The following is a 161,785-nucleotide window of genomic DNA, read 5'->3' as shown; positions in this document are numbered from 1 at the left end:
CGCCCGGTCCCATTCCGAACCCGGAAGCTAAGCCCTTCAGCGCCGATGGTACTGCACGGGAGACTGTGTGGGAGAGTAGGTCGCCGCCGAACACCCTTTCCTCTCGAGGGGGCCGCCCATGGGTGGCCCCCTCGAGAGTGCCAAGGGCCCTTGTGCACGAGCCGGCGCTCACGTCGGTGCAGGGCCCGCGTGGCGTGACGCAGGACACCTCGAGGCGGTTTGCCTCGAGCGGGATGGGTCACGTAACGTAGTGCAGCGCCCCACGGGGAGGAACGGACCGCAGACAGCGGGACGGTCCCCGGATTGGGTGCGAACCCCACACAAGCCGGCTGGCTTCGGTCAGCTGTGCGTGGACGTGGGTGGGCCGGCCTGGTGGTTTGACTGCGGGGTCTGGTTCGGATAAAGTGGAGAAGTTGCCTCCGGATGGGTCGGAAGACCTGGATGGATGCGCGTCCGCTCCTTGAGAACTCAACAGCGTGCCGAAAGTCGATGCCATTTGTCGTCGTGGTCGGTGGTACCTGCCGTCGGTAGGTGCTGCGGGTCGCGGTGACGTGGTTGAGACGAATGCAAATGTCAGTTGATGTCATGCATTTGATCGAGGCCAGATGATAACGGGTCCTTCGGGACCGCTTCGTGTGTCAGCTTGCCCGTGCGTTCGCGTGCGGGTGGCTTATAGACATGTACGGAGAGTTTGATCCTGGCTCAGGACGAACGCTGGCGGCGTGCTTAACACATGCAAGTCGAACGGTGATCTCGGTGCTTGCACCGGGTGATCAGTGGCGAACGGGTGAGTAACACGTGAGCAACCTGCCCCTGACTCTGGGATAACCCCGAGAAATCGGAGCTAATACCGGATACGAGACGCACGGGCATCCGTAGCGTCTGGAAAGAATTTTGGTCAGGGATGGGCTCGCGGCCTATCAGCTTGTTGGTGGGGTAACGGCCCACCAAGGCGACGACGGGTAGCCGGCCTGAGAGGGCGACCGGCCACACTGGGACTGAGACACGGCCCAGACTCCTACGGGAGGCAGCAGTGGGGAATATTGCACAATGGGCGAAAGCCTGATGCAGCGACGCCGCGTGGGGGATGAAGGCCTTCGGGTTGTAAACCCCTTTCAGCAGGGAAGAAGCGAAAGTGACGGTACCTGCAGAAGAAGCGCCGGCTAACTACGTGCCAGCAGCCGCGGTAATACGTAGGGCGCAAGCGTTGTCCGGAATTATTGGGCGTAAAGAGCTCGTAGGCGGTTTGTCGCGTCTGCTGTGAAAACCCGAGGCTCAACCTCGGGCCTGCAGTGGGTACGGGCAGACTAGAGTGCGGTAGGGGAGACTGGAATTCCTGGTGTAGCGGTGGAATGCGCAGATATCAGGAGGAACACCGATGGCGAAGGCAGGTCTCTGGGCCGCAACTGACGCTGAGGAGCGAAAGCATGGGGAGCGAACAGGATTAGATACCCTGGTAGTCCATGCCGTAAACGTTGGGCACTAGGTGTGGGGCTCATTCCACGAGTTCCGTGCCGCAGCAAACGCATTAAGTGCCCCGCCTGGGGAGTACGGCCGCAAGGCTAAAACTCAAAGGAATTGACGGGGGCCCGCACAAGCGGCGGAGCATGCGGATTAATTCGATGCAACGCGAAGAACCTTACCAAGGCTTGACATACACCGGAAACATCCAGAGATGGGTGCCCCGCAAGGTCGGTGTACAGGTGGTGCATGGTTGTCGTCAGCTCGTGTCGTGAGATGTTGGGTTAAGTCCCGCAACGAGCGCAACCCTCGTCCTATGTTGCCAGCACGTCATGGTGGGGACTCATAGGAGACTGCCGGGGTCAACTCGGAGGAAGGTGGGGATGACGTCAAATCATCATGCCCCTTATGTCTTGGGCTTCACGCATGCTACAATGGCCGGTACAAAGGGCTGCGATACCGCGAGGTGGAGCGAATCCCAAAAAGCCGGTCTCAGTTCGGATTGGGGTCTGCAACTCGACCCCATGAAGTCGGAGTCGCTAGTAATCGCAGATCAGCAACGCTGCGGTGAATACGTTCCCGGGCCTTGTACACACCGCCCGTCAAGTCACGAAAGTCGGTAACACCCGAAGCCGGTGGCCCAACCCTTGTGGAGGGAGCCGTCGAAGGTGGGACCAGCGATTGGGACTAAGTCGTAACAAGGTAGCCGTACCGGAAGGTGCGGCTGGATCACCTCCTTTCTAAGGAGCTTCTGGCGCTATGGCGTCCAGGGCCTTGCCTCGAGCGTTCGCCTCGAGGGAGGTTGCTCAAGGGTGGAACATCGACCAGTTGCGTTCGGGTACGGGCATCCCAGTACCTCCCCTCGGGGAGTGGAACCGGATCGTCCCGCTCGGGCGTTAGGCACGCTGTTGGGTCCTGAGGGAACGGGCGTCATGCCTGGACCTCGGGCCGGCCTTCGGGTCGGCTGCGTCGGACCGTTCTGACCGGATGAACCGCTCCCGTGTGGGGGTAGGCGCCGGTGCGGGGACGGGACCGCCCGTAGCTTGAGAACTGCACAGTGGACGCGAGCATCTTTTTAGTATGTCTTTGTGGTCAAGTTTTTAAGTGCATACGGTGGATGCCTTGGCACTAGGAGCCGAAGAAGGACGTTGTAGCCTGCGATAAGCCTCGGGGAGTTGGCAAACGAACCGTGATCCGAGGATGTCCGAATGGGGAAACCCGGCTGGAGTCATGTCCAGTCACCCGCGCCTGAATATATAGGGCGTGCGGAGGGAACGTGGGGAAGTGAAACATCTCAGTACCCACAGGAAGAGATATTCCGTGAGTAGTGGCGAGCGAAAGCGGAGAAGGCCAAACCGACTGCGTGTGATAGCCGGCAGGCGTTGCGTAGTCGGGGTTGTGGGACCTTTCAGGAAGTTCTGCCGAGCTTCCAGGGAGTCAGAAAGTCGCGTCATAGTCGAAGGGCATTGAAAGGCCCGGCACAGAGGGTGCTACCCCCGTAGACGAAATGGCGTGGCCTCCCGAGAGGTATCCCAAGTAGCACGGGGCCCGTGAAATCCCGTGTGAATCTGGAGAGACCACTCTCTAAGCCTAAATACTCCCTAGTGACCGATAGCGGACAAGTACCGTGAGGGAAAGGTGAAAAGTACCCCGGGAGGGGAGTGAAATAGTACCTGAAACCGTGTGCATACAATCCGTCGGAGCCTCCCTAGCAGGGGTGACGGCGTGCCTTTTGAAGAATGAGCCTGCGAGTTAGTGGTACGTGGCGAGGTTAACCCGTGAGGGGAAGCCGTAGCGAAAGCGAGTCCGAACAGGGCGATACAGTCGCGTGCTCTAGACCCGAAGCGAAGTGATCTAGCCATGGGCAGGTTGAAGCGCGGGTAAGACCGCGTGGAGGACCGAACCCACCTGGGTTGAAAACCGGGGGGATGACCTGTGGTTAGGGGTGAAAGGCCAATCAAACTTCGTGATAGCTGGTTCTCCCCGAAATGCATTTAGGTGCAGCGTCACGTGTTTCTTACCGGAGGTAGAGCTACTGGATGGCCGATGGGCCCCACCAGGTTACTGACGTCAGCCAAACTCCGAATGCCGGTAAGTGAGAGCGTGGCAGTGAGACTGCGGGGGATAAGCTCCGTAGTCGAGAGGGAAACAGCCCAGACCACCAGCTAAGGCCCCTAAGCGTGTGCTAAGTGGGAAAGGATGTGGAGTTGCACAGACAACCAGGAGGTTGGCTTAGAAGCAGCCACCCTTGAAAGAGTGCGTAATAGCTCACTGGTCAAGTGATTCCGCGCCGACAATGTAGCGGGGCTCAAGTACACCGCCGAAGCTGTGGCATTCACACAAGAGCTAGGTCTTCGGATCCAGGCGTGTGGATGGGTAGGGGAGCGTCGTGTGGCGAGTGAAGTCGCGGGGGAACCCAGCGGTGGACGCCACACGAGTGAGAATGCAGGCATGAGTAGCGAAAGACGGGTGAGAAACCCGTCCGCCGAATGACCAAGGGTTCCAGGGCCAGGCTAATCCGCCCTGGGTAAGTCGGGACCTAAGGCGAGGCCGACAGGCGTAGTCGATGGACAACGGGTTGATATTCCCGTACCGGCGAAGAACCGCCCATACCGAGCCCGGTGATGCTAAGTGCCCAAAGCCGGCGTGATCCCTTCGGGGACGTGCCGGTGGCGCGCACGACCCGATCCGGTAGTAGGTAAGCGTATTAACAGGGGTGACGCAGGAAGGTAGCCCAGCGTGGCGATGGTAGACCACGTCCAAGGTTGTAGGGCGAGATGTAGGCAAATCCGCATCTCACACAGCCTGAGAACTGATGGTGACCGCACAAGCGGGATGATTGGGTGATCCTATGCTGCCAAGAAAAGCCTCGACGCGAGGTTCTAGCCGCCCGTACCCTAAACCGACTCAGGTGGTCAGGTAGAGAATACCAAGGCGATCGAGAGAATCGTGGTTAAGGAACTCGGCAAAATGCCCCCGTAACTTCGGGAGAAGGGGGGCCTGAGGCGTGAACCCACTTGCTGGGGAAGCGTTTGAGGGCCGCAGAGACCAGGGAGAAGCGACTGTTTACTAAAAACACAGGTCCGTGCGAAGTCGCAAGACGATGTATACGGACTGACGCCTGCCCGGTGCTGGAAGGTTAAGAGGACGGGTCAGCCCTTCGGGGCGAAGCTCAGAATTTAAGCCCCAGTAAACGGCGGTGGTAACTATAACCATCCTAAGGTAGCGAAATTCCTTGTCGGGTAAGTTCCGACCTGCACGAATGGCGTAACGACTTCTCCGCTGTCTCAACCGCGAACTCGGCGAAATTGCACTACGAGTAAAGATGCTCGTTACGCGCAGCAGGACGGAAAGACCCCGGGACCTTTACTATAGCTTGGTATTGGTGTTCGGTACGGCTTGTGTAGGATAGGTGGGAGACTGTGAAGCCGGCACGCCAGTGTCGGTGGAGTCAACGTTGAAATACCACTCTGGTCGTTCTGGATGTCTAACCTCGGTCCGTGATCCGGATCAGGGACAGTGCCTGGTGGGTAGTTTAACTGGGGCGGTTGCCTCCTAAAATGTAACGGAGGCGCTCAAAGGTTCCCTCAGCCTGGTTGGCAATCAGGTGGCGAGTGCAAGTGCACAAGGGAGCTTGACTGTGAGACTGACAGGTCAAGCAGGGACGAAAGTCGGAACTAGTGATCCGGCGGTGGCTTGTGGAAGCGCCGTCGCTCAACGGATAAAAGGTACCCCGGGGATAACAGGCTGATCTTGCCCAAGAGTCCATATCGACGGCATGGTTTGGCACCTCGATGTCGGCTCGTCGCATCCTGGGGCTGGAGTAGGTCCCAAGGGTTGGGCTGTTCGCCCATTAAAGCGGTACGCGAGCTGGGTTTAGAACGTCGTGAGACAGTTCGGTCCCTATCCGCTGCGCGCGCAGGAAACTTGAGAAGGGCTGTCCCTAGTACGAGAGGACCGGGACGGACGAACCTCTGGTGTGCCAGTTGTTCCGCCAGGAGCACGGCTGGTTGGCTACGTTCGGAAGGGATAACCGCTGAAAGCATCTAAGCGGGAAGCCTGCTTCAAGATGAGGTTTCCACGGGGTTCGCCCCGAGAGGCTCCCAGCTAGACCACTGGGTGAATAGGCCGGATGTGGAAGAGAGGACCAAAGACTCTCGTAGCTGACCGGTACTAATAAGCCGATAACTTGACACACACATACTGAGCTGTGCTGTTACGCGTCCACTGTGCGGTTCCCGAGAGACGGTCGGGAACCCGACTGACAACTCGATAGAGTTACGGCGGTCATAGCGAAGGGGAAACGCCCGGTCCCATTCCGAACCCGGAAGCTAAGCCCTTCAGCGCCGATGGTACTGCACGGGAGACTGTGTGGGAGAGTAGGTCGCCGCCGAACACCCTTCAAAGAAGAGGGCCTCCGCAAGGAGGCCCTCTTCTTTTTTGTCCGGCTCACGGCGAGGGTGCGCACATCAGCGCGCTCACTCGAGGGTCGCGACGAGCCTTGTCGACGCGTTGTGCGACGATGACGTGACAGCTGAAGAGAGGACCCCCCCGTGGACGCAGAAGAGCAGAACCGCCCCGACCGACAGAGCCGGGGCGGACCGCGTCGATCCACGTCGCGCGACCGTGGCGCCGAGCCCTCGGGACGTCCGGGCAGCGAGGCCGGACGTGGGGCCGGGTCACGTCAGCAGCCGCCGTCCACCTCGCGTGGCGGCATGAGGAGAGCATCTTTCGGATCGGACCGCGGACGGTCGGACGTGGGACGTGGTCAGGGTGACCGGCCGCGCGGCGGAGGCGGTGAGCGGTCCGGTGGCGGGAGTCGGTACTCGGCCTCACGCGGTGGTGCGGACAGTGGCTGGGACGGTGCACGCGGTGCGTCGGGCTCAGGGCGTGTAGCGCGGGAGGGCGGCACCGGACGGGACGACGCGTCGCGCCGGGGGACCGGTGGCGGGGCTTCGGGACAGGGCGGTGCCGCGCGGGGCAGGTCCAGCGGCGGACCGGCGACGGCGCGCGGCGAGTGGCAGGAGCGCCCGGCTCGGAGCGCACCACCGAACGCCAACCGGCGCGGCGGCGCGGAGCGCGGTCGGGAGTCGGCGGGCTCGGGCCGGTCGGACGGGTCGGGCGTGCGCCGACAGGAGGATGCGTCTCGTGGCGGTCGGGCAGCCTGGGGACCGGCCTCGTCGCGCGGAGCCGGTGCTCCCGGGGGCGGCTCGTCGCGCGGCGTCAGCGGCCGTGGCCCGGAGCGGGAAGGTCGGGGGAGCGGTGCGTCGTCGACGGCTCGAGGAGGAGACGGTGCCGTGCGGCGCCCGAGCGGCGTGGACGACCGGCGGGCCGGTGGAGCGGCAGGTCCTGGCGGTCGCCGCTACGGATCCGGTCCGGCTGCTCCAGGGACGAGGCCCACGCGCGACGCTGGAGGCGCGGGCCGCGGTGCGCCCGCCGGACCTGCGCGCTCCGAGTGGGGCCGCCCCGGCGTCGGTGACCGGCCGGTCCGACCGCAGCGTGCCGTCGACAACGAGGCCGCTCCCGCGGCGCCGGCGCTCCCGGACGACGTGGTCGCCGCGGACCTCGACCGCGCCGCGCGCTCTCGCCTGCGCACCCTGAGCAAGGACAACGCCGACGGTGTCGCGCGTCACCTCGTGATGGCCGGTCGGCTGCTGGAGACGGACCCGGAGGCCGCCTACGCGCATGCCCAGGCGGCGGTGCGCCGTGCAGGCCGCGTGGACGTCGTGCGCGAGGCCGCAGCGCTCACCGCGTACCACTCGGGGCGGTACGCGGAGGCGCTCCGCGAGCTGCGCACGGTGCGGCGCCTCAACGGGAGCGACGAGCACCTGCCCCTCATGGCCGACTGCGAGCGGGGTCTGGGACGGCCGGAGCGCGCGATCGCGATGGCGTCGGAGGACGCCGTTCGCGCGCTGCCGGTCGACCTCCAGGTGGAGCTCGCGATCGTCGTCAGCGGTGCGCGGCTCGACCTCGCGGACCCTGAGGCGGCTGTTGCCGTGTTGCGGACGCCCATCGCCCGGGCTGCTGAGGGGGCCCTCCGGCTGCGTGTGGACGAGGCGCTCGCCGACGCGCTGGAGGCCTCCGGCCGCGCAGAGGAGGCAGCGACGCTTCGCCAGACGCTGCCGGCCGCGCCCGAGCCCGACGAGGACGTGGTCGTGTTCGATCTCGAGGAGGCCGACGACGCGACGAGCGGCGAGGAAGCGGACGACGCCGTGCGCGAACCCTCCTCGGACGACGGCGCTGGTCGCGAAGGCTGGGAACCCGCCCCCGTGAAGGAGCTCGGTGAGCGGGGGGCGAGCGGCGACGTCGAGCCCGACGCCGCCGAGGCGGACGAGGTGGGGCCGGGTGCGGGCGGCGACGAGGGTGTGTCCGCACCCGTCGGCGAGGAGCCCGGGTCCACCGATGAGGCCGACCTCCCCGCCGCTGACCTGCCCGACCAGGCGACCGACGGCGACGACGCCACGACCGAGGAGCGGTGATGCTGCACTCGACCACGAAGGCCCTCGCCCTCGAGCACGACCTCGCTCTCGTCGACCTCGACGGGGTGGCCTACCGCGGGCACGACCCGATCGAGCACGCGGCGGAGAGCCTGGTCGCGGCACGTGACGCCGGTCTCGGGCTCCTCTTCGTCACCAACAACGCGTCCCGTGAGCCCGAGTCGGTCGCCGACCAGCTCACGGGCCTCGGGATCCCGACATCGGCTGACGAGGTCATGACCGCGGCGCAGGCGGCGGCGGCGTTGCTCCGCACCCGGCTCGAGCCGGGTGCGAGCGTGCTCGTCGTCGGGGGGGCAGGGCTGGTCACCGCCGTCGAGGCGGCCGGCTTCCGGGTCGTGACGTCCGCGGACGACGCGCCCGACGCCGTCGCGCAGGGCTTCGCGCCCGACCTCGGCTGGAAGGACCTCGCCGAGGCGGCGTACGCCGTCCAGCGGGGGGCCTGGTACGTCGCGAGCAATCTCGACCTCTCGCTCCCGACCGAGCGGGGGTTCGCCCCGGGCAACGGCTCGCTCGTCGGTGCGGTCAGGGCCGCGACCGGGGTCGTGCCCGCGAGCGCGGGCAAGCCCGAGCCGGAGATGTTCCATCTCGCTGCGCGCCGTCGCGGCGCCAGCCGCCCGCTCGTCATCGGGGACCGCCTGGACACGGACCTGGCGGGCGCGCGCGCCGCCGACTTCCCGGGCCTGCACGTCTTCACGGGGGTGAGCACGCCGAGGGACGCCGTCCTGGCTGCGCGCCACGAGCGCCCGAGCTATGTCGGCGCGGACCTCCGGTCGCTGCTCGAGACGCACCCTGCGGTGCAGCGGCACGACGAGTGGTGGACGTGCCGTGCGGCGTCGGCCCGGGTCGCCCGCGGTCGGCTCGAGGTCACTGGTGAGGGGCTGGTCGACGTCGTGCGTGCCGCGTGCGCGGCCGCGTGGGACGCCGTCGACTCGGGTGACCGGCTCGACGCCGACACGGTCCCCGACCTCTCGGTCGTGGACGACTGAGGGCAGACCCCGCCATGGGCCGACGCGCCTGTGCGCGGCCGCGTCGCGCCGCGGCGGTCGGGGTAGCGTGGCCTGCGGACCGGCAGCGGTGCCGACATGGACGAGAGGAGATGTCGTGACGGGAACCGAGCCGGGATGGACGTCAGGCGACGACGCCGTCGACGAGGCCATGACGGTCCTGGACGGGCTCGAGGACCGGCCGGTCCGTGAGCACGTCGCGGTCTTCGACGCCCTGCACGGCGCGCTGTCCGACCGGCTCGCCGACGGCCGCGGATGACGACGGTCACCATGCACGAACGGCTCGACGGCGCGCTCGTCCGCCGCGGGCTCGCGCGCTCGCGCACGCGGGCTGCCGAGCTCGTCCACGACGGCGTCGTGCGCGTCGACGGACGCCCGGCGCGCAAGCCGTCCCAGCCGGTGTCCGGCGAGCAGAGCCTCGAGGTCCTCGCCGAGGACCGCTACGTCTCCCGCGGGGCGCACAAGCTCGTCGGCGCGCTCGACGACGTCGACGCCCTCGCGCCCGGCGCGCTCGTGGTCCTCGAGAGGTCGTGCCTGGACGTCGGCGCGTCGACCGGGGGGTTCACCCAGGTGCTGCTCGAGCGGGGGGCAGCGCACGTCCGCGCGGTGGACGTCGGCCACGGACAGCTCGACCCGTCGCTGCTGCGCGACCCCCGCGTGACGTGCGTCGAGGGCGTCAACGCGCGTGACCTCGCGCCGTCGGGCGCCACCGAGGCGGGGCACGGATCTCCGGCTGGTCCGATCGCCCCGGCAGCGACGCGAGGATCCCAGGCGGCCGAGGACGGCGCGGAGCCTGCCGAGCGCGTCGACGCGCCGACGCTCGTCGTCGCCGACCTGTCGTTCATCTCGCTGACGCTCGTCGTCGCACCCGTCGTGCGCGCCGCCGCTCCCGGGGCCGATCTCCTGCTCATGGTCAAGCCCCAGTTCGAGGTGGGGCGCGAGCGGCTCGGGCGAGGCGGCGTGGTGGCCGACCCCCGTCTGCGGGTCGGCGCCGTCACCGACGTCGCGCGTGCGCTCGAGGCGGAGGGCGCCGCCGTCCTGGCGGTGCTGCCCAGCCGGCTGCCCGGGGAGCACGGCAACCTCGAGTACTTCCTCTGGGCACGCGTCGGCGGACGGTCCACATCAGCCGACGCGGTCGAGCGCTCCGTGGCCACGGCCGTCCGCGGTGCCCGCCCCGTCCTCGTCGGAGGGGCCCCGTGACGGCGTCGGCGGTCCTCGTCGTGACGCACAGCGGCCGACCCGAGGCGGTCGCGGCCGCAGCCGAGGCCGTCCGAGCGCTCGGCCGGGTCGGGCTCAAGGCGGTCACCGAGGACGACGGGTGCTCGCCGGACGACCTGCTCATGGCCCTCGTCCTCGGCGGTGACGGCACGATCCTCCGTGCGGCCGAGATGACGAGGGGCACGCGCGTGCCCCTGCTCGGCGTCAACCTCGGCCACGTCGGGTTCCTCGCGGAGAGCGAGCGCGAGGGGATCGACGAGGCGGTGCGGCGTATCGCGGACGGCCTGTACGACGTCGAGGAGCGCCGGACCATCGAGGTCCGTGTGATGCGGCCGCACGACGAGGTCGAGACCGGGTGGGCACTCAACGAGGCGACCCTCGAGAAGGCCGACCGGGCGCGGATGGTCGAGGTCGTCGTCGAGGTCGACGGGCGGCCGCTGTCGTCGTTCGGCTGCGACGGCGTGGTCCTCGCCACCGCGACAGGGTCGACCGCGCACGCGTTCTCGGCGGGCGGACCGGTGGTCTGGCCCGACGTCGACGCGATGCTGCTCGTCCCTCTCTCCGCGCACGCGCTCTTCGCCCGACCGCTCGTCGTCGGGCCGTCCTCCGTGCTCGCCGTCGAGATCCTCACGCGGTCCGGGACGGCCGGTGTGCTGGTGTGCGACGGCCGGCGGACCATCGACCTGCCCGTGGGGACCCGGGTCGAGGTGCGACGCGCCGAGGAGCCCGTCCGCCTCGCCCGGCTGAGCCACGCGCCCTTCACCGACCGGCTCGTGTCGCGTTTCGCGCTGCCCGTCGCCGGGTGGCGAGGGCGCGCGGCCGACGGCCACGGCGCGCCCGCGAGGGAGTTGGGGCGCGGGTGATCGAGGAGATCCGGATCGAGGACCTGGGCGTCATCGGCACGGCGCACGTCCCGCTCTCGCCGGGGCTCACCGCCATCACCGGCGAGACCGGCGCGGGCAAGACCATGGTGCTCACGGGGCTCGGGCTCCTGCTCGGTCGCCGGGCAGATGCGGCCGCGGTCCGGACCGGCTCGACGCAGGCGACAGCCGAGGGGTGCTTCGTGGTGGACCCCGCGTCCGCCGTCGCCGAGCGGGCGCGCGAGGCGGGAGCGCGGCTCGACGACGACGGCACGCTGGTCGCCGTGCGCACCGTCGCCGCGGCCGGCCGCTCGCGGGCGTTCCTCGGCGGCCGGTCGGTGCCGCAGGCCGTGCTCGCCGAGATCGCGGAGGAGCTCGTCACCGTCCACGGCCAGTCGGACCAGGCCCGCCTGCGGTCCCCGCGCCACCAGCGACAGGCGCTCGACGCGTTCGCCGGGCCGGAGCACCTCGCCGTCCTCGAGGCGTACCGCTCCGCCTGGGCCGAGCGGCAGGAGCTCCGGGCCGAGCTCGACGACCTGGTCCTGCACGCCCAGGAGCGGGCGCACGAGGCCGACCTGCTCCGGATCGGCCTGGCCGAGGTCGAGCGCGTCGACCCCCAGCCCGGCGAGGACCTGGAGCTGGCGGTCGAGGCCGACCGGCTCGGTCACGTCGAGGACCTGCGGACGGCGATCGTCACCGCCAGGCTCGCCCTCGCCGGTGACGACGACGGCTCGACGGCCGGTGCCGTGAGGGACGTCGACCACGCGCGTCGCGCGCTCGAGCAGGTCGCCGAGCACGACCCCGCACTCGCGGCACTCGTCACGCGCGTCGCGGAGGTCGGCTACCTGCTCGACGAGCTGCTCGCTGACCTCGGTGGCTACGCCCAGGACCTCGCCTCCGACCCCGTGCGGCTCGACGCCGTCCAGGCCCGCCGGGCCGAGCTCACCGCCCTCGCCCGCGCGCACGGCGGGACCGTCGACGCGGTGCTCGAGTGGGCACGCAGCTCCGGCCTGCGCCTGCTCGACCTCGACGGCACGGGCGACCGGACGGATGCCGTGCGGGCCGCGCTCGATGCCGCCGAGGACCGCCTGAGCTCCCTCGCGTCGCAGGTCAGCGCCGCACGCACCGACGCCGCCGCGCGGCTCGCGGAGGCGGTCACGGAGGAGCTGGGCGGTCTCGCGATGGCGGGTGCCCGGCTCGAGGTCGCCCTCACGCCGGGCGACGCCCTCGGGCCGTGGGGTGCCGAGGAGGTCGAGATGCTGCTCGTGCCGCACGCGGGCGCCCCCGCCCGGCCGCTCGGCCAGGGCGCCTCCGGGGGCGAGCTCTCGCGGGTGATGCTCGCGATCGAGGTGGCGCTCGCGACCTCGCCCGCCTCGGGGGCGGCGACCCCGCCCACGTTCGTGTTCGACGAGGTCGACGCGGGCGTCGGCGGGCGTGCCGCCGTCGAGGTCGGGCGCCGCCTCGCCGAGCTCGCACGGCAGTGCCAGGTGGTCGTCGTGACGCACCTCGCGCAGGTCGCGGCCTTCGCGGACAGCCACCTCGTCGTCTCCAAGTCGCGCGCAGGTGAGGTCGACGTCGTGACGGTCTCGGACGTCCGCGAGGTCGCCGGCGACGAGCGGGTCGCGGAGCTGGCGCGGATGCTCTCGGGGCAGGAGGACTCGACCGCCGCGCTCGAGCACGCGGCTGAGCTCCTCGAGCGCTCGTCCGTGGGACGATGACCGGCGATGAGCCCGATCAGACGACTCCGACGTGACACGTCGGTCACAGAACCAGGCCTGCACGGGGCCGTCCGTGTCGACCCGCGCACCAAGAACCTGACCAAGCGGCTGCGGCCAGGCGAGATCGCCGTGATCGACCACCTCGACATCGACCGCGTGTCGGCCGAGGCGCTCGTGGCGTGCCGGCCGGTCGCGGTGCTCAACGCCGCGCGCAGCACGTCCGGGCGGTACCCCAACCTCGGTCCCGAGATCCTCGTCGAGGCCGGGGTCACCCTCGTGGACGACCTCGGGCCCGACGTGCTGAGCCTCGTCGAGGGGCACCAGGTCCGGGTCGTCGACGGCGCGGTGTACGACGGCGCCACCCTCGTCGCCGAGGGGACGGTCCAGGACGCGTCGACCGTCGCGGCGGCCATGGAGGAGGCGCGTGCCGGCCTCGCCGTCCAGCTCGAGGCGTTCGCCGCGAACACCATGGACTACCTCCGCAGGGAGCGTGAGCTCCTCCTGGACGGCGTCGGTGTCCCGGACGTGCGCACCGTGATCGACGGCCGTCAGGTGCTCATCGTCGTCCGCGGGTACCACTACAAGGAGGACCTCGTGGTCCTCCGGCCCTACATCAAGGAGTACCGCCCGGTGCTCGTCGGCGTCGACGGCGGTGCCGACGCGATCCTCGAGGCGGGCTGGACGCCGGACATGATCGTGGGCGACATGGACTCGGTGTCCGACCGAGCCCTGCGGTGCGGTGCCGAGATCGTCGTCCACGCCTACCGGGACGGCCGTGCGCCCGGCGTCGACCGCGTCCGCAAGCTGGGCATCGACCCGGTCGTGTTCCCCGCCACCGGCACGAGCGAGGACGTCGCCATGCTGCTCGCGGACGACAAGGGCGCCGAGCTCATCGTGGCCGTCGGGACGCACGCCACGCTCGTCGAGTTCCTCGACAAGGGACGGTCGGGCATGGCGAGCACGTTCCTCACGCGCCTGCGCGTCGGCGGCAAGCTCATCGACGCCAAGGGCGTCTCGCGCCTGTACCGCCACCGGATCAGCACGTGGCAGCTCGTGCTGCTCGTCCTGGCCGGACTCTTCGCCCTCGGCGTCGCCCTGGCCTCGACGGCCGCCGGGCAGACGCTGTTCGGACTGTTCATGGCACGCCTGGACGACCTCTGGTCGTGGCTGCACACCCTGCTGGGCGGAGGCGTCGGATGACGCGCTGCGCCGACGACCGAGAGACCGCATCGTGATCGACTTCCGTTACCACCTCGTCTCGCTCATCTCCGTCTTCCTCGCGCTCGCCGTCGGCATCGCGCTGGGGGCCGGACCGCTCAAGGAGTCCATCGGCGACACCTTGACCGGTCAGGTCGACCAGCTGCGCACCGAGCGCGCGGAGCTGCGGGCGGACCTCGAGACGACGCAGGCCGACCTCGCGCGCGCCGGTGACGCGCTCGACGCCGTCGCCGACGACCTGCTCGCCGACGTCCTCGGCGACCGGCGCGTCGCGATCGTCCAGATCGGCGAGGTCGAGCCCGAGGTCCGGGACGCCGTCGTGGCCCGGCTGGAGCAGGCCGACGGCTCGGTCTCCGCCGTCGTGCAGGTCACCGACGCGTGGACCGACCCCGAGCGGCTCGCGTTCCGGCAGTCGCTGGCGGGTCAGCTCGTGGAGTACCTCGAGCCGAGGCCCGCGGACGACGCCGGGACGGGGACCGAGCTCGCCGAGGCCCTCGCGCAGGGCCTCACGACCGCTCGAACCGAGGACCCCGACGCCCTCTCGGAGTCGGCGAGCATCGCGCTCGAGCTGCTGCGTGAGGGCGAGCTCGTGACCGTCGAGGGTGAGGTCGACGCACCCGCCGACGCCGTCGTCGTGCTCGCCGGGCCCGCCGTCGACGCCGTCGACGCGCAGGACGAGGAGCAGCGCCTCGAGTCCGCCGCCCCCGAGGTCGCGGAGGAGGAGGCGGAGCGCATCGACGCCCTTCTGGGCGCCGCGAGCCAGATCGGCGTCGCCGTCCAGCAGCGCTCCGCGGGGGCCGTCGTCGCTGGCGGTGACCTGGTCGAGCCGAGCCTCGTGCAGCGGATCCGGGAGACCGACGCGAGCGCCCGGACCGTGAGCACGGTCGAGTCCGTCCAGCGGGTGTCGGGTCAGGTCGCCGTCCCGCTCGCCCTGGCCGCGCGGATCAGCGGCACGGTGGGGCACTACGGGTCGAGCGAGGGCGCGGACGCCGTCATGCCCGACCGGGTCGTCCTCGAGCCGGTCCAGCGGACCGTGGAGGTCCCCGGGACCCCGGCGGACGGTGCGCCCGCCGACGGTGCGCCGGCGGACGGAGCGCCGGCGGACGGTGCGCCCGCCGCCGGGACGGACGGCGACGCGACGACGAGCGAGGGCTGAGCCGTGGTCCGCGACGTCCTGCGCGCGGGCACCGCCGCGGCCGCGGTGACGTGGGCCGCGCGGAGGGGTGCGGAGCGCGCGCCCGTGGCGCGGAGCGCGCGGTGGACACGGGTCAACCACCGGGGTGCCCCGATCTCGCTCCTCGAGGGGCCCGCCGTCGCAGCGGGCCTCCTCGCGTCAGCCGCCGTCGTGGGCGGCCGGACCGGTGCCGCGTGCGGGGTCGCCGCGGCCGGCGCGGCGGCGTTCGGTCTCCTCGACGACCTGTCGGAGGACGTGAGCCGCACGCGCAAGGGTCTCCGCGGCCACCTCGGGGCGCTCGCGCACGGCGAGGTGACGACCGGCGCGCTCAAGGTCCTCGGGATCGGCGCGACCTCCGTCGTCGCCGCGGCGCTCCTGCCACGCCGCGCCACCGGGCTCGCCGGCGCCGTCGGCGACGCGCTCAGCTCAGGTGCCCTCGTCGCCGCGTCCGCCAACCTCGTGAACCTCCTCGACCTGCGACCCGGCCGGGCCCTCAAGGCGGCGACCATCGCGGCCGCCCCGCTGCTCCTCGGACCCGCGGCGCCGATCGGTGGTGCCGTCGTCGGCGGCGCCCTGGCGGCGCTCCCCGCGGACCTCGCCGAGCGCGACATGCTCGGGGACGGCGGAGCGAACGCGCTCGGCGCCGCCCTCGGCGTCGGCGCCGCCGCGGCTCTCCCGCGCGCGGGACGGCTCGCGCTCCTCGCCGGCGTCGTGGGCCTGACGCTCGCGAGCGAGCGCGTCAGCTTCACCGAGGTCATCGCGAGGACGCCGGTGCTGCGCGAGCTCGACGCGTGGGGCCGACGCTGACCCCGGCGTCCCGCTCGTGGGCGCGGGGGCTGGTCGGGGCCGCCGCCGTCATCGCGCTCGTCACCGTCGCCAGCCGCGTCGCGGGCTTCGCCCGCAGCGTCGTCCAGAGCGACGCCGTCGGCGCGACCGGCCTGGGCGCCGTCTACAACTCGGCCAACATGCTCCCGAACGTGCTGTTCGAGGTCGTCGCCGGGGGAGCGTTGGCCGGCGCCGTCGTCCCGCTGCTCGCCGCGCCGCTCGCACGCCGGGTCGGTGCGGACGTCGACCGCATCGCGTCCGCGCTGCTGGGCTGGGCGCTCGTCGTCCTCGTGCCGCTCGCGGCGGTGCTCGCACTCCTCGCGCGCCCGATCGCGTCACTCGTCCTGCAGAGCTCCGACACCGCGCGCGTCGCGCTCGCGGCTGACTTCCTCGTCGCGTTCGCACCCCAGGTGCCCCTGTACGGGATCGGTGTCGTCCTCACGGGTGTGCTGCAGGCCCACCGGCGCTTCGTCGCGCCGGCGGCCGCGCCCCTGCTGTCCAGCGCCGTCGTCATCGGCGTCTTCGCCGTGTTCGACCGCATGGTGCTGGACCCCGGCGACCTCGACTCCGTGTCGGCGTCCGAGGCGGCGCTGCTCGCGTGGGGGACGACCGCCGGCGTCGCGGCCCTGAGCCTGCCGCTGCTGTGGCCCGTGCACCGGTGCGGCGTGCGCCTCCGTCCGACCCTGACGTTCCCGCCGGGGGTCGCGCGTCGAGCGAGGGCCCTCGCCGGCGCGGGGGTCGGTGCGCTGCTGGCGCAGCAGGCCAGCGTCCTCGCCGCCCTGCTCCTCGCGAACCGGTACGGGGGTGACGCCTACGCGGTCGTGCCGCTCCTGCAGGCCGTGTACGTGCTCCCGTACGCGGTGCTCGCGGTCCCTCTCGCGACGGCTGCCTTCCCGCGGCTCGCCGAGCGCGCGAGCCAGGACGACCGAACCGGCTTCGCGCGTCTCGCGTCGACGACGACGCGCGGGGTACTGGTCGTGGCGGCGCTCGGCGCGACCGTGCTCGTGGCCGCCGCCCCCGCGGTCGAGCAGTTCTTCCGTCTCTACGGCGAGGGCGACTTCACCGGCATGGGGGCCGGCCTCGCGTGGACCGCGCCCGGGCTCGTGGGCTTCGCGCTCGTGCTCCACCTGTCGCGCACGCTCTACGCGCTCGAGCGAGGGCGTGCCGCGATGGTCGCGACCGTCTCCGGGTGGCTCGTGGTCGTCGGCGTCGCGGTCCTCGTCGTCCCCGCTCTGGCAGGGGCGTCCGCCGACCAGCCGGCCACGCTGGTCGGGCTCGGCGTCGCCAACACCGCTGGGATGGCGGTCGCCGGGATCGGCCTGCTCGTCGCGGTCTCGCGCTCGGCCGGGCGGTCCGCCGTGCACGGTGTCGTGCGGACGGCTGCGGTCCTCCTCGTCGGGGGCGTGGGCGGCGGCCTCGCGGGGCGCGTCGTCGGGGACCAGGTGCTGCGCCGTGAGGGCGAGGGGATCGGCGAGGCCGTCGCCGCAGGGACCCTCGCAGCGGTCGCCGCCGGCGTCGTCGTCGTCGCGCTGGCCCTGCTCGTCGACCGCCACTCCGTCCTCGCGGTGCTGCGCCGCACCCGGCCCGCCGAGGGGCGGGCCCGACCGGTCCCGGAGGCCCGATGACCACGACCGACGCGTTCCGTGTGCTCCAGGTGCTCGGGTCGAGTGCCGGCGGCGTCGCCCGCCACGTCGCGCAGCTCGCCGACGCGGGCTCGACCAGAGGCTGGCGCGTCGTCGTCGCCGGCCCGACGGGGGTGCGCGACGCCGTCGCACCGCGCGGCGGGCCGCCGTTCGCCCCCGTCGAGATCACCGACCGACCCGGCCGCGGCGACGTCGGCTCCGTCCGGAGGCTGCGCCGGCTGGCCGTGGGGGCGGACGTGGTCCACGCCCACGGCCTGCGCGCCGGTGCGCTCGTCGTGCTCGCGGTCCAGGGGCTGCGGAGGCGACCACGGGTCGTCGTCACGCTGCACAACCTGCCCGTGGGCTCGCGTCTCGTCCGGGCGACGGCACAGGTCCTGTGGACGGTCGTGGGTCGGGGCGCGGACGTCGTGCTGGGGGTGTCGGGCGACCTCGTGGCGCTCGCGAGGGCGCACGGCGCCCGCCGTGCGGAGCGCGCCCTGGTCCCCGCCCCTCCGCTGCGTCCCGCGGCTCCTCGCGCGAGCACGCGCGCCGCTCTCGGCGTGGGCGAGGACACGAACCTGCTCGTCACCGTCGCGCGCCTCGCCCCGCAGAAGGGCCTCGACGTGCTCTGCGACGCGGCCGGAGCCCTGGACCTGCCGGACGTCCTGTGGCTGGTCGCCGGTGACGGGCCACTCGAGGCCGAGGTCGCGAGCCGGGTCGCGGCGGAGCGCCTGCCCGTGCGGCTCCTGGGACGGCGCAGCGACGTCGCGGACCTCGTCGCTGCGGCCGACGTGGTGGTGAGCACCGCGCGCTGGGAGGGCCAGCCGCTCAACGTCCAGGAGGCGCTCGCGCTCGGGGCGCCGCTGGTCGCCACCGACGTCGGCGGCACCGCCGAGGTGACCGGGAACGCCGCGGTGCTGGTCCCGCCCGACGGCGGCGCCGTCGCCGCGGCGGTCCGCTCGCTCCTCGCCGACGACGACGCCCGGGCGGGGCTCGGGCGTGCGGCGGCGCAGCGGGCGACGACGCTGCCGGACCTCGCCGCGGTCCTCGACCAGCTCGACCGCGTGTACCGCACGGGTGAGGCGGGGCCCGCGTGGACGTCGGTGCGGTCGTGACGTCGGGCGGCGGTGGTCGGGTTCGCGGTCGCGACATCGGCGGCGGCGGGCCCGGCCGCGCCGACCGTCCGGTAGAGTGGAAGCCCGTGGCAGCCGCGAATCGACTCTCCGGGCGGTCGGACAACACGACCCGGCACATCTTCGTCACGGGGGGCGTCGCCTCCTCTCTCGGCAAGGGCCTGACGGCCTCGAGCCTCGGTCGTCTTCTCCGTTCGCGTGGTCTGCGCGTGACCATGCAGAAGCTCGACCCGTACCTCAACGTCGACCCGGGGACGATGAACCCGTTCCAGCACGGCGAGGTGTTCGTCACGCACGACGGGGCCGAGACCGACCTGGACATCGGTCACTACGAGCGGTTCCTCGACGTGGACCTGGGCGGCGAGGCGAACGTCACGACGGGGCAGATCTACTCGTCCGTCATCGCGAAGGAGCGACGCGGCGAGTACCTCGGGGACACGGTGCAGGTGATCCCGCACATCACCGACGAGATCAAGGCGCGCATGCGCGCGCAGGCCGGCCCCGGGGTCGACGTGATCATCACGGAGATCGGCGGCACGGTCGGCGACATCGAGTCGCTGCCGTTCCTCGAGGCAGCGCGCCAGGTGCGCCACGACCTGGGGCGCGACAACTGCTTCTTCCTGCACGTCTCGCTCGTGCCGTACATCGGGCCCTCGGGTGAGCTCAAGACCAAGCCGACGCAGCACTCGGTGGCGGCGCTCCGCTCGATCGGCATCCAGCCCGACGCGCTCGTGCTGCGCGCCGACCGCGAGCTGCCCGACTCGACCAAGCGCAAGATCGCGCTCATGTGCGACGTCGACAACGAGGCCGTCGTCACGGCTGCCGACGCGCCGAGCATCTACGACATCCCGCGCGTGCTGCACTCCGAGGGCCTCGACGCGTACGTCGTGCGCCGCCTCGACCTGCCGTTCCGCGACGTCGACTGGGGCGGCTGGGACAAGGTGACGCACGCGGTGCACCACCCGTCGCACGAGGTCGAGGTCGCGCTGGTCGGCAAGTACATCGACCTGCCCGACGCGTACCTGTCGGTCACCGAGGCGCTGCGCGCGGGCGGCTTCGCGAACGACGCCAAGGTCCGCATCCGCTGGGTCGCCTCCGACGACTGCTCGACCGCCGAGGGTGCTGAGCGTGCGCTCGGCGGCGTCGACGCGGTGCTCGTGCCGGGCGGGTTCGGCGTGCGCGGCGTGGAGGGCAAGATCGGCGCGCTCACCTGGGCACGCACGCGCGGCGTCCCGACGCTCGGGATCTGCCTGGGCCTCCAGGTCATGGTCATGGAGTTCGCGCGCAGCGTGCTCGGGCTGGCCGGGGCGTCGTCGTCGGAGTTCGACCCCGCGACCGAGCACCCCGTCGTCGCGACGATGGCCGAGCAGAAGGCCATCGTCGAGGGCGAGGGCGACCTGGGCGGGACGATGCGCCTGGGTGCCTACGACGCGACCCTCGTGCCCGGCTCGGTCGTGGCGAAGGCCTACGGCACCGAGCACGTCACGGAGCGGCACCGGCACCGGTACGAGGTCAACAACGCGTACCGGGGCGACCTCGAGGCCGCGGGCCTCGTCGTCTCGGGCGTCAACCCCGAGCTCGGCCTCGTCGAGTTCGTCGAGCTGCCCGCGGACGTGCACCCGTACTACGTCGCGACCCAGGCCCACCCGGAGTTCAGGTCGCGCCCGACGCGCGCGCACCCGCTGTTCGCGGGCCTCGTCTCGGCCGCACTCGAGCAGCGCCGCGTCGAGGCGCGGTGACGGTCGCCGACCGTCGGGCGCCGCGCCCCGTGGTCGCGACCGAGGTCGTCCACGACGGGATCATCTGGGACGTCGTGCGCGACACGGTGGACCTGGGCGGGGACGCCGGGACGGTCCGCCGCGAGTACGTCAGGCACCCCGGAGCGGTCGCGGTGCTCGCGCTCGACGACGACGACCGCGTCCTCCTCCTGCGCCAGTACCGGCACGCCGTCGGGCAGGAGCTGTGGGAGCCGCCCGCGGGGCTGCTCGACGTCGACGGCGAGCCGATGCACGCCGCGGCCGCGCGCGAGCTCGCGGAGGAGGCCGACCTCGTCGCCGCACGGTGGTGGACGCTCGTCGACTACCGCACGACCCCGGGCGGGAGCGACGAGCACGTGCGCGTCTTCCTCGCCCGCGACCTGACGCCCGTCGCCGACGCGGACCGGCACGAGCGCGAGGACGAGGAGCGCGACATGGAGGTGCGCTGGGTGCCGCTCGACGAGGCGGTCGGTGCGGTGCTCGCCGGGTCGCTGCACAACCCGTCGACCGTCGCCGGCGTCCTCGCGGCCGCGGCCGCGCGCGCACGCGGGTGGTCCGACCTGCGCCCGGCCGACGCCCCGGTCACGCCCTAGCAGGTCGCCCGCGCCGATCCGGGTGGCCGGGATCAGGTCGTGACGACCTGGGCGACCGCGAGCGGGCCGCGGCGACGCAGGGACAGCACCTGTGCGGTCTGCGCCGCCACGAGGACGGCGGCACCGAGCATGTGGACGCCCACGAGGAGCTCCGGCAGACCGGTGAAGTACTGCACGTAGCCCACGGCTCCCTGCGCGAGGGTCACGGCGAGGAGTACCCGGGCGGCCCGGCGCGGTCGCTCGTGCGTGGCCGCCGGTCGCGTCAGCACGACGAGCGCGACGACGCCGGCCACGAAGAGCCAGACGCTCGCGGCGTGCCCGCGGGCGACGAGCGCGGGGTCGAGCGCGAACCGGTAGCCGACCTCGGCGTCGCCCGAGTGCGGGCCCGCGCCCGTCGTGACGACACCGAGGAGCACGACGGCCGCGCCGAGCGGGACGAGGGCGCGGCTGAGCAGGGTCGTGCGCGCGTCGACGAGAGGCTCCGGCACGCCGTCACCCTCACGGTGTCGCACGACGAGCGCCATGGACGCCGCGACGAGGAGCATCGAGATCGCGAAGTGCGACCCGACCCAGGCCGGGTGGAGGTCGACGAGCACCGTGAGACCCCCCACCACGGCCTGCACGGCGACCCCCACCAGGGGCACCAGCCCGAGTACGCGGAAGCCGCGCGACCGACCGGGGCGCCGCCAGACGACGACCGCGGTGAGGAGCGCGAGGACGCCCAGCACGCCCGTGAGGGTCCGGTTGCCGAACTCGATGTAGGGGTGCAGCGAGGTCGCCTCGTGGAGGACGGGTGCGAACTGCCCCGGCTCGCACTGGGGCCACGTCGAGCAGCCGAGCCCGGACCCGGTCAGCCGGACGGCGCCACCCGTCACGACGATGCCGACCTGTGCCACGAGGTTCGCCCACAGGAGCCGGTGCGGCCACGGCGAACCCGTCCGCGGCACCGACGTCGACAGGTCGACCGACGCGGCGGGGGGTGTGCCGGGGGAGGAGGCGACGGGCACGGTGCTGCTCACGCGACAACGGTAACCGCGCAGCGGGCCCGTCCGGGACGACCTCGTCGGCTCCACCCGCCCGGGACGGCCTCGTCAGCTCCAGCGGAACAGACGGGCGGTGAGCGCGCCCGCGCCGACCGTCCACGCCGTGAGCACGACGACGGGTCCTGCGGGTAGCTCGCCGCCCGTCAGCGCCGCGCGCAGGCCTCCGCCGAGCGCACCCGAGGGCAGCAGTTGCGCGACCGCGCCGAGCGGCGCCGGGAGCAGGTCGGCGGGCAGCAGCACGGCACCGCCCGCCAGCAGGAGCACCCACACGAGGTTCGCGACGGCGAGCACGGCCTCGGCGCGCATCGTCCCGGCGACGAGGAGGGCGAGGGCCGTGAAGGCCGTGGTGCCGAGCACCACGAGGACGACGGCCGCGGGGACGCCCGACGCGACCGGTCGCCAGCCGAGCACGACCGCGACGACGACGAGGACGGCCATCTGCACGGCCTGGACCGCGGCGATGCCGAGAGCCTTGCCCGCGAGCAGCCCCGTCCGCCCGAGCGGGGTCGTCGCGAGCAGCCTGAGCACGCCGTTCCGGCGGTCGAAGCCCGTCGCGATCGCCTGCGACGTGAACGCCGCCGACATCACGGCCAGCGCGAGCACCCCGGGGGCGACGAGGGCGATGCGGTCGCCGGTGCCGAGGTCGACCGCCGTGGTGCGGGTCAGGACGACGAGGAGGAGCACGGGGAGCACGAGCGTGATGACGAGCTGCTCGCCGTTGCGGAGCACCGTCCGCATCTCCAGCCCCGCCTGCGCGGTCACGCGCCGGTACCAGGGGGCGGCGCCGGCGTGGCCGCTCGCGGGCGGCCACGCCGCGGCCGTCGGTCCCGTGGTCGGACCGGTCATCGCAGGCTCCGTCCGGTGAGCTCGAGGAACACGTCCTCGAGGGTGCGCGGTCCCGCGGCGAGGCTCGTCACCAGGAGCCCGGTGTCGTCGGCCCACGCGGTCACGAGCCGCACGAGCCCGGGATCGACCTGCGCGTGCACCTCGAGCGCGTCCGCGCGACGGGGGTCCGCGTCCACCCGCGCGACGACGCCGGCCCGCTCGAGCGACGCCCCCAGCGCGCCGGCCCACGTGGCGGCCGCAGGACGGGTGTCCGCCGGTGCCCGGACCGGGACGACGGTGAGGCGGAGCGTCCCGGCGGTGGTCTGCCCCGCGCCCCCGACCAGCCCGCCAGGGGTCCCGGCCGCGACGGCGCGCCCCCCGTCGACCACGACCACGTGGTCGGCGAGCTGCTCCGCCTCGGCCATCTGGTGCGTCGTGAGGACGATCGCGGTGCCGTCGTCGCGCAGCTCGCGCACCAGGTCCCAGACCGCGATCCGCGACTGCGGGTCCAGGCCCGCACTCGGCTCGTCGAGGAACGCGACCTCGGGGCGGCCGACCACCGCTGCCGCGAGGGCGAGGCGCTGACGCTGCCCGCCCGACAGGCGCCGGACCTGCGTCCGGGCGAACGATCCGAGCCCGAGCCGGTCGCCGAGCTCGTCGAGGGGGCGTGGCCGGGCGTACATCGACGCGACGTGCCGCAGCACCTCGCCCGCGGGCACGGTGGACGGCAGGCCGCCGTCCTGCAGCATGACGCCGACCCGGGGACGCAGCGCCCGGGCGTCCGCCACGGGGTCGAGGCCCAGGACGCGGACGGTCCCGCCGTCGGGGGACCGGAGCCCCTCGCAGCACTCGACGGTCGTGGTCTTCCCGGCACCGTTCGGCCCCAGGACGGCCGTCACCGCGCCCGGGCGGGCGACGAGGTCGAGCCCGCGCACGGCCTCGACGCGCCCGTAGCGCTTGACGAGTCCGTCGACGCGCACGGCGTCGGGGGAGGTGGGCACGAGCACGCAGTCTAGGTCGGGCGGGACCGGGCGGCGGGGCGCGGCCCGCACCGCGCCGCCGTCGCCGTGTGAGGCAGGACACGCGCCCGGGTGAGGCTCGCCTTCGTTGCGGGGAAGCAATTCGACAACAACCATGTTGCCTATATCGACGGCGGGCCCGACCCGTCGCTCTCGGCGCGGCCGCTCCCGGCCCGCCCGGGGCCGACCGGCCCCACGGACGTGGACGGAGGTGGACCCGTGAGCGCTGCTGCGTCGAGCGTCGTCCCGCCCGCCCAGGCCGTCCGCGAGGACGTGGACTCCACGCGCGAGCGCGTCCTGCGCCTCGTGGTCGAGGACGGGCCCGTCTCCGTGGTGGAGCTCGCGGCCGCCCTCGGGCTCACCGCTGCCGGCGTCCGTCGGCACGTCGCGGCCCTCGAGGTCGACGGCAAGATCGCCGCGCACCGCTCCGTGCTGCCGACCGCGGGCCGTGGGCGCCCCGCGCGGCGCTTCGTCGCGACCGACCGCGGTCAGGCCTCGCTCAGCAGCGCGTACTCGGACCTCGCGGCCCAGGCGCTGGAGTACCTCGCCGCGACGGTCGGTCCGGAGGCCGTGTCCGCCTTCGCCGCGCGTCGCGCCGCCGAGCTCACGGACCGTCACGCCGCCGCGGTCGACGCCGCCGGCCACGACGTCGCCGAGCGCGTCGGTGCCCTCGCGGAGGCGCTCTCGCAGGACGGGTACGCCGCGTCCGCGCGGCCCGCGCTGCGCGGTGCCGCCGTCCAGCTGTGCCAGGGGCACTGCCCCGTCCAGGACGTCGCGTCGCGCTTCCCGCAGCTGTGCGAGGCCGAGACGCGCGCCTTCTCCGAGCTGCTGGGCGTGCACGTCCAGCGGCTGTCGACGCTCGCGTCCGGCGGCCACGTCTGCACGACCCACATCCCGACGACACCACTCGTACGAGCAGCATCCGACCGTCCCGCGGGGACCGTGGAGGGAACACGATGAGCGCACCCACCGAACCGATGACCACCGACCAGGAGATCATCGACTCGATCGGCAGCTACGGCTACGGCTGGCACGACTCCGACGTCGCCGGCGCCACGGCCCGCCGCGGTCTGGACGAGGACGTCGTGCGGAACATCTCCGCGCTGAAGAACGAGCCGGAGTGGATGCTCAAGACGCGCCTCAAGGCGCTGCGGCTGTTCGAGAAGAAGCCCATGCCCAGCTGGGGCTCGGACCTGTCGGGCATCGACTTCGACAACATCAAGTACTTCGTCCGGTCGACCGAGAAGCAGGCGACCAGCTGGGACGAGCTGCCCGAGGAGATCAAGAACACGTACGACCGCCTGGGCATCCCCGAGGCCGAGAAGCAGCGCCTCGTCGCGGGCGTCGCGGCGCAGTACGAGTCCGAGGTCGTCTACCACCAGATCCGCGAGGACCTCGAGGAGCAGGGCGTCATCTTCCTGGACACGGACACCGGCCTGCGCGAGCACCCGGAGATCTTCGAGCAGTACTTCGGCTCGGTCATCCCGTCCGGCGACAACAAGTTCGCTGCGCTCAACACGGCCGTGTGGTCCGGCGGCTCGTTCGTGTACGTCCCGCCGGGTGTGCACGTCGAGATCCCGCTGCAGGCCTACTTCCGGATCAACACCGAGAACATGGGCCAGTTCGAGCGGACGCTGATCATCGCCGACGAGGGCTCGTACGTGCACTACGTCGAGGGCTGCACGGCGCCGATCTACTCGAGCGACTCGCTGCACTCGGCCGTCGTCGAGATCATCGTCAAGAAGAACGCGCGCGTCCGGTACACGACGATCCAGAACTGGTCGAACAACGTGTACAACCTCGTCACCAAGCGGGCGACGGCCGCCGAGGGCGCGACCATGGAGTGGGTCGACGGCAACATCGGCTCGAAGGTCACGATGAAGTACCCGGCGATCTACCTCATGGGCGAGCACGCCAAGGGCGAGACGCTGTCCATCGCGTTCGCGGGCACCGGTCAGCACCAGGACGCCGGCGCGAAGATGGTCCACGCGGCGCCGAACACGTCGTCGTCGATCATCTCCAAGTCCGTCGCGCGCGGTGGCGGTCGCACCTCGTACCGCGGACTCGTGCAGGTCCTCGAGGGTGCCGAGCACTCGGCCTCGAACGTCCTGTGCGACGCCCTCCTGGTCGACCAGATCAGCCGCTCGGACACGTACCCGTACGTCGACGTCCGCGAGGACGACGTGTCGATGGGTCACGAGGCGACGGTGTCGCGCGTCAGCGAGGACCAGCTCTTCTACCTCATGTCGCGCGGCATGGAGGAGACCGAGGCGATGGCGATGATCGTGCGCGGCTTCGTCGAGCCGATCGCGCGAGAGCTGCCGATGGAGTACGCGCTCGAGCTGAACCGCCTCATCGAGCTGCAGATGGAGGGCTCGGTCGGCTGATGACCGCCCCCACCCCCTCCGGCGTCGACGACGCCGTCCTCGCGCCCACCACCACCACCACGGAGCAGCCATCCATGACCACGGACCTGTCCACCGACCACAGCCGCGCCGTCGCCGACGGGGCGCACGTGCACGGCGTCGGCGGCATCCCCGAGGCGTCGCGCGCAGCACGCCCGACGTCCTTCTCGCTCGCCGACTTCGAGGTGCCCTCGGGTCGCGAGGAGGAGTGGCGGTTCTCGCCCGTCGACCGGCTCGCGCCGCTGTTCGACGCCGCGGGCGAGGGCCTTCCGGGTGCCGGTCCGCAGGTCACGGTGGTCAACCCGCCCGAGGTGACCGTCGAGATCGTCGGTCGTGACGACGAGCGGCTCGGCCGTGCGGGTGAGCCGGGCGACCGGACGGCCGTCACCGCCTGGAGCTCGTTCGGCGAGGCGACGGTCGTGACGGTCCCGGCCCAGGCGGTCGCGTCGTCGGTCACGAGCATCCGCGTCGAGGGCCCCGGCCACGACGCCGCGAACGGCGGGCACACGCCCGCCGCGACGCACCTGCTCGTCCACGCGCAGCCGCTGAGCCAGGCCCTCGTCGTCATCGACCACGTCGGCCCGGCGACGCTCGCCGAGACCGTCGAGATCGTCGCAGAGGACGGCGCGCACCTCACGGTCGTCTCGATCCAGGACTGGGACGCCGGCTCGGTGCACGCGTCGGCGCACCGCCTGCGCATCGGCCGCGACGCGGTCGTCAAGCACATCGTCGTCACGCTCGGCGGCGACGTCGTGCGGATCACGCCCGACGCGCAGTTCACCGCCGAGGGCGGGGACCTGGAGATGCTCGGCCTGTACTTCGCGGACGACGGCCAGCACCAGGAGCACCGGCTCTTCGTCGACCACGCGGTGCCGCGCTGCAAGTCGCGCGTGACGTACAAGGGCGCGCTCCAGGGTGCGGGCGCGCACACCGTCTGGGTGGGCGACGTGCTCATCCGCGCCAACGCCGAGGGCACGGACACCTACGAGCTCAACCGCAACCTGGTCCTCTCGGACGGCGCGCGGGCCGACTCGGTGCCCAACCTCGAGATCGAGACGGGCGAGATCGAGGGCGCGGGTCACGCGTCCGCGACCGGCCGGTTCGACGACGAGCAGCTCTTCTACCTGCGCGCACGCGGCATCCCCGAGGGGGACGCGCGGCGCCTCGTGGTCCGCGGCTTCTTCGCCGAGCTCGTCCAGCAGATCGGCGTGCCCGAGGTCGAGGAGCGCCTGCTCGCGGCGATCGAGCGCGAGCTCGAGCGCAGCATGAGCGTGCTGGGCGGTGCCGCCGAGGTGACCGCATGACCGCGCAGCTCGCCTGCATGGTCGACGACGTCGCGCCCGGCTCGGCCCTGAGGGTCGAGCTCGAGGGCGAGTCCGGCCCCGTCGAGGTCGCGGTCGTCCGCGACAGCAGCGGCGACTGGCACGCGATCTCCGACATCTGCTCGCACGGCCAGGTGTCGCTGTCGGACGGCGAGGTCGAGGACTGCACCATCGAGTGCTGGCTCCACGGCTCGACGTTCGACCTGCGCAGCGGCAAGCCGCTCGCGCTGCCCGCGACCCGGCCCGTGCCCGTGTACCCCCTGACCGTCGACGGCGACCGCGTGCTCGTCGACGTCGACACCACCGTGAACGCCTGAGGAGACCTGATGACCACTCTCGAGATCCGTGACCTGCACGTCAGCGTCGAGACCAAGGAGGGTGCCAAGCAGATCCTGCGTGGCGTCGACCTCACGGTCCGCAGCGGCGAGACGCACGCCATCATGGGCCCCAACGGCTCGGGCAAGTCGACGCTCGCATACTCGCTCGCGGGCCACCCCAAGTACACGATCACCAGCGGCTCGGTGCTGCTCGACGGCGAGGACGTCCTCGAGATGTCCGTCGACGAGCGCGCGCGGGCCGGCATGTTCCTCGCGATGCAGTACCCCGTCGAGGTGCCCGGCGTGAGCGTCTCGAACTTCCTGCGTACCGCGAAGACCGCGATCGACGGCCAGGCGCCCGCGCTGCGCCACTGGGTCAAGGACGTGCGAGGCGCCATGGAGCAGCTGCGCATGGACCCGTCGTTCGCCGAGCGCAACGTCAACGAGGGCTTCTCGGGCGGCGAGAAGAAGCGCCACGAGATCCTCCAGATGGAGCTGCTCAAGCCGCGTATCGCGATCCTCGACGAGACCGACTCGGGCCTGGACGTCGACGCGCTGCGCGTCGTGTCCGAGGGCGTGAACCGCGTGCGGTCGACCGGCGAGGTCGGCGTGCTGCTGATCACGCACTACACGCGCATCCTCCGCTACATCAAGCCCGACTTCGTGCACGTCTTCGTCGACGGCCGGATCGCCGAGGAGGGCGGCCCCGAGCTCGCCGAGCGCCTCGAGGCCGAGGGCTACGACCGCTACGTCGGCGCCTCCGCCTGACCCCGCGGGCGGGGCCGGTCCATCCGGCCCCGCCCCACCGCACCGCGGGTGGACCACCGTCCCCGCGACCGACCCCGACCGTGGAGGGACCATGACAGCCACGACCGACCCGACGCCCCGCCTCAGCGCGGGCGAGCTCGCGGCCGTGCGCGCGGACTTCCCGCTGCTCGCGCGGACGGTGCGCGACGGGCGCCCGCTGGTCTACCTCGACTCGGCGGCGACGTCCCAGAAGCCCGACGTCGTCCTCGACGCCGAGCAGGACTTCTACCTCCAGCGCAACGCTGCGGTGCATCGCGGCGCGCACCAGCTCGCCGAGGAGGCCACCGAGGCGTACGAGCAGGCACGCCACGAGGTCGCGACGCTCGTCGGCGCGGCCGACGACGAGATCGTGTGGCAGCCCAACGCGACGGCCGCGATCAACGTGGTCGCGTACGCGCTCTCGAACGCGTCCCTCGGACGTGGTGGGGCGCAGTCGCGGCGGTTCGCGCTCGCACCGGGTGACGAGGTCGTCGTCACCGAGGCCGAGCACCACGCGAACCTCGTCCCGTGGCAGGAGCTGTGCGCGCGGACCGGTGCCGTGCTCCGGTGGGTCGGTCTCGACGACGCCGGACGTCTGCGGACCGACGAGCTCGCGACCGTCGTGACGGACCGCACGCGCGTGGTCGCGTTCACGCACGCGTCCAACGTGACGGGGGCGGTGACCGACGTCGGCGCATTCGTGAGCCGGGCGCGCGAGGTCGGGGCGCTCACCGTGCTCGACGCGTGCCAGAGCGTCCCGCACATGCCGGTCGACCTCCACGCGCTCGATGTCGACTTCGCGGCCTTCTCCGGCCACAAGATGCTCGGCCCGACCGGCGTCGGCGCGCTGTACGGGCGGCGCGAGCTCCTCGAGGCCATGCCGCCCGTCGTCACCGGCGGGTCCATGGTCGAGGTCGTCACGATGGAGACGACGACGTACGCGCCGCCGCCCCAGCGGTTCGAGGCGGGGTCGCAGATGGTCGCCCAGGCGGTCGGCATGGGCGCGGCGGCCCGCTACCTCCGCGAGCTCGGCATGGACGCCGTCGCCGCGCACGAGGCGGAGATGACGCGCCTCCTGCTCGACGCCGTCGCGTCCGTGCCCGGCGTGCGCGTGCTCGGGCCGACCGACGAGGCGGACCGCCTCGCGCTCGTCTCGTTCGTGGTCGACGGCGTGCACGCGCACGACGTCGGCCAGGTGCTCGACGACGCGGGCGTCGCGGTGCGCGTGGGTCACCACTGCGCGCAGCCGCTGCACCGCACGCTCGGGGTGGCGGCCTCGGCGCGGGCGTCGGCGGCGGTGTACACGACGGCCGAGGAGGTCGCGACGTTCGCCGAGGCGCTGCGGCGCGTGCGGCCGTTCTTCGGACTGGAGGTGAGCGCATGAGCTCGATGGAGCAGATGTACCAGCAGCTGATCCTCGACCACGCCAAGAGCCCGCACGGGCGCGGGCTGGTCGAGGGCCACGCGGCCGAGTCGTTCCAGGTCAACCCGACCTGCGGCGACGAGGTCCGACTGCGCGTCCACCTCGGCGACGCGGGCATCGACCGCGTGAGCTGGGAGGGTCAGGGCTGCTCGATCTCGCAGGCGTCGATCTCGGTCATGGCCGAGCTCGTCGAGGGCGTCCCGGTCACGGAGGCGGAGCAGCTGGGCGAGACCTTCCGGGCGCTCATGCAGGCGCGCGGCGAGGGGCTGGACGAGCAGCTCGAGGACACGCTCGGGGACGCGACCGCGTTCACCGGGGTCGCGAAGTACCCCGCACGGATCAAGTGCGCGCTGCTCGGCTGGGCCGCGCTGCGCGACGCGCTGGCGCAGTCCGGCGCGGCCACGACGCAGGAGGGACAGGCATGACCACGGAGATCTCGCCGACGACGGCGGCGGACGTCGAGGAGGCGATGCGCGACGTCATCGACCCCGAGCTCGGCATCAACGTCGTCGACCTCGGTCTCGTGTACGGCGTCGTCGTCGACCCGAACAACCACGCCGTCATCGACATGACGCTCACGTCGGCGGCCTGCCCGCTGACGGACGTCATCGAGGACCAGTCGGCCCAGGCGCTCGACGGCGTCGTCGACGGGTTCCGCATCAACTGGGTGTGGATGCCGCCGTGGGGTCCGGACAAGATCACGCCCGACGGGCGTGAGCAGCTCAGGGCGCTCGGCTTCAACATCTGAGCAGACACGACGAGGGGCGGGGACCGCGACGGTCCCCGCCCCTCGTCGTCGTCCGCCCCGCGCCCGCCCCGCGCCCGCCCCGTGCCCGTCAGAGGTCGGTCGCGGAGAAGGTGTCGCACACGGCCGGGTCGACCGCCTCGTAGCCGGTCATGAACCACCGCTGGCGCTGCTCGCTCGAGCCGTGCGTCCACGTGTGCGGGTTGACCTCCCCGCCGGACTGCTGCTGGATGTGGTCGTCGCCGACGGCCTCGGCGGCCGAGAGGGCCTCGGCGAGCTGGTCGGGCGTGATCTCCTCGAGGAACGTCACACCGGTGTCGTCGTCGACCTGCTGGGACGCCTGACCGGCCCACACGCCCGCGTAGCAGTCGGCCTGCAGCTCGACGCGCACCGAGTCCGACGTCGCACCGGTCGCCTGCCGGTCCGCGCGGTCCATGACCCCGGTGATCGCCTGGATGTGGTGCCCGTACTCGTGCGCCGTGACGTACAGCTCCGCCAGCGGACCGCCCTGGGCGCCGAACTGGCTCTCGAGAGTGTCGTAGAAGCCGAGGTCGAGGTAGATCGAGCTGTCGGGCGGGCAGTAGAAGGGGCCCGTCGCCGCCGTCGCGTTGCCGCACCCGGTGGAGGTCGCGGCCTCGAACGCCCAGACCTCGGGCCGGACGAACTCCGTCCCGGAGGCAGGGAGCACCTCGGCCCAGTACTCGTCGAGCGACTCGACCGCCGCCGACAGGCGGCACTCCCGGTCGGTGTTCGCCTGCTCGGCCGTGCACTCGGCGACGGCGCTCTCCTCCTGGCCGGCGCCCGTCCCTCCCAGTCCCTGGAGCTGACCGCTCACGTCGACGCCGGTGAACTGGTAGATGAGGAAGGCGACGATCGCGATGCCGGCGCCGCCGCCCGCGATCGCGCCGCCCTTGCGGGTACCGACGCGACCACCTTCGAACCGACCGCCCTGGCTGAACGTCATGGCGACACGCTAGATCCGTGTCGATCGAGGTGCGCGGCGAGGCGGCCACCCGATCGGGCGACGGAGCGGCACGTCGACGCTCAGTCGACGATGCCGCGCGCCGCGAGGGCCTCGCCGGTCCGGTAGCCGTGCCCGACCATGCGCACCGCGGCAGGGACGAGGACCGCGCGCGGGCTGCGCTCGAGTCCTCGTGCCCGCGCGGCGTCCCTCGCCTCGGCGGACGAGGCGAGCAGGACCGGGACGGCCCGCAGCATGAGGCCGAGCGAGAGCGCGACGACCTCGGGTCGCAGGCCGACGTGACGCAGGGGCCGTGCGAGGCGCGCGACGAGGTCCAGGAGCGCGTCGGCCCGCGTCGTGGCCGTGACGACGGACGCGGCCAGCACGAGCGTCACGAGCTCGGTCGCGACCTCGGCACCGACCTGCCACCCGCGTGCCCACCACTGGTAGCCGCCGACGAGCGCTGCGGTCACCAGCACGGGGAGCAGCCCGTGGGCGGTGCGCCGCGGCGGCATCCGGGCGCTGGCGGCCGCCGCGACGACGACGCCGAGCGCCACGACCGGCAGGACGAGCCCGGAGTGGAGCACGAGCACGAGGCCGAGGACGAGGAGCGCCGCTAGCTTGGCGCCCGCGGGGGCACGGTGCAGCGGCCCGGTCCCCGGGCGGTGCAGCCCCAGAGGGTTCCAGAGGGGTCGTGCCGGTCCCGGGCGGCGGCGCCTCACGGCAGGAGCTCCTCGTGCCGTCGCGCGACGAGATCGCGGTAGCGCGCGATGCCGGGCGCCGGCTCGCCGTCGTAGGCCACGAGGCCGTCGTCGACGACCAGCAGGCGCTCGGCGCGCACGGCCGCGTCGAGGTCGTGCGTGACGAGCACCACCTGCTGGGGGAGCGAGGCGAGGAGGCGGTCGACGTGCGCGCGCCAGCCGAGGTCGAGCAGCGTCGTCGGCTCGTCGGCGACCAGCACGTCCGGCTCGGTCGCGAGCACGGCGGCGATCGCGAGGAGCTGGCGCTGACCCGCCGAGAGCGCCGCGACGGGGACGTCGGCGAGCGCGCCGAGCCCGAACCGACCCAGCGCGTCGCGGGCACGGGCCTCGCGCTCGGCGTCGTCGAGCCCGAGCCGACGCAGCGAGAGCGCGACGTCCTCGAGCGGCGTCGGCATGACGACCTGGGCGTCCGGGTCGGTGAACACGAACCCCACGCGTCGGCGGACGTCGGCGCCCCGCGTCGCGGTGTCCAGGCCGTCGACGGTCACCGTCCCGGCCGAGGGAAGCACGAGCCCGTTGAGCAGGCGCGCGAGCGTCGACTTGCCCGACCCGTTGGCGCCGACGACGGCGACGCGGTGCTCGCCCAGGGTCAGCGACACGGGACCGAGCAGCCGGACGACGCGCTCGCGGCCGTCCGGGTCGGGTGTCCAGGCGGTGACCTGGACGTCCCGCAGCTCGATCATCCGCGGCTCAGCGCCGTGTGCGCCCGAGGTCGGGGAACGACCGCAGGACCGCCAGGGCCACGACCGCGGCGGCGACGTTCTTGAGGACGTCGCCCGGCCAGTAGCGCAGGTCCACGCCCACGAACGCCTCGAGGACGGTCATGTCCAGGCGCGCGACCAGACCGGCGATGCCGAGTGGGTGCACGACGAGCAGGGACGCGCCGAAACCCGCGGCGAAGAGGCCCGCCCAGCGCAGGCGGGGCCGGAGCCGCAGGGCGAGCGTGCCGAACCACCCCGCCAGGGCGGCGGCGAACGGGAACGAGACCAGGTAGCCGACCGACGGGCCGGCGAGCACCGACAGACCCGACTTGCCCTCGGCGAAGACCGGCAGCCCCGCGAAGCCGACGGCGAGGTAGAGGAGGACCGCGAGGCCGCCGCGCACCGGGCCCAGCACGAGACCGGCGAGCACGACCCCGAAGGTCTGGAGCGTGATGGGCACACCGGCCGGCATCGGGATCGACGGCAGGATCGCGCACACCGCCACGAACGCCGCGAACGTCGCGACGAGCGCGACGTCGGTCGCCGCCCGGTGCGCGCCCGCCGCGGGGACGGGGAGGGCGTCGGGTCGCGTGGTCTGGTTCTCGGCCGACATGGGCTCCCCAGGGTGTCGTCGGTGTGGCACCGTCGTCGCGGACGGCGGGAATCAGGTCGGCGGCCAACCTAGCCGGTCGTAGGATGAGCGTCGTTTGTGCCCGGCCACAAAGACGGTCCGGGGCCGCTGGGAGGAAACCTCAGCAGGTGAGAGGAGACCTCGGATGATCACTGCTCACGACGTGGAGCTGCGCGTCGGCGTGCGCGTGCTGCTCACGTCCGCGTCCTTCCGGATCGGCCCGGGCGACCGGATCGGCCTCGTCGGCCGCAACGGCGCGGGCAAGACCACGCTGACGCGCGTCCTCGCGGGCGAGGGGCAGCCGACCGCGGGGCGCGTGACCCGCAGCGGCGACGTCGGCTACCTCCCGCAGGACCCACGCACGGGCGACCTCGACGTCGTCGCGACGGACCGCATCCTCGCCGCGCGCGGCCTCGACGAGATCGTCCGCGCGATGCGGTCGACCGAGGGTGCGATGGCGAGCGCCGACGACGCGACGCGCGACGCCGCGATGGAGCGCTACCCGCGGCTCGAGGCGCGGTTCACCGCGGCGGGCGGGTACGCGGCCGAGAGCGAGGCGGGGCGCATCGCGTCGAACCTCGGCCTCGACGAGCGCGTGCTCGGCCAGCCGCTGCACACGCTCTCGGGTGGCCAACGCCGCCGCGTCGAGCTCGCGCGCATCCTCTTCTCGGGCGCCGACACGCTGCTGCTGGACGAGCCGACCAACCACCTCGACGCCGACTCGATCGTCTGGCTGCGCGACTACCTCAGCTCGTACTCGGGCGGGTTCCTCGTGATCAGCCACGACGTCGGCCTGGTGCGGCAGACCGTCAACAAGGTCTTCCACCTGGACGCCAACCGCGGTGAGCTCGACCAGTACAACCTCGGCTGGGACGCCTACCTCGAGCAGCGCGAGACCGACGAGCGGCGCCGCAAGCGCGAGCGGGCCAACGCCGAGAAGAAGGCCGCGGCGCTGAAGTCCCAGGCGGACAAGATGCGCGCCAAGGCGACCAAGGCGGTCGCCGCGCAGAACATGGCGCGGCGAGCCGAGAGGCTGCTCGCAGGGGTCGAGGGCGAGCGCATCCACGACAAGGTCGCGAAGCTGCGGTTCCCGGACCCTGCGCCGTGCGGCCGGACGCCGCTCACCGCGACGGGGCTGTCCAAGTCGTACGGCTCGCTCGAGGTGTTCACCGACGTCGACCTCGCGGTCGACCGGGGGACCCGCGTCGTCGTCCTGGGCCTCAACGGCGCCGGCAAGACCACGCTCCTGCGCCTGCTCGCGGGCGTCGAGGAGGCGGACACGGGCGAGGTGGTCCCGGGCCACGGTCTCAAGCTCGGCTACTACGCGCAGGAGCACGAGACCCTCGACGACACCCTCACGGTCGTCGAGAACCTGCGGCACGCGGCGCCCGACCTGTCCGACACCCAGGTCCGCTCGGTGCTGGGCTCGTTCCTGTTCTCGGGCGACGACGCCGACAAGCCCGTGCGTGTCCTGTCCGGTGGCGAGAAGACCCGGCTCGCGCTCGCGACGCTCGTGGTGTCGTCCGCGAACGTCCTGCTCCTGGACGAGCCGACGAACAACCTGGACCCCGCGAGCCGCGAGGAGATCCTGTCGGCGCTGCGCGGGTACGCGGGCGCGGTCGTCATGGTCAGCCACGACGAGGGTGCCGTCCACGCCCTCGCGCCCGATCGAGTGGTGCTCCTGCCCGATGGGGATGAAGATCTATGGAACGACAGCTACGCGGACCTCGTCTCGCTCGCGTGAGCTCGTGCCGGACCCACGTGGCCCAGCACGGCGTCGTCGGCCCCCGGTCGGCGGCGTGTGACCGGTCCATGGCCAGAAGGGGATGTCCATGAGTGCGAAGCTCCCGAAGGGATCTCGGATCACCGGCGACAGCAGGCAGGACCTCGCGTCGTCCCTCGTCGAGCGGTACGACCGGGGCGAGAGCATCCGGTCGATCGCCGACGACATCGGCAGGTCCTACGGGTTCGTCCACGGCGTCCTCGCGGAGGCCGGCGTGACCATGCGGTCACGCGGCGGTGCCACCCGCGGTGCCGCGGCCGAGGCCCGACGCAAGGCCCTCAAGGAGGCGCGCGCGTCCTGACGTCGCACCCCGCCCGCTGAGGGCCGTCGGTCGGCCGCCGGCTCAGCTGCCGTCGACTCGGACGTCGCCGGAGGCCTGGGCGTCCAGGAGGGCGTCCTCCTCCTCCTCGGCGGTCGGTCTGCGTCGCTGTCGCCGTGTCGGCGCCCGGCGGGCGACGTCGCCCGCCGGTGGCACCGCCGCCCCCGGCTCGACCACGTTGTCGGCCGCGGCCTGCTCCCCGTCCCGCTGCTCGCGACGGATCAGCAGGACGGGGGCCGCGAGGGCACCGACCGCGAACACCCACCACTGGAACGCGTACGACATGTTCGTCCCGAGCGTCGTCGCGGGGCGGGGCAGCGGGGCGACGCCGACCGGGCGCGCGCCGTCCTCCGTCACGGCGGTGCCGTAGGCCCCCAGCGCCGGACCCGGCAACGGCCCGCCGCCGAGCGCGCGCTCGACGTCCGGCACGCTGATCGCCTGGACCTGGCCCGCGGGTGCGTCGCGCGACGACGGCGCCTCGAGCGGTCGCAACCGGGCGACGAGCGTCGTGCGTCCCGGCGGGGCGTCGGCCACGGTGGGGCCGCTCCCGTCGTCCCCGGGCGGCACCCAGCCCCGGTCGACGAGCAGGACCGCCCCGGTGAGCGGACCCTCGTCGACGACGAGCGGTGCCACGACGTGGAGCGCAGGACTCCCGGACACGGGTCGGTTCCGGACGAGGACCTGCGGGTCGACGTAGTGGCCGACGACCTCGACGGGCCGCCACGCGTGCCGCGGGTCGAGCGGCTGACCGACGGCGAGCAGCGCGTCGACCGGTACCGGCTCGGCGTCGTGGTTGCTCTCGACGAGATCGACGGCCGCGGCGCGCTGCTCGTGGCGGTGCCACTGCCACACGCCCGCGGCGACGCAGCCGACGGCGACGAGGACGCCGACGAGCACGGTCAGCGCCCACCGACGGCGACGGGCCGACGGGTCGGTCATCAGCCGTCCGAGTCGTCCAGCTCGCCGACCGGGACCGTCTCACGGTGGAAGCCGCGCGCACCCAGGAAGTCCTCGAGGCCCTGGCGGTGGTCACCGCACGCGAGCCAGACCTTGCGTCGCTCGGCCGTGTGCAGGCGCGGGTTGTTCCACCGCAGCCCCCAGGTCGCGTCCGCGCGGCACCCGCGGGCGCTGCACACGACGTCGTCGTCGGCAGGCGCCTCGGGGCGGTCGGTCACGGTGTCTCCCTCGGGGACGGCGGTGCGGTCGGTGCTGCGGCTGGTCCTGCGGTCGCGGGTGAGGCTACCGGGCCGGGCCCGCCGGGCAGGCCGTGCGGGTCCAGGAACGTGCCCGGGTCCGACTCGCGCGCCCCGCCGACCCCGCGCTCGCGGCCGGCGTTGGCCAGGACGACGGCGAGGTAGGGCAGCAGCACGGCGCCGGCGGCGAGCACCCACCGCGACCAGTGGTCGATGGCCACAGCCCCGACGAAGCAGACGACGCGCGTGCTCATCTGCCACAGGTAGCGCTTGTTGCGCTGCGCGATGTCGTCGACGCGCGACGGCGGGGCGCTCGTGATCCGCTGGACCGCGTCGTCCTCGGTGCGCGCACGGACGCGCCGAGGCGTGCGGGAGGCGGACGAGGGCAGGCTCACCTCCTGATCGTACGTTCGCGACCCTGAGGGGTTGCTGAGCGTCGGCCGCTCCCGCGCGGGCCCGCCGTGACCGGCCCGTGGCCGTGCCCGGGCCGTCCTCGTGCCCGCGACCGTCTCGCGTCCGTGGTGGGCGCCGGCGCGGCGCGTCCCTGCGGGCGTCGGCTACCGTCACCCCCGGGCCGGACCCGGCCCGCACCCGCCGAACGACTGGAGGCGCACGTGGCTGAGACGCCGACGCCGGGACCCCGCAGCGTCCTCGTGACGGGGGCCAACCGCGGGATCGGCCGCGCGATCGCCGAGCGGTTCGTCGCCGCGGGCGACCGCGTCGCCACGATCTACCGCAGCGGCGACCTGCCCGACGGCGTGCTGGGCGTGACGGGCGACATGACGGACACCGCGAGCGTCGACGCCGCGTTCACCGAGGTCGAGGCCCAGCACGGACCCGTCGAGGTCCTGGTCGCCAACGCCGGCATCACGCGCGACCAGCTGCTCATGCGCATGACCGACGAGGACTTCGAGCAGGTGCTCGATGTGAACCTCACGGGCGCGTTCCGGTGCGTCCGCCGCGCGAGCAAGGGCATGATCCGGCTCCGCCGCGGGCGGATCGTCCTCATCTCGTCGGTCGTCGGCCTGTACGGCGGGCAGGGGCAGGTCAACTACGCGGCCTCGAAGGCCGGACTCGTCGGCATGGCGCGCTCGATCACGCGTGAGCTGGGCGGGCGCGGCATCACCGCGAACGTCGTCGCGCCCGGGTTCATCGACACGGCCATGACGGCGGCGTTGCCCCAGGACCGCCAGGACGCCTACCGTGCAGCGATCCCCGCCGGCCGGTTCGCCCGGCCCGAGGAGGTCGCGGGCGTCGTGCACTTCCTGGCCTCCGACGACGCCGCGTACGTCAGCGGGGCCGTGATCCCCGTCGACGGCGGCCTCGGCATGGGCCACTGAGGGCCCGCGCCGCACCGACGCACCCGAGAACACCACACAACGGCAGCCGCGCCTGCCACGACGCTTCGGAGACGCACATGGGCCTGCTGGAGGGCAAGAAGCTCCTCGTCACGGGAGTCCTCGTGGACTCGTCGATCGCGTTCCACGTCGCGCGGCTCGCGCAGACCGAGGGCGCCGAGGTGGTCCTCACGTCGTTCGGGCGGCAGCTCCGGCTCACGCAGGCGATCGCCAAGCGCCTGCCCTCGCCGGCTCCCGTCGTCCAGCTCGACGTGACCGACGGCGACGACCTCGCCGCCCTCGCCGAGCGCGTCGGTGAGCACGTCGACCGCCTCGACGGCGTCGTGCACTCGATCGGCTTCGCGCCGCAGTCCGTCATGGGCGGGAACTTCCTCGCCGGGGAGTGGGACGACGTCGCGACCGCGGTCCACGTCTCCGCCTACTCGCTGAAGTCGCTGGCCGTCGCCGCGAAGCCGCTCATGACGCGCGGCTCGTCGCTCGTCGGGCTGACCTTCGACGCGCGCTACGCGTGGCCCGTGTACGACTGGATGGGCGTCGCCAAGGCAGCCTTCGAGGCGACGTCGCGCTACCTCGCGCGGGACCTCGGCCCGGACGGCATCCGCGTCAACCTCGTCTCCGCCGGGCCCGTGCGGACCACGGCGGCCAAGTCGATCCCCGGCTTCGAGGCCATGGAGGGCGGCTGGCCCGAGCGTGCGCCCCTCGGCTGGGACGCGTCGGACCCCGAGCCGACGGCGCGCGCCGTGACGGCGCTCCTGTCCGACTGGTTCCCCGCCACGACCGGGGAGATCGTCCACGTCGACGGCGGCTTCCACGCGATGGGCCTGTGACCGTGACGCCCCCGCCGCGGCGTCTCGTGCTGCTCCGGCACGCCAAGGCCGAGCACGGGGGTGCGCTCGCCGACGAGCTGCGGCCGCTGAGCCTCGAAGGTCGTCGCCAGTGCGCCGAGGTCGCAGCGCACCTGCGCTCCGGCGCTGGGCTCCCGGAGCGCGTGCTCGTCTCGTCGGCGGTCCGGACGCGACAGACGTGGGAGCTCGTGCGGGGGGCGCTCGCGGGCGAGCCGGTACCCGAGGTCGAGGTGACCGACCGGCTCTACGACGCGGGCCCGGGTGAGGTCCTCGACGTCGTGGCCACGGTCGACGAGCGCATCCGGACGCTCCTCGTCGTCGGGCACGAGCCGGCCGTCTCCGCCGTGGCCTCCTACCTCGCGGGCGCCGAGGGCGAGGCAGCCCACCTCGGGACCGTCCGCGCGGGTCTGCCGACCGCCGGGCTGGCCGTGCTCGACGTGGCCGGCGACTGGGCGGCGCTCGGGCCCGGCGCGGCGCGCCTCGTCGACGTCCTGCGTCCGACGCCCCGGTAGGTCGACCCTCGGCTGGCTGCGCGGTCGGTCAGGCGGTCGGTCAGGCGCGCCCGGGCGCGCGGTGGGGCAGGTCCAGCAGCTCGAGGACCGCGTCGAGGGGCGCGTCGAGCACCGCCACGTCGGCCTGCGCGCAGACGACCGGCTTGGCGTTGAAGGCGATGCCGAGCCCGGCCGCCGCCAGCATCGCGAGGTCGTTCGCGCCGTCACCGATCGCGACCGTGTCCTCGAGGGCGACGCCCTCGGCGGCCGCGAACTCCCGCAGTGCGGCCGCCTTGGCCTCGGCGTCCACGACGGGGCCCGTCACGCGGCCGGTGAGGTGGCCGTCGACCACCTCGAGCCGGTTCGCACGGACGAAGCGGATCCGGAGGCCGGCGGCCAGGGGCTCGACGACCTCCGCGAACCCGCCCGAGACCAGCCCCACCGGCCAGCCCGCGGCATGCAGCTCGGCGACGAGGCGCTCGGCACCCGGGGTCAGCTCGACCTCGTGCCGGACGTCGTCGAGGACCGAGACCGGCAGGCCGGCGAGCGTGGCGACGCGCTCGTGGAGCGATCGCCGGAAGTCGATCTCCCCGCGCATCGCCCGCTCGGTGACCGCGGCCACCTCGGCGCGCGACCCCGCGCGGTCGGCGAGCATCTCGATCACCTCACCGGTGATCAGGGTCGAGTCGACGTCGGTCACGACGAGGCGTCGGCGGGGGGTCACGCGGGCAGGGTAGCGCCGCCTCGTCATGGGCCCTGGGCAGCGTCCAGGTCCGTGGCGCGCGGGGCGCCGGGCCGAGCGACGGGTCGCTCGGCCCGGCCCGCGTCGCTGGGCCCGGGCCGGGCCGGGCGGCTCAGGGCTCGATGACCGTGCCCTTGGGCACGACGGTGATCCCGGACTCCGTGACGGTGAAGCCGCGAGAGCGGTCGTGCTCCGGGTCGATCCCGACGCGGGCGCGCTCGCGGACCACGACGTTCTTGTCGAGGATCGCGCGGTGCACCTGGGCGTGCCGCCCGACGACGCTGTTGTCCATGACCACGGAGTCGCTCACCGACGACCACGAGTGCAGGTAGACGCCCGGCGACAGCACCGACCCCGTGACCGTGGCGCCGGAGACGATCACGCCAGGGGAGACGAGCGAGTCCGCGGCGTGTCCCAGGCGGCCCGGGCCCGCGTGGACGAACTTGGCCGGCGGGAGCCCCGTGTAGCCAGTGAAGAGCGGCCACTCGTTGTTGTAGAGGTTGAAGACCGGGTTGACCGAGATCAGGTCCAGGTGGGCGTCGTAGTACGCGTCGAGGGTGCCGACGTCGCGCCAGTAGTCGCGGTCCCGGTCGGTCGAGCCGGCGACGTCGTTGCGGATGAAGTCGTAGACGCCCGCGGTCCCGCGGTCGACGAAGAACGGCACGATGTCGCCGCCCATGTCGTGCTTGGACTGCGGGTTCTCGGCGTCGCGCGTGACGGCCTCGACGAGCGCGTCGGCGTCGGCGACGTAGTTGCCCATCGACGCGAGGATCTCGTGGGGCGCGTCCGGCAGACCCTCGACGTCGGTCGGCTTCTCGAGGAACGCGTCGATCCGGTCGGGCTGCTCGGCCCGTGTGCGGATGACCCCGAACTGGTCGGCGAGCCCGATGGGCTGGCGGATCGCCGCGACGGTGAACTCGGCGCCCGAGCTCACGTGCGCCTCCACCATCTGGGAGAAGTCCATCCGGTAGATGTTGTCCGCGCCGACGACGACGACGATGTCGGGCCGCTCGTCCTCGATGATGTTCAGGCACTGGAAGATCGCGTCGGCGCTGCCGAGGTACCAGTGCTTGCCGACCCGCTGCTGCGCGGGGACGGGCGCGACGTAGTTGCCCAGCAGCGGGGACATGCGCCAGGTCCGTGCCACGTGCCGGTCGAGGCTGTGGGACTTGTACTGCGTCAGGACCACGATCTGCAGGTACCTGCTGTTGACCAGGTTGGACAGGGCGAAGTCGACGAGGCGGTACAGGCCCCCGAACGGCACGGCGGGCTTCGCACGGTCCGCCGTGAGCGGCATGAGCCGCTTTCCCTCGCCACCCGCCAGGACGATCGCCAGAACTCGAGGGGCTGCCATGCTCGAACCCTAGAGCGTGACCCCCGTCACGACCAGCCGTCCACGCCGCGGCGCGCTAGCGTGGCCACGTGCGCGTCGATCTGCTGACCAGGGAGTACCCGCCTCACGTCTACGGCGGTGCCGGAGTCCACGTCGCGGAGCTGAGCGCGGTGCTGCGCAGCAGGGTCGAGGTGCGCGTCCGGTGCTTCGAGGGTGCGCGCGCCGAGGCCGGTGTCCACGGCTACGACGCGCCGGCGGAGCTCGCGGACCACAACGCCGCCCTGCGGACGTTCGGCGTCGACCTCCTCATGGCCGGCGACGTCGCGGGGGCGGACATCGTCCACTCGCACACCTGGTACGCGAACCTCGCGGGGCACCTGGGCGGCCTGCTGCACGGCGTGCCGCACGTCGTCAGCGCGCACAGCCTCGAGCCGCTGCGCCCGTGGAAGGCCGAGCAGCTCGGTGGCGGCTACGCGCTGTCCGGCTGGGCCGAGCGGACGGCGTACCTGGGCGCGGCCGCGGTGATCGCGGTGAGTGCGGGCATGCGGGCCGACATCCTGCGCTGCTACCCCGAGATCGACCCCGACAAGGTGCACGTCGTCCACAACGGGATCGACCTCGCGGGGTGGCGCCGGCCCGAGGGCGACGCCGTCGCGCGCGCGGACGAGGTCGTGCGCCGGCTCGGCATCGACCCGGACCGGCCGACCGTCGTCTTCGTCGGTCGGATCACGCGCCAGAAGGGACTGCCCTACCTGCTGCGGGCGGCCGCCGAGCTCCCGCCCGACGTCCAGCTCGTGCTGTGCGCCGGGGCGCCCGACACGCCCGAGATCGCGACCGAGGTGTCGACGCGCGTCGCGGAGCTCCAGACCGAGCGCGGCGGCGTCGTCTGGATCGAGCAGATGCTGCCGCGCGACGAGCTCGTGGCCGTGCTGTCGGCCGCGACGGTCTTCGTGTGCCCCTCGGTGTACGAGCCGCTCGGCATCGTCAACCTCGAGGCGATGGCGTGCGGCCTGCCCGTGGTCGGCACCGCGACGGGCGGCATCCCGGAGGTCGTCGACGACGGCGTGACGGGCCTGCTCGTGCCGATCGAGCAGGTCCAGGACGGCACGGGGACGCCGGTCGACCCGGACCGGTTCGTGCGCGACCTGGCCGCGACGCTCACCGAGCTCGCGACGGATCCGGAGCGCGCCGCCGAGATGGGTCGTGCTGCCCGGCGCCGCGTCGAGGACCACTTCGCGTGGGACGCGATCGGCGACCGCACGCTCGAGGTCTACCGGTCGGTCCTGGACGGCGGCTGACGGCCGGGGTCGTCGCCGGGCGTTCAGCCCACGGTGACCGCGGACATGGCCCGCCGGGCGGCGCGGTCCACCTCGCGCAGCGCGGTCGAGCGCTGGTCGGCCTGCCACAGGTTCACCGCACCGCCGTCGTCGGACGTCGCGAGCGCGACGATGCCGCGCAGGCGCGCCGCGAGCGTGAGGACCCGGACGCGCCGCGGCTCGAGGTCGGCCGGCAGGTCCCACCGGGGCGCCTCGTCACCCCGCAGGCGCGCGATCGCCGCGGCCGCGTCGGGCCGCCAGCGGGCGACGTCGAGCGAGGTCAGCGCCTCGGTCGCCGACCCCAGGGCGTGGCGCAGCTCGAGCTCCGCCTCGGCGGGCGAGCCCACGCGACCGACGAGCGCGGTCGACCACGGCTCGACCGGTCGGACGTGCCACGTCACGAGGTGACCCGGCTCGAGCGCGCTGCCGAAGACGGTGACCTCGGGCACGGCCGCCACGGCGCCGTCCGGCGTCTCGACGAGCACGCACTCGCCGGCGTCGAGCGCGGCCGCCGAGACCGACGCGGGTGCCCCCGCAGGGTCACCGGGCACCGGCAGGACGGCCGCGACCGTGCGCGGCCCCGCCGCCCACGCCGCGAGCAGCGCGGCGAGGCTGTCGTCCGCCGCACCTGTGGCCGCACCGGGCGTCCCGCCGACGACGGCGTGCGGCTCGTCGTCGCCCTCGACGCAGCGGACGGCGTGCTGGAGCGGTGCGGCCCCGGCGCCGACGTGGCGGGCCCACAGCGCGAGCACCACGGAGCGGGGGAGCGCGAGGAGGTCGTCGTGCACGCGCCCAACCTACGTCGGGTCGGTCGCAGGTCGGTCGGTGCCGCGCAGGCTAGGGTTCCGGCCATGGCTGGCGTGCTGGGTCTGCGTGACGTGACGGTCCGTCGGGGGACGACGACGATCCTCGACGGGGTGACGTGGGACGTCGCCGACTCCGAGCGGTGGGTCGTCCTGGGCCCGAACGGGGCGGGCAAGACGACGCTGCTGCAGATCGCCGCCGGGCGGATGCACCCGACGTCGGGCACGGCCGAGGTGCTGGGCGAGCGCCTGGGCGCGGTCGACGTCTTCGAGCTGCGGCCGCGCATCGGCGTCGCGTCGGCAGCGCTCGCCGACCGGATCTCGCCGTCGGAGAAGGTCGTCGACGTCGTGCTGACCGCGGCGTACGGGATGACGGGCCGGTGGCGCGAGCGCTACGAGGCCCTCGACCACGAGCGCGCCCGCACGCTCCTCGACGTGTTCGGCGTCGGCCGGTTCGCCGACCGGGCCTTCGGCACGCTGAGCGAGGGCGAGCGCAAGCGCGTCCAGATCGCGCGCGCACTCATGACCGACCCCGAGCTGCTGCTCCTCGACGAGCCCGCCGCGGGGCTCGACCTCGGCGGTCGCGAGGAGCTCGTCGCGGCGCTCACCGAGCTCGCGCTCGACCGGCGGTCGCCCGTCCTCGTGCTCGTCACGCACCACGTCGAGGAGGTCCCGGCGGGCTTCACGCACGGGCTCCTGCTGCGGGACGGCCGGGTCGAGGCCGCGGGGACGCTCGCCGACGTGCTCGCCGAGGAGCCGCTGAGCCGCACGTTCGGGCTCGACCTGGAGGTCGAGCGTCGCGGCGACCGGTGGGCGGCGCGCTCGAGGCGGTGAGCTCGGGCGCCCCGCGTCGCGCGGTGCGCCGGTACGATGATCGGGACGACCAGCGCGCGATGGGGGGCCGATGGACCAGATCGAGATCCACTGGGTCTGGTGGGTCGTCGCGGCCGTCGCCCTCGGGGTGCTCGAGGTCCTGACGCTCGACCTCGTCCTGCTGATGTTCGCGGCGGGTGCTGTCGCAGCCCTCGTCGCGAGCCTCGTCGGTGCCAACATCACGGTGCAGGTGCTGGTCTTCGCCGGTGTCTCGACGTTCATGCTCGTGGTCCTGCGCCCGTTCCTCCTGCGCAACCTGCGTCGTAGCACGCCGCTCGTCGAGACGAACACGGCGGCCCACGTGGGTCGGACGGCGCTCACGCTCACCGAGGTCACGGACAGGTCTGGCCTGGTCAAGCTCGCGGGTGAGCAGTGGTCGGCGCGGTCGTCGCAGACCGGTGTCGTGCACCCGGTCGACGTGACCGTGCGCGTCGTCCGGATCGACGGCGCGACCGCCGTCGTCGGCCCGGTGCAGGACCCCGACGAGGACCCGCCGCACGCGCCGGGCACCTCACCGTAGGACCGAGTCCGGGAGGACCCCTTGATCGAGAACCCCACGGTCAGCGCGAACCAGCTGATCCTCTACCTCGTGCTGGGCCTCGTCGCCCTGTTCGTCATCGTGACCCTCGTGCGGGCCGTGCGGATCGTCCCGCAGGCGGAGGCGCAGGTGATCGAGCGCCTCGGTCGCTACTCGCGCACGCTCGACGCCGGCCTCCACCTCCTCGTGCCGTTCATCGACCACGTGCGCGCGAAGGTCGACCTGCGCGAGCAGGTCATCCCGTTCGCGCCGCAGCCGGTCATCACCTCGGACAACCTCGTGGTGAGCATCGACACGGTCGTGTACCTCCAGCCGACCGATCCCAAGTCGGCGACCTACGAGATCGCCAACTACATCGTGGGCATCGAGCAGCTCACCGTGACCACGCTCCGCAACGTCGTGGGGTCGATGGACCTCGAGCAGACCCTCACGAGCCGCGACCAGATCAACGGCCAGCTGCGCGGGGTCCTCGACGAGGCGACGGGCAAGTGGGGCGTGCGCGTCAACCGGGTGGAGCTCAAGGCGATCGACCCGCCCCAGAGCGTCCAGGGCGCGATGGAGCAGCAGATGCGTGCCGAGCGCGACCGGCGTGCGGCGATCCTCACCGCGGAGGGCGTCAAGCAGTCGCAGATCCTCACGGCCGAGGGCGAGAAGCAGGCGGCGATCCTCCGCGCCGAGGGCTCCGCGCAGGCGGCGGTCCTCCAGGCCGAGGGTGAGGCGCGCGCGATCCTGCAGGTCTTCGACGCCATCCACCGCGGCGACGCGGACCCGAAGCTCCTCGCGTACCAGTACCTGCAGATGCTGCCCGAGATCTCGCGCACGCAGTCGAACAAGGTCTGGTTCATCCCGACCGAGTTCACCGCGGCCCTCAACTCGATCAGCAAGGGGTTCGGGGGAGGGGGCGACGCCGGAGAAGGCGTCGCCGCGTCGACCCGCCCCGCGGGGACGTCGCCCGTCCGGCGGGAGGACCTCGGGCCGTCGGCGCTCGGTGACCCGGCCAAGGCGCTCGCGGAGGCACGCGCCGAGTCGGAGGCCGCCACGAACGACGCGACGTCGGCGGGGACGATCGGCAGCCGCGGCGTCGGCTCCGTCGGCGCATCGGAGCAGCAGCGTCGGCCCCGTGCCGAGCTGCGACAGGAGCCGCCCCAGCGACCGGAGCACCCGGGCGGCCAGGACGGGCCGCCCGCCCCGCCCCGGGACGTGCCGCCGCCACCGCCGGCAGGCTAGGCGAGCGACGGGCCCCCGACCTCAGTGGTCGGGGGCCCGTCCTGCGTCCGCTCCCCGCCCACCGGGCGACGGGCGCCGTGCGTTCGCCGACAGCGAATGAGTGAGCACTCACTCATGACGTAGGGTGCTCGGGTGAGCCCCGCCGCACCGCCCGCACCTGCCGTGCCCCCCGCACCCGCCGTGCCTCCCTCGACGTCACGCCGCACCGCCTCACGGGCCGCACCCATGTCGCCCGACGACCGCCGCGACGCCGTCCTCGCCGCGACCGTGCCCCTCCTGCTCGACCGGGGGCTCGCCGTCACGACGCGCGAGCTCGCCGAGGCCGCGTGCGTCGCGGAAGGGACGCTCTTCCGCGTCTTCCCCGACAAGGCGTCGCTCGTCCGGGCGGCGATCGAGCGCGCACTGGACCCGGCGCCGCTCGTCGCGGCGCTCGGGGGCGTGCCGCGTGCGCAGGGAGCGTCCGACCCGTCGACCCTCGTGCGTGTCGTCGTCGGCATCCTGCTGGACCGGGCCCGTGAGGTGTCCGGCCTCGTGTCGCTCGTGCACGCGATGGACCCGGGGGCGCCGCACCCGCACCCCCGGCCGGCCGGGCGGGACCACGTGGAGGCGGTCGTGACCGCGGTCGCGGAGCTGCTCGAGCCCGTCGGTGGGCGGCTCCGACGCGAGCCGGCCGTCTGCGCGCGGCTGCTCGTCGGTCTCGTGCTCGCGGTGGTCGGTCCGCTCGGCCGCGGCTCGGACCTCGACGCCGACGACCTCACCGAGCTGTTCTGCGCCGGGGCCGTCCGTGAGGGGGAGTCGTGCTGATCACGCTGCTGCGCCGGTACCTCGGCGACTACCGGGGGCTCATCACGGCCGTGCTCGTCCTCCAGCTCGTCCAGGCGGTCGCGAACCTCTACCTGCCGAGCCTCAACGCGGACATCATCGACGACGGCGTCACGCAGGGCGACACCGGGGTCGTGCTGCGGCTCGGCGGTGTGATGCTCGCGGTGACGACCGCCCAGGTGCTGTGCGCCGCGGGAGCCGTCTACGCCGGGGCGCGCATCGCGATGGGGGTCGGGCGCGACCTGCGCGCCGCGGTGTTCGACCACGTGCAGACCTTCTCGGCGCAGGAGCTCGGGCGGTTCGGCGCGCCGTCGCTCATCACGCGCACGACCAACGACGTCACCCAGGTCCAGACGGTGCTGTTCATGATCCTCACGATCGTCGTCGCCGCTCCGGTGATCATGGTCGGCGGTGTCGTGATGGCCCTGCGCGAGGACGTGCCGCTCTCGGGCCTGCTCCTCGTCGTCGTGCCCGTCCTCGCGGCCGTCATGGGGTTCGCGATCGTGCGGATGCGGCCGCTGTTCCAGCGCATGCAGCAGCGGATCGACGCCCTCAACCGCGTCCTGCGCGAGCAGGTCGCCGGCATCCGCGTCATCCGCGCCTTCGTGCGGGACGCGCACGAGCGCGAGCGGTTCGCGCGGGCCAACGCGGACGTCATGGAGGTCGGGCTCGGCGTGGGGCGCGTCATGGCGGTGGTCTTCCCGACCGTCATGCTGATCATGAACGTCTCGAGCGTCGCGGTGCTGTGGTTCGGCGGGATGCGCGTCGACGCCGGGTCGATGCAGGTCGGCTCGCTCGTCGCGTTCCTCTCCTACATCATGCAGATCCTCGTGGCCGTCATGATGGCCGTGATGATGTTCATGCTGGTCCCGCGCGCCGAGGTGTCCGCGGGCCGCATCACCGAGGTCCTCGGCACGAGCACCTCGGTCGTCGTCGCGGAACGGCCGGTCACGCGGCTCGAGCGGCGCGCGACCGTCGAGCTGCGCGGCGTCGACTTCGCGTACCCCGGTGCCGAGGAGCCCGTGCTGCGCGGCGTCAGCCTGCTCGCCGAGCCCGGTCGCACGACGGCGATCATCGGGTCGACCGGCTCGGGGAAGACGACCCTGCTGCAGACCGTCCCGCGCCTGTACGACGTGACGGGCGGAGCGGTCCTCGTCGACGGGGTCGACGTGCGCGACCTCGAGCCCGAGACGCTGTGGTCGCGCATCGGGTACGTGCCCCAGCGGCCCTACCTGTTCAGCGGCACGGTCGCGAGCAACCTCACCTACGGCAAGGAGGACGCCGCCGAGGACGAGATGTGGCACGCGCTCGAGGTCGCGCAGGCGGCAGAGTTCGTGCGGGAGATGGGCGGGCTCGACGCGCGCGTCGAGCAGGGCGGGACCAACGTGTCGGGCGGCCAGCGGCAGCGCCTGGCGATCGCGCGGGCCGTCGTCCGCCGGCCCGAGATCTACCTGCTCGACGACTCGTTCTCCGCGCTCGACTACGCGACCGACGCCGCGCTGCGCGCCGCGCTCGTGCCGGAGACGCGCGACGCGACCGTCGTCGTCGTCGCGCAGCGTGTGAGCACGATCCGGCACGCCGACCGGATCGTCGTGCTCGACGAGGGTCGCGTCGTCGGCACGGGAACCCACGCCGAGCTCATGGCGACGAACGACACGTACCGAGAGATCGTCCTGTCGCAGGTGAGCGTGGAGGAGGCGGCGTGAGCGCGCAGCAGACCCGGACGCCCGTCCCCGCCGGCCCCCGACCGCACGGACCCATGGGTCACGGCATGGGCATGCCCGTCGCCAAGCCCATGGACTTCCGCGGGTCGCTGCGCAGGCTGCTCGGCATGCTCCGACCCGAGCGGGCACTGCTCGTCGTCGCCGTGGTGCTGACGGCAGGCACCGTGACGCTGTCGGTGCTGGGGCCCAAGGTGCTCGGCACCGCGACGGACGTCGTCTTCGGCGGCGTCATCGGCCGCCGCCTGCCCGCGGACGTCACGCAGGCGCAGGCGGTCGAGGGGCTGCGGCGCGACGGCGAGGTCGAGCTCGCCGACATGCTCGCGGCCATGGACCACGTGACGCCCGGCCAGGGCGTCGACACGGGCGCACTCCGTGGCGTGCTGCTGACCGTCCTCGCGCTGTACGCCGGGGCGTGGGTGCTCGGCTGGGTCCAGGGCCTGCTGACGACGCACGTGGTCCAGCGCGCGGTGTTCCGGATGCGCGAGGAGGTCGAGGCGAAGCTCTCGCGCCTGCCCCTGCGGCACGTCGACCGCCAGCCGCGCGGCGAGCTGCTCTCGCGCGTCACGAACGACATCGACAACATCGCCCAGACGCTCCAGCAGACGCTCAGCCAGCTCATCCAGGCCGTGCTCATGGTCGTCGGCGTGCTCGGCATGATGCTGTGGATCTCGCCGGTCCTCGCGCTCGTCGCGGTCCTCACGGTCCCGCTCGCAGGGGTCGTGACAGCGGTGATCGCCAAGCGTGCGCAGCCGCAGTTCGTCGCGCAGTGGGCCAGCACCGGGCGCCTCAACAGCCACGTCGAGGAGATGTACTCGGGGCACGCGCTGGTCAAGGTGTTCGGCCGGCAGCAGGACGCGTCCCGCACCTTCCACGCCGAGAACGAGGCGCTGTACGAGGCGTCGTTCCGCGCGAACGCCATCTCGGGGATCATCCACCCCGCGATGATGTTCATCGGCAACCTCGGCTACGTCGTGATCGCCGTCGTCGGTGGCCTCCGGGTCGCCGCGGGCGCCATCAGCCTCGGTGACGTGCAGGCCTTCATCCAGTACTCGCGCCAGTTCACGCAGCCGCTCACCCAGGTCGCGTCGATGATGAACCTGCTGCAGTCGGGCGTCGCGTCGGCCGAGCGCGTCTTCGAGCTGCTCGACGCGCCCGAGCAGTCGCCCGAGCCCATCGACGCGCCGCGGCCGGACCCCGTGCGGGGTCGGGTCGAGCTCGAGCACGTGTCGTTCCGCTACGACGCCGACAAGCCGCTCATCGAGGACCTGTCCCTGTCCGTCGAGCCGGGTCGGACCGTCGCGATCGTCGGACCGACCGGTGCGGGCAAGACGACGCTCGTGAACCTCCTCATGCGGTTCTACGACGTCGACTCCGGTCGCATCCTGCTCGACGGGGTCGACACCGCGACGATGGACCGCGAGACGCTCCGCCGCTCGCTCGGCATGGTCCTGCAGGACACGTGGCTGTTCGGCGGGACGATCGCGGACAACATCGCCTACGGCCGCCCGGGCGCGACGCGCGAGGAGGTGCTGGACGCGGCCCGCGTCACGCACGTCGACCGGTTCGTGCGGACGCTCCCGGACGGGTACGACACCGTGGTCGACGAGGAGGCGGGCAACGTGTCCGCGGGCGAGAAGCAGCTGCTCACCATCGCACGCGCGTTCATCGCCGACCCCGCGATCCTCGTCCTCGACGAGGCGACGTCGTCGGTCGACACGCGCACCGAGGTGCTCGTCCAGCACGCCATGGCCGCCCTGCGCCAGGGGCGCACGTCGTTCGTCATCGCGCACCGCCTGTCGACGATCCGCGACGCCGACCTCATCCTCGTCATGGAGCGCGGGTCGATCGTCGAGCAGGGCACGCACGACGCCCTCGTCGCGGCCGGCGGCGCGTACGCGCGGCTCTACGCGAGCCAGTTCGCGGCGGCCGCGGCGCCGGTCGACTGACGGCTCAGGGTGGGCGCGCAGGCCACGCAGGCGGGTCGGCGAGCCGTGAGACGCCTGCCTCGCGCGGGTGACCGTCAGTCGAGCCGGGACCGGCCGCCCGGTCGCGCTCGCGTCACGCGGCGCAGCCAGAGCAGCACGACGACGCCCGAGGCCACGAGGACCGCGGTCGTCTGCAGCCCCGAGAGCCGGCCGAGCGCCGACAGCGCGAGGACCAGCGTGTAGCCGACGACGGCCGTGAGCCCGAGCCACGCGATCGCGTACAGCGCCTTCTGGCCCATGGTGCTCCTCGCCGGACGGGGGCGGCGCACGTGCGCCTGGAGCCAGACGCTATCCGCCGCGCCGTCGTCGCGCCGCGTCCGGCTCCGCGTCGTGCCCACCGGGAGCACCGCGCGACGCGCGAGGGCGTGCCGCGCCAGGTGCGGGCGTCGGGCAGACTTCCGCCGTGCCCGTCGTCCGCATCACCGACCCCGCCGACCCGCGTCTCGTCGACTACACCGGCCTGACCGACGTCGCGCTGCGCTCGCGCCGCGAGCCGGCCGAGGGCCTGTACATGGCCGAGAGCTCGAAGGTCATCGAGCGTGCGCTGGGGGCGGGGCACCGGCCGCGGTCGTTCCTCATGACCGAGCGCTGGCTGCCCGACCTCGAGCCGCTCCTCGCGGACGTCGTCGCGCGCCACGGGGACCTGCCCGTGTACGTCGGCGAGCGCGACGTCGTCGAGGGTCTCACCGGGTTCCACCTGCACCGCGGCGCGCTCGCGGCCATGCACCGCCCGGCCCCGCGGACCGTCGAGGAGGTGCTCGCGGGAGCACGGCGCGTGGCGGTGCTCGAGGACGTCGTCGACCACACGAACGTGGGCGCGATGTTCCGCAGCGCCGCGGCGCTCGGCGTCGACGCCGTCCTGGTGACGCCGCGCTGCGCCGACCCGCTGTACCGGCGCAGCGTCCGGGTCTCGATGGGCACGGTGTTCCAGGTGCCGTGGACGCGCGTGGACCCATGGCCCGACGGCGTCGCGGAGCTGCGTCGGCTCGGCTTCGTCACGGCGGCGCTCGCGCTGTCCGACGACGCCGTGACGCTCGACGCGCTCGAGGCCGACCCACCGGAGCGGCTCGCGCTCGTGCTCGGCACCGAGGGTCACGGCCTGCACGCGTCGACGGTGGCGGCGGCGGACGTCGTCGTGCGGATCCCGATGGCCGGCGAGGTGGACTCGCTCAACGTCGGGGCGGCGGCCGCCGTCGCGTTCTGGGCGACGCGCGTGCGCTGACCGGCCGGGCCGCCGGTCGGGCGGGTCCGGGCCGGCCGCACGGGGCCGGTGGTCAGGCGATCGCGAGGTCCTCGACGACCTCGGCGCCCGGCATGCGCGCGAGCAGCGGCCCGGGCAGCGCGACCTTGGACCGTCGTACGCCGCTGCCGACGACGACGTGGTCGGTCGCCGCGACGCGGGCGTCGACGAGGACCCGCCAGCCCTCGGGCAGCCCGAGCGGCGTGATGCCGCCGTACTCCATGCCCGAGCCCTCGACGGCACGGTCCATCGGCAGGAACGACGCCTTGCGGACGTCGAGCAGGCGCTTGACCGCGGAGTTGACGTCCGCGCGCGTCGTCGCGAGGACCACGGCCGCGGCGGTGCGCTCGTCGCCCGCGCGTCGGCCCGCGACGACCACGCAGTTCGCGGACGCCGCGAGCGGGAGGTCGTAGGCCGCGGTCAGCGCGGCGGTGTCGGCGAGCGACGGGTCGATCTCGGCGACCAGCACGGAGGCGCGCACCGCGTCGTCGTCGTCGGCCCAGCGTGCCAGGGCGCGCGCGGTCGACGCCGCGAGCAGGTCGGGGCGGTCCAGGGCGGGCGTCCAGTCGAGGCCGGGGAAGGGCATGGCCCCATGGTCACCCGGTCGTCGCCGGTCCGCGCGCGTCGCTCAGAGGGCGAACGTCCCCGTGAGGGTCGCGCGCGCGACCGTGTGGAACAGCGCCTGGAACGCGACGGTCGTCGGTGTGGTGCCCGCGTCGACGTCGAGCGTCGGCACGTCGAGCGCGTGCACGGCGAAGACGTACCGGTGCGCGCGGTCGCCGGGCGGGGGAGCGGCCCCGGTGTAGCCCGGCGTCCCGGCGTCGTTCCGGGTCTGGACCGCGCCGTCGGGCAGCAGGGCGCCGTCGGGTGAGCCGGCCCCGGCGGGCAGCGACGTGGTCGACGCAGGCAGGTTGGCGACCGTCCAGTGCCAGTAGCCCGCGGGCGTCGGCGCGTCGGGGTCGAAGCACGAGACGACGAAGCCCTGCGTGCTCTCGGGGAAGCCGCTCCAGGTCAGGTGCGGCGAGGTGCTGCCCCCGTCGGCGGTGCACGCGGCGGGGACCTCGGCGCCCTCGGTGACGTCCTCGCTGGTGAGGGTGAAGGTCGGGACCCGCGGGAGCAGCGAGTACGGGTCGGGGGCCTCGGGGCGGTCCAGGTCCATGTGTCCTCCGTGGGTGGGGTTGCGGTGGTCCGTGCGGCGTCAGTGTGCTGCCCATCTTCACAAGTGGACGCGGGAGCGCACGTCGTGCCGTGGGACCCGTCGGTCCGCGTGGAGGTGCGCCCCCGACAGGCCCTGGTCCGGGCGGGTGAACGGCGCCGGGCGGGTCACCCGGTGGTGCTGCGGAGGACGTTTGACAGGCCCGTCGTGTCGGCGTTCACTGGCATACTCTCGAACAGGTGTTCGAAGGTCAGCGGTACGGGAGATCGACCTGGCAGAGGGTCGAGCGCTGTCGTGGTGGTCCTGTGAGCGGTGGTCGGAGGTGGGAGCTGTGAGCGTGTCGGCGCCCGCCAGCGGTGCGGTCCACGAGGACCGCGAGGGTCGGGCCGTCGGGCGTCCCGGGCCCGGAGGTGGGCTCGGGGGCGGGCTCGCAGGTGGGGCGGGACGAGCGGAGCTCGCGCGCTCGGTGCTGCGGCTCGCGGAGGAGCGTACCGGCGCGGCCCGGTGGGTCCGCCCGGTCACGCGGACCGCGGAGCCGCGCGCCCGTGCGGTGCCCGAGGACGCCGCACGAGCGGTGCCGCGCGTCCCGGAGGACCCGGAGGCCGTCGCCCGGCTCCTGCCCGTGGCCCCCGGGCTCGACGCGCTGCTGCCGGCCGGTGGCCTCGCACGGGGCTCGACCGTCGTGGTCGACGGGTCGACCTCGCTCGTGCTCGCCCTGCTGGCCCAGGCGTCCGCCGAGGGGGCCTGGGTCGCGCTCGTCGGACTGCCCGACGCCGGTGTGCTCGCCGCGCACCAGCTCGGTCTCGCGCTCGACCGGGTCGCGCTCGTCCCGGCCCCGGGGGCCGACGCCCCCACGGTGGTCGCGGCCCTGCTCGACGGCTTCGACGCGGTCGTCGTGGGGCCCGCCGCCGTGCTCGCCGACGCGGACCGTCGTCGTCTCGCCGCGCGGGCCCGCGAGCGGTCCGCGGTGCTCGTGCCGACGACGCCGTGGCCCGGCGCCCACGTGGTGCTCGACGCCGCCGGCGCACACTGGGAGGGGCTCGGGCGCGGTCACGGCAGGCTGCGCAGCCGACGGCTCACCGTGCGCCGCACGGGACGCGGCGGTGCGGCGCACGGCTCGGTGCACGAGGTCGTCGTCCCGTCCTGCCCGCACCCGTGGCAGGACGACGCGTCGGTCGCGACCTCCGTGAGCGGTGGGGACCTCGTCCTGCTCGAGGACCGGAGGGCGGGATGAGCACGCCCGGACGGGTCGCCGCGGTCTGGGTGCCCGACTGGCCGGTCCTGGCCGCGACGACGGCCGAGGACGTCGCACCGCACGTGCCCGCCGCGGTCCACGACGGTCGGCACGTCACCGCGGTCTCCGCCGTCGCGCGGGCGCAGGGCGTCCGCCGCGGCATGCGGCGTCGGCACGCGCGCGAGACGTGCCCCGGCCTCGCGCTGCTGCCCGCGGACGACGCGCGCGACGTCCGGCTGTTCGAGCCCGTGGTCGTCGCGGTCGAGACGGTCGTGCCCGGCGTCGAGGTCGTCCGCCCCGGCCTGCTCCTGCTCCCGTCGGAGGGTGCCGGGCGGTACCACGGCTCGGAGGACGCGCTCGCGGAGCGGCTCGTCGACGCCGTCGGTGCGGTGGGCTACGAGGCGCAGGTCGGGGTCGCCGACGGCGTGGGCGCGGCCGTCCTCGCGGCGCGCGCCGAGCGCATCCTGCCGCCGCGCTCGGGGCCGGCGTTCCTCGCACCGCTCGGCGTCGGCGAGCTCCGGCACGTCGCCGCGCACGACGGCGCCGACGTGACCCGGCTCGTGGACCTGCTGACGCGGCTCGGGGTGCGGACGCTCGGGGACCTCGCGCAGCTGCCCCGCACGGACGTGACGGCGCGCTTCGGCCCCGTCGGGACGTGGGCGCACCAGGTGGCCTCGGGTCAGGACGACCGGCCCACCGCGCTGCGCCGGCCCGAGGAGGACGTCGCCGTCGAGCAGGTGCTCGACCCGCCCGTCGACCGGATCGAGGGGACCGCCTTCGCTGCGCGCGGCCTCGCCGAGGCGCTGCACGCACGCCTCGTCGAGCGCGGCGCGGGCTGCGGCAGGCTCCAGATCGTCGCGCGCACCGAGGGCGGCGACGAGCTGGTCCGCACGTGGCGTACCGACGCCGCGCTCGGGGGGCTCGCCGTCGCGCGCATCACCGACCGCGTCCGGTGGCAGCTCGAGGGGTGGCTCACGCGCTCGACGGCCGGCGGTCGCCGCCTCGCGACGCACCTGGGGGAGGACCCGGGCCCCTCCGCGCTCGTCCACCTCGCGCTGCGCGCCGAGGAGGTCGTGGCCGTCGGTGCCGAGCAGGGCCGGCTGTGGGGGGACCCGAGCGGCGGCGACCGGCGCGCGCACCGTGCGCTGCACCGCGTCCAGGGGCTGCTCGGGGCGGACTCGGTGCTCGGCGTGGCCGTCCAGGGTGGCCGTGACCTGCGCGACCAGGTCCACGTCGTCCCGTGGGGCGAGGACGTCGCGCCGGCGCGCCCGGCCGATGCGCCCTGGCCGGGTCGCCTGCCACCGCCCGCCCCCGCGACGGTCCTGCAGGAGCCCGAGCCCGCCGCGCTCCTCGGTGCCGACGGTCGGCCGGTGCAGGTCAGCGCCCGGCTCGAGCTCAGCGCCGAGCCCGTGGCGCTGCGCCGTGCGTCGACGACGCACACCGTCCGCGCGTGGGCAGGGCCGTGGCCGGTCGTCCAGCGCTGGTGGGGGCCGGACCCGCAGCGCGCCGTCTACCTCCAGGCGGTCACCGACGACGACGGTCCCGCGGTGCTGCTCGCGCTCCGCGCCGGCGCCTGGGCGGTCGAGGCCCGCTATGACTGACCCGGGTACCGCACCCCGCTACGCCGAGCTGCACGCGCACTCCGCGTTCAGCTTCCTCGACGGCGCGAGCCAGCCCGAGGAGCTCGTGCGCGAGGCGGTCCGGCTCGGCCTGTCCGGTCTCGCGCTCACCGACCACGACGGGCTGTACGGCGTCGTCCGCTTCGCGCAGGCGGCGCGCGACGCCGGGCTGCCGACCGTGTTCGGCGCCGAGCTGCACCTGCCCGCCGCAGGGGGCGTGCTCGACCCTCCCACCGGGACGCCCGACCCGCGCGCGACGCACCTCCTCGTCCTCGCCCGCGGGCCCGAGGGCTACCGCGCGCTGTCCCGCTCGATCGCCGAGGCGCACCTGGCCACGGGTCGCAAGGGTGCGGCGGACCACCGCCTCGAGGCCCTCGCCGAGGCCGCCGACGGCCGGTGGCTCGTGCTCACCGGCTGCCGCAAGGGCGCCGTCCGGCAGGCGCTCGACGGTGTACCTGCACGTCCGGCGGGCACCGGACACCGCGGTCGCGCGACCGCACCGCGCACCCCCGGAACCTGGCGGCTCGACGCCGCCCGTGCCGAGCTCGACACGCTGACCGCGCTGTTCGGACGCGACAACGTCGCGGTGGAGGTGACCGACACCGGCGACCCGTGGGACTCCGAACGGGCCGACGCGCTCGCCGAGCTGGCCCGGCGGGCGGGGCTCCCGCTCGTCGCGACGGGCGGCGTCCACCACGCGCGGCCCGCCGACGCCGACCTCGCCGCGGCGCTCGCGGCCGTGCGGGCCAGGTCGAGCCTCGACGACGTCGACGGCTGGCTCCCGGCGGGCGGGCGTCACCTGCGGTCCGCGGCCGAGATGCTGCGCCGTCACCGGCGGTACCCGCACGCCGTGACGACCGCGGCCGAGCTCGCCGACGAGTGCGCGTTCGACCTCGCGCTCGTCGCGCCACAGCTCCCGCCGTACCCCGTGCCGCCCGGCCACGACGAGGCGAGCTGGCTGCGCGAGCTCGTCCGCCGCGGTGCGCTGGACCGCTACGGACCGCCCGAGGCCGAGCGCGTCCCGGGCGCCTGGGCGCAGGTCGCGCACGAGCTCGACGTCATCGAGACGCTCGGCTTCCCCGGGTACTTCCTCATCGTCCACGACCTCGTGGACTTCTGCCGGCAGCGCGGGATCCTGTGCCAGGGACGCGGCTCGGCCGCCAACTCGGCGGTCTGCTACGCGCTCGGCGTGACCGCGGTCGACGCCGTGCGGCACGGGCTGCTGTTCGAGCGGTTCCTCGCCCCCGAGCGGGACGGCCCGCCCGACATCGACGTCGACATCGAGTCGATGCGCCGCGAGGAGGTCATCCAGTACGTCTACGAGCGGTTCGGCCGCACGCACGCCGCGCAGGTCGCGAACGTCATCTCCTACCGGCCGCGGTCGGCGGTGCGGGACGCCGCACGCGCGCTCGGCTACGACGTCGGCCAGCAGGACGCCTGGAGCAAGAGCATCGAGCGGTGGGGGAGCCTGCGCGGTCCCGAGCCGAGCAGCGGCTGGCACCACCTGACCAAGGCGCCCACGGCGACGGTGCAGGCCGACGCCGCTGCGCCCACCACCGTGTGGGAGAGCTCGGACACGCACGACGTCGTCCCGCGGCACCTGCCACCGTCGGCGACCGACCTCGCCGAGATCCCCGAGGAGGTCATCGACCTCGCGGACCGCATGCTGCGCCTGCCGAGGCACCTCGGGATCCACTCGGGCGGCATGGTCCTGTGCGACCGCCCGGTCATCGAGGTGTGCCCCGTCGAGTGGGCGCGCATGCCCGGCCGCACGGTCCTGCAGTGGGACAAGGACGACTGCGCCGACGCGGGCCTGGTCAAGTTCGACCTGCTGGGCCTCGGCATGCTCTCGGCCCTGCGGATCGGGTTCGAGCTCGTCGCGCAGCACGAGGGCGTGGACCTCGGGCTGCACTCGCTGCCGCAGGAGGACCCCGCGGTCTACGACCTGCTGTGCGCCGCGGACACGGTCGGCGTGTTCCAGGTCGAGTCGCGCGCGCAGATGGCGACCCTCCCGCGCCTGCAGCCGCGGTGCTTCTACGACATCGTCGTCGAGGTCGCGCTCATCCGTCCCGGTCCCATCCAGGGCGGCTCGGTCCACCCGTACATCAACCGCGTGCGCGGTCGTGAGCCCGTCACGTACCTGCACCCGCTGCTGGAGAAGTCCCTCGGCAAGACGAAGGGCGTGCCCCTGTTCCAGGAGCAGCTCATGCAGATGGCGATCGACGTCGCCGGGTTCAGCGGCGCCGAGGCCGACCAGCTGCGCCGCGCGATGGGTTCCAAGCGGTCGACCGAGCGGATGGAGGCGCTGCGCGGCCGCCTCATGTCCGGCATGGCCGAGCGCGGCATCACGCCCGAGGTGCGCGAGCAGGTCTACGACAAGCTCAAGGCGTTCGCGGACTTCGGCTTCCCCGAGTCGCACGCCTTCTCCTTCGCCTACCTCGTGTACGCGAGCTCCTGGCTCAAGGTGCACCACCCGGCGGCGTTCTACGCGGGGCTGCTCGCGGCGCAGCCCATGGGCTTCTACTCACCGCAGTCGCTCGTCGCCGACGCGCGCCACCACGGCGTGACCGCGCTGCACCCCGACGTCAACGCGTCGGGCGTCCAGGCGGGGCTCGAGCGCCTGCCCGACGGGCACGCCGCACCTCCCGGCCGGCCGGCGCCCGTCGAGCCCTCGGGGCGGTGGGGGCCACCGGCCGACCTCGGGCTCGCGGTCCGCCTCGGGCTCGCGTCGGTGCGGGGGATCGGCGAGGACCTCGCGGGGGCGGTCGTCGCCGAGCGTGACGCGAACGGTCCGTTCACCGGGCTGCGGGACCTCGTCCGTCGGGTCCGCCTGACGACGCCTCAGCTCGAGTCCCTCGCGACCGCGGGTGCGCTCGGGTCGCTCGACGTCGACCGGCGCGAGGGCCTGTGGGCGGCCGGTGCGCTCGCGCAGGAGGGCCCCGACACGCTGCCCGGGGTGTCCGTCGGGGTCGAGGCCCCGACGCTGCCCGGCATGAGCCAGGTCGAGCTCGCGATCGCCGACGTGTGGGCGACCGGGGTGTCACCCGACTCCTACCCGACGCAGTACGTCCGGGACGGCCTCGACGCCGCGGGCGTGCTCCGGGTCGCCCACGCGATGGCGCACGAGGCAGAACGGCGGGTCGCGGTCGCCGGCGTCGTCACCCACCGTCAGCGTCCGGGCACCGCGCAGGGGGTGACGTTCCTGTCGCTCGAGGACGAGACGGGTCTGATCAACGTCGTGTGCACGGCCGGGCTGTGGCGGCGGTTCCGCACCGTCGCCCGGTCCTCGCCGGCGCTCGTCGTCCGCGGGCGGCTCGAACGCGCCGACGGCGCGACGAACCTGCTCGCCGAGCACCTCGCACCGCTGTCCCTGCGGGTCCCGACGGCGTCGCGCGACTTCCGGTGAGCCCGACCCGCGGCCCGGAGACCCGCCGGTCAGACCGTCCGGGGCTCCTCCGTGACCTCGGACGTCGGCTCGACCTCCGGTTCGGGCTCGCCGTCGAAGTCCGTCGGGGGGTCGGTGTGCCGCAGCCGCGAGAACACCGCCCACGCGACCGCGACGAGCGGGACCGCGATCACCGCCCCGAGGATCCCCGCCACGAGCGTGCCCGCCGTGACCGACAGTGCGACGGCGACCGGGTGCAGCGACACCTGCTTGCCCATCACGAGCGGCGTGAGCACGTGCCCCTCGAACTGCCCGATGAGCGCGATGCCCAGGCCCACGACCAGCGCGTCGACGACGCCGTTCGCCGCGAGGGCGACGACCATCGCGATCGCCATCGCGACCGGCGCGCCGATGAGGGGGATGAAGGCGCCGATGAAGACGAGCACGGCGAGCGGCGCCGCGAGCGGGACCCCGACGAGCACGAGGATGATCGCGGCGAGCACGCCGTCGGCGGCCGCGACGATGAACGTGCCGCGCGTGTAGCCCGAGAACGTGTACCAGGCGATCTCGCCGCCCTCGTGCCAGGACTCGCGCACGCGCAGCGGGAGCTGGTTGAGGAACCAGTGCCACATGTCGGTGCCGCGGGTCAGGAAGAACACCGTGCAGAACGTGGCGAGCGCGAGCGCGGTGAAGACGAGGGCCACCGAGCCCGCGCTCGACAGCGCCTGGCTCGCGACGGCGGCGCTGTTGTCCTCGAGCCACTGCTGCCCCGTCTCGAGCCACTGCTGCACGTCGTCGTTCGTCACCGTGAGGTGCAGAGGGCTGTCCTCGAGGAACGTGAGGATCGTCGCGATGCCGTCGTTGAACCGGTCCCCGAGCGTCGACCACTGCCCGGCGACGGACACGCCCACGTACGTGAAGACGCCCGCGACCGCGAGCAGCGCGACGACCAGCGAGATCGTCGTCGCCAGGCCGCGCGGCATGATCCGCGCGAGGAGGTTCACCAGGGGACGCAGCACCGCAGTGAAGACGAACGCGAGAAACACGGAGATGAAGACGAGCAGGATCCGCGACGTCGCCCAGAACACCAGCGCGACCGCGGCGACGACGACGAGCGTCCGCCACGACCAGGCCGCCACGACCCGCAGCCAGTGCGGCGCGTTCTCCTCGTAGCCCACGACGGACGGGTTGCGCCGCGCGCCGGCGACCTTCTTGGCCGCAGGCCCGGCGGCCGTCAGGTGCTTGACGGAGAACCGGCTGCGCTCGCTCGGCTCGGTGGACGTCGTCACGTCCCGCTCCGTCATCGCGCACCCCTCCAGGTCGGGCGTCCGAGCGCCCCACCTCGCAGTCTGCCGCAGACGGACGATGCAGGAGTGGTCGAAACTCCGTGCTATGTTTGGCGCCGCGCTCAGGGGTTCGGACGGTTCACACCGGTCGGATCCAGGGGCCGAGCAGTACCACCTGTCCGGGTGGCGGAATGGCAGACGCGCTAGCTTGAGGTGCTAGTGCCCGTATAGGGCGTGGGGGTTCAAGTCCCCCTCCGGACACTCGTTGAGACAGCGACGACGAAGGCCCCCGACCCATGGTCGGGGGCCTTCGTCGTCATCCCGCGTGCCGTCGGTGCGCCCGGCCGGACACGCCATTCCGCCGGGTGAGCCCGTGACAAAGGTCTCAGGCGCCAGCGCCCCGTCGTTCCTAGCGTGGAGCACACGGAGCGCCTCGCACGACGAGCGCCCCGGTGGACCGCACGATCGGGCAACGGTGCCCGACGGACGTCGAGCAGGAGGCAGCCATGTCCACCACGACCGCCCGCAAGGGCACGAGCACGAGCAGCACCACCGTCTTCCAGGAGCAAGTCGTGACCCGAGCCGGCGCGCGCTACGCGCTCGCGTTCGGCCGCATCGTCATCGGCTGGGTCTTCCTCTGGGCCTTCGTCGACAAGCTCTTCGGTCTCGGGTACGCGACGCCCGCCGAGCGCGCGTGGCTCAACGGCGGCACCCCCGCCCAGGGGTACATCGGCGGCGCGGAGGGGCCGTTCGCAGGCTTCTTCCAGTCGACGTTCCAGAACGCCTTCGGTGACGTCCTGTTCATGGCCGGGCTCCTGGGCATCGGGCTGGCCATGATGCTCGGCATCGGGCTCAAGGTGGCCGCGGTCACGGGCACCCTGCTCATGGTCTTCATGTGGATGACCCAGATCCCGTGGGTCCTCGGCGGCACCAACCCGATCACCACGTCGCACTGGGTCGAGGCGGCGCTCCTCATCATCGCGGCGGCGACGCTCGCCGGGGACACCGCGGGGCTCGGCCGGCAGTGGGGGCGCGTGGTCGGGAACAGCTGGCTCCGCTGACCGGGTCGAGGCCGGTCGGCTCGTGACGGCGCAGCCCGGACGTCCGGGTCTGCGCCGTCGTCGTCACGGCACGACGACGCGCGACGCGTACCGGTTGGCCTGGTGGGCCCGGAAGAGGGTCTTGACGGACCGGTGCCCGAAGCCGGAGTACCACCGGTGCGCGAGCTCGGCCGCGGCACGCAGCTCGGGAGGTGGCAGGTAGAGGCGCCCCACGCGGCCCGTCGGCTCGAGCGCGTAGACGACCGACACGCGCGCCGCCGCCGCGCCCTCGACGCAGGCGAGGTGGTCGCGGTGCTCGTCGGTCGGGTGGGCGGCGACGACGACCGCGCTCACCCCGAGCTGCACGATCGCGTCGCGGACGGGTTCCGGTGTCACACCGCCGTCGGGCAGGCCGAGGCGGACGATGCGGCCCTGGCCTCCCGTGAGCGCGGACCATGCGCCGGCCTGCTCGGCGCGCCGGTACTCCTGCTCGAACTCGGGGCTCCACCCGAGCTTCCGCGCAGCCTTGGACGCCCCGCCGTCGCTCGCGCAGAGCAGCGTCAGCCGGTCCCCGCGCTGGCGGCAGTGCAGGACGTACGCGGCCAGCCGCAGCGTCTCGTCGTCGGGGTGAGGGCTGAGCACCACGGTATGACGAGACACGAACAAGGTGTAACAAAACGGACATCGTGTCTCAAGGGACCGGGCGCGGTTTCACCCGCACGAGAACGCCGCGAGGGCCGGCTGCGACGCACCTCGCCGCCCTGGCTCAGCCTCCGGTGAACCTCGGCGTCCGCTTCTGCTGGAACGCGACGAACCCCTCGGCGTAGTCGTGCGTGCGCGACGCCGCGCCCTGGGCGCGCGCCTCGGCGTCGAGCAGGGCGGGCGACGAGCCGCGCAGCTCGCGGAGGGTGCCCACGATGCGCTTCGACTCGACGAACGCCGCCGTGGGCCCGTCGGCGACGCTCGCGACGAGTGCACGGGCCCGGTCCAGGAGCTCGTCGTCGTCGACCGCGCGGCTCACGAGCCCCACCCGGGCGGCCTCCTCGCCGTCGAGCAGCTCTCCGGTCAGGATGAGGTCCATCGCCCGGTGCGCGCCGAGGCGGTCGACCAGGAGAGCGTGCCCGCCGGAGTCGAGCACCGCGCCGATGCGCGCGAACGGTGAGCCGACGCGCGCGCTGCGGCCCGCGTAGACGACGTCGGCCGCGGCCATGAGCCCGAGCCCGATGCCCAGCGCCGCGCCCTGGACCGCGGCGACGACGGGGACCGGCACCGCGCGCACCGCGGCGAGCGCAGGGTGGACCAGGTCCGCCAGGAACGACTCGGCCTCGTCGGTCGTCGGGTCCACCCCCGCGATGTCGCGGCCCGCGCAGAAGGCACGGCCCTCACCGCGCAGGAGGACGGCGCGCAGGCCGCGCCGGCCCGCGAGCTCCTCGAAGACGGTCCGGAGCGCCCGCAGCGCCGCGGCGTCCAGCGTGTTCAGGCGTGCGGGGCGGTCGAGCACGACCTCCGCGAGCGTGTCCGAGCCGGTCACCCGGATGCCTGCCTGCGCGTGGTCGTCCTGCTCCTCGGGCGCCGACGCGCCGGCGCCCACGCCGTCCCGGGCGCCCACGGGCCCGCTCACCGGTCCCACTCCTTCGCCACGAGCGTGAGCACGTCGTACGTCGCGACGGCCTCGCCGTCCTGGTTGACCACCTCCGCGTCCCACACGACCTCGCCGTAGTCGGCGTCGACGCGCGGCGAGATGCGCTTGACGGTCAGGCGCACGGTGAGCGCGTCGCCCGGGTAGACCGGCGTGAGGAAGCGCAGGTGCTCGAGGCCGTAGTTCGCGAGGACCGGCCCGGGCTCGGGGGAGACGAAGAGCCCCGCGGCGAGCGACACCACGAAGTACCCGTGGGCGACGCGACCCTCGAAGAACGGGTTCGCGGCCGCGGCGACCTCGTCGGTGTGCGCATAGAAGCGGTCGCCCGACAGGTCCGCGAACCGGTCGACGTCCTCGAGGGTCACCGTCCGCGGGCCGCCCGTCACGGTGTCGCCCACCTCGAGCTCCGCGAGGCTCTTGCGGAACGGGTGCGTGCCGCCCTCCCGGCGGGGTGCGCCCGTGACCCAGGTTCCCGTGACGGCCGAGAGCGCACGCGGTGAGCCCTGCACCGCCGTCCGCTGCATGAAGTGCAGCACCGAGCGGATCCCGCCGAGCTCCTCGCCGCCGCCCGCGCGACCGGGACCGCCGTGCACGAGCTGCGGGAGCGGCGAGCCGTGGCCCGTGGACTCGGCGGCGGACTCCTGGTCGAGGACGAGGACGCGTCCGTGCCACGGCGCGACGCCGAGCACGACGTCGCGGACCACGTCGGGGTCGGCGGACACGACGGAGCCCACGAGGCTGCCGCGGCCCCGCGCTGCGAGGTCGACAGCGTGCTCGGTGTCGCGGTAGCCGACGACCGTCGACACGGGCCCGAACACCTCGATCTCGTGGGACTCGCTGCGCGACGGGTCGTCGGCGAGCAGCAGGAGCGGCGGGAGGAACGCGCCGCGCGTCGGGTCGGCGTCGACGACGTCGAACCGGTCGGGGTCGCCGACCACGAGCCGCGCGCCGCGGCGCAGGCGGTCCAGGTCCTCCCGCACCACGGCGCGGTGGTCGAGGCCGACGAGCGCCCCCATGGTGACCTCGTCGGACGTCGGGTTGCCCACGCGAACCCTCGCGCGGACGCGCTCGTCGACGGCTGCGACGACGTCGGGCACGAGGCGCTCGGGCACGAGGGCGCGGCGGATCGCGGTGCACTTCTGGCCCGCCTTGGCGGTCATCTCGGCGACGAGCTGGCGCACGAAGAGGTCCATCTCGGGGCTGCCCGGCTCGACGTCGACGCCGAGCAACGAGAAGTTGAGCGAGTCCGCCTCGGACGTGAACCGCACGCCGCGGTGCTGGACAGCGGGATGGCCGCGCAGCAGCGCCGCGGTCGCCGCGGAGCCCGTGAACGCCACGGTGTCCTGCTCCGCGAGCAGGTCGAGCAGGCCGCGCGTACCTCCGACGACGAGCTGGAGGCTGCCCTCGGGCAGCAGCCCGGACGCGACGACCTCCTCGACCACCGCGGCCGAGAGGTAGGCGGTCTGGGCGGCCGGCTTCACGACGGTGGGCACACCCGCGAGGAATGCGGGCGCGAGCTTCTCGAGCATGCCCCACACCGGGAAGTTGAACGCGTTGACCTGCAGCGCGACGCCCCGGCGCGAGGTGTGCAGGTGCTGCCCGACGAACGCGCCGGAGCGCCCGAGGCGCTCGACCGGGCCGTCGACCAGCACGTGCGCGTTCGGCAGCTCGCGCCGGCCCTTGCCCGCGTAGCTGAAGAGCACGCCGATGCCGCCGTCGACGTCGACCAGCGAGTCGCGCCGTGTCGCACCCGTCCACGCCGAGAGCTCGTAGAGGTGGTCGCGGCGCGCGTTGAGGTGGAGCGCGAGGTTCTTCAGCGCGAGCGCCCGCTCGTGGAACGTGAGCGCGCGCAGCGCCGGACCGCCGACCGAGCGCGCGTGGTCGAGCACGGGCACGAGGTCGATCGGGTCGGTCCCGACGACGGCCACCTGCTCCGACGTCGCGGCGTGCAGGAGCGGCGCCGTCGGTCCGGACGGCGCCTGCCAGCGCCCGGCGACGTAGCTGCGGACGGTCATGCTGCTGACGGCGGTGCTCACGACGGTGCTCCTCGGCTCGTGCCGCCCGCGGGACGGGTGGCACGCGTTCGTATGCTCGGCGGATGGACGACGACGTGCTGCGCAGCGCTCACCCGGGCCTCGGCCTCGGCGACCTCGACCGGAAGATGGGCGTGCGGGTGCTCGAGGCCTCGCCCGAGCGCGTCGTCGCGACCATGCCGGTCGCCACGAACACGCAGTCCTTCGGGCTGCTGCACGGCGGGGCGACCGCCGCGCTCGCCGAGGCCGTGGGGTCCTGGGCCGCGGTCATCCACGCCGGGCCGGGGCGGACGGTCGTCGGCGTGGACCTCAGCGCGACGCACCACCGCAGCGCGCGTGAGGGCGTCGTGACGGCGACCGCGGACGCGCTGCACCGCGGGTCGCGCGTCGCGACGTACGAGGTCGTCGTGCGCGACGAGCAGGGCCGGCGTCTGTGCACGGCGCGCATGACGTCGCTCATCCTCGACCCGCGTCCGTCGGGTGCCCCTCCTGAGGTGCCCGGTCCCGAGGGCTGACCCCGTCCGCGCGGCGACGCTCGCGGTCACGCAGGAACGCGCCCATGCGCTCTCGCTTCTCGGGGTCCTCGAAGAGGAGTGCCTGCGCGACCTGGTCGAAGGCAGTCGTCGCGGGCCGGTGCGCGCGCAGTGCGGCCTTGGTGAGCTCGAGCGCCCGCCACGACCGTGACGCGATCCGCTCGGCGAGCGCGACCGCCTCGTCGAGCAGCGCCCCCGCGGGGTGGACCGCGTCGAGGAGCCCCGCGCGGAGCGCGGCGTCGGCGTCGAGCACCTCGCCCGTGTAGAGCATCCGGCGCGCGGTCTGCAGGCCGACGACCTGGGGGAGCCGCCAGTGCGCGCCCGCCCCGGCGATGATGCCGAGGCTCGGCTCGGGCTGCGCGAACCGGGCCCGTGGGGAGCCGATCCGCAGGTCGCACGCGAGCGCGAGCTCGCACCCGCCGCCGAGCGCCGGACCGTCGACGACGGCGACCGAGGGCCACGGATGCGCCTCGACCCGGTCCATGAGCCCGGAGTTGATCCCGCGCAGCGCCGCCGCGGCGTCACGCTCGAGGAGCTCGGCGATGTCGGCGCCCGCAGCGAACACCCCGGGCGTCGTCGAGTGCACGACGAGCACGCACGGCTCGCGACGCGCGTCGTCGAGCGCCGCGTGCAGCGCGGTGACCGTCGCCTCGTCGAGCGCGTTGCGCTTGACCGGCCGGTCGAGCCCGACGAGCAGGGCGGGCCCGCGACGCGCGACGACGACGCCGTGCGCGGGCCGGTCCCTCGCGGTCACCGGTCGTAGTCCACGGTCACGTGGTCCGTCACCGGGTGCGACTGGCACGTCAGGACCATGCCGCGCGCGACCTCGTCGGGTTCGAGCGCCCAGTTGCCGTCCATCTCGACCGCCCCCTCCAGGACGCGCGCGCGGCACGTCCCGCAGACGCCGTTGGTGCACGCGAACGGCGCGTCGGCACGGACCCGCAGGACGGCGTCGAGCACCGACTCGCCGTCGCGCGGCACGGTGACGGTCGTGGACCGGCCGTCGAGGACCGCGGTCACCGTGGACCCCGGGGCCGCGCGGTCGGGTGCCGCGGGCCGGCGCCGGACGGGGGCCGCGCCGACGTGGAACAGCTCGCGGTGGACGTGCGCGGGGTCGACGCCCCGGTCCAGCAGCGTCGACCGGACCGCGTCGGTGAGGCCCAGCGGGCCGCACAGGAACCACTCGTCGACGTCGTCGACCGGCAGGACGGTGTCGAGGATCCGGTGCATCCGGTCGGTGTCGAGGCGGCCCGACAGCAGCTCGAGGTCGGGGCCCTCCTCGCGCAGCACGTGGAGCAGCTGGAACCGGTCGGGGTAGGTGTTCTTCAGCGCCTCGAGGTCCTCGAGGAACATGATCGTGCCGGGTCGGCGGTTGGCGAGCACGAGCGCCGCGGTGCTCAGGGGCTCGACCGCGAGCGCGGTGGCCAGGATCGACAGCACCGGTGTGACGCCCGAGCCCGCGGCGACCGCGACGTACCGCCGCGCGTGCGTGGGGTCGAGGTCGGGGGAGAACGTGCCCGACGGCGTCATGACGTCGAGCTCGTCGCCGGCGGCGAGGTGATCGGTCGCGTACCCGGAGAACACGCCGTCGGGGACGCGTCGCACGCCGATCCGCAGGACGTCGCCCGTGGCCGGTGCGCACACCGAGTACGTGCGCCGCACGTCCCCCGCGAGGCCCGGCGCGCGCACCGTGAGGTGCTGGCCGGCGCGGAACCGGAACTCGTCGCGCAGGTGCGCCGGGACGTCGAGCGTGACGGCGACGGCGTCGTCGGTCAGGCGGTCGACGGCGGCGACCCGCAGGCGGTGGAAGACGGCGTGCCGCCGGGCCGTGGTCTCGGGGGCGGTCGTCATCGGAGCACCTTGAAGGAGTCGAACGGCTCGCCGCAGTCGCGGCACGACCACAGCGCCTTGCACGGTGTGGACCCGAAGCGGCTGATCTCGCGCGTGCGCAGCGACCCGCACCGCGGGCAGCGCGCGGTCAGGGCGAGCGGCACGGCGGTGACGGGCCCGCCGACGGCCCGGGTCCCGTCGGGCGGGGCGATCCCGAACGCGCGGAGCTTCGCGCGCCCCGACTCGGTGATCCAGTCGGTCGTCCACGCGGGCGCGAGCACCGTGCGGACGACGACGCGTCCGGCGCCGGCGCCGGCGAGGGCGCGCTCGACGTCGGCCGCGATGACCTCGGTCGCGGGGCACCCCGTGTACGTCGGCGTCAGCACCACCTCGACGGCGCCGTCGTCGGACACCGTGACGCCCCGCACGATCCCGAGGTCGTCGAGCGTCACGACCGGGATCTCCGGGTCGGGGACCGAGCCGGCCACGGCGCGCAGGCGCGCGACGTCAGGCACGGCACGCGTCGCGGTCACCAGCGCGCCCCGGGGTGCGCGCGGTGCAGGTGCTGCATCTCGGGCAGCAGGTGACCGAGGTGCTCGGTGTGCAGGCCGCGACGTCCGCCGCGCGCGTGCCACGTCGGGCTCGGCACCGTCAGCGTCGCGCGCGCCACGACGTCCTCCACGTACGCCGACCACGGGGCGCGCAACGACGGCGGGTCCACCGCCACGCCGGCGAGGTGCGCCGCGACGTCGTCGGCCGCGAACAGCTCGTCGACGTACGGCCACACGCGGTCCAGGCCCGCCTGCATCCGGCGGTGCCCCTCGTCCGTGCCGTCGCCGAGGCGCAGCACCCAGTGCGTCGCGTGGTCGCGGTGGTACGCGGCCTCCTTGACGGCCTTCCCGGCGAGGCCCGACAGCACCGGGTCCGCGCTGTCGCGCAGGGCCGACCACAGCTCGCACTGGTACGCGGAGAAGACGAGCTGGCGTGCCGTCGTCACGGCGAAGTCGCCGTTCGGGATCTCGACGAGGCACACGTTGCGGAAGTCGCGCTCGTCGCGGCCGAATGCGAGCGCGTCCTCGTCGCGCCCGGCGCCCTCGAGCTCGCCCGCACGTGTCAGGAGAACCCGCGCCTGCCCGAGCAGGTCGAGCGCGATGTTCGCGAGCGCGACGTCCTCCTCGATCTGCGGGGCACGGGTGATCCACTCGCCCAGCCGCTGCGCGAGCACGAGCGCGTCGTCGCCCAGGCCGAGGAGGTAGGCGACGAGGGGTTCCGTCGTCGAGGTCCCGCCGGGAGCGGGCCCGGCAGCCGCCGCGGGTGTGCTCACAGGTGCTCGACCCCCTCGGGGACCTCGTAGAACGTCGGGTGGCGGTAGGCCTTGTCCATCGCGGGGTCGAAGAACGGGTCCTGCTCGTCGGGCGTCGTCGCGAGGACCTGGGACGACGGCACGACCCACAGCGACACGCCCTCGCCGCGGCGCGTGTAGACGTCGCGTGCGTTCCGCAGGGCCATCGCGCCATCGGGCGCGTGCAGGCTGCCCACGTGCTGGTGCGACAGCCCCCTGCGTGACCGGACGAAGACCTCCCACAGCGGCCAGCCGTGCGGGGTGCGGGGCGTCCCGGTCGCGCGCGACACCTCGGGCACCCCGGGCGCGCGGGGCGTCGTCGCGCTCATGCGGCGGCCGTCGCGCGCGTCGTGTCGGCGTGCTTGGCGGCGTACGCCTCGGCGGAGTCGCGCACCCAGGCGCCGTCCTCGTGCGCCGTGCGGCGCCGCTCGACGCGCTGCGCGTTGCACGGCCCGTCGCCCCGGATGACCCGGTCCAGCTCGTCCCAGTCGACCGCCCCGAAGCGCCAGTGCCCGGACCTCTCGTCCCAGCGCAGGTCCGGGTCGGGCAGCGTGAGGCCGAGCGCCTGGGCCTGCGGCACGGTCATGTCGACGAAGCGCTGCCGCAGCTCGTCGTTGCCGAACCGCTTGATGCCCCACGCGGCGGACTGCGCCGAGTGGGTCGAGGCCGCGTCCGGGGGGCCGAACATCATGAGCGAGGGCCACCAGAACCGGTTCACGGCGTCCTGGGCCATCGCCTTCTGGGCGGGTGTGCCGTGCGAGAGCGTGTGGAGGATCTCGAAGCCCTGCCGCTGGTGGAAGGACTCCTCCTTGCAGATCCGCACCATCGCGCGCCCGTAGGGCCCGTACGAGCACCGGCAGAGCGGGACCTGGTTCATGATCGCGGCGCCGTCGACGAGCCAGCCGATCGCACCCATGTCCGCCCACGTGAGCGTGGGGTAGTTGAAGATCGACGAGTACTTCTGCCGTCCCGTGTGGAGCAGGTCGAGCAGGTCCTCGCGGTCGATGCCCAGCGTCTCCGCCGCCGAGTAGAGGTAGAGCCCGTGGCCCGCCTCGTCCTGGACCTTCGCGATGAGGATGGCCTTGCGGCGCAGGCTCGGCGCGCGCGTGATCCAGTTGCCCTCGGGCTGCATGCCGATGATCTCGGAGTGTGCGTGCTGCGCGATCTGCCGGACGAGGGTCCGTCGGTAGCCCTCGGGCATCCAGTCGCGCGGCTCGATGCGGACCTCGTCGGCGATCATCGCCTCGAAGCGTCGCTCGAGCTCCGCCTCGGCGGTGGGTGCGCTCCGGCTCTCGCTCCGGGTCTCGCTCAGGGCGTCGTCGTGCACGGGACCTCCGTCCCCGGCGGCGGCACTGCCGACCGGAATTGCCGAACGAACGTTCGTTAACGATGTTAGGGCAGACTGATGACGTGTCAATGACGGAGCGCGGGTCCGGCCCGCCCGCGGCGCGGCGCGGCCGTCCGGCCCGGTACACGCCGGACGACCTGCTCGCCGTCGTCGCGCAGGTCTTCCTCGAGCGCGGGTACGACGCCGCGAGCATGGCCGACCTCGCGCGGGCCAGCGGCCTGACGAAGTCGGCGTTCTACCACCACGTGAGCGGCAAGGAGCAGCTGCTGCGCCTCGCGGTGAACCGTGCGCTCGACGCGCTCGAGGGCGTCTTCGACGAGGAGGCGTCCGACGACGACGCGGTCGTGCGCCTCGAGCGCGTGCTGCGGCGCACGACCGAGGTGCTGCTGGCCGAGCTGCCCTACGTGACGCTCCTGCTGCGCCTGCGCGGCAACACCGAGGTCGAGCGCGAGGCCGTGGTGCGCCGCCGCTCCTTCGACACGCGCCTCGCGCTGGTGGTCCGCGAGGCCATGGACGACGGCCGGATCCGTGCCGACCTCGACCCGCGCCTGGTCACCCGGCTCCTGTTCGGCATGGTCAACTCCGTGGCCGAGTGGTACCGGCCGGGTGCGACGCGCGACGCGGCGTCCGGCGCCCAGGTGGTCCACGCGGTCGTCGAGCTCGCGCTCGACGGCCTGCGCGCCGACCGCGGCGAGAGTGACGTCCGTCACGAGAACGTGCATCCGCCGAGCCGCTCCGGGCCGTAGTGGAGGTGAGGGCCGGGACGACCCGGTCCTCCGGACCACACCTGGAGGCCCCCATGCTCAGGAAGATCGCCATCGCGACCGCTGCCGCCGCCCTCGGTGCCGGGCTGCTCGCGGCCCCCGCCGCCGCCGCTCCGCCCGCCGACGCCGGCGCCAAGGGCGCGTGCGTCCAGGCCGGGATCGGGACGCTCAAGGACCTCGGCCTCCTGCAGGCCGCGGCGCAGCAGCAGATCGACTACTCGACGCTCGCCGACCCCGTGGCGGGCCCGATCTTCGCCGACCTGCCCGAGGGCAGCTTCCTCTCGCTGGGCCAGGTCGTGAAGCTGCACACGAGCTCGCCCGAGCTGTTCGCCTGGTGCCGCTGACGACACGAGGCGCGTAGCCGACGGCGCGCGTGGTCCTGCCCGGGCCACGCGCGCCGTCACGGCCCCGGCCGTGCCGTCACACGGCCTCGAGCAGGAGCGCGACGCCCTGGCCCACCCCCACGCACATCGTCGCGACCGCGCGCCGCGCCCCCGAGGAGCGCCGGTCCGCGAGCTCGACGGCGGCCGTGAGGGCGAGCCGCGCCCCGCTCATCCCGAGCGGGTGCCCCAGCGCGATCGCGCCGCCGTTCGGGTTGACGTGCTCGGCGTCGTCGGGCAGCCCGAGCTCGCGCAGCACCGCGAGCGCCTGCGCCGCGAACGCCTCGTTGAGCTCGACCAGGTCGACGTCGGCCAGGGTGATCGCCGCGCGCTCCAGGAGCCGCCGCGTCGCGGGGACGGGCCCGATGCCCATCGTCCTGGGCGGCACGCCGACGCTCGTCATGGCCGTCACGCGCGCGAGCGGCGTCAGCCCGAAGCGCTCGACCGCGCGGCCGGAGGCGACGAGCACCGCGCACGCGCCGTCGTTGACGCCCGACGCGTTGCCGGCGGTGACGGTCCCGCCCGGCAGCAGCGGCCGGAGTGCCGCGAGGGCCTCGAGCGAGGTCCGTCTCGGGTGCTCGTCGACGTCGACGACAGCGTCGCCGTGACGACCCGGCGCCCGGACGGCGACGACCTCGCGCGCGAGCCGGCCGCTGTCGCGCGCGGCCGCGACGCGCTGCTGCGAGCGCAGCGCGAACGCGTCCTGGTCCGCTCGTGTGATCCCGCGCTCGCGCGCCACGTGCTCGGCCGTCTCGGGCATCGAGTCGGTCCCGTACAGCTCGCGCATGCGCGGGTTGACCAGGCGCCACCCGATCGTCGTGTCGGTCATCTCCGCCTCGCGCGACCACGCGGTGGCGGCCTTGGGCACGACGAACGGGGCGCGGCTCATGCTCTCGACGCCCCCGGCGACCACGAGGTCGGCGTCGCCGGCGCGGATCGCGCGCGCCGCGGTGCCGACCGCGTCCAGGCCCGACGCGCACAGCCGGTTCACGGTCGCACCCGGGACGCCGACGGGCAGGCCCGCGAGGAGCGCGGCCATGCGCGCGACGTTCCGGTTGTCCTCGCCGGCCTGGTTCGCGCAGCCCAGCACGACGTCGTCGACCGCGTCCCAGTCGACCGACGCGTGACGATCCACGAGCGTGCGGACGACGTGGGCGGCGAGGTCGTCGGGACGGACCGGCGCCAGTGCGCCCCCGTACCGGCCGATCGGCGTGCGCACGCCGTCGACGAGGAAGGCCTCGGTCACGCCCGCCCCCCGTCCGTCGCCGGGGTGGTGGGCGACGTCGCCGCCGGCGGGCTCGTCGAGCCCGCCGTCAGGAGCGGGCGACCCAACGAGCGGCTCCGACCGCGGTACTCGGCGATCACGGTCCCGTCGGCACGCGTCACGGTGACGTCGTACACGCCGCTGCGACCGCGGCGCACGCGCCTCGCGGCGTCGGCCGTCAGGTCGTCGTCCAGCACGGCGGGCTCGACGAACACGATGTCGAAGCCCGCCGCGACCGTGACCTCGTCCTCGGTGTTGCACGCGAAGGCGAACGCGCTGTCCGCGAGGGCCGCGAGGTAGCCGCCGTGGCACGTGCCGTGCCCGTTGAGCATGTCGCCCGTGACGCGCATCGTCACGCGGGCCGTCCCGGGGCCGACGTCGGCGAGGCGCATGCCGAGCCGCCTGCTCGCGGGGTCCGCCGCCCACATCGCCTCCGCGCAGCGGCGGGCGAGCGCGTGCGCGTCCGGGGGACCCGCGTCCGTGCCCGCGCCTGCGTCCGTGCCCATCCCGGTGCCGGTCCCCGTGCCCGTGCTCGTGCCTGTGCTCGTGCTCGTGCTCGTGCCTGTGCTCGTCGCCCCGCTCACGCGACCGCCTCCCGTCGTCCGTGCAGGGACGCCCCCGCCGCGACGGCGTCCCGGAGCGCGCGGCACACGCGGTGGCGCGGGCTGCCGGGGGACAGCGCGTCGAGGAGCGCCGCGACGCGCCCCGGTCCGATCCGATCGCCCCACTCGAGGGGGCCGAAGGGGTACCCCGCGCCGAGCCGCATCGCCGTGTCGACGTCCTCGGGCGTCGCGACGTCGTGCGCGACGACGTCGCACGCCTCGTCCACGAGGAGCGCGACGGTGCGCGCGACGAGCAGCCCGGGGACGTCCGGCAGGACGCTGACCTCGGCGCCCGTGGCCGCGAGGAGCCCGACGACGCTGTCGCGCAGCGCCGTCCGGCCGGCCTCGGGCACCCCGACGGCCCAGCGCCGCGCCGTCGCCGCGTCGGCCACGAGGTCGAGCACGGCCGTCGGCCGGCCGGAGCGGGCCTCGTGCTCCGCCGCGGTGCGACCGTCGGTCGGCACCAGGTCGCCGTCGCCCACGCGCGCCACGGGTTCGCCCGTCGGGTCGTCGACCACGACCTCGACGCCCGCCCGGCGCACCCGCTCCCACAGGGGTGCCCACGGCCCCCAGTCGCCGCGCACCCGGACGCGTGCCGGCGCGCTCGCCGCGGGCGTCGGGTCGGGCGGGGGCGGACCCTCGGGGTACCGGTAGAAGCCCCGTCCGCTCTTGCGACCCAGCCGGCCGCACGCCACGAGCGACACCTGCGCGGTCGACGGCGTGAACCTCGGGTCGCGTCCGGTCTGCTCCCAGACCGACCGCGTCGTCGCGAGGTTGACGTCGTGCCCGATGAGGTCGGCGAGCTCGAGGGGACCCATCGGGAACCCGCCCGCCTCGCGCAGCACGGCGTCGACCGTCGACGGCGCCACGCCCGAGGCGAGCAGGCGCATCCCCTCGCCGTAGAACGGTCGTGCGACGCGGTTGACCACGAAGCCCGGTGCCGAGCGGACCGGCACGGGGGTCTTCCCCCAGGCGGCCATGAGCTCGGACACCTCGGCGACCACCGCGGGATCGGTCCGTGCCCCGCGGACCACCTCCACGAGCCGCATCACGGGGGCGGGGTTGAAGAAGTGCGTCCCCACGCACCGCCCCGGGTACCGCAGCCCCGCGGCGACGTCCGTGACCGACAGGGACGACGTGTTGGTCCCGAGGACCGCGTCCTCCGCGACGACGTCCTCGAGCCCGCCCAGCAGGTGCCGCTTGACGTCGAGCTGCTCGGCGACGGCCTCGACCACGAGGGCCGCCGCGTGCAGGTCCGCGAGCGACGGCGCCGTCGTCACCCGCGCCCGCGCGGCGCGCGCCGCGGCCGGGTCGAGTCGGCCGCGGTCCGCGAGCCGGTCGAGCGCGGCGCCGATCGCGGTGACCGCCTCGTCCGCGCGACCCGCCGCGGTGTCGTGCAGGAGCACGGGATGTCCCGCGAGCGCGGCGACCTGGGCGATCCCGGCTCCCATGGTCCCGGCCCCCACGACCGCCACGGCGGCGGGAGCCGCGAGCCGGCTCACAGGTCCGCCAGGTCCAGCAGCGCGGCCCACGGCTGCTCGACCGCGTCGGCGACGAACCGCAGGAAGCCGCCCGCGGTCCCGCCGTCGCACACGCGGTGGTCGAAGACGAGCGACAGCTGGGTGATGCTCCGCACGGCGACCTGACCGTCGACCACCCACGGGCGGGCCATGACCCGCCCCATCCCGAGGATCGCGACCTCGGGGTGGTTGATGATCGCCGCGCTGCCGTCGACCCCGAGCACGCCGTAGTTGTTGAGCGTGAAGGACCCACCCGTGAGGTCGGCCGCGGTCGCGGTGCCGGCCCGCGCGGCGCCCGTGAGCCGCCGGATCTCCTCGTGCAGCGCGCGCGTGCGCAGCCGGTGCGCGCCGCGGACGACCGGCACCACCAGCCCGCGGTCCGTCTGCGCCGCGATGCCGAGGTTGACGCCCGCCAGGTGCACGACCTCCTGCCGCTCGGTGTCGACCCGCGCGTTGAGCTCGGGGAAGCGCTCGAGCCCCGCGACGACGAAACGTGCGACGAGCGCGAGGAGGCTCGGCGCGCGACGGTCGGGCGCCGCGAGCCGGTCGCGCAGCTCCAGCAGCGCCGTCGCGTCGACGTCGACCCACGTCGTGGCCTCGGGGATCTCCTGGCGGCTGCGGCTCAGCGTGGCCGCGATGGCGCGCCGTACGCCGGTCAGCGGGACGCGCTCGCGGACAGCCAGGCCCGTCCGGGCGTCGGTCGCGTCGGAGCCGGCGCCGGCGTCCACCGTGCCGGACCGGACGTCGGCCCGCTCGGCCCGCTCGGCCCGCTCGGGACGGTCAAGACGGTCGCGCTCGGCGATCGCGCGCTCGACGTCGCCACGCACGACGACGCCGCCCGGGCCGGTGCCGCTCACCGAGCGCAGGTCGACGCCGGCGTCCCGGGCCATGGTGCGGACCAGCGGCGAGCTCACCGCGACCGCCCGCGTCGTGGGAGCCGTCGCGGGAACCGGCGCCGGACGGGGCCCGGCCCCGCCCGCGGCCGGCGCGCGAGGCGGTGCCACCACGGTCGGCGTCGTCGCGGGAGCGGGGGCCGCCCCCCCGGTCGCGGCGGCCCGACGCGCACGGCGCCCGCCGCTCGGCGCCGACGCGGCCGAGGTGCCGTACCCGATCAGCACGTTGCCCGAGCCCGCGCGCTCCTCCTCCAGGTAGGTCGTCGCCGACGGGTGCGCGGCCGGGTCGTCCGGTCGGGTCGCGCCCGGCCCTGCGGGCGTCGTGACCGCACCGTCGCCCCCCGCGTCGACGGACAGCAGGGGAGCGCCGACGGCGATGACGTCGCCCTCCTCGCCGTGCAGGCACGCGACGAGGCCCGCGTACGGCGACGGCACCTCGACCATGGCCTTGGCGGTCTCGACCTCCGCGACGGGTGCGTCGACCTCGACGGGGTCGCCCACCTCGACGAGCCAGCGGACGAGCTGCGCCTCCTCGAGACCCTCGCCGAGGTCGGGGAGCGTGAACACCTCGCGCGTCACGACAGCCCCCACTGCAGCTCGTCGACCGTGTCCAGGACCCGGTCCACCGACGGCAGGTGGTGGCGCTCGAGGCGCGGGGGCGGGTAGGGGATGTCGAAGCCCGTGACGCGGCGCACGGGTGCGGCGAGGTGGTGGAAGCACTGCTCGGTCACGCGCGCGGCGACCTCCGAGGCGACCGACGCGAAGCCCGACGCCTCTGCGACGACGACCGCGCGACCCGTGGCCCGCACCGCCGCGCAGACCGTCGCGTCGTCGAACGGGACGATCGATCGGAGGTCGACCACGCCGATGCTGCGGCCCTCGGCGGCCCCCTGCTCGGCCGCAGCGAGCGCGACCTGCACCGCGGGGCCGTAGGCGATCAGCGTCACGTCGGTGCCCTCGCGGCGGACGACGGCACGCCCGATCGGCGGCACCTCGGCCGCGACGTCGACCTCCTCCTTGGTGAAGTACTGGCGTTTCGGCTCGAGGAAGACGACGGGGTCGGGGTACCGGATGGCCTGCCGGAGCAGGCCGTACGCGTCCTCGTTCGTCGCGGGCGCGACGACGGTGAGGCCGGGGGTGTGGGCGTAGTACGCCTCGGAGGAGTCGCAGTGGTGCTCCACGCCGCCGATGCCACCGCCGTACGGCACCCGGACGACGACGGGGAGGCGTACGCGCCCCCGCGTGCGGTTGCCCATCTTGGCGAGGTGGCTGACGACCTGCTCGAAGGCCGCGTACGCGAAGGCGTCGAACTGCATCTCGACCACGGGGCGCATCCCGTTCATCGCCATGCCGATCGCCAGGCCCATGATCCCGGACTCGGCGAGGGGGGTGTCGAAGCACCGGTCCTCGCCGAACCGGGCCGTCAGGCCGTCCGTGACGCGGAAGACGCCACCCAGGGGCCCGACGTCCTCGCCCAGGACGAGGACCGTGGGGTCGGCCTCCATCTCGTCGCGCAGAGCCGCGTTGAGCGCGCCCGCCATCGTCGTCTTCACCGGTCGGCCCCCTCGGCGGCGAGCTCGGCGCGCAGCAGGTCCCGCTGCGCGAGCAGCTGTGGTGTCGGCGTGGCGTAGACGTGCTCGAAGAGCTCGTCCGGGGGGACGGCGGGCGCCTCGGCGAGACCCGCGCGCACCGCGGCCGCGAGGGCCTCGGCCTCCGCGGCGAGCGCGCGCTCGGCGTCGTCGTCGAGCGCTCCCTCGGCGCGCAGGTACGTGCGGACGCGGCTGATCGGGTCGCGCGCCTCCCACTCGTGCACCTCGTCCTGCGAGCGGTACCGCGACGGGTCGTCGGCGTTCGTGTGGGCGTGCACGCGGTACGTGTCCGCCTCGACGAGCACGGGACCACCTCCCGCGGCGGCGTCGGCCACGGCCCGACCGAGCACGGCGGACAGCGCGACGACGTCGTTGCCGTCGACGAGCACGCCGGGCATGCCATACCCGACGCCCTTGCTCGCAAGCGACGGCGCGACGCACTGCCGGGACAGGGGTACGGAGATCGCGTACTTGTTGTTCTGCACGAGGACGACGACGGGTGCGCGCAGGACCGCGGCGAAGTTGAGCGCCTCGTGGAAGTCGCCCTCGCTCGTCGCGCCGTCGCCGCACAGCGCGAGGGCGACGGTGTCCTCTCCCTTGAGGCGCGCGGCGTGCGCGACGCCGACGGCGTGCAGGAGCTGCGTCGCGAGGGGCGTGGCCTGTGGTGCGACGTGGTGGACCACGGGGTCGTAGCACGAGTGCCAGTCGCCGCGCAGCCACGCGAGCACCTCGACGGGGTCGACGCCGCGCGTGGCGACCGCGACGCTGTCCCGGTAGGTCGGGAACAGCCAGTCGCCCGGTCGCAGCGCGAGGGCCGCGGCCACCTGGCAGGCCTCCTGGCCGTGCGACGACGGGTACACGGCGAGCCGGCCCTGACGCACGAGGGCGCCGGCCTGGTCGTCGAGGCGCCGGCCCAGGACCATCGCGCGGTACCGCGCGACGAGGTCGGGCAGCGGGAGCGGGGGGTAGCGGTCGTCCTGGACGGCGACACCGTCCGCGTCGAGCAGCCGGACGGCCTCCACGGCGACGTCGACCGACATGAGCACCTCCTCGTCGAGAGCTGTCCTGACTATGGCCCCCCTGGAGTCGGATGGGTATGTTCGGCGCCCAGGCAGCAGACATTTGGCACGGCCAGCGCCGTGGAAGAAGCAGGACGTCCTGCCGCGACGGTGCGGCGGAGAGGCGACGGCGACACTTGGACGCACAGCTCGACGACACCGACCGGCGGATCCTGCACGAGCTCACGCGGGACGGGCGCATGTCGGTCCGCGCGCTCGCGGACGCCGTCAACGTGTCGCGGTCCCACGCCTACAGCCGTGTCGAGCGCCTGCGCGCGCTCGGGGTGCTCGAGGGGTTCACCGCGGTCGTCAACCCCGCGCGGAGCGGGCTCGGGACCTCGGCGTACGTGACCCTCACCGTGCGGCAGAGCTCGTGGCGCGAGCTGAGCGACCGCCTGCGTCACGTGCCCGAGGTCAAGCACATGGCGCTCGTGGGCGGCGGCGACGTCGACGTGATCCTGCTCGTCCGGACGCGCGACAACGAGGCGCTGCGCCGCGTCGTCCTCGACGTGCTGCAGGAGATCCCGGGCGTGCTGTCCACCCACACGCTGCTGATCTTCGAGGACATGCCCAACCGCTGAACCCGGACACCGGTCGTTCCCGGCGGTCCGCGGCCTGGCGGGCCGTGCGCCACGTCCCGCCGGACCCTACGGCTCGCGCACCGCGGCGGGCCGGGGCACGCTCGGACCATGGCCATGATGGAGCCCTTCGTCCCGCACCCGCCCACCGAGGAGACGGTCGCCGCCGCCGATGCGGGCGCCGGTGCGCCGGGCCTGGCCGACGGCACCGGAACCCCCGAGACGCCCGAGTTCACCGCCCCGGAGGGCACGGACCCGCTCACGCACGAGCCGCTCGTCGAGCCCGACGAGCGCGACGGCACGCCGGCCTGACCACCGGCGCGGGCCGTCCGGCAGGGCCGACGGCGCGCAGGTCCGCGTTCTCCGACCGGCTCGCGCGGCCCTAGGCTGGCGCGCGCACGAGCGCCCCTGCCGCCGCGAGGAGACCATGAGCGAGCCCACGGCCGAGTCCGCGTCGGAGACGACCGCCGAGCGGCCCGGGCTCCTCGCGCGCTCCCGCGATCTCGTCGGCGACTCGGTCTCGGTCGTCGTGGCCGGCGCGCGGCTCTGGGCGGGTCACTGGCCGCTCCTGCTCACGGTCGCGCTGCTGGGCGGCGCGGGTCGGATGGGCGCGATCTGGGGAGCCATCGAGGTGTCCGAGGTCAGCCCGACGCTCGGGTTCGCGGTCCTGGCGCTCGCACCCCTGTCCTCGGTCGCCGCGATCGTCGTCATGCTCCACCTCCTGCGCGACGCGCTGCCGTCGCTCGCCGCCGCCGGGGCCGTGCGCGCGCCGGACGACGTCACGAGCCGGCGCGAGCGGCACGTCGTCGACGTGCTCGCGAGCGTCCTCGTCCCGTTCCTCGCCGTGTACGCGTCCTACGGGCTGCTCGCGGAGGACAGGTTCCGCTACCAGAACGGCATCCTGGGCCGCGAGTTCTACACCGACGGCGTCCTGGGTGGCGGCACGTTCGACGGTGAGCGGTTCTTCGCGGCGACCGGCGTCGCGGAGGTCGTGCTCGTCGCGGTCGCGGTCGTGCTCCGGTGGGGTCTCGCGCGCCTCGACGGACGGCTCGCGTCCCGCGGCCGCCCCCGTCCGCGTCCCCTCGCGTTCGGCGGCGCGTACGTCGAGGTCTTCTGGATGACGGCGCTCGCCGGTGTCCTCGTGCACTACAAGGACCGGGCGTGGGCGTGGGCCGAGAGCCGGCGCGCGGTCGACGTGGTCGTCGACGCGTGGCTGCGGGTGCTCGACGTCCTCGGCCCGCTCGGTCGCCCGGTGGACACGGTGGTCGACGGGCTGCTCGGGGTCGTGGCGGCGGTCGACGGCCTCGTCGTCGTCCCGGTCGCCTGGCTCGCGGTGGGCGCGGTCGTGTACGGCCACCGGCTCGCCGCACCGCCGCGGCGCGTCCGGACCCTCCCGGGGGCGGCACGCGTGCCCGTGGTCGTGCGCCGGTGGGGCCTGGACGTGGCGGACCAGGTGGTCGGCGACCTGCGGTCCCGCTTCTCCGCCCTCGCGTCCGGGCTGCGTCAGCTCGCGGTCGCCGGGCTGGGGCCGATGCTCGTGTTCGCGCTGGTGTTCCTCGTCGTCGGCGGGCTCGAGGATGCGCTCGCGGTCGGGGTCCGCCAGGTGGTGGGCCCGCAGGACCTGTGGACCTGGCTGTCCTTCGCACCCCACGTCGAGACCGTGACCCGCGCGGTGGGCCTCACCGTGACGGCCGCGCTGCTCGCGGCGGCGGTCGACCGCGTGCTCGCGCCGTCCGTGGGTCAGTCGAGCGCGAACGACGCGTAGTCCGGCATCTCCCACCAGAGCACGACCTCCGAGGGGTCCGTGCCCTCGGGGACGAGCACGACCGGGCTCGTCGTCCACGTCGCGGGGCGCGGTGCGTCGGACGGTGTCACGGACCCGTCCAGCCCGACCATCGGCCCGGGCGCGTCGCTGGGCACGCAGGGCGAGAACCCCTGGTCGGCGACGGCACCCGGGAGGTGGTCGTAGCGGGTCCCGTCCGCACCGCGCAGCGCGAGCGTGCAGCCGACCAGCGGGACGTCCGGCGCCGCCGAGAGCGTCAACCGGACCTGGACACCGACCGTTCCGTCGGGGAGCTCCTGCGTCGTCCAACCCGCCGGTGCGGGCTCGACGGAGTCGACCCGGACACGGACCGCGCGTGTGTGCTCGAGGCCGTCCGCGGTGTAGTCGTCGGCGAAGTCCAGCCACTCGCCGGCCGGGGCCCGCTGCGGGGCGTGCAGGCCGCTCGGCCAGAGGTACGTCGGGATCCGCTCGGAGGACGCCGCGAGCGCGGCCAGGAGCGCGACGGGCAGCCCGACGACGCCGAGCCGGTTGCGCGCCCACCACGTGCCGCGGGCCCGGCGCGTCACCGGGCCTCCCCGGCGCCGACGTCCTCCGGCTGGGGGACCGTGAGCGGCTCGGTCGTGGCGGCCCAGCGCCGCGCGTCCGCATCGGTCACGCCGAGGTCGACGACGGCGACGTCGTCGAGCCGGTGGTCGTCGCGCAGCCCCAGCACGAGCTCCGCGCCGGCTGCGGCGTCGACGGGGAGCTCGACCGTGACCCACGCGCGCCGCGTCATGCCCGCCTGCACCGTCCCGGGCAGGAACGAGCTGCGCGTCCCCCGCGCGAGGAAGGTGCGTCCCTGGTCGTCGCGCACCTCGGCGTGCGTGAGGGTCCGCGGCTCCCCGTGCGCCGTGATCGTCACCGGGACGCTCAGCCAGACGCCGGTGGTGGACATGGCGGTCCCGAGCTGCTCGACGACCGTCGAGCCGTCCGCGGCGCCGACCGTGACGGTCGCGTACCGCAGGCTGACCGGTTCGCCCACGTCGCCCACCCGCTCGAACGGCGCGGACACCGCGTCCTCGGACGGGAGCGCCGAGCGCACCGCCTGTCCGACGACGAGCGCAGCCAGCACGAGCGCGGCCGACCCGACGCGGTGCGCGGCGCGGCTCGTCACCGGCCCTCCGTCGAGTCGACGGCCTCGCGGACCGGGAGCGTGCCCCGCGCGACGACGGCGGGGTCGGTCCACTCGTCGAGGTCCTGGAGGCTGCTCGAGCGGAAGGTCTGACCGACCGCGACGAGCGTGACCTCGGTGGGCGGGGCGACGTCGCCGTCCTGCTCGAAGAGGAACACGGCGTCGTGCTCGAGACCCGGCTGCACGGGTGTGAGGCGCGACCCGTCGGTGAGGACGAGGCGCTCGGTCGAGCCGACCAGCCCGGTCGCCGGGTCGGGACGTCCGACGAGGCCCGGGACACCCTCGAGGGAGAGCGTCGGACGCAGCTCGGGTCCCAGGAGCGTCGCGTCGTGCGTCGAACGGAACGTCGTCAGCACCGCGATCCAGCGGTTGCCGTCCTCCGACGGGTACGCGCCCGGGAGCTCGTCGACCCACAGGACCTTGTCGACCGTCACCTCGAGCGGGGCCGCCACGAGCGCCGTGCCGGGCGCCAGGGCGTCCACGGTCGTGCCGGCGTCGCGGAGCCCGCCGAACGCGGCGGTCGAGGCGAGCAGCACGACGGTCGCGCCCGCGCCGAGGTCCCGCAGGGGACGGTCGAGCAGCCGGCGCGCGACCGCGCTGCGGGCGACCGCGATCCTCCGCCGACCTGCGCGCGCCTCGGCGCGTCCGCCTCGGAGGGCGTCCGCGCGACGACGGACGGCGGCGTCCACGACCGCGGGTCCGGTCTCGTCCGAGGGGGTGGGCACGGCGAGAGTGTAGGGACTGCGGGACGTCGAGGCGCCGTCGTCCGCCCTGCCAGGGAGCACCGGGACGGCCGTCCCGCCGCTGCCGCCCCGCGCACGGCCGGGTCGCTCCGGGCGGCAGCGTGCGGTTCGCGCTGAAGGTGTGGGCTCGACGTGCCGATCACCGGGCATGCGCGCCATCGGGAGCAGGGGAGTCGCCGTCGTCGGCGCAGTGGTCGTGGCGCTCGGCCTCGGCGGCTGCGGGACCACCGACGGGACGCCCCGCGGTGAGCACGTCGTCGCGCCGTCGTCCGTCGCGCTGCCGTACCGGGTCGACGTGCCGGACGTCGCCGACGCCGGGTGCCCGCCGCACGCGTTCGACGTCCCGGCGCCCTCGAGCGTCGCGACCGTCGGGACGGGTGCGGGCGCGAGCGAGGCCACCGTCCCCCTGGGCGACGGCGCGCACCTCCTCGCGGTGTGCCTCGGGCGGGTCGCCGACGTCGGCACGGTCGACGAGATCGCCGCGGCGCCGGCGTCGGAGGGGACGACGCTCGTCGGGACCCTCGACGTCACCTCGCCGCACGGCGACGGGGTCCGTCGGACCACGCGGATCGGCGACCAGCTGCTCTCCGACCACCTCGTGGAGCGCGACGGGTGGGTGCACGTCGTCGGCTACCTGCGTCGGGCGGACCAGGGCGACCGGCACCAGGGGGTCGTGGACGCGGTGCTGTCGTCGTGGAGCTGGACCGGCCGCTGACGCCGGACCGCGTCGGGGCGCCCGGTGCGGGACCGAAGGTCCCACGGCCCGCGACCGTCCGCTCCCTACTGTCGGTCTGCGCCGGACGCGACCCGGCACACCTCGATCCTGGGAACCCACATGAACCTCCGCCTGCCCTCGTCCCCCCGCGCCTGCACGACGGTGCGCCGACCCGCGGCCGTCGCCGCCGTGAGCGCCGCGCTCCTCCTCGTGGCCGCAGCGCCCGCCTCGGCCCATGAGCGCTGGTTCGCCGAGCACGCCGACGGCGGCGAGTGGTCGTTCTTCCTCTCGCCGGTCCCGCTGCTGCTCACGGCCGCGGTCGTCGCGGCCGCGGTCGTGTGGCGCGCCGTCGGCCGCCGCCTGCCGCGGCCCGAGCTGCGCGTCCTCGAGCCGCTCGGCCGCCTCGCGCCGTACGTCCCGCGCCTCCTCGCGATCCACCTGGGCGTCTCGCTGCTGGCCTTCTCGGTCACCGGCGCGTTCCTCACGCCGTCCCTGCCGCTCGAGGACGTGCCGGGTCAGGACCTCGCGGGGGTCGTCCAGGCCGCCGTCGGCATCTGGCTGATCACCGGTGTCCGCCTGCGCCCGGCCGCCGCGGGCGTCGTCCTGCTCGGCCCGCCGGCCCTCCTCGCCGCCGGACCGGTCGCGCTGCTGGAGACGGCCGGCCTGCTCGGCATCGCGCTGTTCCTCGCGATCCTGCCCCCGTCGGACGGCACGTTCGGTCGCGTCGACCCCAGCCCCGAGCGGCTGCGCGCGGCGCTGCTGTCGCTCCGGGCCCTCGTCGCGGTCGCGCTCGTCGCGCTCGCGTTCAGCGAGAAGTTCACGAACCCCCAGCTCGCGCGCAACACGCTCGAGGCGTACCCCCAGCTCGACGTGTTCGGCCTGGTCGGGATCACGGTGCCGACCGACGTGTTCATCGCGGTCGCCGGCGCGGTCGAGCTGCTCTTCGGCCTGCTCGTGCTCTCCGGTGCGATCCCGCAGGTCGCGGTGCTCGTCGCGATGGTCCCGTTCAACGCGACGCTCGTGCTCTTCGGGACGACAGAGGTCATCGGGCACCTGCCCGTCTACGGCGTCTTCCTCACGCTGCTCGTCTACGGCTCGAACCGCGCGACCGCGGACGCCGTGCCGTGGCTCCCGCGGGCCGCGGACGTGCGGGCGCTGCGTTCGCTGCGTCGGCCCGGCCTGAGCCGTCCGCAGCCGTCCGTGGTCCGCTGACCAGCACTGACCTGCGCTGACCAGCACTGGCCAGCGCCGACCCGCGACGCCGACCGATCGACACGAAGGGGCCCGACCGTCCGGTCAGGCCCCTTCGTGGTGCGTCGTGCTGCGACGGCGTGGTGGTCAGTCCTGCGCGCCCGCGGGACGGCGGCGGCGCGCGCCGCCGCGGCGACGACGGCGGCGTGCCGGGTCCCCGCCCTCGGACGTGGGAGCGGCGGTCGCGACCGGGCTGCCGGCGCGTCGCGCCGAGGTGGTCGGCGCGGAGCCGCCGCCGCGTCGCGGACCCGTCGTGGAGCCACCGGAGGGCCGCGTCGGCGCCACGTGCGCGACGTGGGGGACCGTGGGCGCGACCGCACCCACGAGGGACCGCACCACGGCGCTGCCGTGGTCGACCTGCTGGGGACGCGCGTCGATCTTCGCCGCGCGCGTGAGCGAGCGGACGTCCTGGCGCTGCTCGGGAAGGACGAGGGTCACGACGTCGCCGCCCGCACCCGCGCGTGCCGTGCGGCCCGAGCGGTGCAGGTAGGCCTTGTGCTCGGCGGGCGGGTCCACGTGCACCACGAGCTCGACGTCGTCGACGTGGATGCCGCGGGCCGCGATGTCCGTCGCGACGAGCACCCGCACGCCGCCCGTGCTGAACGCCTCGAGGTTGCGCTCGCGGGCGTTCTGGCTGAGGTTGCCGTGCAGGTCCACGGCGGGGATGCCGGCCGCGGTGAGCTGCTTGGCGAGCTTCTTGGCCTGGTGCTTCGTGCGCATGAACAGCACGCGGCGCCCCGTGCCCGAGGCCAGCTCGTGGACGACCGCGCGCTTGGCGTCGGCGTCACGGACCTCGAGGAAGTGGTGCGTCATCGCCGTCACGGGCGACTCGGCGCTGTCCACCGAGTGCTGGACGGGCTTGTCGAGGTACCGCTGGACGAGCTGGTCGACGCCGTTGTCGAGCGTCGCCGAGAAGAGCAGCCGCTGGCCGCTGCGCGGGGTCTTGTCCATGATCCGCTTGACGCCGGGGAGGAAGCCCAGGTCGGCCATGTGGTCGGCCTCGTCGAGCACCGTCACCGAGACCGCGTCGAGCGTCAGCAGCTTCTGGGAGAGCAGGTCCTCGAGCCGGCCGGGGCACGCGACGAGGACGTCGACGCCCCGGTCCAGCGCGGCGACCTGGCGCGACTGCGCGACGCCGCCGAAGACGGTCGTCGTGGTGAGCCCGAGCGACGCCGCGAGCGGTGCGAGCGTCGCGTCGATCTGGTTGGCGAGCTCGCGCGTGGGGCACAGCACGAGCGCACGGGGACGCCGCGGACGGCGGGCGGCGCCGTCGGTCGCCAGGCGGGCGACGAGCGGGAGGGAGAACGCGAGCGTCTTGCCCGAGCCCGTGCGGCCGCGGCCGAGGACGTCGCGTCCACGCAGCGAGTCCGGCAGCGTGGCCGTCTGGATGGGGAAGGGGGCCGTGATGCCCTGCTCCGCGAGGACGCGGACGACAGGGGTGGGCAGGCCGAAGTCGGCGAAGGTGGTCAAGAAAGTGCCTCTCGGGGCTGTAGGTGGGTCCGCCGCCAGAGCAACCAGAGCGAGTGCTGGGGGGTCTCCACGACGCTGGGCGCGCAGCAGGCGCTGCCCTCGTGCCGTCAGTCTCGCACACGTCGCGCCGCGGGCCCGTGCAACCCGGCCCCGGCGAGCCGGGGCCCGTCGGCGACGTGGTGTGACCTGCGACGGGATCACCCGGTGTGACGTCGGTCTCGACCGCCGCACAAATGGCTTGGGACGCCCGTGCGGCAGGCGTAGCGTCGACTCCGGTGCCTGACGACGGGCCCGGGTCGCGCCGACGAGTCGTCCGCGCACCCTCACGATCCACGAGGAGTCTGACTTGATGAACCGCACCGTCGTGCGTTCTGCGCTCGCAGCCGTCGCGACGACCGCAGTGCTGCTGACCTCCGCCTGCTCGTCCGACGAGCCGGAGGAGACCACCGAGGTCGAGGCGACCGAGGAGTCGGGCTCGGACGCCGAGACCGAGGAGCCCGCCGAGGCCGAGGGCCCCGTCGAGGTCCCTGACGTGACGCTGCTGATCCTCGCGACCGCGCAGGACAACCTGGGCCGCGTCGGTCTGGAGGTCGTCGCCGTCGACGAGGCGGGTGCCGAGGTCACGGTCGAGGACCCGACCACGTACCTCGTCACCGCGCAGGACCCGGCCGACGGCGAGCTCGAGGCCGGCGAGACCGTCACGCTCACGGTCGCCCCGCGCGGCTGACACCGCGTCCACACGGAGCCGGCCCCCGCCACGGGGGCCGGCTCCGTCGTCGTCAGGCCGAGGCGCGCAGGGTGGCCGCCAGCCTGCCGGCCCAGACCTCGCCGAACAGCACGACGTGCATGCCCACGGGGTAGACCTGGTGCAGCGCGAGCAGGCCGCGGTCGACCACGAGCCCCGTGGCCTCGCGGTACGCCGCCGTGACGCGGTCCAGGTGGGGGAGCCCGAAGAGGTCGAGCATCGCGACGTCGGTGAGCGGGTGCCCGCCGTGGGCTGCCGGGTCCACGAGCACGGCACCGTCCTGCGTCCACACGACGTTGCCGGACCACAGGTCGCCGTGGACCCGGGCCGGCGGCGACCCGTCGTCGAGCGCGCCGTCCCGCAGCCGTCGGGAGAGTCGTTCGAGCGCACCCGCCACGTCGTCGTCGAGCCGACCCCGCCGCCGCAGCGCGTCGGCGAGGGGCTCGAGCCGGCACGCGGCGTGGAACTCGCCCCAGCGCTCGTAGCGCCCGGCCCGCAGCGGGAGGGGTTCGGACAACGGACCGAAGAAGCCGTCTCCGGTCCACCCGTCGGGCGGTGCGCCGAAGGCGGGCGCGCCCGCGCGGTGCAGGACGGCGAGCGAGCGGCCGAGGTCGTCGGCGGCTCGCGCCGTCGGGCGGCTGGGCACCAGGCGCTCGAGCTCGAGCGCCGTGTCCCGCACCCCGAGCACGCGGACGACCCGAGGGCCGCCGGGCACGCGCAGCCAGCCCAGGCCCGCGGCCTCGCACGCGAAGAAGCCGGGCGGCGCGTCCCGCCGCGACTTGAGCCACGTCGTCATCGGGGGAGTTCACCACGGGCCCGCCGCTCGCGCACAGGCGGCCCACCGCGAAAAGAGCGGCGATACGGCGCCTTCACTGTCGATTCCGTCGTGAGGGCTCCGCCGACCTGCTGAAAGGTACTGTTCAGCGACCTCGGCGCGTGCCATCCTCGCACCATCGAGACGAGGAGGTCCGGATGAGGATCGGTGTGCCCACCGAGGTCAAGAACCACGAGTACCGCGTCGCCCTCACGCCGGCGGGTGCGCACGCGCTCGCGGCGGCCGGGCACGAGGTGCTCGTCCAGTCGGGGGCTGGCCTCGGGTCGGGTGTCGTCGACGACGCGTACGCCGCAGCCGGCGCGCGCATCGTCCCGGACGCCGCGGACGCCTGGGCGGCCGACCTCGTGTGCAAGGTCAAGGAACCCGTCGAGAGCGAGTACGGCCACCTGCGCCGCGACCAGGTGCTCTTCACGTTCCTCCACCTCGCCGCGAGCCGGCCGTGCACCGAGGCCCTCCTGCGGGCGGGCACCACGTCGATCGCCTACGAGACCGTCGAGCTGCCCGACGGCTCGCTCCCGCTCCTCGCGCCCATGAGCGAGGTGGCCGGCCGGCTCGCGACGCAGGTCGGCGCGTACCACCTGCTGCGCAGCGAGGGTGGTCGTGGCGTCCTGCCGGGAGGCGTGCCCGGCGTCGCACCGGCGTCCGTGGTCGTCATCGGCGGTGGCGTCGCCGGACGTCACGCCGCCGACATCGCCGTCGGCATGCGCGCCGACGTGACCGTGCTCGACGTCTCCATGCCCCGGCTGCGCGAGCTCGACGCCGCCTACGGCGGACGGGTGCGGACGCTCGCGTCGAGCGCGTACGCGGTCGAGCACGCGGTCCTCGAGGCCGACCTCGTCGTCGGCGCGGTCCTCGTGCCCGGCCGCCGGACGCCGACGCTCGTGACCGACGACCTCGTGAGCCGGATGCGCACCGGGTCGGTGCTCGTCGACATCGCCGTCGACCAGGGCGGGTGCTTCGAGAGCACGCGCCCGACGACGCACGACGACCCCACGTTCCGCGTGCACGACTCGACGTTCTACTGCGTCGCGAACATGCCCGGCGTGGTCCCCGTGACGTCGACGCACGCGCTCACCGCGGTCACGCTGCCGTACCTCCTGCTGCTCGCCGAGCGGGGGTGGCGCGGTGCCGTCGCCGCCGACCCCGCCCTGGCGAAGGGCCTGACCACGCACGAGGGCGCGCTCCTGCACGCGGGCGTCGCGGAGGCGCACGGCCTCACGAGCGCGGCCCCCGAGGCCGTCCTGGCCTGATGCGGGCGGCGCGACGCCCGGACGTCCTGGTCCGGCGGAAAAGACCCGGACGGCGCAGCCCGGAGGCGTCTAGCCTGCGCGGATGCAGCCGATCACGCTGACCGACGGGGTCGTGACCCTCGCGGCGCCCACCGAGGACGACGTCGAGGCGGTGACCGCCCTGTGCCAGGACGCGGCCATCCAGGAGTGGACCACGGTGCCGAGCCCGTACGCGCGCTCGGACGCCGAGGGCTTCGTGCGCGGGTGGGTCCGCGCGGGGTGGGCCGAGGACCGCGAGCGCACGTGGGGCATCCGCACCGACGGCGTGCTGCGGGGCATGGTCGGCCTGAGCCGCCAGCCGGTGCGCTCGGCCGAGGTGGGCTACTGGCTCGGGGCGTCGGCGCGCGGTCAGGGGATCCTCCACCGCGCGCTCCTGCTCGTCCTCGAGCACGCGTTCGACCCCGCGGGGATGGACGTCGACCGCGTCGTCTGGCACGCGTACGGGGGCAACTGGGCCTCGTGGCGGGCCGTGTGGCGTGTCGGGTTCCGGTTCGAGGGCGTCGTGCGCGACGGCGCCGTCCAGCGCGACCGCCGCCGCGACGACTGGGTCGGGACCCTGCTGCGCGACGACCCGCGGGAGCCGCTCGCGCCGTGGCCCGCGACGGACCTCGTCGCGCCGCGTCCGTCGGCCCCGTCGGGGAGGATGACGGCATGACCGTCCCCATCGACGCCGCCAACCCGTTCGCGAACCCCTCCGACCTGCCGTACGGCCTCCCGGACTTCACGCTCGTGCGCGACGAGCACTACCTGCCCGCCTTCGAGGCCGGGATGGCCGAGGAGCGCGCCGAGGTCGAGGCGATCGCGACCAACCCCGAGCCGCCCACCGAGGAGAACGTCCTGCTCGAGCTCGAGCGGTCCGGTGCGCTCCTGGACCGCGTGAGCGCGGTCTTCTTCAACCGGACGAGCTCGGACACCTCGACGTTCCTCGACGAGGTCGAGGAGCAGGTCGCACCGCTCCTCGCCGCGCACCACGACGCGATCTACCTCGACCGCCGGCTCTACGACCGGGTCGAGGCGCTGCACGCCCGGGTCGAGGCCGGCGAGGTCCGCCTCGCCGACGACGCCGCGTGGCTCCTGCACACGCTGCGCCGCGACTTCGTCCGCGCGGGCGTCGCGCTCGACGACGACGCCAAGGCGGAGCTCCGGGAGCTCAACGCGCGCATCACGACGCTCGAGACGGCGTTCGGGCGCGAGCTGCTCGCCGACACCAACGCGTCGGCCGTGCTCGTCACCGACGTCGAGGACCTCGAGGGGCTGCCTGAGGACGCCGTCGCGGCGGCGCGCCAGGCGGCCGACCAGGCCGGGCACGCGACGGGCTACCTGCTCGAGCTGTCGCTCTTCAGCCAGCAGCCCGTCCTCGCGACGCTCCGCCGCCGGGACGTGCGCAAGCGGGTCCACGAGGCGTCCGTCCGGCGCGGCGGTCGCGGCGGGGACCACGACACGCGCGCGATCCTGCTCGAGCTCGCGCGGCTGCGCGCGCGCCGCGCCGACCTGCTCGGCTTCGAGCACCACGCCGCGTACGTCGCTGACGACTCCACGGCGCGCACCCCGGAGGCCGTCGGGGCCATCCTCGGACGCCTGGCGCCCGCGGCGGCCGCGAACGCCCGACGCGAGGCCGAGGCGCTCGAGGAGGCCCTGCGCCGCGACGAGCCGGGAGCGTCGCTCGAGCCGTGGGACTGGGCGTACTACTCCGAGAAGGTGCGGCAGGAGCGGTACGCGCTCGACGACACCCTCCTGCGCCCGTACCTCGAGCTCGAGCGGGTCGTCCACGACGGCGTCCTGCACGCCGCGACCGAGCTCTACGGGATCACGTTCACGCGTCGGCCTGACCTGGTCGGCTACCACCCCGACGTGCGCGTCTACGAGGTCCACGACGCCGACGGCGAGGGCGTCGGCCTCTTCCTGGCCGACTGGTACACCCGGCCCTCCAAGCGCGGCGGCGCGTGGATGAACAACCTCGTCGACCAGAGCCATCTGCTCGAGGCCAAGCCGGTCGTCGTCAACAACCTCAACATCCCCAAGCCGCCCGCCGACGAGCCGACGCTGCTGAGCTGGGACGAGGTCATCACCCTGTTCCACGAGTTCGGGCACGCGCTGCACGGCCTCTTCTCGGACGTCCGCCTGCCGTCGCAGTCGGGCACCGAGGTGCCGCGCGACTTCGTCGAGTACCCGTCGCAGGTCAACGAGATGTGGGCCTGGGAGCCGTCCGTGCTGCGTCGCTACGCCGTGCACCACGAGACCGGCGAGCCGATGCCGACCGAGTGGGTCGACACGATGATCGCGTCGCGCCAGTACAACGAGGGCTTCTCGACGACCGAGTACCTCGCGGCTGCGCTCCTGGACCAGGCGTGGCACCGGCTGCGGGCCGACGAGGTGCCCACCGACGTCGACGAGGTCGAGGCGTTCGAGGCCCGCGCGCTCGAGGCGGCCGGCATCGCGGTGCACGCCGTACCGCCGCGCTACCGCACGACGTACTTCAACCACGTCTTCGGCGGCGGCTACGCGGCGGCGTACTACTCGTACATCTGGTCGGAGGTCCTCGACGCCGACACGGTCGAGTGGTTCCGGGAGAACGGGGGCCTGCGCCGGGAGAACGGCGACCGCTTCCGGCGGGCGCTGCTGTCGCGCGGCGGGTCGCTCGACGTCATGGACACGTTCCGCGAGCTGCGCGGTCGCGATCCGGAGATCGCCCCGCTGCTCGCGCGGCGCGGCCTCGAGGGCTGAGCCGACGCCGTCGACGCACGACGGCCGGGCGGGGTACCGCGGGCGGCGACCCGCGGTACCCCGCCGGGTAGCGTGACGCGCATGCACGACGCACCCGCGACCAGCGCAGCCACCGGCACGTCCGCACCGACCGCCGAGGACGAGGTCGTCGGCATCTGCCAGGACCTCCTGCGCATCGACACCTCGAACTTCGGCGACGGCAGCGGGCCCGGTGAGCGCGCCGCCGCCGAGTACGTCATGGGTTCGCTCACCGAGGTCGGTCTCGACCCCGAGCTGTTCGAGTCCGCACCCGGCCGCGCGAACGTCGTCGTCCGGCTCCCGGGCACCGACCCGACCAGGTCCGCCCTCGTGCTGCACGGCCACCTCGACGTCGTGCCCGCCGCCGCGGCGGACTGGTCGGTCGACCCGTTCGCCGGCGAGGAGCGCGACGGCCTCCTGTGGGGCCGCGGTGCCGTGGACATGAAGGACATGGACGCGATGATCCTCGCGGTCGTGCGGCAGATGGCCCGCGAGGGTCGGCGCCCCGCGCGCGACGTCGTCGTGGCGATGTTCGCCGACGAGGAGGCCGGTGGTGCCTTCGGCGCGCGCTGGGCCGTCGACAACCGACCCGAGCTGTTCGAGGGCGCGACCGAGGCGATCAGCGAGGTCGGCGGCTTCTCCGTCGACGTCGCCGGTCGGCGCGCGTACCTGCTGCAGACCGCCGAGAAGGGCATCGGCTGGCTCCGCCTGGTCGCCGAGGGCCGCGCGGGCCACGGCTCGCAGGTCAACGACGAGAACGCCGTGACGATGCTCGCGGGCGCAGTCGCCCGCATCGGCGCGCACGCGTGGCCGCAGCAGCTCACACCGACCGTGCGTGCGCTGCTCGACGGCGTCGCCGACCTGACCGGGATCCCGTTCGACCCCGAGGACGAGGAGGGCGTCGCGCGACTCGTGGCCGCCCTCGGCCCGGCCGCGCGGTTCGTCGGGGCCACGACGCGCAACACCGCCAACCCGACGCAGCTCGACGCCGGCTACAAGGCGAACGTCATCCCGGGCCGCGCCGAGGCCGTCCTCGACACGCGCTTCCTGCCCGGGCACGAGGACGAGGCCCGCGCCGAGCTCGAGCGCCTGGCCGGGCCCGGCGTGCGCGTCGAGGACCTCCACCGCGACGTCGCGCTCGAGGTGCCGTTCGCGGGCGACCTCGTCGACGCGATGGTCGCGGCCCTGCACCACGAGGACCCGGACGCGGTCGTGCTGCCCTACATGCTCTCGGGCGGGACCGACAACAAGTCGCTCGCGCGACTCGGCATCACGGGCTACGGCTTCGCCCCGCTGCGGCTGCCCGGCGACCTCGACTTCTCCGCGATGTTCCACGGGGTCGACGAGCGCGTCCCGGTCGACTCGCTGCGGTTCGGCACGCGCGTCCTCGACCGGCTGCTCGCGGACTGCTGAGCGTCAGAGCGTGCTGCGCACGCGGATGATCTTCCGTCGGAGCCAGAACCGCCGCTCGCCGCCCGCGTAGAGCTGCGTCCGGGCGAGCTCCCACCGGCCGTACTCGGCGTGCTCCGTGAGCAGCCGCCGGGCGTCGTTCCGGCTCGTGTCGCGGCCCACCGACACGACGCGGTACTCGTACTCGCCCTGGGAACGCCACCCCTCACGGCGCGGACGCGTCGTGGTGCTGCTCGTCACATGTGCCTCCGTGGGTGTCGACGGATCGAGTGTCATTGTGCACGGCCCGGCGCTACGGTCGGGGCATGACGGTAGACCCGCGCGCGGCGCTCGACAGGTTCCAGGCAGCGCTCGAGGCACACTTCGCCGCGGTGGCCACCCGTCGCAGCGAGGACGACCCCGCGGTCGACGACGCCTACGACGTCCTGGCCGACGCCTTCGAGGTGTACGACGACGCCATGGTGCGCGTCCACGGCGAGACCCTGCCCTTCTACCTCGCGGACGACGACGCCGACGACGACGAGGACGACGACGACGAGGACGAGGGCTCGGAGCGCGACGAGATCGACGAGGACGACCTGGACCCGGACGACATGCTCGACGGCACGGAGCTCGACGAGGACGCCTGACGCCCGACGAGGACGCCTGACCTCAGCGGCGTTCGGGGTAGCCCGTCGCGGGTGCGCTGACCTCGTCGAGGGCGGCCGCGATCGCCTCGGGCAGCGCGGTGCCCACCGAGAGCGCGGCGCGCAGCTGCGCGGGCGTCCGGGCGCCGACGATCGCGGAGCTGACCTGCGGGCGGCCGAGCACCCAGGCGAGGGCGAGCTCGAGCGGGGAGCGCCCGAGCCCCTCGGCAGCCGTCACGAGCGCCTCCACGACGGGTGTCGACCCGCGGCCGAGGTACGGCTGGACGAACCCGGCGAGGTGGGCCGACGCGGCCCGCGAGTCCGCGGGGACGGTCCGGCGGTACTTGCCCGTGAGCACGCCCCGGCCGAGGGGCGACCACGCGAGGACGCCGACGCCGAGCGCCGCGGCCGCCGGGACGACCTCTCGCTCGACGCCGCGCTGCAGCAGCGAGTACTCGACCTCGACCGCCGCGAGGGCGCCCGGACCGAGGAGCGTCGCGGCGCGCGCGGTCTGCCAGCCCGAGTGGTTCGAGAGCCCGACGTAGCGCGCGCGCCCGGACGCGAGCACGTGCTCGAGCGTGCGCACCGTCTCGTCGAGCGGCGTCCGCGGGTCGGGGGCCTGCACGAGCCAGAGGTCGACGTGGTCGGTCCCGAGCCGGTCGAGGGACCCGTCCAGCGAGTCCAGCAGCGCCCCGCGCGACGCGTCCACGACGCCACCGTGCGCCGTCCGGCGCACACCTCCCTTGGTGCACAGGACGACCTCGTCCCGCGCCACGGTGGTCCGCAGGAGCGAGCCGACCAGCTCCTCGGCCGCGCCGTCGGCGTAGCTCGCCGCCGTGTCGACCAGCGTGCCCCCCGCGTCCACGAAGGTGCGCAGCAGCTCGGCGGCGTCGTGCTCGTCGGTGTCACGGCTCCAGGTCAGGGTGCCGAGACCGAGGGCCGAGACGCGCATGCCGGTGCCCCCGACTCGGCGTTCCTCCATGGTCGGCAAGGCTACCGGCGCACGTCGGCAGGCGTTGCCGCGACCTGTAACGTTGCGGCACGTGACGTGGTGGGAAGCGGCCGTCCTCGGCCTCGTGCAGGGCCTGACCGAGTTCCTCCCGATCTCGTCGAGCGCGCACCTGCGCATCGTCGGGCAGCTGCTGCCCGGAGGTGAGGACCCCGGTGCCGCGTTCACGGCGATCACCCAGATCGGCACCGAGACGGCCGTGCTCCTGTACTTCCGCAAGGACATCGTGCGGATCGTCCGGGCGTGGTGGGGTGCGCTGCGTGGTCGGGACGGGACGACCTGGCGGGACCGGCTCGGCGCGCACGACGCCGACGCCCGCCTCGCGTGGTGGATCGCGCTCGGCTCGGTCCCGATCGTCGTGCTGGGCCTGCTGTTCGAGGACTCGATCAAGGGGCCGTTCCGCAACCTGTACGTCGTCGCGGCGATGCTCGCGGTGTTCGCGGTCTTCCTCGGGATCGCCGACCGCGTCGGCGCCAAGCGACGGCCCCTCGAGAAGCTCACTGGGCGGCACGCCGTCCTGTTCGGCTTCGCGCAGGCGATGGCCCTCGTGCCGGGCGTGTCGCGCTCGGGCGGCACGATCACCGCGGGACTGCTCATGGGCTACACGCGCGAGGCCGCGGCCCGGTACTCGTTCCTGCTCGCCATCCCCGCCGTGCTCGGCTCGGGCGTCCAGCAGCTCGTCACGAGCCTCGACGACTTCGGCTCCGCGGGGACGCCCGGGCTGGGCGTGACGGTCCTCGCGACCGTCATCGCGTTCGCCGTCGGCTACGTCGTCATCATCTGGTTCCTGAGGATCGTGTCGGCCTACAGCTACCTGCCGTTCGTCGTGTACCGCCTCGTGCTCGCCGCGGTCGTCGTCGGCCTGCTGCTCACGGGCGTGCTCGAGCCGCTCGCGGGCGCCGACGCCTGACGTCCGAGCCACCCGCTGCGCGTGAAGACGCGGTGCAGGACGACGCAGACGGCGACCATGACGGCGACGGCGAGCGGGTAGCCGATCGGCCAGCCGAGCTCGGGCATGTGACGGAAGTTCATGCCGTACACGCTCGCGAGGAGGGTCGGTGCGGCCGCGATCGCGGCCCACGCCGAGATGCGCCGGACGTCGTCGTTCTGGCGGAGGGACACGAGCGCGAGGTGCGCCGTGAGCATGTCGCCGAGCAGGCGGTCATGTCCCTCGAGCCGGTGGTCGAGGCGTTCGACGACGGCCGCCGGTCGCCAGACCCAGGCGTCCTCCGCGGCGCGCTCGTCGACGTCGGTCACGAGGTCCGCGAGCTCGGCGGCGAGGAGCACGAGCCCTCGACGCGCCTCCGCGACCTCCCGCTTGAGCGCGTACAACCGCTCGACGGGCGTCGCCGAGGCGTCCGCGAACACCTCGGTCTCGAGGTCCGCGACGGCCTCGGCGAGCCCGACCTCGACCTCCGCCGCGCCCGCGACCAGGGACGCCACGAGCCCCGCGAGCACCCCGGACGAGATGCGGTCGGCCACGCCCGGTGACGTCGGGAGCCGCGCCGCGAGCCGGTCGAGCACGGCGCCGTCCGGGGTCTCGGCCGTGACCGTCAGTCCCTCCACGACGAGGCACGTCACGGTGCCCGTGACGACCGCGCTCTCTGTCGGTCGGAAGGCGACCGTCGGCGTGACGAGGTAGACGCCGCCGCCCGCGAGGTGCTCGACGTGCGGACGCCCCGCGGGCGCGGGCAGCGCGTGCGCGCCCGCCGCCCGGACGACGTCCGGGTCCGCCCCGAGCGCGACGGCCCCTGCGACGACGCGTGCGGGGTCGTCGACCCGGAGCCAGACGGGCTCCTGGCCCGCCCTGCGGTAGCCCTCCGGAGCAGGCGCCCACGCACCACCCGTCCGGACCCACACGGAGACGGCTCCTGCGCTGTCCATGAGTGCAGTGTGGACCGCAGCCGCCCGTCGGTGGGGAGAACGGCGGCCGGCCTCCCGGTTCGGTGCCCTAGGCTGCGCGCGTGCGTACCTGGCCTGCTCCTGCCGTCCCCCAGGTCCCCGGGCGAGGTCAGGAGGTGCGCGTCGTCGACAGCGCCACCGGCGCCCTCGTGCCGGCGGCCACGGGTCCCGTCGCCTCGCTCTACGTGTGCGGCATCACCCCGTACGACGCGACCCACCTCGGTCACGCCTCGACGTACATCGCGTTCGACCTCCTGCACCGCGCGTGGCTCGACTCGGGCCTGGAGGTGCGGTACGCGTCGAACGTGACGGACGTCGACGACCCGCTCCTCGAGCGCGCCGCGCAGACGGGCGTCGACTGGGAGGACCTGGCGGCCGAGCAGACGGCCCTCTTCGCCGAGGACATGACCGCCCTCGCCGTCATCCCGCCCAGCACCTACCTCGGTGCTGTCGAGACGATCCCGCTCGTGGCGGACGCCGTCGCCCGCCTGCTGGACCGCGGCCTGGCGTACCGCGTCGCCGTCGAGCAGGGCGCCGGAGGCGACCTGCCCGAGCTCGGTGACGTGTACGCGGACGTCTCGGTGGACCCGCACTTCGGCTCCGTGGCAGGTCTGGACCACGACCGCACCGTCGAGCTGTTCGCGGAGCGCGGCGGCGACCCGGCGCGACCCGGCAAGCGCGACCCGCTCGACCCCGCGCTGTGGCGCCGTGAGCGTCCGGGCGAGCCGAGCTGGGACGGCGGCGTCCTCGGGTCGGGGCGTCCCGGGTGGCACATCGAGTGCACCGTGATCGCGCAGAGCGCCCTGGGCCCCGAGTTCGACGTCCAGGGCGGCGGCAAGGACCTGTGCTTCCCGCACCACGAGATGAGCACGGCGCACGCGCGGGCGCTCGGCGCGGCCGGTGCGCGCGTGCACGTGCACACCGGGATGGTCGCGTTCGACGGCGAGAAGATGAGCAAGTCGCTCGGCAACCTGGTGCTCGTGTCACGGCTGCGAGAGCAGGGCGTGGACCCGATGGCGGTCCGCCTCGCCGTCCTCGCGCACCACTACCGCGAGGACTGGGAGTGGGACGACGACGTCCTGGCCCAGGCGCAGCAGCGGCTCGCCCGGTGGCGCGACGCGGTCTCGGGCAACGGGGGACCCGACGCGACGTCGACCCTCGAGGCCGTCCGGTCCGCCCTGGCCGCCGACCTCGACGCCCCGGCAGCCCTGCGCGCCGTCGACACGTGGGCCGACGCGGCGCTGAGCGTCGGCGGCGACGTCGAGGGTGCACCCGGCGTGCTCGCCCGTGCCGTCGACGCGCTCCTCGGCGTGCGCCTCTGACGCGAGGACGGTCGTCGGGAGCGGTTCACAGCCGCCCTCAGGCGGTGGGCCCGCCGTGCCCCGGGCCCCGGTCGCGGCGACGCAGGTAGCGCTCGAACTCGCGCGCGATGGCCTCGCCCGTCGCCTCGGGCAGGTCGGCCGTGTCCTTGGCCTCCTCCAGCTGCGCCACGTACTCGGCGATCTCGGTGTCCTCGGCCGCGAGCTCGTCGACGCCGTGCTGCCAGGCCTCGGCGTCCTCCGGGAGGTCGCCGAGCGGCACCGGGACGCCGACGAGCTCCTCGATCCGGGCCAGCAGCGCCAGCGTCGCCTTGGGGGACGGCGGGTGTGCGACGTAGTGCGGGACGGCGCTCCACAGGGACACGCCGGCGAGACCCCGCAGGGACGCGGCGTGCTGCAGCACGCCGACGATCCCCGTGGGGCCCTCGTACGTGCTCGGCTCGACGCCGAGCGCGAGCTGGAGGCCGTGGTCCTCGGTGGTCGTGGTGACCGGGATCGGCCGCGTGTGCGGCACGTCGGCGAGGAGCGCGCCGATCGTGACGACGGTCCGGACGCCCAGCCGCTCGGCGATGTCGAGAAGCTCGGTGCAGTAGCGGCGCCAGCGCATCGACGGCTCGATGCCGTGGACGAGGACGACGGGGTCGCCCGCACCGGGTTCGGCCACCGCGACCGTCGTCGACGGCCACGAGATCACGCGACCGCCGTCGGGGCCCGGGCCGACCGTCGGGCGGTTGACCTGGAAGTCGTGGAACTCCTCGGGATCGAGCTCGTCGACCTGCTCGGCGCCCCACACCTCGTGCAGGTGCGCGAGCGTCTGCGTCGCGGCCGACCCCGCGTCGTTCCAGCCCTCGAAGGCGGCGAGCAGGACCGGACCGCGGAGGCGCCCACCGGGCAGTGCGTCGGTCATGCGGTCAGCCTAGGCGCTCGGCCCCGGCGCGGGCCGAGGCGGCCACCTAGACTGCGCCGGTGCCCGCGACTCCCGCCCCCGTGGTCCCCGACCTGCCCGCCGCCGTCCTGTGGGACATGGACGGGACGCTCGTCGACACGGAGCCGGCGTGGATCGCGGCGGAGACCGCGCTCGTCCAGGAGTTCGGCGGGACGTGGACGACGGAGGACGCGCTGCGCCTCGTCGGTCTGCCGCTGGAGCACTCGGCGGCGCTCCTCGCCGAGGCCGGTGTGACGCTGCCGACGGGCGAGATCGTCGAGCGCCTCATCGACGGCGTCGTCGCCTCGGTCCGCTCGCACACCGTGTGGCAGCCGGGGGCCCGTCGCCTGCTCGAGGACCTGCGCGACGCGGGCGTGCCGTGCGCGCTCGTGACGATGTCGTACCGACGGTTCGCCGAGGAGGCGATGCGCACCGCGCCCGAGGGCGTCCTGACGGTCATGGTGACCGGGGACGAGGTGTCCCGCGGCAAGCCGGACCCGGAGCCGTACCTGCGTGCCGCCGAGGTGCTCGGTGTCGACGTCACGCGGTGCGTCGCGATCGAGGACTCGCGTCCCGGGATCGCGTCGGCGCTCGCGTCGGGCGCCCGGACGCTCGGCGTGCAGCACCTCGTCCCGGTCGAGCCGCGCGACGGCCTGAGCCGGGTCGCGTCGCTCGAGGACGTCGACCTCGCGGCCCTCGCCCGCATCGGCGCTGGTGAGGTCCTCGACCGGATGCCCGTCGACGCGCCCGGGCAGGCGGGGCTCACGACCGAGGCGTGACGCCCAACGTCAGCTCGACCGCGCCCGGCGGCACCTCGGGGGGTGTCCCGCCGAACGCGGGGCACAGGTCCTTGTGCGCGCACCAGCCGCACAGCGGTCCCGGTCGGGGCGTCCAGGAGCCCTGCTCGGCGGCGGCGACGATGCCCGACCAGATCGCGCGGACGCGTCGCTCGGTGGTGCGCAGCTCGGCCTCGTCGGGGACGTGCCGGAGCACGGTGCCGTCACCGAGGTACACGAGCTGGAGCATCGCCGGGACGCGGTGCCGCAGGCGCGAGACGACGAGGGCGTAGAACCGCATCTGGAAGAGCGCGCCGCTCTCGAAGCCCTCGCGCGGCGACCGGCCGGTCTTGTAGTCGACGATCCGGATCGCGCCGTCGGGCGCCACGTCGACGCGGTCGACGATCCCGCGCAGCTGCGGGCCGTCCTCGAGCTGCGTCGCGACGTCGAGCTCGCGCTCGGCGGGCTGCAGGCGGTTCGGGTCCTCGAGCGTGAAGTACGTGTCCAGCAGCGCGCCGGCCTGCGCGAACCACGCGTCGAGGTCGACGTCGTCCGCGAGCACCTCGGCGCACTCGGGGCGCTCCTGCAGCATCCGGTCCCACTCGGGTGCGACCAGCGCACGCGCCGCCGCCGGGGTGCGCGCACCCGCCGGGGCGTCGTACAGCCGCTCGAGCACCGCGTGGACGAGCGTCCCGCGCACCGCGGCCGCGCTCGGCGGCTCGGGCAGCCGGTCGACCACCCGGAACCGGAACAGCAGGGGGCACTGCAGGTAGTCGTTCGCGCGCGAGGGTGACAGCCCGGGCGGTCGCCGGGGTGCGGGCGCCGGACCCTCCGCACCGGGCGGTGCGGGGCTGACGGGCTGCACGGCGAGCTCGGTCTGTGGCACGCGGCGAGGATACGTCGGGGGTCCGACACGACCGGGCATGCCTAGGGTGTGCGCGTGCAGACACCACGCGACGCGCGCACCCGGGGCTGGGTCGTCGGTCGGGCCGCGGGCGCGCCCGTCGTCGTCTCGCCGGGCTGGGTGCTCGCGGCGGTGGTGCTCACGGTGCTGTTCGCCCCGACCGTGCGGTCGATCGCGTTCGTGGACGAGGTCGGGGCGTACGCCGTGTCGGCGGTCTTCGTGCTGCTCCTGCTCGGCTCGGTGTTCCTGCACGAGCTCGCGCACGCCCTGGTCGCCCGGCGTCAGGGCGTGCGGGTCGAGGAGCTCGCCGTGACGCTCCTGGGCGGTCACACCCGTCTGGGCGGCTCGGCGCCCACACCGCGCGCGAGCGCCCTCGTCGCCGCGAGCGGACCCCTCGTCAACCTCGTCCTGGGCGGTGCGGCCTGGCTCGCGGCCGAGCTGCTCGCACCGACGTCGCGAGGGTCCGTCGTGTGGCTGCTCCTGGTCGCCGCGGCGCTCGCGAACGGGTTCGTCGGTCTGTTCAACCTCGTCCCGGGCCTGCCGCTCGACGGCGGGCGCGTCCTCGAGGCCGCCGTGTGGCGCGTCACGGGGTCGCGCTCGCGGGGCACCGCCGTCGCGGGGTGGGTCGGCCGCGCGGTCGCGGTCCTCGTCGTCGTCTGGGGCGTCGGGCGCCCGCTGCTCGCGGGTGGTCGGCCGGACGCCGTCGGCCTGCTCTGGACCGTCCTGATCGGCGCGTTCCTGTGGAGCGGGGCAGGCCAGGCGGTGCGCGCGGCCCGCGCCGACGGTCGCGCCGCGCGCGTCACGGTCCGCGGCCTCATGCGCCCCGCGGTGGCCGTGCCTGCGCGCGGGACGCTCCTGGACCTCGACACGGCGGTCGCGCACGCCGCGGCACCCGTGCAGGACGCGGTGCTGCTCGCCGGTGACGGTCGTCCGGTCGCGGTCGTCGACGCCGCGGCCGCGCTCTCGGTCCCGGACGAGCGGCGTGCCCGGACCGCCCTCTCGGCGGTCGCGCTGCCGCTGCCGGAGGGCGCCTCGGTCGACGTCGGGCTCACGGGGCCGGACGCGCTGCGCGCCGTGGCCGCGCTGGCCCGCGTGACGCCGACGGTGGCGGTCGTCGACGGCGTGCGCGTCGTCGGCGTTCTGCGCTCGCAGGACGTCGTCCGCGCGCTGCGCGCGACCTAGACTCCTGCCACGTGACCCAGACCCCGCCGCCCGCCGACGACGCCGACGCCCCCACGGGCGGGACCGGGGGGCTGCCGACGGGTGCGTCCGCTCGGCGGGGGCCGCTGCGGGTGGGTGAGCGCGTGCAGCTGACGGACCCGCGCGGCCGGCTGCACACCGTGACGCTCGCGCCCGGCGCGACGTTCCACACGCACAAGGGCTACTTCCGCCACGACGAGCTCATCGGCGCGCCCGAGGGGTCGGTCGTCACGAGCAGCGGGGGAGTGACGTACCTCGCGCTGCGCCCGCTCCTGGCCGACAACGTGCTGTCGATGCCCCGCGGCGCGGCGGTCGTCTACCCCAAGGACGCCGGGCAGGTGGTGGCGATGGCGGACATCTACCCCGGCGCGCGCGTCGTCGAGGCCGGTGTCGGGTCCGGTGCGCTGACGATGTCGCTCCTGCGCGCCGTCGGGGACCAGGGGTACCTGCACTCGATCGAGCGCCGCGAGGACTTCGCGGCGATCGCGCGGGCCAACGTCGAGGGGTTCTTCGCGGGCCCGCACCCCGCCTGGCGGCTCAGCGTCGGCGACCTGAGCGACGTGCTGCCCGTGGCCGAGGAGCCGGGTTCCGTGGACCGGGTCGTCCTGGACATGCTCGCGCCCTGGGAGAACCTCGAGGCCGTCGCCGCCGCCCTCGCGCCCGGCGGTGTGCTCGTCGCGTACGTCGCGACGACGACGCAGCTCTCCCGGCTCGCCGAGGACCTGCGCGACGACGGCAGGTTCACCGAGCCGACCGCGTGGGAGACGATGCTGCGCGGGTGGCACCTCGAGGGCCTCGCCGTGCGCCCCCAGCACCGCATGATCGGCCACACCGGCTTCCTCCTGACCACACGGCGGATGGCCGAGGGCGTCGCGGTGCCCGAGCGTCGGCGCCGCCCCGCGAAGGGCAACTACCCGGTCGAGGAGGAGTGGACGCCCGAGGACCTCGGGGAGCGCTCGATCTCCGACAAGAAGGTGCGCCGCGTGCGCCGCGACCTCGGCGCCGACGAGGTCTGACGCCGCGCTCGCCGGCCCGATCGCCGGCGACGGCCGACCGCCGGGCCGACACGCGCGTCCGCCCGTCGGTCGGGTCGTGGCCGGGGACGTCGCGCGACGTAGGGTTGCACCGGAGGCTCCGCCGGGCCGCCCGCCCGGTCCGGTGGACCACGGTCGGGTGGACACGGGAGGCACGATGAGCCAGACGCCGGAGCAGGACGCACGCCGATCCGCCGAGGACGCCCGCCAGCTCGCGCTGCTGGCCGCCAAGAACGAACGGCTCGCGGAGGCGCTGCGCCAGGCCCGGGACCGGCTCGCGGAGCTGCAGGAGCGCATCGACGAGCTGGGCCGCCCGCCCGCGACCTTCGCGACGTTCCTCGCCGCACGCCCGGACGGCTCGGTCGAGGTCGTCTCCGCCGGCCGGAAGATGCAGCTCCAGGTCGCCCCGTCCGTCGAGGTGCACGCGCTGCGGCCGGGTCAGGAGCTGCGGCTCAACGAGGCCCTCACCGTCGTCGAGGCCGGTGCCTACGAGACCGTGGGCGAGCTCGTGACCGTCAAGGAGATCCTCGCGCCGGACCGCGCGCTCGTGGTCGGGCGTGCGGACGAGGAGCGCGTCGTGCGGCTCGCGGGCCAGGTGCTGGACTCGCCGGTCCGCATCGGCGACGCGCTCACGGTCGACTCGCGCTCGGGCTTCGTCTTCGAGCGCATCCCGCGCGCCGAGGTCGAGGAGCTCGTCCTCGAGGAGGTCCCGGACATCGACTACGGCGACATCGGAGGCCTGGGGTCGCAGATCGAGCAGATCCGCGACGCCGTCGAGCTGCCGTTCAACCACCCTGACCTGTACCGCGAGCACGGCCTGCGCCCGCCCAAGGGCGTCCTCCTCTACGGCCCGCCCGGGTGCGGCAAGACGCTCATCGCCAAGGCGGTCGCGCGGTCGCTCGCGCAGACGCGGACGACGCCCGGTCCCGACGGCGTCCCCGTCCCCGCCGGGACGAGCTACTTCCTCAACGTCAAGGGACCCGAGCTCCTCAACAAGTACGTGGGCGAGACGGAGCGGCACATCCGCCTGATCTTCGCCCGCGCCAGGGAGAAGGCGTCCCAGGGCACCCCCGTCGTCGTCTTCTTCGACGAGATGGAGTCGCTGTTCCGCACGCGCGGCACGGGCGTGTCGTCCGACGTCGAGACGACGGTCGTGCCGCAGCTGCTCAGCGAGATCGACGGCGTCGAGCGGCTCGACAACGTCATCGTGATCGGCGCGTCCAACCGCGAGGACATGATCGACCCCGCGATCCTGCGCCCGGGCCGCCTCGACGTGAAGATCAAGATCGAGCGGCCGGACGCCGAGGCGGCACGCGACATCTTCACGAAGTACCTGACCCCGGACCTGCCCCTGCACCCCGACGACCTCGCCGAGCACCAGGGCGACGCGGCCGCCGCCGTGACGGCGATGATCCAGCGCGTCGTCGAGCGGATGTACGCCGAGACGCGCGAGAACGAGTTCCTCGAGGTGACGTACGCGTCGGGCGACAAGGAGGTCCTGCACTTCAAGGACTTCAGCTCGGGCGCGATGATCCAGAACGTCGTCGACCGCGCCAAGAAGTCCGCGATCAAGGACTTCCTCGCCACGGGCGCGCGCGGCATCCGCGTCGAGCACCTCATGGCCGCGTGCGAGGACGAGTTCAAGGAGAACGAGGACCTGCCCAACACGACCAACCCCGACGACTGGGCGCGGATCTCCGGCAAGAAGGGCGAGCGCATCGTCTTCATCCGGACGATCGTCCAGGGCAAGGGCGGCAAGGACACGAGCCGCACGATCGAGACGATGACGCCGACGGGGCAGTACCTCTGAGCCGGACCGTACGGGCGTCGCGTCGACCTAGGCTGGCGCGGTGACCGTACGTCGGGTGATGGGGATCGAGACCGAGTTCGGCATCGTCGAGCCGGGGCGGCCGCAGGCCAACCCGATGGTCCTGTCGAGCACCGTCGTCGCGGCGTACGCCTCGGTCGCCTCACCCCCGGGACGCCCGGCGCGGTGGGACTACGAGGACGAGGACCCCCTCGCCGACGCGCGCGGTTTCCGGCTCCAGCGGGCCGCGGCGCACCCGTCGATGCTGACCGACGACCCGTCCGCACCCGCACCGACCGGTCCCGACGGCGGCGTGCCGGACGTCGCGGCAGGTGCTGCGACGGCGACGGCGCTCGACCCCGGCGAGCGCGAGCGGCCCGTGGTCGAGGAGTACGACGACCCCGCGGCCGCGACGACGATCCTCACCAACGGCGCACGGTTCTACGTCGACCACGCGCACCCGGAGTACTCGAGCCCCGAGGTCACGAACCCACGGGACGCCGTCCTGTGGGACAAGGCGGGGGAGGCGGTCGCGCTGCGGGCCGTGCGGGCGGTGTGCTCGACGCCCGGCATGCCCGACGTCGTCCTGTACAAGAACAACGTCGACGGCAAGGGCGCCTCGTACGGGACGCACGAGAACTACCTCGTCGACCGCGCCGTTCCCTTCGAGGTGCTCGCGCAGCACCTCATCCCGTTCCTCGTGACCCGTCAGGTGTTCACGGGTGCTGGACGCGTGGGGCTGGGCCAGGCCGGGCAGGACGCCGGCTTCCAGATCTCCCAGCGGGCCGACTACGTCGAGGCCGAGGTCGGCCTCGAGACGACGCTGCGACGCCCCATCGTCAACACGCGCGACGAGCCGCACGCCGACCGGTCGCGGTGGCGCCGCCTGCACCTCATCGTCGGCGACGCGACGATGCTCGAGGTCGCCACGTGGCTGCGCCTCGGGACGACGTCGCTCGTGCTCTGGCTCCTCGAGCGGTCGCAGTCGCGCCCCGAGGTGCTCGCGCCGCTCGAGGACCTCGCGCTCGCCGACCCCGTCGACGCGGTGCGCGTCGTGAGCAGGGACCTCATGCTGACGGCGCGGCTCGAGCTCGCCGACGGGCGTCGGCTCACCGCGATCGAGGTGCAGCGCGAGTACCTCGCCGCCGTCGTCGCGGCACTCGGTGCGGACGTCGACGACGCGACGCGCGAGGTGCTCGACCGCTGGGAGTCGGTGCTCGACCGGCTCGCCCGCGACCCCGGCCTGTGCGCGCGCGAGGTCGAGTGGGTCGCGAAGCTCCGCCTGCTGGAGGGGATGCGCCGCCGTGACCACCTCGAGTGGGACCACCCGCGCCTGGCCGCGATGGACATCCAGTGGTCGGACGTCCGTCCCGAGCGGGGCCTCTACCACCGCCTCGTGGCCGCGGGTGCGGTGGAGACGCTCGTCGACCCGGCCGAGGTCGACCGCGCCGTGACGGAGCCGCCGTCCGACACGCGTGCCTACTTCCGCGGCACGGTCGTGCGCCGGTACGCGCACCAGGTGCGCGCCGCGAGCTGGGACTCGGTCGTCCTCGACGTGCCCGAGCTGCCCGTCCTGCAGCGCATCCCGCTCCGGGACCCGTGGCGCGGCACCCGGTCGCACGTCGGCGAGCTGCTCGACGCGTGCGCGGACGCGGGCGAGCTCGTGCGGCGCCTCGGCCGCGGCTGACGCCGCCCACAGGGTGGATCACGCGCCTGGTGTCGGCGCGCACGCCTAGGATCGGAGCGGAAGCAGACGACCGACGTGGTCGGCCGGGTGACCGGGCGGCCGCGGGGCCCGGCTCGGGTCCGGCGGTCGCCGACGACCACGGTGCTGGACGCCAGCACCTCGCTCGAGCGGGAGGTCATGATGGCCGGTCAGGACCAGATCAGGCACCGACGCGACGACGAGCCCGACGACGCCCCCGAGCCCGTGGCCGCCCCGGCCGCCCAGGCGCGCGACGCGGAGGTCGACTCGCTCCTCGAGGAGATCGACGAGGTCCTCGAGCAGAACGCCGAGTCGTTCGTGCGGGGCTTCGTGCAGAAGGGCGGGCAGTGACGGGTGACGCCTGACGCCCCCGGCGCCCTCCCGCGCTCGTTCCACATGACCGGCACGTCGTCGTTCCTCGACTTCCTCGCCGCGCACGACCCCTCGCTGCTGCCGACGGGCCGCCACCTGCCCGCGGGCGAGGTCCCGGCCGCGCCGCACGCCACGACGATCGTCGCCCTGACGTTCGACGGGGGCGTCGTGATGGCGGGGGACCGGCGCGCGACCGCCGGGCCGATGATCGCGAGCCGACACATCGAGAAGGTCTTCCCGGCCGACGAGTACTCGGCCGTCGGCATCGCCGGGACCGCGGGGCTCGCGCTCGAGCTCGTGCGGCTGTTCCAGCTCGAGCTCGAGCACTACGAGAAGATCGAGGGCTCGCTGCTCTCGCTCGACGGCAAGGCGAACCGCCTCGCCACGATGATCCGGGGGAGCCTCGGCCTCGCGATGCAGGGGCTCGCCGTCGTGCCGCTCTTCGGCGGCTACGACCTCGACCGCGGCGTCGGCCGGATGTTCTCGTTCGACGTGACGGGCGGACGCTACGAGGAGACGGACTTCCACGCCGTCGGCTCGGGCTCGGTCTTCGCGCGCGGGTCGCTCAAGAAGCTGTGGTGGCCGGGGATGAACGCGTCGGACGCGGTGCGCACCGCGGTCCACGCGCTCGTCGACGCGGCCGACGACGACTCCGCGACGGGCGGTCCGGACACGCTGCGGCGGATCTGGCCGGTCGTCGCGACGGTGACCGCGTCGGGCTACCTGCGCGTCGAGGACGAGGCGCTCGCGCGCACGGTGGCCGAGGTGGACGCGATCCGCCGGGCGGAGGGGGACCCCCGATGACGATGCCGTTCTACGTCTCGCCCGAGCAGCTGATGAAGGACCGGGCGGACTACGCGCGCAAGGGCATCGCGCGCGGTCGCTCGGTCGTCGTCCTGGCGTACGACGACGGGATCGCGTTCGCGACCGAGAACCCCTCGCGGGCGCTGCACAAGATCTCCGAGATCTACGACCGCATCGCGTTCGCCGCAGTCGGCAAGTACAACGAGTTCGAGAACCTGCGGGTCGCGGGCGTCCGGTACGCCGACCTGCGCGGCTACTCCTACGACCGGTCCGACGTCACCGCACGGGGTCTCGCGAACGCGTACGCGCAGACGCTCGGGACGGTGTTCACCACCGAGTCCAAGCCGCTCGAGGTCGAGATCGTCGTCGCCGAGGTGGGCGCCTCGCCCGCCACGGACCAGATCTACCGCCTGTCGTACGACGGGTCCGTGGCCGACGAGCACGGTCACGTCGCGATGGGTGGTCAGGCCGAGCACCTGTCCGAGCGGCTCGCCGAGCGGTGGTCGCCCGGCATGGACCTCGCCGCGGTCGTCCGCCTCGCGGTCGACACGCTGGGCGCGCAGGTCGACGGCCCGGACCGGACCCTCGAGCCGACGCAGCTCGAGGTCGCGGTCCTGGACCGGACGCGTCCGCGGCGCGCGTTCCGACGTCTCGCCGCGCCGCAGCTCGCCGACCTCCTCGGCGCGCCGCCGGACGACACCGCGGCCGCAGGCCCGGGGCCGTCCGACCCCGCCACGACGGAGGGCTGACACGTGGACCGCCGCATCTTCGGGCTCGAGACGGAGTACGGCGTGACGTGCGCCGTCGACGGCGGGCGCGGGCTCTCCGCCGACGAGGTGGCGCGCTACCTCTTCCGCAAGGTCGTGGCGTGGGGGCGGTCGTCCAACGTCTTCCTCCGCAACGGCTCACGCCTCTACCTCGACGTCGGGTCGCACCCGGAGTACGCGACCGCCGAGTGCGACGACATCCGCGACCTCGTCGCGCACGACCGGGGCGGCGAGCGGATCCTCGAGGGCCTGGTCGCCGACGCGCAGCAGCGGCTCGAGCACGAGGGCCTGCCCGGGCGGATCCACCTGTTCAAGAACAACACCGACTCCGCGGGCAACTCCTACGGCTGCCACGAGAACTACCTCGTCCGGCGGCAGGGCGACTTCGGCCGGCTCGCCGACGTCCTCGTGCCGTTCCTCATCACGCGGCAGGTGCTCACCGGCGCCGGCAAGGTCCTGCCCACGCCTCGCGGCTCGGTGTACTGCCTCTCGCAGCGCGCGGACCACATCTGGGAGTCGGTCTCGAGCGCGACGACGCGGTCGCGGCCGATCATCAACACGCGCGACGAGCCCCACGCCGACGCCGAGGCCTACCGGCGCCTGCACGTCATCGTCGGCGACTCCTCGATGGCGGAGCCGACGACGCTGCTCAAGGTGGGCGCGACCGACCTCGTCCTGCGCCTCGTCGAGGCGGGGATCCCGATGCGTGACGTCTCGCTCGAGAACCCCATGCGCGCGATCCGCGAGATCAGCCACGACATCACCGGGTCCGCACCGGTGCGGCTCGCGAACGGCCGCACCGCGACGGCCGTCGAGATCCAGGAGGAGTACCTGGGCCGCGTGCAGGACTTCGTCGCGCAGTCCGTCGAGCTCACGCCGGTCATCAAGCAGACGCTCGACCTGTGGGAGCGCGGCCTGCGTGCGGTCAGGACGGGTGACCTCTCGCTCGTCGACCGCGAGCTCGACTGGGTGATCAAGCTGCGGCTCGTCGAGCGGTACCGCGCCAAGCACGACCTGGCGCTGGACGACGCGCGCGTCGCGCGCCTGGACCTGGCCTATCACGACATCTCGCGCACGGAGGGTCTGTACAACCTGCTCGCCGCGCGCGGGATGGTCGAGCGCGTCGTGGACGACCTCGACGTGTTCGAGGCGACCGCCGTGCCGCCGCAGACGACCCGCGCGAAGCTCCGCGGCGACTTCGTCCGGCGCGCCCAGGAGGCCCGCCGCGACTACACCGTCGACTGGGTCCACCTCAAGCTCAACGACCAGGCGCAGCGCACCGTCCTGTGCAAGGACCCGTTCCGCAGCGTGGACGACCGGGTGGAGCGCCTGCTCGAGTCCATGTGAGGGAGAGCCCGTACAGTGATCGGGCCCCGGCCGCCCGGTCGGGTGCGGAGGGCGCCGTGGGGCGCGGAGGAAGGAGCCGGGTGCGTCGTCACGCTGCCGCCGCGGTCGTCGTCGCGCTCGCTGCCGTCACCGCGCTCGTGGGCTGCTCGGCCGAGCAGGAGCAGCAGGCCGAGGTCGAGGTCACGGGTGAGGCGGGCAGCGTCCCCGAGCTCGTCTACGAGCGCCCGCTCGAGGTCGCGGAGTCCCGCGCCGAGCTGGTCTGGGAGGGCACCGGACCCGAGGTCGTCGACGGCGAGCCCGTGCTCGTCGACTACTACGCCGAGGACGGCACCGACGGCACGCTCATCGGCGAGACGTACTCGTCCGAGCCCAAGCCGTACCTCCTCAGCGCCGAGGCCCTCGGCGTCGACATCTACGAGGCGCTGCGCGGACGCACGGTCGGCTCGCGCGTGGTCCACCTCGTCCCGCCCGACGCCGGGAACCAGGGACCGACGGTCGCGGTCTTCGACCTCCTCCCCACGCGTGCCGAGGGTGAGCCCGTCGATCCCCGTGAGGGCGTCCCGACGGTCGAGCTCGCGCCCGACGGCGAGCCGACGATCACGGTGCCCGCGACCGAGCCGCCCGCCGACCTCGTGGTCCAGCCGCTCATCCGCGGCGCGGGGCCGCAGGTGCAGGCCGGGCAGGTGATCGTCGTGCAGTACACCGGCGTCACCTGGTCCGACGGGGCCGAGTTCGACTCGAGCTGGTCGGAGGGCAAGCTGCCGACCGTGTTCCCGATCGGGGTCGACCAGCTCGTCCCCGGCTGGGACCAGGGGCTCGTCGAGCAGACCGTCGGCAGCCAGGTCCTGCTCGTCGTCCCCCCGCACCTCGGCTACGGCGGGGGCGACACCGAGCTGGCCGACGAGACGCTGGTCTTCGTCGTGGACATCCTGGCCGCACGCGGCGGCCCGACGGAGGGCTGAGCGCATGACGGTCGCGGTCCGTGTCATCCCCTGCCTCGACGTCGACGCCGGGCGCGTCGTCAAGGGCGTCAACTTCATGCAGCTGCGCGACGCGGGGGACCCCGTCGAGCTCGCGCGCCGCTACGACCTCGAGGGTGCGGACGAGATCACGTTCCTCGACGTCTCGGCGTCGGCGTCGGACCGGAGCACGACGTACGACGTCGTGCGTCGGACGGCCGAGGAGGTCTTCGTTCCCCTCACGGTCGGCGGCGGGGTGCGATCCACCGAGGACGTGGACCGCCTGCTCCGCGCGGGCGCGGACAAGGTCGGCGTCAACACCGCCGCCATCGCGCGTCCCGAGCTGGTGTCGGAGATCGCCACGCGCTTCGGCAGCCAGGTGCTCGTCCTGTCGGTCGACGCCCGACGCGTCGTGGACGGCCCGCCCACACCGTCGGGGTTCGAGGTCACGACGCACGGCGGTCGTCGCGGGACCGGGATCGACGCGGTCGAGTGGGCGCGCCGCGCCGTCGACCTCGGAGCGGGCGAGGTGCTGCTCAACTCGATGGACGCCGACGGCACGACCGGCGGCTTCGACCTCGAGATGCTCGCGGCCGTCCGCCGCGAGGTCGCGGTGCCGCTCATCGCGAGCGGCGGCGCGGGCACACCGCAGCACTTCCTCGAGGCGGCCCTGGCGGGGGCCGACGCGCTGCTCGCCGCGAGCGTCTTCCACTTCGGCACGCTGACGGTCGGCCAGGTCAAGCAGCACCTGCGGGACGCGGGCGTGCCCGTGCGCTGACGCGCCGTCGTCCCGCCGCGCGCTGACGCGCCCGAGGGCGCCGGGCCCCGGACGCACACGTCCGCAGGGTCGCGGGGCGCGCACGTGCCCGCGGTGGTCGGGGTCGGCTCAGCTCGTCGGTGCCGGCGCCCGGAAGCGCGCGAGCGCCTCGAGCGCGGCGGGCGGCCCGACGAGCCGGACGTGCGCGACCCGGGGACGGTCGAACGCCCAGAGCACGAGCTCGCCCGGGCGGCCCCGGACCTCGACGACGTCGCCGTCTCGTGCGCCCGCGGTGATCGTGCGCCCGCTCGGGTCGGTCAGCACCAGCCGCACGGGCGACCGGTGCAGGAGGAGCCGCGACATGCGGCGCAGGTGGGCCCACAGCGCCTCCTCGTGCGCCGGGGGCAGGTCACGAGGCGCGACCTGCGCGCCGCCCGGGCCGCCGCGGCGCACGTCCTCCGCGTGGACGTGGAACTCGACGAGCTGCGCCGCGTCGCCGGCCCACCGCAGCGGGTGCCACACGGGCGGACCGTCTGCGAGTCGCGCCAGCAGTCGCTCCCACGCGTCGGGCCGCGTCGACCGGTCGCCGAGCGCCTGCGTCAGCCGCTCGGTCCGTGCGGCGAGACCGGGCACGACGACGCCGACGGCGGCGGGGGAGCTCTCGCGCAGCACGAGGTGCGCGGCGAGGTGCTCGGTCCGCCAGCCCTCGCACAGCGTCGCTGCACCCGGTCCCGCCTCCCGCAGCGCGGCGACGGTCGCGGAGCGTTCCTGCAGGTGCCATGCCATGCGCCGCATCGTCGCACGCACGCGGGACGCTCGCCGTCCGTGCCGACTGCTGGGTCCGGACCGCGGCTCGTCGTGACGCCGCCCGACGGGTCGCTCGAGGTCGACGTGCGAGGATGAGTCATCCCCGTTCGGAAAGGACACGTGTGCGCGCGCGCCCCGACACGACGGACCGGGCCGCCCTCTCGGGCGGGGCCGTCCGGCGCTCCCTGCAGCTGATCTGGCGCGGGATGTCGTCCCAGCCGCGGACGTACGTCCTCGCGGTCGTCACGTCCGCGCTGTTCGGTGCGATGACGGTCGCGGTCAGCCAGGTGCTCGGGCGTGCGACCGACGACGTCGTCGTGCCCGCCCTGGCCGGCGAGCTCGACGACCGCAGGTCGGTCTGGCTCGCGGGCGCTGCGCTGCTCGGGGTCGCGGTGACCCTCGCGCTCGCCGTCGCGGGCCGTCGGATCTTCGCGGGCATCGGGTACTCCGACATCCAGGCCGACCACCGGCGCGCCGTGACGCGGCAGTACCTCCGTCTGCCGCTCTCGTGGCACCGCTCCCACCCCACGGGCCAGCTCCTCTCCAACGCGAGCGCCGACGTCGAGGCGGCCACGGGGGTGTTCAACCCGCTGCCCTTCGCCATCGGGGTCGTCGCGATGATGGGCGTCGCCACCGTCGCCCTGCTGCGCGTCGACGTGTGGATCGCGGTCACCGCGCTGTCCGTCCTGCCGCTCGCCGTCCTCGCCAACCTCGTCTTCCAGCGGTACATGTCGCCCGCCGCGACCCGGGCCCAGCAGCTGCGCGCCGACGTCGCCGACGTCGCGCACGAGAGCTTCGAGGCCGCGCTCCTGGTCAAGTCGCTCGGCACCGAGCAGCGCGAGGCGGAGCGGTTCGCCGCCCGCACGCAGCAGCTGCGCGCGGCGAACGTCCACGTCGGCACGGTGCGCGCGGTGTTCGACCCCGTCATCGAGCTCCTGCCCAGCCTCGGGACGCTCCTGGTGCTCGTCGTCGGCGCGTACCGGGCCGCCGCGGGCGAGGTCGGCACCGGCGGCATCGTCTCGGCGGCCTACCTGCTCACGCTCATGGCCGTGCCGGTCCGTGCGTTCGGCTGGGTGCTCGGCGAGCTGCCGCGCGGCCTCGTGGGCCACGACCGCATCGCCCGCGTCCTCGACGCCACGGGCGAGCTCGAGCCCGGCACCCACCGCCTGCCCGCCTCGCGGGGCGGGCTCGCGGTCGAGCTGAGGGACGTCGAGGTCGCGGTCCCCGGGGCGGGCGGGCCGCAGCGGATCCTCCACGACGTCTCGCTGTCGGTGCCCGCCGGGCGCACGGTCGCCGTCGTCGGCGTGACCGGCGCGGGCAAGACGACGCTCGTGTCGCTCCTCAGCCGGCTGCAGGACCCCGCGTCCGGCACGGTCCTCCTCGACGGGGTCGACGTGCGCGACGTCCATCCGCAGGACCTCACGCGGGACGTCGCGCTCGTGGCGCAGAACGCGTTCCTCTTCGAGGACACCGTGCGCGCGAACGTGACGCTCGCCGACGAGGACGACCCCCACGCCCCGGACGACGAGGCGGTCTGGGACGCGCTGCGCCTGGCGCGCGTCGACGGCGTGGTGCGCGCTCTCCCAGAGGGCCTCGACGCGCCGCTCGGCGAGCGGGGCGCGAACCTCTCCGGCGGGCAGCGCCAGCGCATCGCGATCGCCCGGGCGCTCGTCCGGCGCCCACGCCTGCTCGTGCTCGACGACGCGACGTCGGCGGTCGACCCGCGCGTCGAGCAGGAGATCCTGGCCGGGCTGCGGCGGCAGGGGGTCACGGGCCCGACCGTCGTCATGGTCGCGTACCGGATGTCGTCGGTGCTGCTCGCCGACGAGGTCGTCCACCTGCACGCGGGCACCGTCGTCGACCAGGGGACGCACGCGGAGCTCCTCGCGCGCGACCCGGGCTACCGGGACCTCGCCACCGCCTACCAGGAGGAGTCCGAGCGGCGCGGGGCGCTCGTCGAGGAGGAGGCCCGGTGAGCGCGATCCACGAGGACGGCGTCCGGCTCCGGACGACCAGCACGTTGGGCGCGCGCGCGACGCTGCGGCGCGGCGTGCAGATCTCGCCGCAGCTCCTCGACGGCATCGTGCTGACGGTCGTCCTGGCGGTGCTGGCCGCCGTCGGTCGCGTCGTCGTGCCGATCGCCGTCCAGCTCACGGTGGACACCGCGATCCTCGCGCCGGGTGGTCCGGTCGCGGGTCGCGTCGTGCAGCTCACGGCGGTCGCCGCGGTGGGGCTCGTGCTCGCGGGCGCCGCCTCCGCACTGGTCAACATCCGTCTGTTCCGCTCGAGCGAGGCCGGTCTCGCCGAGCTGCGGACACGAGCGTTCCGGCACGTGCACGACCTGTCGGCGCTCACGCAGAACACCGAGCGCCGCGGCAGCCTCGTCTCGCGGGTCACGAGCGACGTCGACACGATCTCGCTGTTCGTCCAGTGGGGCGGGATCATGCTGCTGGTCTCGGTGCTGCAGATCACCGTCGCCACCGTGCTGATGGCGGTCTACTCGTGGCAGCTGACGGTCCTCGTGTGGGCCGCGTTCCTCCCGCTGATGATCGTCCTGCGCCCCGCGCAGCGTCGGGTCAGCGTCGCGTACGGGACCGTGCGCGAGCGGGTCGGCGCGATGCTCGGGGCGATCTCCGAGTCCGTCGTCGGCGCCGAGACCATCCGCGCGTACGGGGTGTCCGAGCGGACGCAGCGGCGGATCGACCGCGCCGTGCGCGCGACGCGGGACGCGATGGTCGCCGCGCAGGTCCGGGTGGCCGTCGTGTTCTCCAGCGGCGTCCTCGTCGCCAACACGGTGCTCGCGCTCGTCGTCGTGGCGGGGACGCTCCTGGGCATCGACGGCTCGATGACGACCGGGCGACTCCTCGCCTTCCTGTTCCTCGTCCAGCTCTTCACGGGACCGGTCCAGCTCGCGACCGAGATCCTCAACGAGCTCCAGAACGCGATCGCCGGGTGGCGCCGGGTCATCGGGGTCATCGACACGCGTGCCGAGGTGACCGACCTGCCGGACGCGGTGGACAGCCCGCGCGGGCCCGCCCACGTCGAGCTGCGGGGCGTCTCGTTCGCCTACCCCGGCGGCCCGCGCGTGCTGCACGGGGTCGACCTCGACCTGCCGGCACGGGCCAAGGTCGCCGTCGTCGGGGCGACCGGCTCGGGCAAGACGACGCTCGCCAAGCTCGTCACGCGCCTCGCCGACCCCAGCGAGGGTGCCGTCCTGCTCGACGGCACGGACCTGCGACGCGTCTCGCTCGCGAGCCTGCGTCGCCGCGTGGTGCTCGTCCCGCAGGAGGGCTTCCTGTTCGAGGGGACCGTCGCGCAGAACGTCGCGTACGGTGCGCGCGCGACGTGGTCGGCCGACGACGACGCCGCGCGGGACGCCGCGGTCCTCGGCGCGTTCGCCGAGCTCGGGCTCGCCGACTGGGTCGCCGAGCTGCCGGGCGGCATCGGCGCCGACGTCGGCCAGCGGGGTGAGCGGCTGAGCGCGGGCGAGCGGCAGCTCGTCGCGCTCGCGCGCGCCCACCTCGCCGACGCCGACTACCTCGTGCTGGACGAGGCGACGAGCGCCGTGGACCCGGCCACGGAGGTGCGCATCGCGCGCGCCCTCGACGAGCTCACGGCGGGACGCGGGACGCTGACCATCGCGCACCGCCTGTCGACCGCCGAGGCGGCCGACCTCGTCGTCGTCGTCGACGCCGGTCACGTCGTACAGGTCGGACCGCACCGACGGCTCCTCGCCGAGGACGGCCCGTACGCCGCGATGCACGCCGCCTGGCTCGCGCAGACCCGCTGATCGTCAGGGGCCACGGACCAGGCGCGGGCTCGTGGTCGTGCCCGCGGGCAGGACCACGACCGCGCCCGGGTCCGTGGCAGGATCGTCCGGTGCCCGAGAACACCCCCGTCGGCCTCGACCCCCAGGTCGCCGAGCGACTCAAGCGCGACGACGCCGGCCTCGTGTGCGCCGTCGTCCAGCAGCACGACACGGGCCAGGTGCTCATGGTCGGCTGGATGGACGACGAGGCGCTGCACCGCACCCTCACGAGCGGCCGTGTGACGTTCTGGAGCCGCTCGCGACAGGAGTACTGGCGCAAGGGCGACACGTCGGGACACGTGCAGCACGTGCGGTCGGTCGCGCTCGACTGCGACGGCGACGCGGTGCTCGTGCAGGTGGACCAGGTGGGCGCCGCGTGCCACACCGGGGCGCGGACGTGTTTCGAGGCCGGCGGCGACCTGGGCGCCGTCGTCGCGCCGGAGGTGCGCGCGTGACCGCGGGGACGGGCCGGGCCGACGCGGCCGACGCGGCCGACGCGGCGCGCGCGCCCGGACCCGACGACCTGCGCTGGGGTGCGACGTGGCCGACGCTCGACGGGTTCCGGGCGCTCGCCGCGGACCGCCGCGTGATCCCGGTCGTGCGGCGCCTGCTCGCGGACGACGTCACGCCGGTCGGCCTGTACCGCACGCTCGGCCAGGGGCGGCCGGGCACGTTCGTCCTCGAGTCGGCCGAGGTCGACGGGACGTGGTCGCGGTACTCGTTCGTGGGCGTCTCCTCGCGCGCGACGCTCACCGTGTCCGGTGGCGAGGCCGTGTGGACGGGCGACGTCCCGGTGGGCGTGCCGACCGGGGGAGACGTGCTCGACGTCCTCGGGCGCACGCTGGAGGTGCTGCGCACGCCGGCGATCGCGGGGCTGCCGCCGCTCACGGGGGGCCTGGTCGGGGCGATGGGCTGGGACGTGGTGCGCCACTGGGAGCCGACCCTCCCCGCGAAGGCTCCCGAGGAGCTCGGGGTGCCCGAGCTCACGCTCTGCCTCGCGACCGACCTCGCGGTCGTGGACCACGTCGACGGGTCGGTCTGGCTCGTCGCCAACGCGATCAACTTCGACGACACCGACGAGCGGGTCGACGACGCGTACGCCGACGCCGTCGCGCGGCTGGACCGGATGCAGGGCGCGCTCGCCCGGCCCGTCACGACGCCTCCCGCGGTCCTCACCGACGCGCCCGAGCCCGAGCTCGAGTTCCGCAGCACGCGTGCGGAGTTCGAGGACGCGGTGCGGGCGGGCAAGGAGGCCATCCGGGAGGGCGAGGTCTTCCAGGTCGTGCTGTCGCAGCGGCTCGACCTCGAGTGCCCCGCGGACCCGCTCGACGTGTACCGCGTGCTCCGCACGATCAACCCGAGCCCGTACATGTACTACTTCCAGCTCCGCGACGCCGCGGGCAAGGACTTCGCCGTCGTCGGCTCCAGCCCCGAGACCCTCGTGAAGGTCACCGACGGGCGCGTGCTCACGTACCCGATCGCCGGGTCGCGCCCCCGCGGTGCGGGGCCCGAGGAGGACGCGGCGCTCGCCGACGAGCTCCTCGCGGACCCGAAGGAGCGCGCGGAGCACATCATGCTGGTCGACCTGTCCCGCAACGACCTGGTCAAGGTCTGCGAGCCGACCAGCGTCGAGGTCGTCGAGCTCATGGCGATCAAGCGGTTCAGCCACATCATGCACATCTGCTCGACGGTGGTCGGCAGGCTCCGGGAGGGCGCGACGGCGCTCGAGACGCTGACCGCGACGTTCCCCGCCGGGACGCTCTCCGGGGCGCCCAAGCCGCGCGCGATCGCGCTCATCGACGAGCTCGAGCCGGCCCGCCGGGGGATCTACGGCGGCACGGTCGGGTACTTCGACTTCGCCGGCAACATGGACATGGCGATCGCGATCCGGACCGCGTTGATCCGCGACGGTCGGGCGAGCGTCCAGGCGGGTGGCGGGATCGTCGCGGACTCCGTCGAGGCGCTCGAGTACGAGGAGTCGCGCAACAAGGCCGCCGCGGCCGTGCGCGCGGTGCAGGTCGCGGCCCGGCTCCGATCGTGACGACGGCGTCCTCCGCCGTACCGGACGACGGGCCGGACGACAGGTCGGCCGCCAGGCCGGTCGTCGGGCCGCGCGCCGCTCCGGTGCCGCGCGGCCGGGCGACGCGCCGCCGCGCGGTCCTCGGCACGCTGCTGGTCGGGAGCGCCGCGCTCGCGTCGACCGCGCCGACGTGGGTCGTCGCGGGTACGCGGAGCGCGCTCGACGACGCCGTGCCGATCGCGGTGCGGGGAGCCGACGCGGCCCCGGCGACCGCGGCCGGGGCGATGGTCGTCGTGGCGGGTGCGCTCGCGCTCGCGCTCGCCGGCCGGTGGGGCGTGCGCGTCGCGGCGGTCGGGGTCGGGCTCGGTGGCGTGCTGGTGACGGCGGCGGCCCTGGCGGTGGCACGCGCTCCCGAGGCGTCGGCCCGCGCCGCGGCGCTCGACACCGTGGGTGTCGCGACGCTGACCGCCCCGGCCGGGACGACGCCGCTGCCGTGGGTCGCGGCAGCCCTCGGGCTGGTGGCGGTCGTCGCCGGCGTCGTGGCAGCGCTCGCCGCGGCCCGCTGGTCACCGCCCGGTGCGCGGCACGAGCGTGCCCCGGCGACACCCGCAGCGGTGGTCGCACCGACGGCTCAGCCGGGCGCTCCGGCGGGCGGCCCGCGGCAGGACCCGCCCGCGTCGGCCGACGCCGACGGCCGCCGCTCGAGGGCCGACGGTCCGGCCGGTTCCGCGGACCCCGTGGGAGGTGCCCGTTCCCCGGGACGAATGCCCCCCGACGACCAGGACGTCTGGGACGCGCTGACACGCGGCGAGGACCCCACCTGACACGGTCCGGCGCCCCCGAGTTCGATAGGGTTCCGCCCAGTCCACGAAAGGCATGCACGCAATGGCCGAGAAGCCCCTCGACGGGTCCACCGAGAAGGTCCACCTCCCGGTGGCGTCGCCGCCGCGCAACCACGGGCACACGACCGCCGCGTGGGTGACCGTGATCGTCGTCATGGCGGGTGCGGTCGTCTGCTCGCTCGCGGTGATGTTCGCGATGCCGTGGCTCTTCTGGACGGGCGTCGGGGTCGTCGTGCTGGGCCTCGTCGCCGGACGAGTGCTGAAGATGCTCGGCATGGGGCAGCCCGAGCCGACGTCGGGACGCACGACCTCCCGTACCCAGCACTGACACCACGAGCCAAGGAGCCATGTGAGCATCCCGCCCGGTCCGCAGGACCCCAACGACCCCTACGCCGGCCCGGCGTCCGGCTCGCAGCCGCCCTACGGCTCGACCCCGCCGTCCTACGGCTCCCAGCCCGGTCAGGGTGGGCCCTCGATGGGTGACGGCTACTCGGCCCCGCCGCCTCCGCCGGGGTACTACGGCGGTGACGGCGGCTACGGGTCCACGCCGCCGCCCCCCAACCACCTCGTGTGGGCGATCCTGACGACGGTGCTGTGCTGCCTCCCGCTCGGCGTGGTGTCGATCGTGTTCTCGACCCAGGTCAACACGAAGTGGGCGCAGGGCGACCAGGCGGGCGCCCAGGTCGCCTCGCAGCGTGCCAGGACCTGGGCGATCGCGAGCGCCGTGGTCGGCCTCGTGTTCGCGATCGGCTACATCGCGCTCGTGACCAGCGGTGTGGTCGCGGGCCTCGACACGACCGGGTACTGACCCGTGGCGGTCGAGGTCGTGGCCGCCGCACCTGGTCGCACGCTGAGCCGTGCCGCCTCCAGGACGGCCCCCGTGGCGGTTGCCGCGGGGGCCGTCGCTGCGCTCGGGTACCTGCGGGTGGTCTCGCCCTACGAGACCGGCAACTACCCCACCTGCCCGACGCTCGCGCTGACGGGTCTGTACTGCCCCGGGTGCGGATCCCTCCGGGCGCTGCACGAGCTCGCGAACCTGGACGCCGCCGGAGCCGTCGCGATGAACCCGCTGCTGCTCGTCGCCGTCCCCGTGCTCGTCGTGTCGTGGTTCCTGTGGGCGCGTCGGACGTGGACCGGGCGCCGCCGGCAGCGGCTCGCCCCGCCGTGGGCCCTGCGGCTGCTGCTCGTCGTCGTCGTCCTGCACGGGGTGCTGCGCAACGTGCCCGCGCTCGCCCCGTGGCTCGCACCGGGGCTCTGACGCCCGCCGTGGCGGGACGTCCCTCCCGTGGGACGCGTCGTCCACCTGGTGGGCGTGCGGAGGGCGGTCCCCGGGCGGCTCTACGATGGCGCATGGCCGGCGGGGGAGCGGGCCGCGGAGAGAGGTGGACGCGATGACGGTCCTCGAGGACATCGTGGCGGGAGTACGGGCGGACCTCGCCGAGCGTGAGGCCCGGACGCCGCTCGACGCGGTCAAGGAGCGCGCAGCACGCGTCCCGGGCGCCAAGGAGTGCCTCGGACGCCTGCACGACGAGGAGGCCGTCCAGGTCATCGCCGAGGTCAAGCGCTCGAGCCCGAGCAAGGGTGCGCTGGCGCCGATCGAGGACCCGGCGCACCTCGCCGGGCAGTACGAGGCGGGCGGCGCGGCCGCGATCTCGGTGCTGACCGAGCAGCGGCGCTTCGGCGGCAGCCTCGCCGACCTCGACGCCGTCCGGGCCGCCGTGGACGTGCCCGTCCTGCGCAAGGACTTCGTGGTGACGCCGTACCAGGTGTGGGAGGCCCGCGCGCACGGCGCCGACATCGTGCTGCTGATCGTCGCGGCGCTCGAGCAGACGGTGCTCACGTCGCTCGTCGAGCGCGTGCACAGCCTCGGGATGACCGCGCTCGTCGAGGTCCACGACACGGACGAGGTCGCGCGGGCCCTCGACGCGGGCGCGCGGTGCATCGGCGTCAACGCCCGCAACCTCAAGACGCTGGACGTCGACCGCACGACCTTCGCCCGCCTCGCCCCGCTGATCCCCTCGGGCGTCGTGCGCATCGCGGAGTCCGGCGTCCGGGGTCCGCACGACGTCATGGACTACGCGCGCTCGGGCGCCGACGCGGTGCTCGTCGGCGAGAGCCTGGTGACCGGGCGCAACCCGCGCGACGCCGTCGCCGACCTCGTCGCCGCGGGCGCGCACCCGTCGCTGCGCGCGGTGCGGCACTGACGTGCCGACACGCGCGCCCTGACGCCAACCACCCGCCGTCCGACGGCCCGGCGGCACCGCCGCGGGCGGTCGTGCCGGGAAGCAACGACACACGGAGCGATCGACCAGCCATGACCCAGCCCCCCCAGGCCCCCGAGGCCGGGACGCCGCGCGCAGCGGACGCCCCCGACGGCCCGACGACGACCGCCGCGGGCTCCGGTCCGTACTTCGGTCCGTTCGGCGGCCGCTTCGTGCCCGAGGCGCTCATCGAGGCGCTCGACGAGCTCGACACCGAGTACGGCAAGGCCAAGGCGGACCCGACGTTCGGCGAGGAGCTCGCGCGGCTGCACCGCACGTACACCGGCCGGCCGAGCATCATCACCGAGGTGCCGCGGTTCGCGCGGCACTGCGGTGGTGTGCGGGTCGTCCTCAAGCGCGAGGACCTCAACCACACGGGGTCGCACAAGATCAACAACGTGCTCGGCCAGGCACTGCTCACGAAGCGGCTCGGCAAGAAGCGCGTCATCGCCGAGACCGGGGCCGGCCAGCACGGCGTCGCGACCGCGACGGCCGCGGCGCTGTTCGACCTCGAGTGCGTCGTCTACATGGGCGAGGAGGACACGCGGCGTCAGGCGCTCAACGTCGCGCGCATGCGGCTCCTCGGGGCCGAGGTCGTGCCCGTCACGACCGGGTCGCGGACGCTCAAGGACGCGATCAACGAGGCCCTGCGCGACTGGGTGACCAACGTGGAGACCACGAACTACGTCTTCGGCACCGTCGGCGGGCCGCACCCGTTCCCCGCGATGGTCCGCGACCTCCAGCGGATCATCGGCGTCGAGGCGCGCCAGCAGGTGCTCGAGCTCACCGGGCGACTGCCCGACGTCGTCGCGGCGTGCGTCGGCGGCGGGTCGAACGCGATCGGCATCTTCCACGCGTTCCTCGACGACCGGGAGGTCCGGCTCGTCGGCCTCGAGGCCGGTGGTGACGGCGTCGAGACGGGTCGGCACGCGGCCACCATCACGGGTGGCGCACCGGGCGTCCTGCACGGTGCGCGGTCCTTCCTGCTCCAGGACGAGGACGGTCAGACGATCGAGAGCCACTCGATCTCGGCGGGACTGGACTACCCGGGTGTCGGTCCCGAGCACGCGTGGCTCGCCTCGATCGGACGGGCCGAGTACCGCCCCGTGACCGACGCCGAGGCGATGGAGGCGTTCCGCCTGCTGTCCCGCACCGAGGGCATCATCCCGGCGATCGAGTCGGCGCACGCGCTCGCCGGGGCGATGCGGCTCGGTCAGGAGCTCGCGGCCGAGGGGCGTCAGGACGCGGTCCTCCTCGTCAACCTGTCCGGACGGGGCGACAAGGACGTCGAGACGGCCGCCCGCTACTTCCACCTTCTCGACGAGGGAGACCAGTGACCAGCCAGCAGGTCGGCAGCCGCACCGCGGACACGATCGAACGACTCCGGGACCAGGGCAGGGCCGCACTCGTCGGGTACCTGCCGGTCGGCTTCCCGGACGTGGACCGCTCGATCGAGGCGGCGCGCGTCATGGTCGACGCGGGTGTCGACGTCGTCGAGCTCGGCCTGCCGTACTCCGACCCGGTGATGGACGGTGCGGTCATCCAGCACGCCGTCGAGCGGGCCCTCGCGGGCGGTGTGCGCGTGCGGGACACGCTCCGCGCCGCCGAGGCCGTCGCGGCGACGGGCGCCCCCGTGCTCGTGATGACGTACTGGAACCCGGTCGTGCGCTACGGCGTCGACGCCTTCGCCCGCGACCTCGCGGGTGCGGGTGCGGCAGGCCTCATCACGCCGGACCTCATCCCCGACGAGGGTGGGGACTGGGTCGCCGCGTCCGACGAGCACGGGCTCGACCGGGTGTTCCTCGTCGCACCGAGCTCGACGCCCGAGCGGCTCGAGCTCACCGCACGCTCGTCGCGCGGGTTCGTCTACGCGGCCTCGACCATGGGGGTCACCGGGACCCGCGCGAGCGTCGGTGCCGACGCCGCACGCCTCGTGCGCGACACGCGTGCCGCCGGGGCCGAGCGCGTCTGCGTCGGCCTCGGCGTGAGCACCGCCGACCAGGCGGCCGAGGTCGCGTCGTACGCGGACGGCGTGATCGTCGGCAGCGCGTTCGTGCGCGCGCTCGCCGACGACGACACGACGGCAGGGCTCGACGCGCTCGCGACGGTCGTCGCGGATCTCGCGTCGGGCGTCCGCCGCGCGGAGCGCCCGGCATGAGCCTCGCGCACGTGTGGGCCGGCGCGACCGCGGGCCTGCCCGCGACGGTCCCCGCCGCGATCCCCAGTCCGCCGGAGTCGGTGTGGTACCTCGGGCCGTTCCCCCTGCGGGCGTACGCGCTCGCGATCCTCGCGGGCATCGTCGCGGCGGTGTGGCTCACGCGCCGTCGCTGGGCCGAGCGCGGGGGAGACCCGGACACCGTCCTGGAGATCACCTACTGGGCGGTGCCGTTCGGGATCGTCGGGGGCCGGATCTACCACGTGTTCTCGAGCCCCGACCGCTACTTCGGCGCGGACGGCGACCCCGTGAGGGCCCTGTTCATCTGGGAGGGCGGCCTCGGCATCTGGGGCGCGATCGCCCTGGGCGCGGTCGGCGCCTGGATCGGCGCGCGCCGGCAGGGGGTCAGCTTCGCGGTCTTCGCCGACGCGGTGGCCCCCGGTCTGCTCGTCGCGCAGGCGATCGGACGCCTCGGCAACTGGTTCAACCAGGAGCTGTTCGGCGGCCCGACGACCCTGCCGTGGGGCCTGCGGATCGATCCCGCGGGTCCGACGTTCCCCGACGGTGTGGACCCGGGCACGCTGTTCCACCCGACGTTCCTGTACGAGATGCTCTGGAACCTCGCGGCGGCCGCCGTCCTGATCTGGTGGGACCGGCGCCGACGGCTCGGCCACGGGCGCGTCTTCTGGCTCTACGTCGTGCTCTACACGGCGGGCCGCGTGTGGATCGAGGCGCTGCGCATCGACCCGGCCGAGACGGTCCTCGGGCTGCGGCTGAACGTCTGGACGTCGATCCTGGTGGGCTTGGGCGCGCTGGTAGCCTATGTGCTGGTCGGACGTCGGCACCCCGGGCGCGAGACCACCGTGCAGGCGCGGTCCGTGGACGACGAGGAAGCCACGGTCCCGGACCCCGACTGACGTCCGAGAGGCAACCGCCCGCTCGCCGGGCTCCGGACACATCCCCCTGTCTGGGAACGAGGTCGCCCTCCGGGCATCACGCTTGGGCCGACGTCGTCCCGGTGTTCCCTGACCACGACCCGGGCGCGTCCGGGTCTCAGCGAGGACGGTACGCATGATCCGCCCGACCGAGCACACGACCCCCGGTGCCGCAGGCCTCTACGACCCGGCCGCCGAGCACGACGCCTGCGGTGTGGCCTTCGTGGCGACCCTGCGCGGGACCCCGGGCCGTGACATCGTCGACGCCGGCCTGACCGCCCTGCTGAACCTCGACCACCGCGGCGCGGTCGGTGCCGAGACCGACAGCGGTGACGGTGCGGGCATCCTCACCCAGATCCCGGACGCGTTCCTGCGCGACGTCGTCGACGCCGAGCTCCCCGCGCCCGGCCACTACGCCATCGGGATGGCGTTCCTGCCGACCGACGCCGACGCGCTCGCCGAGGCCGTCGCCCGCATCGAGCGGCTCGTCGCCGAGGAGGGCCTGGACCTGCTGGCGTGGCGGGACGTCCCGGTCACGGCCGAGCTCGTGGGCCCTACGGCTCGCGCGAGCATGCCGGTGTTCCGCCAGCTCGTCGTCGCCGATCGCGCACGGGCCCTCGCGGGGCTCGACCTCGACCGTCGCGCGTACCGCGTGCGCAAGCGCGCCGAGCGCGAGCTGGGCGTGTACTTCGCGTCGCTCTCGGCACGGACGCTCACCTACAAGGGGATGCTGACGACGGCGCAGCTCGAGCCGTTCTTCCCCGACTTGTCGGACCCGCGCTACGCGTCCGAGCTCGCGCTCGTGCACTCGCGGTTCTCGACCAACACGTTCCCGTCGTGGCCGCTCGCGCAGCCCTTCCGGCTGCTCGCCCACAACGGCGAGATCAACACCGTCCGCGGCAACCGGAACTGGATGGCGGCGCGGCAGAGCACGCTCTCGAGCGAGGTCCTCGGCGACCTCTCGCCGCTCATGCCGGTGTGCACGCCGGGCGCGAGCGACTCGGGCACGTTCGACGAGGTCCTCGAGCTCCTGCACCTGGCCGGCCGGAGCCTGCCCCACGCGGTGCTGATGATGGTCCCCGAGGCGTGGGAGAACCACACCGAGATGGACCCCGACCGGCGGGCGTTCTACGAGTACCACGCCTCGCTGATGGAGCCGTGGGACGGTCCGGCGGCGCTCACGTTCACCGACGGCACGGTCATCGGCGCGGTCCTCGACCGCAACGGCCTGCGCCCGGGCCGCTACTGGGTGACCGACGACGGCCTCGTGGTCCTCGCCAGCGAGTCCGGGGTGCTCGACCTCGACCCCTCGACGATCCGCAGCAAGGGCCGCCTCGAGCCCGGGCGCATGTTCCTCGTCGACACCGGTGCCGGCCGGATCATCGAGGACAAGGAGATCAAGGCGCAGCTCGCGGCCCAGCGTCCCTACGCGCAGTGGGTCGCCGACCACTCGGTCTTCCTCGACCAGCTGCCCGAGCGTGAGCACGTGCAGCACAGCCCCGCGTCGGTCCGCCGTCGCCAGCGCGCGTTCGGGTACACCGAGGAGGAGCTCCGCATCATCCTCGCGCCCATGGCGACGGCGGGCGCCGAGCCCCTCGGCGCGATGGGCACCGACACGCCGATCGCGGTGCTCTCGCAGCGCCCGCGGCTGCTCTTCGACTACTTCACGCAGATGTTCGCGCAGGTCACCAACCCACCGCTGGACGCGATCCGCGAGGAGCTCGTGACGTCGATCGGCGGGGCGATCGGTCCGGAGCCGAACCTCCTCGAGGACACGCCCGAGCACGCGCGCAAGCTCGTGCTGCCTTTCCCCGTGCTCGACAACGACCAGCTCGCCAAGATCGTGCGGATCGACCGCGACCCCGCGCTCGCCGGCGTCTTCCGGACCGTGACGATCAAGGGCCTGTACCGGGTCGACGGGGGCGCGGACGCGCTGCGGGACCGCCTCGAGGAGATCTTCGCCGAGGCCGACCGCGCGGTCGACGAGGGCGTCTCGTTCCTCGTGCTGTCGGACCGCGACTCCGACGCGGACCTCGCGCCCATCCCGTCGCTCCTGCTGTCGAGCGCCGTCCACCACCACCTGCTGCGGCGCCACACGCGGACCCGCGTGAGCCTCGTCGTCGAGGCGGGTGACGTGCGCGAGGTCCACCACGTCGCGCTGCTCATCGGCTTCGGCGCGGCCGCGGTCAACCCGTACCTCGCGATGGAGACGGTCGAGGGCCTCGCCCGCGAGGGCTCGCTCGGCGACGTGAGCCCCGAGAAGGCGGTCGCGAACCTCATCAAGGCGCTCGGCAAGGGCGTCCTCAAGGTCATGAGCAAGATGGGCATCTCGACGATCGCGTCGTACCGGGGTGCGCAGGTCTTCGAGGCGCTCGGCCTGTCCCGCGAGCTCGTGGACCGCTACTTCGCGGGCACCACGAGCCGTCTCGACGGCGTGGGCCTCGACGTGCTCGCGGCCGAGGTCGCGTCCCGCCACGCCGACGCGTACCCCGCCAGCGGCAACCCGCAGGCGCACCAGCGGCTGACGGTCGGCGGCGAGTACCAGTGGCGTCGCGACGGCGAGGAGCACCTCTTCGACCCGGAGACGGTCTTCCGCCTCCAGCACTCGACGCGCACCCGGCAGCTCGACGTCTTCCGGCAGTACACGCGCCGCGTCGACGACCAGGCGGACCGGCTCATGACGCTGCGCGGCATGCTGCGGTTCGCCGAGGGCGTCCGGCCGCCCGTCCCGCTCGACGAGGTCGAGCCCGTGAGCGAGATCGTCAAGCGGTTCAACACCGGGGCGATGTCGTACGGGTCCATCTCGGCCGAGGCGCACGAGACGCTCGCCGTCGCGATGAACCGCCTCGGCGGCCGGTCGAACACGGGTGAGGGAGGCGAGGACCCCGAGCGCCTGCGCGACCCCGAGCGTCGCAGCGCGATCAAGCAGATCGCCTCCGGCCGCTTCGGGGTCACGGCGGAGTACCTCACCAACGCCGACGACCTGCAGATCAAGATGGCGCAGGGGGCGAAGCCCGGCGAGGGCGGGCAGCTGCCCGGCAACAAGGTCTACCCGTGGATCGCCGCGACGCGGCACTCGACGCCCGGGGTCGGCCTCATCTCGCCGCCGCCGCACCACGACATCTACTCGATCGAGGACCTCGCGCAGCTCATCCACGACCTGAAGAACGCGAACCCCGCGGCGCGCGTCCACGTCAAGCTCGTGAGCGAGTTCGGCGTCGGCACGGTCGCGGCGGGCGTGTCCAAGGCGCACGCCGACGTCGTCCTCATCTCCGGCCACGACGGCGGCACGGGCGCGAGCCCGCTCACGTCGCTCAAGCACGCGGGTACGCCGTGGGAGATCGGGCTCGCCGAGGCGCAGCAGACCCTCGTGCTCAACGACCTGCGCGACCGCGTGACCGTCCAGGTCGACGGCCAGATGAAGACCGGTCGTGACGTGGTCGTGGCGGCGCTGCTCGGTGCCGAGGAGTTCGGGTTCGCGACGGCGCCGCTCGTCGTGAGCGGCTGCGTGATGATGCGCGTCTGCCACCTCGACACGTGCCCGGTCGGCGTCGCGACCCAGAACCCGGAGCTGCGGGCGCGCTTCACGGGCAAGCCCGAGTTCGTCGAGACCTTCTTCGAGTACATCGCCGTCGAGGTCCGTGAGTACCTCGCCTCGCTCGGCTACCGCTCGATCGAGGAGGCCGTCGGCCACGTCGAGTCCCTCGACACGCGGGCGGCGATCGACCACTGGAAGGCCGCCGGGCTCGACCTCGGTCCCGTGCTCGCGCAGCCCGAGCCGCACCCCGGCTCGTCGCTGCACCGCACCACGAGCCAGGACCACGGCCTGCACAAGGCGCTCGACAACCAGCTGATCGCGATGGCGTCCGACGCGCTCGAGCGCCGTGAGCCCGTCCGGATCGCGCTGCCCGTCCGGAACGTCAACCGCACGGTCGGCACGATGCTCGGGCACGAGGTCACCAAGCGCTTCGGCGGGGACGGCCTCCCGGACGACACCATCGACGTGACGCTGACGGGCTCGGCGGGCCAGTCGCTCGGTGCGTTCCTGCCGCGCGGGATCACGCTCCGGCTGCTCGGCGACGCCAACGACTACGTCGGCAAGGGGCTGTCGGGCGGTCGGATCGTCGTGCGACCCGACCACGCTGCGGTCCTCTCGGGCGACCGGGACGTCATCGCGGGCAACGTCATCGGCTACGGCGCGACCGCGGGCGAGATCTTCCTGCGCGGCGTCGTCGGCGAGCGGTTCGCGGTCCGGAACTCCGGTGCGACGCTCGTCGTGGAGGGCGTCGGCGACCACGGCTGCGAGTACATGACGGGGGGCACCGTGGTGGTGCTCGGCCGTACGGGCCGGAACTTCGGGGCGGGCATGTCGGGTGGGCACGCGTACGTGCTCGACCTGCGCCGCTCCGCCGTGAACGGCCCTGCCCTGGCCGGCGGCGAGCTGCTCCTGTCCGAGCTCGACGACGAGGACGCCGCCGTGGTCGAGCGCCTCGTGCGCGCGCACCACGAGGAGACCGGCTCGCTCCGCGCCGCCGAGCTCCTGGCGGACCTGCCGTCCGCCCTCGCCCGCTTCACGCGCATCGTCCCCGCCGAGTACGACCGGATGCGCGCGACCCTCGCCAACGCCCGTGAGCAGGGCCTCGACCTCACCGCCCCGGGCGTGTGGGACCAGATCCTGGAGGTGTCCCGTGGCTGACCCCCGTGGCTTCCTGAAGGTCCGCGACCGCGAGGTCCCGGCCGGTCGCCCCGTCCCGGTCCGGCTCATGGACTGGCGCGAGGTGCACGAGCACCGCTCCACGCTCGAGGACCCCGAGACGGCGGTCGTCCTGCAGCGCCAGGCCGGACGGTGCATGGACTGCGGGATCCCGTTCTGCCACTCGGGCTGCCCGCTCGGGAACCTCATCCCCGAGTGGAACGACCTGGTCTACAAGGGCCTGTGGCACGAGGCGAGCGACCGGCTGCACGCGACCAACAACTTCCCGGAGTTCACCGGGCGCATCTGCCCGGCGCCGTGCGAGACCTCGTGCGTCCTCGGCATCAGCCAGCCCCCCGTGACCATCAAGAACGTCGAGGTCTCGATCGCCGAGGAGGCGTTCGCGCGCGGGCTCGTCACGCCCCAGCTGCCGCACTTCCTCACGGGCCAGACGGTCGCCGTCGTCGGGTCCGGGCCCGCGGGTCTCGCCGCGGCCCAGCAGCTCACCCGCGCGGGCCACACCGTGGCGGTGTTCGAGCGGGACGACCGGATCGGTGGCCTGCTGCGCTACGGCGTCCCGGACTTCAAGCTCGAGAAGGAGCTCATCGACCGGCGCATCCGGCAGATGGAGGCCGAGGGCACCCGTTTCCGGCCGGGCGTCGAGATCGGCACCGACATCACCTGGAAGGAGCTGCGGACGCGGTACGACGCGGTCGTCGTGGCGACCGGGGCCGTCGTCCCGCGCCGGCTCCCGGTGCCCGGCAGCGACCTCGCGGGCATCCACCCGGCGATGGACTTCCTGCACCAGGCGAACGCCGTCGTGGCGGGCGACGAGGTCGCGGACCAGATCACCGCGACCGGCAAGCACGTCGTGATCATCGGTGGCGGCGACACCGGGTCGGACTGCCTGGGCACGTCCCTGCGGCAGGGCGCCGCGTCCGTCACGACGCTGGCGATCGGCCTCCAGCCGCCGCTCGAGCGCGCGGAGAACCAGCCGTGGCCGACGGACCCGATCCTGTTCGAGGTCTCGACGTCGCACGAGGAGGGCGGGGAGCGCGAGTACCTCGCGTCGACCGTCGCGTTCCTGGGCGACGACGACGGCCACGTGCGGGCGCTGCGGGTCGCGACCACCGAGTACCTCCCGGACGGCCGACGCGTCCCCACGCCCGGCACCGAGCGGGACATCCCGGCGGACCTCGTGCTCATCGCGATGGGGTTCACAGGCCCCGAGACGGACACCCTCGCCGAGCAGACCGGGGCCGACATCACCGGCCGAGGGCTCGTCGCGCGCGGGGACGACTACGCGACCTCGGTCGACGGCGTCTTCGTCGCCGGCGACGCGGGCCGCGGGCAGTCACTCATCGTCTGGGCCATCGCGGAGGGTCGCGCTGCGGCCGCGTCCGTCGACGCGTACCTTCGCGGGAGGAGCGAGCTGCCGGTCCCGGTGGCGCCCACGACGAGGGCCATGCGCCCGTAGCGACCAGGGTCGCGGCCCGCGCGGACCTCCGCGCCGTCGCTACCACAGCCGCCGGCCCCTGCAGGGGCTGAACGGCACAGGAAGGGCCTCGGCCCATCGACATAGGCTGGAGACATGCGCAGAGCCAAGATCGTTTGCACCATCGGACCGGCGACCGAGTCGCCCGAGCAGATCCAGGCGCTCGTGGACGCGGGCATGGACGTGGCGCGGATCAACCGCAGCCACGGCGACGCGTCGGAGCACGAGGTCGTCTACCACAACGTCCGGGCAGCCGCGCAGGCCTCCGGTCGCGCGGTGGCCGTCCTGGTGGACCTGCAGGGACCGAAGATCCGTCTCGGCCGGTTCGTCGAGGGCAAGCACGAGCTCGCCGAGGGCGACGTCTTCACGATCACGACCGAGGACGTCCCCGGCACCAAGGAGCTCGTCTCGACGACCTACAAGGGTCTCCCGGGCGACGCCAAGGTCGGCGACCGCATCCTCATCGACGACGGTCGCGTCGCCGTGCGGATCACCGCGGTCGAGGGTCCGCGCGTCGTCACGCGCGTCGAGGTCCCCGGCCCGGTGTCCAACAACAAGGGCCTCAACCTCCCCGGCGTCGCGGTCAGCGTTCCCGCGATGTCCGACAAGGACGAGCAGGACCTGCGGTGGGCGCTGCGCCTGGGTGCCGACATCATCGCCCTGTCGTTCGTGCGCAGCGCGGCCGACTACGACGACGTCGCGCGGATCATGACGGAGGAGGGCCGCACGGTCCCCGTCATCGCCAAGGTCGAGAAGCCGCAGGCCGTCGAGAACCTCGCGGAGATCGTCGACGCGTTCGACGGGATCATGGTCGCCCGTGGTGACCTGGGCGTCGAGCTCCCGCTCGAGCAGGTGCCGCTCGTCCAGAAGCGCGCGATCGAGCTCGCACGTCGTTCGGCGAAGCCGGTCATCGTCGCCACGCAGGTCCTCGAGTCGATGATCTCGGCCCCGCGTCCCACCCGCGCCGAGGCGAGCGACTGCGCCAACGCGGTCCTCGACGGTGCGGACGCCGTCATGCTCTCGGGCGAGACGAGCGTCGGCGACTACCCGATCGAGGCCGTGCGGACGATGGCACGGATCATCGAGAACACCGAGGAGCACGGCTTCGACCGGATCGCGGCGCTCGGCTGGAGCCCGCAGACCCGCAGCGGCGCCATCACGCGCGCGGCGGCCGAGGTCGGCGCCACGCTCGGCGTCAAGTACATGGTCACGTTCACGCAGACGGGTGACTCGGCTCGTCGGGTCTCGCGCCTGCGCGGGCAGATCCCGCAGATCGCGTTCACGCCCGTTGCGCACGTGCGCAACACGCTCGCGCTGAGCTGGGGCATCCAGACGTACGAGGTGCCGACCGTCGAGCACACCGACGCCATGGTGCGCCAGGTCGACCAGACCCTGCGCGCGAACGGCCTGGCCGAGGACGGCGACCTCGTCGTCATCGTGTTCGGCGCTCCCGTCGGCGTGCCGGGCACGACGAACTCCCTCCTCGTGCACCGCATCGGTGCCGAGGCGCAGGCCGTCAAGCACTGACGCCGCGGTGCCGGTGACGGCACCGAGCACCGCGAGGGGCCCCGGGGACATCCCGGGGCCCCTCGCGCGTCCGCCCTCAGGGAGCGTCGTCGTCGGCGAGGCGCCCGGGCCCCCGCTCGTCGCTGCTGCCCTCGGCCGCCAGGACGGCGGCGTCGGCGTCCTCGAGCACCAGGTCGTGGTCGATCGCGACGGCGGCCCGGTAGCCCTCGGCCGCGGCGACGACGACCTGCGCCTGCGGTTCGCACACGTTGCCGGTCGCCCACACGCCCGGGACACCCGTCGCCCCCGTGCCGTCGGTGACGACGAACGACCCAGCGGGTCCGTCGACGCGCTCGACCCCCACCTGGACGAGGAGCTCGTCGCGCGCCCGCACGCGTGGCTGGACCACGAGCGCGTCGCACGGGAGCACGCGCCCGTCGTCGAGCCGCAGGCCCGTGATCCGGTCGGCCTCGACCACGACCTCCTGGGCGTGCCCCGCGACCACGTCGACCCCCGTCGCGTCGAGGCGGCGGGCGGTCACCTCCGGAAGGTCCGCGGGCGACGGTCCGTCGAGGACGAGCGTCACGGCACCCGTCCACTGCCGGACCGTGAGCGCCTTCTCGGCCTCGTCGACGGCCCTGGCGAGCACCACGAGCCGTGCGTCGCGGACCTCCCAGCCGTGGCAGTACGGACAGTGGAGGACGTCGCGACCCCAGCGGTCGGCGACACCCGGCACGTCCGGCAGCTCGTCGACGAGCCCGGTCGCCACGAGCACGCGTCGGGCGGTCAGCGAGCGCCCGTCGTCCAGCACGACCTCCACGAGCGACTCCGTCGGGGCGGGGACGAGGCGCTCGGCTCGCGCCCGACGGACCTCGACCCCGTAGCGTGCGAGCTCGTCCTCGGCGCGGGCCCGGAGGTCGGCCGGGCTCGTGCCGTCGTGGCCGAGGTAGCCGTGCATCCGCGCTGCGAAGCGGTTGCGCGGCGTGTCGTCGTCGAGCACGACGACAGACCGGCGGGACCGGCCGAGCACGAGGGCCGCGCTGAGGCCGGCGGGTCCGCCGCCCACGACGACGACCTCGTGGTCAGGGGTCCTGCGGACGGGGTCGTCCGCAGGCGGCGCTCCCAGGGTGACGGCGGTGGTCCCGAGCGGGGGCGGCCCGCTCGGGACCGGTCTGTCGGACACGACGTCGACCCCCTCGACGTGTCCGGGTGCCCGTCCGCTGCCCAGCGTCGCGACCAGCTCGTCGACGGCTTCCGCGGCGCCGCTCGCGACGACGCGGACGGTCCCGTCGGGGAGGTTCTCGGCCCCCCCGGTCAAGGACAGGGACCCGAGGACCTGACGCGTCCACCACCGGAACCCGACGCCCTGGACGTGGCCGCGGACGACGACCGTGACGGAGCGCTCCTGTGACGACACGGGTCAGGTGCGTCCGCGCGCACGGTCGCGGTCGGGCCACAGGGCGATCGCGAGACCCGCGAGGGCGCTGACGGCGTGCAGCACGTTGTCCGCGGCGTTGATGTTGAGGATGTTCGCGTCCTCGTTGTCGACCACGATCAGCCCGTAGACGAACGTCGCGCCGTAGCCGATCGCGAGGAGCCACCCGTAGGTGCGTGCGGACGCGCGTCGCGACCACAGCGCCACGCCGGCGGCACCGATGAGGAGGTGGACGACGTTGTGCAGCGGGTTCACCGCGAAGCCGAGCAGCGTCTGGCTGTGGTCGTGCTCGGTGAAGTCGTCGAAGCCGGTCACGAGGAAGCCGGCCAGCCCCACGAGGAGGTAGACGACGCCGATGACCAGCGCGAGCCACTGGTAGGGCGCGCGTGCGGTCGTGCTCCCGGTCGGGTGTGTCATGGGGTCCCCCTCAGGTCGATGGATCGCGTGCGGGTCGGTCGCCCCGCCGGCGTCCTCCCAGGCTCGGCGAGCGTCCGCGGGCGCGCATCCCGAACGCCCCGTTCCCGCGGTTGCGCACCGTGCGTCCCGGTGGTCGGCTGACGTCGCGGCCCCGCCGGGGCCCGAGAGGAGGCGCTCATGAGCGAGGACGTCACGGTCCCCATCCCGGACGAGCCCGGCCAGGACCCGGACGCGTCGGACGACCTCGGGTCGGCGGACGGGACCACCGGCGGGCCCGGGGACGGGCACGGGCTGTCCGACTCCCCGCACTCGGGGTACGAGGAGGAGATGGAGGCGGACGGCGTCGGTGTCCCCGCCGCCGACCGCGTGCACGAGGGCGACGCGCCGCCGGCCGACCTGCCCTGAGGCCGACGTGGTGCGGGCACCGGCCGGTGCCCGCACGACGGGCGTCAGGTCCGCATCGTCCCGGCGCCCTCGGGTGCGGCCTCCTCGGCCTCGAGCGCGGCGAGCGCCTCGCGGGCCCTGACCTGCTGCAGGGTCGCGGTCCGCTCGGACCGCCCGCGTCCGATGAAGCTCACGGTCCAGTGGAGCAGGGTCGTGACGCGGTTCTTGAAGCCGATGAGGTAGAAGACGTGCACCGCGAGCCACATGACCCACGCGGGCAGACCGGCGAGCTCGAGGCCCCGGACGTCGGCGACGGCATGGAAGCGCGACACCGTGGCCATGCTGCCCTTGTCGTGGAAGCGGAACGGGCGCGGGCTCGTCTCACCCCGGAGGCGACGCCGGATCTCGCCGGCCACGTGCTTGCCCGACTGCATCGCCACCTGCGCGACGCCGGGGAGGCGGTCGAGCGCCATCATGTCGCCGATCACGAACACCTCGGGGTGGCCCGGGAGCGAGCAGTCCGGCTCGACCTCGACCCGACCCGCGCGGTCGGTCGTCGCGCCCGCGGCCTCCGCGAGCTGCCGACCGAGCGGTGACGCGGCCACGCCCGCGGCCCACACCTTGGTGCGGGCCTCGATGCGGGATGTCGCGCCGTCCGCGTCGCGGAGCTCGAGGCCGTCGGAGTCGACGTCCGTCACCATCGCGCCGAGCCGGATCTCCACCCCGAGGTCCTCGAGCTGCCGGGCAGCGGCCCGCGACAGCTTCTCGCTGAACGTGCCGAGGATCGCCGGTGCCGCGTCGACGAGCACGATGCGGCTGTCCCGCGGGTCGATGCTGCGGAAGTTGCCGCGCAGCGCGCGGTGCGCGAGCTCGGCGATCTGACCGGCCATCTCGACGCCCGTCGGTCCGGCGCCGACGACGACGAACGTGAGGAGCCGCCGGCGGACGTCGGGGTCGTGCTCGAGCTCCGCGAGCTCGAACGCCCCGAAGATCCGGCCGCGCAGCTCGAGGGCGTCGTCGATGCTCTTCATGCCCGGCGCGTACTTCGCGAACCGGTCGTTGCCGAAGTAGGACTGCCCGGCACCCGCCGCGACGACCAGCGTGTCGTAGGACGTCGTCGTCTCGCCTGCGGGGGAGACGGAGGTCACGACGCGGCGCTCGAGGTCGACGTGCGTGACGGTGCCCAGGAGCACCCGCGCGTTGCGCTGGCGGCGCAGCACGTCGCGCGTCGCGGGCGCGACCTCTCCCTCGGAGAGGATCCCGGTCGCCACCTGGTACAGCAGCGGCTGGAAGAGGTGGTGCCCGGTGGACGCGATCATCGTCACCTTGACCGGGTCCCGCGCGAGCGCTCGCGTCGTGAACAGGCCCCCGAACCCGGATCCGACGACGACGACGTGGTGCCGCGACGCGGCGCGGTCGGTGCTCGTCATGAGCGCTCCTCACAGGGTCGGTGCTCGTGCCTCGACCGTAGGTCGGCCCCCCGTCGTCCGCGCGTCGGCGCTCCACCCGGTCGGCCGCGACGGCGCGACGTCCTCGTCGGCGCTAGCGTCGGTGCGTGGACGTGCTCCTCCTCGCCGACACGCACTGGCCGCGGCGCGCGCGCAGCCTCCCGGCCGCGGTCTGGGACGCGGTCGAGGCGGCGGACCTCGTCGTGCACGCGGGGGACTGGGTCGAGGAGGGCCTGCTCGACGAGCTCGAGGCGCGCGCGTCGGCACTGCTCGCGTGCTGGGGGAACAACGACCCGCCCGGGCTGCGCCGTCGCCTCCCCGAGGTCGCGCGCGGGGTCGTCGACGGCGTGCGCGTCGCCGTCGTGCACGAGACCGGTGCCGCGAGCGGTCGCGAGCGTCGCCTCGACGCCGCCTTCGCGGACTCGACCGACCTCGTCGTCTTCGGGCACAGCCACATCCCGTGGGACACCACGACCGGACGCGGCGTGCGGCTGCTCAACCCCGGCTCGCCGACGGACCGCCGCCGTCAGCCCTGGGCGACCTTCATGACCGCGCGGATCGGCTCCGAGGTCGAGGGCTTCGCCGACGTGGAGCTGCACCGCGTCGAGCGGCCGGCGGCGCACCGGGCGTGACCGCGCGAGCGGTGCCCGGGCGCGGGCGGAAGCGGCGCGACGACCTGTCGGCAGGTGCGACGCTTGACCCGTGGACCTGAACAGCGACCTCGGTGAGTCGTTCGGCGCCTGGACGATGGGTGACGACGCGGCGATCCTGCCGCACGTCACGAGCGCCAACGTGGCGTGCGGGTTCCACGGGGGCGATGCGCGCACGGCGCGCGTCACGTGCGAGGCGGCTGTGCGGCACGGCGTCGTCGTCGGTGCTCATGTGTCGTACCGGGACCTCGCGGGCTTCGGCCGCCGGTTCGTCGACGTGGCGCCCGCCGAGCTGACGGACGAGGTCGTGTACCAGGTCGGCGCGCTCCAGGCGATCGCCCGCGCGTCGGGCACGCGCGTGTCGTACGTCAAGCCGCACGGCGCCCTCTACAACGCCGTCGTGCACCACGAGAGCCACGCGCGTGCGCTCGTGCGCGGCGTGCTGGACGTGGACCCGACGCTGCCCGTGCTCGTGCTGCCGGGCAGCGTGGTCGCGACCGTCGCACGCGACGCGGGGGTCCGCGTGGTCGCCGAGGCCTTCCCCGACCGGGCCTACGCGCCGGACGGCACGCTGGTCCCGCGGTCGCACGAGGGTGCGGTCCTGCACGACGCCGGCGCCATCGCGGAGCGGGCGGTGCGGATGGCGACCGACGGCTCGGTCGAGGCTGCCGACGGGACGTCGGTCCGGGTCGACGTCGAGACGCTCTGCCTGCACGGCGACTCGCCGTCCGCGGTCGCGGCCGCGGTCGCGACGCGGCGCGCGCTCGACGGGGCGGGGGTCGACGTCGCGAGCTTCGTGCGGCCGCATGGGTGAGCCGCCGGGCGCGCGGTCGGCCCGTGCGTCGTCCGGACACGTCCCGCCGGACGGGGCGCCCCGGCCGGGGGTGTCACCCGGCGGCGGGGGACGGCCGCGCCTGGAGGTGCGACCCATGGGGGACCGTGCGCTCCTGGTCCTGACCGGTGGGGCGGATCCTGCGGCCCTCGCGGCGCACCTGCGGGCGAACCCCGTGCCGGGGCAGGAGGAGGTCGTGCCGGCCGCCGAGACCGTGCTGGTGCACGTCGCCGAGGGCCGTCTCGGCGCGGCCGCACTCGGGCTGGCGCACGTGGACGCGGGTGCGCCCCACGCCGCGCAGAGCGCCCGGCCCGTGCGCCTCGACGTGGTGTACGACGGTCCCGACCTCGCCGAGGTGGCCGCGGCCCTCGGGACGAGCGTCGACGCGGTCGTGGCCTGGCACTCGGGAACCACCTGGCGCTCGGCGTTCGTCGGGTTCGCGCCCGGCTTCGCGTACCTCCGGCCGGACGCGTCCCTCGGCGAGGTGCCCCGACGCCCCGAGCCCCGCACCGCCGTCCCGCCGGGGAGCGTCGCGCTCGCCGGACCGTACGGGGCGGTGTACCCCCGCAGCTCCCCGGGGGGCTGGCAGCTCGTCGGCACGACCTCGGGCACGGTCTGGGACGTGACCGCGCCACGGCCGGCCCTCCTCGGACCGGGCACACCCGTCGTGTTCCGCGTCGCGCGAGCCGTGGCGACCACGGCCGGGGGCCCGCGCCGCCCGGCCGAGCAGAGCCCGCACGGCGCGGGCCGCGCCGTGCAGTCCCAGGGGACCCGGGCGGCCGCCCCGTCGCACCATGCCGTCACCACCGCGGACGCGGCGCCGCGGCGGTCCGCGCTCGAGGTGCTCGCGCCCGGCCCGTCGACCCTCGTCCAGGATCTCGGCCGCCCCGGCCGGCAGTCCGACGGCGTGCCCCGCGGTGGAGCCGCCGACCGCGCGGCGGCGGTGGCGGCCAACCGTCTGGTCGGCAACCCGCGCGGCGCCGCCGTCCTCGAGGCCGTCCTCGGTGGGCTCGCGCTGCGTGCCCACGGCGACCTCGTCGTCTCGGTCACGGGTGCCCCGGCCCCGGTGGTGGTGCGTCGCCCGGACGGCCACGCCGGTGCCGCGGTCGGGTCCGGCCGAGCCCTGCGCCTGCCCGACGGCTGGACGCTCGAGCTCGGCGCGCCGGCACGCGGCCTCCGCTCCTACGTGGCGGTGCGCGGCGGCGTCGACACCCCGTTCGACCTCGGCAGCCGGTCGACGGACGTCCTGTCGGGCCTGGGGCCGGCACCCCTCGCGGCGGGCGACGTGCTGCCCGTGGGGCGCGACCCCGGTGACGCCGTGCCGCACGCCCGCGAGCCCTCCGACCCCGGCGGTGCGGCCGGGCTTGCGCCCGGCCGCACCGTCGAGGTCCTCCCGGGCCCGCGGCACGACTGGCTGACCGCGGCGGCGCGGCGCGCGCTGCACGAGGTCGAGTGGACGGTCAGCGATCGCTCCAACCGCGTCGGGGTGCGTCTGGACGGGCCGCCGCTTCCCCGCGCGGTCGTGCGCGAGCTCCCGAGCGAGGGCGCGGTGCCCGGCGCGATCCAGGTGCCGCCCTCGGGTCTGCCGATCGCGCTCCTCGCCGACCATCCGGTGACCGGTGGGTACCCCGTGGTCGCCGTCGTGCGCGCCTCCCACGTCGACCGTCTCGCGCAGCTGCGCCCGGGTGACCGCCTGCGGCTCGTCCCGGTGCCGGACGAGGCCCCGGGTGTGCGCCTGCGGCCGCCATCTGGTGGGGTGGGGCGCGAGGAGGTGCCGTGACACGGACGGTTGAGCAGGTGACGGACGTCGTGACCTACCACGGGGAGGGCCCGTGCTGGTGGCCGGGGTGGGGAGGTCTGCGCTGGGTCGACATGCTCGCGGGCGACGTGCTCGCCCTGCGAGCCGACGGCACGGTCGACCGCGTGCACGTCGGGGAGGTCGCGGCGTTCCTCCGGCCGAGGGCCTCGGGCGGGTGGGTGGTCGCGGTCGAGCGCGGCCTCGCGTTCGGCGAAGACCCCGAGGAGGTGCCCGACGACGTCCAGGAGATCTGGTCGGATCCGGGCGTGCGGATGAACGACGGCGGGTGCGACCCGTTCGGCGCGCTGTACGCGGGCAGCATGGCGTACGACGCCGCCGAGGGCGCCGCGACCCTGTACCGCGTCGACCCGCGACGGTCGGTCTCCGTCGCGCTCGCGGGGGTCACGATCTCCAACGGCTTCGCGGTGGACCCGACCGGTCGTCGCGCGTACTACAACGACAGCGCGACCGGGCGGACCGACGTCCTCGACGTGACGCCCGACGGGGTCGGCGGGCGTCGGCCGTTCCACCGCGTGCCCGAGGGCTCACCCGACGGGCTCGCGGTGGACTCCGCCGGGAACGTCTGGACGGCCGTGCACGGGCAGGGCGTCGTCCTGTGCGTGTCACCCTCGGGCGAGGTCCTCGAGCGGGTGCCGGTCCCCGTCGCGCAGGTCACGGCGTGCGCGTTCGGCGGGCCGGACCTGCGCGACCTGTACGTGACGACGTCGCGCGAGAACCTGGACGACCCCGAGCCCGCCGCGGGTGCCCTCTTCCGGGCCCGCGTCGACGTCCCGGGGCTGCCCGTGCTGCCGTTCGGCGGCTGAGGGCTCAGCCCGCGTCGAAGCGGTCGTCGCCCTCGCGGTCCGGGTCGTCCGCGTCGGGACCCGGCAGGGGGCTCGTGCTGCCCGGCTGCGGCCCGGGCGACGGAGCGCCGTCGGTGGGGTGCGCCGCGTGCGACGGGTCGGCGACGGTGTCGCCGAGGGAGCCGGTACCGGTCGCGTCCTCGCGCCCGCCACCGGGTTGGGGGGTCGCGCCGGTCGTGTCGTCGTGGTGCGCGTCGTGGTGGGACACCGTCGTCTCCTTCCGAGGGACCGCCGGCCGTCGGTGCGGGCGGTGTCCGGCCAGCGTCGTCCCCCGCGCCACCCGGCGCAACAGGGGACGTGCGGCGTGGTCGCTCAGGACGCGGCGGACGCGTCCCTCGCGGCGGAGAGCGAGCGGTGCAGCGGCATGGTCATCCACACCGTCTTGCCGTCGGTGGGCCCCGTCCGCACGACGCCCCAGTCCGTCGCCAGGAGCTCGACGAGCTTCATCCCGTGTCCGCCGAGGTGGGCCGGCCGGTCGTCGTCCACGCGGGGCGGCGTCGTGCTGTCGTCGCTCACCTCGATGCGCAGCAGGCCCTCGGCGGCCGAGACGCTCAGCGCGACCTGCCCGCCGTCGCCGCCGAACTTCACGGCGTTCGTCACGAGCTCGCTCGCGAGCAGCTCCACGACCGGCAGCGTGTCCGGGTGGGCACCGAGCTCCTGAGCCGTCTGGACGGCGAACGCGCGACCCCGCCGGATGGCGTCGCCGGTGGCGTTCAGCATGAGGAGCATGGGGCAGGCCTTCGTTCAGCCGCGAGCAGGGGTGTGGGGGCCCCAGCACGCTAGCAGAGGGAAGCGGTCGTCACGGGGCGCAACCAGGCGGAACGGACAGGGCGGCACGGGCGGCGTTCACACGTGGGGGGTGCGCTCGGTCGGCGCGCTCATGCCCGTGTCGCGACGGCCCCCTGCGCGGCCGCGGAGCAGCTCGACGACCACGGGGACGACCGACACGGCCACGATGCCGATGAGGATCGCCTCGATGTTCTCCTGGACGAACGCGACCTGGCCGAGCCAGAAACCGACGAGCGTGACGCCGACACCCCACAGCAGCGCGCCGACGAGGTTGTACGTCACGAAGGTGCGGTACCTCATCCCGCCGACGCCCGCGGCGACGGGCGCGAACGTCCGGACGACGGGCACGAACCGCGCGAGGACCACCGTCCGGCCGCCGTAGCGCTCGAACCAGGCGTACGTCCGGTCGACGTACTCCTGGCGGAACACGCGCGAGTCCGGCCGCCGGAACACGCGTGGTCCCGCGCTCCGCCCGATGAGGTAGCCGGTCTGGTCGCCGGCGAACGCGGCGGCGAAGACGAGTGCGCACAGGAGCAGGACAGGGACGTCGATGAAGCCCGTCGCGGTGAGCATGCCCGCCGTGAACAGCAGCGAGTCGCCGGGCAGGAAGAAGCCTACGAGCAGGCCGGTCTCGGCGAACACGATCGCGAGCACGCCGACCACCGCCAGCGGCCCGAGCCAGTGGAGGATCGCGTCGGGGTCGAGCCACTGCGGACCGAGGGCGAGGACGGGCGTCGCCGCGGGCAGCATGGTCATCGGGTGCTCCTGTCGTGACCGGCCTCGTCGGCCGCGTCCTGCGTCGGGGCGTCGGCGTCGACGGAGGGTCGCACCTCGAGCCGGGTGATCCGGCGGTCGCGCGTCCCGACCACGACGATCTCATGCCCCGGCGCCGGGACCACGTCGCCGACGACGGCGAGGCGGCCGAGCTGCGCCAGCACCCAGCCCGCAGCGGTCTCGTACGGCCCGTCCTCGAGCGGGACACCGGTCTCCTCGGCGAACTCCTCGATCGTGAGCGACGCGTCGACCGTGACGCGGTCGTCGTTCCGGGCCGGGTTCGCCACAGGGGCGTCGTGCTCGTCCTGGATGTCCCCGACGAGCTCCTCGACGAGGTCCTCGAGCGTCACGATCCCGTCGGTGCCGCCGTACTCGTCGACGACGACGGCGATGTGCACGCCCTCGCGGCGCATGCGCGACAGCGACGGCAGCAGCCGGTTGGTCGAGGGCAGGTGGAGCAGCTCGCGCGTGAGGCTGCGCAGCGGGGCGGCCGGGTCGGCGCCGAGCAGGTCGCGCACGTGCAGGAAGCCGACCACGTCGTCGAAGTCCTCGCCCGTCACGGGGTACCGCGAGTAGGGCCGGTCCCGCACGGCCGCGACGGCCTCGGCGACGTCGAGCGACGCGGGCAGGAAGGCCACCTCGCCCCGCGGCCGCATCACCTCGCCGAGCGAGCGGTCGGCCGCGTCGAAGACGTCGTCGATGATGCGGCGCTCGTCGGGGGCGAGCCCCTCGTGCGAGCCGACGATGTCGCGCAGCTCCTCCTCGGTCATCTGCTCCGACGTCGCGCGGGGGTCGCCGCCGAGCCCCCGCACGACGGCGTTCGTCGAGACCGACAGGAGCCAGATCACGGGTCGCATGAGCCGCGCGAACCGGTCGAGCGGCGGGCCGACGACCAGGGCCACCGAGGCCGCCCGCTGGAGTGCGAGCCGCTTCGGGACGAGCTCGCCGAGCACCAGCGAGAGGTAGGCGATCACGAGCGTGAGCGCCACGAGCGACACGGTGCGCGCGAGGCCCTCGGACAGGCCGAGCGCCTCGAGCGCGGGCGCGAAGTCGGGCGCGAGGGTCGAGGCCCCGTAGGCCGCCGAGAAGAACCCGGCGACGGTCACCCCGATCTGGACCGCGGCGAGGAACGTGTTCGGGTCGCGCGCGACCGCCGCCACACGGGCGCCGCGGCGACCCTGCCGCTCGAGCCGGCCGAGCTGGCTGTCGCGCAGCGACACGAGCGCGAGCTCGGTGCCCGCGAACACCCCGCCGACGAGAACGAAGAGCAGGACCAGCCCGATGTTGACCCAGGTCGCCTCGTCCATCACCGCACCGTCCGGAGGGTCGTCCCGGGTGTGATCCCGGGGGTCGCGTCGTGCGTCCGGTGCGGCGGGGTACTCGCGGGGTCGTCCATGCGTACGAGTGAACGGTCACCCGTGCGCGCCGTCAAACCGCGCGACGAGGTCGGACGGCCCACGCCGTCCCGGACGCGCCGTGGCACGGTGTGCCCATGGCCGCCGACCCGCTGCACCTCTTCCCGGGCAAGCAGTTCATCAGCACGATCCTCGACGCGCTCGAGACGAAGACCGCGATGTCCGGCGACCTCGCGCGCCGGTACCTCCAGCGCGCCGCCATGGCGGGCATCATCATCGGCCTGCTGTACGCGGCCAACTACGCGCTCGTGGCCGCGTTCGACGCGATCGACCTCGGCTCGACCACCCTGCGCCCGCTGGGACGCATCGTCGGCGCGCTCACGTTCGGCTGGGCGCTCGTCTTCATCTACTACTCGAAGTCCGAGCTGCTGACCTCGAACATGATGGTCGTCTCCATCGGCGGCTACTACCGCCGGACGACGTGGGGCAAGGCGCTGCGCATCCTCGGCCTGTGCTACCTCGGCAACGCGCTCGGGGGGCTGCTCGTCGCGCTCCTCGTGCGCTTCAGCACGCTCGCGGACGGGCCGGTCCTCGCCGAGATGGTGGCCTCGGTCGAGCACAAGCTCGAGTACGTCTCCGCCGGACCGGCCGGCTGGGGCGACCTCGTCGTCCGGGCGGTGCTGTGCAACTTCCTCATCAACATGGCGATGCTGCTCGTCTACAACGGACTGATCCGCGAGGACGTCATGCGCAGCGCCGTGATGATCACCGCGGTCTTCCTGTTCGCGTTCCTCGGGCTCGAGCACTCGGTCGCCAACACCGTGCTGTTCACGATCGTCGGGCTGCGCGAGGGCATCGACCTCGGGCTGGCGGCGGGGAACGTGCTGCTGGCGCTGCTCGGCAACTACCTCGGTGGCGGGCTGCTCGTCGGCTTCTACTACGCGTACGTCAACGACGACGCGCGCTACCTGCGCGACCGTCCGCCCGCGGGGCCGTGACGGCCGTCGACGCGCCGACCGCGGTGCCCACGGCGGCGGTCGCGACTAGGTTCGGGCCATGACTGCGCCCTCGGTCCTGTTCATCGGCGGAACCGGCATCATCAGCTCAGCGTGCACGCGGCTCGCCGTCGAGCGTGGGCTGGACGTGCACCTCCTCACGCGCGGGGAGTCGGACCGCCCCGTCCCCGACGGGGTGACGGTCCTGCGTGGCGACGTGCGGGACCCGGCCTCGGTGCGCGACGCGCTGGGGTCCCGGGAGTTCGACGCCGTCGTCGACTGGGTCGCGTTCACGCCCGAGCACGTGCAGGCCGACGTCGACCTCTTCCGCGACCGGACCGGGCAGTACGTCTTCATCTCGTCGGCGTCGGCGTACCAGACCCCGCCGCAGCGCGTCCCCGTCGTCGAGTCCGCCCCGCTGCGCAACCCGTACTGGGAGTACTCGCGCAACAAGATCGCGTGCGAGGACCTGCTGGTCCGCGAGTACCGCGACACCGGGTTCCCCGCGACCGTCGTCCGTCCGTCGCACACGTACGACCGCACGCTCGTGCCGTTCGACGGCGGGTGGACGGTCGTCGAGCGCATGCGACAGGGCAAGGAGGTCGTCGTGCACGGCGACGGGACGTCCCTGTGGACCCTCACGCACAACACGGACTTCGCCCGCGGGCTCGTTCCTCTCCTGGGGCGTCCCCGGACCGTGGGGGAGGCGTTCCACATCACGGGCGACGACGTGCTCACATGGGACCAGATCGCGCACACCCTGGCCCGGGCCGCGGGGACGACCGCACGCATCGTGCACGTGCCGTCGGACGTGATCGCCGCCGAGGACCCCGCCTGGGGGGCGGGCCTCCTCGGCGACAAGGCGCACTCGATGGTGTTCGACACGACCAAGCTGCGCTCGGTCGTGCCCGACTTCGTCTCCACGGTGCCGTTCGAGCAGGGGGCGCGCGAGATCGTCGCGTGGCACGACGCCGACCGCGCGAGGCGACGCGTAGACGCCGCCATGGACGCGCTGATGGACCGGCTCGTCGACCGGTTCCGCGTGCACGCCTGAGCGTCGACGTGGCACGCAGGACCGTCCGGACGGCGTCGGTCGCCGCGACCGGGCGGTGGACCGACCCGGACGGGATCCGCATGCCGGCCGGCACCGTGCACGCCTGGGTGCCCGGGACCAACCAGACGGTGTGCGGCCTCGCACTCAGCAGGGAGCCGCTCGAGCGCTTCCCGCACGTCGGCTGGGCGGACGTCCAGCCGGCGACGGGCCGCGACGCGGACCGCGTCGAGGTCGTGTGCCGACGCTGCGCGGCGGGGACCGGCGCGCGCCGCGACGACCGGCCGTGGCGGCGCGTGGACCCCCGACCCTGACCGTCCGGCGGATCCTCAGCCGCGCGACGCCGGCCCTGTCACGTCGAGCAGCCAGCGGTGCACCTCGTGCTCGACCTCCGCGAGCCCGCTGCGGAGCGAGTGGTCGCCCGGGACGACCACGACCTCGCGGCCCGGGCGGTCCGGCGGCAGGCCGAACGGGTCCTTCTCGCCCTGCACGACGAGCACGGGTGCCCCGACGGCGTCCAGCTCCGGGAGCCGGTCGGGCGCGTCGGGGCGGCCGGGCGGGCGGACCGGGAAGGCGAGGCACAGGACGCCGTCGGCCCCGAGGCCGTCCGCGGTGCGGCAGGCGGTGCGGGCCCCGGCGGAGCGGCCGCCGACGACGAGCGGACCGCCCGGCCACCGCGGGCGCAGGGACGTCACGACGGCGCGCCAGGCCTCGTCGAGCGCGGGTCCGCGCGGTGGGAGGCGCCGTCCCGCGACGCGGTACGGCTGCTCGACGAGAGCGACCGTGAGCTGCAGGTCGGCTGCGACACGCGCGACCACCGCCAGGTCGGGCGCGTCGACGCCGCCGCCCGCGCCGTGGCCGAGCACGACCAGCCCCGTCGGGTCCAGGGCCGTCCGGACGTGGGCCACCGCCTCACCGTGCGGTGTCGGCACGACGGTGCGCTCGCCCGGGTGCGCGTGGTCGGTCATGCGCTCATGGTGCCGGGTCGGGTGGGTCGGGCGGGTGCGGACAGAGCGCGCGGTGCGACCCGACCGGTCCTCGGGCGCGTTGCGCGACCGGGGCGCGTCGTCTGCGGCACGATCAGCACGACCGAAGGAGGCGCCGTGCGCGCGAACGACCGACGGGTGACCAGGGCGGACCTGGGCACCCGCATGCTGCTGGACCCGGGCAACGTGTGGCGCATCGGCTGGGTCGTCATCGCCCTCATCGCGCTCGTGATGGTGCTGCGCTTCGTCCTCGGACAGGGCAGCTCCCTGATCTTCACGATCGTCATGGCGTGGTTCGCGTCGCTCGCCATCGAGCCCGCCGTCGGCCGGCTGGCGCGCCGGATGCCGCGCGGTGCGGCGACCGGGCTCGTCATGCTCGGCGTCGTCCTCTTCCTGGTCGTGTTCGTCGCCCTCTTCGGGCAGCTCGTCGTCGAGCAGGTCGCGAACCTCGTGCGCAGCGTGCCGTCGCTCGCGGAGGACGGCCTCGCGTGGGTCAACGCGCGCTTCGGGACGGACTACCGGATCGAGGACCTCGTCTCCCACATCGACCTGTCGCCCGAGCGCGCCGCGGGCGTCGCGAGCCAGCTCGCCGGGGGGGTGCTCGCGGTGCTGGGGTCGATCGCCGGCGCCGTCGCGAGCTTCTTCATGTTCGCGCTGTTCCTCTTCTACCTCTCCGCCGACGGCCCGCGGCTGCGGCGGTGGATCGCCTCGCTCTTCCCGCCGCGGGTCCAGGAGACGACGGTCGTCGTGTGGGACACCACGGCCGAGAAGACGGGCCGCTACGTCGCGGCGCGGGTGGTGCTCGCCGCGGTCAACGCGACCGCGAGCGGCATCGTCTTCGTCGTCATCGGGCTGCCGTCGTGGTTGGCGCTGGCGCTGTGGACGGGCCTCGTGGCGCAGTTCGTCCCCGCGATCGGGACGTACATCGCGATCGTCCTGCCGGTCCTCGTCGGGCTCCTCAGCCCCAACCCGTGGCTCGGCGTGATCGTCCTCGCGTGGGCGGTGCTCTACCAGCAGGTCGAGAACCTCACGATCGAGCCGCGGATCAGCGCCCGCGCCGTGAACGTGCACCCGGCGGTCAGCTTCGCGTCGGTCATCCTCGGGACGGCGATGTTCGGCGTCGCCGGCGCGCTGCTCGCGATCCCCGTGGTCGCGATGCTCCTGTCGCTGCTCGACCTGTACCGGACCCGTTACGAGCTCCTGCCGGAGCTGGAGGAGCCGGTGGACGCGACGGCCCTGCGCGACGACGACGCGTCGGACGACGGCGACGGCTGACACGTCGTCGCCGGGTCGCCCGTCACGGACGCGCTGCGGTGCGCCTCACGGGTCGGGACGGACGCTCACGTAGTGCAGGGTCTCGCGCGCGATGTGCACGAGCGCCGCCCACCACTGGGTCGCGTCGGGCCACACCGCGACGAGCTCGTCGCTGAACCACAGCACCTCGTGGCCACCGGCCGTCCGCGGCCCGTCCCGGCGCACGGCGACGACGTCCCGCTCGTAGGGGGCGACGAACACCGGGTAGAGGGCGTCGCGTGCGGGCAGCCCGGGCGACGGCGCGTACAGGAAGACGTCGTCGAGCAGGGTCGAGCCGCGGTCCCAGAGCGCTCCCTCGCCGAGCTCGTCGGTGGCCAGGAGGTCCCCGTCGAGCACCACCTGGGTCCACCCGTCCGCGGCGCGCAGCAGTCCGGCGTGCTGCGGGTCGAGGGGGTGGCCGAGCCGCTCCTCGGCGCGCCGGAGGGCGGCGTCGTCGGCCCCGTCGCGTGGCCGCGACGCGACGTACTCGTCGGGCGACTCCTCGGCGAGGCGGGCCGTCAGCCGGTGCAGCGCGGCCACGTGGTCGGCCCACGAGGGACCCGGGACGGTGCTCATCGGGTGCCTCCAGGGCTCGGGGTCGTCGGCGCGTGCCGTCCGTCCCGAGCTGCGCGGGCGCTCCCGACCACGGTCGGGCGCTGTCGACGCCTCGGCGCGCCGGCGCAGCACGGTCAGGAGACCGTGACCCGACGGTCCGTGTCAATCCGTGTCCACGCGGAGCGGGGCCGCGGACCCGTCAGCGCCCGACGTCGCGCAGGTCGACCAGCGTGTAGCCGCGTGCGCGGATCTCCTCGATCATCCCCGGGAGGGCGTCCGGGTCGAGCGTCGTCCCGTCGTCGGGGTTGCTGCCGACGTGCATGAGGACGATCGCACCCGGCTGCAGGCCGTCGACGACCCGGCGGTGCACCGTGGCCGCGTCGAGGCCGCCCGACGTGCCCTTCCAGCCGAGCGTGTCGACGCTCCAGCGCACCGGGACGTACCCCACGGCGTTGACGACCCGGATGTCCTCGGGCGTGCGCGCGCCGAACGGGAAGCGGAAGAGCGGTCGGGTCGGCGTGCGCGTGAGTGCGCTGATGCTCGCGTCGGCCGCCGCGAGCTCGGCGCGGATGGCCGCGCTCGTCGTGACGGTGAAGTCCGGGTGGGTGTCGCTGTGGTTGCCGACGGGGTGCCCCGCGGCGGCGACCGCCCGGACCGCGTCGGGGTAGGCGCGCGCGAAGGCCCCGGTGACGAAGAACGTCGCCGGTGCGTCGTACCGGTCGAGCGTCGCGAGGATCGAGGCGACGGCGGTGTCCGAGGCGCCGCCGTCGAACGTCAGGGCCACCTGACGGGCCGACGTGGGCAGACGTTCGAGGTCGACGCCGCGCCACGCCGGCGGCAGGTCGCCCGTGACCGGTGGCACGGACGGCTCGGGTGCGGGCGCCGGCTCGGGTGCGGGCGCCGGCTCGGGCGGGGGTGCGGGCGGCTGGGGTGCCGGCTCGGGTTCGGGCTCGGGCGTCGGCTCCGGTGCGGGGGCGGGAGACGGGGTCGGCGTGCGCGACGGCGGGACCGTCGCGGTCGGGCTCGACGTGGCAGGAGGGGACGGCTCGGGATCGCCGTCGGCGGGAGCCGTGGGCGCGCAGGCGACCGCGAGGGCGACGAGCGCCGCGCCGAGCAGGCGCGACGTCGTCCGTCCACGCGTCCCGCCCGCGGCCGCGCCGCGGTCGTGCGAGCGCATCGGTCCTCCTCGGCGCCTGCCCCTGCTCCTGCCACGGTGCTCCGCGCGGCGTCCCCGGTCAAGGAGCACGTGGGCGGGCAGGGCTGATCGTCGTCACGTCTCGCGGTGGGTGGCCACGGGACTTCGTCCTGTGCGGCACGCGGCGGACCGGGCACACTGCGGTACGACGACGAGCGGCTGCCGGGCGGAGCAGCGGGGAGGGCGGCCATGGTGACCCGTGCTGTCCGATCCACGGCGCTCGACGTGCGCGGTGAGTTCGGCCCGTGGGACGCGCTCGCGGACGCCGCGCACGCCGCGTACGTCGACGGGTTCTCCGAGGACGCCGTCCTGCTGTGCCGTCACGGGCTCGCGCTGGCCGTGGCCGCGGACGACGTCGTGACCGCGCGCTACCTCCGGTACGTCGAGGCGGTCGCCCTCCAGGAGCTCGGCCGCCACGCGGACGCGGTGGTCCGCGCGCAGGAGCTCCTGGCCTCCCTCGGCGACGAGCCGGAGCCGGTGTGGCGCGCGAAGGCCCTGTCGATCGTGTCGGAGGCGTCGGGGCGGATCGGTGGCCACGGCACGGCCATGGCGGCGATCGCGGAGGCCGACTGGCTGCGGCGCCGGATCCCCGTGGGGACGTACGGCCACCTGTCCGCGAGCATGGCCGTCGCCCTCGCGCTGCGGTCCGTCAACCTCCTCGAGGAGGCCGACGCCGCGCTGTCCGCGGTCCGGGGTGGTGGCGGTCCGGGTGTCGACGTGCTCGTCTGGCAGGAGCTCGGCCTCCTCTCGGCGCACTGGGGGACGAGCCTCGTGCTGCTCGAGCGGGACCGTGAGGCGGGGTCCTACTTCGTGCTGACCGCCTCGCGCAGCCGACGCATGCGTCGTGCGGCGGCGAGGGTCGGCGACGAGCGCATGGCGGCCCGGTCGCACGTGATCGAGTCGTACGCCATGATGCGGCTCGGCGAGGTCGAGCTCGCCGCCGCGCGGTGCCGGGCCGCGGCGGGCTCCTTCTCGGCCCGCGCGGAGCTCGTCGAGACGCACCTCGTGCACCTCGTGATGGCGGCCGACGCGGAGCGGCGCGGCGACTACGCGGCGGCCACGACCGCCCTCGAGACCATGCTCGCCGACGCCGACGACGCGGGGCACGAGCTGTGGAGCCAGACCGCGACCGTCGCCCTCGCCCGGGTCCACGCCGCGGAGCACGGCACGAGCCGTGGCGCCGACCTGTGGCGTGGGCTGGCCGTGGCCGGGCTGCACAAGGTGTGGTCCGAGCGCGAGGCGCGGTTCGCGGCGCTGAACGACCGGCACCACCTGCGCGAGCTGACCGACCGCAGCGAGCGCGCGGGCGCCGAGGCGCTGCAGGACTCGCTGACAGGCCTCGGGAACCGTCGTGCGCTCGAGCGCGTCCTCGCCGAGGGTGCACCGCAGCGCGTCGTCTTCATCGACGTCGACGACTTCAAGTCCGTCAACGACCGCTGGTCCCACGCGGTGGGCGACGCGGTGCTCCGCCGCCTCGGCGAGCTCCTGCGATCGGTCGCCCGGGCGGACGACGTCCTCGTCCGGTACGGCGGCGACGAGTTCCTCGTCCTGCCCGTCGGCGACGCGGACGCCGCGCACCAGGTCGCACGGCGGGTGCGTCGCGCCGTGCTCGACCACGACTGGGGGCAGGTCGCGAGCGGGCTCACCGTCACCGTGTCGGTCGGGGTCGGGGCGGCCGACGGGCTCGAGCGCGACGCCCTGGCGTCCGCGGACGCGGCCGTGCTCGAGTCGAAGCGTCGCGGACGCAACAGGGTCACGGTCGCGCCGCACGGGTGACCCGTCCTCACCCCTCGACGAGCACCTCGACGCTGTGGTGCCCGGACGCGCCGTCCGGCGCGACCGGGGTGCGCTCGTCGGTCTGGGGCTCGCCGGTGCCGTCGGTCGCACGGACCGTCAGGACGTGGCGGCCCGGTGCGGCGTCCCACTCGAGCACCCACTGCCGCCAGCAGTCGACGTCGAGGCTGTCCGCGAGCCGCGCCTCGACCCAGGGGCCGTCGTCGACGCGCACCTCGACGCGCTCGATCCCGCGCGTCGGGGCCCACGCCACGCCCGCGACGGGCCGGACACCGGGCCGCACGGTCGATGCCGCCGCGGGGACGTCGATCCGCGACTGCGTCTTGACGGGTCCGTCACGGGCCCAGCCCCGAGGGATCCAGTACCCGACCTCGTCCTCGAAGGTCGTCAGCTCGATCGCGGAGAGCCACTTGGTCGCCGACACGTACCCGTACAGGCCCGGGACGACGAGCCGGGCCGGGAAGCCGTGCGCGGCGGGGAGAGGCTCGCCGTTCATGCCGACGGCCACGAGCGCGTCCTGCGTGCCGAGCGCCAGGGCGACGGGGAACCCCGCCGTGAAGCCGTCGACGGAGCGGCCCAGCAGCTGCGTCGCCCCGTCGCGGACACCGGCCCGTTCCAGCAGCGCGCCCAGCGGGACGCCCTGCCACCGGGCGTTGCCGACGAGACCGCCGCCGACCTCGTTGGAGACGCACGCGAGCGTGACGTCCGCCTCCACGTGCGGCATCGCGAGCAGCTCGTCGTAGCTCAGGCTGAAGGGGCGGTCGACCATGCCGCGCACCTCGAGCATCCACGTGCCGGGGTCGACCTGCGGGACCGTCAGCGCGGTGTCGATGCGGTAGAAGTCGTCGTTGGGGACGAAGAGCGGCGTGAGGCCGGGGACGGCGAGCGCCGCCCCTGCCGGGACGGGCGGCGCCGGCCGGGCGGGCCGTGGCAGCCGCAGCGCCGCGCGGATCCGCTCGACGCGGTCCGACGCCGCGAGCCACCGCCCGGCCACCGCGGTCGACGCCGCGACGACGGCGGCGACGGCGACCAGCGTGAGGAACGGTCGGCGACCGACGTCGACGCCCCGCGGCGGCGCAGACCCCGCGTCGACGCCCCGCGGCGGCGCAGACCCCGCGTCGACGCCCCGCGGCGGCGCAGACCCCGCGCGCGGCACCGGCCCTGCCGCCGCGTCCAGCAGGACCCGGAGGACCGCCACGCCCGCGACCGCGCCGAGCAGGCCGCAGACCACGGCGACCCACGGCGTGGTCCGCTCGTCGGCGAGCGCGGCGACGACGCCCACGACGGCGAACCCCGTGAGGCCCAGCGCGGCGAGGACGAACCGGCGGCGGGCCAGGACACCGAGGGCCGCGCCCACGGCGGCGGACACGACGAGGACCCCGACGACGAGGACGGGTTTGTCCGCCGTCCCCAGGACGGCGATCGCGGCGCGCTCGAGCCAGCCAGGGACGCGGTCGACGACGACGTCGCCGACCGCGAGGACCAGCGACCGGCCACGGGGGAGCAGGCCGGCGACGAGCTCGGCGAGACCGAGCGCGACCGCGGTGGCCGCGACGCCCGCGACGGCCGCGACGCGACGACGGGGCGTGGGCGGACGTCGCGCACCGGACGGCGTCGTCGCGCTGGTCACCTTCCTGAGCGTACGTCCCGGGCACTCAGGGTGGACTCCCGGACGACCAGGCGGGCCTCGGCCACGCGGTCACCCGGACCGGGGGGCCGGCCGCCGTCGCCGGTCTGCGCCAGGAGCAGACGGACGATCTCCCTCGCCATGGCGTCGTTGCCGGGCTCCACGGTGGTGAGCCGGGGGATCGTGAAGTCCGCCTCGGCGTCGTTGTCGAAGCCCACCACCTGCACGTCCTGCGGCACCCGGCGGCCGATGTCGGCCAGCGCGCGCAGGACACCCATCGCGGCCGCGTCGGTGAGGACGAACGCGGCGTCGAAGTCGACCTGCTCCGCGTGCAGGGCGAGGACGGCGTCGTAGCCGTCCCGCATGCTGTACGAGCCGACCTCGACGATCAGGTCGTCGTCGACCTCGATCCCCGCGTCGCCGTGGGCACGCCGGTAGCCGACGCTGCGCAGCGAGGCCATGTCGCCGAACGCCACGGCCCGCCGTCCGCCGACGAGCGCGATGCGGCGCGCACCCGCCCGGAGGAGGTGCTCGGTGGCGAGCATGCTGCCGCCGATGTTGTCCATCATCACGTGGGGGAACGGGCCGGGGAGCGGTCGCTCACCGAGGAGCACGCACGGCCGCTCGATGCGCGCCGCGCGCAGGTCACCGGCATCGAGCACCACGGGGCTCATCACGATCGCGTCGTACGCGGCGACCCGGGCCGGGTAGAGCGCGCCGAGCTCGCCCTCGCGCGTCCCGCCCGTCCGCTCGGTGACGACGTGGTAGCCGTGGGCCTCCGCGACGGCCCCGAGCCGCGCGGCGAGGTGGGCGTAGTAGCCCGTGTCGACGTCGGGCACCAGGAGGCCGATCGCCCCGGACCGACCTCCGCGCAGCAGCCTGGCCGTGGCGTTCGGACGGTAGCCGAGCCGCTCGACGGCCTCGAGCACGCGCTGCCGCGTCTCGGCCTTGACCCCCGGCCGCCCGTTCACGACGTTCGACACGGTCATCGGCGAGACGCCCGCCTCGCGCGCGACGTCGCTCATCCTCACCACGCCGAGGTGCCCTCCGCCAGGGTCGCCCCGGTCGACTCGCGCGCCACGACGCGGAAGGACGCCTTGTGCAGCCGTGGCGGGGGTCCGGCGCCGGGTCCCCACCCGATGCGCTCGACGAGCATGTCCACCGCGACCTCCGCGATCTCGTCGCGCCCCGGGTCGACGGTGGACAGGGACGGGAGCGTGAAGCGGCCGTTGCTGATGTCGTCGAAGCCGATCACTGCGACGTCCTCCGGGACGCGGCGGCCGGCCTCGCCGAGGGCGCGCAGGACACCGATCGCGAGCGCGTCGTTGAAGGCGAAGACAGCGTCGACGTCCACGTCGGCCGCCAGGAGCTCGCGGGTGGCGTCGGCGCCGTCCTCGGGGTGCCACGGAGCGGCGGTCCGCTCGAGACGCGGGTCGAGGGGCAGGCCGGCCGCCTCGAGCGCCTCCCGGTACCCGCGGATGCGGAGGTCCGACGGGCGCAGCTGCCCGGTGCGTCCGTCCGGATGGGCGCCGACGACGGCGATGCGGCGTCGTCCCTGGGCGAGCAGGTGGTCGACGGCGGCACGCGCGCCCTCGATGTTGTGCATCGTGACGTGGTCCGTCGGCCCGCCGAAGATGCGTTCGCCCAGCAGGACCAGCGGGTACCGGAGGTGGTCGAGGAGGCCGCGGTCCTCGGTGCCGAGCTGCTGGGGGCTGAACAGCAGCCCGTCCGTCTGCCGCAGGCCGTTGGCGAGGACGGCGATCTCGTGGTCCCGGTCGGCGCCGACCTGACCGACGATGACGCCGAGCCCGCGCCGCTCGGCCGCCGCGAGGACGGCGTCCGCGAGCTCGGCGAAGTACGGCTGCCGGAGGTCGGGGACGGCCAGACCGATGACGCCCGTCCGGCCCGAGCGCAGGCCACGGGCCGACATGTTGGGTCGGTAGCCGAGCTCGTCGATCGCCTGCTGGACGCGCGCACGCGTCGCGGGGTGGACGTGCGGGTGGTCGTTGACCACGTTGGAGACGGTCTTGTTCGAGACACCGGCCCGCAGCGCGACGTCGCGCATGGTCACACTCACGCCGGCTCCGCACTCCCGTGGTCGATCGGTGTCCGCGCAGATCCGCAGGACGCGGACGGGTCGGCCCTCGACGTCGGACGCGCGACGGGACCGCTCGCACGCCGCGTCGACGGGTGCGGGAAGCCTACAGGCGGGAGCCGCGGCGGTGGCGGCTCACGGCGCGTCCTTGACAGGCCGCGGGGCGTCGGGTCAGCATGGCTGTACACGGTTTACGACGTCGTAAACGCCGTGGCGACGGATGTGTAACGTCACATATCCGGGGCCGCCGCATGCGACGGCGGTGGCCGTGGGCACGTCCTGGCGGTCACCTCGGGCGAGGTGCCCGGCGCACGGCACGCGACGAGGCGTGACGTGAGGCCCCGGTTCTGCGGGCGACAGGGGGAGGGCCGGACAGGTCCCCCACGTCGGCCGACGACGGAACCCCGAGAGCGGGAGAACCACGTGGACACCTTGCAACGGCCCGCCGCGCCGTCGCAGCGCAGCGGGCGGGCCCAGGTCAGGGGAGTGCTCTACTCCCAGCGGCTCGCGCCGTACTTCTTCATCGCCCCGTTCGTGATCACGCTGCTGGTCTTCTGGGCGGTCCCGCTCGGCCGGACGTTCGTCATGAGCACGCAGAACGTGCTCTTCGGGCAGGCATCCTTCGTCGGCGCGGAGAACTACGAGCGGCTGTGGGGGGACCGCATCTTCTGGCAGGCGATGTTCAACAGCGCCCGGTACATGGTGCTCACGCTCCTGCTGCTGATCCCCATCCCCCTGGTCCTCGCCGCGATCATCAGCTCCAGGATCGGCAGCGAGCGCGTGAAGGGGTTCTTCAAGGCGTCGATGTTCGTCCCCGCGCTGACCTCGATCGTGGTGGCCGGCATCATCTTCCGCCTCATGTTCGCCGAGACCGGGACCGGCCTGATGAACCAGGTGCTCGCGCTCCTCGGTGCCGACCCGGTGCGGTGGCTGCGGACCGACACGGGCGGTCTGGTCGCCCTGCTGGCGCTGGCGATGTGGCGGTACACGGGGGTCAACATCCTGTACTTCCTCGCCGGGATGCAGTCCATCCCGGACGAGTACTACGAGGCGGCGTCGATCGACGGAGCCGGGCGCGTGAGGCAGTTCTTCCAGATCACGCTCCCCAACCTCAAGCCGACGATCGTCTACGTCACCACGATCAGCATCTACGGCGGCCTGGCGATGTTCCTCGAGAGCTTCATGCTCTACGCCGGCAACAACTCCCCGAACAACCAGGGCCTCACGGTCGTCGGCTACCTCTACCGCAGGGGGATCGAGGAGAACGACCTGGGGTTCGCCTCGGCCGTCGGTGTCGTCCTGCTCGTCGTGATCATGGCCATCAACCTGACCTACCTCACGCTGACCGGGACGTTCCGGAAGGAGTCGGTCCGATGACCGGGCCCGCCCCGCTGCCCGTGACCGTCGCCACGGCCGCCGAGGCGACCTCGGCGGGCCCGCCGGGACCCGGGCGTCCCGTGCGGACCAAGCACCCGCTGCCGCGCGGTCTGTTCGTCGCCGTCCAGACCGCCTTCCTCGTCCTGCTCACGCTCATCGTGCTCGTGCCGCTCGTGGCGATCTTCGTCGGCACCTTCCAGGACGGCAACGAGATCCTCCGCAACGGGCTCACGCTCGACATCGACCTGCAGGCGCTGTCGCTGGACAACTACCGGATGCTGTTCACCGACTCGGGCCTGTACTTCCGGTGGTTCCTCAACTCCGTCGTCCTCACCGCGGTGCAGGTCGCCGGGACGCTCCTGGTGAGCTCGTTCGTCGCCTACGGGTTCGCGATGTACGACTTCAAGGGCAAGAACGCCTGGTTCATCGCGGTGCTGCTGCTCATGACCGTCCCCTTCGAGATCATGATGCTGCCGCTGTTCGTCCTGGTGAACGACCTCGGGCTGGCGGACTCCTACTCCGTCATCGTGTTCCCGTTCCTCGCCGCCTCGGTGACCATCTTCTTCTTCCGGCAGTACTTCCTGGGCATCCCGAAGGAGCTCCTCGAGGCCGGACGCGTCGACGGCGTGACGGAGTTCGGGATCTTCTTCAAGATCGTCGTCCCGATCGCGCGACCGGCGTTCGCCGCGATGGCGATCCTCAACGGGATGGTCATCTGGAACAACTTCCTGTGGCCGCTCCTCGTGCTCCGCTCGGCGGAGAAGTTCACGCTGCCCATCGGGCTCAACACGCTGCTCACGCCGTACGGCAACAACTACGAGCTGCTCATCATCGGGTCCTTCTTCTCGCTCCTGCCCGTCCTCGTCCTGTTCCTGCTCTTCCAGAGGTTCTTCGTCGCCGGGATGACCGCCGGCGCGCTCAAGGGCTGACCGACAACCCAACGAATCGGAGTCACGACATGGCTGGATCTCGCACGCTCCTCTCCTTGACCGCGGCCGGCCTGGCCGGCGTCCTGGGCCTGTCCGCCTGCAGCGGCGGCGGCCAGGAGGGGTCCCCGACCGCTGACGGCGAGCCCGTCAGCCTCGACATGTGGGTGTTCGCCGAGCTCCACGCCGCCTACTACGAGCAGATGGCCGAGCAGTGGAACGAGGCCAACCCGGACCGGCCCGTGGACCTCGAGGTCACGGTGTACCCGTACGACGACATGCACAACAAGCTGCAGCTCGCCGCGAACTCGGGCTCCGGGCTGCCCGACGTCGTCGACATCGAGGTGAGCAAGTTCTCCAACTTCGTCACGGAGGACGGCCGGACGCCGCTCATGGACCTCACGGAGGCGGCGGAGCCGTACGTCGACGACATCGTCCAGGCGCGCCTGGACCTGTACAGCCGCGCCGGTGGGATCTACGGCTTCCCGATGCACGTGGGCGCGTTCGTGGCGTTCTACAACGCGACCCTGCTCGAGGCCGCCGGGATCGACTACACGACCATCGAGACCTGGGACGACTTCGAGGCCGCGGGCGTCGCCTACAACCAGGCGACGGGCAAGGCGTTCGGCGTCGCGAGCACGGGCGTCGACATGGTCGAGCCGCTCCTCGTCGCGCAGCTCGGCGGCAGCTTCTTCGACGACGAGGGGGCCGTCGCGGTGAACAGCCCCGAGGTGGTCGAGGCGCTCGAGATCGAGAAGGGCATGCTCGACGCCGGTGCGATCTCGACGATCCCCGGGGGGAGCCCGGACTCCGAGGAGGCGTTCGGCGCCATCAACCGGGGCGACTACGCGGCCATCGTCTACCCCGCCTGGTACACGTCGCGGTTCGTCGACTACATGCCGGACCTCGCCGGTGACGTCGCCATCGCGCCGGCCCCCGTGGTCGACGGCGGTGAGGTCGCGACGATCGGCGGCGGCGGCACCGGGACCGCCGTGACGGAGGCGTCGCCCGACAAGGAGTTCGCCGCCGAGTGGCTCGCCTTCGCCAAGCTCTCGCCGGAGGCGAACGTCGCCGTCTGGGAGGTGCTCGGGTTCGACCCGGTGAACATGGCGGTGTGGGAGGACGAGGAGGTCACCCAGAACCCCGACAACAAGTTCAACCAGTACTTCCAGACGAACCTGTTCGACGTGCTCAACGAGGTCAAGGGCGACATCGGCCACTTCGAGGCGTTCACCAACCCGAACCTGCCCGCCCTGGACAACATGTTCACGACCGTCACCTGGACGGAGATCTTCGAGAACGGGGTCGAGCCGCAGCAGGCGCTCGACCAGGCGCAGGCCGACCTGGAGAACCAGATCGGCGGCTGACCACCGCCCGGGTGCCGGCCGAGCGCCGGCACCCGGGGGCGCTCCCTGCCGACCCTGCCCACCCCTACCCACCGCTGCGACGTCGCACCGTCCGCACGCCCTGCCTCGCGATCCCCGTCCACGGCTCGCGACCACCCGTCACACGGCTCTGAGGCCCCCGCCCGGGGACGTCACCACCGCACAGGAGAACTCATGCACAACGGCACGCTCTCGATCGACCCGGCGTTCACCGTGGCACCCGTCAACCGCCGCGTGTTCGGCTCGTTCGTGGAGCACATGGGCCGCTGCGTCTACGGCGGGATCTACGAGCCCGGCCACCCGACCGCGGACGACAGCGGCTTCCGGGGCGACGTCCTCGCGCTGGTGCGCGAGCTGGGCGTCACCGCGGTCCGGTACCCGGGCGGGAACTTCGTCTCGGGCTACCGGTGGGAGGACGGGGTGGGCCCGGTCGGGGACCGTCCCACCCGGCTCGACCCTGCCTGGCGCACGGTGGAGACCAACGCCTTCGGGCTCAACGAGTTCATGGAGTGGTCCCGGAAGGCGGAGGTCGAGCCGATCATGGCGATGAACCTCGGCACGCGCGGCCTCCAGGAGGCCGTCGACCTCCTCGAGTACGCCAACCATCCCGAGGGCACCGCGCTGTCCGACGCGCGCGTCGAGCACGGCGTGAAGGAACCGCACGGGATCCGGATGTGGTGCCTGGGCAACGAGATGGACGGCCCGTGGCAGCTCGGCCACAAGACGGCGACGGAGTACGGACGCCTCGCGGCGGAGACGGCGCGGGCGATGCGCCAGTTCGACCCCGGCCTCGAGCTGGTCGCGTGCGGGAGCTCGGGCCGCTCCATGCCGACCTTCGGGTCGTGGGAGGCGACCGTGCTCGAGCACACCTACGACGTGGTCGACCTCGTCTCCGCGCACGCCTACTACCAGCTCGACGGCGAGGACGTCGCGAGCTTCCTCGCGTCGTCGGTGGACATGGACCTGTTCATCCGCGAGGTGATCGCGACCGCGGACCACGTGGGCGCGAAGCTCTCCTCGGCGAAGCGGATCAACATCGCGTTCGACGAGTGGAACGTCTGGTACCTGCGCGAGATGCAGGCCGGCGGACTCCCGGACGACTGGACCGAGGCGCCGCGGCTGAGCGAGGACGCCTACACGGCCCTCGACGCCGTCGTCGTCGGGTCGCTGCTCATCACCCTGCTCAAGCACGCCGACCGGGTCACCGTCGCGTGCCAGGCGCAGCTCGTCAACACGATCAGCGCCATCCGGTGCGAGCCGGACGGCCCCGCCTGGCGCCAGTCGATCTTCCACCCGTTCGCGCTGACGGCGCGCCACGCCCAGGGAGAGGTGCTCGACCTCCGGCTCGACGTGCCGACGCTCTCGACCAGCAAGCACGGCGACGTGCCGGTGCTCGACTCGGTCGCGACGTGGGACGCCGCGACGGGCCGTCTCGCGGTGTTCGTCGTCAACCGCGACCCGGCCGAGGAGGTCGCCGTCTCCGCGCAGCTGCGCGGCTTCGGCGAGGTCGGCCTCGTCGAGGCGACGCTCGTCGGCGACGACGACCTGTTCGCCGTGAACACGGTCGACGAGCCGGACCGGGTGGTGCCCACGGCGCACCCGGCGGCTGCGATGGACGGGACCATCCTGCGTGCGACCCTGCCTCCCGCGTCGTGGAGCATGTTCCTGCTGCAGGCCCCGTGACGGGCCAGGAGCGCTCCACGGTGTCGTCCGCGGCGTCGCAGGAGCCGTTCGGGTACCTGCTCGTGCACTTCGTCGAGGACCCCGAGGGGTACGGGGAGCAGGTGTACCTCTCGCTGAGCGACGGGGACGACCCGTGCTCGTGGGTCCGCCTCAACGGGGGAGAGCCGCTGCTCCGCTCGGTCCTGGGCACCACCGGGATCCGTGACCCGTACGTCGTGCGGGGCCGGGACGAGTTCTTCCTCGTCGCGACCGACCTGCGCATCTACGGCGGGGACGACGCCGGGTGGGACGCCTGGACCCGGCACGGGAGCCGCGACGTGCTCGTGTGGCGGTCCGAGGACCTCGTCGAGTGGTCGCAGCCGTGGACGCTCGAGGTGGCTCCGCCCACGGCCGGCATGGCGTGGGCTCCCGAGGCCCTCTACGACGCCGACCGTCGGGAGTTCCTGCTCTTCTGGTCGTCCAAGCTCTACGCGGCGGACGACCCCGAGCACCGTGGGGACGCCTACAGCCGGGTCCTCGCGGCGTGGACGCCCGATTTCCGCCGCGTCGGGCGTCCGGAGGTGCTCGTGGACCGCGGCGACGACGTCATCGACACGACGGTCCTCGTCCAGGACGGGCTCGTGCACCGGGTCTCCAAGCAGGAGTCGCTCGAGCCCGGCTCGGACCGCGTGCACCACGAGGTCGGCCCGGCGCTCCTCTCGCCGGACTACCGCACGGTCGCGACCCGGATCGGAGCCGACCGCTACGACAGGCTCGAGGCGCCCATCCTCTTCAAGGACCACCACGCCGACGTCTGGTACCTGTTCCTCGACCAGTACAGCCGGCGGCCGCAGGGGTACGTCGGCTTCCGGACGACCGACCTGCTCGCCGGTCGCTGGGAGCCCGTCCCGGAGGACGAGTTCCGGATGCCGCCGGACACCAAGCACGGCGGCGTACTGCCGTTGCGCCGCGGCGAGTGGGAGCGCCTCCGGTCGGCCTACCCTCCGGGACCCACGGGCGCAGCGACCGCCCCCCGTGGGGCCGGGGCCCGGGGAGTCGACACGGCGGACGCACCCGGGCCTCGAGCGGTGCCCTAGGGTCTAGCTACCGCAGTTGCCCCTGTGGCGGAACTGGCAGACGCGCTCGGCTCAAACCCGGGTGCCGCGAGGCGTGAGGGTTCGAGTCCCTCCGGGGGCACGAGGCGCACGTCGGGGCGCACGTCGGGGGCGCAGTCCTGCGGCGTGGCGCCCCGGCGCTCCCGGTCGGGCCGCGGTCGGCGGCGGGCGGGGAGGCGTCGCACCAGGTCGACCGGGACCGGGGTGCGTCGCGGCCGCCACCGAGGAAGCTCGGGACCGGAGCGTCGCGTGAGCCATCGGGGCTCTCGTCGCACTAGGCTGGCGCGCGTGACAGACGCCGACGCCCCGCAGAACCCCGCGCTCGACCTCACCGGCGAGGACATCGCGCCGTCCGACGCCGCCGAGGAGGCGCCGGTCCGGGCCGGGCGTC

At 74.0% G+C, this 161,785-nt stretch carries 152 protein-coding genes, 2 tRNA genes, 3 rRNA genes and 1 other annotated feature (1 of these 158 cut by a window edge); of the genes, 101 read left to right on the top strand and 56 right to left on the bottom strand.

What is annotated here, in order from left to right; all coding sequences use genetic code 11:
- Positions 1-82 (top strand) — a sequence feature (5S ribosomal RNA rRNA prediction is too short).
- Between the two features lie 597 nt (positions 83-679).
- The 16 genes from IEV86_RS03385 to IEV86_RS03310 all read left to right on the top strand — a co-directional run bounded on the left by IEV86_RS03385 (position 680) and on the right by IEV86_RS03310 (position 21,080).
- Positions 680-2,201, top strand: a 16S ribosomal RNA gene (locus IEV86_RS03385).
- Between the two features lie 350 nt (positions 2,202-2,551).
- Positions 2,552-5,658 (top strand): 23S ribosomal RNA (locus tag IEV86_RS03380).
- Positions 5,659-5,740: 82 nt separating this feature from the next.
- Positions 5,741-5,857 (top strand): 5S ribosomal RNA (gene rrf / locus IEV86_RS03375).
- The 16S, 23S and 5S rRNA genes sit together here, the layout of an rRNA operon.
- A 1,153-nt stretch (positions 5,858-7,010) precedes the next feature.
- A complete protein-coding gene (locus IEV86_RS03370; RefSeq protein WP_188484541.1) occupies positions 7,011-7,940 on the top strand; it encodes an ICP22 family protein in 930 nt (309 codons plus the stop codon).
- On the top strand, positions 7,940-8,944 hold the full coding sequence (locus IEV86_RS03365; RefSeq protein ID WP_043603040.1) for an HAD-IIA family hydrolase: 1,005 nt from the start codon (positions 7,940-7,942) through the stop codon (positions 8,942-8,944). The genes IEV86_RS03370 and IEV86_RS03365 overlap by 1 nt, the downstream gene beginning before the upstream one ends.
- Positions 8,945-9,059: 115 nt before the next feature.
- The gene (locus tag IEV86_RS03360) at positions 9,060-9,221 is read left to right on the top strand and encodes a hypothetical protein (protein WP_188484540.1); all 162 of its coding nucleotides are present in this window, start codon (positions 9,060-9,062) and stop codon (positions 9,219-9,221) included.
- Complete coding sequence (locus tag IEV86_RS03355; RefSeq protein WP_229734448.1) at positions 9,218-10,162, top strand: TlyA family RNA methyltransferase; 945 nt, start codon at positions 9,218-9,220, stop codon at positions 10,160-10,162. The genes IEV86_RS03360 and IEV86_RS03355 overlap by 4 nt, the downstream gene beginning before the upstream one ends.
- On the top strand, positions 10,159-11,043 hold the full coding sequence (locus IEV86_RS03350) for an NAD kinase (protein ID WP_043602967.1): 885 nt from the start codon (positions 10,159-10,161) through the stop codon (positions 11,041-11,043). Before IEV86_RS03355 ends, IEV86_RS03350 begins: the two co-directional genes overlap by 4 nt.
- Positions 11,040-12,758, top strand: a complete 1,719-nt coding sequence (gene recN / locus IEV86_RS03345; RefSeq protein WP_043602966.1) for a DNA repair protein RecN — start codon at positions 11,040-11,042, stop codon at positions 12,756-12,758. Before IEV86_RS03350 ends, recN begins: the two co-directional genes overlap by 4 nt.
- 6 nt (positions 12,759-12,764) lie before the next feature.
- Positions 12,765-13,958 carry a putative cytokinetic ring protein SteA gene (gene steA / locus IEV86_RS03340; RefSeq protein ID WP_043602963.1) on the top strand — a complete coding sequence of 398 codons (1,194 nt, stop codon included), beginning with the start codon at positions 12,765-12,767 and terminating at the stop codon, positions 13,956-13,958.
- Positions 13,959-13,989: 31 nt separating this feature from the next.
- Entirely contained in the window at positions 13,990-15,132 is a 1,143-nt protein-coding gene (locus IEV86_RS03335) for a copper transporter (protein WP_081978486.1), read from the top strand.
- Between the two features lie 3 nt (positions 15,133-15,135).
- A complete protein-coding gene (locus tag IEV86_RS03330; RefSeq protein WP_043602962.1) occupies positions 15,136-15,957 on the top strand; it encodes a hypothetical protein in 822 nt (273 codons plus the stop codon).
- A complete protein-coding gene (murJ, locus tag IEV86_RS03325) occupies positions 15,942-17,600 on the top strand; it encodes a murein biosynthesis integral membrane protein MurJ (protein ID WP_081978485.1) in 1,659 nt (552 codons plus the stop codon). Before IEV86_RS03330 ends, murJ begins: the two co-directional genes overlap by 16 nt.
- Positions 17,597-18,712 (top strand): glycosyltransferase family 4 protein, encoded by a 1,116-nt coding sequence (locus IEV86_RS03320; RefSeq protein ID WP_052425861.1) that lies wholly within the window; start codon positions 17,597-17,599, stop codon positions 18,710-18,712. The genes murJ and IEV86_RS03320 overlap by 4 nt, the downstream gene beginning before the upstream one ends.
- An 86-nt stretch (positions 18,713-18,798) precedes the next feature.
- Positions 18,799-20,469 (top strand): CTP synthase, encoded by a 1,671-nt coding sequence (gene pyrG, locus IEV86_RS03315; RefSeq protein ID WP_043603030.1) that lies wholly within the window; start codon positions 18,799-18,801, stop codon positions 20,467-20,469.
- The gene (locus IEV86_RS03310; protein ID WP_043602960.1) at positions 20,466-21,080 is read left to right on the top strand and encodes an NUDIX domain-containing protein; all 615 of its coding nucleotides are present in this window, start codon (positions 20,466-20,468) and stop codon (positions 21,078-21,080) included. The genes pyrG and IEV86_RS03310 overlap by 4 nt, the downstream gene beginning before the upstream one ends.
- Before the next feature lie 32 nt (positions 21,081-21,112).
- Here IEV86_RS03310 and IEV86_RS03305 read toward each other — a convergent pair whose 3' ends face one another.
- From IEV86_RS03305 to IEV86_RS03295, 3 genes are all read right to left on the bottom strand, one after another.
- Positions 21,113-22,099, bottom strand: a complete 987-nt coding sequence (locus IEV86_RS03305; RefSeq protein ID WP_306460049.1) for a COX15/CtaA family protein — start codon at positions 22,097-22,099, stop codon at positions 21,113-21,115.
- A 72-nt stretch (positions 22,100-22,171) separates the two neighbouring features.
- Positions 22,172-22,969: an ABC transporter permease gene (locus tag IEV86_RS03300; RefSeq protein ID WP_052425860.1), complete on the bottom strand. Its 798-nt coding sequence runs from the start codon at positions 22,967-22,969 to the stop codon at positions 22,172-22,174.
- Positions 22,966-23,949 (bottom strand): ABC transporter ATP-binding protein, encoded by a 984-nt coding sequence (locus tag IEV86_RS03295; RefSeq protein ID WP_043603023.1) that lies wholly within the window; start codon positions 23,947-23,949, stop codon positions 22,966-22,968. The genes IEV86_RS03300 and IEV86_RS03295 overlap by 4 nt, the downstream gene beginning before the upstream one ends.
- 237 nt (positions 23,950-24,186) lie before the next feature.
- Here IEV86_RS03295 and IEV86_RS03290 point away from each other — a divergent pair, with 237 nt between their 5' ends.
- The 8 genes from IEV86_RS03290 to IEV86_RS03255 all read left to right on the top strand — a co-directional run bounded on the left by IEV86_RS03290 (position 24,187) and on the right by IEV86_RS03255 (position 30,968).
- A complete protein-coding gene (locus IEV86_RS03290) occupies positions 24,187-24,927 on the top strand; it encodes a helix-turn-helix transcriptional regulator (RefSeq protein ID WP_052425859.1) in 741 nt (246 codons plus the stop codon).
- Positions 24,924-26,354 (top strand): Fe-S cluster assembly protein SufB, encoded by a 1,431-nt coding sequence (gene sufB, locus IEV86_RS03285; RefSeq protein WP_043602958.1) that lies wholly within the window; start codon positions 24,924-24,926, stop codon positions 26,352-26,354. The genes IEV86_RS03290 and sufB overlap by 4 nt, the downstream gene beginning before the upstream one ends.
- A 74-nt stretch (positions 26,355-26,428) precedes the next feature.
- Positions 26,429-27,676, top strand: a complete 1,248-nt coding sequence (sufD, locus tag IEV86_RS03280) for a Fe-S cluster assembly protein SufD (protein WP_043603020.1) — start codon at positions 26,429-26,431, stop codon at positions 27,674-27,676.
- Entirely contained in the window at positions 27,673-28,011 is a 339-nt protein-coding gene (locus tag IEV86_RS03275; protein WP_043602957.1) for a non-heme iron oxygenase ferredoxin subunit, read from the top strand. Before sufD ends, IEV86_RS03275 begins: the two co-directional genes overlap by 4 nt.
- Positions 28,012-28,020: 9 nt before the next feature.
- Positions 28,021-28,779 carry a Fe-S cluster assembly ATPase SufC gene (gene sufC, locus IEV86_RS03270; protein WP_043602955.1) on the top strand — a complete coding sequence of 253 codons (759 nt, stop codon included), beginning with the start codon at positions 28,021-28,023 and terminating at the stop codon, positions 28,777-28,779.
- A gap of 91 nt (positions 28,780-28,870) precedes the next feature.
- Complete coding sequence (locus IEV86_RS03265; RefSeq protein ID WP_043602954.1) at positions 28,871-30,181, top strand: SufS family cysteine desulfurase; 1,311 nt, start codon at positions 28,871-28,873, stop codon at positions 30,179-30,181.
- Positions 30,178-30,645, top strand: a complete 468-nt coding sequence (sufU, locus tag IEV86_RS03260) for a Fe-S cluster assembly sulfur transfer protein SufU (RefSeq protein WP_043602953.1) — start codon at positions 30,178-30,180, stop codon at positions 30,643-30,645. The genes IEV86_RS03265 and sufU overlap by 4 nt, the downstream gene beginning before the upstream one ends.
- Positions 30,642-30,968, top strand: coding sequence for a metal-sulfur cluster assembly factor (locus IEV86_RS03255; protein ID WP_043602950.1), 327 nt, complete (start codon positions 30,642-30,644; stop codon positions 30,966-30,968). The genes sufU and IEV86_RS03255 overlap by 4 nt, the downstream gene beginning before the upstream one ends.
- An 88-nt stretch (positions 30,969-31,056) precedes the next feature.
- Here the strand turns inward: IEV86_RS03255 and ypfJ are convergent, their stop codons facing one another.
- From ypfJ to IEV86_RS03235, 4 genes are all read right to left on the bottom strand, one after another.
- Positions 31,057-31,929: a KPN_02809 family neutral zinc metallopeptidase gene (gene ypfJ / locus IEV86_RS03250; protein WP_043602948.1), complete on the bottom strand. Its 873-nt coding sequence runs from the start codon at positions 31,927-31,929 to the stop codon at positions 31,057-31,059.
- An 80-nt stretch (positions 31,930-32,009) separates the two neighbouring features.
- A complete protein-coding gene (locus IEV86_RS03245) occupies positions 32,010-32,648 on the bottom strand; it encodes a CbiQ family ECF transporter T component (RefSeq protein WP_043602947.1) in 639 nt (212 codons plus the stop codon).
- Positions 32,645-33,370: an energy-coupling factor ABC transporter ATP-binding protein gene (locus IEV86_RS03240; protein ID WP_043602945.1), complete on the bottom strand. Its 726-nt coding sequence runs from the start codon at positions 33,368-33,370 to the stop codon at positions 32,645-32,647. Before IEV86_RS03240 ends, IEV86_RS03245 begins: the two co-directional genes overlap by 4 nt.
- Before the next feature lie 7 nt (positions 33,371-33,377).
- Positions 33,378-34,001: a biotin transporter BioY gene (locus IEV86_RS03235; protein WP_043602942.1), complete on the bottom strand. Its 624-nt coding sequence runs from the start codon at positions 33,999-34,001 to the stop codon at positions 33,378-33,380.
- 163 nt (positions 34,002-34,164) lie between these two features.
- Here IEV86_RS03235 and IEV86_RS03230 point away from each other — a divergent pair, with 163 nt between their 5' ends.
- Positions 34,165-35,763, top strand: a complete 1,599-nt coding sequence (locus IEV86_RS03230) for an ABC-F family ATP-binding cassette domain-containing protein (RefSeq protein ID WP_043602940.1) — start codon at positions 34,165-34,167, stop codon at positions 35,761-35,763.
- Between the two features lie 88 nt (positions 35,764-35,851).
- Positions 35,852-36,103 carry a helix-turn-helix domain-containing protein gene (locus IEV86_RS03225; RefSeq protein ID WP_052425867.1) on the top strand — a complete coding sequence of 84 codons (252 nt, stop codon included), beginning with the start codon at positions 35,852-35,854 and terminating at the stop codon, positions 36,101-36,103.
- 42 nt (positions 36,104-36,145) lie between these two features.
- Here the strand turns inward: IEV86_RS03225 and IEV86_RS03220 are convergent, their stop codons facing one another.
- Genes IEV86_RS03220 through IEV86_RS03210 form a run of 3 tightly spaced genes read right to left on the bottom strand, consistent with a single transcriptional unit; the run spans position 36,146 to position 37,709 of the window.
- Complete coding sequence (locus IEV86_RS03220) at positions 36,146-37,060, bottom strand: SURF1 family cytochrome oxidase biogenesis protein (protein ID WP_043602937.1); 915 nt, start codon at positions 37,058-37,060, stop codon at positions 36,146-36,148.
- Positions 37,060-37,296, bottom strand: a complete 237-nt coding sequence (locus tag IEV86_RS03215; RefSeq protein ID WP_052425858.1) for a hypothetical protein — start codon at positions 37,294-37,296, stop codon at positions 37,060-37,062. Before IEV86_RS03215 ends, IEV86_RS03220 begins: the two co-directional genes overlap by 1 nt.
- Positions 37,293-37,709, bottom strand: a complete 417-nt coding sequence (locus IEV86_RS03210; RefSeq protein ID WP_229734447.1) for a DUF3099 domain-containing protein — start codon at positions 37,707-37,709, stop codon at positions 37,293-37,295. The genes IEV86_RS03215 and IEV86_RS03210 overlap by 4 nt, the downstream gene beginning before the upstream one ends.
- A 219-nt stretch (positions 37,710-37,928) precedes the next feature.
- Here IEV86_RS03210 and IEV86_RS03205 point away from each other — a divergent pair, with 219 nt between their 5' ends.
- From IEV86_RS03205 to IEV86_RS03195, 3 genes are all read left to right on the top strand, one after another.
- A complete protein-coding gene (locus IEV86_RS03205) occupies positions 37,929-38,654 on the top strand; it encodes a beta-ketoacyl-ACP reductase (RefSeq protein ID WP_043602935.1) in 726 nt (241 codons plus the stop codon).
- Between the two features lie 77 nt (positions 38,655-38,731).
- Positions 38,732-39,499 carry an enoyl-ACP reductase FabI gene (fabI, locus tag IEV86_RS03200; protein WP_043602933.1) on the top strand — a complete coding sequence of 256 codons (768 nt, stop codon included), beginning with the start codon at positions 38,732-38,734 and terminating at the stop codon, positions 39,497-39,499.
- Positions 39,496-40,029, top strand: coding sequence for a SixA phosphatase family protein (locus IEV86_RS03195; protein ID WP_152605544.1), 534 nt, complete (start codon positions 39,496-39,498; stop codon positions 40,027-40,029). The genes fabI and IEV86_RS03195 overlap by 4 nt, the downstream gene beginning before the upstream one ends.
- A gap of 40 nt (positions 40,030-40,069) precedes the next feature.
- Here the strand turns inward: IEV86_RS03195 and serB are convergent, their stop codons facing one another.
- Both serB and IEV86_RS03185 read right to left on the bottom strand, forming a co-directional pair.
- On the bottom strand, positions 40,070-40,732 hold the full coding sequence (serB, locus tag IEV86_RS03190; protein WP_306460048.1) for a phosphoserine phosphatase SerB: 663 nt from the start codon (positions 40,730-40,732) through the stop codon (positions 40,070-40,072).
- A 130-nt stretch (positions 40,733-40,862) separates the two neighbouring features.
- Positions 40,863-42,104, bottom strand: a complete 1,242-nt coding sequence (locus tag IEV86_RS03185) for a glucose-1-phosphate adenylyltransferase (RefSeq protein ID WP_043602927.1) — start codon at positions 42,102-42,104, stop codon at positions 40,863-40,865.
- A 68-nt stretch (positions 42,105-42,172) separates the two neighbouring features.
- Here IEV86_RS03185 and glgA point away from each other — a divergent pair, with 68 nt between their 5' ends.
- On the top strand, positions 42,173-43,381 hold the full coding sequence (gene glgA / locus IEV86_RS03180) for a glycogen synthase (protein WP_043602925.1): 1,209 nt from the start codon (positions 42,173-42,175) through the stop codon (positions 43,379-43,381).
- A gap of 23 nt (positions 43,382-43,404) precedes the next feature.
- On the opposite strand, the gene IEV86_RS03175 is transcribed toward glgA, so the two are convergent.
- Positions 43,405-44,187, bottom strand: coding sequence for an Rv1486c family protein (locus IEV86_RS03175; RefSeq protein WP_043602922.1), 783 nt, complete (start codon positions 44,185-44,187; stop codon positions 43,405-43,407).
- Positions 44,188-44,250: 63 nt separating this feature from the next.
- Between IEV86_RS03175 and IEV86_RS03170 the strand changes: the two genes are divergently transcribed.
- The 6 genes from IEV86_RS03170 (at position 44,251) to IEV86_RS03145 (ending at position 51,332) form a co-directional block, all read left to right on the top strand.
- Positions 44,251-45,036 (top strand): ABC transporter ATP-binding protein, encoded by a 786-nt coding sequence (locus IEV86_RS03170; protein WP_043602920.1) that lies wholly within the window; start codon positions 44,251-44,253, stop codon positions 45,034-45,036.
- A 70-nt stretch (positions 45,037-45,106) separates the two neighbouring features.
- Positions 45,107-45,595, top strand: a complete 489-nt coding sequence (locus IEV86_RS03165) for an NfeD family protein (RefSeq protein ID WP_229734446.1) — start codon at positions 45,107-45,109, stop codon at positions 45,593-45,595.
- A gap of 21 nt (positions 45,596-45,616) precedes the next feature.
- The gene (locus IEV86_RS03160) at positions 45,617-46,840 is read left to right on the top strand and encodes an SPFH domain-containing protein (RefSeq protein WP_052425857.1); all 1,224 of its coding nucleotides are present in this window, start codon (positions 45,617-45,619) and stop codon (positions 46,838-46,840) included.
- 225 nt (positions 46,841-47,065) lie between these two features.
- Complete coding sequence (locus tag IEV86_RS03155) at positions 47,066-47,644, top strand: TetR/AcrR family transcriptional regulator (RefSeq protein WP_052425856.1); 579 nt, start codon at positions 47,066-47,068, stop codon at positions 47,642-47,644.
- Positions 47,638-49,368, top strand: a complete 1,731-nt coding sequence (locus tag IEV86_RS03150; RefSeq protein ID WP_043602917.1) for an ABC transporter ATP-binding protein — start codon at positions 47,638-47,640, stop codon at positions 49,366-49,368. The genes IEV86_RS03155 and IEV86_RS03150 overlap by 7 nt, the downstream gene beginning before the upstream one ends.
- Positions 49,369-49,421: 53 nt before the next feature.
- Positions 49,422-51,332 carry an ABC transporter ATP-binding protein gene (locus IEV86_RS03145; RefSeq protein WP_043603004.1) on the top strand — a complete coding sequence of 637 codons (1,911 nt, stop codon included), beginning with the start codon at positions 49,422-49,424 and terminating at the stop codon, positions 51,330-51,332.
- A 74-nt stretch (positions 51,333-51,406) separates the two neighbouring features.
- On the opposite strand, the gene IEV86_RS03140 is transcribed toward IEV86_RS03145, so the two are convergent.
- A complete protein-coding gene (locus IEV86_RS03140; protein ID WP_152605542.1) occupies positions 51,407-51,610 on the bottom strand; it encodes a hypothetical protein in 204 nt (67 codons plus the stop codon).
- A gap of 164 nt (positions 51,611-51,774) precedes the next feature.
- Here IEV86_RS03140 and IEV86_RS03135 point away from each other — a divergent pair, with 164 nt between their 5' ends.
- Positions 51,775-52,593, top strand: a complete 819-nt coding sequence (locus IEV86_RS03135; protein WP_043602910.1) for a TrmH family RNA methyltransferase — start codon at positions 51,775-51,777, stop codon at positions 52,591-52,593.
- A gap of 52 nt (positions 52,594-52,645) precedes the next feature.
- On the opposite strand, the gene IEV86_RS03130 is transcribed toward IEV86_RS03135, so the two are convergent.
- Both IEV86_RS03130 and IEV86_RS03125 read right to left on the bottom strand, forming a co-directional pair.
- Positions 52,646-53,197, bottom strand: coding sequence for a YbaK/EbsC family protein (locus IEV86_RS03130; protein ID WP_043602908.1), 552 nt, complete (start codon positions 53,195-53,197; stop codon positions 52,646-52,648).
- 42 nt (positions 53,198-53,239) lie between these two features.
- The gene (locus IEV86_RS03125; RefSeq protein WP_043602907.1) at positions 53,240-53,770 is read right to left on the bottom strand and encodes a YbhB/YbcL family Raf kinase inhibitor-like protein; all 531 of its coding nucleotides are present in this window, start codon (positions 53,768-53,770) and stop codon (positions 53,240-53,242) included.
- 334 nt (positions 53,771-54,104) lie between these two features.
- On the opposite strand from IEV86_RS03125, the gene imuA' reads away from it, so the two are divergent.
- Genes imuA' through IEV86_RS03110 form a run of 3 tightly spaced genes read left to right on the top strand, consistent with a single transcriptional unit; the run spans position 54,105 to position 60,026 of the window.
- Entirely contained in the window at positions 54,105-55,001 is an 897-nt protein-coding gene (imuA', locus tag IEV86_RS03120) for a DnaE2-dependent mutagenesis accessory factor ImuA' (protein ID WP_188484539.1), read from the top strand.
- The gene (locus IEV86_RS03115; RefSeq protein ID WP_043602906.1) at positions 54,998-56,602 is read left to right on the top strand and encodes a DNA polymerase Y family protein; all 1,605 of its coding nucleotides are present in this window, start codon (positions 54,998-55,000) and stop codon (positions 56,600-56,602) included. The genes imuA' and IEV86_RS03115 overlap by 4 nt, the downstream gene beginning before the upstream one ends.
- Entirely contained in the window at positions 56,595-60,026 is a 3,432-nt protein-coding gene (locus tag IEV86_RS03110; protein ID WP_043602903.1) for an error-prone DNA polymerase, read from the top strand. The genes IEV86_RS03115 and IEV86_RS03110 overlap by 8 nt, the downstream gene beginning before the upstream one ends.
- A gap of 29 nt (positions 60,027-60,055) precedes the next feature.
- Here the strand turns inward: IEV86_RS03110 and IEV86_RS03105 are convergent, their stop codons facing one another.
- Positions 60,056-61,294, bottom strand: coding sequence for an AI-2E family transporter (locus IEV86_RS03105; RefSeq protein WP_306460047.1), 1,239 nt, complete (start codon positions 61,292-61,294; stop codon positions 60,056-60,058).
- Positions 61,295-61,468: 174 nt separating this feature from the next.
- Here IEV86_RS03105 and IEV86_RS03100 point away from each other — a divergent pair.
- Both IEV86_RS03100 and IEV86_RS03095 read left to right on the top strand, forming a co-directional pair.
- Positions 61,469-61,552 (top strand) — tRNA-Leu (locus IEV86_RS03100).
- A 245-nt stretch (positions 61,553-61,797) separates the two neighbouring features.
- Entirely contained in the window at positions 61,798-62,352 is a 555-nt protein-coding gene (locus IEV86_RS03095; protein WP_043602993.1) for a hypothetical protein, read from the top strand.
- 63 nt (positions 62,353-62,415) lie between these two features.
- On the opposite strand, the gene IEV86_RS03090 is transcribed toward IEV86_RS03095, so the two are convergent.
- From IEV86_RS03090 to paaZ, 3 genes are all read right to left on the bottom strand, one after another.
- Positions 62,416-62,976 (bottom strand): PIG-L deacetylase family protein, encoded by a 561-nt coding sequence (locus IEV86_RS03090; protein WP_043602901.1) that lies wholly within the window; start codon positions 62,974-62,976, stop codon positions 62,416-62,418.
- A gap of 121 nt (positions 62,977-63,097) precedes the next feature.
- The gene (locus IEV86_RS03085) at positions 63,098-63,952 is read right to left on the bottom strand and encodes an enoyl-CoA hydratase/isomerase family protein (protein ID WP_306460046.1); all 855 of its coding nucleotides are present in this window, start codon (positions 63,950-63,952) and stop codon (positions 63,098-63,100) included.
- Positions 63,949-65,985: a phenylacetic acid degradation bifunctional protein PaaZ gene (paaZ, locus tag IEV86_RS03080; RefSeq protein WP_043602987.1), complete on the bottom strand. Its 2,037-nt coding sequence runs from the start codon at positions 65,983-65,985 to the stop codon at positions 63,949-63,951. The genes IEV86_RS03085 and paaZ overlap by 4 nt, the downstream gene beginning before the upstream one ends.
- A gap of 83 nt (positions 65,986-66,068) precedes the next feature.
- On the opposite strand from paaZ, the gene IEV86_RS03075 reads away from it, so the two are divergent.
- The gene (locus tag IEV86_RS03075) at positions 66,069-66,518 is read left to right on the top strand and encodes a PaaI family thioesterase (protein WP_052425855.1); all 450 of its coding nucleotides are present in this window, start codon (positions 66,069-66,071) and stop codon (positions 66,516-66,518) included.
- On the opposite strand, the gene IEV86_RS03070 is transcribed toward IEV86_RS03075, so the two are convergent.
- The 6 genes from IEV86_RS03070 to paaA are packed head-to-tail and all read right to left on the bottom strand — an operon-like array spanning position 66,460 to position 71,020.
- Positions 66,460-67,290, bottom strand: a complete 831-nt coding sequence (locus IEV86_RS03070; RefSeq protein ID WP_202595132.1) for an enoyl-CoA hydratase/isomerase family protein — start codon at positions 67,288-67,290, stop codon at positions 66,460-66,462. The two genes, IEV86_RS03075 and IEV86_RS03070, sit on opposite strands and share 59 nt — an antisense overlap.
- A complete protein-coding gene (paaE, locus tag IEV86_RS03065; protein WP_043602898.1) occupies positions 67,287-68,387 on the bottom strand; it encodes a 1,2-phenylacetyl-CoA epoxidase subunit PaaE in 1,101 nt (366 codons plus the stop codon). The genes IEV86_RS03070 and paaE overlap by 4 nt, the downstream gene beginning before the upstream one ends.
- Positions 68,384-68,899, bottom strand: a complete 516-nt coding sequence (gene paaD / locus IEV86_RS03060) for a 1,2-phenylacetyl-CoA epoxidase subunit PaaD (RefSeq protein WP_202595131.1) — start codon at positions 68,897-68,899, stop codon at positions 68,384-68,386. The genes paaE and paaD overlap by 4 nt, the downstream gene beginning before the upstream one ends.
- The gene (gene paaC, locus IEV86_RS03055; protein ID WP_081978481.1) at positions 68,896-69,690 is read right to left on the bottom strand and encodes a 1,2-phenylacetyl-CoA epoxidase subunit PaaC; all 795 of its coding nucleotides are present in this window, start codon (positions 69,688-69,690) and stop codon (positions 68,896-68,898) included. The genes paaD and paaC overlap by 4 nt, the downstream gene beginning before the upstream one ends.
- Positions 69,687-70,037 (bottom strand): 1,2-phenylacetyl-CoA epoxidase subunit PaaB, encoded by a 351-nt coding sequence (paaB, locus tag IEV86_RS03050; protein WP_081978480.1) that lies wholly within the window; start codon positions 70,035-70,037, stop codon positions 69,687-69,689. The genes paaC and paaB overlap by 4 nt, the downstream gene beginning before the upstream one ends.
- The gene (gene paaA, locus IEV86_RS03045; RefSeq protein ID WP_043602976.1) at positions 70,034-71,020 is read right to left on the bottom strand and encodes a 1,2-phenylacetyl-CoA epoxidase subunit PaaA; all 987 of its coding nucleotides are present in this window, start codon (positions 71,018-71,020) and stop codon (positions 70,034-70,036) included. Before paaA ends, paaB begins: the two co-directional genes overlap by 4 nt.
- Positions 71,021-71,124: 104 nt before the next feature.
- Here paaA and IEV86_RS03040 point away from each other — a divergent pair, with 104 nt between their 5' ends.
- Positions 71,125-71,802, top strand: a complete 678-nt coding sequence (locus tag IEV86_RS03040) for a TetR/AcrR family transcriptional regulator (protein ID WP_052425854.1) — start codon at positions 71,125-71,127, stop codon at positions 71,800-71,802.
- A gap of 53 nt (positions 71,803-71,855) precedes the next feature.
- The gene (locus tag IEV86_RS03035) at positions 71,856-72,164 is read left to right on the top strand and encodes a hypothetical protein (protein ID WP_043602896.1); all 309 of its coding nucleotides are present in this window, start codon (positions 71,856-71,858) and stop codon (positions 72,162-72,164) included.
- A 76-nt stretch (positions 72,165-72,240) separates the two neighbouring features.
- Here the strand turns inward: IEV86_RS03035 and pcaF are convergent, their stop codons facing one another.
- The 6 genes from pcaF to pdhA are packed head-to-tail and all read right to left on the bottom strand — an operon-like array spanning position 72,241 to position 79,108.
- Complete coding sequence (gene pcaF, locus IEV86_RS03030; RefSeq protein WP_043602893.1) at positions 72,241-73,446, bottom strand: 3-oxoadipyl-CoA thiolase; 1,206 nt, start codon at positions 73,444-73,446, stop codon at positions 72,241-72,243.
- Positions 73,443-74,048 (bottom strand): hydroxyphenylacetyl-CoA thioesterase PaaI, encoded by a 606-nt coding sequence (paaI, locus tag IEV86_RS03025; protein ID WP_229734445.1) that lies wholly within the window; start codon positions 74,046-74,048, stop codon positions 73,443-73,445. Before paaI ends, pcaF begins: the two co-directional genes overlap by 4 nt.
- Positions 74,045-75,568, bottom strand: a complete 1,524-nt coding sequence (locus tag IEV86_RS03020) for a 3-hydroxyacyl-CoA dehydrogenase (protein ID WP_043602890.1) — start codon at positions 75,566-75,568, stop codon at positions 74,045-74,047. The genes paaI and IEV86_RS03020 overlap by 4 nt, the downstream gene beginning before the upstream one ends.
- Positions 75,565-77,070 carry a dihydrolipoamide acetyltransferase family protein gene (locus IEV86_RS03015; protein WP_229734444.1) on the bottom strand — a complete coding sequence of 502 codons (1,506 nt, stop codon included), beginning with the start codon at positions 77,068-77,070 and terminating at the stop codon, positions 75,565-75,567. The genes IEV86_RS03020 and IEV86_RS03015 overlap by 4 nt, the downstream gene beginning before the upstream one ends.
- Positions 77,055-78,020 carry an alpha-ketoacid dehydrogenase subunit beta gene (locus IEV86_RS03010; protein ID WP_043609307.1) on the bottom strand — a complete coding sequence of 322 codons (966 nt, stop codon included), beginning with the start codon at positions 78,018-78,020 and terminating at the stop codon, positions 77,055-77,057. Before IEV86_RS03010 ends, IEV86_RS03015 begins: the two co-directional genes overlap by 16 nt.
- An 8-nt stretch (positions 78,021-78,028) precedes the next feature.
- Complete coding sequence (pdhA, locus tag IEV86_RS03005) at positions 78,029-79,108, bottom strand: pyruvate dehydrogenase (acetyl-transferring) E1 component subunit alpha (RefSeq protein WP_043609308.1); 1,080 nt, start codon at positions 79,106-79,108, stop codon at positions 78,029-78,031.
- Between the two features lie 155 nt (positions 79,109-79,263).
- Between pdhA and IEV86_RS03000 the strand changes: the two genes are divergently transcribed.
- The 3 genes from IEV86_RS03000 (at position 79,264) to IEV86_RS02990 (ending at position 81,469) form a co-directional block, all read left to right on the top strand.
- Positions 79,264-79,707, top strand: a complete 444-nt coding sequence (locus tag IEV86_RS03000; protein ID WP_043609285.1) for an Lrp/AsnC family transcriptional regulator — start codon at positions 79,264-79,266, stop codon at positions 79,705-79,707.
- A 108-nt stretch (positions 79,708-79,815) separates the two neighbouring features.
- A complete protein-coding gene (locus tag IEV86_RS02995; RefSeq protein ID WP_152605761.1) occupies positions 79,816-80,016 on the top strand; it encodes a hypothetical protein in 201 nt (66 codons plus the stop codon).
- Positions 80,017-80,131: 115 nt separating this feature from the next.
- Positions 80,132-81,469 carry a hypothetical protein gene (locus tag IEV86_RS02990; RefSeq protein WP_052426503.1) on the top strand — a complete coding sequence of 446 codons (1,338 nt, stop codon included), beginning with the start codon at positions 80,132-80,134 and terminating at the stop codon, positions 81,467-81,469.
- On the opposite strand, the gene IEV86_RS02985 is transcribed toward IEV86_RS02990, so the two are convergent.
- From IEV86_RS02985 to IEV86_RS02975, 3 genes are read right to left on the bottom strand one after another with little or no spacing between them, the layout of a single operon-like run.
- Entirely contained in the window at positions 81,445-82,053 is a 609-nt protein-coding gene (locus IEV86_RS02985) for a hypothetical protein (protein WP_043609292.1), read from the bottom strand. The two genes, IEV86_RS02990 and IEV86_RS02985, sit on opposite strands and share 25 nt — an antisense overlap.
- Positions 82,050-82,640: a DUF4352 domain-containing protein gene (locus IEV86_RS02980; protein WP_043609299.1), complete on the bottom strand. Its 591-nt coding sequence runs from the start codon at positions 82,638-82,640 to the stop codon at positions 82,050-82,052. The genes IEV86_RS02985 and IEV86_RS02980 overlap by 4 nt, the downstream gene beginning before the upstream one ends.
- Positions 82,637-83,383 (bottom strand): hypothetical protein, encoded by a 747-nt coding sequence (locus IEV86_RS02975; RefSeq protein ID WP_043609303.1) that lies wholly within the window; start codon positions 83,381-83,383, stop codon positions 82,637-82,639. Before IEV86_RS02975 ends, IEV86_RS02980 begins: the two co-directional genes overlap by 4 nt.
- Positions 83,384-83,549: 166 nt before the next feature.
- On the opposite strand from IEV86_RS02975, the gene IEV86_RS02970 reads away from it, so the two are divergent.
- Positions 83,550-84,116, top strand: a complete 567-nt coding sequence (locus tag IEV86_RS02970; protein WP_152605762.1) for a hypothetical protein — start codon at positions 83,550-83,552, stop codon at positions 84,114-84,116.
- Between the two features lie 120 nt (positions 84,117-84,236).
- On the top strand, positions 84,237-85,328 hold the full coding sequence (locus IEV86_RS02965) for a hypothetical protein (protein WP_043609305.1): 1,092 nt from the start codon (positions 84,237-84,239) through the stop codon (positions 85,326-85,328).
- A gap of 126 nt (positions 85,329-85,454) precedes the next feature.
- On the opposite strand, the gene IEV86_RS02960 is transcribed toward IEV86_RS02965, so the two are convergent.
- Entirely contained in the window at positions 85,455-86,837 is a 1,383-nt protein-coding gene (locus IEV86_RS02960) for a DEAD/DEAH box helicase (RefSeq protein WP_188484538.1), read from the bottom strand.
- A 349-nt stretch (positions 86,838-87,186) separates the two neighbouring features.
- On the opposite strand from IEV86_RS02960, the gene IEV86_RS02955 reads away from it, so the two are divergent.
- Positions 87,187-87,564 (top strand): PASTA domain-containing protein, encoded by a 378-nt coding sequence (locus IEV86_RS02955; RefSeq protein ID WP_043605657.1) that lies wholly within the window; start codon positions 87,187-87,189, stop codon positions 87,562-87,564.
- 52 nt (positions 87,565-87,616) lie between these two features.
- On the opposite strand, the gene IEV86_RS02950 is transcribed toward IEV86_RS02955, so the two are convergent.
- A complete protein-coding gene (locus IEV86_RS02950; protein WP_043605659.1) occupies positions 87,617-88,378 on the bottom strand; it encodes a fructosamine kinase family protein in 762 nt (253 codons plus the stop codon).
- A gap of 176 nt (positions 88,379-88,554) precedes the next feature.
- On the opposite strand from IEV86_RS02950, the gene ald reads away from it, so the two are divergent.
- From ald to IEV86_RS02930, 4 genes are all read left to right on the top strand, one after another.
- Positions 88,555-89,667, top strand: coding sequence for an alanine dehydrogenase (ald, locus tag IEV86_RS02945; RefSeq protein ID WP_043605661.1), 1,113 nt, complete (start codon positions 88,555-88,557; stop codon positions 89,665-89,667).
- A gap of 82 nt (positions 89,668-89,749) precedes the next feature.
- Complete coding sequence (locus IEV86_RS02940) at positions 89,750-90,361, top strand: GNAT family N-acetyltransferase (protein WP_052426139.1); 612 nt, start codon at positions 89,750-89,752, stop codon at positions 90,359-90,361.
- Positions 90,358-92,430, top strand: a complete 2,073-nt coding sequence (locus IEV86_RS02935; protein WP_043605662.1) for a M3 family metallopeptidase — start codon at positions 90,358-90,360, stop codon at positions 92,428-92,430. Before IEV86_RS02940 ends, IEV86_RS02935 begins: the two co-directional genes overlap by 4 nt.
- Positions 92,431-92,511: 81 nt before the next feature.
- The gene (locus IEV86_RS02930) at positions 92,512-93,861 is read left to right on the top strand and encodes a M20/M25/M40 family metallo-hydrolase (protein WP_043605696.1); all 1,350 of its coding nucleotides are present in this window, start codon (positions 92,512-92,514) and stop codon (positions 93,859-93,861) included.
- Between the two features lie 3 nt (positions 93,862-93,864).
- Here IEV86_RS02930 and IEV86_RS02925 read toward each other — a convergent pair whose 3' ends face one another.
- Entirely contained in the window at positions 93,865-94,098 is a 234-nt protein-coding gene (locus tag IEV86_RS02925; protein ID WP_043605664.1) for a DUF5703 family protein, read from the bottom strand.
- A gap of 65 nt (positions 94,099-94,163) precedes the next feature.
- On the opposite strand from IEV86_RS02925, the gene IEV86_RS02920 reads away from it, so the two are divergent.
- The gene (locus IEV86_RS02920; protein WP_043605666.1) at positions 94,164-94,487 is read left to right on the top strand and encodes a hypothetical protein; all 324 of its coding nucleotides are present in this window, start codon (positions 94,164-94,166) and stop codon (positions 94,485-94,487) included.
- A 22-nt stretch (positions 94,488-94,509) separates the two neighbouring features.
- On the opposite strand, the gene IEV86_RS02915 is transcribed toward IEV86_RS02920, so the two are convergent.
- A complete protein-coding gene (locus tag IEV86_RS02915; RefSeq protein WP_043605668.1) occupies positions 94,510-95,466 on the bottom strand; it encodes an aldo/keto reductase in 957 nt (318 codons plus the stop codon).
- 61 nt (positions 95,467-95,527) lie between these two features.
- On the opposite strand from IEV86_RS02915, the gene IEV86_RS02910 reads away from it, so the two are divergent.
- On the top strand, positions 95,528-96,403 hold the full coding sequence (locus tag IEV86_RS02910; protein ID WP_043605670.1) for an undecaprenyl-diphosphate phosphatase: 876 nt from the start codon (positions 95,528-95,530) through the stop codon (positions 96,401-96,403).
- Here IEV86_RS02910 and IEV86_RS02905 read toward each other — a convergent pair.
- A complete protein-coding gene (locus tag IEV86_RS02905) occupies positions 96,304-97,377 on the bottom strand; it encodes a CorA family divalent cation transporter (RefSeq protein ID WP_052426140.1) in 1,074 nt (357 codons plus the stop codon). The genes IEV86_RS02910 and IEV86_RS02905 overlap by 100 nt on opposite strands.
- 80 nt (positions 97,378-97,457) lie before the next feature.
- On the opposite strand from IEV86_RS02905, the gene mshC reads away from it, so the two are divergent.
- A complete protein-coding gene (mshC, locus tag IEV86_RS02900; RefSeq protein WP_043605672.1) occupies positions 97,458-98,717 on the top strand; it encodes a cysteine--1-D-myo-inosityl 2-amino-2-deoxy-alpha-D-glucopyranoside ligase in 1,260 nt (419 codons plus the stop codon).
- Between the two features lie 37 nt (positions 98,718-98,754).
- On the opposite strand, the gene IEV86_RS02895 is transcribed toward mshC, so the two are convergent.
- Positions 98,755-99,621 carry a PAC2 family protein gene (locus IEV86_RS02895; protein ID WP_043605673.1) on the bottom strand — a complete coding sequence of 289 codons (867 nt, stop codon included), beginning with the start codon at positions 99,619-99,621 and terminating at the stop codon, positions 98,755-98,757.
- 59 nt (positions 99,622-99,680) lie between these two features.
- On the opposite strand from IEV86_RS02895, the gene IEV86_RS02890 reads away from it, so the two are divergent.
- On the top strand, positions 99,681-100,418 hold the full coding sequence (locus tag IEV86_RS02890; protein WP_268235173.1) for an HAD family hydrolase: 738 nt from the start codon (positions 99,681-99,683) through the stop codon (positions 100,416-100,418).
- Here the strand turns inward: IEV86_RS02890 and IEV86_RS02885 are convergent.
- Positions 100,402-101,301 carry a RecB family exonuclease gene (locus IEV86_RS02885; protein WP_043605675.1) on the bottom strand — a complete coding sequence of 300 codons (900 nt, stop codon included), beginning with the start codon at positions 101,299-101,301 and terminating at the stop codon, positions 100,402-100,404. The two genes, IEV86_RS02890 and IEV86_RS02885, sit on opposite strands and share 17 nt — an antisense overlap.
- A gap of 54 nt (positions 101,302-101,355) precedes the next feature.
- On the opposite strand from IEV86_RS02885, the gene IEV86_RS02880 reads away from it, so the two are divergent.
- The 10 genes from IEV86_RS02880 to hisF all read left to right on the top strand — a co-directional run bounded on the left by IEV86_RS02880 (position 101,356) and on the right by hisF (position 112,092).
- A complete protein-coding gene (locus IEV86_RS02880) occupies positions 101,356-102,501 on the top strand; it encodes a site-2 protease family protein (RefSeq protein ID WP_043605698.1) in 1,146 nt (381 codons plus the stop codon).
- 71 nt (positions 102,502-102,572) lie between these two features.
- Entirely contained in the window at positions 102,573-103,535 is a 963-nt protein-coding gene (locus tag IEV86_RS02875) for a tRNA (adenine-N1)-methyltransferase (RefSeq protein ID WP_043605699.1), read from the top strand.
- 175 nt (positions 103,536-103,710) lie between these two features.
- Entirely contained in the window at positions 103,711-105,363 is a 1,653-nt protein-coding gene (gene arc / locus IEV86_RS02870; protein WP_043605700.1) for a proteasome ATPase, read from the top strand.
- A gap of 40 nt (positions 105,364-105,403) precedes the next feature.
- Entirely contained in the window at positions 105,404-107,047 is a 1,644-nt protein-coding gene (dop, locus tag IEV86_RS02865) for a depupylase/deamidase Dop (RefSeq protein ID WP_043605677.1), read from the top strand.
- A gap of 180 nt (positions 107,048-107,227) precedes the next feature.
- A complete protein-coding gene (locus IEV86_RS02860) occupies positions 107,228-107,416 on the top strand; it encodes a ubiquitin-like protein Pup (RefSeq protein ID WP_043605702.1) in 189 nt (62 codons plus the stop codon).
- A 45-nt stretch (positions 107,417-107,461) separates the two neighbouring features.
- On the top strand, positions 107,462-108,241 hold the full coding sequence (gene prcB / locus IEV86_RS02855) for a proteasome subunit beta (protein ID WP_052426142.1): 780 nt from the start codon (positions 107,462-107,464) through the stop codon (positions 108,239-108,241).
- Positions 108,238-108,990 (top strand): proteasome subunit alpha, encoded by a 753-nt coding sequence (prcA, locus tag IEV86_RS02850; protein WP_043605681.1) that lies wholly within the window; start codon positions 108,238-108,240, stop codon positions 108,988-108,990. The genes prcB and prcA overlap by 4 nt, the downstream gene beginning before the upstream one ends.
- 3 nt (positions 108,991-108,993) lie before the next feature.
- Entirely contained in the window at positions 108,994-110,355 is a 1,362-nt protein-coding gene (gene pafA / locus IEV86_RS02845) for a Pup--protein ligase (protein ID WP_043605682.1), read from the top strand.
- An 80-nt stretch (positions 110,356-110,435) separates the two neighbouring features.
- The gene (locus IEV86_RS02840) at positions 110,436-111,317 is read left to right on the top strand and encodes an FKBP-type peptidyl-prolyl cis-trans isomerase (protein ID WP_043605684.1); all 882 of its coding nucleotides are present in this window, start codon (positions 110,436-110,438) and stop codon (positions 111,315-111,317) included.
- A gap of 4 nt (positions 111,318-111,321) precedes the next feature.
- Positions 111,322-112,092 (top strand): imidazole glycerol phosphate synthase subunit HisF, encoded by a 771-nt coding sequence (gene hisF, locus IEV86_RS02835; RefSeq protein ID WP_043605686.1) that lies wholly within the window; start codon positions 111,322-111,324, stop codon positions 112,090-112,092.
- Between the two features lie 108 nt (positions 112,093-112,200).
- Here the strand turns inward: hisF and IEV86_RS02830 are convergent, their stop codons facing one another.
- A complete protein-coding gene (locus tag IEV86_RS02830; RefSeq protein WP_043605703.1) occupies positions 112,201-112,857 on the bottom strand; it encodes a TIGR03085 family metal-binding protein in 657 nt (218 codons plus the stop codon).
- 227 nt (positions 112,858-113,084) lie between these two features.
- Between IEV86_RS02830 and IEV86_RS02825 the strand changes: the two genes are divergently transcribed.
- The 15 genes from IEV86_RS02825 (at position 113,085) to pyk (ending at position 132,614) form a co-directional block, all read left to right on the top strand.
- Positions 113,085-114,854: an ABC transporter ATP-binding protein gene (locus tag IEV86_RS02825; RefSeq protein WP_229734488.1), complete on the top strand. Its 1,770-nt coding sequence runs from the start codon at positions 113,085-113,087 to the stop codon at positions 114,852-114,854.
- Complete coding sequence (locus IEV86_RS02820) at positions 114,851-116,668, top strand: ABC transporter ATP-binding protein (protein WP_043605690.1); 1,818 nt, start codon at positions 114,851-114,853, stop codon at positions 116,666-116,668. The genes IEV86_RS02825 and IEV86_RS02820 overlap by 4 nt, the downstream gene beginning before the upstream one ends.
- A gap of 89 nt (positions 116,669-116,757) precedes the next feature.
- Complete coding sequence (hisI, locus tag IEV86_RS02815) at positions 116,758-117,141, top strand: phosphoribosyl-AMP cyclohydrolase (protein WP_043605692.1); 384 nt, start codon at positions 116,758-116,760, stop codon at positions 117,139-117,141.
- Entirely contained in the window at positions 117,138-118,727 is a 1,590-nt protein-coding gene (locus IEV86_RS02810) for an anthranilate synthase component I (protein ID WP_081978679.1), read from the top strand. The genes hisI and IEV86_RS02810 overlap by 4 nt, the downstream gene beginning before the upstream one ends.
- Positions 118,724-119,530 carry a Trp biosynthesis-associated membrane protein gene (locus tag IEV86_RS02805; protein ID WP_188484537.1) on the top strand — a complete coding sequence of 269 codons (807 nt, stop codon included), beginning with the start codon at positions 118,724-118,726 and terminating at the stop codon, positions 119,528-119,530. Before IEV86_RS02810 ends, IEV86_RS02805 begins: the two co-directional genes overlap by 4 nt.
- 61 nt (positions 119,531-119,591) lie before the next feature.
- Positions 119,592-119,876: an HGxxPAAW family protein gene (locus tag IEV86_RS02800; RefSeq protein WP_229734443.1), complete on the top strand. Its 285-nt coding sequence runs from the start codon at positions 119,592-119,594 to the stop codon at positions 119,874-119,876.
- A 21-nt stretch (positions 119,877-119,897) separates the two neighbouring features.
- Positions 119,898-120,356, top strand: coding sequence for a CD225/dispanin family protein (locus tag IEV86_RS02795; RefSeq protein WP_202595183.1), 459 nt, complete (start codon positions 119,898-119,900; stop codon positions 120,354-120,356).
- Between the two features lie 72 nt (positions 120,357-120,428).
- A complete protein-coding gene (locus IEV86_RS02790) occupies positions 120,429-120,806 on the top strand; it encodes a DUF2752 domain-containing protein (RefSeq protein ID WP_202595182.1) in 378 nt (125 codons plus the stop codon).
- 133 nt (positions 120,807-120,939) lie between these two features.
- Positions 120,940-121,752: an indole-3-glycerol phosphate synthase TrpC gene (gene trpC / locus IEV86_RS02785; protein WP_043607755.1), complete on the top strand. Its 813-nt coding sequence runs from the start codon at positions 120,940-120,942 to the stop codon at positions 121,750-121,752.
- Between the two features lie 110 nt (positions 121,753-121,862).
- Complete coding sequence (gene trpB / locus IEV86_RS02780; protein ID WP_081978812.1) at positions 121,863-123,146, top strand: tryptophan synthase subunit beta; 1,284 nt, start codon at positions 121,863-121,865, stop codon at positions 123,144-123,146.
- Complete coding sequence (trpA, locus tag IEV86_RS02775) at positions 123,143-123,967, top strand: tryptophan synthase subunit alpha (RefSeq protein ID WP_043607749.1); 825 nt, start codon at positions 123,143-123,145, stop codon at positions 123,965-123,967. Before trpB ends, trpA begins: the two co-directional genes overlap by 4 nt.
- Positions 123,964-124,881, top strand: coding sequence for a prolipoprotein diacylglyceryl transferase (gene lgt, locus IEV86_RS02770; protein ID WP_052426330.1), 918 nt, complete (start codon positions 123,964-123,966; stop codon positions 124,879-124,881). The genes trpA and lgt overlap by 4 nt, the downstream gene beginning before the upstream one ends.
- A 154-nt stretch (positions 124,882-125,035) precedes the next feature.
- Positions 125,036-129,595: a glutamate synthase large subunit gene (gene gltB, locus IEV86_RS02765; RefSeq protein WP_043607748.1), complete on the top strand. Its 4,560-nt coding sequence runs from the start codon at positions 125,036-125,038 to the stop codon at positions 129,593-129,595.
- A complete protein-coding gene (locus IEV86_RS02760) occupies positions 129,588-131,069 on the top strand; it encodes a glutamate synthase subunit beta (RefSeq protein ID WP_043607746.1) in 1,482 nt (493 codons plus the stop codon). The genes gltB and IEV86_RS02760 overlap by 8 nt, the downstream gene beginning before the upstream one ends.
- Positions 131,070-131,183: 114 nt before the next feature.
- Positions 131,184-132,614, top strand: a complete 1,431-nt coding sequence (gene pyk, locus IEV86_RS02755; protein WP_043607745.1) for a pyruvate kinase — start codon at positions 131,184-131,186, stop codon at positions 132,612-132,614.
- 76 nt (positions 132,615-132,690) lie between these two features.
- Here the strand turns inward: pyk and IEV86_RS02750 are convergent, their stop codons facing one another.
- Complete coding sequence (locus IEV86_RS02750; protein ID WP_081978811.1) at positions 132,691-134,010, bottom strand: FAD-dependent oxidoreductase; 1,320 nt, start codon at positions 134,008-134,010, stop codon at positions 132,691-132,693.
- A 3-nt stretch (positions 134,011-134,013) separates the two neighbouring features.
- On the bottom strand, positions 134,014-134,445 hold the full coding sequence (locus IEV86_RS02745; protein ID WP_043607743.1) for a DUF4383 domain-containing protein: 432 nt from the start codon (positions 134,443-134,445) through the stop codon (positions 134,014-134,016).
- A gap of 177 nt (positions 134,446-134,622) precedes the next feature.
- Here IEV86_RS02745 and IEV86_RS02740 point away from each other — a divergent pair, with 177 nt between their 5' ends.
- Entirely contained in the window at positions 134,623-134,850 is a 228-nt protein-coding gene (locus tag IEV86_RS02740; RefSeq protein ID WP_043607742.1) for a hypothetical protein, read from the top strand.
- 44 nt (positions 134,851-134,894) lie between these two features.
- On the opposite strand, the gene IEV86_RS02735 is transcribed toward IEV86_RS02740, so the two are convergent.
- Positions 134,895-136,259, bottom strand: coding sequence for an NAD(P)/FAD-dependent oxidoreductase (locus IEV86_RS02735; protein WP_052426329.1), 1,365 nt, complete (start codon positions 136,257-136,259; stop codon positions 134,895-134,897).
- Between the two features lie 125 nt (positions 136,260-136,384).
- Here IEV86_RS02735 and IEV86_RS02730 point away from each other — a divergent pair, with 125 nt between their 5' ends.
- From IEV86_RS02730 to IEV86_RS02715, 4 genes are all read left to right on the top strand, one after another.
- Complete coding sequence (locus tag IEV86_RS02730) at positions 136,385-136,909, top strand: metallophosphoesterase family protein (RefSeq protein WP_043607741.1); 525 nt, start codon at positions 136,385-136,387, stop codon at positions 136,907-136,909.
- A gap of 70 nt (positions 136,910-136,979) precedes the next feature.
- Positions 136,980-137,741 (top strand): LamB/YcsF family protein, encoded by a 762-nt coding sequence (locus IEV86_RS02725; protein ID WP_043607740.1) that lies wholly within the window; start codon positions 136,980-136,982, stop codon positions 137,739-137,741.
- Between the two features lie 115 nt (positions 137,742-137,856).
- A complete protein-coding gene (locus tag IEV86_RS02720; protein WP_229734442.1) occupies positions 137,857-139,539 on the top strand; it encodes a 5-oxoprolinase subunit B/C family protein in 1,683 nt (560 codons plus the stop codon).
- Positions 139,536-140,381, top strand: coding sequence for an SMP-30/gluconolactonase/LRE family protein (locus IEV86_RS02715; protein ID WP_043608511.1), 846 nt, complete (start codon positions 139,536-139,538; stop codon positions 140,379-140,381). Before IEV86_RS02720 ends, IEV86_RS02715 begins: the two co-directional genes overlap by 4 nt.
- A gap of 4 nt (positions 140,382-140,385) precedes the next feature.
- On the opposite strand, the gene IEV86_RS02710 is transcribed toward IEV86_RS02715, so the two are convergent.
- From IEV86_RS02710 to IEV86_RS02695, 4 genes are all read right to left on the bottom strand, one after another.
- Entirely contained in the window at positions 140,386-140,628 is a 243-nt protein-coding gene (locus tag IEV86_RS02710; protein ID WP_152605712.1) for a hypothetical protein, read from the bottom strand.
- A gap of 104 nt (positions 140,629-140,732) precedes the next feature.
- The gene (locus IEV86_RS02705; protein ID WP_188484535.1) at positions 140,733-141,140 is read right to left on the bottom strand and encodes an ATP-binding protein; all 408 of its coding nucleotides are present in this window, start codon (positions 141,138-141,140) and stop codon (positions 140,733-140,735) included.
- Positions 141,141-141,266: 126 nt separating this feature from the next.
- Positions 141,267-141,965 (bottom strand): VTT domain-containing protein, encoded by a 699-nt coding sequence (locus tag IEV86_RS02700; RefSeq protein ID WP_202595194.1) that lies wholly within the window; start codon positions 141,963-141,965, stop codon positions 141,267-141,269.
- Positions 141,962-143,290, bottom strand: coding sequence for a hemolysin family protein (locus tag IEV86_RS02695; RefSeq protein WP_043608506.1), 1,329 nt, complete (start codon positions 143,288-143,290; stop codon positions 141,962-141,964). The genes IEV86_RS02700 and IEV86_RS02695 overlap by 4 nt, the downstream gene beginning before the upstream one ends.
- 185 nt (positions 143,291-143,475) lie before the next feature.
- Between IEV86_RS02695 and IEV86_RS02690 the strand changes: the two genes are divergently transcribed.
- Genes IEV86_RS02690 through IEV86_RS02680 form a run of 3 tightly spaced genes read left to right on the top strand, consistent with a single transcriptional unit; the run spans position 143,476 to position 145,698 of the window.
- Entirely contained in the window at positions 143,476-144,336 is an 861-nt protein-coding gene (locus IEV86_RS02690) for a formate/nitrite transporter family protein (protein WP_043608505.1), read from the top strand.
- A 58-nt stretch (positions 144,337-144,394) separates the two neighbouring features.
- A complete protein-coding gene (locus IEV86_RS02685) occupies positions 144,395-145,387 on the top strand; it encodes an SDR family oxidoreductase (RefSeq protein WP_043608502.1) in 993 nt (330 codons plus the stop codon).
- A gap of 8 nt (positions 145,388-145,395) precedes the next feature.
- Positions 145,396-145,698 (top strand): hypothetical protein, encoded by a 303-nt coding sequence (locus IEV86_RS02680; RefSeq protein WP_043608499.1) that lies wholly within the window; start codon positions 145,396-145,398, stop codon positions 145,696-145,698.
- A gap of 15 nt (positions 145,699-145,713) precedes the next feature.
- On the opposite strand, the gene IEV86_RS02675 is transcribed toward IEV86_RS02680, so the two are convergent.
- Positions 145,714-146,352: an alpha/beta hydrolase family protein gene (locus IEV86_RS02675; RefSeq protein ID WP_043608496.1), complete on the bottom strand. Its 639-nt coding sequence runs from the start codon at positions 146,350-146,352 to the stop codon at positions 145,714-145,716.
- A gap of 135 nt (positions 146,353-146,487) precedes the next feature.
- Here IEV86_RS02675 and IEV86_RS02670 point away from each other — a divergent pair, with 135 nt between their 5' ends.
- Entirely contained in the window at positions 146,488-147,645 is a 1,158-nt protein-coding gene (locus IEV86_RS02670; protein ID WP_229734441.1) for an AI-2E family transporter, read from the top strand.
- A gap of 45 nt (positions 147,646-147,690) precedes the next feature.
- On the opposite strand, the gene IEV86_RS02665 is transcribed toward IEV86_RS02670, so the two are convergent.
- Entirely contained in the window at positions 147,691-148,239 is a 549-nt protein-coding gene (locus IEV86_RS02665) for a hypothetical protein (protein WP_152605711.1), read from the bottom strand.
- 178 nt (positions 148,240-148,417) lie between these two features.
- Entirely contained in the window at positions 148,418-149,395 is a 978-nt protein-coding gene (locus tag IEV86_RS02660; protein ID WP_052426427.1) for a polysaccharide deacetylase family protein, read from the bottom strand.
- 207 nt (positions 149,396-149,602) lie between these two features.
- Here IEV86_RS02660 and IEV86_RS02655 point away from each other — a divergent pair, with 207 nt between their 5' ends.
- Positions 149,603-151,189 carry a GGDEF domain-containing protein gene (locus IEV86_RS02655; protein WP_052426426.1) on the top strand — a complete coding sequence of 529 codons (1,587 nt, stop codon included), beginning with the start codon at positions 149,603-149,605 and terminating at the stop codon, positions 151,187-151,189.
- 7 nt (positions 151,190-151,196) lie between these two features.
- Here the strand turns inward: IEV86_RS02655 and IEV86_RS02650 are convergent, their stop codons facing one another.
- The 3 genes from IEV86_RS02650 to IEV86_RS02640 are packed head-to-tail and all read right to left on the bottom strand — an operon-like array spanning position 151,197 to position 154,911.
- Positions 151,197-152,837 carry a molybdopterin-dependent oxidoreductase gene (locus IEV86_RS02650; RefSeq protein ID WP_188484534.1) on the bottom strand — a complete coding sequence of 547 codons (1,641 nt, stop codon included), beginning with the start codon at positions 152,835-152,837 and terminating at the stop codon, positions 151,197-151,199.
- Complete coding sequence (locus IEV86_RS02645; RefSeq protein ID WP_043603626.1) at positions 152,834-153,859, bottom strand: LacI family DNA-binding transcriptional regulator; 1,026 nt, start codon at positions 153,857-153,859, stop codon at positions 152,834-152,836. Before IEV86_RS02645 ends, IEV86_RS02650 begins: the two co-directional genes overlap by 4 nt.
- Before the next feature lie 2 nt (positions 153,860-153,861).
- Positions 153,862-154,911, bottom strand: a complete 1,050-nt coding sequence (locus IEV86_RS02640; RefSeq protein WP_043603623.1) for a LacI family DNA-binding transcriptional regulator — start codon at positions 154,909-154,911, stop codon at positions 153,862-153,864.
- Between the two features lie 441 nt (positions 154,912-155,352).
- Here IEV86_RS02640 and IEV86_RS02635 point away from each other — a divergent pair, with 441 nt between their 5' ends.
- The 7 genes from IEV86_RS02635 to IEV86_RS02605 all read left to right on the top strand — a co-directional run.
- Positions 155,353-156,306, top strand: coding sequence for a carbohydrate ABC transporter permease (locus IEV86_RS02635; RefSeq protein ID WP_229734440.1), 954 nt, complete (start codon positions 155,353-155,355; stop codon positions 156,304-156,306).
- On the top strand, positions 156,303-157,235 hold the full coding sequence (locus IEV86_RS02630; RefSeq protein ID WP_081978524.1) for a carbohydrate ABC transporter permease: 933 nt from the start codon (positions 156,303-156,305) through the stop codon (positions 157,233-157,235). Before IEV86_RS02635 ends, IEV86_RS02630 begins: the two co-directional genes overlap by 4 nt.
- A 29-nt stretch (positions 157,236-157,264) precedes the next feature.
- On the top strand, positions 157,265-158,599 hold the full coding sequence (locus IEV86_RS02625) for an ABC transporter substrate-binding protein (RefSeq protein ID WP_043603618.1): 1,335 nt from the start codon (positions 157,265-157,267) through the stop codon (positions 158,597-158,599).
- A gap of 192 nt (positions 158,600-158,791) precedes the next feature.
- Positions 158,792-160,300: an arabinosylfuranosidase ArfA gene (gene arfA, locus IEV86_RS02620; protein ID WP_043603615.1), complete on the top strand. Its 1,509-nt coding sequence runs from the start codon at positions 158,792-158,794 to the stop codon at positions 160,298-160,300.
- A complete protein-coding gene (locus IEV86_RS02615; RefSeq protein ID WP_052425925.1) occupies positions 160,297-161,376 on the top strand; it encodes a glycoside hydrolase family 43 protein in 1,080 nt (359 codons plus the stop codon). The genes arfA and IEV86_RS02615 overlap by 4 nt, the downstream gene beginning before the upstream one ends.
- 18 nt (positions 161,377-161,394) lie before the next feature.
- Positions 161,395-161,476 (top strand) — tRNA-Leu (locus tag IEV86_RS02610).
- Positions 161,477-161,736: 260 nt separating this feature from the next.
- Positions 161,737-161,785: the 5' portion of an ANTAR domain-containing response regulator gene (locus IEV86_RS02605; protein ID WP_229734487.1), read on the top strand. Its footprint extends 569 nt past the window's final position; 49 of the gene's 618 nt are visible here — the first part of the coding sequence; its start codon is at positions 161,737-161,739; the stop codon falls past the right edge of the window.

It is taken from the genome of Cellulomonas carbonis, assembly GCF_014636275.1.
GTDB lineage: Bacteria > Actinomycetota > Actinomycetes > Actinomycetales > Cellulomonadaceae > Actinotalea > Actinotalea carbonis.
Note: the sequence above shows the minus strand (reverse complement) of the source record. Positions and strands in the feature narration are given on the sequence as shown.

What these genes read in the sequence shown, in the direction of transcription:
- IEV86_RS03365 (WP_043603040.1), top strand. Translation starts at nt 7,940, where the DNA reads ATGCTGCACTCGACCACGAAGGCCCTCGCCCTCGAGCACGACCTCGCT.
- IEV86_RS03355 (WP_229734448.1), top strand. Translation starts at nt 9,218, where the DNA reads ATGACGACGGTCACCATGCACGAACGGCTCGACGGCGCGCTCGTCCGC.
- steA (WP_043602963.1), top strand. Translation starts at nt 12,765, where the DNA reads ATGAGCCCGATCAGACGACTCCGACGTGACACGTCGGTCACAGAACCA.
- IEV86_RS03320 (WP_052425861.1), top strand. Translation starts at nt 17,597, where the DNA reads ATGACCACGACCGACGCGTTCCGTGTGCTCCAGGTGCTCGGGTCGAGT.
- IEV86_RS03300 (WP_052425860.1), bottom strand. Translation starts at nt 22,969, where the DNA reads ATGACCGGTCCGACCACGGGACCGACGGCCGCGGCGTGGCCGCCCGCG.
- sufB (WP_043602958.1), top strand. Translation starts at nt 24,924, where the DNA reads ATGAGCGCACCCACCGAACCGATGACCACCGACCAGGAGATCATCGAC.
- sufD (WP_043603020.1), top strand. Translation starts at nt 26,429, where the DNA reads ATGACCACGGACCTGTCCACCGACCACAGCCGCGCCGTCGCCGACGGG.
- IEV86_RS03275 (WP_043602957.1), top strand. Translation starts at nt 27,673, where the DNA reads ATGACCGCGCAGCTCGCCTGCATGGTCGACGACGTCGCGCCCGGCTCG.
- sufC (WP_043602955.1), top strand. Translation starts at nt 28,021, where the DNA reads ATGACCACTCTCGAGATCCGTGACCTGCACGTCAGCGTCGAGACCAAG.
- IEV86_RS03265 (WP_043602954.1), top strand. Translation starts at nt 28,871, where the DNA reads ATGACAGCCACGACCGACCCGACGCCCCGCCTCAGCGCGGGCGAGCTC.
- sufU (WP_043602953.1), top strand. Translation starts at nt 30,178, where the DNA reads ATGAGCTCGATGGAGCAGATGTACCAGCAGCTGATCCTCGACCACGCC.
- IEV86_RS03255 (WP_043602950.1), top strand. Translation starts at nt 30,642, where the DNA reads ATGACCACGGAGATCTCGCCGACGACGGCGGCGGACGTCGAGGAGGCG.
- ypfJ (WP_043602948.1), bottom strand. Translation starts at nt 31,929, where the DNA reads ATGACGTTCAGCCAGGGCGGTCGGTTCGAAGGTGGTCGCGTCGGTACC.
- IEV86_RS03240 (WP_043602945.1), bottom strand. Translation starts at nt 33,370, where the DNA reads ATGATCGAGCTGCGGGACGTCCAGGTCACCGCCTGGACACCCGACCCG.
- IEV86_RS03235 (WP_043602942.1), bottom strand. Translation starts at nt 34,001, where the DNA reads ATGTCGGCCGAGAACCAGACCACGCGACCCGACGCCCTCCCCGTCCCC.
- IEV86_RS03230 (WP_043602940.1), top strand. Translation starts at nt 34,165, where the DNA reads ATGATCACTGCTCACGACGTGGAGCTGCGCGTCGGCGTGCGCGTGCTG.
- IEV86_RS03225 (WP_052425867.1), top strand. Translation starts at nt 35,852, where the DNA reads ATGAGTGCGAAGCTCCCGAAGGGATCTCGGATCACCGGCGACAGCAGG.
- IEV86_RS03220 (WP_043602937.1), bottom strand. Translation starts at nt 37,060, where the DNA reads ATGACCGACCCGTCGGCCCGTCGCCGTCGGTGGGCGCTGACCGTGCTC.
- fabI (WP_043602933.1), top strand. Translation starts at nt 38,732, where the DNA reads ATGGGCCTGCTGGAGGGCAAGAAGCTCCTCGTCACGGGAGTCCTCGTG.
- IEV86_RS03185 (WP_043602927.1), bottom strand. Translation starts at nt 42,104, where the DNA reads ATGGCAGCCCCTCGAGTTCTGGCGATCGTCCTGGCGGGTGGCGAGGGA.
- IEV86_RS03170 (WP_043602920.1), top strand. Translation starts at nt 44,251, where the DNA reads ATGGCTGGCGTGCTGGGTCTGCGTGACGTGACGGTCCGTCGGGGGACG.
- IEV86_RS03165 (WP_229734446.1), top strand. Translation starts at nt 45,107, where the DNA reads ATGGACCAGATCGAGATCCACTGGGTCTGGTGGGTCGTCGCGGCCGTC.
- IEV86_RS03155 (WP_052425856.1), top strand. Translation starts at nt 47,066, where the DNA reads ATGTCGCCCGACGACCGCCGCGACGCCGTCCTCGCCGCGACCGTGCCC.
- IEV86_RS03145 (WP_043603004.1), top strand. Translation starts at nt 49,422, where the DNA reads ATGGGTCACGGCATGGGCATGCCCGTCGCCAAGCCCATGGACTTCCGC.
- IEV86_RS03140 (WP_152605542.1), bottom strand. Translation starts at nt 51,610, where the DNA reads ATGGGCCAGAAGGCGCTGTACGCGATCGCGTGGCTCGGGCTCACGGCC.
- IEV86_RS03130 (WP_043602908.1), bottom strand. Translation starts at nt 53,197, where the DNA reads ATGCCCTTCCCCGGCCTCGACTGGACGCCCGCCCTGGACCGCCCCGAC.
- IEV86_RS03125 (WP_043602907.1), bottom strand. Translation starts at nt 53,770, where the DNA reads ATGGACCTGGACCGCCCCGAGGCCCCCGACCCGTACTCGCTGCTCCCG.
- IEV86_RS03115 (WP_043602906.1), top strand. Translation starts at nt 54,998, where the DNA reads ATGAGCACGCCCGGACGGGTCGCCGCGGTCTGGGTGCCCGACTGGCCG.
- IEV86_RS03110 (WP_043602903.1), top strand. Translation starts at nt 56,595, where the DNA reads ATGACTGACCCGGGTACCGCACCCCGCTACGCCGAGCTGCACGCGCAC.
- IEV86_RS03095 (WP_043602993.1), top strand. Translation starts at nt 61,798, where the DNA reads ATGTCCACCACGACCGCCCGCAAGGGCACGAGCACGAGCAGCACCACC.
- paaZ (WP_043602987.1), bottom strand. Translation starts at nt 65,985, where the DNA reads ATGACCGTCCGCAGCTACGTCGCCGGGCGCTGGCAGGCGCCGTCCGGA.
- IEV86_RS03075 (WP_052425855.1), top strand. Translation starts at nt 66,069, where the DNA reads ATGGACGACGACGTGCTGCGCAGCGCTCACCCGGGCCTCGGCCTCGGC.
- paaE (WP_043602898.1), bottom strand. Translation starts at nt 68,387, where the DNA reads ATGACGACCGCCCCCGAGACCACGGCCCGGCGGCACGCCGTCTTCCAC.
- paaB (WP_081978480.1), bottom strand. Translation starts at nt 70,037, where the DNA reads ATGAGCGCGACGACGCCCCGCGCGCCCGGGGTGCCCGAGGTGTCGCGC.
- IEV86_RS03040 (WP_052425854.1), top strand. Translation starts at nt 71,125, where the DNA reads ATGACGGAGCGCGGGTCCGGCCCGCCCGCGGCGCGGCGCGGCCGTCCG.
- IEV86_RS03035 (WP_043602896.1), top strand. Translation starts at nt 71,856, where the DNA reads ATGCTCAGGAAGATCGCCATCGCGACCGCTGCCGCCGCCCTCGGTGCC.
- IEV86_RS03010 (WP_043609307.1), bottom strand. Translation starts at nt 78,020, where the DNA reads ATGGCGGGCGCGCTCAACGCGGCTCTGCGCGACGAGATGGAGGCCGAC.
- pdhA (WP_043609308.1), bottom strand. Translation starts at nt 79,108, where the DNA reads ATGTCGGTCGACGTCGCCGTGGAGGCCGTCCGGCTGCTCGACGCGGAC.
- IEV86_RS02995 (WP_152605761.1), top strand. Translation starts at nt 79,816, where the DNA reads ATGGCCATGATGGAGCCCTTCGTCCCGCACCCGCCCACCGAGGAGACG.
- IEV86_RS02990 (WP_052426503.1), top strand. Translation starts at nt 80,132, where the DNA reads ATGAGCGAGCCCACGGCCGAGTCCGCGTCGGAGACGACCGCCGAGCGG.
- IEV86_RS02970 (WP_152605762.1), top strand. Translation starts at nt 83,550, where the DNA reads ATGCGCGCCATCGGGAGCAGGGGAGTCGCCGTCGTCGGCGCAGTGGTC.
- IEV86_RS02965 (WP_043609305.1), top strand. Translation starts at nt 84,237, where the DNA reads ATGAACCTCCGCCTGCCCTCGTCCCCCCGCGCCTGCACGACGGTGCGC.
- IEV86_RS02955 (WP_043605657.1), top strand. Translation starts at nt 87,187, where the DNA reads ATGAACCGCACCGTCGTGCGTTCTGCGCTCGCAGCCGTCGCGACGACC.
- IEV86_RS02950 (WP_043605659.1), bottom strand. Translation starts at nt 88,378, where the DNA reads ATGACGACGTGGCTCAAGTCGCGGCGGGACGCGCCGCCCGGCTTCTTC.
- ald (WP_043605661.1), top strand. Translation starts at nt 88,555, where the DNA reads ATGAGGATCGGTGTGCCCACCGAGGTCAAGAACCACGAGTACCGCGTC.
- IEV86_RS02940 (WP_052426139.1), top strand. Translation starts at nt 89,750, where the DNA reads ATGCAGCCGATCACGCTGACCGACGGGGTCGTGACCCTCGCGGCGCCC.
- IEV86_RS02935 (WP_043605662.1), top strand. Translation starts at nt 90,358, where the DNA reads ATGACCGTCCCCATCGACGCCGCCAACCCGTTCGCGAACCCCTCCGAC.
- IEV86_RS02930 (WP_043605696.1), top strand. Translation starts at nt 92,512, where the DNA reads ATGCACGACGCACCCGCGACCAGCGCAGCCACCGGCACGTCCGCACCG.
- IEV86_RS02920 (WP_043605666.1), top strand. Translation starts at nt 94,164, where the DNA reads ATGACGGTAGACCCGCGCGCGGCGCTCGACAGGTTCCAGGCAGCGCTC.
- IEV86_RS02915 (WP_043605668.1), bottom strand. Translation starts at nt 95,466, where the DNA reads ATGGAGGAACGCCGAGTCGGGGGCACCGGCATGCGCGTCTCGGCCCTC.
- IEV86_RS02905 (WP_052426140.1), bottom strand. Translation starts at nt 97,377, where the DNA reads ATGGACAGCGCAGGAGCCGTCTCCGTGTGGGTCCGGACGGGTGGTGCG.
- IEV86_RS02895 (WP_043605673.1), bottom strand. Translation starts at nt 99,621, where the DNA reads ATGACCGACGCACTGCCCGGTGGGCGCCTCCGCGGTCCGGTCCTGCTC.
- arc (WP_043605700.1), top strand. Translation starts at nt 103,711, where the DNA reads ATGAGCCAGACGCCGGAGCAGGACGCACGCCGATCCGCCGAGGACGCC.
- IEV86_RS02860 (WP_043605702.1), top strand. Translation starts at nt 107,228, where the DNA reads ATGGCCGGTCAGGACCAGATCAGGCACCGACGCGACGACGAGCCCGAC.
- prcB (WP_052426142.1), top strand. Translation starts at nt 107,462, where the DNA reads ATGACCGGCACGTCGTCGTTCCTCGACTTCCTCGCCGCGCACGACCCC.
- prcA (WP_043605681.1), top strand. Translation starts at nt 108,238, where the DNA reads ATGACGATGCCGTTCTACGTCTCGCCCGAGCAGCTGATGAAGGACCGG.
- hisF (WP_043605686.1), top strand. Translation starts at nt 111,322, where the DNA reads ATGACGGTCGCGGTCCGTGTCATCCCCTGCCTCGACGTCGACGCCGGG.
- IEV86_RS02830 (WP_043605703.1), bottom strand. Translation starts at nt 112,857, where the DNA reads ATGGCATGGCACCTGCAGGAACGCTCCGCGACCGTCGCCGCGCTGCGG.
- IEV86_RS02825 (WP_229734488.1), top strand. Translation starts at nt 113,085, where the DNA reads ATGTCGTCCCAGCCGCGGACGTACGTCCTCGCGGTCGTCACGTCCGCG.
- IEV86_RS02800 (WP_229734443.1), top strand. Translation starts at nt 119,592, where the DNA reads ATGGCCGAGAAGCCCCTCGACGGGTCCACCGAGAAGGTCCACCTCCCG.
- trpC (WP_043607755.1), top strand. Translation starts at nt 120,940, where the DNA reads ATGACGGTCCTCGAGGACATCGTGGCGGGAGTACGGGCGGACCTCGCC.
- trpB (WP_081978812.1), top strand. Translation starts at nt 121,863, where the DNA reads ATGACCCAGCCCCCCCAGGCCCCCGAGGCCGGGACGCCGCGCGCAGCG.
- lgt (WP_052426330.1), top strand. Translation starts at nt 123,964, where the DNA reads ATGAGCCTCGCGCACGTGTGGGCCGGCGCGACCGCGGGCCTGCCCGCG.
- gltB (WP_043607748.1), top strand. Translation starts at nt 125,036, where the DNA reads ATGATCCGCCCGACCGAGCACACGACCCCCGGTGCCGCAGGCCTCTAC.
- pyk (WP_043607745.1), top strand. Translation starts at nt 131,184, where the DNA reads ATGCGCAGAGCCAAGATCGTTTGCACCATCGGACCGGCGACCGAGTCG.
- IEV86_RS02745 (WP_043607743.1), bottom strand. Translation starts at nt 134,445, where the DNA reads ATGACACACCCGACCGGGAGCACGACCGCACGCGCGCCCTACCAGTGG.
- IEV86_RS02740 (WP_043607742.1), top strand. Translation starts at nt 134,623, where the DNA reads ATGAGCGAGGACGTCACGGTCCCCATCCCGGACGAGCCCGGCCAGGAC.
- IEV86_RS02735 (WP_052426329.1), bottom strand. Translation starts at nt 136,259, where the DNA reads ATGACGAGCACCGACCGCGCCGCGTCGCGGCACCACGTCGTCGTCGTC.
- IEV86_RS02720 (WP_229734442.1), top strand. Translation starts at nt 137,857, where the DNA reads ATGGGGGACCGTGCGCTCCTGGTCCTGACCGGTGGGGCGGATCCTGCG.
- IEV86_RS02705 (WP_188484535.1), bottom strand. Translation starts at nt 141,140, where the DNA reads ATGCTGAACGCCACCGGCGACGCCATCCGGCGGGGTCGCGCGTTCGCC.
- IEV86_RS02700 (WP_202595194.1), bottom strand. Translation starts at nt 141,965, where the DNA reads ATGACCATGCTGCCCGCGGCGACGCCCGTCCTCGCCCTCGGTCCGCAG.
- IEV86_RS02695 (WP_043608506.1), bottom strand. Translation starts at nt 143,290, where the DNA reads ATGGACGAGGCGACCTGGGTCAACATCGGGCTGGTCCTGCTCTTCGTT.
- IEV86_RS02690 (WP_043608505.1), top strand. Translation starts at nt 143,476, where the DNA reads ATGGCCGCCGACCCGCTGCACCTCTTCCCGGGCAAGCAGTTCATCAGC.
- IEV86_RS02685 (WP_043608502.1), top strand. Translation starts at nt 144,395, where the DNA reads ATGACTGCGCCCTCGGTCCTGTTCATCGGCGGAACCGGCATCATCAGC.
- IEV86_RS02675 (WP_043608496.1), bottom strand. Translation starts at nt 146,352, where the DNA reads ATGACCGACCACGCGCACCCGGGCGAGCGCACCGTCGTGCCGACACCG.
- IEV86_RS02665 (WP_152605711.1), bottom strand. Translation starts at nt 148,239, where the DNA reads ATGAGCACCGTCCCGGGTCCCTCGTGGGCCGACCACGTGGCCGCGCTG.
- IEV86_RS02660 (WP_052426427.1), bottom strand. Translation starts at nt 149,395, where the DNA reads ATGCGCTCGCACGACCGCGGCGCGGCCGCGGGCGGGACGCGTGGACGG.
- IEV86_RS02655 (WP_052426426.1), top strand. Translation starts at nt 149,603, where the DNA reads ATGGTGACCCGTGCTGTCCGATCCACGGCGCTCGACGTGCGCGGTGAG.
- IEV86_RS02645 (WP_043603626.1), bottom strand. Translation starts at nt 153,859, where the DNA reads ATGAGCGACGTCGCGCGCGAGGCGGGCGTCTCGCCGATGACCGTGTCG.
- IEV86_RS02630 (WP_081978524.1), top strand. Translation starts at nt 156,303, where the DNA reads ATGACCGGGCCCGCCCCGCTGCCCGTGACCGTCGCCACGGCCGCCGAG.
- IEV86_RS02625 (WP_043603618.1), top strand. Translation starts at nt 157,265, where the DNA reads ATGGCTGGATCTCGCACGCTCCTCTCCTTGACCGCGGCCGGCCTGGCC.
- arfA (WP_043603615.1), top strand. Translation starts at nt 158,792, where the DNA reads ATGCACAACGGCACGCTCTCGATCGACCCGGCGTTCACCGTGGCACCC.